A 218,986-nucleotide genomic window follows, 5' to 3' on the forward strand; every position below is an offset into this window, starting at 1 on the left:
GCCCACGGCTACCAGCTCAACTGGGTCACCCGCTCCCCGCGGTTCTTCCCGCTGGAGTACACCAAGCTGACCCTGGAGATGACCTCCCCGGACTACATCGACTACTTCCGGGCGCTGCCCGAGGAGACCCGCTACCGGCTGGAGAAGCAGCAGAAGGGCCTGTTCAAGGGCATCAACTCGGACCTCATCGACTCGATCTTCGACCTGCTGTACCAGAAGAACGTCGAGAGCGGCGGCCGCCCGGTGCCCACCCGGCTGCTCACCAACTCCACGCTGCGCACGGCGGCGTACCGGGACGGCGCGTACACGCTCGGCTTCCACCAGGACGAACAGGGCAAGGACTTCGAGATCCGCACCGAGGGCCTGGTCCTGGCCACCGGCTACCACTACAGCCCGCCGGCCTTCCTGGACCCGGTCCGGGACCGCCTGCGCTTCGACCGGCACGGCCGCTTCGACGTCGGCCGCAACTACGCCATCGACGTCACCGGCCGGGGTGTCTTCCTCCAGAACGCCGGCGTCCACACCCACAGCATCACCAGCCCCGACCTGGGCATGGGCGCGTACCGCAACGCGTACATCATCCGTGAGCTGCTCGGCGCCGAGTACTACCCGGTCGAGAAGACCGTCGCCTTCCAGGAGTTCGCGGTATGACCAGTCCCACCCTGACCTTCACGTTCCGTCCCGTCGACCCGCCGACCGACGCCGAGCTGCTGCACTCCTGGGTCACCCACCCCAAGGCGGCCTTCTGGATGATGCAGGACGCGCGGCCGGAGGACGTCGAGCGCGCCTACGGGGAGATCGCGGCCGACGCGCACCACCACGCGCTGCTCGGGCTCCTCGACGGCACGCCCGCCTTCCTGATGGAGAGGTACGACCCCGCGCACCGGGAGCTGGCCGGACTGTACGAGCCGCGGCCCGGCGATGTCGGCATGCACTTCCTCACCCCCGCCACCGGCGCCCCCGTGCACGGGTTCACCAGGGCCGTCATCACCGCCGTGATGTCCCACCTCTTCGAGGATCCGTCGGTGCGGCGGGTCGTCGTCGAGCCGGACGTCCGCAACACGGCCGTACACGCCCTGAACGCGGCCGTCGGGTTCGTGCCCGAGCGGGAGATCGACAAGCCGGAGAAGCGGGCCCTGCTGAGCTTCTGCACCCGCGAACAGTTCGAGAAGGCGGTGACCGCATGACCCTCGCCGACGCCGTGGCCCATCTGTCCCCCGAGCGCTGGGCGACCGCCAACCGGCTGCTGCTGCGCAAGGCGCTCGCCGAGTTCGCGCACGAGCGCCTGATCACCCCGGAGGAGGACGGCGAGGGGTACGTCGTCCGCAGCGACGACGGGCTCACCAGCTACCGGTTCCGCGCCCGGCGCCGGGCCCTGGACCACTGGCAGATCGACGCCGACTCCCTCACCCGGCACCGGGACGGCGACGAACTCCCCCTCGCCGCGCTGGACTTCTTCATCGAGCTGAAGGAGTCCCTGGGGCTGAGCGACGAGGTCCTGCCGGTGTACCTGGAGGAGATCTCCTCGACCCTGTCGGGCACCTGCTACAAGCTCACCAAGCCGCGGGTGACCTCCGCCGAACTGGCCCGCGGCGGCTTCCAGGACATCGAGACCGGGATGACCGAGGGCCACCCGTGCTTCGTCGCCAACAACGGGCGGCTCGGTTTCGGCGTCCACGAGTACCTGTCGTACGCCCCCGAGACGGCGAGCCCCGTCCGGCTGGTGTGGCTGGCCGCGCACCGCTCGCGGGCCGCGTTCACGGCCGGCGCCGGGATCGAGTACGAGTCGTTCCTGCGGGACGAGCTGGGCGAGAAGACGGTGGAGCGGTTCCGCGCCGTCCTCACCGACCGGGGCCTGGACCCGGCCGACTACCTGTTCATACCGGTCCACCCCTGGCAGTGGTGGAACAGGCTGAGCGTCACCTTCGCCGCCGAGGTGGCCCGTGAGCTGCTGGTCTGTCTCGGCGAGGGCGACGACGAGTACCTGGCCCAGCAGTCGGTCCGGACCTTCTTCAACACCAGCGCCCCGCACAAGCACTATGTGAAGACGGCCCTGTCGGTCCTCAACATGGGCTTCATGCGCGGTCTGTCGGCCGCCTACATGGAGGCGACCCCGGCCATCAACGACTGGCTGGCCCAGCTCATCGACGGCGACCCGGTGCTGAGGTCCACCGGCCTGTCGATCATCCGGGAGCGGGCCGCCGTCGGCTACCGGCACCTGGAGTTCGAGCGGGCCACCGACCGCCACTCGCCCTACCGCAAGATGCTCGCCGCGCTGTGGCGGGAGAGCCCGGTGCCCTCGCTGCGGGACGGCGAGACCCTCGCGACCATGGCCTCCCTGCTGCACGTCGACGACGAGGGCGCCTCCCTCGCGGGCGCGCTGATCGAGCGCTCCCGGCTGAGCCCGGCCGAGTGGCTGCGGCGGTATCTGCGGGCCTACTACATCCCGCTGCTGCACAGCTTCTACGCCTACGACCTGGTGTTCATGCCGCACGGCGAGAACGTCGTCCTGGTGCTGGAGGACGGCGTGGTGCGGCGGGCGGTCTACAAGGACATCGCCGAGGAGATCGCCGTCATGGACCCGGAGGCGGCCCTGCCGCCCGAGGTGCGGCGGATCCGGGTCGAGGTCCCCGAGGACAAGAAGCTGCTGTCGATCTTCACGGACGTGTTCGACTGCTTCTTCCGTTTCCTCGCCGCCCACCTCGCCGCCGACGGCGTGCTGACGGAGGACGACTTCTGGCGCACGGTCGCCGAGGTCACCCGCGAGTACCAGCGGGCGCACCCCGAACTGGCCGACAGGTTCCGCCGGTACGACATGTTCGCCCCCGAGTTCGCGCTGTCCTGCCTCAACCGCCTCCAACTGCGCGACAACCGCCAGATGGTGGACCTCGCGGACCCGTCCGGCGCCCTCCAGCTGGTCGGCACCCTGAAGAACCCCATCGCCGGGTTCTGAGGCCGCCCCGGACGGACTGGCACCCCGCGGTACGGTCCCGCGGGGTGCCCGTCGTCGTGGGGTCGCCCGGGGCGGGTCAGCGGGCCGGCCAGGGCACCTGGGGCGAGCGGTAGTAGCGGATGCCGAGGGCGTCCCAGCGGGGGGCCTGGGCGGCCAGGCGGGTCCGGTAGCCGGCCCAGTCGTGCGTGGCCGGCGGTGACCAGCCCAGTTCGGCGGCGCCGGCGAGGCGCGGGAACGCCATGTACTCGATGTCGGCGGAGTCCGTCACGGTCTCCGTCCACAGGGGCGCCTCGACGCCCCGGATCGCCGAGGCCGGTACTCCGGGCAGGTAGGCGCCGGGGTTCCAGTCGTAGGAGCGCCGCACCTCCACCAGGCCGGCCCAGTCCGTGCCGGGACGGGTGTTCCTCGTGTACTTCATGTCCAGGTAGACCCGGTCGGCCGGGGACAGGATCAGGCCCGTGCCGTTCCGGGCGGCCTGCGCGACCTGTGCCTTCTCCGTCGCGCTGGTGCCGTCCAGCCCCCAGTACTGGGCGAGGGCGCCGCGCGCCGGGTGCGCGCCGGTGAGCTGGTGCCAGGCGATGACCGTCTTGCCGTACCGGGCGACGACCGGCTGCACGCGGTCCATGAAGGCGACGTAGTCGGCGTGGCTCGTGGAGTGCGCCTCGTCGCCGCCGATGTGCAGGTAGCGGCCCGGGGTGAGGGCGGCCAGCTCCCGGACGACGTCGTCCACGAAGTCGTAGGTGACCTGCCGCGGCACGCACAGCGAGCTGAAGCCGACCTCGGTGCCGGTGTACAGCGGGGGTGCCACGCCGTCGCAGCTGAGCCGCGCGTAGGAGGCGAGGGCGGCGTTGGTGTGGCCGGGCATGTCGATCTCGGGCACGACCTCCAGGTAGCGGGCGGCCGCGTACCGGACGATCTCCCGGTAGTCCGCCTTGGTGTAGAAGCCGCCCCGGCCGCCGCCGACTTCGGTCGAGCCGCCGTAGGAGGCCAGGCGCGGCCAGGAGTCGACGGCGATGCGCCAGCCCTGGTCGTCGCTGAGGTGCAGGTGCAGCTCGTTGATCTTGTAGAGGGCCAGCTGGTCGATGTAGCGCTTGACCTGGGCGACGGTGAAGAAGTGCCGGGCGACGTCCAGCATGGCGCCCCGGTAGGCGTAGCGCGGGCGGTCCCGCACGGTGCCGCCGGCGATCCGCCAGGCCCGGGCTGGACGGTCCGCCTCTCCACGGCGGCCGGCAGGAGCTGGCGCAGGGTCTGCACGCCGTGGAAGAGCCCGGCGGGGGTGCGCGCGGTGAGGGTGACCCCGCCGGCACCGCTGCGCAGCAGGTATCCCTCGGCGCCGAAGTCGCCGTCGGCCAGGCGGAGCCGGATGCCGCCGGTGCCGCGGTCGGTGACGGGCAGCGGGTAGCCGGTGGCGGGCCGCAGCAGGCCGGCCAGGTACTCGCCGATCCGGCGGACCTCGGCGGAGCCGTCGACGCGCACGCCGGTCGCCCGGGTGATGCGGAACGGCGTCCCGCCCGGGGTGACCGAGGCCGGCGCCGGGACCACCCGGTCCAGCGGGGTCGGGGCGGCGGCCCGCGCCGTGGGCGCCGCTCCCAGGGTGAGGGCGCCGGCCGCCGCGAGCAGCAGCAGGGCGCCGAGGGCACGGGGGGTTCGGGGAGTAGTGCTGTGGTGCCGTCTCACATGCGCTCCCTTCGGAAGGATCGACCGCCGGGCGGGGGTTGACCGCCCGCTGTGGTCAGGACCACTGTCCCGCAGATCGGGTGGGCGAACCCCTGGTCCGGCGGAAATCATCCGGAAGGACGGGCGGGCAGGCGGTCCTCGGGCGCCGTTGGGGACCGCCTGCGCCGCGGGCGCCTACCTGGCCGTGCGGGACACCGTGAAGTGGTCGATGCGGTCGCCGGTCTCGGCGATGCCCGACACCTTCAGCGTGGTCTGCCGGCCCTTGGGCGCGGGCCTGACGTCCACGCGCAGGAAGGAGTAGTTCAGGTACCGCACCCGGGACCAGGCGACGGTCTCGTCGACCTTGCCGTCCTTGGTGTTGACGAAGGAGGCCACGGAGTCGGTGGCGTGCTCGTGGCCCTCGTAGGAGTCCGGGGCGGAGAAGGCGTACAGGCTGCGCCCGGCGGCGCCGGCGGTGACGTACACCACGCCGTCGGTCTCGGGGTAGGCGGTGCCGCCGATCGGCAGCTTCCTGGCGACCTTGCCCGCCTTGATGACGTCGGTGCGCTCGTACTGGTGGTTGTGGCCGTTGATGACCAGGTCCACGGTGTACTTCTCGAACAGCGGCACCCACTCCTGGCGCACACCGCCCTCCGAGGCGTGCGCGGTGGAGGTGCAGTAGGCGCAGTGGTGGAAGAAGACGACGACGAAGTCCACGTCCTTCGACGCGCGGAACTTCTTCAGCTGGCGTTCCAGCCACTTGGTCTGGGTTCCGCCGGATATGCCCAGGTTCGCCGGTATTTCGAAGGAGACGTCGTTGGCGTCGAGGGAGATGACCGCCGTGTTGCCGTAGACGAAGGAGTAGACGCCCGGCAGGTTCTTCTTGTCGGGGCCGTTGTCCGGCAGGTTCCAGCGGGCCTCCTCGCCTCCGTAGCCGTTGGGCGAGTACCAGGCCTCCATGTCGTGGTTGCCGTAGGAGGGCATCCACGGGACCTGCTTGGCGACGGACTCGGTCTGGGCGAGGAAGGAGTCCCAGGTGCGCGAGTCGAAGCCGCTGTCGGTGGTCTTGCCCCCGCCGGACGGGTCGGCGTAGGCGATGTCGCCGGCGTGCAGGTGGAAGGCGGGGTTCTGGCCCAGCAGGAGGCTGTTGTTGGCCAGGCCGTGGTAGCCGACACCCTCGTCGCCGAAGGCGGTGAAGGTGAACGGCGCCTTGTGGGCGGGGGCGGTGGTGAAGGTGCCCACGGTGCCCAGCAGGTGGGGGGCGGCCGGGTCGAAGCCCTGGTGGCCGACGCCGTAGTAGTAGGTCCGGCCGGGGCGCAGGTGGGTCAGCTTGGCGTGCAGGTAGTACTGGGTGTGGTCGCCGCTCGCGCCGACACCGGCCGGGGTGTACAGGGTGCGGACCTCGGCCTCGATCTTCCGGGAGAGGTCCCAGGGGTGGGCGCCGATGCGGATGAACGGCTTCTTGACGGCGACCGGGACCTGCCAGGAGACGGTGATCTCGGTGCGCGGGTCGTTGCCCCAGGCCAGGTGGCGGCCGAAGGGGGCGACGAGGGCGCCGTCGACGGTCGCGGCGGCGGGGGCGGTGTGCCGGGTGGGTGCGGCGGCCTGCGCGGTGGCGCCGGGCACGAACGCGCCCCCGGTGACGGCGCCCAGCGTGACGGCGCCGCCCCTGATCATGGTGCGCCGCGAGAATCTGGCGCGCAGGTACTCGTGCTGTTCGGCCATGCTCATGCGCGCGGCCAGCTTCTCGGGTACTCCCATACGAGGTATGTCCATGGCGTCTGAAACTCGTCCGTCCGGGCAACGGGACGCAAGACGCCGGATGGACAGCCTGCGAACAGAGCGCCATAAGACTTTCAACAGCACCCTGCCCGGAATCGGGCACGATTCTTGCGAAAGTGCCGCCGGTGCTCCAGGATCTACCGGGTGCACGACGAACTCGTTGATCATCTGACGCGGTCCACGCCCCTCAGCCGGGGCGAGGCGCTGCGCGTGGTCCAGGACGTGCTCGCCTACTTCGACGAGACGACCCAGGAGTACGTCCGTCGCCGCCACCGCGAACTCCAGGTCCAGGGCCTGGTGAACACGGAGATCTTCGAACGGATCGAGGCGGACCTGAAATACCGGGCGGTGGCGCCGCCGGAGCTGACGCTCAGGCAGCTGCGCCGCATGGTGTACGGCTGAAACCAGCCGGAGCCGGACCAGCGACAGCCAAGGGATACCTCTGTATATGTGCGGAATTGTCGGATACATCGGTAAGCGTGACGTCGCCCCTCTGCTGCTGGAGGGCCTCCAGCGCCTGGAGTACCGCGGCTACGACTCCGCGGGCATCGTCGTCACCTCCCCGAAGACGCCCGGCCTGAAGATGGTCAAGGCCAAGGGCCGGGTGCGCGACCTGGAGGCCAAGGTCCCGGCGCGCTTCAAGGGCACCACCGGCATCGCCCACACCCGCTGGGCCACGCACGGCGCCCCCTCCGACGTGAACGCCCACCCGCACATGTCGGCCGACCAGAAGGTGGCCGTCGTCCACAACGGCATCATCGACAACGCCGCCGACCTGCGCCGCAAGCTGGAGGCGGACGGTGTGGAGTTCCTCTCCGACACCGACACCGAGGTCCTCACCCACCTGATCGCCCGCTCGGCGGCCGAGAAGCTGGAGGACAAGGTCCGCGAGACCCTGCGGGTGGTCGAGGGGACGTACGGCATCGCGGTCATGCACGCCGACTTCTCCGACCGCATCGTGGTGGCCCGCAACGGCTCCCCGGTCGTCCTCGGCATCGGTGAGAAGGAGATGTTCGTCGCCTCCGACATCGCCGCCCTGGTCGCCCACACCCGGCAGATAGTGACGCTGGACGACGGCGAGATGGCCACCCTCAAGGCCGACGACTTCCGCACCTACACCACCGAGGGCACCCGCACCTCGGCCGAGCCGACCACCGTGGAGTGGGAGGCGGCCTCCTACGACATGGGCGGCCACGACACGTACATGCACAAGGAGATCCACGAGCAGGCCGAGGCGGTCGACCGCGTGCTGCGCGGCCGCATCGACGACCGGTTCTCCACCGTGCACCTCGGCGGCCTCAACCTGGACGCCCGCGCGGCCCGGCAGATCCGCCGCGTGAAGATCCTCGGCTGCGGCACCTCGTACCACGCGGGCATGATCGGCGCCCAGATGATCGAGGAGCTGGCCCGTATCCCCGCCGACGCCGAGCCGGCCTCCGAGTTCCGCTACCGCAACCCGGTGGTCGACCCCGACACCCTGTACGTCGCCGTCTCCCAGTCCGGTGAGACGTACGACGTCCTGGCCGCCGTGCAGGAGCTGAAGCGCAAGGGCGCCCGGGTCCTCGGCGTGGTCAACGTGGTGGGCTCCGCGATCGCCCGCGAGGCCGACGGCGGTGTCTACGTGCACGCCGGTCCCGAGGTCTGCGTCGTCTCCACCAAGTGCTTCACCAACACCACGGTGGCCTTCGCGCTGCTCGCCCTGCACCTGGGCCGCACCCGTGACCTGTCGGTCCGCGACGGCAAGCGGATCATCGAGGGCCTGCGCCGGCTGCCCGAGCAGATCACCGAGATCCTCAAGCAGGAGGAGGAGATCAGGCAGCTGGCCGAGAGCTACGCCGACGCCCGCTCGATGCTCTTCATCGGCCGCGTCCGGGGCTACCCGGTGGCCCGCGAGGCCTCCCTGAAGCTCAAGGAGGTCTCCTACATCCACGCCGAGGCCTACCCCGCCTCCGAGCTGAAGCACGGCCCGCTGGCCCTGATCGAGCCGGCGCTCCCCACGGTCGCGATCGTCCCCGACGACGACCTGCTGGAGAAGAACCGCGCGGCCCTGGAGGAGATCAAGGCCCGCAGCGGCAAGATCCTCGCCGTGGCCCACCAGCCGCAGGAGAAGGCGGACCAGACGGTCCTCGTCCCGAAGAACGAGGACGAACTCGACCCCATCCTGATGGGCATCCCCCTCCAGCTCCTCGCCTACCACACGGCGAAGGCCCTGGGCCGGGACATCGACAAGCCGCGGAACCTCGCCAAGTCGGTGACGGTGGAGTAGGCGACGGGAACAGAACGGACCCCCGCGTGGCCACCTTGCACGCGGGGGTCCCCTCCGTGCTGCTCATCAGCCGGCGGCCGTCACCCCCCGGCCCGCAGCACGCCCCGGGAGGGCCGTCGGCCAGTGGGCCAGCGCGGCCGTCGCCGCGTACCAGGCCACCGCGCCCGAGACGGCGGCCAGCCAGCCGCCGGCCTTGGTGAGAGACGAGCTGTCCGCGAACTGCGCCACGGCGAGCACGAGCATCGCCAGGAACAGCAGGCCGTACGTGACCTGGCCGAGGCTGTCCCCGCCGGCGAGGGTCAGGGTGAGCGCCACGAGGGCGAACAGGAGCAGGAAGAGGCCGGCCGCGTCGGCGGACCCGTGCCCGGCGACCGCCCAGGTGAACCACAGGGCGCCGAGGGCCGCGAAGGCCGTACCGGAGACGCTGTCACGGTCCCGGAAGGCCAGCAGGCCGATGAGGAACAGGGCAACTCCGCCCACGTAGTGGGCCAGTGACACGGCGTCGGACGCGGCCACGCCGTCGATGACACCGGTGGTGCCGAGCCCGAACGCCAACAGGGTGACCCCCAGGGCGAGTCGGCCGGCCACGGTGGTGCTTCCGCTTCCCGCAGAGACGTCGTTGTCCACGGCGGGCTCCCTTCGTGCAGGTGCAGTGGTGCGGTGAGCCGTATATGCCCTTCACAAGGGCACAAACCACCTCTACGCACGAGTAGTTTTGCGCTGCACCAACGCTGCCCCCGCCTGGACGCCGTCAGTCCAAGGGAGTTGGGAGGCTCAGGGAATGACGATCACGGGCCGCTGCGCCCGCTTGGCGAGCCGTCCCGCGACGGAGCCGAAGAGCCGGCCGACGAGGCCGTGCGTGGAGCCGACGACGATGGCGTCGGCCTCGTACTCCCGTCCGACCTCTTCCAGCTCGTGGCAGATGTCACCGCCGCGCTCGACCAGGATCCACGGCACCTCGGCCAGGTAGTCCGCACACGCCAGCTCCAGCCCCAGGACCTCCGTGCGGTGGTCCGGCACGTCCACGAAGACGGGCGGCTCGCAGCCGGCCCACACGGTGGTGGGCAGCCGGTTCGCCACATGCACGATGATCAGACCGGAGTGGGAACGGTGGGCCATGCCGATCGCGTAGGCGAGGGCGCGCTCGCTGGAGGTGGAGCCGTCGAAGCCGACGACGACTCCGTGCCGGAAGGCGGGGTCGCAGGGGCGTGACTCGTCCGCCGCCAGGGGCTCGGCCGCCGTGGGATCGGCGACAGGCCGCTTGCGGTCCGCGGGTTCGAAGAATTCGTGACCGGCCATGACTGTCTCGGCGTTGTGATCCTTTATGGGGGAACGACAGTGTGCGGCGGAGCTGTGTCCGGGAAACGTCTTCCCAAGCCCATACCCCCAAGGGTACGGCGGCACGCCTCCTGAGCCCAGATCCCGCGCACGCTCCGTGAGCGGCCCCCCGACGTCCGTAGGGGTTCACCGGAGCATGCACGAGCCGCGCCCGTAACGCAATGGTTGCTGCCCCGTACAGGCGGTTTGCACAGCGTTCACAGCTGCGCCTGCGGTGACCCGGCGGCCGGACGGGCGTTGAATCGGGGTGAGCCACCGCCACAGGGAGTACGAGATGCCCCGTCGCCGACCCGGCAGCGCGCCGCGCCCCACGCCCGACGCCGCCAGCGATGTGATCCGCTGGGCGGCCTTCAGCTGCGTGCTCGTGCCCGTGGTGCTCGTCTGGTACGGCACCTCGCTGGCCGGCGCCGCGGGCACCGCGCTCGGTCTCGCCGCCGTCACTGCCGTCTGCCGGGTGCTGCTGCGCCGCTCCGAGCGGTGCGCCCGGCGTTGCGCCGTGCAACGAGGCGGACGTCACACCCGGGAGCGGACACCGGTCGACTGACCTGTTTCCGCGCCTCCGAACGCTGGTTTTCAGCCAACTTCTGGATATCGACCAGGAGGGGTCCACGCCACCCCTCAACCCCCGTTCCACCTGCACGGAAAGGGTCTTCGGGCCGCTGCGCACCCTACGCGGTTTGGCCACTGCGACAAGGCGCACTTCCCTGCGCGCCTCACGAGTGCAACGCTTCGTGATCGAATGCTTCACGCCAAGTTGTCATGTCGACAATGTGCCGCGTGGGGAACTGGTCACCGCCCGATCGCGGGAGCCAGTAGATTTCGATCTTGACTGTCTTACGGCGGGGGACTCGTGCAGGACCGAGGGGAAACGTGCAGGAGCGACACAACCGAGGAGCCGCGACCACCGAGGGGGGCTTAGCAGTATGAGCCACGACTCCACTGCCTCGCCGGACGCCGCAGCCCGGAAACTGTCCGGGCGACGCCGCAAGGAGATCGTCGCGGTGCTGCTGTTCAGCGGCGGCCCCATATTCGAGAGTTCCATTCCGCTGTCGGTGTTCGGGATCGACCGCCAGGACGCCGGCGTGCCGCGCTACCGCCTGTTGGTGTGTGCCGGCGAGGAAGGCCCGCTGCGGACCACAGGGGGCCTGGAACTCACCGCACCGCATGGGCTGGAGGCGATCTCACGCGCCGGGACGGTCGTCGTACCGGCCTGGCGTTCGATCACCTCACCGCCACCGGAGGAGGCACTCGACGCGCTGCGCCGGGCACACGAGGAGGGCGCCCGCATCGTCGGGCTGTGCACCGGCGCCTTCGTGCTCGCCGCGGCCGGACTGCTGGACGGCCGCCCGGCGACCACCCACTGGATGTACGCACCGACGCTGGCCAAGCGCTATCCGTCGGTGCACGTCGATCCGCGTGAGCTGTTCGTCGACGACGGCGACGTGCTGACGAGCGCGGGTACGGCGGCCGGAATCGATCTCTGTCTCCACATCGTGCGGTCGGACCACGGCAACGAGGCGGCCGGCGCGCTCGCCCGGCGCCTGGTCGTCCCGCCGCGCCGGTCGGGCGGTCAGGAGCGCTACCTCGATCGGTCTTTACCAGAGGAGATCGGCGCCGACCCGCTCGCCGAGGTCGTCGCCTGGGCGCTGGAACACCTCCACGAGCAGTTCGACGTGGAGACCCTGGCGGCACGCGCCTACATGAGCCGCCGTACGTTCGACCGCCGGTTCCGTTCGCTGACCGGGAGCGCGCCGCTGCAATGGCTGATCACGCAGCGCGTGCTCCAGGCGCAGCGGCTGCTGGAGACGTCCGACTACTCGGTGGACGAGGTGGCGGGCCGGTGCGGCTTCCGCTCCCCGGTGGCCCTGCGCGGCCACTTCCGCCGCCAGCTCGGCTCGTCCCCGGCCGCCTACCGGGCCGCCTACCGGGCCCGTCGCCCGCAGGGCGACCGGCCGGGTGAGGCCGAGCCGGCGCTGCCGTCCCCCGGCGCCCCCGCGGGCCTGTCCGGCCCCGGCCCGCTGGGCCCGCCACCGGCCCTGCTGCACGACCCCCGGGACGGCGGGGTGCCGCTGCAGGCCCGCCGCACCGCGGCCGGCGCGGTGGGCCTGCTGCCGGGACCGCGCAGCGGCAACTGAACGAGCGGCGCAGCGCGAGCCGGAGGGGGGCGGAGCCTGGCTCCGCCCCCCCTCCGGCCGGTCCGCGCACCGGTGAGGTCGCTGCACGGTCGGCCCGGCTCGGTGCGCGGCGCCGTAAGGTGAGACGCATGAACGATCGCATGGTGTGGATCGACTGCGAGATGACCGGCCTCTCGCTGTCCGACGACGCTCTCATCGAGGTGGCCGCCCTCGTCACCGACTCCGAGCTGAACGTACTCGGCGAGGGGGTGGACATCGTCATCCGCCCGCCGGACCGGGCGCTGGAGACGATGCCGGAGGTGGTGCGTCAGATGCACACCGCGTCCGGGCTGCTCGCCGAACTGGAGAACGGTACGACCCTGAAGGACGCCGAGGAGCGGGTGCTGGCGTACGTGAAGGAGCACGTGAAGGAGCCCGGCAAGGCCCCCCTGTGCGGCAACTCGGTCGGCACCGACCGGGGCTTCCTGCTGCGGGACATGCCCACGCTGGAGGACTACCTCCACTACCGGATCGTCGACGTGTCCTCGGTGAAGGAGCTGGCGCGCCGCTGGTACCCGCGGGCGTACTTCAACAGCCCGGAGAAGAACGGCAACCACCGGGCCCTCGCCGACATCCGCGAGTCGATCGCCGAACTGCGCTACTACCGCGAGGCCGTCTTCGTGCCGCAGCCCGGCCCGGACTCCGACACCGCCCGGGCGATCGCCGCCAAGCACGTCCTGCCCGCGCAGTAGCCGCCCGCGCGGGCTCCCCCGGGCCCGCCCGGCCGCCCGCGCGAAACCCGTGCGCGAGCACCCCTCGGGACCCTGTAGACTTCTTCTCGGCCGGTCGGGGAAACGACGAGTTCAACCGCCGGTCGTGGTGGGTGTAGCTCAGCTGGTAGAGCACCTGGTTGTGGTCCAGGATGTCGCGGGTTCGAGTCCCGTCACTCACCCTGAGTAATCAGCCGGTGACCCCGTCGCAAGACGGGGTCACCGGCTGTTCGCGTTGCGCCGGGGGGCTGTCGGCCCCCCGACCCCGCTACGACGACGCCCGGATCACCAGTTCCGTCGGGAGTACCGCCCGACGGCGGTCCAGACCGCGGGACGCGGGCGGGCGCCGGTCTGCGATCTCGGTGAGGAGGAGGTCCGTCATCGCGCGGCCCATCTCCTCTATGGGCTGGCGGACGCTGGTGAGCGGGGGGTCCATGTGGCGGGCGATGGCCGAGTCGTCGTAGCCGACCAGGGCGACGTCGTCCGGGATGCGGCGGCCCGCCTCGCGCAGCACCTGGCGGGCGCCGGCCGCCATCACGTCCGAGCCGGCGAAGACCGCGTCCAGGTCGGGGTGGTGGGACAGCAGGAGGGTCATCGCCCGGCGGCCGCCCTCCTCGGTGAAGTCGCCCGGCTCGATGAGCCGGTCGTCGGCCGGGTGGCCCGCGGCGCGCAGGGCCTCGCGGTAGCCGTCGACGCGGCGCTGGGCGCCGTAGACGTCCAGCCGGCCGGTGATGTGGGCGATCCGGCGGCGGCCCCGGCCGAGCAGGTGCTCCACGGCCGAGCGGGCCCCGCCGAAGTTGTCCGAGTCCACCGAGGTCAGCGACTCCGCCGCCGAGCGCGGGCCGCTGATCACGGCCGGGATCTCCAACTGGGCCAGCAGGTCCGGGAGGGGGTCGTCGGCGTGCACGGAGACCAGCAGGACGCCGTCGACGCGGTGGGCCGCCAGGTACTGGGCCAGCCGCTGCCGCTCACGGTCGCTGCCCGCGAAGATCAGCAGCAACTGCATGTCGGTGTCGGAGATCTCGGCGCCGACCCCGCGCAGCATGTCCGAGAAGTACGGCTCGGCGAAGAACCGGGTCTCCGGCTCGGGGACGACCAGGGCGATGGCGTCGGTGCGGTTGGCCGCGAGGGCGCGGGCGGCGGTGTTGGGGACGTAGCCGAGTTCGGCGACGGCGGCCTCGACCGCGGCGCGGGTGGCGTCGCTGACCCGGGGGGAGCCGTTGATCACCCGGGAGACCGTGCCCCGCCCGACCCCCGCCCGCGCGGCGACCTCTTCGAGCGTGGGCCGCCCTCCGCTCCGGCCCCGCCCTCCGTGGCTTGCCATGGGCTCCGCCTTTCTCACGCCATGTCTGTTCTGGCTGGAATCTAACAGTCCTGGCCAGAGTGGTGAGCGGTACCAGGCGGCGCCGCCTGGGCAGTTAACAGGCAGATAACTGAACGCGGTTCGCCCTGTCCGCTCCCTTGACACCCCGCCGGGAACCGACGACCCTTCAACACATCACTGGTGGGAGCGCTCCCACAGTACCTGACACCTACACATCCCGCACGTTCCCCGCCCGAGCCGCAGCGAGTACGAACGGGCCCAATTCCAGCAGTTGGCCGGGGGGTCGGCACGTCAGGCAACAGGAGGACGTAATGCGCACGAGCATCCGCCGGTCCCAGCGGCTGATGGCCCTCGCGGCCGTGGCCGCACTGACCACGGGGCTGCTGGCCGGCTGCGCCAACGACTCGGACGACGGCTCGTCCGACAACTCGGGCGGCGGCGGTGGGGGCGGCAAGATCACGTTGACCGTCGGTACCTTCGGCGTCTTCGGCTACAAGCAGGCCGGCCTCTACGACGAGTACATGAAGCTCCACAAGGACATCACCATCAAGGAGAACGTCACCACGCGTACCGACGTCTACTGGCCGAAGGTGCTCACCCGCCTCCAGGCCGGCTCCGGCACCGACGACGTCCAGGCCATCGAGGTCGGCAACATCACCGAGGCCGTGCAGACCCAGGCGGACAAGTTCGTGGACCTCGGCAAGGAGGTCGACAAGTCGCAGTGGCTGGGCTGGAAGCTCGCGCAGGCCACCACCAAGGACGGCAAGACCATCGGACTCGGCACCGACATCGGCCCGATGGCGATCTGCTACCGCAAGGACCTGTTCAAGAAGGCCGGCCTGGAGACGGACCGCAACAAGCTGGCCGCCCAGTGGAAGGGCGACTGGGGCAAGTACGTCGACGTGGGCAAGCAGTACATGAAGAAGGCGCCGAACGGCACGAAGTTCGTCGATTCCGCCTCCTCGGTCTACAACGCGGCCCTCGGCGGCGCCGACACCCGCTACTACGACAAGGACGGCAACATCGTCTGGGACAAGTCCGACGGTGTGAAGAAGTCCTGGGACACCGCGATGGCGGTCGCCACCAGCAACATGTCCGCCAAGCTCAAGCAGTTCGACAAGCCGTGGGACCAGGGCTTCGCCAACGGCACCTTCGCGACCGTGGCCTGCCCGGCGTGGATGATCGGCTACATCGAGCAGAAGTCCGGTGACGCCGGCAAGGGCAACTGGGACGTGGCGGCGGCCCCGACCGCGGCCAACTGGGGCGGCTCCTTCCTCGGTGTGCCCACGGCGGGCAAGCACCAGAAGGAGGCCATCGACCTGGTGAAGTGGCTGACCGCGCCGGAGCAGCAGGCCAAGGTCTTCGCCAAGCAGGCCAGCTTCCCGTCGACCCCGTCGGCGTACGCGAACCTGAAGCCGGCCGCGGACACCATGGCGTACTTCTCGAACGCGCCGATCACGCAGATCTTCGCCGACTCCGCGAAGACCATCCCGGTGCAGTACTTCGGCATCAAGGACCAGCCGATCAACACCGCGCTGACCGACGTCGGCATCCTCCAGGTCGAGCAGAAGGGCAAGTCGCCCGAGCAGGGCTGGGACGCCGCGAAGAACGAGATCAAGGACGTGCTCGGCCAGTGAGCAGCTCCAAGCAGGCTCTCGCGCATCCCGCGTCGAGCGCCGAGGCCGCGCCCGGCACCCCGCCGGGCGCGGCCCGGGGCGCTCGCGGTCGTGGTGCGCCGGCGGCGCCCGACTCCTGGCGCAGCCGGCTCTACCGCTGGGACACGAAGGCGGCACCGTACGCCTTCGTCGCCCCCTTCTTCGTGCTCTTCGGGGCCTTCTCGCTGGTCCCGTTGCTCTACACGGCCTGGTACTCGCTGCACGACGTGCAGCTGTCGGCGCTCGACCACCAGACCTGGGCCGGCCTGGACAACTACAGGAACCTGCTGTCCTCGGACTTCTTCTGGAACGCCCTCAAGAACACCCTGAGCATCGGCGTCATCTCGACCGTGCCGCAGCTGCTGGCCGCGCTCGGGCTCGCGCACCTGCTCAACTACAGGCTGCGCGGCTCGACCGTGTGGCGCGTGGTGATGCTGACCCCGTACGCGACCTCGGTGGCGGCGGCGACCCTGGTGTTCACGCTGCTGTACTCGTGGGACGGCGGCATGGTCAACTGGGTCCTGCACTTCTTCGGGGTGGACCCGGTCAACTGGCGTGAGTCCGACTGGGGTTCGCAGTTCGCGGTGTCGTCCATCGTGATCTGGCGGTGGACCGGGTACAACGCGCTGATCTACCTGGCCGCCATGCAGGCGATCCCGGCCGACCTGTACGAGTCGGCGGCGATCGACGGCGCCAACCGCTGGCAGCAGTTCCGGCACGTGACCGTTCCGCAGCTGCGGCCCACGATCTTGTTCACCGTGGTCGTCTCCACCATCGGCGCGACCCAGCTCTTCGGTGAGCCGCTGCTGTTCGGCGGGGTCAGCGGGTCCAAGGGCGGCTCGGAGCACCAGTACCAGACCCTCGGTCTGTACATGTACGACCAGGGCTGGATCATCGGCAACCTCGGCAAGGCCTCCGCTATCGCCTGGTCGATGTTCCTGATCCTGCTGATCATCGCCGCGGTCAACCTGCTGCTCACCCGACGGCTGAGGAAGTCCCAATGACCACCACTGAACTGACCCTGCCCCGGCAGGCGGGCCGGCGCCGCGGCCGCGGCCGGATGGGCGCGGGCAAGCAGCTGCACGCGGGCCCGGTGACCTACCTGGTGCTGGCCGTCTTCGCGCTGGTCTCGCTGGCTCCGCTGGTGTGGACGGCGATCGCGGCCTCCCGCACCGACCGGCGGCTGGCCCAGACCCCGCCGCCGCTGTGGTTCGGCGGCAACCTCTTCAGGAACCTGCAGGCGGCCTGGGACCAGGCCGGGCTCGGTACCGCCATGCTGAACTCGGTGATCGTGGCGGGCACCATCACGGTGAGCACGGTGCTGTTCTCCACGCTGGCCGGCTTCGCCTTCGCCAAGCTGCGGTTCCGGTTCTCCGGCGTGCTGTTGCTGCTGACCATCGGCACCATGATGATCCCGCCGCAGCTGGCCGTCGTACCGCTGTACCTGTGGATGTCGGACCTGGGCTGGTCCAACCAGCTCCAGACGGTGATCCTGCCGAGCCTGGTGACCGCGTTCGGTACGTTCTTCATGCGGCAGTACCTGGTGCAGGCGCTGCCGTCGGAGCTGATCGAGGCGGCCCGGGTGGACGGGGCGAGCAGCCTGCGGATCGTGTGGCACGTCGTCTTCCCGGCCGCGCGGCCCGCGATGGCGGTGCTGGGCCTGCTGACGTTCGTGTTCGCCTGGAACGACTTCCTGTGGCCGATCATCGCCCTGACCCAGCAGAACCCGACCGTGCAGGTGGCTTTGAACTCGCTCGGCACCGGGTACGTCCCCGACCAGGCGGTGATCATGGCGGGCGCGCTGCTCGGCACGCTGCCGCTGCTGGTCGCCTTCCTGCTGTTCGGCAAGCAGATCGTGGGCGGGATCATGCAGGGCGCGATCAAGGGCTGATCCGCCCGCCGGTTTCTCGGGGGCCGGGTCACCGCCGGCCCGGCCCCCTTCTCCCTCCTTCTCCCCCACTTCATCCGTCGGCTCTTCCGACCGTTCATGGGAGCGCTTCCATGTCTGACTCCGTTTCGTCCGTGACGTTTCCTCCCGCCTTCCTCTGGGGCGCCGCGACCTCGGCGTACCAGATCGAGGGGGCGGTGCGGGAGGACGGCCGCACCCCCTCGATCTGGGACACCTTCAGCCATACGCCGGGCAAGACGGCCGGCGGCGAGACGGGGGACGTCGCGGTCGACCACTACCACCGCTACCGGGACGACGTGGCGCTGATGGCGGAGCTGGGCCTGACCGCGTACCGCTTCTCCGTCTCCTGGTCCCGGGTGCAGCCGACGGGCCGGGGGCCGGTGGTCCAGCGGGGGCTGGACTTCTACCGCCGGCTGGTCGACGAGCTGCTGGCGCGGGGCATCAAGCCGGCGCTGACCCTCTACCACTGGGACCTGCCGCAGGAGCTGGAGGACGCGGGCGGCTGGCCGGCCCGGGACACCGCGTACCGGTTCGCCGAGTACGCCCAGCTGGTCGGGGCCGCGCTGGGCGACCGGGTGGAGCAGTGGATCACCCTCAACGAGCCCTGGTGCAGCGCCTTCCTGGGGTACGGCTCCGGGGTGCACGCGCCCGGGCGCACCGACCCGGCGGCCTCGCTGCGCGCGGCCCACCACCTCAACCTGGGGCACGGGCTGGCCGCTTCGGCCCTGCGGGCGGCGATGCCTGCCCGCAACCAGATCGCGATCAGCCTCAACTCCTCGGTCGTCCGGCCGCTTTCCCCGGACCCGGCGGACCTGGCCGCGGCCCGCCGGATCGACGACCTGGCCAATGGCGTCTTCCACGGCCCGATGCTGCACGGCGCCTACCCGGCGTCGCTGCTGGAGGCCACGCGCTCGGTGACCGACTGGTCCTACGTCCTCGACGGCGACCTCGCCACGATCCACGCCCCGCTGGACGCGCTGGGCCTGAACTACTACACGCCCACCCTGGTCTCGGCCGCGTCCGGTGAGGTCAAGGGGCCCCGGGCGGACGGCCACGGCTCCAGCGAGCACTCGCCCTGGCCGGCCGGGGACGACATCCTCTTCCACCAGACCCCCGGCGACCGCACGGAGATGGGCTGGACGATCGACCCGACGGGTCTGTACGACCTGATCATGCGCTACACGCGCGAGGCACCGGGCCTGCCCCTGTACGTCACCGAGAACGGCGCGGCCTACGACGACAAGCCCGACCCCGACGGCCGGGTCCACGACCCCGAGCGCATCGCCTACCTGCACGGCCACCTGTCGGCGGTCCGGCGCGCGATCACGGACGGCGCCGACGTACGCGGCTACTACCTGTGGTCCCTGATGGACAACTTCGAGTGGGCGTACGGCTACGGCAAGCGGTTCGGCGCGGTGTACGTGGACTACGCGACGCTGGAGCGGACCCCGAAGTCGAGCGCGCGGTGGTACGGGGAGGCGGCCCGGACGGGGGTGCTGCCGCAGGTGGCCTCGGTCTAGCACGTGGATCGCGGCCCGTCGGGGGGCGGGCCGCGGCCGCGGTCACCGGACGCGGGGGGCGAAGCCGGTCGTCCGGTCCGGCCGGCTATCCCTTGTACGCCCCGAACGCCTTCGCGAAGGCGGACTTCTCCTGGAGGATCGAGCTGCACGTGGCGTCGGCGGTGGGCTTGGTGCCGCCCGCGCACTGCTGGTCGCGGGTCGCGGACCACATGGAGAGCCCGCCGAGGCCCTTGGACCGGGCGAAGTTCACCAGCTGGGTGGCGTCCTCGACCGTGAAGACCTCGGAGGAGACGTCGTTGACGCCGATCATCGGGGTGACGCCGACGGTCTTCCAGGCGGCGGCGTCGGACAGCCCCAGCACGCTCTTGACCTGGGCCTGGGTGGCCGTCGCGGCCTGCTCGGCGTAGGTGCCCATGTCACCGCTGTACGAGGCGCCGTAGTCCATCGCCATGATGTTGACGGTGCCGATCCGCACGCCGTCGGCCTTGGCGCCGGCGAGGAGGTTCACGCCGTCCTGGGTGAGGCCCTCGGGCATCACCGGGAGGGTGAAGGAGACGTCCAGGCCGGGGTGCTGGGTCTGGAGCTTGGCGATGGCCTGGGCGCGGCGGGTGTTGGCCGCGGTGTTCGGCAGCGCGCCGCCCTCGACGTCGAAGTCCACCTTGGTCAGCTTGAACGCGTCGACCGCCTTGCCGTAGGCCGCCGCCAGCGCGTCCACGGAGGAGCAGGTGGTGGCGAGTTCGGAGCCGGAGGCGCCGCCGAAGGAGACCCGCACGTCACCGCCCTCGGCCCGCAGCGAGCCGATCTGCGCGGCCACGGCGTCGCCGGTCAGGTCCGTGACGCCTCCCCACTTCGGGGTGCAGCCGCCGCCGTCGGTGAGGAAGGCCAGGGTGTAGTTCTTCACGCCGGTGGCGCCGGCGGCGCCGTGGAGGTCGAAGGCCGGGTAGAGGCTGGTGTCGACGTAGGGGGCGAAGCCTGCGGAGCCGGCGGTGCCGGTTCCGGTGCCGCCCGTGGAGGTGGTCGTGGGGGCGGGCGTGGCGGTGGCGGTCGGCTTGGTGGGCGTGGGGGCCGGTGTGGTCCGGGTCGGACGGCCGCTCGGCTCGGGGGTCGGGCCGCCGTCCGCGGAACACCGGGTGCCGTCGATACGACAGCCGGTCGGGTCGCCGCTGCCGGTCACCGTGAAGCCGACGGTCACCGACTTGCCGGGGGCCAGGCCGTCGGTGTCCCAGGTGGCCGGCTTCACGGTGACGTGCCGGCCGCTCACGCGGGACTCGCCGTTCCACAGCGAGCCGAGTGTGGCGCCCGCGGGGAGGTCGAACTCCAGCGTCCAGGTCTTCTCGGCCTGGCCGGTGTTGTTGGTGACGACGTACTGGGCGGTGTACCCGGTGGACCAGTCGCTGGTCTTCGTGTACGCGGCGTTCACCCCGGCCGCGTTCGCGGTGCCGGTGAGCAGGACCGCACCGCCGCCCACCGCGGCCGCGGCCACCAGGCCGCCTATCGCCTTGTTCCTGCCACTGATCCTGCGCCGGTGCGTGCTCATGCGCGTGCCTGCCTTCGCTGTTCACGGGGGTGGGGTGCGGCAGCACGCTAGCGAGCGGGAACTGGACAAACGGCTGGTTACGGGCGGTCGTTGGAGACCTTAGGGTTCGCTTAAGGGAGGGATCGGGGGCGGTTAAAGGTCGAGACCAGTCCGCGGGGCCGGCGCCTGCGCGCGACCCCCCGCCGGCTTCGCCCGGCCGGCCCCCGCGCGTCCAGCTGGAACCGGACCCGCACCTCCGTGCCGCCCAGCACCGAGGCGCCGATGCGGACGTCACCGCCGGTGGACTCGGCGAGCCTGCGCACGATGTCCAGGCCGAGGCCGGTGGAGCCGGTGGTCCCGGAACCCCGGCCGCGGGCCATCGCCGCCTCGGGGTCGGGTATGCCGGGGCCTCCGTCGGAGACGAGCACGATCACCGCGTCCTCGCCGTTGTGCACGTCGACCGCGAAGGCGGTGCCCTCGGGGGTGTGCCGGAAGACGTTGCCGAGCAGGGCGTCGAGGGCGGCGGCCAGGTCGGGGCGGCCCACGGGTACGCGTACCGGCCGGTCCACGCCGGCCACCCGCCACGTGCGGCCCTCGTCCTCGGCCAGCGCGGACCAGAACTCCATGCGCTCACGGACCACTTCGGCCGCGTCGCAGCCGGCGCCCGGTCCGGCGGCCGCCGTCTGCGGCTTGGCCTCGCGGGCCGTGCGGATGATGGTGTCGACCTCGCGCTCCAGCTGGGCGACGGCGGCGCGGGTCTGCTCGGCGGCCGGCCCGGCGCCGAGGGAGGCCGCGTTCAGCCTGAGGACGGTGAGGGGGGTGCGCAGCCGGTGCGAGAGGTCGGCGGCCAGCTCCCGCTCGTTGGCGAGGAGTTGCACGACCTGGTCGGCCATGGAGTTGAACGCGACGGCGGCGAGCCGGAGTTCGGTCGGGCCCTCCTCCCGTACCCGGGCGCCCAGTCTGCCCTCGCCCAGTTCGTGCGCGCCCTCGACCAGCCGCCGGGCGGGTCGCACCATGCGCACCCCGAGCCGGTCGGCGACGGCCACCGAGCCGACGGTCAGCGCGAGGCCGACGGCCGCGAGCACCGCCCAGGCCGTGCCGACGCCGTGGGTCATCGCGGACTCGGGGACGTACACCTCGACCACGGCGATGGCGCCGGAGCCGAGCGCGACCGGCTGGAGCAGGGTGGAGCCGCCGGGCACGGTGGTGGTGGAGGCGCGGCCCAGTCTCCGTACGGCCTGGATGTCGCGGGCGGCGGCGCGCTGCCGGCCGAGGTCGAGGGCGGGCCGGCCGCCGTCGGCGGGCAGGTGGAGGGCCATCTCGGGGCCGGCGCCGGCCGAGGCGACCACCCGCTCCAGCTTGTCCCGGTCGGTGGTGATGGACAGCGCGGGCGCGACCGCGGCGGCCTGCCGCTCGGCGGCCGCGAAGGCGCGGTCGCGGGCCATCTCCTTGACGACCAGGCCGAGCGGCACGGCGAAGGCGACCACGACCATCGTGGTGACCGCCAGGCAGACCTTGACCAGGGCCCACCTCATCACGGGACCCGCCCGTCCGCCGAGGGGTCCGACGGGGGTTCGAGTTTCACGCCGACACCGCGCAGGGTGTGCAGATAGCGCGGCCGGGCGGCGGTCTCCCCCAGCTTGCGGCGCAGCCAGGACAGATGGACGTCGATGGTCTGGTCGTCGCCGTAGGACTGCTGCCAGACCTCGGCGAGCAGTTCCCGGCGCGGCACGACGACCCCGGGGCGGCCGGCGAGGAAGGCGAGCAGGTCGAACTCGCGTCGGGTGAGGTCGAGCCGGACGCCGTCCAACTCGGCCTGGCGGCGCAGCGGGTCGACGGTGAGGCCGCCGACGCGCAGGACGGCCGGGGGTGCGGGCTCCGCACCGGCGGAACGGGCCCGGCGCAGCACGGCCGCGATCCGGGCGGAGAGGTGCTCGACGGAGAACGGCTTGGTGAGGTAGTCGTCCGCGCCCGCGTTCAGCAGCCGGACGACCTCCGTCTCGTCGTCCCGGGCGGTGGCGACGATGACGGGCACGTCGGTGATGCCACGGAGCATCTTCAGCGCCTCGGAGCCGTCCAGGTCGGGCAGTCCGAGGTCCAGGATGACGAGGTCGAAGCGGAAATGGGCGACCTCGCGCAGCGCCTCCAGTGCCGTACCGACGCTGCGCACGGTGTGGGCGGCGTCGGTCAGGTGCCGGATGAGCGCCGAGCGCACGAACTGGTCGTCCTCGACCACGAGCACACTTGCCATGCGCCGCACCGTACGCCATGCGGCCCACCCCGGCGGGCGCCTGTGGACAACCCGGGGCATGTGCACAGGCGGTACCGCTGGGGCAGGATGGCCCGCGATGCGCAGAGGACTCGTCCACGTACTGGCGTGGCTGCTGGCGACCGGAGCGGCGGTCACGCTGTCGTGGTGGGGCGTGCACACGGTGATGGCGGGGACGGTGTACGACCCGCCGCGCGCCCTGCCGGTCACGGCGGCCGGCGCGGACACCCAGGGCTCGCGGCCCGCGTCCCGGACGCCCTCGCCTTCCCCGACCCGGTCGCACGAGCGGCCGGCCGCGCCGGAGCCGACGCCGGCGCCGGCGCGCACCCCGGCCCGCACGCCGTCCCCCGCCCCCTCCCCGTCCTCCGGCGCCACCGCGTCGGGCCGGGTCAGGGCCTACGACACGGACGGCGGCCGGGCGGTGTTCGACCTGGGGCCGGCCGACGCGACGCTGGTCTCGGCGACCCCGGGGACCGGCTGGGCGATGCAGGTGTGGACGACGCAGAGCTGGATCCGGGTGGAGTTCAGCCGGGGCACGGACCGGGTGTCGGTGTTCTGCACCTGGCACGACGGGCCACCGCGGGTCCAGGTGCTCACCTACTGACCGGCCGGCCGGCGCCGGTTCTCGGTGGCGTGAAGGACCGTGTCGGCGGCGGCCGTCGGACGGCACACGGGTGGCCCTAGTGGAACACCGAGGGCGGTGGGGCCGGGGAGGCGACCGCGGCCTCGTCCGTCACGGGCAGCGCGCCGCCGGTGAAGTCGGTGAGCCGCCTGCCGTGTTCGACCCGGCCGGGGTGCGGGTCGGAGGCGGCGCGGCGGGTGAGGTCGGCGAGCGGCAGCGGGAGGTCGGCGGCGACCAGGATCGCGTTGCCGAAGCGCTTGCCGCGCAGCACGGCCGCGTCGGCGATCAGCGCGAGTTCGCCGAACCGGGCGGCGGCGGTGGCGATCTGGCCGCGCAGGTGCGCGAGCGGCGGGCCGTCGGCGAGGTTGGCCGCGTAGACACCGGAGGGCTTCAGGGCGCGGCGGACCTCGTCGAGGAACTCGGTGGAGGTGAGGTGGGCGGGAGTGCGGGCGCCGCTGAAGACGTCCGCGACGACCAGGTCGGCCCAGCCGTCCGGCACCTTGGCCAGGCCGGCGCGCGCGTCGACGGCGCGCACCCGGATCCGCGCGTTCGCGTCCAGTGGCAGCTCGCGGCGGACCAGCTCGACCAGGCGCGCGTCCCGCTCCACGACCTGCTGGGTGGAGCGGGGCCGGGTCGCGGCGACGTACCGCGCGAGGGTGAACGCGCCGCCGCCGAGGTGCACCGCGTGCACGGGCCTGCCGGGCGGTGCGACGAGGTCGATGACATGGCCGAGGCGGCGCTGGTACTCGAAGGAGAGGTGGGCCGGGTCGTCCAGGTCGACGTGCGACTGGGGCGCCCCGTCGATCAGCAGCGTCCACGCCCGGCCGCGGTCCGGGTCGGGCACGAGCCGCGCGGTCCCGCCCTCGACCGGCTCCTCGACGGTGGCGGCCGACCCGCGCCGCGTGTTCCTGGACCTGCCCATGGGGCCATTTTCGCAGCCGCCGCGAGCGGCTGCGGCCTCGGGCGGCCGCCTGCGGCCCCGGGCGGGCGCCGGCACCCGCGGGCGGGGGCGTCAGCGGCAGTTGTCGGCGGCCTCGATCAGGCGGGCCGCCTCGCCCAGGGCCCGGCGCAGCACCACCGGGTCGGTGGCGAGGTCGGCCTCGCCGGGCGGCAGCAGCCAGTCGGAGCCCTCCACCGGCGACTCGGGGGCCGTCCGCAGCCCGCGGCCGTCCGTCTCGGTGCAGGTGCTGCCGGGCAGGTCCCAGCCGGCGGCCGTACCGGCCGGCACCAGGAAGCCGAGGGTGCCGCAGCCGTCGTCGTGCAGCACGGGCCCCACCGCGTCCGCGGCCGCCCGCCGCAGGATGTCGACCGCCTCCAGCCCCTGCCGGGTCGGTACCGTCACGAGGTCGCACGCCGCGTCAGCCGCCGGGTACGTCAACGACGGCGACAACGACGGTGACGACAGCGACGTACACGGTTCGTTGCCCTGGCTGGTCTCCATGCCGGCCTCCACCACACAGCCCTGTTGCGGTCCATGGGGTCCAACGCGCGAGCCCGTCAAGGGAAACGGCACAAGTGCGCCGCAAAGGATGGCACTTCATGGCAGATCGTGGGGGAGATATCCGGTTTGTAGCCAAACACCGCGTGGCGGGTCCGTCACAGCAGGTACGTTCATGCCCGCCGGAACCAGGGCGTCACACGGGCGACCCGCCCCGAAATCACCCCGGTTCCGGCATGGTTCGACGGTTCGCACGAGAGGACCCGGCCATGGCGTCGTCAACCGTGACCTCGTCACAGCCCGAACGGCCCGCCCGGCCGAACCTCGCCTTCCGGCGGCTGCGCGGCCGGCGTTCACCGGCCGAGTTCGCGGCACTGGTACGGCGGGCGGCGCGGGAGATCGGTGAGCGGGTGAGCTGTGACGCGCGTTACATCGGCCGGGTCGAGGCCGGTGAGATCCGCTGCCCCAACTACGCGTACGAACGGGTGTTCCTGCACATGTTCCCCGGCCGCACCCTCACCGACCTCGGCTTCGCCCCCCGCTCGTCCGTCCGCGGCCGCGCGGCGCGCACGGCCGTGGAGACGCCGCGGCCCCGGGCCGCGGGCACGGCGCACGGTGAAACGGGCGGGACCGGGAATCCGTATGTCCGCTACGACACGCAGGGCACGCACGATCCGTACGAACGGCGTGAACGGTATGAACCGCACGCATCGCATGAACCGCACGAACCCGGTGCGGAAGTCCCCCTGAACCACGAGGAGAGCGACGTGCTGCGTCGCGCATTCATGACCGGCGGAGGCGCCACGGTGGCCGCCGCCACGCTGGCCCCGCTGGGGCTCACCACCGGCGCGGCGGCGGCCGGACGGCCCTCGCGGCGGGCCGGCACCCCCGAGGCGGCGGCGCTGGAGGAGGCCGTCCGCCGGATCCGGGTGCTCGACGACCGGCACGGCGCGGACGGCCTCTACCGGCGCGCGGCCGCTCCGCTGCGCGCCGCCTACGCGCTGCTCGACGCCGGCGCGACCCGGCAGACCACCGCCGACCGGCTGCACGCGGGCGCCGGTGAACTCGCCATCTCCGTGGGCTGGCTGGCCCACGACTCCGGGCGCTTCGACGACGCCCGCTCGCACTACGCGGAGGCGCTGGCCACCGCCCGCATGACCGGCGACCCGGCCCTGGAGGCGCACGCCTTCTGCAACACCGCGTTCCTGGCCCGGGACACCGGGCGCCCCCGGGAGGCGGTGCGGGCCGCGCAGGCCGCGCAGCGCGCCGCCCGGCCGCTCGGCTCCGACCGGCTGATGTCCCTGCTCGCGCTGCGCGAGGCGGGCGGCTGGGCGGGGCTCGCCGACCGCACCGGCTGCGCGCGGGCGCTGGCCCGCGCGCAGGCCCTCTTCGCGCGGGGCCGCTCGGACGCCGACCCCGAGTGGATGAGCTTCTACGGAGAGGCCGAGCTGGAGGGGCTGGAGGCGCAGTGCTGGTCCACGCTGGGCGACTGGGGGCGGGCGTCCCGGCACGCGCGGCGGGCGGCGCGGCTGCAGGATCCGCACTTCACCCGCAATATCGCGCTCTACACCGCCGAGCTGGCCGACGACCTCGCCCGCGAGGGCCGACCCGACGAGGCGGCGGAGGCGGGGCTGCGGGTGCTGTCGTTGCTCGACCAGGTGCAGTCCTCCCGCATCCAGACGATGCTCGCGGGGACCGCGCGGGTGCTGTCGCCGCACCGGCGGGCCTCGGGGGTGTCGGAGTTCCTGGACCGCCACGCCTCGCTGCCCCGGCGGGCGTAGGCACCCCTCCGGTCCGGGAGCGGCGGCCGGCCCGTCAGCCCGCCAGGTGCCCCAGGTCGTTCCAGCTCTCGATCGCCGGAGCCCCGTAGGCCCAGCCGAGGACGGACAGCGAGGTCGGGTTCAGCCGTATGCGCGCCGCGAAGTCCAGCGGCAGACCCAGCCAGCGCGCGCCGATCGACCGCAGGATGTGCCCGTGGGCGAAGACCAGGACGTCACGGTCGGCCGAGCGGGCCCAGGCGACGACCTCGTCCGCGCGCGCGGTGACCTCGGCGAGGGTCTCGCCCTCCGGGACCCCGTCCCGCCAGATCAGCCAGCCGGGCCGGACGGCCTGGATCCCGGCCGGGGTCATGCCCTCGTACGCGCCGTAGTCCCACTCCATGAGCGTGTCCCACGTCGTGGCGCGGTCGCCGAAGCCGGCCAGTTCGCACGTCTCCCGCGCGCGGGAGAGCGGGCTGGTGCGCACCTCGGCGCCCGCCAGACCGTCCAGCGGCGCCCGGTGCAGCCGCTCGCCGAGCAGCTTGGCCCCGCGCCGCCCCTCCTCCAGCAGCGGCACGTCGGTCCTGCCGGTGTGCTTGCCGGACAGCGACCAGGCCGTCTGTCCGTGCCGGGCCAGCAGGATGCGCGGTGCCATGCGAGACCTCTCCGAGGAGCGAGCGGTTCCGGGACGAGGACCCGGAAGGGGTGGGTGCGGACACGTGGACGGGGGGACGAGCCGACGGGGACAAGTGGATGCGGTCCTTCCATCATCGCGCACCCCGGTCCCGGGCAACCCGCCGGGCGCTCCCGGCGTCTTCGTGGACTGGAACCCGTCCAGGGTGTCCGGAGCTGCCCTCATGGGCCGAGCAGGGACACCGTAAAGTGGCACGGTCGCCCGCCGGGGCGCCGTACAGCAGAAGGGGGAGGGCGATCGGATGCCGCAGACCGAGACACCGGGCACCGAGGCGGTCCCGCGAACCCGGCTGCGCTGGTGGACCGAGCTGCCCCTGATCCTGCTGGTCTACGGCTGCTACTCGGCCGGCCGGCTCCTCGCGCGCGGTGACGTCGGCACCGCCGTCGACCACGGCCTGGCGATCCTGCGCTTCGAGAAGGCCCTGCACCTCAACGCCGAGCACCCGCTGAACCGGCTGTTCACGCGCGAGCCCTGGCTCGGGGTGCCCGCCGACTTCTGGTACGCCTCGCTGCACTACCTGGTCACCCCGGTCATCATGGTCTGGCTGTTCCGGACCCGCACCGAGCACTACCGGGCGGCTCGCACCTGGCTGATGACGTCCACGTTCATCGGCCTGATCGGCTTCACCCTGCTGCCGACCAGCCCGCCCCGCCTGCTCTCCGCCGGCCACGGCTTCGTGGACACGATGGCCCAGTACAGCTCGTACGGCTGGTGGGGCGGCGAGGCCAGCGCCCCGCGCGGCATGGGCGGCATGACCAACCAGTACGCGGCGATGCCGAGCCTGCACGTGGGCTGGGCGCTGTGGTGCGGGGTCATGCTGTGGCGGTACGGCGGCACCCGCCTGGCGAAGGTCCTCGGTGTTCTCTATCCGCTGCTGACCGCGATCGTGGTCATGGGCACCGCCAACCACTACTTCCTGGACGCGGCCGCGGGAGTCGCCGTGATGGGCGCCGGCCTGCTGCTGGCGCCGCGGGTGATGCGGGCCGTGGACCTGGTCCGCGTCCGGCTGTCCCGCGGCACCGCACCGGCCCCGCAGGGCACGGGTTCCCCGATTGTCAGTGCCGGGTGCCAGACTTCGGCGGGTGAGCGAATTCCACGGCAGCGCGAGTCCCGGCCCGACCCCGCGGCCGCACCGGACGCCTCCCCCAGCGACGCGGGCGAAGGGACTCCGACACCGGCTCGCTGAGCTGCGCGGTCCCGACGTACCGGCCAGAGCCCTGGACGCCCGTGCCCTCGCCGCGCTCGCCGCGAACCCGGGGTGCGCCCGGCGTGCGGTCCTGGACGGCGCCGGGGTGGACAAGGCCCGGCTGGCGACGGCGCTCGGCGCGCCGTCGGGTTTCGGTCAGTCGCAGTTCGCGCTGACCCGGGGCAACGCGTTCGAGGCGCGGGTGAAGGCGGACGGCGGCGCGGAGCTGCTGCGGCTGGTGCACGCCCGGCTCGACCCGGGCGCCGAACCGCCCGCCGGGGCGGCCGTACCCGACCTGAGCGCGCACGGCCCCGAAGGGCGTACGGCCCGTACGGCGCTGGCGCTGCGCGAGGCCGCGCGGGCCGGCGGCTGGACGCTGCTGGACCATCCGATGCTCGCCCTGGACGTGGCGGGTTCGCCGGCCTTCCTGGAGCCGGACGCGGTGGTGGTGCACCCGGACGGCGGCTGGTCGGTGGTGGAGATCAAGTCCTTCCCGATGGTGGACGGTTCCGCGGACCCGGCGAAGGTGGGCGCGGCGGCCCGGCAGGCGGCGGTGTACGTGCTCGCCCTGGAGGAGGTCGCGGCGCAACTGGATCCCGCCCCGCGCGTGCGGCACCGGGTGCTGCTGGTGTGCCCGAAGGACTTCTCGAACCTGCCCGCCGGTTGTGCCGTCGACATCCGCAAGCAGCGTGCCGTCACGGCTCGCCAGCTGGCCCGGCTGACCCGCATCGAGGACCTCGCCGGCGCGCTGCCCGAGGGCACGTGCTTCGCGCCCGACCGGCCCGCCGAGGAGCTGACGGCGGCCGTGGAGGCGGTACCCGCGGCGTACGCGCCCGAGTGCCTGTCCACCTGCGAGCTGGCCTTCCACTGCCGGGACCGGGCCCGCGCGGCCGACGCGGTCACCCGTCTCGGCCGGCCCCTGCGGGCCGAACTGGGCGGCCTGGCCACGGTCGGGGAGGTGCTGGCCGCCGCCCGCGGCGAGAGCGGCGACCCGGACGACCCCGCGGTGGCCGCCCTGCGCAGGGCCGCGGCCCTGCGCGCGGAGGCGCTGGCGATGGCCGCGGAGGTGTCCGCGTGTCCCTGATCACCACCCTCGCCCGGCTGGAGGCCGTCGGCAGCGGCCGGGCGCAGCCCGCGGCGACCGTCCGGCACCGGCATCTCTCCGACCGCCCCCTGGTGTTCGTGCCGCTCACCACGGCCGGTGAGACCGGCGCCCCGCTCGGCGCGCTGGTCGGCACCGACCGGGACGCGCCCCGCCTGCTGGTCGTGCCGCAGCCCCGCGACCGCGATCTGCGCTTCACGTTCCTGGCCGAGCTGGCCGACGTCGTCCTGCCGTACATCGACGCGTACGCCCGGTCGGTGGAGGAGGCCGAGCGCACCGAGACCGACCCGGAGACCGGCAAGCGGGTCAAGGTGGCGGCCGAGCTGTGCGCGGACGCGCCCCAGCTGATCGTGCCGAGCCGCACCGGCCTGGACCTCGTCCGGCTGCTGGGCCGCTCGATGCGGTTCCGGCGCACCGCCGAGCAGGACCCGGACGCGCCCTATCCGGCGCCGCCCCGGGTGCCGCTGCTCGGCCGCTGGCTCACCCACTACGGCGAGCGGGCCCGGGTCCCCGGCTCCTCGCTGCTGCTCGCCCTGACCGAGGTGCTGTCCCGGCACTGGGCGACCGGGCAGTCCGGCCTGGAGGACCAGCACCTGGGCGCGCTGCTCGCCTGGATCGACCCCCCTGAGGGCCTGACCGGCGCCGAGGCCGCCCGCCGGGCCGAACTCGCCCGGGACGCCGACGGGCAGCTGCTGTGCCCGCCGGCCGGCCCCGCCACCGACCCGGCGTTCGACAACAGGCTGCTGGCCCCGGCGATCGAGCGCTACGACCGCGCGCGGACCGCGCTGGCCGCCGCCGAGGACCCGCTGGAGGCCGACGGCCGGCTGGCCGCGCTCACCCGGGCCGAGCGGGAGGTCCGCGACCTGGTCGAAAGCCGTACCCGGCCCACCTGGGACGCGGTGTGGCGGGGCCTGGACCTGCTGCGGACGCTGCCGGCCGGCGCGCATGTGGAGGGGCGCTGGACCCGGGACCGCTGGTCGTTCACCGCGCACCGGGACCGGGTGCTGGCCGGGGAGCCCCCGCAGCCGCGCCGGGACGACGCGGTGACGGCGGCGAACAAGCTGGCCACGCGCGAGCGGGAGCAGGCCCGGCTGGAGGCGCAGGAGGCGCTGGACGATCCGCTGGTGATGGCGGGGCGGCGGCTGGCCGGGGAGGCGTTCGCGGGCGAGGTGACCGAGGTCGCGATGGCGTACAGCGAGGGCAGACGGCCGAGTCCGCGCCCGCTGGTGACGGTCCGCACGCAGGACCGGCCGCATCTCGCGGCGCGGGCGCGGGTGTTCCGCTCGCTGGGCGGCAAGCCGCAGTCGGCGGAGTTCGTGGGCGAGGAGGCCGAGGGCGTGTTCGTCCTGCGGATCCTGGACCGGATGGGCCGGGGGAAGGAGCCCGAGCCGGGGTCGGTGCCGGAGAAGGGCGACCGGGTCTGCTTCACGCTGTTCGAGCACGAGCAGCGCGGTGGCGCGAAGCTGCCCGACCCGGAGGAGACGCCCTGGACGCACGGCGGCCCGCCGGGTGAACCGGCGCCGGAGGCCCCCGATCCCGTGACTCAGGAGGATGTGCTGTGACGACCGTCGACTTCGACCCCGGAGCCGAGGCCGGCCGCGCCACCGACGCGATCCTCGACGACACGCTGCACGGTGACCGGCGGGGCGTGGTGGTGGACTCGCCGCCGGGCGCCGGCAAGTCGACCCTGGTGGTCCGCGCGGCCCTGGAACTCGCCGACGCGGGCCGCCCGCTGATGGTGGTGGCGCAGACCAACGCCCAGGTGGACGACCTGGTGCTGCGGCTCGCCGAGAAGAACGCCGAGCTGCCCGTCGGCCGGCTGCACAGCAGCGACACCGACGCGTACGACAAGGCGCTGGACGCGCTGCCGCAGGTCCGTACGTCGGCGAAGGCGGCCGAGCTGCACGGCCTGCCGGTCGTGCTGTCCACCGCCGCGAAGTGGGCGCATGTGAAGGTGGACGAGCCGTGGCCGCACGCGATCGTGGACGAGGCGTACCAGATGCGCTCGGACTCCCTGCTCGCCGTGGCCGGCCTGTTCGAGCGGGCGCTGTTCGTGGGCGACCCGGGGCAGTTGGACCCCTTCTCCATCGTCGGCAGCGAGCAGTGGGCGGGCCTGTCGTACGACCCCTCGGCCTCCGCGGTCAGCACGCTGCTGGCCCACAACCCGGACCTCCCCCAGCACCGCCTCCCGGTCTCCTGGCGCCTCCCGGCCTCGGCGGCCCCCCTGGTCTCCACGGCCTTCTACCCCTACACCCCCTTCCGCAGCGGCACGTCCCACGGCGACCGCCGGCTGACCTTCGCCGTCCCCTCCGACGGCTCCGGCCCGGACCGGGTGATCGACGAGGCCGCGGAGTCCGGCTGGGGCCTGCTGGAGCTGCCCGCCCGGCACACCCCGCGCACGGACCCGGAGGCGGTGCGGGCGGTCGCGGCGGTCGTCCGGCGCCTGCTGGAGCGGGGTGGCGCGGCGGTCTCGGAGCGCGCACCGGAGCCGGCGCCCCTCACGGCGGACCGGATCGCCGTCGGTACCGCCCACCGCGACCAGGCGGCGGCGGTCCGCGCGGCCCTGGCCGACGTCGGCGTGCCGGACGTCACCGTCGACACCGCGAACCGTCTCCAGGGCCGCGAGTACGACGTCACGGTCGTCCTGCACCCGCTCTCCGGCCGCCCCGACGCCACCGCGTTCCACCTGGAGACCGGCCGCCTGTGCGTCCTGGCCTCCCGCCACCGCCACGCCTGCATCATGATCTGCCGAGCCGGCGTGACCGACCTCCTGGACGACTACCCCGCCACGGAACCGGTCCAGCTGGGCACCCTGGTGAAGTTCCCGGACGGCTGGGAGGCGAACCACGCGGTCCTCTCCCATCTGGCGGAACACCGGGTGGTCTGGCGCCCCTGACCGCCCCCCGGAATAACCGGGGAGTCCCTCCTGTTTTCGGCGGGGCAGGTTGTGGTCGGGACAGGAGGGTCAGGTCGTGGTGGCAGACGAGGCAGGGGAGATCCGGGGGACCGGGCGCGGCAGTGCCCCCGTTCCCCTCTCCGTACTGGATCTGGTGACCGTCGGCGCGGGCAGTACGGCGACGGACGCGCTGCGTACCAGTGTCGCGCTGGCCCGGCTCGCGGAGGCCCGTGGGTTCCACCGGTACTGGGTGGCCGAGCACCACTCCATGCCCGGCGTGGCCTCCTCCTCGCCCGCCGTGATCCTCGCGCACCTCGCCGCCCACACGGAGCGCATCCGGCTCGGCTCGGGCGGTGTCATGCTGCCCAACCACGCCCCGCTGGTGATCGCGGAGCAGTTCGGCACGCTGGAGGCGATGGCGCCGGGGCGGATCGACCTGGGTCTGGGCCGGGCGCCGGGCACGGACGGGGCGACCGCCGCCGCCCTGCGCCGCAGCGACACCCTGAACGAGGGCGCCGACGACTTCCCGGAGCAGCTCGCGGAGCTGACCCGGTTCCTGGACGACAGCTTCCCGGACGGGCACCCGTACGGCCGTATCCACGCGATCCCCGGCCCCGTGCAGGGCACCGCCCCCGGCGGCGTCCAGTCCCCGCACCGTCCGCCGATCTGGCTGCTCGGCTCCTCGGGCTTCAGTGCCCGGCTGGCCGGCATGCTGGGCCTGCCGTTCGCCTTCGCGCACCACTTCTCGGCGCGGAACACCCTCCCGGCGCTGGACCTGTACCGGCAGACCTTCCGGCCCTCCGCCGTGCTGGCCGAGCCGTACGCCCTCATCGGTGTCTCCGCGATCGCGACGGACGACGAGCGGGAGGCCCGTCGGCAGAGCCGCGCGGTGGCGCTGAACATGCTGCGGCTGCGCACCGGCCGCCCGGGCCTGTTCCCGGACCCCGAGGACGTGGAGAGTCACCGCTTCAGCCCGATGGAGGAGGAGTTCGTCGCCTCCTGGACGGCCAACATCGTGCACGGCACCGCCGACGAGGTCCGCGCCGGCCTGGACGATCTGCACAAGCGCACCGGCGCCGACGAGCTGATGCTCACCTCGCACGCGCACCGCGGCGAACTCCGGCTGCGCTCGTACGAGTTGATCGCGGACGCCTACGGGTTGCCGACCGCGTAGGTCTGTTCCCCCAGCAGCTCGGAGATACGATCCGGCGACACCGGGCGGGAGTACAGCCAGCCCTGCCCGGTGTCGCAGCCGATCCGGCGCAGTCGGGTGGCCTGCGCGGAGGTCTCCACGCACTCGGCGGTGACCGTCAGGCCGAGCCGGTGGGCGAGCTGGATCATCGCCTCCACGATGACCTCGTCGGCGGGGTTGGGGGCGACCGCCTTCTTGTCGCCCTCGTACTGGAAGCCGCGGACGAAGGAGCCGTCCAGCTTCAGCGTGGAGACCGGCAGCCGGCTCAGATAGGCGAGGTTGGAGTAGCCGGTGCCGAAGTCGTCGATGGCGATGCGCACACCCATGTCGCTCAGGGCCTGGAGCGCCTGGAGCGGGCGGCCCGCCGAGCCCATCACCGCGGACTCGGTGAGCTCCAGCTGGAGCAGGTGCGGGGCGAGCCCGGTCTCGGCGAGGACCTGGGCCACGTCGGCCACCAGGTCCGAGTCCCACACCTGCCGTACGGCGACGTTCACGCTGACGAAGATGGGCGGTTCGCCGGGGCGGTCCAGCTGCCAGCGGCGGGCCTGCCGGCAGGCGGTGGCGAGCGCCCAGCGACCGAGCTGCACGATCGAGCCGTCCTCCTCCGCCAATCCGATGAACCGATTCGGCGTCAAGGTGCCGAACTGCGGGTGATGCCAGCGGATGAGCGCCTCCACCCCGTTGAGACGGCCGTCCTCCATGGCGACCAGCGGCTGGTAGTCGAGGACGAACTCGCCGCGTTCGATGGCGGGCCGGAGCGTGGAGGACAGCGCCTGACGGGTCATCCGGTGGGCGTTGCGCTCGGGGTCGAACAGGGTCCAGCGGCCCTTGCCGTCGGCCTTCGCCCAGTACAGCGTCGTATCGGCGGCCTGCATCAGGCCCGTTGCCGTCGTACCGGCCGCGTGTCGTTCGACGACGCCGATGGATGCGGTCAACGACAGCCGCTGCCCGGCCAGGTCGAAGGGTTCCTCCAGCGCCTTCAGCGCGGACTCGGCGAGGTCGGCGAGTTGCTCGGTGCCGGTGGAGTCCTCCACGAGCAGCGCGAACTCGTCGCCGCCGAGCCGGGCCACCAGGGGCGTCGCGGCGCGGGCGTACCCGGCCTCGTCGGCGACCCGGGTGAGGCGTTCGGCCACGGCCGCCAGGAGCCGGTCGCCGACGCGGTGGCCGAGGGTGTCGTTGACGGCCTTGAAGCCGTCGAGGTCCAGGTAGCACAGGCCGATCCGGCCGGTGCCGCTCTGCTCGTAGGACTCCGCCTCCAGCGCGGCCGTCAGGCGCTCGAAGAACAGGGTGCGGTTGGGCAGCCGGGTCACCGGGTCGTGCATCTGCAAGTGCCGCAGCTGGGCCTGGAGTTCGCGGCGGGAGCTGATGTCGGCGACCGACATCAGGACGCCGGGCTCGCCGCCGGTCAGCGGGGCGATGGTGACCTGCACCCACACCGAGTGCCCCTCGGGGCGTTTGAGCCGGCGGGTGCAGCGCAGGCGGGCCTGCCGGCCGCGCAGCACCTCGCGGTAGGCGTGCCAGCTGCGGGCGTCGGAGGCCAGGTCCACCAGGTCGGCGGCGACCCGCCCGACGAGGGTGTCCGGGTCGGTGCCCAGCAGCTCGCCGAGGGCGGCGTTGGCGCTGGTGACGTAGCCCTCGGGGGCCACGACCGCCATGGCGAGCGGCGCGGTCGCGAAGACACGGTGGTAGGTGGTGTGGTGACTGTCTGTGACGGCTGACCGGTCGAGGTCTGCCGCGGGCGTCGGCCCTTCGGACGTTCCGCTCACCGCTCGCTCCCGCAGTGCACTCGATCTGTGTCCGTGCCTGTCCGTGCCGGAAAGTGTGCCGATCATAGAGGCTGGCCCCGGGCCCTTCCAGCCGATGTCCAGTCTCCCCGACCGACCACAGGTTCTGACAGATCGTTTCTGCCCGCACCTGGACGGGTTCTGGGGGCCCCCCGACCAGTTGTGACGTTCCGTGAGTGTTTCGGGGTGTCGGGCGCCGGGGCGCGCTGGCGTACGACGGGGGCGCGCTCACCCTTCTGGCGCAGGCAAACAGGGCAGAACGCGGTGAATACCAGCAATCTGGGTGCGGATCCCGCGAACCGCACCCGGAGGTCATGCCCGTGCCCAAGCTGCGCAGCACCGCCGCCGTGTTCACCACGATGTCGGCGCTCGCCGCGACCTCGATCTTCAGCGATCCGTCGGCCGCCGAGCCGTTCTCGACGGCACCCTGCGCGCTGCACCGCACCGAGGCCCACCACTCCGAGGGCGTGGACGGCTGGAACGCCGCCTACGCCCGGCCGACCGGCGCACTCGACGCCGTACTGGTGTTCCTGTCCTTCCCGGACTCCACCCCGCGGACCACCCCCGCCCAGTTGACCGCCGACCACTTCCCGGCCACCAGCCGCTTCTACGAGCGCGCGTCCTACGGCAAGTTCACGCTGCGCCCGCACCCGCTGAAGCACTGGCTGCGCATGCCGCGCCCGTCGACGTCGTACGCCATGCGGCGGGACTGGAGCGCCGAGGACCGGGCCGCCTATCTGCGGGACGCGTTCGCCGTGGCCGACAAGGAGGTCGACTTCTCGCGCTACCCGGTCGTGTACCTGGTCGCCGATCCGGACGCGCCCGGCGTCGACTCGGACGCCACGAAGGTGGTGAACCTCGAAACGCCCCTGCGTGTGGACGGTACGGACATCCGCCGGGTCGTCACGGTGTTCGAGCACCACCCGCCGGACCGGCTGGTGCTGGCCCACGAGACCGGGCATGTCTTCGACCTGCCCGACCTGTACCACCGCCCGGTCGACGGCAAGGGCGACTGGGACACCTACGTCGGCGACTGGGACCTGATGGGCAGCCAGTTCGGGCTGGCGCCGGACCTGTTCGGCTGGCACAAGTGGCGGCTCGGCTGGCTGGGCCCGCGCCAGGTGGTGTGCGTGCGCGGCGCCGCCCCGACCCGGCTCACCCTGGAGCCCCTCGCGGCCGGGCCGGGCGTCACGGTGGCGGGTGCGGGCGGCACCCCCGCCTTCGGGCTGGGCGACGGCGTCAAGCTGGCCGTCGTACGCACCGGCCCGGACAGCGCCCTGGCCTTCGAGGCGCGGGGCGCGGCCGGCAACGACCGGCTGGCCTGCCGGCAGGGAATCCTCGTCTACCGGGTGCGCGGGAGCGCCGAGTCCGGCGACGGGCCGGTCCAGGTGGTGGACGCCCATCCGGGCAGCGAGGCCTGCTGGGAGAACTCGGTCTACCCGCCGCTCGCCGACGCGCCGGTCTTCCTCGGGGAGAGCTTCACCGTGCCCGGGGAGGGCGTGCGGGTGGAGGCGGAGGGCCGGACGGCGTCGGGGGCGTGGACGGTGAAGATCACACCGGGGGTCGAGGGCTGAGGAGCCGGCGCCCCGGCTGCACGGGGCGCCGCGAGCGGCCGTAGGCGTATACGAAAACGGCGGGCCGGATTCTTTCGAACCGGACCCGCCGTTTCCTTCGCGTGCGCCGCCAGGGACTCGAACCCCGGACCCGCTGATTAAGAGTCAGCTGCTCTAACCAACTGAGCTAGCGGCGCCTGCTGACGTCGTAGACATTAGCATCCTGGTCGGCGGGAGGAAAAATCGAAATCCGTACCGCCGACCGGGCGGCGCGCACGGCCGCCCAGAGCAGCACCTCCGGGCCGGGCAGCCAGGGGTGCCGGGTGTCGGGGGCGACCAGCCAGCGGGCGGAGCCCGAGGTGTCGTCGCAGGTCAGGGGCGGCACGGTCACCGCGTCGCCGACGCCGTGGCACAGCAGCGGGGGCACCGCCCGGGCCCGCTGCGACCCCCACTCCTCCCAGCCCAGCAGCGAGGGCAGCCGCTGGGCCGTGCCCGGGGCCGCGAACAGCAGCATCCGGCCCCGGAACACCGCGACCGGGCCGGAGCCCGCGCCCTCGTCCCACAGCCGGTCCAGCATGCGGCGCCCGAACACCGCCGGGGCGCTCACCACGTCGAAGACGGTGCCGCAGGGCAGGACGACCGGAGCGTCCGGGCGCTCCTCCCACAGGGCGAGCGTGCTCCGCGCGTACGTTCCTGCCGAGGCGAGCCAGGCGACGCCGTCGGAGCTGACACGGGTGACGTTCGGTGCGCTGGTCATGTACCAGGTGTACCGGCTGTGAGCGGGCCGTTCTTCTGGGTTGCGGAAAACCGGGACACGGCGGGCGAGGAGGAGTATCTTGCCCGCCTGTCATATGCCGACCGGGTGTTACAGCGGGTCGGCGGGGGTGCGTCCGTCCGGGTCGCCGCGCATCAGGTCCCGGCCGAACTCGACCATCTTCTTCGCGTAGTCCTCGGTCCACTCGGCCCGCTCGGCGATGTCCGCCGGGGTCAGCCGGTCGAACCGGCGCGGGTCGGCGAGCTGGGCCGCCGCGATGGCCTGGAACTCCACCGCCCGGTCGGCGGCCGCGCGGAACGCCTGGGTCAGCTCCGTCGCCCGGGACAGCAGCGCCCGCGGATCCTCGATCGACTCCAGGTCGAAGAAGTGCTCCGGATCCCCGGCCGCCTCCGCGGGCTCGAAGAGCAGGGGCGCGGGGCGTAGCCGCGGTTCGTTCCGGCGCGGCGTGGGCTCCGCCATGTCTCGTCTCCTCCTCGTACGGTCACCGGCCCCGCCATCGGGTGGGCCACCGTCCATTGTCCCGCGCCCACGCAAGGGGACCTACGGCGAGGAGCGGACGGGGGCTACACCTGCACCAACGGCTCGCGGGTGAAGAGGCGGCCCAGGGCCGGCGCGTTCACCCGGCGGTCGGCGAGCCGCAGGGCCTCCCACACCGTGACCTGGTTGGCGGTGAGCACCGGCTTGGACAGGGCCTTCTCCAGCAGGCCGAGGTGCGCGGCGGTGTGCAGAGCGGTGTCCGGCAGCAGCACGGCCTCCGCGTCGGCGGTGTCGGCGGTGTCGGCGGTGTCGGCGGCGCGGGCCAGCGTGAGCACCTCCTCCTCGCCCCAGGCGCCGGCCTCCGCCGCCGCGCCGACGCCCGAGGAGCGCAGCCCGGTCACCTCCAGGCCGCCGGCCCGCAGGAAGTCGGCGAACAGGGCGGTGACCTCCTCCGGATAGGTGGCGCCGACGGCGACCCGCCGGACGCCGATCTCCCGGGCCGCGTGCACGAAGGCGAACGACGTCGAGGAGGCCGGCATCCCCGCCAGCCGGGCCAGGGTCCGCACCTGTTCCTGCGCGCCCTGCCAGCCGTGCACGAAGCCGCCGCTGGTGCACGCCCACACCACCGTCTCGGCGCCGGCCAGCCGCAGCTCCTCCACACCCCGGGCGAGCCGGTCGGCGGAGCCCATGCCGCGCAGCGCGTCCACCCGGTGCGTGCCCTCGCCGGCCTCGGTGTGGCTCAGCTCCACCCGGATGTCGCTGCCCAGGAGCTGCTCGATGCGTGCATAGTCGTCCTCGGCGAAGTGGCCCGGGTAGAGGAATCCGAGTGCGGTCATGTCCAGCCTTCCTGCTGTTCTGCGGGGCAGTACGGGCCGTGCCGGGGCAGGGTCCCACGCTCCGGGTACCCCGTCGGCGCCGGGCCGCACCGGCCTCACCCCGGCAGGCGGGGCGCAACCGGTCGTGGGCGGGGCCGTGTTGACGAAGGGGGGTGCGGGTGCGAGCGTGGTCCATCCGCGCATGTCAGACGCCGGGAGCCGCCGAGCATGACGCCGACCGTCCCCACCGTGCTGGTCCTCGACGCCGACCCGCCGCCCCGGCTCGGCCGGCTCGCCGGGCGCGCCCGGATCGTGCACACGGACGCGGCGCGCCTGGCCGAGCGGCTGCCCGCAGCGGACGTGCTGCTGGTGTGGGACTTCACCTCGCACGCGGTGCGCGAGGCCTGGCCCGGCGGCGGGCCGCGGCCGCGCTGGGTGCACACGGCGAGCGCGGGCGTGGACCATCTGATGTGCCCGGAGCTGGCCGCGTCGGACACGGTGGTGACCAACGCGCGCGGGATCTTCGACCAGCCGATCGCCGAGTACGTGGCGGCCCTGGTGCTGGCGGTCGCCAAGGACCTGCCGCGCACGCTGGAGTACCAGCGGGAGCGGACCTGGCGGCACCGGGAGACCCGGCGGGTGGCGGGCACACGCGCGTGCGTGGTCGGTTCGGGCCCGATCGGCCGGGCGGTCGCCCGCGCGCTGAAGGCCCTGGGCGTGACCACGGCGCTGGTCGGGCGGGTGCCGCGGACGGGCGTGTACGGCCCGGACGACCTGGACCGGCTGGTCTCCCGCGCGGACTGGGTGATCGCGGCGGCCCCGCTGACCGAGCAGACGTACCGCATGTTCGACGCCCGCCGGTTCGGCGTGATGCAGCCCTCGGCGTTCTTCGTGAACGTCGGCCGGGGCGGGCTGGTCGACGAGGAGGCCCTCGCCCGGGCGCTGACCCGGCGCTGGATCGCGGGCGCGGCACTGGACGTGTTCGCCGCCGAACCGCTGCCCGCGGACAGCGCGCTGTGGGAGCTGCCGGGACTGATCGTGTCCCCGCACATGAGCGGCGACACGGTCGGCTGGCGTGACGAACTCGGCGCGCAGTTCGTGGACTTGTACGAGCGGTGGGCGGCGGGCAGGACCCTGCAGAACGTGGTCGACAAGACGCGCGGTTACGTGCCCGGGCACTGAAGGCCCGCGGTACCCGCGGAAGAAAACAGGGCGCATAGCCTGATCGCGCTTGGGTAGCCGCGCCGCCATGGCTCCACCACTTGGCAACGACGCACACACGGTCCGGCCGGAACCCAGACACACCCGGCGCTCGGTGCTCGCGGGCCTCGCCGCGTTCGGCGCGCTGGGCGCGGCGGGCTGCACCCGGGTGGCGTCGGCGTCCGGCAAGGGCGGCGGGGACCTCCTGGAGCGGCTGCGCGCGCAGGGCGTCGTACGGCTCGGGATCGCGGGTGAGATCCCCTTCGGGTACATCGACAGGAACGGCCGGCTGACCGGGGAGGCGCCCGAGCTGGCGCGGGCGGTCTTCAAGCGGCTCGGTGTGGACCGGGTGCAGCCGGTGCCGACCGAGTTCGGCTCGCTGATCCCGGGGCTGCAGTCGCAGCAGTTCGACGTGGTGGCCGCGGGGATGTACGTCACCCCGGACCGCTGCGAGCAGGTGATCTTCGCGGACCCGGACTACCGGATGCCGGACGCCTTCATCGTCCCCAAGGGCAACCCGCTGGGCCTGCGCACCTACGCGGACGCGCTGCACCGGCACGCCAAGGTGGCCACCGGCACCGGGTACGCGCAGATCCAGCACGCGGTGGAGGCGGGCTACCGGGAGAACGACCTCGTCATCGTGCCGGACCAGGTCGCGGGGCTGAACGCGGTGGAGTCCGGGCGGGTCGACCTGTTCGCGGCCACCGCCGTCACCGCCCGGCTCGTCGCCCGGGGCTCCGCCAAGGCCGAGTCGACCAAGCCGTTCGTGGCGCTGGTCGACGGCAGACCGAAGGTGGACGGCGGGGCGTTCGCGTTCCGGCCGGCCGAGACCCGGCTCCGGGACGCCTTCAACGCCGAGCTGCACAGGCTGCGCCGCAGCGGGGAGCTGTACCGGATCATGCGGCCCTTCGGTTTCACCAGGGCCGAGATGACGACGCTGACCGCGAAGGAGCTGTGCGGCCGATGACTGCGGGACTCTGGGGGCTCGTCCTCCACGGCATGGCCACCACGCTGCAGTTGCTGGTGTACAGCGCGCTGCTCGCCCTCGTGGTCTCCTTCGTCGCCGGTGCCGCGCGCACCCACCGCTCGCGCCTCGTCCGCTTCCTCGCGGCCTGCTACACCGAGGTGTTCCGCGGTATCTCGGCGCTGGTGATGATCTTCTGGGTGTTCTTCGTGCTGCCGGTCGCCTTCGGCTGGCAGCTGGTGCCGATGTGGGCCGGCACGCTCGCGCTGGGCCTGACCTACGGCGCGTACGGCGCGGAGATCGTGCGCGGCGCCCTGGCCGCGGTGGACCCGGCCCAGCGGGAGGGCGGGATCGCGCTCGGCTTCTCGCCCTTCCAGCGGCTGCGGCTGGTCCTGCTGCCGCAGGCGGTGCCGGAGATGATCCCGTCGTTCTCCAACCTGCTGGTGGAGCTGCTCAAGGGCACCGCGCTGGTGTCCATCACGGGCATGGGCGACCTGGCGTTCAGCGGCAACCTGGTGCGCCTGGCGCTCCAGCAGAGCGGCCCGATCTACTCGTACCTGCTGCTGATCTATTTCGTGATCGCGTTCCTGCTGACCCGCGGGATGCGGGTGCTGGAGCGCCGGCTGAAGGCGGAGGTGGCCCGATGAGCTGGGACTGGGGGGCGGTCGCCGACTTCCTGCCGTACTTCGCCAAGGGACTGGTCGTCACCCTGGAGGCACTTGCCCTGGGGTCGCTGATCTCGTTCGCGCTGGGCCTGCTGTGGACGCTGCTGCTGCGCACGCCGACCCGGTGGGTGCGCTGGCCGGTGGCGGCCTTCACGGAGTTCGTGCGGGACACCCCGCTGCTGGTGCAGCTGTTCTTCCTGTTCTACGTGCTGCCGGAGGCGGGTGTGACCCTGTCCCCGCTGATCACCGGGGTCCTCGGGCTCGGGCTGCACTACTCGACGTACACGATGCAGGTCTACCGGGCCGGTATCGAGGCGGTGCCGCCGGGCCAGTGGGAGGCCGCGACGGCGCTCAGCCTGCCGGTGCGCCGCACCTGGACGGCGGTGATCCTGCCGCAGGCGGTCCGCCGGGTGGTGCCGCCGCTCGGCAACTACGTCATCTCGATGCTGAAGGACACGCCGATGCTGATGACGATCGGCGTGCTGGAGATGCTGGGCCGGGCGCGGCTCGTCTCGCAGCAGCACTTCCAGTTCACCGAGCCCCTGACGGTGATCGGGGTCGCCTTCGTCGTCGTCTCGTACCTGGCCTCCCTTTGTCTGCGCACCCTGGAGCGACGCCTTGTCCGTTGAGACCAGCAAGCAGCCGGCGCCGACCGGCACCCCGCCGACCGAGCTGATACGTCTGGAGGGCGTGACCAAGCGGTTCGGGGACAACACCGTCCTCGACGGCCTGGACCTGTCCGTGGACGCGGGCCGGCACGTCACCCTGATCGGCCCCTCCGGCTCCGGCAAGACCACGATCCTGAGACTGCTGATGACCCTCGCGAAGCCGGACGAGGGCACGATCACCGTGGACGGGCAGCGGCTGTTCCCGGCGCCGGAGAAGCAGGTCCGGGAGGTCCGCAAGAAGATCGGGATGGTGTTCCAGCAGTTCAACCTGTTCCCGAACATGTCGGTGCTGCGCAATCTCACCGAGGCGCCGGTGCGGGTGCTCGGCCTGTCGAAGGACGAGGCCGAGGCGCGGGCCCGGGAGCTGCTGGACCTGGTGGGCCTGGCCGACAAGTGCGACCAGAAGCCGACCCGGCTCTCCGGCGGGCAGCAGCAGCGGGTGGCGATCGCCCGGGCGCTGGCGATGCGGCCGCGGGTGCTGCTGCTGGACGAGGTGACCTCCGCGCTCGACCCCGAACTGGTCGCGGGCGTGCTGGACCTGCTCCGGGACATCGCGCGCAGCACCGACATCACGATGCTGTGCGTGACCCACGAGATGGGGTTCGCCCGGGACATCTCCGACCAGGTGCTGATGTTCGACGGGGGCCGGGTGATCGAGACCGGGCCGCCGGAGAAGATCTTCGGCGATCCGGAGCAGCAGCGGACGCGGGAGTTCGTCAGCGCGGTCCTGTGAGGGACGCGGCGTGCGGGACGGCCGGGATCCGCGGTACGGGACGGCCCGGGATCCGCGCACTGTCCCATGACACTGGCATATGCCAGCGGATCTCCGCCCCGGTCGGGGATCCGGGCACGCCCGGACCATCTCGTCAACACCCTCTCGGTCGCGGCCGCTTCACGGCTATCGTGGGGACGATCCACCGACCCGGATCGTGGCCGAGGGGGAGCGACATGAGGATCGAGCCGACCGCCCCGTACCACTCCGCCCAGGACGCGCTGCGCGTGCTGGAGGCCGTGGCCCGGCACTCCGCCGGCGTCACCGACACCGAGCTGGCCCGCCGCACCGGCCTCGGCGCCGAGCGGCTCACCGCCCTGCTGCGGATGCTGCGCCGCGAGGGCTACGTCGAGCAGATCACCGACGGCGCGTACGTCACGGGCGACACCCTGCGCCGGCTCACCTCGGCGCACGACCGGGAGCGGGCCCTGCGCGACAAGCTCCAGCGCACCCTGGACCGGCTGCGCGACTCGGTCGGCGCGGCGGTCTACCTCAGCCGGTACCTCGACGGCGAGGTCCGCGTCACCCAGTACGCGGCCGGGCCGGCCACCCCGGCGGTCAACGAGTGGGTGGACTTCCGCTGCTCCGCCCACGCCACCGCCGTCGGCAAGAGCCTGCTGACCCAGCTGGACCACAACGCCCGCCGCGACCACCTCTCCCGGTACAGGATGGCCCGCCTGACCTCGCGGACGATCACCAGCGACAAGCTGCTGCTGTCCCGGCTGGAGTCGCAGCCGCCCACGGTGCCGGTCCTCGACCTCCAGGAGTACGCGGTCGGCACGGTGTGCGCGGCGGTGCCGCTCACCGCGGGTTCCTCGGTGGGCTGCCTGGCCGTGTCGCTGCCGCTGGAGCACGCGCACCGGCTGAAGCAGGCGGCGGAGACCCTGAACCGCAGCGCGGCCCCGGTGGTCCTGTCGCTCACGCTGTAGGTCCGGCCGTGGTCACGAGCACCCCTGGGGACCAGGTAGTATTTTCCTCGTCGCCGGCCACGGAAGGAAAAATCGAGGCAGGCGGGAGTCATGCGCCGCTAGCTCAGTTGGTTAGAGCAGCTGACTCTTAATCAGCGGGTCCGGGGTTCGAGTCCCTGGCGGCGCACGTGATCGAAGGGCCCCTCGCGGAAGCGGGGGGCCCTTCGGCGTCCTCGGCGGTCAGGCGCCGGTACGACTCCTCCCCCGGCGGCCGCCACCACACCGGGTCGGCGCACGCGTGGCCCTCCCGGCGCAGGCGGCCCCGCTCGATCTTGTTCGTCGCCGTCACCGGCATCCGCTCCACCACCCGCACGAACCGGGGCGCCATCTTCGTGCCGAGATCCGGCTGGGCCCGCAGGAACGCCGTGAACCCGGCCGGGTCGAAGGTGCCGGCGAGCGTCGCCATCACCTGGTCCCCGGTGACCGGGTCCGGCACCCCGTACACGGCGACGGCGACCGCCCCCGGGTACCGGGCCAGGATGTTCTCGATCACCGCCGCGGCCAGGTTCTCCCCGTCGACGCGGATCCGGTCGTCGGTGCGGCCGGCGAAGTACAGGTAGCCGGCGCCGTCCCGGTAGAAGAGGTCGCCCGTCCAGTATCCGTCCGCCCGGCGCCGGTCCGCCTCGGCGGCCGGGTTGCGCCAGTAGCCCTCGAACGGGTTCGGGCCCCGGTTGACCAGCTCGCCTATGGCCTCCTCCCCGTTGAGCAGCCGGCCGGCGCCGTCGAACACGGCCGGCGGGCACTCCCGCCCGGTGGCGGGGTCCAGCACCACCAGGCCGGGCCCGGCCGGCCCCACCGCGCCCGCCGGGGTGCCGGGCGCCCAGCGGATCGCCGCCCCGCCCTCCGAGGAGCCGTACCCCTCCACCAGCCGTACCCCGAAGCGCCGTTCGAAGGCCGCCGCGTCCACCGCGCCCGCCTCGGTGCCGAAGCCGAGCCGCAGCCGGTGCTCGCGGTCGTCGGGCCGGGGCGCGGTGGCCAGGAGGTACTGGATGGCGCGGCCGACGTAGGTGAAGTAGGTCGCGCGGTGACGGCGGACGTCGGGCAGGAACCCGGAGGCCGAGAAGCGCCGGCGCAGCGCCACTCCGGCGCCGGCGGCCAGCGCGGGCGCCCAGTCCGCGATCACCGCGTTGCCGTGGAACATCGGCATGCAGACGTAGTGCACGTCGTCCGCGCCCACGCCGAACTGCCCGGCCAGGGCGTGTCCGGCCGCGGCCAGCCGGCCCTGGGAGCAGATCGCCGCCTTGGGGGCGCCGGTGGAGCCGGAGGTGAAGTACAGCAGCAGCCGGTCCGTCGGGCGGCCCCGGGAGGGGTCGGGCACGGCTGCGGCGTAGGGCGCGAGCAGGTCCGCGTACTCCGGGGTGTCGGTGACCAGGAGCCGCACGCCGGGCAGGTCGAGCCCGGTGAGCAGCGGCAGGTGGGTCCGCTCGGTGACCAGCAGCCCGCACTCGGTGTGCCGGATGTCCCGGGCCAGTTCGGGGCCGCGCCGGGTGGGGTTGATCCCGGCCACGGCCGCACCGGCGAGGGCGGCGGCGCCGAGCCAGAGCGGGAACTCCTCGGTGTTGTCGAGCAGCACCCCGACGTGCGGTACGGCACCGGGCGGGAGCAGGTCGGCCAGCAGCGCGGCCCGGGCGGCGGCGCCGGCTGCCACCTGGTGGTGGGTCAGCTCCCGGTCCTCGCACCACAGCCCCGGCCGGTGGTCACCCCAGCGTGCCGCGACCAGCGCGGCGACCGTCGTCGGCTCCATGGCGGCGCACGGTAGCCGACGGTGCGTCAGATGGGGAGGGTCACGGCATCATGCCGCCGGACTCGGAGAACATCATGTGGGCCACGGCCATGAAGCCGACGCAGAAGGCGCCGGCCACGCCGAGGAAGACCAGTCCGGCGCCGGTGCCGGCGGCGAGTCTGCCGCGGGCCGGGGGCAGCGCGGTGGCGCGCTGGGGAAGCTCCGGCAGGTAGCGCACGGTCACGAGGTCGCCCTCCAGGACGGTGGCGGGGCCGTTCTCCTCCTCGAAGCGGACCGTGCGGCCCTCGCGGGTGGTGAACTCGTAGACGTGGTGCACGGTCGTGCGCACGGAGGTGTCCCCGCCGCCCCCGCTGGTCGTCGTGAACATCCGCAGGCAGCGCGCCTCGGCGGTCAGGCCGTGCGTCCAGGTCCTGCTGATCCGCCGGGCACGGCGGACCGTCAGGTACGCGGCGGACACGATGCCCGCGAGCATGAGGGCCGGAACGGCGTAGAAGAGCGACTCGAACATGAGGTTCCCCCGAGGAAGTTCCACCGCTTCGGGAATCGAGCGGTGTGGCGGGAACCTATCGGGCGCGTGGGGCGCCCGGCCTCAAGGGAACCTCAGTTTCCGTCCCGTACCGCGGCGGGGATCAGAAGGTGACGTCCGAGCAGGCGTAGAACGCGTTGCCCGTGTCGGCGATCGTCCACACCGCGAGGATGACGTGGTGTCCGCTCAGGCCGCTCGGCAGCGTGCCGCTGTGGCTGAGGGTGGCCGGCGGGCGCTGGCCGTTGTAGGGCACCGTCAGGAACGGGGTGAGGTTGAGGTCCGAGCGGGTGAGGTTGTGGTCCTGGTTCCAGCCCTGCTTGGTGACGTAGTACCGGAAGTCCGTCGTGGCGTGCATGGCGGTGAACTGCCAGCGGAAGGTGTACGACTGGCCGCCCGTCACCCTGGTGGTGGGCCAGGCCGCGCCGTACGGCGTCCTCGGCGAGCTGAGCGGGGCGAACTGGCTCAGGCCGCCGTTGCAGATCTGGCCGTCGGCGGGGCCGGCGGCCGGGAAGCCCTTGGGGCCCTCGACGCTCTGCGGCTCCCACTGGATCTGGCCGCAGCCGGTGACGGTGCCGTTCTGACAGAGCTTCTGCCTGCTGATGGGGAGGTCGGTGTAGCCGTGCCCGCTGGCACCGCCGGTGGAGAGCGCGAACGCTCCGGCGGTGACCGCGCCCAGCACGACCGCGGACAACTTGGTCTTGGTGCGCATGCTGCCGCTCCTGGGGAACGTGGGGAGTTCGGTGAGCCGTGCAGATCAGGTCTAGACCAAGTCTCAGATTATGGCCGTTAGTTGAACATGTCCATACCAATCGCGGACCCGTTGCGCGGCCACCCCTACACCGGCTCCCCGCGCCCCGAGCAGAACGCCACCGTCAGGTCGCGGACCAGCACCTTGCGCTCGTAGTCGTCCAGTTCGACCAGCCCGCGCACGGTCAGCCGGGTCACCGTGTCCTCCACCGAGTCCACCACCGAGCTGAGCATGCTGGCCCGCTGCCGGGCGTCCAGCGCGGCGATCCGGCGCCGGTGCATCGCGGCGGCCACCTCGGGGGCGTAGTCCACCCGGACCGGCTGCACCGAGAACACCTCCACGCCGACCGGTGCCGTCTCCGTCGCCACCAGCCGGGTCAGCGCGTCCCCGGCCGCCGTCGTCCCGCCCCGGGCGCCACCCGCCTGCTCCACCGGCACCCGGGCCAGCGCCGCCTCCACGCACTCGCGCAGATAGGTCTCGTGGTCGTCGATGCCGAGCAGGGCCCGCGCGGTGTCCCGCACCCGCCACACCACCAGCACCACCACCCGCAGCGCCACCCCGTCCGGGTCCGTCGCCGGCATCGCCTCGCTGCGCCAGTGCCGCAACCGCACGTCCACCCGGCGGCGCAGCACCAGCGGGTTCACCCACAGCAGCCCGGTGCGCCGGACCGTCCCCCGGTACCGTCCGAACAGGCCCAGCACCCAGGCCCGTCCGGCCCGTCCCCGGGCCAGCCCGCCGAAGCCGAACGCCCCGAGCATCCCGGCCCCGGCGTACGCGGCCCAGTGCGCGGGACCGAGACCGGCGCCCGTGCCCGCCGGCAGCCGCAGCGCCCCGGTGGCCAGCGGCGGGAGCAGCCCCGCCCACCAGGTGGTGGCCAGGCAGCCGGTGACCCCGCAGACCCCGGCGAGCACCCCGGCCGCGCCGGGCAGCACCCGCGCCGGGCGTTCGGCCAGCTCCGGGTCGGTCTCCGGCAGCGGGCGCCTGCGCACCGGCACCGGGCGGCGCAGGCGCGGCTGTTCGCCGGTGCCCTGCCGGCGGGCCACCACGGCGGGGCGCAGCGGCACCTTCACCGGGTCGGGGTCGTCCCGGAAGAGCAGATGGACGGGGATCTCGGTGGTCGCCTCGTTCTGGATCAGGCGGGCCGGCCGGGTGCCGGGGCCGGCGGCCACGCCGTCCGACTGCCCCTCGGATTCGGGCGGCGTGTGGGATGCGGTCGTACTCATGCGTGCTCCAGCCTCCGCGCCAGACGCGTCATGAACAGGAAGGAAAGGGGGGTTGGGGGGTGGCCGGTCAGGCGAACAGGCGGCGCCAGGTCTCCGGGCCGGGGTAGCCGTCCGCCGCACCGCCGCGCCAGCCCTGGGCGCGCTGGAAGGCCTCGACGGCCCGCCGGTCCGCCTCGCCCCAGTGCGGGCCGGGACCGCGGTCGTAGAACCGGCCGAATCCCTTCTTCACCAGCTGGGCGCCGAGCCGGGTGATGAAGTCGTTGCTGCGGCCCGGCCGGAAGTACTGCCGGCCGGGATAGCCGGGGACCCCGTGCGAGGCGGGTCCGGCGGCCGTGACGTCCCGGCCCCGGCCGGTGGCCAGCAGTTCCCAGGTGCGCCGGCCGGGGATCCCGTCGGCGTCGTCGCCCGTCCAGCCCTGGGCCCGCTGGAACGCCTGGGTGGCGCGCCGGTCGGCCTCGCCCCAGACCGGCCCCGGGCCCTGGGCGTAGTAAGCGCGGGCCCCCCGGGCGATCAGCAGCTCGCCGAGCTGGGTGACGTACGCGTTGTCGGCGCCGGGGCCGAAGAAGGCCGCGCCCGGGTAGGCCGCCACCGCCTTCCCGGCGGCCGCCGGCCCGCCGCCGGGCAGGGACTTGGTCAGGCCCTTGTAGCGGTAGGGGACGTACTTGCCGGCGTTGCTCCAGTAGGGGTAGGGGGTGGTCTGGCGGCGGGTGTGCGGGGGCGTCTGCTCGTAGGCCGTGTAGTAGGTGTGCGTGTAGTCCGTCCAGCCGCCGAAGATCACGACGTGGGAGCCCTTCTCGGGGTTGTCGGAGTTGTGGTACAGCAGGATGTCGCCGGGTTGCAGCTCCCCCTTGGTGATCTTGACCCCGAAGGAGCCGAGACTGCCGGTCCACTCGTTGTCCGGCAGCCCCCAGGCCATGGAGACATAGCCGGAGCAGTCCTGCCGGTAACCGTCGGACCAGAAGGCGTACATGCTGTACGGCACCTTGGCGGTGACCCAGACCTTGGCCCGGTTGATGATCGCGGTGCGGGTGGTGGCGGGGAGCGGGGCGGTCGCGGGCCCCGCGGGCTTGCCCGCCGGGCCGTGCAGCGGGGCCTTGGCGCCCTGCGGGGTGTCGGGTGCGCCGTCGCCGGGCAGGGCCTGGCGGTGCGGGGAGTGGTCGGGGGTGAGGGCGGCGGCCGGCGGGGCCGTGCCGACGGCGGCGGACGCGGCGGCGACGACCACCGCCGCGCGGGCCGCCGGGTGGCCACGGCCGGGCAGGGGGCGGGGGGCCGGCCGCCGGCGGGCACAGCCGGGGCAGTCGCAGTCGCTCGCCGGGTCGATGTCCTCGAACACGGGAGCGGCCATGCGATCTGCCTCACATTCGGGGGTGGTTTGTCCGCGAGTGTGCACGTTGATCAGTTTCCCAACTGGGTACGGAACGCGCATTTTGACGGTCCGAATGATGTACGCGGGGGTACGCGGCCCGGCGGACGGCCGCCCCGCCCGTTCCCGGTGGTCGGGAGCACCCCTGGAGGTCGGGTAGAGTTTTCCCGTCAGCAGGCGCCGCTAGCTCAGTTGGTTAGAGCAGCTGACTCTTAATCAGCGGGTCCGGGGTTCGAGTCCCTGGCGGCGCACCGACCGGAAGGCCCCTCGCTCAGGCGGGGGGCCTTTCGCATGCCCTCGCGCGTGTGTCCTCCGCCCGAATGGCCGGATGCCGTCTCGCCATGGCAGCCCGGGACCTTCAGGAGCGGATCAAGAAGCTGATCGTGGACCAGCGGCTGCCCTCGGGCACCCCGCTGCCCACCGAGCCGGAGCTGATGCGGCTGCTCGGGGCGAGCCGCAACTCGGTGCGGGAGGCGACCGCGGTGGTCGTGGCCAAGGGGTGACAACGGGTGAGGGGGCTCTGGGCCGGGGTCAGCCGGTGGTGCCGGTGAGGTAGGCCGAGACGACCACGTTGGCCGTGTAGGTGCCCGACGCGCGGTCGAAGGTGCCGCCGCAGGTGATCAGGCGGAGTTCGGCGCGGCCGGGGACGCGGGGGCCGTAGGCCTGCTGGGCGTCGAAGCCGACGCGGGGCAGTACGCGGACGTCGTCGACGGTGAACTCGGCGACCTTGCCGTCCGCGCGGAACACCCGCACCCTCCCGCCGGGCTTGAGACTGCTGAGCCGGTAGAAGACGGCCGGCCGGGTCGCGGTGTCGACGTGGCCCACCAGCAGGGCCGCGCCCGCCGCGCCGGGCCGGGGACCGGCGCCGTACCAGCCGACGACGCCCGCCTGGTCGTACGGCGGCGGATCCACCGCGCCACGGGCGTCCAGACCGCGGGCCACCACCGGGGCCTGGACGCCCAGCTGGGGGATGTCGACGCGCTGCGGCACCGCGCCGGCCACGGGTCGCGCCGCGCGCGGCAGCCCGACGCCGAGGACGTCACCGGTGGCCGGCCCGTCCGCGCGCCCGGGTACGTCGGTCACCGAGCGGCCCCACAGCCACAGCCCCAACAGCAGCAGCGCCCAGGCCAGGCAGGTGACGAGCCGCCCGGTGCCGGTGCCGCGCCCGTCGTCGGACATGGCCGGCTCAGCGGGGACCGTGGCTCCGGCGGGCGCGCAGCCCGACGGCGACCGCGGCGATCCCGGCGAGCGCGAGGCCGGTCACCCCCTGCACGGTGTCGGGTCCGGAGCCGCTGGTGGCCACCGTGGCGAAGTGCGCGGTGCCGCCGCCGCCCGCGGGGACCGGCGCGATGGGCGAGGCGCTGCCGGCGGAGGGCTCGACGGGCTCTGCCGGCCGGCCGGTGCCGCCCGCCTCCGTGACCGTGATCGTGCCGGTGCGCACGGCGCCGGCGCAGCTGACCTTCACGGTGTAGGCGCCGGGCGTCAGGGCGGAGCGGACCCGGGTCTCGCCGGTCAGACTGCCCTGGGCACCGGTCAGCCGGGCGTCGGTGACGAAGGCCGACGAGGCGGCGGTGCCCTGCTCACCGGTGCAGCCGCTGACCCGCAGGGTGATGTCGTCGCCCGGCGCCGGGACGGCGGGGGTGACGCTGACCGCGCCGCCGTCCGCCGCGTGGGCCACCGGGACGACCGCCGCCGACGCGGCCGCGACGAGCAGTCCCGTACAGAGAGTGAGGCGTAGTGAGCCCATCGTGAACCTCCAGTACCTGGAGACTCCCCCGGACCGGGCGCCCCCGCATCCTCGGAAGGCGCCCGGTTGCTCCGAACGGGTGAGGCCTGGTTTCGGCCGGGCGGGCTCGGCGGGAGCCGGCTCAGACCAGGTCGACCAGGTCCGCGATGGAGTCGACGGTCTGCGAGGGCCGGAAGGGGTAGCGGTCCACGTCGTCCGGCTGGGTCACCCCGCTCAGCACCAGGAACGTGCGCATCCCGGCCTCCAGGCCCGCGAGGACGTCGGTGTCCATGCGGTCGCCGATCATCGCGGAGGTCTCGGAGTGGGCGCCGATCGCGTTCAGCCCGGCCCGCATCATCAGCGGGTTCGGCTTGCCGACGAAGTACGGCTTCTTGCCGGTCGCCGCGGTGATCAGGGCGGCGACCGAGCCGGTGGCGGGCAGGTCGCCCTCGGTGGACGGCCCGACGTTGTCGGGGTTGGTCGCGATGAACCGGGCGCCGTTGTTGATGAGCCGGACGGCCTTGGTCAGGGCCTCGAAGGAGTACGTGCGGGTCTCGCCGAGGATCACGAAGTCGGGGTCGTGGTCGGTGAGGATGTAGCCGATGTCGTGCAGGGCGGTGGTCAGGCCGGCCTCGCCGATGACGTAGGCGCTGCCGCCGGGGCGCTGGTCGTTCAGGAACTGGGCGGTGGCCAGCGCCGACGTCCAGATGTTCTCCACCGGCACGTCCAGGCCCATCCGGCGCAGCCGGGCGTGCAGGTCACGGGCGGTGTAGATCGAGTTGTTGGTGAGCACCAGGAAGGGCCGGCCGGACTCCCGCAGCTTCTTCAGGAAGGCGTCGGAGCCGGGGATCGGCACCCCCTCGTGGATCAGGACGCCGTCCATGTCGGTGAGCCATGACTCGATGGGCTTGCGGTCTGCCATGTTGTGCGTCTCCTGGCGTACGTACGGTCGGGAAGCGGGGGCGCCGGAACCACGGCGTACCGACGCCCCCAGCCTAGCCAGGAGGGATCGGTCCCGACCCGGCCGTACGGGGATCAGGGCCGGACCGGGTTCAGCGGCGGCCGCGCAGCAGCAGGACCGCACCGGCGCCCACGCCGAACAGGGCGGCCAGGGCGGCGAGGAGGCCGTGGGCGAGGCCCGGCCCGGTACGGGCCAGCTCGCGCACCCGCTCGCCCGCGTCCTCGGCGTCCCGGGCGAGCGCGAGGGAGGAGTCGCCGTCCGGGGCGCCGGTGCGGGAGGCGGTGGGCGCCGCGGTGACCGACGGGGCGGGGGCGGACGAGTCGGTACGGGAGGGGGCGGTACCGGACGCGGTGGGCACGCCCTCGGTCTGCTGGGCGGTGCCGGTCTCCCGCACACCACCGGTCCCATCCCCCGTCTCCTGCGTGTCCCCCGTCTCCCGGGGGTCCGGCTCCCCCTCCCGGGCGATCCCGAAGCGGTACGTGTTGGACTCCCCGACCCAGTCCCCGTCCTGGCCTCGCCGCTGTACGACGGCCGCGTTGACGGTGACCCGGTCGGCCACGGCGTCGGAGGGGAGCGCCAGCCGGACCCGGACGCTGACGGTCCCGCCCGGCGGCACGGTGAACCCGGCGAACCCGGTGGCGTCCAGCACCCCGACGAGTTCCTGCTCGTCGGTGGTCTCGAAGGACACCGGCCGGGGCGTGGAGCCGTCGTAGAAGTCCAGTTGGGGCTGGTCCGGCCGCAGGGAGCGCTGGTCGGCGACGAGGATAACGACCGGGTGGACGCCGGCGCAGGTCCGGCGGGTGGTGTTGGTGAGGTCGATGTACCAGGTGCCGTACCCGCCGCCGGCCTCGTAGGAGCCGGGGCCGCCCCGGATGCGGGTGGCCAGCGGGAAGGTCCGCGTGTCGGGGGCGGCGCAGGAGGGGGGCGGCGCCGTGTCGGCGTGGGCGGTGCCCGGCGACAGGGGGACGAGCACGGGGACGACGGCTGCGGTGGCGACGGCTGCGGCGCGACGGAGGAACGGGGACGGGGGCGTGCACGGTCGCATGAACACATGACCATGCCGGGTGGTGCGGGAGACGGGGGACGCCGCGCCGGGGGCGGGAACGAAGTCTGCTCGATCAGCGGAGTGGTGGACCGACGGGGCGGGGGCCTACTGAGACGGGGGCCACCCTGAGCGGGCGTTCACCGGGGCGGGGGTCTGCTGGGGCGGGGTCCGCCGGAGTGGTGGCGTGCCGGGCCGGTGGTTCGCCGGAGCGGCGGTGCCGTTCGGGGGCCGCCGTCACGGCGCGGGGCCGTTCCGGGGGCCGGCCACCCGGACCCCGCGCTCACGCGGTCGCGTCACTCCCCCCGGCCGAACAGCGGTGCCAGCAGCAACTGGGCCGCCCCCTCGGCGACCACCCGCTCGCCGCGCGGAGCGAGCCGTACGGGGACGGGGGCCTCGGGGGTGCCCTCACGGCGGGCTCGCGCGCCCAGTACCCCGCTCACGCCCCGCACGTACGCCTCCGGCGCCCCGGCGACGGTCCGGCCGCCGAGCAGCACCGTGTCGATGTCCAGCAGCCCGACCAGGTTCCCGGCGGCGACCCCGAGCACCCGGGCCGCCTCGGCCGTCTCCCCCCGTGCCACGGCCGCGAGGCACAGCGCCTCCACGCACCCCCGGTTCCCGCACTCGCACAGCGGTCCGTCCAGCTGGACGACCTGGTGCCCGAACTCCCCCGCCCCCGTCCGCGCCCCCCGGTGCACACTCCCGCCGATCACCAGTCCGGCCCCGAGCCCGGTCCCGAGGTGCAGGTAGGCGAAGGAGTCGCCGGCGACGCCCGCCTCGCCGCCGACCGCCAGCCCGAGCGCCGCCGCGTTGGTGTCCTTGTCCACCACCACCGGCACTCCGAGCCGCCGCGCCAGCGCGTCCCGCAGCGGGAAGCCGTCCCACTCGGGGAACCCGGTGACCCGGTGCAGCACCCCGTGCGCGTGATCCAACGGCCCGGGCAGCGCGACCCCCACCCCCAGCAGCGAGGCCACCCGCCCGAGCCCCTCCTCGCCCCCGGGCCCACCGACCGTCTCCCGCGCGCCCGCCGGTCCGCCGGCCCCCTCATGCCCGCCCCCGTACGCCGCGTCCGGCCCCCCGGCCACGCCCCCCTCCGCCGGGTCCGGCCCGCCGGACATCTCCCGCACACCCCCGTACACCGCATCCGGCTGACCAGCCACCCCCCGCCCACCCTCGTACACCGTGTCCGGCCCCCCGGCCACACCCCCGCGCCCCGCCGCCAACCCCCCGACGACACCCCGCACCCCCGCGCACACCGCCCCCAGCACGGCCTCCGCCCCCGCGCCGAGGTCCAGTCCCCCGCGCCGCTCCGCCACCACCGTCCCGTCCAGGTCCACGAGCACCGCCCGCAGTTCGTCGCGGTCCAGGTGCACCCCGACCGCGTGCCCCGCCTCCGGTACCAGCCGCAGTACGGTCCGCGGTTTGCCCCCGGTCGACGCCCGGCGGCCGGCCTCCGCGGCGAGCCCCTGTTCCCGCAGCCGTGCGGTGATCTTGCTGACGGCCTGCGGGGTCAGCCCGGTGCGCTCGGCGAGTTCCAGCCGGCTGATGCCCTCCGTACCGGCGTCCCGCAGCAGCCCCAGCACCAGCGCGGTGTTGTGGCTGCGCAGCACCCCCAGGTTCGCCCCAGCGGACGCCCCGCTCCTCGGTCCTGTCCCCGTCGTCGCCGTACTCGCCCTCTTCACACCCCCATTCTCCGCACCGCTTGCACTTTCGCAACAGCGTTGCCAAAGTGGAGGGCATGACTGCTACCCCCCTCCGCGTCGGCCTGATCGGCTACGGCCTCGCCGGCTCCGTCTTCCATGCCCCGCTGATCGCCGCCACCGAGGGCCTCGCCCTGGACACGGTGGTCACCTCCCAGCCGGAGCGGCGGGAGCAGGCCCGCGCCGAGTTCCCGGACGTGCGGTTCGCCGCCGGCGCCGAGGAGCTGTTCGAGCGCGCGGACGACCTGGACCTGGTCGTCGTGGCCTCCCCGAACAAGACACACGTCCCGCTGGCCACGGCCGCCCTCAAGGCGGGCCTGCCGGTGGTCGTGGACAAGCCGGTCGCCGGCACCGCGGCCGAGGCCCGCGAGCTGGCCGCCCTCGCCGAGGAGCGCGGCCTGCTCCTGTCGGTCTTCCAGAACCGCCGCTGGGACAACGACTTCCTGACCCTGAGCCGGCTCCTCGCGGACGGTGAACTCGGCGACCCCTGGCGCTTCGAGTCCCGCTTCGAGCGCTGGCGCCCCCAGCCCAAGGGCGGCTGGCGCGAGTCCGGCGACCCCGCAGAGATCGGAGGTCTGCTCTACGACCTCGGCAGTCATGTCGTCGACCAGGCCCTGGTCCTGTTCGGCCCGGTCACCGAGGTCTACGCCGAGACCGACATCCGCCGCCCGGGCGCCGAGACCGACGACGACACCTTCATCGCGCTCACCCACGCCGGCGGCGTCCGCTCCCACCTGTACGTCTCCGCGACGACCGCCCAGCTCGGCCCCCGCTTCCGCGTGCTGGGCTCCCGCGCGGGCTACGTCAAGTACGGCCTGGACCCCCAGGAGGCGGCCCTGCGCGAGGGCAGCCGCCCCGGCACCCTCGCCGACTGGGGCGCCGAGGACCAGTCCCTGTGGGGCCGTATCGGCGCCGGGGAGTCCCCGCTGTCCGGCGGCGGCACCCCCGTACCGACCCTGCCGGGCGACTACCCCGCCTACTACGCGGCCGTCGCCGCCGCCCTGCGCGGTGCCGGCCCCAACCCGGTGACCGCCCTGGAGGCGGCCGCCGCGCTCGACGTACTGGAAGCGGCCCGCAGGTCCGCCCGGGACAAGGTGGCGGTGACCCTCTGATGCAGCACCCGCAGAGCACGCCCCGCCCGACGCCCGAACCCACGCCGAGCCTGGAGGAGCTCCAGGCCCAGGAACACCGGCTGGTCTTCCGGCGGTTCACCCACGAGGACGCCTGGGACCTCGGCTGCCTGCTGGTCGAGCTGGCCCGGGAGCGCCAGGCGCCGGTCGCCATCGACATCCACCGCGCCGGCCAGCAGCTCTTCCACGCGGCGCTGCCGGGCTCCGCCCCGGACAACGACGCCTGGATCGTGCGCAAGCGCCGGGTGGTGGAGCGCTACGGCAGCGCCTCCTACCTGGTCGGCGCCCGGTTCCGCGCCAAGGGCACGACCTTCGAGGAGTCCTCCCGCCTCGACCCCGACGCGTACGCGGCCCACGGCGGGGCCTTCCCGATCACGGTCGAGGGCGTGGGCGTGGTCGGCGCGGTGACCGTCTCCGGTCTGCCCCAGCTCCAGGACCACCGGTTCGTGGTGGAGGCGCTGGAGAAGTTCCTCTCCCGTTCGGCCGGCTGAGCGAACGGCGGGAATCACGGACGGTCTCCCTCCGGTTGGCAGTGCGGAAGGCGTGTCGATCACGGCACCGCACACCACCGGAGGGACCGCACCCGATGAGCACCCCACTGAAGGAGACCGTCGGCCGCTACGGCGTCTGGAGCATCGAGCTGCGCTCGGAGGACCCGGAGCGGCGCGGCGAACTGGACGAGGCCGCGGCCGAGTTGGAGGAGCTGGGCTACGGCGCCCTCTGGCTGGGCGGCAACAGCACCGCCGACCACGCGGCCCCGCTCATCGGCGCGACGCGCCGCATCCCCGTGGGCACCAGCATCCAGAGCGTGTGGCAGCAGGACGCGGCCGCCACCGCGGCCTCCTTCGCCGAGGTGGAGACGGCCCATCCCGGACGCTTCGTCCTGGGTCTCGGCGTGAGCCACGGCCCGCGGGTGAAGGGTTACCGCCGCCCGTACACGGCCATGACCGGCTACCTCGACGAGCTGGACAAGGCGGGCGTGCCCGCCGGACGGCGGGTGCTCGCCGCGCTGGGCCCGAAGATGCTGGGCCTGTCCCGCGACCGCGCGGCCGGCGCGATCCCCTACCTGGTCACCCCCGAGCACACCGCGCAGGCCCGCGAGATCCTCGGCGAGCGGGCGCTGCTGGCACCGGAGTTCAAGGTGGTCCTGGAAACCGACCCGGCCCGCGCCCGCGAGACGGCCCGCGCCTACCTGGCCCGCTACCTCGAACTGCCCAACTACACCGACAACTTCCTGCGCCTGGGCTTTGCCGAGGACGACATCGCCGGCGGCGGCAGCGACCACCTCGTCGACGCGGTCTTCGCCTGGGGCGACGAGAACCGGATCCGCGAACGCGTCACCGCCTTCCACGAGGCGGGCGCCGACCATGTCGCCCTGCAGGTGGTGACGGCGGCCACCGGCACCACCCTCCCGAGGGAGGAGTGGCGCCGGCTGGCCTCTCTGCTCGGGTGAGTCCGGCCGGCCGGGAGCGGGCCCGCCGGGGTGAGTCCGCCGCCGGCCCGGGGGCGCGGGGCCGTGTGGGACACGCACCCCGCCCCTCAGCCCGCCCTGAGCTCCCGCCCCCTCAGGCGCCCGTCCTTCAGTTCCCGCTCCCTCAGGCGTCCTTCAGTTCCTGCCGCTGCCGTCCGAGCCCCTCGATCTCCAGCTCGACCACGTCGCCGGCCCTCAGGTACGGCTTCGGTTCGGGCCGCCCCATGGCCACGCCCGCCGGTGTGCCGGTGTTGACGACGTCCCCGGGGTACAGCGTCATGAACCGGCTGAGGTAGCGCACGACCTCGCCCACGGGGAAGATCTGCTCGGCCGTCGTACCGTCCTGCTTCAGCTCCCCGTTCACCCACAGCCGCAGCGGCAGCCGCTGCGGGTCCGGGACCTCGTCGGCCGTCACCAGCCAGGGCCCGAGCGGATTGAACGTCTCGCAGTTCTTGCCCTTGTCCCAGGTGCCGCCGCGCTCGATCTGGAACTCCCGCTCGGAGACGTCGTGCGCCACCGCGTACCCGGCGACGTGCGCGAGGCCCTCCTCGGCGGAGTCCAGGTAGCGGGCCGTACAGCCGATGACGACCGCGAGTTCGACCTCCCAGTCGGTCTTCGCCGAGCCGCGCGGCACCAGCACGGTGTCGTACGGCCCGACGACCGTGTCCGGCGCCTTGAGGAACACCACCGGCTCCGGCGGCGGTTCCACGCCGGTCTCGCGGGCGTGGTCGTGGTAGTTGAGCCCGATGCACACGACCTTGCCGATGCGGCCGAGCGGCGGGCCGATCCGGAGTCCGGCCGCGTCCAGCGCGGGCAGCTCACCGGACCCGGCCGCCGCCCGCACCCGGTCGAGCGCGGTGTCGTCGGCGAGGAGCGCGCCGTCGATGTCGTCCACGAGGCCCGACAGGTCCCTGAGGGTTCCCCCGGCGTCGAGCAGCGCCGGGCGCTCGGCCCCCGCCGTACCGACTCGCAGCAGCTTCATCGTCACCATCTCCCTCGATCGCGGGCGCCCCCGCTGGGTGCAGCCATCGGAGGACTGGTCGATCCTCCAATCGGCGGGTCCAGTCCGCAAGACCTTGTTCACGTACTGGACCGTAACCGGGCGGGGCCGCCCCCCCTCACCGGGACAGCAGCGCCTGTTCCGCCGCGCTCCAGGCGCTGCTCGTGACGACGTACAGCGCGGCGGCGAGCGGGACGACCGCCACGGTGACGAGGGTGAAGAAGGACAGGAACGGGGTGACCCGGGTGACCGCGGCGAGACCGGGCACCTGGTCGCCGGCGGCGGCCGGGACGGGCTGCTCGGCCATCGTCCGCCGGGCACGCCGGAAGTTGACGGCGGCGACGGCCGCGACGACGGCGAAGAGGCCGAGGTAGACGCCGCCGGCCGGGCCGAACATCCCGCCGTCCGTCAGCGCGTCCGCCCAGCGCCCGCCGAGCGGTGCCGCGAGCAGCCGGTGGCCGAGCAGGGCGTTGCCCTCGCCGCCGATCGTGGAGCTGGAGAAGAGGTGGTAGAGCAGGAAGAACGCGGGCAGTTGGAGCAGGCTGGGCAGGAGGCCGGAGAGCGGGGAGACCTTTTCCTCGGCGTGCAGTTCCAGCACCGCCTGCTGGAGCCGCCGCGGGTTCCCGGCGTGCTTCTCGCGCAGGGCGGTGATGCGCGGCTGGAGCGCGGCACGGGCGCGGCGGCCGCGGGCGGCGGCCCGGGACAGCGGGTGGACGAGGAGCCGTACGAGCGCGGTGAACAGGACGATCGCGGCGGCTGCCGCGGAGGCGTGGAAGAGCGGGGTGAGCAGGTCGGCCAGGTGCTCGACCAGACGGGCGAAAACGGACATGGGTGAGCCCTCCGGGGGTCTCGTCGTGCCGGAACGAAGCGGAGAACGGCAGGACGACCCGCGCGGGGTCACGCGTTGGAGAGGTGCGAGGACGTGCCCTACGCGGCGGTCGCCGGACGGGCGTGTCCGGGTGCTCTGGGCCGCCGCCGGCCGGGCGCGTCGGGATCGCGTTGGGGCAGGAAGGCCGTCCGCCGGGCCCGGTCGCGTATGGCCGTGCGGACGCGGTGGGGCGGTACGGCGGGCACGCTGCGCGCGGCCAGCAGGGCGCAGGCGACGAGCGCGGCCCCCGCTGCGGCGGTCGCGGCGAGGGCGACGGCGGTGGTGAGACCGCCGGTGCCGACACCGCCGGTGCCGAGGAGCGCGGCCTGGAGCAGCAGCAGCTGGGCCAGGAGCAGCAGGGCGGTGAGGGGGGCGAGAAGGGGGCCGGGGGCGCGGGAGGTCCGAGGGGTGCCGAGGGCGTGGGGGCGCGCGACGGCGACGCTACGACCGTCCATGAGCACTCCCCCCACACACAAGCTGCATCAGCTTCGTCGACTTCACCCGTCCCGGCACCACGACAACGTCCGGGAGCGCCAGGATAGTTCCACCCCGATCCGGTGGATCACCGGGGCCGGGCGGAGACCAGCGTGGCCCACACCACCAGCCGGTACCGGGAGGTGAACTCGAGGGTGCAGGTGGTCAGGGTGAGGTAGTGACCCGGCCGTTGGTAGCCGTAACCGGGCCGGACGAGCGAGCGCGGGACGGGCCGGACGACCCCCGAGTCCAGGGCCGACGTGCGCGGCAGGGTCTGGTCGACGGCGTAGGTGTACGTCGCCGTCCGCGTCTCCACCTCGACGGCGTCCCCCCGCCGCAGCCGGGGCAGGTACCGGAAGGGCTCGCCGTGCGTGTTCCGGTGTCCGGCGAGCGCGAAGTTCCCGGCCTGGCCCGGCTGCTGGGTGCCGGGGTAGTGACCGACGTAGCCCTTGTTCAGCACGTCCGCCTTGCCGACGCCCTCGGCGACGGGGACGCGCAGGCGCAGCCGGGGGATGGTGAGCACGGCGTACGCCTCGGACCGGCGGGGCGCGGTCGCGAGCACGGTCGCTCTCGCGGAGCCGGACGTGGACGGGTTCCCCGGCGCGCGGGACGTACCGGAGGCGGCTGCCCCGGACGCCGGGGCCGTACCGGAACCGTCGGGAGGGGCGCCGGGCCCGGCCGTCGTACCGCTGCCCCACTGCCGTTCCAGCGCCGCCACCTCGTGTGCGGCCCCGCGCCGGGCCTCCCGGTCGGTCCACCACAGCTGGTGCACGACCAGCAGCAGGAGGACCAGTCCGGCCGTCACGAGGACCTCGCCCCCGCTCCACAGCAGCCGCCTGCGCCGGGCGCTCCTGCGCCGATCGCTGTGCCGTACGACCCGCACGCCCGTCGCAGCCCGCATCCGCGTCCACCTCCACCGGAGCCGCCCGCACGATAGGCGCGGCGCCCGCAACTGGCCAGAGACAGGGGGGCGCGGACCGGGGCCCCGCTTTCTCAACGGGTTTGCGAAAGGGCCGTCACAACCCTCGACAACGCCGTCCGGCACCCCGATGCTTCCTGTTGGCAGGCCGAGGGGACGAGTCGGCACCGCTCCCGGAGCGCGGTGCCGGAGCCGCACGGAGAGGCAGCGAACGACCCATGATCCGACGCAGAACACTGCTGACCGCCGCGGGCGGCGGGCTCCTCGGCGGCGCGCTCGCCACGGGCACGGCCCGGGCGGACGCGACGATCGCCGTCAACCCGTCGACCACGTACGGCACCTGGGAGGGCTGGGGCACCTCCCTGGCCTGGTGGGCGAACGTCTTCGGCGCCCGCGATGACTTCGCCGACATCTTCTTCACGACCGGGAACACGACGTACAACGGCACCACCCTGCCCGGCCTCGGCCTCAACATCGCCCGCTACAACCTGGGCGCGTGCAGCTGGAACAGCGTCGCCGGCGCGTCGATGGCCGCCTCCCCGAACATCCCCTCCTTCAAGCAGATCGAGGGCTACTGGCAGGACTGGACGAACGAGGACCCGGCCTCCGCGGCCTGGAAGTGGACGGCGGACGCCACCCAGCGGGCCATGCTGGTGAAGGCCACCCAGCGCGGCGCGATCTCCGAACTGTTCGCCAACTCCCCCATGTGGTGGATGTGTTCCAACCACAACCCGTCCGGCGCGGCCGGCGGCGGCAACAACCTGCAGTCCTGGAACCAGCGCCAGCACGCCTCCCACCTCGCCGCGGTCGCCCTGTACGCCAGGCAGCACTGGGGCGTGGACTTCGCGACCGTGGAGGCCTTCAACGAGCCCTCCTCGTCCTGGTGGACGGCGACCGGCACCCAGGAGGGCTGCCACATCGACGCGAGCGTGCAGGCGGCCGTACTGCCGTACCTGCGCGCCGAGTTGGACAAGCGCGGCCTGTCCGGTACGCGGATCTCCGCCTCCGACGAGACCAGCTACGACCTGGCCCGCACCACCTGGAACTCCTTCTCCGCCACCGCGAAGGGCTACGTCGACCGGGTCAACGTGCACGGCTACCAGGGCGCCGACGGCCGCAGGGACCTGCTGTACACGGACGTGGTGACGACCGCGCGCAAGGCCCTGTGGAACTCGGAGACCGGCGACGGCGACGCCTCCGGCCTGACCACGGCGAGCAATCTGCTCTACGACTTCCGCTGGCTGCACCCGACGGCCTGGGTGTACTGGCAGGTGATGGACCCCAGCGCCGGCTGGGCCACGATCGCGTACGACGCGAACACGCTCCAGCCGGGCGCGGTCCAGACGAAGTACTACGTCCTGGCCCAGTTCACCCGCCACATCCGGCCCGGCATGACGATCCTGGACACCGGCGTGAGCTACGCGGCGGCCGCCCTGGACCGGACGGCGAAACGCCTGGTGATCGTCGCCGCGAACACCTCCTCCACCGCGCAGACCCTGACCTTCGACCTGTCCCGCTTCTCCGCCGTCACCGGAGGCTCGGGCGGTCTGGTCCCCCGCTGGAACACGGTCACCACGGGCGGCGACCGCTACACCGCGCGCTCGGACACCCGCCTCAACGGCAGGTCGGTGTCCGTGCCCTTCGCGGCGAAGTCCGTGCAGACGCTGCAGATCGACGGCGTCACCGTGTGACGCGCCGGTTCAGCCCAGCGGCAGGGCGTCCTGGTAGCCGTTCGCCGGGCGGGGCACCTTCGTGACGTTCCGGGCGTCCAGGGCGACCGTCGCGGAGCCGGTGCCCAGGGTCCCGCCCGGGTGCCAGGTCCCGACGACGCTCACCCACGTGTCGGCGGGCAGGGCGGGCCCGCCGTAGATCCGCACCTTCACGGACTGGGCGTCGGCGGCACAGCAGTTGAGGATGATCCGGGTCAGCTCCCAGCTTCCGCCTGCCCCGGGGGTGACGAACCCGGTCATCCGGATCGCGCGCCCTTTGACGGCCCCCGTCCGGTCCTGCCGCACCCTGCTGGTGAAGTCGGAGAGGGTCATGGGCAGCGGCGAGGTGCGGGGCAGCGGGTCGAAGTCGCTGTCGTGGACGACGACCTTCGCCGGCTGCCGTGCGGCCGTGTAGGCGCCGAGGGCGGGCGGGGCGTAGCAGAGCAGGCTGAGGGCGGGCAGGAGCAGCAGCCAGGCCACGCGGGGCACGCCGGAGTGGCTGTGGTGGTGCGTGTCGGAGTGGCCGTCGGGGCGCTCGTCGTCGGGGCCGTGGTGGTGCTCCCCGGCTCCCTGCGCCGCCCTGTCGAGGACCGCGCTCGCGATGCCCAGCAGGAGCAGGACGGCCCCGGAGGCGATGAGCAGGGGCCGCATGCCGTCCTTGACGTAGCGCAGGCAGACGTCCGTGAAGAGGGAGACGTGCAGCAGCCCGAGCCCGCACAGGACGAGCAGCCCCGCCTGGAGCAGACGGTACGACTGCCGGGTCCCCTCGGCCGTTGTCACAGCAGCCCCCATCCGGTCAGCGCGCTGCACACGACGGCGACGACCACGGTGGCGGCGGAGAACCGTACCGCGAAGGCCCGTCCGAAGGTGCCCGCCTGCAACGCGATCAGCTTCAGGTCGACCATGGGCCCCACCACCATGAACGCCAGCCGCGCGACCGGCGGGAACCCGGTCAGCGAGGCGGCCAGGAAGGCGTCGGCCTCGGAACACACCGCGAGCAGCACGGCGAGCCCGGCGAGGAACAGCACGGACAGCCAGGGCGCCACGGCGAAGGTGTCCAGCACGGAGCGCGGGACGGCCACGTTGAAGGTGGCCGCGGCGATCGCGCCGAGCACCAGGAACCCGCCGGCGTGCAGGAAGTCGTGCTGGAACCCGCGCCGGAACTCGTCGAGGCGGCTGCGCCCCTCCCGGTGCCCGGTGTGCCGTACGACGGGCTTCAGCCACTCGGGCCGTCCGAACCTCAGCCACAGCCACCCCATGACGACGGCGGTGGCGAGGGAGGCGAGCAGCCGGGCCCACACCATGGCGGGGTTCCCGGGGAACGCGATCGCGGTGGCGGTGAGCACGACGGGGTTGACGGCGGGCGCGGACAGCAGGAACGCGAAGGCGGCGGCCGGTGGCACCCCGCGCCCGATCAGGCTCCTCGCGACCGGCACGGAGGCGCACTCGCACCCGGGCAGGACGACCCCCGCGGCCCCGGCCACGGGCACGGCGAGCGCGGGCCGCCGGGGCAGGATCCGGGTGAAGACCCCCTCCGGCACGAAGGCGTTGACAGCCCCGGACAGGGCCGTACCGAGCAGCAGGAACGGCAGCGCCTGCACGGTCACGGCCAGACACACGGTCCGCCAGGCCTGCACGGCCGGGGCGTCCCCCCAGCGCCCGACGAGGAAGAGCAGGCCACCGGGGACGACGGCGGCGCCGACGAGCAGGAGCGGCCAGTGCCGTGGCGGCTCCCGCCCCTCGTCCGGGACGTCCGCCACCTCGTCCGCGACCAGCGCATCCGTCGTCTGCATGCCCGCTCCACCCCGGGTAGATGTCGGCACCGAAGATATCCGTACAACCCCACCGGTGTGCACACCCCCCGGGGGCACCTCACGTTTGCCACCGCCCGGCAGTACGGTGTCCCCCATGCGCCCCGACACGCCTGCCGAGAACGTCGACCACACCGCCGAAGCGGCACGCCTGGAGCGGACCGCCGGCCTGTACCCGGAGGACGCCGAGACGCTCCTCCTGCGGGCCGCGGCCCACCTGGAACTGTCCGGCGACCGCCCCGCGGCCACCACCCTCTACGACCGCCTGCTCGCGTCCGCCGACACCCTGGACAACCCGGCCCTGGTCCGCGCCCTGAAGGCGTCCAACCTGTGGGAGTACGGCCACGAGGCGGAGGCGCGGGCGATCATCGAGGGCATCCGCACCACGGCCCCCCGGGACCCGGCCCCCTGGATCATCGTGGCCGAGGCCCTCGAAGCCCACGACGAGCTGGAGGCGGCGGCGAAGACGTTCACCGAGGCCGCCGACCTCCTGCTGGGCCCCACCGACGAGCCCCCCGCCTCGACCCACCCCCTCCTCTACGGCCGCCACCGCGTCCGCCGCATGCTGGGCCTCCCGCACGACGACTGGGACAGGCTCGCCGACACCCTCCACACGTCCCCGGTCTCCCTGGACGAACTCCACGACCCCAAACGCGTGTGGTCCCTCGGCTCGGACAACCCCGCGGAACTCGTGGCCGAGATCTCCCGCCTCCGCGCCGAACTCGGCGCCTACCGCGAGGCCCTCTCCCGCCCGTTCCCGGTGGCGGTCCTGCACTGGCCGGCAGAGGAACTGTCGGAACTGCTGTCGGCGTATCCGACCCTGTCCTCGGAGTACCCCTCCCACACCGAGCACCTGTCGACCATAGAGTCCTCGCTCCGCGAACTGGCCGCCTCCGGCACCGCCAACCTCGGCATCGTCACCGGCACGGTCCCGTCCTACGAGGCGTTCGCGGCCTCGGAGGGCACATCCCCGACGGACGCCGCGTTGCTGCCCCAGTACGCGACGACCCTGGCAGCCCGGGGTCGGGCAGTGGCGTGGCCTCCGGGGAGGGGGGCGGGGTGTTGGTGTGGGGCGGGGCGCGCCTATGGAGACTGCCACGGTACGACTGTCTGACGCAGAGAGAAGAGAACTCCGGCGGAGAAAGGGGGCTTCCGCTTACCCCGTTGTCAGTACGGCCTGTTAGAACAGACTGACACTGGCGCGTATCCGAGGGGGTCGTGGTGGCGGGAGCGGGGGATCCGGCACAGCCGGTCGCCGGGCTGTACGAGAAGCTGATCACTCAGAGCGTGTACGACGAGCTGAGCCAGCTTGAGGCGCTGGGGTGGAGGGCCATCGAAGCGGAGGTCAGCGTCGAGTCTTCGCCCCATGTGCTGGCCCGACACATCGGTGAGGTGGTCGCCCGCAGGCTCGCTCAGCTCCCACCCGAGCAGCACGTCCCCTTGATCAACCAGATGCTCGCCTCCCTGGCGGTCGGTCCGGGCGGGCAAAGTGATCCGGACCCCGTGAGCACGGTGGCTGACGGGCCAAGACAACTGCTGGCCCTCGCCCAGCAGGAGGCACCGGGCGCCTACGCGATCCGTCCCCTCACCCCGCTCTCCGAGACGTCCCTGCTCACGAACTCGCCGGAGGACGTCAGCCTGGGTGCGGAGCTGCGCGCAGAACTGGCGACGGCGGATCGCATCGACCTGCTCTGCGCGTTCGTGAAGTGGTACGGCATACGGGTACTGGAGGACGCTCTCCGCGCCGCGAAGGAACGGGGCGTGGAGATCCGGGTCATCACCACCACGTACATGGGCGCCACGGACCGCCACGCGCTCGACCGGCTCGTCCGCGACTTCGGCGCCACCGTCAAAATCAACTACGAGACCCGCTCCACACGCCTGCATGCCAAGGCCTGGCTCTTCCGCCGGAACACGGGGTTCGACACGGCCTACGTCGGCAGCTCCAACCTGTCCAAAGCCGCGCTGCTCGACGGCCTGGAGTGGAACGTACGTCTGTCGTCGGTCGCCACACCAGCTGTTCTAGACAAGTTCGAAGCGACCTTCGACGCGTACTGGAACGACATCGCCTTCGAGACGTACGACCCCGATCTCCACGGTGAGCGCCTGGACGGAGCACTGGTCCAGGCGGGCGGTGGCGCGTTCCCGACCGCCGACCGGAAGATCAGCCTCTCCGGCCTTGAGGTGCGGCCCTATCCGCACCAACGGGACATGCTGGAACGGTTGACCGTCGAGCGGGAGATCCGCGGGCGGCACCGGAACCTGCTCGTCGCGGCCACCGGCACCGGGAAGACCGTGATGGCCGCGCTGGACTACCGCAATCTGTGCAGGAAGTGGCCCAACGGGCGACCCAGGCTGTTGTTCGTCGCCCACCGCAAGGAAATACTCCATCAGTCCCTGCGCACGTACCAAGAGGTGCTGGACGACGCCTCCTTCGGGGAGCTGTTGCACTCCGGGCAGGATCCACGGGACTGGAACCACGTCTTCGCCAGCGTCCAGTCACTGAACATCAGGCGACTCGAACAGTTGGCCCCCGATCACTTCGACATCATCGTCATTGACGAGTTCCATCACGCCACCGCCGCCACTTACCGCCGCGTCATCGATCATTTCAAGCCTCACGAGTTGCTCGGACTGACGGCCACTCCCGAGCGGATGGACGGTCTCAACGTCCAGGACGAGTTCTTCGAGGGGCGCATCGCCGCCGAGATGCGACTGTGGGAAGCCCTGGAGAACGAACTGCTGTCCCCCTTCCACTACTTCGGCCTACCGGACGGCACGGATCTGAGAAACCTGGGCTGGCAGAGGGGTACGTACACCGAGCAGGGGCTCGATGACCTGTACACGGGCAACACAGCGCGTGCCCGGATCGTGGTGAAGCAGATCCAAGACAAGGTCTCGAACCCCACGGCCATGCGTGCGCTGGGTTTCTGCGTGAGCAAGAGGCATGCCCACTTCATGGCGGACTTCTTCGCAACGGTCGGGTTTCAGGCCGTGGCGCTGGACAGCGACTCGCCGGCCGAAGTGCGCAGCCAGGCATTGAAGGACCTGAGCGAGGGCAAGCTGCAGGTGATCTTCTCCGTCGACCTCTTCAACGAGGGACTCGACATCCCCGACGTCGACACCCTTCTCCTCCTCCGGCCCACCAACAGCGCGACGGTCTTCCTCCAGCAACTGGGACGGGGCCTGAGGCGAACCGAGACGAAACCCGTCCTCACGGTCCTCGACTTCATCGGACAGCACAGGGCGGAGTTCCGCTTCGAGGAACAGTTCCGTGCCCTGACGAACCTGACGCGCAACCGGCTGGTCGAGCACATCGAGCATGACTTTCCCCAACTGCCGTCTGGCTGCCAGATCCTCCTGGAAGGCAAGTCCAAAGAGCTCGTACTCGACAACATCCGGAGCCAACTCGGCGCGACAGTCAAAACACTGGTGAGCGAGGTGCGGGCCTACGGCACGCCACGCCTCGCGGACTACCTCCGCGAGAGCCGTCGAGAGATCAAGGAGCTCTACAAGAACGAGACCTCCTGGACGACCATCCTGCGCCGGTCCGGACTGGTCGAGGGTGTCGCACCGACGGGGGAAGCGGCGCTCCTCAAAAGGGTCCACGCCTTTCTCCACGTCGATGACCCCCAGCGCGCTCAGGCCTACCTCCGACTCCTCGAAGACGGAGTCCCGCCGTACGAGGAGCTGGGGCCGATCGAGCAGGCCTATGCCCGCATGCTGTTCTTCAACATCTGGGATAACGCCGGCGGTTTCACCAGCTTCAGAGAAGGCCTCGACTCGCTGCGCTTCCAGCCGGAGTTCCGAGACGAGCTGAGGCAGGTGCTGTCGTACGTCATCGAGCAAGCGGACCACTTCCCCATCCCGCTGACGGGCCGCCTCAGCGACGTTCCCCTGATGGTCCACTGCTCGTACAACCGCTCCGAAATCCTCGCGGCCCTCGGGGTGGCGCGCTTCGGCGGGCAGATGCCCCGGTCCTTCGCGCAGGGCGTGCAGTGGGTTGAGGACCTCCAAACCGACGCCCTGCTCATCACCTTGGAGAAGAACGAGAAGGACTTCTCACCCACTGTCCGGTACAAGGACTACGCGCTCAGCCCTACGCTCTTCCATTGGGAGTCCCAGAATTCGACGGCCCCCGACTCCGGCACCGGCATGCGATACCGGGAGCACGCGCAGCGAGGCAGTGAGGTCCTGCTGTTCATGCGCCGCTACAAGAACACCGACACAGGTAAGCCACAACCGTGGATGCTCCTTGGCCCGGCGACCTACGTGACCCACACCGGCAGCAAGCCGATGGCCATCACGTGGCGCCTCAAGCACGAGCTACCGGCCGACGTGTGGACGTACTCGGCCATCGCAACGGGCTGACCGACGTCACTCGGCCCTGACGTTCAGTGAGCGAGGTCGGCCTCGAAGTGGGCCTGCGCACGTTCCAATACCTCGTCCGGGTCCCTGCCGTGCGCGCCGAGCCAGTGCAGGAGATCGGCGATCACGCTGATCGCCGTGTCCTCCGCTGCTGCGGCGCACAGCCGACTGATCTGGTGCCCGGCCGGCAGCGTCCTGGCTTCCGCGTAGAACCCGAGCACCTTCGCCGCTCGGGACACGCGGGGGCCTGTGGTGTGCCCGTCCGCCGCGGTGAGACTGGTACGGAGCTCGCACCATGTCGCCTTGTGCGCAGGGAACAGATCGACGCCCCACCGTTCGGTGATCGCGTCGATGAGGGACATCCCCCGGCCCGCCTCTGTCTCCGAGTCTGCATCGGTGAGGGTGGGAAGGGCACGGGGGTCGGGGTCGTGAACTTCAAGACGCAAGCGGGTACCGCTCATACGGACGGTGAGCGTGCTCGGCGTGCCGGGGCCCACATGCTTGATGACGTTCGCGACCAGCTCGCTGACGCAGAGTTGGGCTGCCTCGCTGACTTCCGGCAACCCCCAGAGGTCAACATGGCACCGCAGGATTCGCCGTAGCGAGGCTACTTCCTCCGCCTCAGCCAGAAACGGCAGTGTCCACTTCTTCCGCGGCATACAACCGGTGCAGTGCATGGCCTACTCGACCCCTCGCTCGTCCCGTCAGGGGCACTTCTGTGCTCCTGACGCCCAACACCCACCAGGGTGGCAATGAGAGTTCCAAAATGGAACTCTCACGAAGAGGGAGACGGGTGCACGTCAGCAGGCATCACGCCCCCGGCGCACGCCCCCTTGCAGTTCATCCAGGGGGTCGAGGACGATCTCCAGCATCGACAGGAAAGGCGTACGCATGGCGGTTGGACCTACCACTCGTAGGCGCCAGCTCGGGGCTGATCTACGTCGGCTCCGGGAGTCGGCGGGACTGACCCTGGAGGAGGCGGGGGCTCGCGTCGGCATTTCGAAGGCGACACTGAGCCGGTACGAGACCAAGGAAGGCACGGTGAAGTGGCCGGCCGTAGATGCTCTCTGCCGCGAGTACGGCGCCCCTGATGAGGAACGGTTGGCGTTGGTCGAGTTGGCCAAGGGCGCGAAGATCCAGGGCTGGTGGCGCTCGCTCGCCGACCCTGTCCCCGAATCCATGAACCTCATGCTGACCCTCGAAGACGAGGTCGTACGTGAGGATCACTACGCGTGTATGTACATCCCTGGCCTGCTTCAGACCCAGGCGTACGCCGAAGCTGTGCATCGAGCTTCGGAGGTGCAGTGTCCGGAGCGCGAGATCCAGCACATGGTCGACATCCGCATGAAGCGTCAGGAACTGCTGGACCGCGAGGACCCACCCCACATCTGGTGTGTCATTGACGAAGCGGCCATCCGTCGGTTGGTCGGAGGCCGACAGGTCATGCGGCAACAGTTGGAACACCTGCTCACACAAGCGCAACGGCCGCACATCACCGTCCAAGTACTGCCGTTCGCACGGGGAGCGCACGCTGCTGCCGTAGGCAGTTTCGCCGTCCTGCGCGGGCAGACCCGAGAGCTCGACGTGGTGTACGTGGACCTCATCGGCGGCGGCCTCTTCATGGAGAAGCCGCAGGAACTGGACCGGTATAAGTTGGCGTTCGAATACCTCAGCGCTCAAGCACTCGACTTCGAGTCTTCGGCCGAACTCATTGAGCGGATCAGCAAGGAGCCTTGATGGCAGCATCGCTAGAACTTCACTGGTTCAAGTCCTCTCACAGTGGCGGCAGCGGTACCGAGTGCCTGGAGTGCGCGTACGCGGGGGGCAACACGCTCATACGCGATTCAAAGTGGGTCGAAGGCTCGACGATTCGCGTCCAGACCGGTACTTGGCACGCCTTCGTCGGCGCCCTGGTGCAAGACGCGCTCAGGTAGGAGCTACAGAGGCGGAAGAGGGGCCCGGTGTGTCCGCTCAGGCCCTCTTCGAGATCGCCGAAGACCATTAGGCGCGCTGCCGTGCAGGGATCAGTTGTCGTGCCGAATGGCGCTGACCCGCCTCGTTGGCAGGGGTGCGCGGTCGCGCCGCGCATGGACGCCGGGTCGGCTTGGCGGGTTGCGGTCGCCGGGTGGGGCGCGGTCGCGTCTCGTCTGCACGCCGGGTGGGGCGGTCGCGTATCGCCCGCGCGTCGGCGCGGAGTGCGGCTTGCGGGCCGGGAGGTGGGCGGCCCGCTTGCCGGTCGTCGTGGGCTAGGCCGTCGCGGCCAGTTCCGCCCGGCCGAACAGGAGGGCGTAGCCCTGGGGAAGTTGGGTGAGGACTCGGGTGGTCAGGGACTCGCCGATGTGGGTCGACAGGGCGCTCAGGACCGAGCTGACGTCCCAGCGGGCCGTCGCGGGGGTCGAGCCCTCGATGCGCGTGGCCACCGACTCGACGAACTCGCGGGCCGTCAGGGGGTGGGTCGCGGGGATCTGGGAGGCGATGACGCGGCCCGCCTCCCGGGGGAGGGCCTGGGCCAGGGCGACGCGTTCGTCACCGGTGACGTGGCCGCCCAGGGCCGACAGGACGATGCGGGTGACGCGTTCCGCCTCCGCCCTCGTCGGGTACTGGCCCGCCTCGCGCACCGTCTCTGTCAGCTCCAGCCAGTCGGCGTCCTCCGCCGTGCCCTTGGCACGCGGACGCACGGCCGGGGCCGGGGTCGGGATGGCGATTCTCGGCTGCGGGGTGGTCACGGTCATCGTGGTGGCTCCTCCTCCGGGACGCTTCGGGGCACCGGAAGCCCGGTACCCCGTAATGCGGCGGGCATGGGCGGCAGTTCGGCCAAAGTGAGCAAGGTGCGGCGGGTGGGGGATGTGGGGTGTCCGGAAGCTGTCTCCCTTTCGAGGAGGGGAGAGGTGGACCGGGGTGGGCGCGTCCCGCGCTCGGGCGCGGGACGCGTGGGGTGGTTCGTCGCCGCCGTGGTCAGCCGCTGATCTGCTTGCGGTCGCCGTGGCCGCCCGTGATCTGGATGCGGCGCGGCTTGGCCTGCTCGGCGACCGGGATGCGCAGGGTCAGGACGCCGGCCTCGTACGAGGCGTCGATGCGTTCGGTGTCGAGGGTCTCGCCCAGGAACAGCTGGCGGGTGAAGGTGCCCGTGGGCCGTTCGGCGACCAGCAGTTCCGCGTCGTCGGGAGCGGGGTTGCGGCGCTCGGCGCGGACGTTGAGGACGTTGCGCTCGACGTCGAGTTCGATCGTCTCGGGGTCGATGCCGGGCAGGTCGAAGTGGACGAGGAACTCGTCACCGGACCGGTAGGCGTCCATCGGCATCGCGGCCGGACGGGCGTTGGCGCCCAGGACCTGCTGCGCGAGTCGGTCGAATTCGCGGAAGGGGTCCGTACGCATGAGCATCACGGGTCACTCCTCTCTTCAGGGACTGGGGTGCGATGCCCTACGGCTTCTTATATAACTCTCCGCCGGAAACTTGACAAGCCTCGACTCAGGTTCGTGGGCGCGGCCCTTCTGCGCGTTAGCCTCGGGGCAGACATCCGGGATACGAGGAGGCATTCATGGCCAGGGTTCCCAGCGCGGTCGTCGCCGCCACCGGGCTCGTCGGCGGCTACGGCGTCGCCCGCTGGACCGGGAAGCGGCAGCTCGGCGGGGCCGTCCTGGCCGTCGCCGGTGCCGCGGCGGCCCGGCAGTGGCGCGCCCGGGCCGGCGGGAAGGCGGCCGGCGCGCTGACCGCCGCCTATGCCGCCGCGTTCGCCGGGTCCCACCCGCTGGCCAGGAAGGTCGGCGCCTGGCCCTCCGTCCTGGGGGTCGCCGGAGCCGTCGCCGTCGCCTCCTGGGCCGTAGCCGACCGCAAGGACGTCTGAGCGCCCGCCGGCCCGCTCCGTCCGTTACGACGCCCCCGCACGCCCCCCGGCCGTCCGTTACGACGCCCCCGCCCGGAACGCCCTCCGGCCCGTTCCGTCCGTCACGACACCCCCGCCCGGAACGCCCTCCGGTACGCCTGCGGGCTCGTGCCCACCACCCTCCGGAAGCGTTCCCTGAAGGCCGTCGGTGAGCCGAAACCCGTCTGTCCGGCGATGCGTTCCACCGGGTACGGCGTGGTCTCCAGCAGGTACTGGGCCCGCCGTACCCGCGCCCGGTGCAGCCACTGCAGCGGGGTCGTGCCCGTCTGCTCCCGGAAGCGGCGGTTGAGGGTACGGGTGCTCATGCCGGCCTTCGCCGCGATCTCCGCCAGCGTCAGGTCGCGGTCGCAGTGGTCCTCCAGCCAGGCCAGCAGGGGCTCCAGGGTGGTGCCTGCCGGGGCCGGGGGCAGGTCGTGGACGATGAACTGGGCCTGCCCGCCCTCCCGTTCCAGCGGCATCACGGACATCCGGGCCGCGTGCGCGGCGACCGCCGAGCCGAAGTCCCTGCGGATCATGTGCAGACACATGTCCAGGGCGGCCGCGGCGCCCGCCGACGTCAGGAACTGGCCATTGTCGACATACAGCACGTTCGGGTCGACCGTCACCTCCGGGTGGCGCCGGGCCAGGTCCGGGGCCGCGACCCAGTGGGTCGTCGCGGGCAGCCCGTCCAGCAGGCCCGTCGCCGCGAAGAGGAACGCGCCCACGCAGATCGACGCGATCCGGGTGCCGTTCGCTGCCGCCGCGCGCAGCGCCTCGGCGACCCCGGGCGGCAGCGTCGGCGGGGGTTCCGCGACCCCGGGCAGGATGATCGTGTCCGCCTCCGCGAGCGCCTCCAGGCCGTACGGCGCCCGGACCGTGAAGGCACCCGCGCTCACCTCCTCCCGCTCCGAGCACACCCGCACCCGGTACGGCTCCCGGCCGTCGGGCAGCCGGGCCCGGCCGAAGGTGTCGACGGGGGCGGAGAGATCGAACGGGATGACGCCGTCCAGCGCCAGTACGGCCACGGTGTGCATGGCGAGAGGGTAGGGGTACGACGGGTTGTCGCCAAACGGAGGTCTACGCCGACCTCCCCGGAGAGCAGGGCCCACCGCCCCGGCGAACTCGCCTGGCGAGAATCCGCTGAACCCTGGCACTCCTGCCGCTTCTCCGGCGTCCCCGCCGCCCCTACCGTCCCTCCGTGACCAGGTTCCTCCTCGCCGTGCACGTCATCGCCGCGATCCTCGCCGTCGGTCCCGTCGCCGTCGCCGCCAGCATGTTCCCGCCCGCCGCGCGCCGGGCCCTGGCCGCGAGAGCCGGTGGTCCCCAAGGCGCCCCCGACTCCGATGCGGCCGGGACACTCCGTCTGCTGCACCGGATCTGCCGCGTCTACGCCGTCGTGGGCGTCGTCGTTCCCGTCTTCGGGTTCGCCACCGCCCGCGAGATGGGCGTGCTCGGCAGCCCCTGGCTGATGGTGTCCATCGCGCTGACCGCGCTCGCCGCGCTCGTCCTCGTCGCCCTCGTGCTGCCGGGCCAGAGCGCCCTCCTCGAAGCGGAAGGGGGGCCGGAGCGGACCGCGCGGCTCGCCATGGTCACCGGGGTGTTCAACCTGTTGTGGGCCACCGTCACGGTCCTGATGATCGTCCGCCCGGGTTCCACCACCGGTGCCTGACGGGGGCGGCCCGGGCGGTTACGGCCTGCTCGCCGCCGGCGGTGCCGCGGGGCCACCGCCCCGGTTGCCGGGGCGGGTCTTCCGCGCCGCCGCCTTCGCCCGGCCCGCCACCGCCGTCAGCGGGCGGGCGACGTCCTCCAGGGAGCGGCGTTCGGCCCGTACCGCCAGGAACGCCGCGACCAGGCCGGCCGCGCACATCAGCGTGGCGCCGATGCAGAAGGCCAGGACGGTGTCGCCGACCCGGCCGGTGCCGGTGAGGTCGGCGAAGAGCAGGGGGCCGCTGATGCCGCCGGCCGCGGTGCCGAGGGCGTAGAAGAAGGCGATGGACATCGCCCGCGTCTCCATCGGGAAGATCTCCGACACCGTGAGGTAGGCGCTGGAGGCGCCCGCCGAGGCGAAGAACAGCACCGCGCACCAGCAGGCCGTCAGCGTGCCCGCGCTCAGCGAGCCCCGGTCGAACAGCCATGCCGTGCCGAACAGCAGCACACCGGAGAGCAGGTAGGTCGAGGAGATCATGACCCGGCGGCCGACCGTGTCGAACAGCTTGCCCAGCAGCAGCGGGCCGCAGAAGTTGCCGATCGCGATCACGGCGAAGTAGTAGCCGGTGTGGTCGGCGGGCACGTCGAAGAACTTGGTCAGGATGGCGCCGAAGCCGAAGGTGATCGCGTTGTACAGGAACGCCTGGCCGATGAAGAGGGAGAAGCCGAGCACCGCCCGCTTGCGGTAGCGGCCGAAGACCGTGCGGGCGATCTCCAGGAAGGTCACGGTCTTGCGCTGCTGGATCTCCAGCTCGCCCTCGGGCTCCGGGAGCCGCTCGCCCCGCTCCTGTTCGATCCGGTGCTCGATGCCGGTGACGATCTCCTCGGCCTCCCGGTCCCTGCCGTGGATCAGCAGCCAGCGCGGGCTCTCCGGGACGTGCCGTCGTACCAGCAGGATCACCAGGGCGAGGACGGTGCCGAGCGCGAAGGTCAGGCGCCAGCCGATGTTCGCGGCCAGCAGGCTGGTGTCGAGGGCGACGATCGACAGCAGCGAACCGCCGACCGCGCCCAGCCAGAAGCTGCCGTTGATGACGAGGTCGACCCGGCCGCGGTAGTCCGCCGGGATCAGCTCGTCGATCGCGGAGTTGATCGCCGCGTACTCGCCGCCGATACCGAAGCCCGTCAGGAAGCGGAACAGGAAGAACCACCAGGCCTCCCAGGAGACCGCCGTCAGCGCGGTCGCCGCGAGGTACACCGCCAGCGTGATCATGAAGAGGTTCTTCCGGCCGAACCGGTCGGTCAGCCGCCCCCAGAACAGGGCGCCCACGCACGCGCCCGCCACGTACAGGGCGGCGGCGATGCCGGTGACCTGCCCGGAGGTGATGGACAGGCCGCTGCCGGGCTCCGACAGCCGGCTGGCGATGTTGCCGACGACCGTGACCTCCAGGCCGTCGAGGATCCACACCGTGCCCAGGCCGATCACGATCGTCCAGTGCCAGCGCGACCAGGGCAGGCGGTCGAGCCGGGCGGGGATGTTCGTGGTGATGGTCCGGCCGGCCTGCGGCGACGGCGCTTCGGCGCTTGCGCTCATGGGGCTCCCTCCTCGTCAGGGCGGGATACCGGGTGCCCTCGCCGCACCGGAACACTCCCGGTCAGGCCCCCAGCCCACGCGACACCGCGTAGATCACCAGGCCCGCGAGCGATCCCACCACCGTGCCGTTGATCCGGATGAACTGCAGGTCACGGCCGATGTGCGCCTCGATCTTCCGGGTGGTGTGCTCCGCGTCCCAGCCGGCCACCGTGTCCGTGATCAGCGAGGTGATCTCCGCGCGGTAGGTCGTCACGACGTGCACCGCCGCGCCCTCCACCCACGAGTCGACCTTGCCCTGCACCTTCGGCTCGGTCGCCATCCGCGCCCCCAGGGACAGCAGCGCGGCCCGCACCCGCGTCCGCAGCTCGCTGCGCTCGTCCTCGGCCGCCGCCACGATCATCGACCGTACGGCCGTCCACACGGACGCGATCAGGTCCTGCACCTCGCCCCGGCCCAGCACCTCGCCCTTGAGCCGCTCCACCCGCGCCCGGGTGTCCGTGTCGGACTGCAGGTCGGAGGCGAAGTCGGTCAGGAAGCGGTCCAGGGCGCCGCGCGCCGGGTGCGAGGGCATGTCCCGCATCTCGGTGACGAACCGCAGCAGCTCCTTGTAGACCCGCTCGCCGACCTTCCGGTCCACGAACCGCGGGGTCCAGCCGGGGGCGCCGCCCTCCACGGCCACCATCACGTCGTCGCGGTGCAGCACCAGCCAGTCGTGCGCGCGGGCCACCACCAGGTCCACGACCCGCCGGTGGCCGCCGTCCGCGACGATCCTCTCCAGCGTCTTGCCGATCCCCGGCGCGATCTCCTGCGCGTCGGCCCGCCGGGTGATCGCCTCGCCGACGACCGCCTGCACGTCCGAGTCGCGCAGCACCGTCAGGGCGCCGCGCAGGGCCGTGGCCAGCTCCGCCGTCACCCGGTCCGCGTGCTCCGGCTCGGCCAGCCAGGCCCCGAGCCGGCTGCCGATGCCGACCGCGCGCAGCCGCTGCCGTACGACGTCCTCCGAGAGGAAGTTCTCCCCGACGAACTCACCGAGCGAGACGCCCAGCTGGTCCTTCTTGGTGGGGATGATCGCGGTGTGCGGGATGGGCAGCCCGAGCGGGTGCCGGAACAGCGCCGTGACCGCGAACCAGTCGGCGAGCGCGCCCACCATGCCGGCCTCGGCCGCCGCCGCCACGTAGTCCGTCCAGCCCCCGGCCCCCGCGTGCCCGGCCGTCTTCGCCAGCACGTAGACCACCGCGACGAACAGCAGCATGCCCGTCGCCGTGAGCTTCATCCGCCGCACCCCGCGTCGGCGCTCCTCGTCGGCCGGGGTGAACGCCGTCATCGTCTTGTACGACGCGACCCGCCCCGGGCTTCCCGTCTCGCTAGGTTCCATCAGCTCCACCCGTCCGGTGATCCCGCACACAATTGTCCCTTCCCGACCGACTCCCGGAACGGAACAGGAGTTCCCGGCGTCTGTCCGGTGGGGAGTTCCGGAGGGGTCCTGTCAGCCCTTCCCGGCCCATGACGCATCATGGGTGAGCAAGATCGGAGCCTCGGGCTCCCGTTCGGCGAGGAGAACAACACAACAGTGGCCAAGCGTCATGGTCATGCGGTGCTCGGTGCGCTGGTCGCCCTGGTCGTCGCACTGTCCGCCGGCATCTATGTCACCGTCGCCACCGATGACGGCACCCCTCACAGCGCCCTCGGCGACAACCGCCCGCACCGCGACTCCCGCGCCGCCCCCGCCTCCACCGGCACCTGGGCCGGCGCCTGGGCCACCGCCCCCGTGGGCGGCGAACCCGGCACCGAGACCGCCGGCCTCGCGGGCCACTCGGTCCGCAACGTGGTGCACGCCGCCACCGGCGGCAGCAGTGCCCGGGTCACCCTGTCCAACCTGTACGGCCAGGCCCCGCTCACCATCACCCACGCCTCCCTCGCCCTGTCCAGCGGTGACGGCACCGCCGCCGCGGACGCGGAGACGATGCGGCGGCTCACCTTCGGCGGCGGCACCGGCGTGGTCATCCCCGCGGGCGGGCAGGTCGTCAGCGACGCCGTCCGCATCGCCGTCCCGCACGGCGCCGACGTGCTGATCACCACCTACTCGCCCACCCCGTCCGGGCCCGTCACCTACCATCCGCACGCCCGCCAGGTGTCGTACCTCGCCACCGGCGACCGCACCGAGGACGCGACCGGCGTCCCGTACACCGAGCAGACCCCGTACTGGCGCTACGTCACCGCCCTCGACCTGCTCGGCGACGAGGCCACCGGCACCGTCGTGGCCTTCGGCGACTCCATAACCGACGGCATCACCTCCACCACCGGCACCAACCGCCGCTGGCCCGACATCCTCTCCGGCCGGCTGCGCAGCGCCCTGGAGAACGGCGAGGAACTCCCGCGCTACAGCGTCGTCAACGAGGGCATCAGCGGCAACCAGGTCCTCGCCGACGGCCTCGGCCGGCCCGCCGAGAACCAGAGCGGACTCGGCCGCTTCGGCCGCGACGCGCTCTCCCGGACCAACGCCAAGGTCGTCGTCATCGACCTCGGCGTCAACGACATCCTGCGCAACCCCCGGCTCGCCGACCCCGACCGCATCCTCACCGGCCTGCGCACCCTGGTCCGCCAGGCACACGCCCGCGGCCTGAAGGTCGTCGGCGCCACCCTCATGCCCTTCCAGGGCCACCGCGGCTACACCCCGGCCCGGGAGGCCGTACGGCAGCAGGTCAACGCCGGGATCCGGGCGGGCGGCGTGTACGACGCGGTCGTCGACTTCGACCAGGCCCTGCGGGACCCCTACGACCCGCGCCGGCTGCGCCCCGCGTACGACTCCGGCGACCATCTGCACCCCAGCGACCTGGGCTACCGCACCATGGGCGAGGTGTTCGACCTGCGCGCGCTGCGGGGCGCGGGGCAGACGGAGCTGTGACCGGGCGGCGGGGAATACTGGCGGCATGACCCGCTTGATCCTCGCCACCCGCAACGCCGGAAAGATCACCGAGCTGAGGGCGATCCTCGCCGACGCCGGGCTCCCCCACGAACTCGTCGGCGCCGACGCCTACCCCGACATCCCCGACGTCAAGGAAACCGGCGTCACCTTCGCCGAGAACGCCCTGCTCAAGGCGCACGCGCTCGCCCAGGCCACCGGGCTGCCCGCCGTCGCCGACGACTCCGGGCTGTGCGTCGACGTCCTGAACGGCGCCCCCGGGATCTTCTCCGCCCGCTGGTCCGGCCGCCACGGCGACGACCTGGCCAACCTCGAGCTGCTGCTGGCCCAGCTCTCCGACATCGCCGACGAGCACCGCGGCGCCCACTTCGCCTGCGCGGCGGCCCTGGCCCTGCCGGACGGCACGGAACGCGTGGTCGAGGGCCGGCTGCGGGGCACGCTGCGGCAGCGGCCCGCCGGCACGAACGGCTTCGGCTACGACCCGATCCTGCAGCCGGAGGGCGAGACGCGCACCTGCGCGGAGCTGGCCCCCGAGGAGAAGAACGCGATCAGCCACCGGGGGAAGGCGTTCCGGGCGCTGGTGCCCGTGGTGCGGGAGCTGCTGGGCTGAACGCCCGGGTCGTGCCGGGCCGAACCCGCGGGGACCCGGCGCGCCGAACCCGCGGGGACCCGCCGGGCCGGACTCTGGTGCGGCCGGAGGGACTCGAACCCTCACGGGAGTTACCCCACTGGGACCTAAACCCAGCGTGACTGCCAATTCCACCACGGCCGCTTGGTACTGCCCGGCCATGCTAGCGGCCGGGCAGGGGGGCCCGGCGGTCAGATACCCAGATCCTTGATGATCTTGGCGACATGGCCGGTGGCGCGGACGTTGTACAGGGCGCGCTCCACCCTGCCCTCCTCGTCCACGACGACCGTGGAGCGGATGACGCCCAGATAGGTCTTGCCGTAGTTCTTCTTCTCGCCGTACGCGCCGTACGCCTCGGTGACCTTCTTGTCGGGGTCGGCGAGGAGGGTGACCTTCAGGGACTCCTTCTCGCGGAACTTCGCGAGCTTCTCGGGGGCGTCCGGGGAGATGCCGATGACGTCGTAGCCGGCGCCGGCCAGGAGCTCCAGGTTGTCCGTGAAGTCGCAGGCCTGCTTGGTGCAGCCTGGGGTCAGGGCGGCGGGGTAGAAGTAGACGATGACCTTGCGGCCCTTGTGGTCCGACAGGGACACCTCGGTGCCGTCGGCGTCGGGGAGGGTGAAGGCGGGGGCCGTGTCCCCCGGCTGGAGTCGCTCGCTCATCGGGCCAGCGTAACCGGGGGGCCTTGCGGTGCGGTGCGGCCGAGAGCTGACAGACTGTCCGGAACAGCATCAGGAGACTTCGGAGGCCGTACGGTGGCGGACACGTCGGACACGAGAACCCCGGCGCAGATCGAGGCGGACATCAGGCGCCGCCGTGAAGTGCTGGCCGAGACGCTCGACGAGATCGGGGTGCGGGTGCATCCGAAGACCATCGTCGGGGATGCCAAGGCCAAGGTGATCGCCAACGTCGATCACACGGTCGGGCGAGCGTATGTGCAGGTCAACCGGGCCGTCACCGAGGTGCGGGCGCGGTTCGTGGACGAGGACGGGTCGCCTCGCCTGGAGCGGGTGGTGCCCGTCGCGCTCGTCGTCGTGGGGGTCGTGGGGCTGCTGGCCCTCGGGGCCCGGCGGCGCCGGGACTGAGCGGGGCGGGTAGGTTCGAGGCGTGAGCGCCAACAGAAACGAGCAGAGCACTCCCCACCACGACAAGCTCCCCATCCGGATGCTGCACGACCGGGTTCTCGTGCGGCAGGAGGCCGGTGAGGGCGAGCGGCGGTCGGGGGGCGGCATCCTGATCCCCGCCACCGCGGCGGTGGGGCGGCGGCTGGCCTGGGCCGAGGTCGTCGCCGTCGGGCAGAACGTGCGGACCGTGGAGCCCGGCGACCGTGTCCTGTTCGACCCGGAGGACCGGGCGGAGGTCGAGGTGCGGGGCGTGGCGTACGTGCTGATGCGCGAGCGCGACCTGCACGCCGTCGCCGCGGACCGGTTCGAGGGGTCCCAGGACTCGACGGGGCTGTACCTCTAGCGAAGGCACGACGAAGAGGGCCGGTGACGATCGTCACCGGCCCTCTTCGTCGTGGGTCCCGCCCGGCTGGTGCCGAGCGGGTGCGCTGGTCGCCGTGGTGGGGCTGAAGGCGACCAGCGGTCACCGGCCTCGCCGGGGCTCAGGTGCCGGGGCCGCCTCCGGTGCCCGCGTCGGCACCGGAGGTGTCGCCACCTGTCGTGCCGCCGCCCGGGGTCCCGCCGCCGGTGGCCGCGCCTCCCCCGGTCGTCCCGCCGCCCGGGGTTCCGCCGCCGGTGGTCGGGCCGCCGCCGGTCGTGCCGCCGCCGGTGGCCGCACCCCCGCCGGTGGTCGGGCCGCCGCCCGTGGCCGCGCCCCCGCCGGTGGTCGGGCCGCCGTCGGCCGGGGTGCCAGTGGTGCCGCCGTCGGCGGGGGTGCTCGACGCGCCGCCGTCGGCCGGGGGCGTGCTCGCGCCGCCGTCGTTCTGGCCGCCGTCGGTGCCGGGCTGCGCGCTGCTGCTGGCCGGCGGCTCCTGGACCTGGTCGGCGCCCTGCTGGAGCTGGAGGTCGAAGTCGGCGACCGGCTTGCCCTGCAGCGCGGCACGCGTGTACTGCGCCCAGATCTGGGTCGGCGGGCCGCCACCGTTCATGCGGGCCTGGCCGAGGGCGCCGTACAGCGGCTGCTGCTTGGCGGTCACCGGGTCCTGCCCCATGACGGAGACCACCGTGGCCAGGTCGGGGGTGTATCCGGCGAACCAGGCGGCCTTGTCGCTCTCGGCGGTACCGGTCTTGCCGGCCGCCGGGCGGCCCGCGGCCTGCGCGGCGGTGGCGGTGCCGGTCTGGACCACGCTGCGCAGGACGGAGGTGGTGGTGTCGGCGGCCTCCCGGCTGACGGCCTCCTTGACCTGCCGGTCGGGCAGCCTGACCTCGTCGGTGCCCTGCTTGGTGATCTTCTCGACCAGCGTGTACGTGCCGTGCTTGCCGTGGTTGGCGAGCGTCGCGTAGGCCTCGGCCATGTCCAGGACGCTGGCGGTGGCGGTACCGAGGGCGATGGACGGGTACGGCTGGAGGTCCGGGGTGTCGGAGGGGATGCCGAGGTCGACGGCGGTCTGCTTGACCTTGGCGGGGCCGACGTCGACGGCCATCTGCGCGTACACCGAGTTCACCGACAGGTCGGTGGCCTTGCGGACGGTGATCTGGCCGTAGGAGTGCTGGTCCTCGTTCTCGGGGGCGTAGGCGCCGCCGCTCCAGCCCTGGACGGGGCGCTGGTTGGTGCCGTCGTAGACCGCGTTCGGGGTGATGGTGCGGCCGTCCTGGGTGGTGGACCCGTTCTGCACGGCGGAGGTGAACACGAACGGCTTGAAGGTGGAGCCGACCTGGTAGTCACCGCGGGTGGCGCCGTTGGTGTACTGCTTCACGTAGTCGATGCCGCCGTACATGGCGACGACCTTGCCGGTCCTGGGGTCGACGGAGGCGCCGCCGGCCCGGACGTAGGTGTCGGCCTTGCGGTTCTTCTTGTCCAGCTTGGAGATCAGCTGGTCGTCGACCGCCTTGACGAAGGCGTCCTGCCGGTTCTTCTGGATGGTGGTGGTGATGCGGTAGCCGCCGGCCGCGAGGTGGTCGGCGTCGATGATGTTGTTGCTGGTCAGGTACTGCTTGACGGCGTCCACGAGGTAGCCGCGCTGGCCGGACATACCGGTGGAGATCGTCTGCTCCTTCGGCATCGGGAACTTCATGCCGGAGCGCTTGGACTCGCTCAGCCAGCCCTTGGTGACCATGCCGTCCAGGACGTAGTTCCAGCGGGCGACGGCCGCCCTCTTGTTCTCCGGGTGGGCTACGACGTCGTACTCGCTCGGCGCGTTGACGAGCGCGGCGAGGTAGGCGGCGCGGGCCGGGTCGAGGTCGGAGGCGTCCCGGCCGTAGTAGGCCTGGGCGGCGGCCTGGATGCCGTAGGCGTTGCGGCCGAAGTAGCTGGTGTTGAGGTAGCCCTCCAGGATGTCGTCCTTGGACTTGTTCTGGTCGAGCTTGATCGAGATGAAGAACTCCTTGGCCTTGCGGGTGAGCGTCTGCTCCTGGGCCAGGTAGTAGTTCTTCACGTACTGCTGGGTGATCGTCGAGCCGGACTGCTTGCCCTTGCCGGTCGCGGTGTTCCAGGCGGCGCGGAGCATCGCCTTGGGGTCGACGGCGGACTCGGTGTAGAAGTCGCGGTCCTCGGCGGCCAGTACGGCGTGCTGGGCGTCCTTGGAGACCTCGGCCAGGTTGACGTTCTCGCGGTTGACCTGGCTGTCGCGGGTGTCGCGGGCGAGCTGGGAGCCGTCCGCGTAGAGGTAGACGTTGCTCTGCTTGGTCGCGAAGGCGTTGGCCGGGGGGATCTTCACGAGGGAGTAGCCGACGAAGAACAGCCCGAGGAGCAGCAGCACGCCGACGACGAAGGTGCCGAGCACCATCCGCCAGGTGGGGAAGATCCGCCGCCATCCGGTCCGCTTGGGCCGCTTGCCCTTCGCGGCCTGGGCCTTGCCGTTGCCCTTGCCGTTGCCGTCGCCGTCACCGTCGCCTCCGGCGGAGGGCGTGGCCGCGGGGGCGGGAGCGGGCGCGGCTGCGGGGGTGGCGGCGGCCTGGGCGGCGGCAGCGGTTCCGGCGGCGCGCGCGGCACGGGCGGCGCGGGCCGCGGCCGGGGAGGAGGCGGTACCGGTACCGGCCGCGCCGCTCTCCCCCGCGGGGCGGGGAACGGTGGGGCGAGGGGTCTCGGGGGTACGAGGGGTACGGCCGCCGGAGTCGGACTCCGAACCGGCGCGGGGCGCGTTGACCCGCCGCAGCACCTGCGTGGTCTCGGGCGCCTCACCGGCCTTCGGCGTCTTGGCCGGGCCGACCCGCCGCAGCACCTGGGTACTCTCGGCCGCGGGCTCACCGGAACCGGCCGGCTTCTTGCCACCGGCCTCCCCGGACGCCGCGGCACCCCCGGCCGGGCCACGCCCGGACGCCGAAGCGCCGGCCCCCGGGCCCGCGTCGGACGCCGAAGCGCCACCCGAGCCCGGACCACGCCCGGAAGCCGTGGCACCACCGGAAGCCGGGCCACGCCCGGACGCCGAGGCACCACCCGAGCCCGGACCACGCCCGGAAGCCGTGGCACCACCGGAAGCCGGGCCGCGCCCAGCGCCCGAGGCACCGCCGGAAACCGCACCCCGGTCCGCCGCCGAGGCACCGCCCGAGGCCGCGCCCCCGCCCGGCGCTGACGCCGTCGCGCCGCCGGTGGCCGGGCCCCGGCCCGACGCCGTACCGCGGCCGGACGCCGGACCACCGCCGGAGCCCGCGGGTGTGGCTCCGCCGGGTCCCGCGGTGCCCGTCTGGTCCGTGCGGCCGCCGCGGGCCGCCTGGCGGGCGCGGGCGATGGAAGCCGTACGGTCCTGCGCCCCGGAGTCCGCCGAGCCGGAACCCGCCGCCCCTGACCGCTGACCGGCCCCCGAACCCGCCGCACCGAACCGGTCACGGGGGCCGGAACCGGAACCGGAACCGGAAGCGGCGTCGTCCCGGGTCGTCCCCGGGCCCCTCCCCTCCGCGCGGTCGTCGGTTGCCGGGGTCGGCCCGGGGCGGGGTCCGGGGGTCTTGCCGGTGGTTGCCGGGTCGTGGCCCCCCGGGGTGCCGGGCCCTTCAGCCGGCAGCGGCCGTTTCGGTGCCCCGCCGTCGTTCGGCTGCTGCGGCTGCGGCTCGTCGCTCATCTCGTGCACGGACTCCTGTTTCGCGTCGTACGTTCCCGTACGCCTCGTACGCTTCTGCGCTCCCCCTGTGTGAAGACTCTCGCACCCGGCGTTCCGTTCCCGGATTCCGGCTGCTTCCGGCCGGAAAACGCGTGGCCGGCCACCGGGCCTCCGGACTAGGCTCCTGCGCTTCGGTGTCGAGCAGTCCGAGGAGGTCGACTGGCGTGGGCGCGGGACGGTTGTACGCGGCCGTCGCGGCAGGGGGGTTCAGACGGTACGCGACCTACCGTGCCGCCACTGCGGCAGGGGTGTTCACGAACACCGCCTTCGGTCTGATCCTGGTCTCCACGTATCGCGCGCTGTGGGACGAGAGGCCGCATCTCGGGGGGTACGACCAGGCGCAGGCCGTGACCTACGTCTGGCTCGGGCAGGCGTTCCTGTCGACCCTGGCGCTGGGGGGTGGCGGGGTCGAGGACGAGTTGATGGAACGCATCCGTACGGGGGACGTGGCGATCGACCTGTACCGGCCGGCCGACCTCCAGCTGTGGTGGCTGGCGGCGGACCTGGGCCGGGCGTTCTTCCAGTTGCTGGGCCGGGGGCTGGTGCCGTTCCTGTTCGGCGCCCTGTGCTTCCCGGCGTACCTGCCGGCCGACGCGGGCACGTGGGCGGCGTTCCTCGTCGCCGTCGTGCTGGCCATGCTGGTCGGGTTCGGCATCCGCTACCTGGTGGCGCTGAGCGCGTTCTGGCTGCTGGACGGCACCGGCGTGGCGCAGATGGCGTGGCTGCTGGGCTTCTTCTGCTCGGGCATGCTGCTGCCGCTGAACGTGTTCCCGGGCGCGCTGGGCGAGGTCGTACGCGTCCTGCCCTGGTCCTCGCTGCTCCAGGCCCCGGCGGACATCCTGCTGGGGCACGCGGACCCGTGGTCCACCTATCTCTTCCAGGCCGCGTGGGCGGCGGTGCTGCTGGGGGCCGGGCGGCTGGTGCAGTCGGCGGCGACGCGCCGGGTGGTGGTGCAGGGTGGCTGAGGGCGCGGGGCACCGGGTGGTCGAGGGCGTGCGGGCCTACCGGCTGGTGGCGGGGATGTGGGTGCGGTCCACGATGGCGTACCGCGCGTCCTTCGCGATGACGACGTTCGGGAACTTCGCGGCGACCTTCCTCGACTTCGTCGCGATCATGCTGATGTTCTCCCGGGTGGACGCGCTGGGCGGCTACCCGCTGCCCGAGGTGGCGTTCCTGTACGGGCTGTCCGCGGCCTCCTTCGGGCTGGCCGACCTGCTGATCGGGTCGATGGACCGGCTGGGCCGGCGGGTGCGGGACGGCACGCTGGACACGCTGCTGGTGCGGCCGGCGCCGGTGCTGGCGCAGGTGGCGGCCGACCGGTTCGCGCTGCGCCGGCTGGGCCGGGTGACCCAGGGGGCGCTGGTGCTGGGCTGGTCGCTGACCCGCGTGGACGTGGACTGGACGGCATCCCGGCTGCTGCTGATGCCGGTGACGGTGGTGAGCGGCTGCGCGATCTTCTGCGCGGTGTTCGTGGCCGGGGCGGCGTTCCAGTTCGTGGCGCAGGACGCCTCGGAGGTGCAGAACGCGTTCACGTACGGCGGTACGACGCTGTTGCAGTATCCGCCGACGGTTTTCCCGAGGGAGCTGGTGCGCGGGGTGACCTTCGTGCTGCCGCTGGCCTTCGTCAACTGGCTGCCCGCCACGTACGTGCTGGGCCGGCCGTATCCGCTGGGGCTGCCGTCGTGGCTGGCGTGGGCCCCGCCGCTGGTGGCGGTGGGGTGCTGTGCGCTCGCGGGACTGGCCTGGCGGGCGGGACTTCGTTCGTACCGCAGTACAGGGAGCTGAGCGTGGCTGACTTCATCGTCCTGGAGCAGGTCGAGAAGGTCTTCGAGGTGCGCCGCAAGACCGGGTTCCTCCGGCGGGAGCGGCGCGAGGTGCGGGCGGTGGACTCGCTGTCGTTCACCGTGGCGCGCGGGGAGATGGTCGGGTACATCGGGCCGAACGGCGCCGGGAAGTCGACGACGATCAAGATGCTGACCGGGATCCTGACGCCGAGTGGCGGCCGGCTGCGGGTGGCGGGCATCGATCCGGCGCGGGAGCGGACACGGCTGGCGCACCGGATCGGGGTGGTGTTCGGGCAGCGGACGACGCTGTGGTGGGACCTGCCGCTGATCGACTCCTACCGGCTGGCGCACCGCATGTACCGGATCCCGGACGCCCGTTACCGGGAGAACCTGGACCGTCTGGTGGAACTGCTGGACCTGGGCGCGCTGTTGGACGTGCCGGTGCGGCAGCTGTCGCTGGGGCAGCGGATGCGCGGGGACATCGCGGCGGCGCTGCTGCACGATCCGGACGTGCTGTACCTGGACGAGCCCACGATCGGCCTGGACGTCGTGTCGAAGGCGAAGGTGCGGGAGTTCCTGCGGGAGGTGAACGCCGAGCGCGGCACGACGGTGCTGCTGACCACGCACGACCTGCAGGACATCGAGCAGTTGTGCTCCCGGGTGATGGTGATCGACCACGGGCGGCTGGTGTACGACGGCCCGCTGGCGGGGCTGCACGAGGCCGGGGAGGGCGAGCGGACGCTGGTGGTGGACCTGGAGCGGGAGCTGCCGCCGGTCCGGGTGCCGTCGGCGCGGGTGGTGCGGGTGGAGGGGCCGCGGCAGTGGCTGGCGTTCCCGGCGGGGCAGTCGGCGGCGCCGCTGGTGGCGCATCTGGCGGCCCGGTACCCGCTGGTGGACCTGTCGGTGCGGGAGCCGGACATCGAGGCCGTCATCGCCAGGATGTACGCCGAGAAGGCGGTCTCGTAGGCTGCCTCCATGAGCGACGACGCAGTCCCGGACCTCCGGGCGTCCGACGCCGACCGCGAACGGGTCGCCGAGGTCCTGCGGGACGCCCTGGCCGAGGGGCGGCTCGACATGGCGGAGTTCGACGAGCGCCTGGAGGCGGCCTACACGGCGCGCACGTACGGCGAGTTGGCGCCGCTGACCCGCGATCTGCCGGCGTCCGGCCGCGCGGCGGTGTCCTTCGTGAAGGAGCCGGTGCGGGGCGGGGGCTGGGCGGACCGGATCACCGGGGGCGAGGGGTCCTCGACGTGGGCGGTGGCGCTGCTGTCGGGGTTCGAGCGCAGGGGCCGCTGGACGGTGCCGCGGCGGTTCTCCTGCTTCACCTTCATGGGGGGTGGCGAGATCGACCTGCGCGAGGCGGACTTCGCCGACCGCGAGGTCGTCGTCAACTGTGTGGCGGTGATGGGCGGGGTGCAGGTCGTGGTGCCGCCGGGGGTGGAGGTCGTCGTACGGGGCATCGGGGTGATGGGCGCCTTCGAGCACCCCAGGGACGACGCGCCGCCCGAGCCGGGCGCCCCCCGGGTGATCATCGGTGGTTTCGCCTTCTGGGGTGGCGTGGGGGTGGAGCGCAAGCTGCCGCGCGCCGAACGCAGACGCCTGAAGGAGCAGCGCCGGCTCGAGAAGGGCCGGCTGGAGAAGGGTCGCTGACCGCGCGGAAGGGCGACCGGGCCCTAGGAGCGATCGGGCCGGAGAAGCGATCGGGCCGGGCTAGGGCGTGCATACCTTGGTGAGTTCGCCCGCCGCGTCCGTCACCGGGCTGACGTCGGGTGTGGTGTCCCCGTTCCGGACGGACGTCCGGGCGTTGTCCACGGCCTTGTGCAGGTTGTCCACGGCCTTGTTGACGTCGGCGTCGTCCGTCTTGTCGCCGATCGTGCGCAGGCTCTTGTCGATGGAGTCCAGCGCGGAGTCCACCTGGGTGGGGTCGTTCGCGGCGTTCTCGACGGCCTGCTGGAGGTCGGTGACGCTGTCGGCGATGGCGTCGGCGGTCTGTACGCAGTCCAGCGCCTTGTTCATGGCGTCGCAGCCCGCGGTGAGGCCGGCGGTCAGCGCGGCGGTCGCTACGGCGGCGGCGACGGCGGTGAGCCGGCTTCGGCGTCGGCTGGCGGCCATGGTGGTGTCCCTCCCTGGTACGGCTGGCCGGGCGCACCGCCGGTGAGCGGTGCGCCCGTACCCAGAGGGACGACGGGACGGCCCGGCGGGTTGCCCGGGGCCTTGAAGGTTCCTTTACGCGCGGGTGGCCGCGAGTGCCGCCTGCTGGACGGCGGTCAGTTCGGCGCAGCCGGTGACGGCGAGGTCGAGCAGGGCGTTCAGTTCCTCGCGGGCGAACGGCTCGGCCTCGGCGGTGCCCTGGACCTCGACGAAGCGGCCGTCGCCGGTGCAGACGACGTTCATGTCGGTCTCGGCGCGCACGTCCTCCTCGTAGCACAGGTCGAGCAGCGGGACGCCGCCGACGATGCCCACGGAGACGGCGCTGACGGTGCCGGTGAGCGGCTGTCGGCCGGCCTTGACCAGCTTCCTGCCCTGGGCCCAGGCGACGGCGTCGGCGAGGGCGACGTAGGCGCCGGTGATGGCGGCGGTGCGGGTGCCGCCGTCGGCCTGGAGGACGTCGCAGTCGAGGACGACGGTGTTCTCGCCGAGCGCCTTGTAGTCGATGACCGCGCGCAGGGAGCGGCCGATGAGCCGGGAGATCTCGTGGGTGCGGCCGCCGATCCTGCCCTTGACGGACTCGCGGTCGCCGCGGGTGTTGGTGGCGCGGGGCAGCATGGCGTACTCCGCGGTGACCCAGCCCTCGCCGCTGCCCTTGCGCCAGCGCGGGACGCCTTCGGTGACGGAGGCGGTGCACAGGACCTTGGTGTCGCCGAAGGAGACGAGGACGGAGCCCTCGGCGTGCTTGCTCCAGCCGCGTTCGATGCTGATCGGGCGGAGCTGTTCGGGGGTACGGCCGTCGATGCGAGACATGGCGAGGAGCCTATCCGTAGACGGCGAGGGGGCTTCTCCCGCGTCGGGAGGAGCCCCCTGCCGGTGAGCGCGTCGGCTCACATCATGTCTTCGATCTCCCCGGCGATCGGGTCGGCGTCGGTGCCGATGACGACCTGGACGGCGGTGCCCATCCGGACGACGCCGTGGGCACCGGCGGCCTTCAGGGCGGCCTCGTCGACCAGGTCGGGGTTGATCACCTCGGTGCGCAGCCGGGTGATGCAGCCCTCGACCTCCTCGATGTTGTCGATGCCACCGAGCCCGGCGACGATCTTCTCAGCCTTGCTGGCCATGTTCCTTCTCCCTGCTCCGAACCGGTTTGTCGCAGTAACCCACAGTTGGCCCCTCTGCGCGAGCGATCCCGTCGTCCGTGCCGGATGATGGCGGTCACGACAGCGGAACCGTCCGCCGACTGGTCTACACCACCGTGGGGAGGGTCGCCAAACCCGTGAGCGCCGAGAGCCCGGCAAGCCCCGCCCGGACCCGCTGGAACGGCCTGTTCCAGGGCATGCAGAAGATGGGCCGCAGCCTCCAGCTGCCCATCGCCGTGCTGCCGGCGGCGGGCATCCTGAACCGGCTCGGGCAGCCGGACCTGTTCGGCGCGGACGGCCTGGGCTGGACGGACGCCTCGAAGGTGATGAGCGGGGCGGGCGGCGCCCTGCTCGACGGCGGGCTGGGGCTGCCGCTGCTGTTCTGCGTGGGCGTGGCGATCGGCATGGCGAAGAAGTCCGACGGTTCGACGGCGCTCGCGGCGGTGGCGGGCTTCCTCGTCTACTACGGCGTGCTGCGCCAGTTCCCGCAGCGGTGCCCGGCGGGCGCGAAGGTGGTGGTGACGGGCTGCCAGGCGGCCGACGGCACGGTGTCCGCGTTCACCTACCAGAACCCGGGCGTCTTCGGCGGGATCGTGATGGGCCTGCTGGCGGCCTTCTTCTGGGCCCGGTACCACCGCACCCGGCTGGTGGACTGGCTGGGCTTCTTCAACGGGCGCCGGCTCGTGCCGATCATCATGGCCTTCGTCGCGATCGCGTTCGCCGTGGTGTGCCTGTTCGTCTGGCCGACGGTCGGTGCCGCGCTGGAGGGCTTCGGCGGGTGGCTGCGGGACGCGGGCGCCTGGGGGGCGGGCCTCTTCGGGGTCGCGAACCGGGGGCTGCTGGTCGTGGGCCTGCACCAGTTCCTGAACGTGCCCCTCTGGTTCCAGTTCGGCAGTTACACCGCGCCCGACGGCACGGTGGTGCACGGCGACATCAGCATGTTCCTGGCGGGCGACCCGAACGCCGGCCAGTTCACCTCGGGCTTCTTCCCCGTCATGATGTTCGCGCTGCCGGCCGCCGCGCTGGCGATCACGCACTGCGCGCGGCCCGAGCGCCGCAAGGAGGTCGGCGGTCTGATGCTGTCGGTCGCGCTGACCTCGTTCGTCACCGGCATCACCGAGCCGCTGGAGTACGCGTTCCTCTTCGTCGCGCCCGCGCTGTACGCCGTCCACGCCGTGCTCACCGGTGCCTCGATGGCGGTGACCTGGGCGCTCGGGGTGCACGACGGCTTCAGCTTCTCGGCGGGGCTGATCGACTACGTGATCAACTGGCGGCTGGCGACGAGACCGTGGGCGATCGTCCCGATCGGCCTGTGCTTCGCGGCCGTGTACTACGCGCTCTTCCGGTTCGCGATCACGCGGTTCGACCTGAGGACCCCGGGCCGGGAGCCGGTGGACGAGGTCGAGGACGTCACCAAGGCCTGAGCGGGCGCGACCCGGGTCGGAACGAGCGCGCAGGCCAGGACGCGGGGCGCACAGCGCGTAGCGCGGCGGTAGCGCATTCGCGGGTTCCTTACGCCGCCTTCATCGTGCTACAACAGGTCTACACCACTGAGTGGTGTAGACCAGAGACGCTGCCGTCCCCTTCCATGGTTCCCGGGCGGCGCCTTGCCCCCTGGAGGAACTTGTGACCACGGCGACCGCCGCTCCCGCGGCCCAGAAGAAGAAGGGCGCCGGCGTGATGGCCGTGCTGCAGCGTATCGGCCGCAGCCTCATGCTGCCGGTCGCGGTGCTGCCGGCCGCCGCCCTCCTGGTGCGCCTCGGCAACACCGACATGCTGGGCCGCCCGTCGTTCCCGGCGTTCCTGACGAAGATAGCCTCCTTCATGGCGGCCGGCGGCAACGCGATCCTCGACAACATGCCGCTGCTGTTCGCGGTGGGCATCGCGATCGGCTTCGCGAAGAAGTCGGACGGCTCGACGGCGCTCGCCGCGGTCGTCGGCTACCTGGTCTTCAAGAACGTGCTCGGCACGTTCACGGACAAGAACCTGCCGAAGGTGGCGACGGCCGTCGACGGCAAGGTCGTCATGATGGACGCCCCGGCCGACGCCAAGGTCCTCGGCGGTGTGGTGATGGGCCTCGCCGTCGCGCTGATCTACCAGCGGTTCTACCGCACCAAGCTGCCGGACTGGGCGGGCTTCTTCGGCGGCCGCCGGCTGGTGCCGATCCTGTCGGCGCTCGCGGGCCTGCTCCTCGGCATCGTCTTCGGCTACATCTGGCCGGTCCTCGGCACCGGTCTGCACAACTTCGGTGAGTGGCTGGTGGGTTCGGGCGCCGTCGGGGCCGGCATCTTCGGTGCCGCCAACCGCGCGCTGATCCCGATCGGCATGCACCACCTGCTGAACTCCTTCCCCTGGCTGCAGGCGGGCGAGTACCACGGCAAGAGCGGTGACATCGCGCGCTTCCTGGCCGGCGACCCGACCGCGGGCCAGTTCATGACCGGCTTCTTCCCGATCATGATGTTCGGCCTGCCGGCCGCCTGCCTCGCGATCGTGCACTGCGCCCGTCCGGAGCGCCGCAAGGTCGTCGGCGGCATGATGCTCTCGCTCGCGCTGACCAGCTTCGTCACCGGCGTCACCGAGCCGATCGAGTTCACGTTCATGTTCATCGCGCCGGCCCTGTACGCCATCCACGCGGTCCTCACCGGCATCTCGCTGGCGCTGACCTGGGCGCTGGGCATGAAGGACGGCTTCGGCTTCTCCGCCGGCGCGATCGACTTCTTCCTGAACCTGGGCATCGCGAGCAACCCCTGGGGCCTGGCGCTGGTCGGCCTGTGCTTCGGCGGCGTCTACTACACCGTCTTCCGCTTCGCGATCACCCGGTTCAACCTGCCCACCCCGGGCCGCGAGTCGGACGAGGAACTCGCCGAACTCCAGAAGGCCGAGGCCAAGTAGGGCTTCTCCGGCCCCTGCCCCGCGAGGGCCCCGGAAGCTCCCGGGGCCCTCGCGGGCCTGGAACACCTAGATCTCGTACGACGCCCGCGGTGTCGCCAGGTCCGTCGGGCCGGTGAACACCTCGCGGGCGTGCCGCAGGTTCACCTGGGGATCGGTCCAGGGCGGGATGTGGGTGAGGAGCAGACGGCGGGCGCCGGCACGGGCCGCCGTCTCGCCCGCCTCGCGGCCGTTGAGGTGCAGGTCGGGAATGCTCTCCTTGCCGTGCGTGAACGCCGCCTCGCACAGGAACAGGTCGGTGTCCCGGGCCAGCTCCTCCAGCGCCGGGGAGACGCCCGTGTCGCCGGAGTACGTCAGGGACTTCCCGCCGTGCTCGATCCGGATGGCGTAGGCCTCCACGGGGTGGCGGACCCGCTCGGTGTGCACGGTGAACGGGCCGATCTCGAAGGTGGACGGCTTGACCGTGTGGAAGTCGAAGACCTCGCTCATCGAGGAGGCGGAGGGGGTGTCCGCGTAGGCCGTGGTGAGCCGGTGTTCGGTGCCCTCGGGGCCGTAGACCGGGAGGGGGTCGCAGCGGCCGCCGTCATGGCGGTAGTAGCGCGCCACGAAGTACGCGCACATGTCGATGCAGTGATCGGCGTGCAGATGGCTGAGGAAGATCGCGTCGAGGTCGTAGAGACCGCAGTGGCGCTGCAGCTCGCCAAGGGCGCCGTTGCCCATGTCGAGGAGCAGCCGGAAGCCGTCGGCCTCGACGAGGTAGCTCGAACAGGCCGATTCCGCGGACGGGAACGACCCCGAGCAGCCGACGACGGTGAGCTTCATGAAGCAGAAACCTCCGCTGGCGGGAACGCTGTGGGCGGGACGGGGGACCCCTCGGGATGAGGGCTGTCGGGGGTCGTGCGGTTTGTCGAGCGTAAGGCGCGAAAGCACGGGTCGCTCCTCCGCCAGGGGCCGTTGTGGGCGAACTCACCTGTGCTGTCACCGGTTCGGCTGGACGTGGGGCGCACGAGGATCGGCCAAGGGCGCGCGCTGTGCGGCGCGCGCCGGTAACGTCGTCGTATGGACACGTCCTGGTGGCTCGCGCTCGCGGCGGTGGTACTGCTCGCGCTGGTCGCCACGCTCGTCGACGGCTGGGGCGGGGGCCGGCGGCGGCCCGGCGGACGGCGGCTGCGGCCCCCGGGCCGGCCGGGCGCGCGGACCGCGCACGCGGTACGGCCGTCCCCCGGGGACATCTGGTGGGCGAACGTCCCCTTCGAGGACCGCGGCGGCGTGAAGGACCGCCCCTGCCTGGTGCTGGCCGTGCGCGGGGACCGGGCCACGGTCGCGAAGATCACCAGCAAGTACCACGACGAGCGCTCCGGGGTGATCCCGCTGCCGCCCGGCGCGGTCGGCGACGCGCACGGCCGGCCCAGCTTCCTGGAGACCGACGAGCTGCGCGAGGTCCCGATGACCGGCTTCCGCCGCCGGGTGGGCGTGGTCGACCCGGTCCTGTGGGACCAGGTACGGCACCTGGCGGGCTAGACCCCTTCGGGGAAGAGGGGCCTAGTGCACGCGGACGGTGACCGTCCACTCCTCGATGCCCTTGCAGGACACCTGGCCCGGTGCGGTGGGCTGGGCGCACAGGGGGCGGGAGGAGGCGAGTTTCACCGTGCCGGGGGCGGCCGCCCGGTACGCGGCGGTGGCGTCACCCGGCTGGAGCACGAGGCCGGCGTTGACGGCCGTCAGTGCCGTACCGCTCGCGGTGACCGGCTTCCAGGGGCGGGCCCGGGTGCCGTCCAGGGACAGACGGACCTCGCCGCCCTTGTTCACGCAGACGGTACGGCCGTGATCGGCGGCGGTCAGTTCCGCCCGGCTCGTGCAGCCGCCGGCGGACCGGGTGGGCGGCGCCGACACCTTGTCGCTGCTGCCGGTGCCCTGCTGGGAGCCGCAGCCCGCGAGGATCAGCGCGGCCGCCGCGAGGACGAGGGGGGTGGTACGGCGCATGGGGTCCGCCTTTCTGCAGAGGTCCTGGTGCAGATGTGACGTACCACGGGCGCGCCCGGATCCCCCGTCGTCACGCCCAGAGCTGGCCCTGCAGGGTCGCGATGGCCTCTTCCGTGGTGGCCGCGGTGTAGACGCCGGTGGAGAGGTACTTCCAGCCGCCGTCGGCCACGACGAAGACGATGTCGGCGCTCTCGCCCGCCTTGACGGCCTTGTTGCCGACGCCGATCGCCGCGTGCAGGGCGGCGCCGGTGGAGACGCCCGCGAAGATGCCCTCCTGCTGGAGGAGTTCACGGGTGCGGGTGACCGCGTCGGCGGAGCCGACCGAGAAGCGGGTGGTCAGCACGGAGGCGTCGTACAGCTCGGGGACGAAGCCCTCGTCGAGGTTGCGCAGGCCGTACACCAGGTCGTCGTAGCGCGGTTCGGCGGCGACGATCCGCACGTCCGGCTTGTGCTCGCGCAGATAGCGGCCGACGCCCATGAGGGTGCCGGTGGTGCCGAGGCCGGCCACGAAGTGGGTGACCGAGGGCAGGTCGGCGAGGATCTCCGGGCCGGTGGTCGCGTAGTGGGCGCCGGCGTTGTCCGGGTTGCCGTACTGGTAGAGCATCACCCAGTCGGGGTGCTCGGCGGACAGCTCCTTGGCCACGCGCACGGCGGTGTTGGAGCCGCCCGCGGCCGGCGAGGAGACGATCTCGGCGCCCCACATGCCGAGCAGGTCCCGGCGTTCCTGCGAGGTGTTCTCCGGCATCACGCACACCATGCGGTAGCCCTTGAGCTTGGCCGCCATGGCGAGGGAGATGCCGGTGTTGCCGGAGGTGGGCTCCAGGATGGTGCAGCCCGGGGTGAGCCGGCCGTCCTTCTCGGCCTGCTCGATCATGTGCAGGGCGGGGCGGTCCTTGACCGAGCCGGTGGGGTTGCGGTCCTCCAGCTTGGCCCAGATCCGCACGTCCGGGGACGGCGACAGCCGCGGCAGGCGCACCAGGGGGGTGTTGCCCACCGCGGCCAGCGGGGAGTCGTAGCGCATCGCTGCTCGACGGCCGATCAGCGCATGCCGCCGGCCACGGCCGGCAGGATCGTCACGCTGTCGCCGTCGGACAGCTTGGTGGTGATGCCGTCCAGGAAGCGGACGTCCTCGTCGTTCAGGTACACGTTGACGAAGCGGCGCAGCTGCTCGCCGTCCACGATGCGGGCCTGGATGCCGGCGTGCCGGGTCTCGAGGTCGGCGAACAGCTCGGCGAGGGTCTCGCCGGTGCCCTCCACCGCCTTCTGACCGTCGGTGTACTGGCGGAGGATGGTCGGGATGCGGACCTCGATGGCCATGGTTCGGGGCTCCTGTCGGAAGGTGTCGTCGGTTCGGTCAGGCGCGCGCGGCAGCGGGCGGCGCGCCGCGGCTCACGGCCGGACGGCGGCAGCGGGGTGGATCAACAGATGGCGCTGTTCAGCCTGCACAGGTCGACGTGCAGCCGCGCCACGAGCAGCGTGCCCGGCGCCTTGTCGCTCACGTCGAGAAGAACCATGGGGTCATCGTATCGATTCCCGGCCCGCGCCCCGGAGTGTGATTCCGTATGCCGGACGGATTTCGTCCGGTGGGCGAGATCAGTAGGCCTGTACGACCGTGACCTCCTCCTCCGTGACCACGCCGTCCACGATCCGGTAGGAGCGGAACTGGAACTCGCCGAGGCCGTCGGTGTCGGCGGTGGAGACGAGGACGTAGTGGGCGCCGGGCTCGTTGGCGTAGGAGATGTCGGTGCGCGAGGGGTAGGCCTCGGTGGCGGTGTGGGAGTGGTAGATGACCACCGGGTCCTCGTCCCGGTCGTCCAGTTCCCGGTAGAGCCTGAGCAGGTCGCCCGAGTCGAACTCGTAGAAGGTGGGCGACATCGCCGCGTTCAGCATGGGGATGAAGCGCTCGGGGCGGTCCGAACCCGCCGGACCCGCCACCACGCCGCACGCCTCGTCGGGGTGGTCCTTGCGGGCGTGGGCGACGATCTGGTCGTACAGGGCCTGGGTGATGGTCAGCATGGGGGTCAGGATAAGCAGAGGGGCCGTCCCGTACCGAGGCGTGGTACGGGACGGCCCACATGCCGGACGTCCTGAGCGGCGGCCGCCGGGGGCGCCACGAGAGCTCCCGGCGGCGGGACGTCCTTTTCCGAAAGGGTCCGGTCAGCGCTTGCGGAAGGCCGCGGCCTCCGGGTTGCGGCGCTTGAGCACCAGGTAGGCGACGCCGAGGATCACGGCCCACAGCGGCGCGCAGTAGAGCGAGACGCGGGCGTCCTTGTCGATGCCCATCATCACGATCACCATGCCGATGAAGGCGAGCGCGAACCAACTGGTGAACGGGGCACCCGGGGCGCGGAACTCCGAGCGGGGCAGTTCGCCGCGGTCGGCCTTGGCGCGGTAGCGGAGCTGGCAGATCAGGATGACGATCCACGCCCACATGCCGGAGATGGTCGCGAAGGACACCACGTAGTCGAACGCCTTGCCCGGCCACTGGTAGTTGATCCAGACGCCGACCAGCATCAGCGCGGCCGAGACCGAGGTGCCGACGAGCGGGGTGCCGCTCGGCGTCAGCTTGGTGAAGAGCTTCGGGCCCTGGCTGTTGAGCGCGAGGTCGCGCAGCATGCGGCCGGTGGAGTACATGCCGGAGTTGCAGGACGACAGCGCCGCGGTGAGCACGACGAAGTTGACGATGCCGGCGCCGGCGGCGAAGCCCATCTTCTCGAAGGCGGCCACGAAGGGGCTCACCCCCGGGTGGAAGTTGGTCCACGGCACGACCGACAGGATCATGATCAGCGCGCCGACGTAGAAGACGGCGATGCGCCACGGCACGGTGTTGATCGCCTTGGGCAGCACGGTCTTGGGGTCCTTGGACTCGCCCGCGGTCACACCGACCAGCTCGACGGCGAGGAAGGCGAACATGACCATCTGGAGGGTCATCAGGGTGTTGCCGACGCCGTGCGGGAAGAAGCCGCCGTCGTTCCACAGGTGGCTGACGGAGGCGGTGTCACCGGCGTCGGAGAAGCCGACGGTGAGGATGCCGGCGCAGATGAGGATCATGCCGATGATGGCGGTGACCTTGACCATGGAGAACCAGAACTCCAGCTCGCCGAAGAGCTTCACGGAGATCAGGTTGGCGCCGTACAGGACGACGGTGAAGATCAGCGCCGACACCCACTGCGGGGTGTCGAACCAGTAGGTCATGTAGGAGGCCGCCGCGGTGACCTCGGTGATGCCCGTGACCACCCAGAACAGCCAGTACGTCCATCCGGTCACGAAACCGGCGAACGGGCCGATGAACTCGCGCGCGTACTCCGAGAAGGAGCCCGACACCGGGCGGTACATCAGCAGCTCGCCGAGGGCCCGCATGATGAAGAAGATGACGAGGCCCGCGATGGCGTACGCCAGGATCAGGCTGGGGCCGGCCTTGGAAATGCCCTTGCCCGCGCCCAGGAACAGGCCGGTGCCGATGGCACCGCCGATGGCGATCATCTGGATCTGCCGGGCACCGAGCCCGCGCTGGTACCCCTCGCCCTCACTGCCCTCCGCCCGCCCGGCCTCGTTGCCGTCGCGATGCTGGTCGACCTGCGCTGAGGTCATGTGTGGTGCGCCTTTCTCCATGCCGACCCGGGCCTTGCGTCGGCCTCGGATCGGGTCTCGATCCCCCCGGATGATGGAGCTGTCTGCCTGGCCGACGGTCGTCGGCTCGGTGGCGCACCCGGCCGGACATGGGTGGTGTCGGCCGGGCGGTCGTGAAGATTTATCACGGCCGCAATACTGATCACAGAGGGACGGTGTGGCCCATCACACAGGTAAAAGCGGACAAAGAGCGCCTGAACGCGTCAAAACCGGCCACGAAGGTGACGGGATCGTTATCCGGATTTGAGCGTTCTCTGAGCGAACGCCGGAACCGGGCAAACCGCACAAGCGGGGCGGAGGGCCCCGGCAGGGCTACGGCATCAGCGTCGTGACCAGGGTTTCCTGGAGGCCGCCCAGCCACAGGTAGGCCAGCACCATCGGCTTGCGCGGGTCCTCCTCCGGGAGCCGGAAGAGCAGGTCGGTGTCGTCCTCGTCGGTGATCTCCAGCCGGGCGCCGATCGCCAGCCGCAGGTCGTTGAGGGCGCCGAGCCACTGCCGGGACTCCTCCGGGGTCAGCTTGAGGACCGCCCCGCCCTCGTCCACCGGGGCGAGCGCGTCCAGGCTGCGGACCACGCCGAGCGCGTTCTCCCGCTTGCCGGCCCGCAGGTCGTTCTCGGTGTAACGGCGGAACTCGGCGGAGTACGCCCGCCGCTCCTCGGCCTCGGCCGGCGAGGCGGGCGCCTCCTCCGGGTCGCTGTAGGCGTCGGGGAGGAGCCTCCTGAGCACCGGGTCGGCGGGCGGCTCGCTCGGGCCCTCGGCGAACAGCTCGGCGAGCGGGTCCGCCGGGGCGTCGGCGCCGGGACCGGGGCCGATGAGTTCCAGGAGCTGGACGGCCAGCGACCGGATGATGGAGATCTCGACGTCGTCGAGCGCGACGGCCGCGCCGCCGCCGGGAAGCGGTTCGAAGTGTCCGGGCATGTAAGTGCGTTTACTTCCGGTCCTGCTGGAGGGTGGCCCACAGACCGTAGCCGTGCATCGCCTGCACGTCGCGCTCCATCTCCTCGCGGCTGCCGCTGGAGACGACCGCCCGGCCCTTGTGGTGGACGTCGAGCATGAGCTTGGTGGCCTTGTCCTTGGTGTAGCCGAAGTACGTCTGGAAGACGTACGTCACATAGCTCATGAGGTTGACCGGGTCGTTGTGCACGATGGTGACCCAGGGGACGTCGGGCTCGGGTACGGCGAAGACCTCCTCCGCCGACTCGGTGCGTTCGATCTCTACGGGCGCGGGTGACGTCACACGCCCATGCTGCCACGGCCTCCATAAATCGTCACACCGACGAGAAGGGAGTACGATTCCTCGTCATGAACACAGCGGACCTTGGGCTGCCGGTGGACGTCCCGTCGACGGCGCTCTTCACGGACCAGTACGAGCTGACGATGCTGCGGGCCGCCCTGAGGGCCGGGACGGCCGAACGGCGGAGCGTGTTCGAGGTCTTCACCCGGCGGCTGCCCGACGGGCGCCGCTACGGCGTGGTGGCCGGCACCGGCCGCGTCCTGGACGCGGTGGAGAACTTCCGCTTCGACGCCGGCGTGCTCGGCTTCCTGCGCGAGCGGGAGATCGTCGACGAGGAGACCCTGGCCTGGCTCGCCGACTACCGCTTCGGCGGCGACATCTGGGGCTACCCCGAGGGCGAGGTCTACTTCCCGGGCTCGCCGATCATGCGCGTCGAGGGCAGCTTCGCCGAGTGCGTCCTGCTGGAGACGGTGATCCTCTCCATCCTCAACCACGACTCCGCGATCGCCGCGGCCGCCTCCCGGATGGCCTCCGCCGCCGGTGGCCGCCCGCTGATCGAGATGGGCGCCCGCCGCACCCACGAGCTGTCGGCGGTGGCCGCCGCCCGCGCCGCCTACGTCGGCGGCTTCGCCACCACCTCCGACCTGGCGGCCGGCTTCCGCTACGGCATCCCCACCGTGGGCACCTCGGCCCACGCCTTCACCCTGCTGCACGACCGCGAGCGGGACGCCTTCCAGGCCCAGGTGGACACCCTGGGCCGCGGGACCACCCTGCTCGTCGACACCTACGACGTCACCGAGGCCGTCCGCACCGCCGTGGAGGTGGCCGGGCCCGAGCTGGGCGCGGTCCGCATCGACTCCGGCGACCTGCTGCTGGTGGCGCACCGGGTGCGGCAGCAGCTGGACGAGCTGGGCGCCACCGACACGAAGATCGTCGTCACCTCCGACCTGGACGAGTACGCCATCGCCTCGCTGGCCGCCGCGCCCGTGGACGCGTACGGCGTCGGCACCCAGCTGGTGACCGGGTCCGGGCACCCGACCTCCTCCATGGTCTACAAGCTGGTCGCGCGCGCCGAGTCCGCCGACCCGAAGGCCCCGCTGGTGCCGGTCGCGAAGAAGTCCAGCGGCGGCAAGGCCTCCGTCGGCGGGCGCAAGTGGGCCGCGCGCCGGCTGGACGCGGACGGCGTCGCGGAGGCCGAGGTCGTCGGCACCGGGCCGGTCCCGGCCGAGCTGGCCGACCACCAGCTGCTGGTGCAGCTGGTCAAGGGCGGCGATGTGGTCGCCCGGGAGCCGCTGGACGTGCCCCGGGACCGGCACATCGCCGCGCGCGCCAACCTGCCGCTGTCCGCCACCCAGCTGTCCAGGGGGGAACCCGTCCTCCCGACGGAGTACGTCCACGGGCGCACGGGTAGCTAGAGCGGGACCGCCGTCCGCCTCGAACACCCCCTCCCGCACGGGCCCGGAACGCTCCCGGCCCGGTTACCCCCCTCAGTCGAAGGACACCCACCATGCGCCGCGCCTTGATCGTCGTAGACGTGCAGAACGACTTCTGCGAGGGGGGCAGCCTCGCGGTGGCCGGCGGTGCCGACGTGGCCGCCGCCGTCACCGAGCTGATCGGCCAGGCGGCGGGCACCGGGTACCGGCACGTGGTGGCCACCCGCGATCACCACATCGCGCCCGGCGGCCACTTCGCGGACAACCCCGACTACGTCCGCTCCTGGCCCGCGCACTGTGTCGCGGGCACGGAGGGGGTGGGCTTCCACCCGAACTTCGCCCCCGCGGTCGCCTCCGGCGCGGTGGACGCGGTGTTCGACAAGGGCGCGTACTCGGCGGCCTACAGCGGTTTCGAGGGCGCCGACGAGAACGGCGTCGCCCTCGCGGACTGGCTGCGCGCCCGCGAGATCACCGAGGTCGACGTGGTCGGCATCGCCACGGACCACTGCGTGCGCGCCACCGCCCTGGACGCGGCGGCCGAGGGCTTCAGCACCCGGGTCCTGCTGGACCTCACGGCGGGCGTGGCCCCCGGGACCACCGAGCGCGCCCTGGAGGAGCTGCGCGAGGCGGGCGTGGAACTGACGGGCAAGCCGGTGGTCAGCGGCTAGGGACACGGAGTGGGGAGCCCGCCCGCGGGCGCCCTGCCGCGTCTCCGCCCCCGCGCAGGCGCCCTACGGCACCAGCGCCGGCCCCCGCAGCAGCGCCCGGATCGGGTGCCACAGCTCGTTGGCGGTGACACCGTTGTCGCCGGGGGCCGTACGCCATATCAGGCCGTCGGGATGGTGCAGCACCGCCGTGATCTCGTCCGGGGTGGGGGGCTCGGCGTTGCCCCGGAGGTAGATCGCCCGCAGCCCCAGGTTGCGGAGCCTGGTCAGGGCCCGGGCCCGGTTCCGGGCGTGCACCAGCACCCGCACCCCGGCGGGGCCGTAGGGCAGGTTCAGCGCCACCACCACGGTGCCGTTCGGCAGCTTGCAGAAGCCTCCAGCGGCCATGTGGTCACATCCCCGTTCCGGTCGGTGTCAATAAGCGGTCCACAGGACGCACCTAAACACGACCGGCGGCAACCCGCCAAGGGGTTGCCGCCGATACGCTTCTGACCTGCGGTTTCGTCGACTACTTCACCGCGGGGCCGACCTTGAGCTGGATCGTGGAGCCGTCCTTGGCCTCCTTGACGATCGTGATCTTGGTGTTGGTGTCAGTGACCTTCACCCCGCCCGTCGGGTTCGACGGGTCGTAGTAGGTGCTGGTGTGGTCGTTGAAGACCGGGACGCCCTTCGAGCCCTTGATCTTCAGCGCCACGTCGGCCTTGTGCAGCGTGATGCCGTCCGTGGCGTAGAGGCTGAACGGGGAGTCGTACGCCTGGACACGGTTGCGCAGCAGCGTGCCGTCGGCCCACTTCAGCGCCTTCCAGTGCGAGTCGACCGGCAGGATCAGACCGCTGCCCGGGTGGCCGTTGGTGCTGTTGGTGTTGTTGTCCGCCTGGGAGGTGTCCCACTTCCAGATCAGCAGGCCGTTCTGGTACGGGTAGTGCTCCACCCAGTCGGGGCGCTTCGCGGAGCCGAAGTTGTACGGGCCGACCTTGAGGGTCTTGTCGTACGACACGTACTGGCGGTTCTCGGCGAGGTAGTACTGCTTGTAGTCCCTGGTGAAGGACGAGCCGATGCGGGAGAAGCCCGCCGCGGTCCAACCGGCGTCCGCGGTCTCGGCGTTGTCCGAGAACAGCGGGGTGCCGTCGGCGGTCACGGCGATCTCGTCGGCCGTGAAGCCGTTCCCCGCGACACCGCCGTCGGTGGCGTAGCGGAAGCGGAGGTCGATCTTCTTGCCCGCGTAGGCGTCGAGCGGGAACGACAGCTTCTTGTGCGTCTGCGAGGCGCCGGTCAGCGCCGGCTTGCCGCTGGCGTCCTTCGGCAGGGCCTGACCGTCCGCCGTGCCGTCCAGGGCGGTCCAGTTGGCGCCGCCGTCGGTCGACACCTCGGTGTAGACGTAGTCGTAGCCCTCCTCGGTGTCCCACCAGCCGTCCAGGGTGAGGCTCGCCGAGGTCCTGCCGGTCAGGTCGACGGACCGGGTCAGCGTGTTCTTCAGGTCGTTGCCGCTGCCGCTCCACCACTGGGTCGAGCCCTGCGCCGGCTCGGTGATGGTGGTGGTGACCGCCTTGTCGGGCAGGTTGACCACGAGGGCCTGCTTGTCCCAGGTGTTGTACTCGGCGACGCCCAGCTTGTGCGTGGACTGCTTGCCGGCCGTGGCGGTGTCGTAGTTCAGCCAGCCCAGCTGGAGCTTGTCCCAGGCGTTCATGTCGCCCGGCAGGTCGCCGATGGACTCCTTGCCGGTGCCGAGCCAGGAACCGGAGGACATCAGGGTCCAGAAGCCGGTGGAGTTGTCGCCGCCGGCGGTGTCGTACTCGTCCGGCAGGCCGAGGTCGTGGCCGTACTCGTGGGCGAAGACGCCGAGTCCGCCGTTCTCCGGCTGGATGGTGTAGTCGCCGACCCAGATGCCGGTGTCACCGACCTGGGTGCCGCCGAGCTTGTTGTTCTGGGGGCCGGTGGCGCCGGCGTCGGAGCCGAAGGCGTACCAGCGGTGGGCCCAGATCGCGTCCTTGCCCTGGGCGCCGCCGCCGGCGGACTCGTCCTCACCGGCGTGCACGATCTGGAAGTGGTCGACGTAGCCGTCCGGCTCGTTGAAGTTGCCGTCGTGGTCGTAGTCGTACCGGTCCCACTGGTCGTACTTGGCGAGGTCCTTCTTGATGTCCGCGTCGGTGCGGCCGGCCTTCTTCTGCTGGGCGACCCAGGCCTTCAGACCGTCGCTGACGACGTTCCACACGCTCGGGCAGTTGGTCTGGCCGCAGGCGTTGTTGCCGTAACGCGCCTCGTTGTAGGGGACCTTGACCCAGTCGGTGACCTCACCGGCGACCGAGTAGCGGCCCGAGGACTGCGTCTCGTAGTACTTCTTCAGCGACTCGGTCTTCTTGCCGGTGCCGAAGTAGAGGTCCTGGTAGTGCTTCTGGTTGTAGTCCTTCTGCCAGGCCGTCGAGTTGTCCTTCTTGCGGTCCGGCGCGGCGATCTTGTTGTGCAGCGGGCCGGGCGTCCCGCCGAACTTGGGGTCGGTCTGGTTGCCGAACTCCACCAGGATCGTGAAGATCTTGTCGGTCTTCTCGCGGCTCAGCTCGACGTACTTGCTCTCGCCCTTGCTGCTCTTGAGCTTGACGACCTTGGAGCCGTTGCGCTCCTGCGCGGTGGCCTTGCCGGCTATGAGCTGGTTCAGGGCCTCTTGGCGCTGGGCGTCCTGGGTCTTGCTGAGCGGGCCGTCCAGGTCGTGCTTCTGCTGGCCCACCGGAGCCGGGTCGTGCCGGTTGGCGGCCGCGGTCCGGGCCTGCGTGCTCGCCTCGGCGACGGCGAAGGTGGCGAACGTGGCGGAGGCCGCCGCGAGCGTCACGCCGATCGCGGCCGCTCTGAACGTCCAGGATCTGCTGGTCACTTGAGTTCCTCCCCCGCGCCGCGCACACGGACAGGGGGTTCCGGGTCATGGAGGAATCCGTGCGCGCACGATCAACGCGTGTAATCAAGTGACGACATTTGACTAGAGGTTTAGAAGAAAAGACAGATCTTGACTTGAGCAGGACAAGTGCACTATGCGGAGGTGGCGTTCGCTTTGCGGACACGTGTCGACCTGCCGACCGGCGCAGGGGGACGTCCGTCTGGTGGGACGGGTGACTCCATGCGCCCCCCGTGCACCGGTACCGTGAGTTAGGTCATGCTTACCGGGTATTCCACTCGGGCATGCAGGCCAAGAGAGTCGAACGGCACCCCCCGTACCTCCGATGACTGCCGAGGACACGATTGCCATGCCTCGTCCGACACCCGCACAGCTCGCCTACGGTTCCTGCACCGTGATCTTCTCGACGCTCGCCATGTTGCTGCTGTCCGAGACGAGTTCGGGCCCAGGAATCGCCGTCATCGCCCTCGCGGCACTCGCGCTGGGGCTGCTGGTCGCCCTGACGGTCCCCTCCCCGGGAAACCTCACGGCGCGGCCGTCCGCCGAGCCCGTGACGGACGAGCAGCGGGTCCCCACGACCCTGTGACGCCCCTCTCGGCGCCGGCGCTCACCCGGTGCCGACCACCACCGTCCTGGCCGCCTTGTCGTGCAGGCCCTGCTTGTACGGTTTGTCGAAGAAGCTCCAACCGCCCGAGATGGCCGTCCAGATGCAGGCGCAGCAGAAGGCGAACGGCAGCCACAGCACCAGGGCGCGCAGCAGCGCGGACCGGACGGAGGGGGTGGCGCCGTTCTCCAGGTTGGCCACGCGCATGCCGAGCAGTTTCTTGCCGAGGGTCTGGCCCGACCTGCTGATCAGGACGGTGTCGTAGGCGACGTAGAGCACGGCCGCGATGACCGACTGGGCGACGGACCTGCCGACCTCGACCCGGTTGCCGTCCATGGTGTACTCGCGCACCCCGAACGCCCAGGTGAGCAGCCATACGACGATGCCGACCAGGATCATGTCGAGGATCCGCGCGAGCGTCCGCTTGCCGCTCTCGGCGAGCGGGGGCATACCGGCGAGCGGGTCGGCGGGGTAGCCGCCGTGGGGGCCACCGCCGTAGGGACCGCCTCCGTAGGGACCGCCTCCGTAGGGACCGCCGCCCTGGGGACCGCCCGGGCCGCCGTAGGGGGAGCCGCCGTAGGGGGGTGGCTGGCCGCCGTCGTGGGGCGGGGGCTGCTGGGCGCCGCCGTACGGGGCGCCGTACGGCGAGCCCGCACCCTGGTCCGACGGGGGCCGCTTCCTGAAGGGGTCCTCGGGGGGCTGCTCTCCGGAGCCGGGGGGCGGTTCACTGCTCATGGCCCGAGTGGAACCCGGCGATCCCGCAACCGCATCCGGCGAGCGGCCGTACGGGGTACGGCCCCTGTCCCGGCGTCAGCCCGCCACGAAGGTGTGGGCCGCCTTGTCGTGCCAGCCCTGGCGCCAGGGCCGGTCGAACAGGCACCACAGCACGCCGACGATCCCGACCACCAGCAGGACCGGCACGCTCAGCACCAGCCAGCGGCGCAGGGCCGCACCGAACGCCGGCGGCTCGTGCGCCTCGATGTCCCGCACCTCCAGACCGCACAGCTTCTTGCCGAGGGTGCGGCCCCACTTCACGGTGGGCAGCACCTCGTACAGCACGCCGACCAGCAGCAGGACGGCCAGGATGACGCCGAGGCTGGTGCCGGTCGTGCCGTCCACCAGCCAGACGGTGACCTCGTGGCCGGACAGCCGGGCCGCGTCGATCTTCTGCTGGACGTGGTCCACGGCCCGGATGCCGAGCGGGACCGCGGCGGCGGACGTCACCGCGCCCACGGCCACCAGGTCGATCAGCCGCGCCGCGAGCCGCCTGCCGAGTCCGGCCGGGCGGGCGGCGGCCTGCCGGCGGGCGGCGGCCTGGAAGAGGTCCTCCACCGGAGGCTTCCACGGCGCGACCGGCTGCTCGTCCCCGCCCCCGGCCAACTGGTGCACCTGCTGCGCCCAGGAGGCCTGACCGCCGCCGGGTCCGTTGGTCAGCGGGGTACCGGCGGCCTGACCGGGGCCGGCCTGCTGCGGTACCGCGGGGGCGGGCGGCGGTGCCTGGCCTCCGGCGGCCCGGGCCGCGGCGGCCTTCCCCGCGCTGAACCCCGGGCCGCCGCCGAGGCCCTGTGCCGGTCCGCTGTCGGGGGCGGGGGGCCCGGACGGTACCGGGCGGAACGTCATCGTGCCGTCGTCGGTGCGGACGGCCGCCGGGCCGGGGATCGGGCGGCGGAAGATGAAGGTGCCGGGGTCCGGGGCGTCGTCCTCCGCCGGGGGGATCGCCGCGGTGCCGTCGGCACGGCTGGTGGCACGGCCGTCGGGACCACCCGGATCGGCATCACCGGCACCGTGCGCGGGTTGACCGGACTCACCGGAACCACCCCACTGCGCGGGCCCACCGGCCTGCTCCGGCAGCCCCGGCCGGCCCGGGGCCGCTGACCGGTTCCACGGCGCACCCTGCCCCACCGGCCCGGCCTGGCCTCCCTGGCCCGCGCGCCCCACCTGCCCCGGCACACCGGGTTCACCCCACTGCGCGCCCGGCCCGGCCTGGCCGCCCGCCTGGCCTTCCTGGCCCGCGCGCTCGACCTGCCCCGGCACGCCCGGTTCACCCCACTGGGCACCCTGCGCACCGGCGCCCGCCTGACCGGCCTGACCACCAGGACCCGCCGGGCCCCCCTGACCGGCGCGACCCACCTGCCCCGGCACGCCCGGCTCGCCCCACCGCGCACCCTGCGCGCCCTGACCCGTCCCGGCCCACTGCCCGCCCTGGCCGCCCTGCCCCGCGGCGCCCGGCAGGCCGGCGACGCCGGGCCGGCCCGAGGTCCCGGGCTGGCCGGCGGGCCCCTGCCGGCCCACGGCACCCGACGGATCCGCGCCACCCGGCGCACCGGACGCACCGGAGCCGCCCGGGACGGCCTCCGGTGGGTCCTCGTCGAAGAAGTGGGGGCCCGTTTCCTCTACGGACGGGGTGCCCGGGGGAGGGCTGAGCGGGGTGCCGTCCTTCGGCGCCGGGCGGCTGGTGCCGGGCACCCAGGAGGCGCCGTTCCAGTACCGGACGTAGCCGGGGATGGACGGGTCCGGGTAGTAGCCCTCGCGGGGCCGGTCGTCGCCTGGGGCCGGGGTTGGGGCGCTCATGTCCGTCGTCCCGTATCTGCTCGGGGGTGGGATGGGGGCCTCCACATCTATCAGACCGCGGCAGCCCACAGCGCCAGTCCCGCGGGACCCACCCCTTCGTGGGCAACGGCGTACCACGCTCTCCCGGGCCGGTGAAAAAAATGTGCCGAACCCGCGTAATGCCCCGGCCCCCGTCCCCTCTCCCCCGTGCGGGCCCGGTCCGAGCGGCCCCGGCCAGAAAGGAAACGCAGGTCATGCAGCACACCGTGGTGGAGCGCGAGCTGGAGCTGAGGCTCATCCTGTCCCCGGAGCGGAGCGTCCCGGTCCCGGCCCGGTTCGCCTACCGCTCCGACGACCCGTACGCCGTCCACATCGCCTTCCACATCAACTCCGAGCACCCCGTCGACTGGACGTTCGCCCGCGACCTGCTGGTGGAGGGGGTGTTCCGGCCGTGCGGGAACGGGGACGTGCGGGTGTGGCCGACGAAGGCGGACGGCCGCAGCGTCGTCCTGATGGCGCTCAGTTCACCGGACGGCGACGCGCTGCTCCAGGCGCCGGTCCCGCAGGTGTCGGCCTGGCTGGAGCGGACGCTGCGCGCGGTGCCGCCGGGCACGGAGGGCACCCGGCTGGGCCTCGACGACGCACTCGACCACCTGCTGGCGCAGTGAGCCCGCCGACCGGCCCGGCGTGCCCGGTGTGCCCGGCACGCCCGGTGTCAGAAGAGCTTGCCGGGGTTGAGGATGCCCAGCGGGTCGAAGACCTGCTTCACCGCCCGCTGCATCTGCACCCCGACCGGGCCGATCTCCCGGGCCAGCCACTCCTTCTTCAGGACGCCGACGCCGTGTTCGCCGGTGATGGTGCCGCCCAGCTCCAGGCCGAGGGCCATGATCTCGTCGAAGGACTCGCGGGCCCGCCGGGACTCCTCGGGGTCGCGGGCGTCGAAGCAGACGGTGGGGTGCGTGTTGCCGTCGCCCGCGTGGGCGCAGACGCCGATCGTGAGGTCGTACCTGGCGGCGATCCGCTCCACGCCCTCCAGCATGGCGCCGAGCCGGGAGCGGGGCACGCACACGTCGTCGATCATCGTCGTGCCCTTGGCGGCCTCCAGCGCGGTCAGCGAGAGCCGCCGGGCCTGCAACAGCATCTCGGACTCGGTGGCGTCCTCGGCGGGCACGACCTGCGTGGCGCCGGCGGCCTCGCACAGGGCGCCGACGGCGGCGAGGTCGGCGGCCGGGTCCGGGGTGTCGAAGGCGGCCAGCAGCAGGGCCTCGGTGGTCTCGGGCAGCCCCATGTGGGCGAGGTCGTTGACCGCCTTGACCGTCGTACGGTCCATCAGTTCGAGGAGGGAGGGGACGTGTCCGCCCTCCATGATGCGGCAGACGGCGTCGCAGGCGGCGGCCGCGGAGGCGAACTCGGCGGCCAGCACGAGCTGCCGGGGCGGCTTGGGCTTCAGCGCGAGGACGGCCCGGACGACGACGCCGAGTGAGCCCTCGGAGCCGACGAAGAGCCGGGTCAGGTCGTAGCCCGCGACGCCCTTCGCGGTGCGCCGGCCGGTGGACATCAGACGGCCGTCGGCGAGGACGACGTCCAGGCCGAGGACGTACTCGGCGGTCACGCCGTACTTGACGCAGCACAGGCCGCCGGAGGCCGTGCCGATGTTGCCGCCGATGGTGCACATCTCCCAGCTGGAGGGGTCCGGCGGGTAGCAGAGGCCGTGTTCCTCCACCGCGCGGGAGAGGGTCGCGTTGACCACGCCCGGTTCCACCACGGCGATCCGGTCGACGGGGCTGATCTCCAGGATGCGGTCCATCCGGGTGAGGGACAGCACGATGCAGCCGTCGGTGGCGTTGGCGCCGCCGGACAGGCCGGTGCGGGCGCCCTGCGGTACGACGGGTACGCGCAGCTCGGTGGCGGTGCGCATGACGTGCTGGACCTGCTCGACGGTGCGCGGCAGGACGACGACGGCGGGACTGCCCGCGGGGCAGAAGCTCGCCATGTCGTGTCCGTAGGAGGCCGTGACGTCGGGGTCGGTGAGGACCGCCTCGGGCGGCAGGCCGGCCAGGAGCCGGTCGGTGAGGTTCCCCGTGTGCTCGTCGCGCGGTGCTTCGATACGGCTCATGATCACAGCGTGGCACTCGCGGCCATCGGTGTGAACCCCGACCGCGCCGCCCTTGGGCCACCCGGATGTGCTCGTCGTATTGACGCACAGTATGCGTTATGGACAACCGACAGGGCGTGGGTACGTCCCTGATCCCGGAGCCGTCGGCACCGCGCCGGTCACGGCGGGTGCTGCGCCGGGTGCTGGTCGCCGCGCTGGCGGGCGGTGTCGTCGCCGGCTCGGCGCTGGCGCTGCTGCGCGAGGAGCACCGGCCGCCCCGGCCGGCCCCTCCGGCCGCCGCCGGCCCGCAGGCGCAGCCGCGGACCCAGGCGCTGACGGCGGTGACGTACGGGGTGCCGGCCGCGCTGCCCGCGCTGACGGGGCTGATCGGGCGCCAGGAGCAGCGGGTGCGGGAGCAGCCGCGGGACGCCCGGGCGTGGGCGGTGCTGGGCTCGGCGTACGTGGCGCGCGGGCGCGGGACCGGCGACGCGGCGGACTACCCGCGGGCCGAGCGGGCGCTGCGGGCCTCGCTGGACGTGCGCGGCACGAAGAACACCGAGGCGCTGGACGGGCTGACCGCGCTGGCGCTGGCGCGCCGGGACTTCCCGGCGGCGAAGCGGTACGGCGAGCAGGCGCTGAAGGAGACGCCGAAGCGGTGGTCGGCGTACCCGCCGCTGATCGACGCCTACGACGGGCTCGGCGACTACACCAGGGCCCGCGCCACCCTGGACAAGCTGATGGAGCTGCGCACGGGCCCGGCGGAGCGGCCGGCGGTGATGGCGCGGGCCGCGGCGGTGTACCGGGACCGGGGCTGGCGCGAGGACGCGGTGGCCCAGCTGACCGACGCGGCGGCCGCCGCCCGCACCCCGGCCGAGCAGGCCGCCTGGCTGGCCGGGCTCGGGCAGCTGGCGTGGGAGCGCGGGGATCTGCCGGACGCGCTGCGGCACTTCGAGGCGGCGCTGCGGCTCGACCCCGACCAGCGGACGGCGCCGGTCGGGCGGGCGCGGACGCTGGCCGCGCAGGGCCACACCGCGCAGGCGCTGGCCGCCTACCGGGCCGCCGTGGCGCGGCAGCCGGACCCGGGGGTCCTGATGGAGCTGGGCGAGCTGTACGAGTCGCTGGGGCAGACCCGGTCGGCCGAGGAGCAGTACGCGCGGCTGAAGGCGGCGGTACGGCAGTCGGTGGCGGGCGGGGTGGACGAGGAGCTGGCGATCGGCCGGTTCGAGGCCGACCACGGGGATCCGGTGGACGCCGTGGAGCGGCTGGAGGAGGAGTGGCGGCGCCAGCCCGGGACCGAGGTGGCCGACGCGCTGGGCTGGGCGCTGCACCGGGCCGGCGAGGACCAGGAGGCGCTCACCTACGCGACCGCCGCGACGGACGAGACGAAGGGCGGCGGCGTGCGCAGCGCGCTGTACGCGTACCACCGGGGCGTGATCGAGGCCGAGTTGGAGCGGTACGGGCCCGCGCGGCGGTATCTGGAGGAGGCGCTGCGGATCAATCCGTACTTCTCGCCGCTCGGGGTGCCGGCGGCCCGGGAGGCGCTGCGCACGCTGGGCGAGCCGCCGGCGGAGGAGCCGCCCGAGTCCTGAGGGCGCGCCGGTGCGCGCCCTCGGGACCGTCCGGCGTACCCGGCCCGCCGGTTACAGGTTGCCCCGCCTGTCCTGCTCGCGCTCGATCGCCTCGAACAGGGCCTTGAAGTTGCCCTTGCCGAAGCCCATCGAGCCGTGCCGCTCGATGAGTTCGAAGAACACGGTCGGCCGGTCCTGGACCGGCTTGGTGAAGATCTGCAGCAGGTAGCCGTCCTCGTCGCGGTCGGCGAGGATCTTCAGCTCGCGCAGGGTGTCGATCGGCACGCGGGTGTCGCCGACCCACTCGCCGAGGGTGTCGTAGTACGAGTCGGGGGTGTCGAGGAACTCGACGCCGGCCGCGCGCATGGTGCGGACCGTCTGCACGATGTCGTTGGTGTTGAGCGCGATGTGCTGGACGCCCGCGCCGCCGTAGAACTCCAGGTACTCGTCGATCTGCGACTTCTTCTTGGCGACGGCGGGCTCGTTGATCGGGAACTTCACCTTGAGGGTGCCGTCCGCGACCACCTTCGACATCAGCGCGCTGTACTCGGTGGCGATGTCGTCGCCCACGAACTCCTTCATGTTCGTGAAGCCCATGACCTTGTTGTAGAAGGCCACCCACTCGTTCATCCTGCCGAGTTCGACGTTGCCCACGCAGTGGTCGACGGCCTGGAAGGTGCGCTGGGCGGGCGGCTCGACGATCGGCCGGGCGGCGGTGTAGCCGGGCAGGTAGGGGCCGTCGTAGCCGGTGCGCTCGACCAGGGTGTGGCGGGTCTCGCCGTAGGTGGCGATCGCGGCGAGGACGACCGTGCCGTGCTCGTCCTTCATCTCGTACGGCTCGGCGACGCTGCGCGCGCCGTGCTCGATCGCGTAGGCGTACGCGCGGCGGGCGTCCGGGACCTCGATGGCCAGGTCCACGACGCCGTCGCCGTGCTCGGCCACGTGCTGGGCGAGGAAGTGGCCCCAGGTGCTGCTCGGCTTGATCACGGAGGTGAACACGAACCGGGCGGAGCCGTTCTCCAGGACGTAGCTCGCGGTCTCGCGGCTGCCGTTCTCCGGTCCGGAGTAGGCGACCAGCCGCATGCCGAAGGCGGTGGAGTAGTAGTGCGCCGCCTGCTTGGCGTTGCCCACGGCGAAGACGACCGCGTCCATTCCCTTGACCGGGAAGGGGTCGTCCTGCCGGGCGGTCGTGTCGGGGATGTGCTGTGTGGTCTGCGTCATAGCCGAAGGGTGGCCCCGACCTGCAAGGTGCGCAATAGTTCGCTCCATCGCTGGGCAATATGACCAGCGGTACGGCCGCCTCGGCGGTCTTTCTGTACAGGATGACCATCTCAGGGGGTCCCGTGGCGATCGATCATCTGGACGGGCGGATCATCGTGCTGCTGGCCGGGGAACCGCGCATCGGGGTGCTGGAGATGTCCCGGCGGCTGGGGGTCGCCCGGGGCACGGTGCAGGCGCGTCTGGACCGGCTCCAGTCGAACGGGGTCATCCGCGGGTTCGGTCCGCAGGTGGACCCGGCGGCCCTCGGCTACCCGGTCACCGCCTTCGCCACGCTCCAGATCCGGCAGGGGCAGGGCCCCGACGTCCGGGCGTACCTGGCGACCGTGCCGGAGGTGCTGGAGCTGCTGACCACCACCGGCAGCGGGGACATGCTGTGCCGGCTGGTCGCCCGCTCCAACGCCGATCTCCAGCGGGTGATCGACCGGGTCGTCGGCTTCGACGGCATCGTGCGGGCCTCCACGGCGATCGTCATGGAGAACCCGGTCCCGCTGCGGATCATCCCGCTGGTGGAGCAGGCGGCGGAGGACCGGGGGACGGGAACGGGCGCGGGTGCGGGCGCCGGCTGACGGCCGGGAGGCGGGCACGGGTGCGGGCGCCGGGCTGACGGCCGGGGGGGCTAGCAGCCGGGGACCGTCCCCTTGCCCTTCTCCAGCGCGACCAGGGAGTCGACCGCGCCCTTCAGCGTGGTCACCGCGACCAGCCGCAGCCCCTTGGGCAGCTCGGCTTCGGCGTCGGCGCACTCCGCCTTCGGCACCAGGAAGACGGTGGCCCCGTCCCGGCGCGCGGCCTGCGTCTTCAGAGCCACCCCGCCGACCGCGCCGACCTTGCCGGCGGCGTCGATCGTGCCCGTACCGGCGATGGTGCGGCCTCCCGTGAGGTCACCGCCGCTGCCGTCGCCGTCGAGCTTGTCGATGATCCCCAGGGAGAACAGCAGCCCCGCACTGGGCCCGCCGACGTCGGCGAGCCGCAGCGTGACCCTGACCTTGCCGGCGCTCAGCCCGAGGTACTTCAGCGCCGCCTGGGTCGCCGCGTCCTGGGACTGCTGCATCTGCGCCTCGTTGTGCTTCTCGATCTCCTTGACGTTCTCGCCGCTGGGGTAGACCGCGTCGTGCGGCATGACGGCCCGGTCGGTGCGGAACCAGTTGCCGAGCACGTCACCGAGGTGGACCCGGGTGTCGGGGCCGGTCGCCTCGATGGTGGTCATCCGCAGCTGCCCGCTGGTGTTCCGGGTCTGCGCGCCGGAGACGGTGATCACGGGGGTGCCCTTGTTCCCGCCGAGCACGTTCGCCGTCATGCCGGGCTGCGCCACCGAGAACGGCAGCGGCGCGAAGGCCGCCGTGGCCAGCAGGGCCACGACGGGCAGCGCGCAGACGGCGAGGGCCTGGGGGCGTGTGAGACGTGAGAGCACGGGATCAATCTAACGTGACGGCCAGGTGCCCTCTCGTGCCGCGTGCGGACCCAGGGGCAGCCCTTCACGCCCGGTACAGGTCCCGCCGTTCGCGGGTGAACCGGCGCAGGGCGTCCGGCCGGGGCTCGACGCCGATGCCGGGGCCGGTCGGGACGGGCAGGTGGCCGTCGCTGAGGACGAACGGCTCGGTGAGGTCCTCGGCGAAGTAGCGGCTGGACGCCGAGGTGTCCCCGGGCAGGGTGAAGCCGGGCAGCGCGGCCAGGGCGAGGTTGGGGGCCCGTCCGATGCCGGTCTCCAGCATGCCGCCGCACCACACCGGCACGCCGTGCGCGTGGGCCACGTCGTGCACCCGGCGGGCCTCCAGGTAGCCGCCGACCCGGGCGGGCTTGACGTTCACCACCCGGCAGGCGCCCATCGCGATCGCGGACGCGGTGTCGCGGGCGTGGTGCAGGGACTCGTCCAGGCAGACGGGGGTGGCCAGACGCTGCTGGAGGACGGCGTGGGCGTGCAGGTTGTTCTCCTCCAGCGGCTCCTCGACGAGCAGCAGCCCGAACGCGTCCAGCCGCCGCAGGTGTTCGGCGTCGGCGAGGGTGTAGGCGGTGTTGGCGTCCACCTGGAGGGGCAGAGCGTCGCCGAAGCGCTCGCGGACCGCCCGGACCGGCTCCACGTCCCAGCCGGGCTCTATCTTCAGCTTGATCCGGACGTACCCCTCGGCAAGGTACCGCTCGACGTCGTCCAGCAGCTCGGGCACCGAGTTCCTGATGCCGACGGAGACCCCGGCCGGCACCCGGTCCCGTACCGCGCCCAGGTAGGCGGCGAGCGGCATGCCGTGGGAGCGCAGTTCGGCGTCCAGGACGGCCGTCTCCAGGGCCGCCTTCGCCAGCTCGTGGCCCTTGATCCTCGCCATGGCCGGGGCCAGCGCGGCCGTGGTGAGGTGCGGCAGCGCGGCCACGCGGGGCAGCAGGAAGTCGCGCAGCACGATCTCGGCGCCGGCGACGAACTCCGGGCAGTACAGCGGTTCGGGGTCGGCGGCGAACTCCGACCAGCCCTCGGCGCGGTCGGTGACGACGCGCAGCAGGAAGGTGTCCTTCGCCGTCATGGTCCCGAAGGACGTACGGAACGGGGTGACCAGCGGGATCGCCACGTGCACGATCTCCACGCGCTCCAGCTTCACGCGGTCGTCTCCGTCCCGGTGAGGGTGTACCAGCCGTCGCGGGACATCCCGGTGGCCCGGAACCCCTCCGTGAAGGCGTCCCCGAGGACCTCGCGCACCGCGCGCCGCCAGCGCAGCGCCAGCGCGGGATCGCCGGCGCGCAGCGCGACGACGTCCTCGGGGACCCGGCACCAGAGGTGCCGGCCGGCGCGCCGGGCGAGCGGGCCGCCGTCGGGTGCGGTGCGCACGACCTGCCCCCGGGGCGGGACGTCGTACGACGCTCCCCGCTCCGCCGGGTCCCAGGCCGCCGCCAGGTCCCAGGTCACCGTCAGCCGGTCGCTCTCGTCGCCGTCGTTCACGCCGTCGGTCATCGGGCCGTAGAAGTCGACCAGGTACTCGGTGCCGACGGCACCCAGCTTGACCAGGTTGAAGCGGGCGTTGCGGCCGACGAGCGGGTCGAAGGTCCAGCGCATGGTGCGGGCGCCGAGGGCGCGCGCCCAGTCGCGCTGGGCCCGCTTCAGCGCGGGCCCCAGGCCCCGCTCGGCGGCGGCCACCAGCGAGTACGTGCCGCGGTCCGGGCCCAGGACGGCGACGGCCGCGCCGGCCAGCCGCCGCCCGGCGTACACGGCGTGTACCGCGCCGCCGGCGTGCACCAGGCTGTGCAGGACCTCGGCCGGGTACGGCGGGGCGGTGCGGGGCGTCCGCCAGACGTCGCTGAAGTGGTCCGCGACGGCCGCGAGCCCGGTGACGTCGTGGACGGTACGGACGGTGGTGCCCGCGGTCGCGCTTGGGGTGCTTGCGGCCGTGCCCGCGGTGCTTGCTGTCGTGTCTGCGGTCGTGCCCGCTGTCGTGCCTGCTGTCATGGCACCGAGTCTCGGGCGGCCCGGGCCGGCGTGTGTTGTGCGCGCGGCCAACGGGTGCGTACGTTCGTTGCAGCATCAGCCAAGCCGCACCGCGAGGTCCCCCATGGAAACGTGCACCCTCGGCGACCTCCTGGACGTCGTCGGCGGCACCGCCCTGCGCCTGCACACCGACCCGGCGGGCCGGGCCGTACCGGTCACCGAGGTGGTCCTCCACGACGGCCGGGTCCCGCTCCCCCGGCAGCCCGGCGCGCTGCTGCTGGCGGTCGGGGTCCGGGCGGCGGAGGCGGGTCCGCTGGTGCGGGCGGCGGCCGAGGCGGAACTGGCCGGGATCGTGGTGCGGGGCGTGGCGGAGGCGGAGGCGGCCGGGGGCGTGGTGCGGGGCGCCGACGGGCCGGTCGGCCAGGCCCGGGCGCACGGCATCGCGCTGCTGTCGGTCGCCGAGGACGCGGCCTGGCACCAGGTGCACCTGCTGCTGGCCTCCGCCCTCGGCGCCCGGCCCGCCGCCTCCTCCGATCCCGGGCTCGGCGACCTGTTCGCGCTGGCCGACGCGGTCGCGGCGGCGACCGGCGGGGCCACCGCCATCGAGGACCCCCGGCAGCGGATCCTCGCCTACTCGACCGTCCCCGGGCAGCCGGTGGACGAGGACCGGCGCCAGGGCATCCTCGGGCTCCAGGTGCCGGCCGGCGCGGAGAACTCCGAGCAGTACCGGCGGCTGTTCGCCGCCGACCGGCCGGTCAGGCTGCCCGCGCTGTCCGGCTCGGGCCTGCTGCCCCGGCTGGCGATGCCGGTGCGGGCCGGCGGCGAGACGCTCGGCTCGGTGTGGGTGGTCGACGCGGGCTCGCTCGCCCCGGACGCCGAGGACACCCTGGCCCGGGGCGCCTCCACGGCCGCGCTGCTGCTGCTCCGGGCCCGCGCGGCGCGCGAACTGGCCCGGCACCGCAACAGCGACCTGCTGCGCCGCCTGCTGGACGGCACGGCGGACGCGCCGACGGCCGCCGAGCGGCTCGGGGTCGCGGGCCCGGCCCGGGTGGCGGCCTTCGTCCTGGACTCCGCCGCGAGCGTCCCGGACACCGAACGCACCGTGCTGCGCCTGCTGGACCTCGTACGCCTGCAGTGCGAGGCCCGCTACGGCGGGCACGCGTGCGTGCTGCTGGACGGGGTGGTGTACGCGGTGCTGCCGGGTCCCGGTGAGCGACACGCGAGGCTCGCCGAGGACATCGTGGCGCGGGCCGGGCAGGCGTTGCGGGTGCCGGTGCGGGCCGCGCTGGGCGAGGTGGTGCCGGGCGCGGAGGGGCTCGCGGACTCGCGGGCGGACGCCGACCTGGTGCTGCGGCTGCCGGACGCCGGGCCGGTGGTCGCGGTGGACGCGGTGCGGGCCCGGGTGACACTGCTGCGACTGGGCGAAGTGATGGCCGAGCGGCGGGAGTTGGCCACGGGCGCCTGGCGGCGGGTGCTGGCGTACGACGCCGGGCACGGCACCGCGTACGCCCGCACCCTGATCTGCTGGTTCGACGCGGGCTGCGACATGGCGGGCGCGGCCGAGCGGCTGGCCGTCCACCCCAACACCTGCCGCTACCGGCTCCGGCAGCTCCAGCAGCACACCGGGATCGACCTGGCCGACCCCGACGAACGGCTGGTGCTGTGGCTGCAGTTGCGGACGCTGGCGGGGATCAGCGCAGCCACGCCCTGAGCCGCTCCTCGCACCGCCGCAGGTGCGCCACGGGGACGTACTCCCCCGCCGTGTGCGCCAACGCGGGGTCGCCGGGGCCGTAGTTGAGCGCGGGCACCCCGAGCGCAGCGAACCGGGCCACGTCGGTCCAGCCGAGCTTGGCCCGGGGCGCGGCCCCGAGGGCGGTGGCGAGGGAGCCCACCCGGTCCAGGTGCGGCAGGGCGCCGCCGACCACCTCGGTGACCCGCACCTCGTACTCCGGGAACAGCCCGCGCACGTACGCCTCCGCTTCCTGCGCCGAACGGCTCGGCGCGAAGCGGTGGTTGACGGTCACGACACACTCGTCGGGTACGACGTTCCCGGCGACCCCGGCGCGTACGGCGACCGCGCTCAGCCCCTCCCGGAACTCCAGCCCGTCGATCACGACCCGCTCCGGGACGTGCGCGTCGAGCCGCTGGAGCACCTGCCCCGCCTTGTGCGCGGCGTTGGTGCCCTGCCAGGCGCGGGCGGTGTGCGCGCGGGCGCCCCGGACCAGGATGTCGGCGGTGAGGATGCCCTGGCAGCCCGCCTCGACACCGGCGTCGGAGGGTTCCATGAGGATCGCGACACCGGCCTCCTCCAGGAGCCCGGGCCGGGCGGCGGCGATCCGGCCGAGCCCGTTGCGCTCCGCCTGCACCTCCTCGCACTCGTAGAAGACGTAGGTGACATCGCGCGCCGGTTCCGGCACGGTGGCCGCGAGCCGCAGCGCGACGGCCACACCGCCCTTCATGTCACAGGCGCCGAGCCCGTGGAGTCGCCCGTCGGCGAGCCGGGAGGGCAGGTTCCCGGCGGCCGGCACGGTGTCCAGGTGCCCGGCGAGCAGAACGCGTTCCCTCCGCTCGAGGCCGGTGCGGGCGACGACGGAGTTGCCGACCCGGTCCACGGTGAGGTGCGGCAGGCGGCGCAGGGCGTGCTCGACGGCGTCGGCGATCCGCTCCTCCGCCCCGCTCTCGGAGGGCAGGTCGACGAGGGCGCGGGTGAGGGTGACGACGTCGGCGCGGGGATCGAGGACGCTCATGCGGGATCTTCCTGGGGCTGGGCGGGCCGGCGGGTTCGGGAAAGCCGGATGCCCCTGCATCATGCGGAACGGGGAAGACCCCGGGGTGTGCGGATCGGCCAAAGACGGGCCGGCGGGGTTGGCGGACCGACCAAGCGGGGCTGACCGGTCGCCTCACCGGTGAGGCGCTCACCGATGCGGGCTCACCGCACCTGCGCGCACGGTCAGCGCAGGGCCTCCGCGACCTCCCTGGCCGCCTCCACCACGCGTGCGCCGACCCGCTCGGGTACGGCGTCCGCCAGCATCACCACGCCCACGCTGCCCTCGACGCCGGTCACGCCGACCAGGGGCGCGGCGGCCCCGCTCGCCCCGGCCTCCAGCTCGCCGTGCGTGAGGGTGTACCCGGGATCGACCGACGGCGACTGCCGCGCGGCGAGGATCGCCCGGCCGGCCGCGCCCCGGTCCAGCGGGTGCCGGAACCCGGCCCGGTAGGCCACGTGGTAGTCCGTCCACGTCGGCTCGACCACCGCCACGGCCAGCGCCTCGGAGCCGTCCACGAGCGTCAGGTGCGCGGTCGCCCCGATGTCCTCGGCCAGCGACCGCAGCGCGGGCAGCGCGGCCTCCCGTACCAGCGGATGCACCTGCCGTCCGAGCCTGAGCACCCCGAGTCCGACCCGGGCTCGCCCGCCCAGGTCACGTCGTACGAGCGCGTGCTGCTCCAGGGTGGCGAGCAACCGGTACACCACGGTCCGGTTGACGCCCAGCTTGGTGGACAACTCGGTGACGGTCAGCCCGTGGTCCGTGTCGGCCAGCAGTTTGAGGACACGCAGTCCCCGGTCGAGCGTCTGGGAGGTCTCCGCGGTCACGACGCCCACTCCTTCGGCGGTGAGGTCGGCAACCCCCGAGCGGAAGAGTCGTCACCGAGTCCCGTCGGCGACGCGCTTCAGAGGCCGCCGATCGGCAGGACGGCCCGGCGGCTCCCGGGCCGAGTCGCTTCACGGCTGCGCTCCGCGGCGGCGCTGCCACGGGGCGTGTGCGTAGCGGGACAGTAGCGAGCCGGTTCGCTGAGCGGAAGTCTTCGTCCAGAATCCGGGCAAGGCGAGATCCGGCCTGCCTGCATTCGTCCGGATACGCACACGGCACAGGGGACCGAACGGGGGCAAGCGTGTTCGGGAAACGGAGGTTCCGGCGGTGGAAGACCTGGGAGCCGTGGAGGGTCACCGCATGCGGGTGGCCCACTCCTGCATCTTGGCGATGCGCTGGCGCAACTGCCCCGCCGTGGCCTCCGCGCTCGGCGGCCCCCCGCACACCCGGCGCAGCTCGGTGTGGATCACTCCGTGCGGCTTGCCGCTCTGGTGGACGTACGCGCTGACCATCGTGTTGAGCTGCTTGCGCAGCTCCATCATCTCCTTGTGCGAGACCACCGGGCGCCGCTCGGCGGGCAGCTCCAGCAGGTCGGCCTCCGCGTCCGGCTTCTTCCGGCTGTGCGCGATCTGCCGGGCCTGCCGCTTCTGCAGCAGCAACTGCACCTGCTCCGGCTCCAGCAGGCCCGGGATGCCGAGGTAGTCCTGCTCCTCCTCGCTCCCGGGATGCGCCTGCATACCGAACTCGGCGCCGTCGTACAGCACCCGGTCGAACACCGCGTCGGACTCCAGCGCCTCGAACGGCAGCATGTCCTGCTCGCCGGTGTCCTCGTCCTGCTCCTTGTTCGCCTCCTCCATCTCCTTCTCGGATTCGGCGTACGGGTCCTCCTCGCCCTCCTTCTTCGGCTTGTCGAGGGCGTGGTCCCGCTCCTTCTCCATCTCGTTGGCGAAGGTCAGCAGGTCGGGGACGGTCGGCAGGAACACGGACGCGGTCTCGCCCCGCCGCCGGGACCGTACGAAGCGCCCGACGGCCTGCGCGAAGAAGAGGGGGGTCGAGATGGTGGTGGCGTACACCCCGACCGCTAGGCGCGGTACGTCGACGCCCTCGGACACCATCCGCACCGCGACCATCCACCGGTCGTCGCTCGCGCTGAAGTCGTCGATCCGCTTCGAGGCCCCGGCGTCGTCGGAGAGCACGAGCGTCGCCTTCGTACCGGTGATCTCCCGGATGAGCTTGGCGTACGCCCGCGCGGAGTCCTGGTCGGAGGCGATGACGAGCGCGCCGGCGTCCGGGATGGCCTTGCGGACCTCGGTCAGCCGCTGGTCGGCGGCGCGCAGCACGCTGGGCATCCAGTCACCGCGCGGGTCGAGGGCCGTACGCCAGGCCTGGCTGACCGCGTCCTTGGTCATCGGCTCGCCGAGCCGTGCGGCGATCTCGTCACCGGCCTTGGTCCGCCAGCGCATGTTGCCGCTGTAGGAGAGGAAGATGACCGGCCGGACGACCCCGTCCGACAGGGCGGAACCGTAGCCGTAGGTGTAGTCGGCGGCGGACCGCCGGATGCCGGCGTTGTCCTCCTCGTACGTCACGAAGGGGATGGGGTTGGTGTCGGACCGGAACGGCGTACCGGTCAGCGCGAGCCGCCGGGTGGCCGGCTCGAAGGCCTCCAGGCACGCCTCGCCCCAGGACTTGGAGTCACCGGCGTGGTGGATCTCGTCCAGGATGACGAGGGTCTTGCGCTGCTCGACCCGGTTGCGGTGCAGCATCGGGCGCACACCCACACCGGCGTACGTCACGGCGACCCCGTCGTACTCCCGGCCGAGCGGGCCCGCGCTGTACTCGGGGTCGAGCTTGATCCCGATCCGGGCGGCCGCCTCCGCCCACTGCTTCTTCAGGTGCTCGGTGGGCGCGACGACCGTCACCTGCTGCACGACGTGGTGGTGCAGCAGCCAGGAGGCCAGCGTCAGGGCGAAGGTCGTCTTTCCGGCGCCGGGCGTGGCGACGGCGAGGAAGTCGCGCGGCTGCTCCTGGATGTACTTCTCCATCGCGCCCTGCTGCCAGGCACGCAGCTTGCTGGCGGTACCCCAGGGGGCCCGGCCCGGGAAGGCGGGCGAGAGGTGGTGCGAGTGAGCGGCGGACGCGGCGGAAGCGGCGGAAGCGGCGGCGGTAGTCACGGTCTCCGTGCGGGGTAGGGCGGCTACGTATGACAACCGGGCCACCCTACCGGCGCCGCCGTGCGCTCAGCGCGCGAACCAGGGCGGGTCACCCACGGGTGGGAGCCACGTCACAACACCCGCGAGCACCTCATGGTCACCGAGGGTCACTTGGGGCGCAGGGACGCGCCGACGGCACGACCACCGAGGTGGGACCACGGCCGTCACCCGGCCCACCCAGGTGGGACCACGGCGGTCACCCGGCCCGCGCGATGGGGACCACGGCAGTCACCCGGCCCGCGCGGTGGGGACCCGGCCGTCACTCTGCCCGCGCGTGGGGACGACGGCCGTCACTCGGCCCGCCCAGGCGGGACCACGGCCGTCACTCGGCCCGCCCAGGTGGGACCACGGCGTCACTCTGCCCGCGCGGCCACGCGCTCCCGCACCCGGCGCGTCACCCAGGCCCCCACCAGAGCGACCCCCGCCATCGGCAGGAAGACGGCGGCGAAGGCAGCGGGGTGCCCGGTGCCGGCCGCCGTGGCCGCCGTGTCCGTGGTGGTCGCCGTGCTGCCGCCGCCCAGGGCCGCGAAGGCCGCGCCGGTCGCCGCCAGGAGGACGACGTTGGCGAGGGCGTCGGAGATCTGGAGCGCGGCCGAGTTCGAGCCGGCCTCCTCGGGCGCGGAGAGCTGGAGCAGCAGCACACTGGTCGAGGAGATCACCAGCCCCATCCCGAAGCAGCCGACACCCCAGGCGACGGCCACGGTCCACACCGGCACGGAGTGCACGAGCACACTCGGCGCGGTCACGATCGCGGCGGCGACCAGCACCATCCCCACGGTCATCAGCCGGTCCCGGTACGGCGCCACGCGCGGCCGGGACTGCACGAACGACCCCAGCGCCCAGGTCATGCCGCCGGCCGCCAGGGAGAAACCGGCGAGGGTCGGCGACAGCCCGCGCTGGGTGACCAGCATCAGCGGCACGAAGGACTCGGCGGCGACGAAGGACCCGGCGGCCAGGCCACGCAGCAGCACGACGGAGGGCAGGCCGCGGGCGGCCCGGTAGGTGCCGCGGGGCAGCAGTCCGAGGACGGCGGGCACGAGGAAGGCGGCTCCGGCCAGCCCCGGCACCAGGGACAGCGGGCGCAGGTCCTGGGCGGCGTACTGGAGGAGCCCGGCGCCCAGCGAGATGCCGAGCGCCAGCCGGATCCGCCGCCGGTCGAAGGAGCCCGCGCCGGCCTCCCCGTCCACCGGGCCCGACGCTCTGCGCCGTATCTGGGGCAGGGCGAGGGCGAGCGGGAACACGACGAGGACCGGGATGCCGAGGAACACCCAGCGCCAGCCGAGGTGCTCGGTGACGGCGCCGGCGGCGAGGGGGCCGACGATGGACGGTACGACCCAGCCGGCCGCGAAGGACGCCATGATCGCGGGGCGCAGCGGCTCGGGGTAGGCGCGCCCGACGACGACGTACAGGGCCACGATGACCAGTCCGCCGCCGAGTCCCTGCACGGCCCGGCCGAGGATGAACACCCACATCACCTGCGCGGTCCCGGCGACGACGAGCCCCGCCGCGAAGGCGCCGATGCCCGTGGTGAGGGCGCCCAGGGGGCCCCGCCGGTCGGACCACTGTCCGGCGAGCACCATGCCGAACAGGCTGGTGGTGAAGTACCCGGAGAAGGCGAACGCGTACAGCGCCAGGCCGTCCAGCTCCCGCGCGGCCACCGGCATCGCCGTCCCCACGGCGGTCGCCTCGAAGGCGATGAGCACCACGACGGACACGATCCCGACACTCAGCGCCCGGTACGCCCTGCCCAGCACCCCCTCGCTCGCCTCACCGAGCGGATCAAGGACACCGGGTTCACGGGACTCGAGGGCACTCATGCCCGCCAGAGTAAGCCCCGTTCCCCTATTTGACCCCTGTCCGGAGCCCTACCCCGCTCTCACCCCTTGGTCCTACGACCACTCCCCTTCCATGAACGGCACATGGCAGTCCCGTTGCAGCACCCCCACTCCCCTTGAGCCCCCCACCCCACCCCCGTAGGTTCGTCTCACGAACACGGCCGTGTGCCCGAGTGGTTCAGGGACTCGCCTGCAAAGCGAGTTACGCGGGTTCGATTCCCGCCACGGCCTCTGAAGCCTGAACCAGGCGAAACGAAAGGGCGGCACCCAGGGGTGCCGCCCCTACCGTTCGTCGCCTCAGCTGCGGGACGCGTACGAGACGAAGTCCGTCCAGGTGTCCGGCGCGACGGCGAGCTGCGGGCCAGCGAGGGACTTCGAGTCGCGGATGTGCACCGTGCGGGCAGTGGTGGCCACCTCGACGCAGGACTCGCCGTTGGTGCCACTGCTGTAGCTGCTCTTGAACCACGCCAGTTCTGAGGGGTGCCCGGCGGAGGCCTCGCGCGTCATGTCTCTCCCAGCAGTTTCTGGATGAAGGCAAGCGACTCCCGCCGCGGGAGAGCTTGCGCCCTGATCGTGCCGTACTGCAGCTCCAGGATGCGGAGCTGCTTCGCGTCGGAGACGGGCCGGCCGTTGAACAGGCCGTCGGAGCGGCCCACTGCCTTGCCGTCCGAAAACTTCAGCAGCTCGATCTTTCCGTCGAGTCCCGGGTGGGCATCCGTGTCCGTCGGCATGACCTGGAGCGAGACGTTGTTCAACTGCCCCACCACCAAAAGGTGTTCGAGCTGCCGTTGCCACACCATTGTGCCTCCGACCCGGCGGCGCAGCGATGCTTCTTCCAGGACGAAGTGGATGGACGGGGCCGGTGTGCGCTCGAAGACCGACCGCCGGGCCAGTCGAGCAGCCACCATGCGGTCCACGTCGTCCGGCGAGTACGGCGGCTGCGCTGCCTCGATCAGGGCCCGGGCGTGCTGCGGTGTCTGCAAGAGCCCGTGGACACTGTTGCACTCGTAGACGCCGATCTCGACCGCCTTCGCCTCCAGCTCCGCCAAGGCCCGCACCTTCTTCGGGTAGCGGACCTTCTGTACGTCCTCCTTCATCGCCGAGAGCAGGCCGCCGGCCCGCAGGACGTCGTCGGCCTTGTCCAGGTACTCGGGCCTGGGGATCCGCTGTCCGCTCTCGATCTTGTAGACCATGTCCTCGCCGTAGCCGACGGCCTTGGCGAAGTCCCCGGCCCTCATGCCTACCGCTTCCCGGCGCAGCTTCAACTGCCGTCCCACCGTGGCGATGACGGCGACGCCCCACTCGTCGTCCGGGTCCACCTCCCAGCTCCGCTCGCTCACCTCGTCCTTGAGCGGCTCCGCCTCCACGCCGACCGTCATTCGCGCCCCTCCGTCACCGTGCGTGCCGACACCGTCACGTCTCACCGTAGGGCGAGGCGGCCACGCTGAGTGACCGAAACCCGGAAACGCACCGGGACGAGGTGCCTCAGAGCACCCCGCCCGCCTCGTCCTGGAACAGATCCGTCCAGTAGTGCCACGTGGTGTCCGGGAGGGTGCCCGTGGGGTCGAGGGTGGTCAGGGTGTGGGTGAGGGCGGCGGCCAGGTGGTCGTAGGCGCGGGTGGTCAGTTCGTGGCCCAGGTGGGTGTCGATCGTGCGCTCGTGGTGGATGAGCCAGAGGGTGAAGGCCAGGGTGGAGACGTCGGTGTTGAGAGGGTGGAGGGCCGCCTCGGGCTCGTCGAAGGTGAGGACCGCGCCCGTTCTGCCGTCGACCACCAGGCTGGTGTCCGCCGGCAGGCCGCCCAGCCTGATCAAGTGGTCGCAGTGGGCCGGGAGTTCCGCGAGGGGGTACTCGGGGCGCTCCTCGGTGAAGTACTCGCGGAGCGTCGGCAGCGGGACGTCCGTGTCGGCGTGGAAGAAGACCGCCTCCTCCGGCAACCCCGTCTCGCGCAGGAAGCGGCGGGTCGGCTCGTGGGTGAGCGTCGCCGGGAAGTCGACCTCCTCGAAGCGGGCCACCCGGCCCTGGCCGAACTCCTGGTCCAGGAGGCGCGCCGGGACGTCGAGGGTGAGACCAGAAGCCGTGCCGGGGCCGGCGACGAGGGAGAGCGGGCGGATCAGCGCGGCCGCCTTCCAGTACGGCGGGACCTCGCCGCCCGTGCCCTCCTCGAAGAGGGTGAGCAGGCGGCGGGAGGCCTCGGTGGCCGTCCGGGGGCCGTACTGGCCCGCCAGGGAGGCGAAACGGCCGCGCAGGCCCGCCAGTTCCTCGGTGACCGCGGCGAAACGCAGCAGTGTGGCCAGCGAGGGCGCGAAGGGGCGGGCGTCGGACGGGTCGAAGAGGTAGGCCGTGGTGAGCTCGCCCGTGGCGCCGTCGAGCAGGATCGACTCGCGCGCCATGCCGGCCGGGGTGAGCAGTTCGCCTATCACCAGGCGGCCGCGCAGCTCCTCGGCGAGGACGAACGGGCTCTCGGTGGTGTCGGCGAGCGTGCGCAGGCCGTGGGTGCGCAGCGGGGAGAAGGTGAGCAGGTCGGTCTCGGCGGGCAGGCCGGTGCCGGTGAGCAGGCCGCGTGTCGGCGTGTGCGTGACGAGCCGGTCCAGCTCGGCCTCGGTCAGCGTGATCACCGGTACTTCGGTGTCGGTCGTGCTCATCGCTCCCCCGCGATCTTCCCCGTGCGTGACGGGCCGGCGCACACCGTCGTACGCGACCCGCGGGCAGGTGCCCCCACCACTTCGCACACTACGCCGCCCCACTGACAACGGCCCTCACGAGGCAAGACGTCAGGCGGGCCGGCCCCGTTGCGCGGTGGCGGCGCCGTTCCTCACGTGAAGTAGATCCCGCCCAGGACGACGGCCAGCGCCGCCACCGCGAACACCAGGATCCACAGGGCCAGCTTGCCCATGCTGGGCGGTGGCTCGTAGCGGGGCCCCTCGGGCGAGGTGGGCCCCTCGGGAAATGTGGGCTCCGCGGACGGCTGCGTAGGTACCCCGGACGGCTGCGCGGGTCGCCCCTCGGGCGGTGGCGTGGTCATCGGTCGGTCACCACGGCCGCCTGCGGACGGATCGGGAGGCGGTTGACGGGGCGGCCGGTGGCGGCGCGGACGGCGGAGGCGATCGCCGCCGGTGCCGTCACCACCGGCACCGCGCTGACCGACTTGGCGCCGAAGGGCGCCACCACGTCCCGCTCCTCGACCAGTTTCACGATCCGGATGTCGGGGGCGTCCAGGGCGGTCGGCAGGGCGTAGCCGGTGAGGTCGGGGTGGCGGACCAGGCCGCGGGGCGCCCGGAGGTTCTCGGTGAGGGCGATGCCCACGCCCTGGGTGACGCCCGCCTCGATGCGCGCCGCCAGTTGCGCGGGGTTCAGCACCCGGCCCACGTCCTGGGCGACCGCCAGCTCCACCACCCGGACCGAGCCCAGCTCGATGTCGACGTCCACCACCGCGCGGATCGCGCAGAACGCGAGGCCGACGAAGGCGTCGCCCTGGCCGGAGGCGTTCAGCGGCTCGGTGGGGTGCGGGCGGCACTGGGCGGTGGCCCACAGCTCCTTGCCCTCCATCGCCTCGGTGACGGTGGTCGACAGGACGCCGTCGTACGAGGTGATCTTGCCGTCGGTGATCTGGAGCAGCTCGGTGGACATGCCGAACTTGTGCGCGAGCGGCTGGAGCAGTTGCGTGCGGACCATCTTGGCCGCGCGTTCCACCGCGCCGCCGGACACCCAGGTGTGCCGGCCCCGGCAGCCCGCGCCGGCCGGCGGCTGGTCGGTGTCGACCGGGGCGACGTGGACCTCCTCGACGCCGAGGGTCTCCTGGACGATCTGCCGGGCCAGCGTGGTGAAGCCCTGGCCGGTCTCGACGGCCGCGCACAGCACGGTCGCGATGCCGTCGTGGACCTTGACGGTCGCGGTCGACACCTCGTCGGCGCCCTCCGCGCCGAGCATGTGCACCATGCCCAGGCCGTAGCCGACGCCCCGGCGCACCGCGGCCGGTTCGCCCGCGCCCTCGGGGCCGCCGGGCAGCAGCCACTCCTCCTCGGGGGTGTCCACGGGCAGCGCCGGGAGCGGGAAGTCGCGTACCGCCTGGAGGAGTTCGGCGACGGGGGCCGGGCAGGTCACGGTCTGGCCGATCGGCAGGACGTCACCGGTGGCGAGGACGTTGCGCAGGCGTACTTCGGCCGGGTCCAGGCCCAGCTTCTTCGCCAGCTTGTCCATCTGCGCCTCGTAGGCGGCGCACACCTGCAGGGCGCCCTCGCCGCGCACGTGTCCGGAGGGCGGGTTGTTGGTGCGGACGGCCCAGCCCTCGATGAAGGCGTTCGGGACGACGTACGGGCCGCACGCGAAGGAGACGGCGGCGGCGAGCGCGTCGGCGGAGGTGTCGGCGTACGCGCCCGCGTCCAGCAGGATCTGCGCCTCGACCTTCACCAGCCTGCCCTCGGCGTCGGCGTGGTGGCGGTAGCGCAGCAGGGTGGGGTGGCGGTGGGCGTGGCCGAGGAAGGACTCCTCGCGCGTGGCGGTGAGTTTCACCGGGCAGCCGGTCCTCAGGGCGAGCAGGCCGAGCGGGAGCTGGAAGCCCTGGTCCTCGCGGTCGGCGGTGGCGCCGGGCACCCCGGTGACGACGATCTTCACCCGATCGGGGGGCAGGCCGTAGCAGGCGGCGGCCGTGTTGCGGTCGGTGTGCGGGTCGGTGGAGGCCAGGTACAGCTCCACCCCGCCGTCGGGGCGCGGTACGGCGAGACCGGCCTCGGCGCCGATCGGGGCCGGGTCCTGGCGGCCGATGCGGTACAGGCCCTCGACCACCACCTCGCCGGCCGCCTCCGGGTCGCCGTGGTGCAGCGGGATGTGCCGGATCAGGTTGCCGTCGGGGTGCAACGGCTCCGCCTCGAAGGCGTGTTCCGGGTCGGTGACCGGGTCGAGCACCTCGTACTCGACGATGACGGCGGCGGCGGCCATCCGCGCGGTGTCCGGGTGGTCGGCGGCGACGGCGGCGATGGGCTCGCCGTGGTGCCGTACGACCTCGGAGGCGAACACCGGCCGGTCGGGCGTGCCGCGGCCGTGGCGGGGCGTGCCGGGCACGTCCTCGTGGGTGACGACGGCGCGGACGCCGGGCATCTCGCGCGCGTGGGTGGTGTCGATGGAGACGATGCGCGCGTGCGCGTGCGGGGAGCGCAGTACGGCCGCCCACAGCAGGCCCTCGGCCCACAGGTCGGCCGCGTACGGGAAGGTGCCCTCGGTCTTGGCGCGGGCGTCGGCGTGCGGCAGGGAGGCGCCGATGCCGTGCGGCAACGCCTCGGCCTCGGGTGCGGGTTCCGCGGCGGTGGTCGCGGTGCCGGCTTCGTTGCTCACGCCTGGCCTCCGTCCTGGCCGTAGTGCTGGTCCTGCGGTCCCGGCGGCGCACCGTACGCGTCGGGCGTGCCGTAGGGGTCCGACGGGTCGTACGGGTCCGAGGTGCCGTACGGGTGCGACGGGTCCGACGCCTCGTACGGACGCGACGGGTCGTACCCCTCCGACGGGTCGTACGTGTCCGGCGAGTCGTACGTGTCCGGCATGCCGTGCGGCTCGGCCGCGCGCGGGGTGTCGAACGCGCCCGGCGCCTCGAAGGCCGACGGGTGGACGCCGCCGGAGCCGGGGCCGGCCTGGTGCGGGATGCGGGCCTCCTCCGCCTCCGGCTCGCCGCCCGCGCGGGTCGCCTCGCGCTCGGCGACGACCTCCTGGACGGCCTCCAGGACGCCCCGGTAGCCCGAGCAGCGGCACAGGTTGCCGCACAGGGCCTGCCGCGCCTCCAGCTCGCTCGGCGCCGGGTTGCCCTCCAGCAGGTCGTGCACGGTCATCGCCATGCCGGGCACGCAGAAACCGCACTGCACGGCACCGCAGCGGGCGAGCGCGCGCTGGACGTCGGAGGGCTGCCCGTCGGCGGCCAGGCCCTCGACCGTACGGACCTCGCTGCCGGCCGCGGTGACCGCCGGGACCAGGCAGGAGGCGACCAGGCGGCCGTCGACCTGCACGTTGCAGGCGCCGCACTCGCCCTGCGAGCAGCCGTCCTTGGCGCCCGCCAGGCCGAGCCGTTCGCGCAGCACGTACAGCAGGGACTCGCCGATCCAGGCGTCGGTGACCGGGCGGTCGGCGCCGTTGACGCGCAGCACGTAGGAGGCGAGGGGGTGGTCGTCGTGCGGTGGCAGCGGTGCGGCCGCCTGCTCCCCGTCGACGTCGGGGGCGTCCTCCCCCGCGCGCGGGGCGCCGTTTTCGGCGTCCGCGTCTTCTGAGGAGCCGTCCGGTTCGGGTACGGCCGCCTCCGTCGGGGGCGCGGGGTCCTCGGCGTCGGCGCCGGGGGCGTCCGGGGAGGCGGCCGGCTCGGCCGTGGCCGCCGCTGTGGCGGGCTGGGAGGCGTCGGCCGGGTCTGCGGTGTGCTCGTGGTCCGCGGGGGCGTCAGCGGGGCCCTCAGCGGCCTCGGCGAGGTCGTGGGCCTCGGCTTCCGGCGCCGTATCGGACTCGGCGTGCACGACCGGCTCGGTGGACGCGACCGGCTCGGCCGGTAGGCCCGGCTCGGCGGGCAGGCCCGCGTCCCCGGGCGCGCCTGCCTCCTCGGCCTCCCCCGCGTCCCCGGAGTCGGCGTGGACGTCATGACCGCCGTGATCGCCGTGATGCGTGTAGCCGTCCTCCGCGTGCCCGGACGGCCCCGGGCCGTACCCGTCCGCCGAGCCGTAGCCCTCCTGCGGACCGTACGCGTCGGGTGTGCCGCCCACCGGGTGGCCGGAGAGGTCGTCCGCGCCGCGCACCGGGTGGCCGGAGGGGTCGTCAGGGTTCGGCGCCGGGGCGGCCGTCCCGGTCTCGGGCCGGTCCCAGGCGTGGCCCGCGCCGTCCGTCGCCCAGGGCGCCGGCGCCCCGCCGGGCAGCGTGGCCGGCGGGGTGCCGCCCCACTGCTCGACCAGCGCGGACGTGGTGAACTCGCCCGACTCGTCCGGCAGCTCGCCCCCGGCGACGGGGATGGACCACTGGCCGGTGACGTCGTGCCCCGGGGCGGCCGGTGCCGCGGGCTCCTCGAAGGTCCAGTGCTGGGTGGCGCCGGGCCGGTACGTGAACCGGTCGTCGGCGGCCTGCGGCTGGGCCGGTGCGGCGGTCGGGTCGGGCCAGTGGCCGCCCCCGTCGGGCGCGGGCCAGTCGTCGGGGGCCGCGTGCGTGGCCGTTATCCGCGGCGGAACGTAGCCGTGGCCGGGCGCGGCCAGCGGGCTGTCGCCGGACAGCAGCGCGTCGATGCCGCCCTCGGGGAGCTTGACGAAGGCGGTGGCGCCGTCGTCGTAGTCGCCCTGGGGCAGCGGGTCCCAGCGGCCGCCGCCCTGGGGCGTGCCCTCTCCGTGCTGGTCGTCGGTCACGACAGCGCCCTCCCCAGTGCTCGTCGGGCCAGCGCGGCGACGGTGCGCCGCAGGTGCAGTACGGCGGGCGGAAGCGGGGTCACCGAACCGTCGGCCTCGGGGCCCGGGTCGGGGATGCAGGCCGCCGCGACGTACTCGCCGAAGGCGTGCAGGGCCTCCGGGACGAGGGCGCGGTCGTTGTCCCAGTCGATCAGCTGGGCGACCCACTGCTCGGCCTCCAGGGGCCGGAGCGGCATCGGCGCTATGGCCCCCACCGCGCAGCGCACACCGCGTCGGGCCGGGTCGAGGACGAGCGCCACGGAGGCCAGCGCGCGGCCCGGGCCGGTGCGTCCGGTCGCCTTCAGGAAGACCTGCGGGGCGTGCAGCAGCGGTACGCGCACGTAGCCGATGAGTTCGCCGCCGCGCAGCATCTCCACGCCGGCCAGCAGGTGCGACACCGGGATCTCGCGGCGGGCGCCGCCCGGACCCGCGATGATCAGCGTCGCCTCCAGGGCGGCCAGCACTGGCAGCGCGTCGCCCGTGGGCGCGGCCGAGGCGATGTTGCCGCCCAGGGTGCCCGCGTTGCGGATGTGCGGCGGACCCGCGGCGCGCGCGGCGGCGGCGAGCGCCGGGATCAGGGCCGCGAAGTCGGGGCGGCCCATGCGCGCGTGGGTGAGACCGGCGCCGAGCAGCGCGTGGCCGTCCTGGTACTGCCAGCCGCGGATCTCGCTGATCCGGCCGAGGCCGACCAGCGCCGCGGGCCTGAGCTGGCCGGAGTTGACGGCGGCCATCAGATCGGTGCCGCCGGCCACGGGGACGGCGGCGGGCATGGCGGTGAGGGCCGCCACGGCCTCGTCCAGTGTCGTGGGCAAGGTGACGGCCTGCGCCGCCTGCGGTGCGTGCGTGGTCAAACCGGCTGCCCCTTCCCGCTGCCCCACCTGGTCCCGCCTGTGTTGCCGTACGGTACGTGCTGACAGGGCGGACGACGCAACTCTGGCACATCTTCGCAACGCCCGAACGCGGGGGTCCGCTAGGAGGCATTCGCCCACCTCATCGGGGAGATGGTCCGTTTTCGCACGGCATCGCCGGTGCGCGCGGATTGCCACTCTTCGGTGATCCTGGCGGGGTTTTTCCGTTACCTCTCCGGGGCGGGCGAGCGCGGTCACCGGTGCGGGGGCGGCCCCTCGACCGGGCGGCCGGGCACGCCGGGGCGGCGCTGCCAGGGACGCGGTCCGGTGGGCGGCCGGTAGGCGACGCCGAGGGCGTCAAGTCGCCGGTAGTGGGCGGTCATCCGGCGGGCGAAGTCCGCGTAGTCGCGTTCCGCCGGGGCGGGCAGCGCGCTCCAGGCGACCTCGGCGAAGGCCGCGAGGCGCGGGAACGCCTGGTAGTCCACGCGCGCGGAGTCCTCCAGCACCTCGGTCCACACGTTGGCCTGGGTGCCCAGCACATGCCGGGCCTCCGCCTCGGTGAGCCCCTGCGGCACCGGTTCGAACCGGTAGACGTCCTCCAGGGTGCGCACGTAGCCGATCGGTACGGGCTCGTCCTCGCCCGGCGCCTGACGGTGGTCCAGGTAGACGTACTGCTCCGGGCACATGACCACGTCGTGGCCGGCCCGCGCGGCGGCGGTCCCGCCCGCGTAGCCGCGCCAGGAGGAGACGGCCGCGCCGGGTGCGAGCCCGCCCTCCAGGATCTCGTCCCAGCCGATGAGGCGGCGCCCGCGCGCGGTGAGCCAGGCGTCGAAGTGCCCGATGAACCAGGACTGCAGCGCGTCCTCGCCGGCGAGGCCGAGGTCGGCGATGCGGGCCTGGGCGGTCGCGGACCGCGCCCACTGCTCCTTGGGGCACTCGTCGCCGCCGATGTGCACGAACGCCGAGAACGCGGCGGCGTCCGCGGGGAACAGCTCCAGGACCTCCTCGAACACCCCCTCGTAGAACCGCAGGGTGGTGTCGGTGGGGGCCAGTACGTTGGAGGAGATGCCCCAGGTGTCCCAGACGGAGAGGGCGGTGGTGTCGATGACGTCGGTGTTGCCGAGTTCGGGGTACGCGGCGATGGCGGCCTGCGAGTGCCCGGGTACGTCTGTCTCGGGGACGACGCTGATATGCCGCTCGGCGGCGTAGGCGACGATCTCCCGGATGTCGTCGTGGGTGTAGAAGCCGCCGTGGGGTCTGTCGTCCCACAGGGGTGAGGCCCGGTGGCCGAATTTCGTCCGCGGGCGCCAGGAGGCGATCTCGGTCAGTTTCGGATACCGCTCGATCTCGATGCGCCAGCCCTGGTCGTCCGTCAGGTGCAGGTGCAGGACGTTGAGTTTGTGCGCGGCCATCAGGTCCAGATAGCGCAGCACACCGTCCTTGGGCATGAAGTGCCGGGCGACGTCGAGCAGGAGGCCGCGCCAGCGGAACCGGGGGGCGTCCTCGACGACCAGGTGCGGGAGGCAGAGCGCGCCGGCCCGGCGGACGGGGGCGCGCCGGAAGGCGTCGGGGCCGAGCAGCTGGCGCAGGGTCTGCGCGCCCCAGAACACGCCCGCGGACCCGCCGCCGCGGATCTCCACGCCCTGCCCGGGGACCGCGCTCAGCCGGTACGCCTCGGGCGCGAGGGCCTCGTCCAGCAGCAGCCGTACGCCGTCCCGGGCGTCCGGCTCCCCGGGGCGCAGCGGCAGGCCCAGGGCGGCGCCGAGGGTGGCGCGCAGCCAGCGTTCGGCGCGTTCCGCGCCCGGACCGGCCCACAGCGTGGTGCCGTCGCCGAGCGGCACCCCGGACCCCGACGGCACCCCGGACCCCGGCACTCCGGACCCCGACGGCACCCCGGACCCCGGCACTCCGGACCCCGACGGCACCCCGGACCCCGGCACTCCGGACCCCGACGGCACCTCGACGGCGCGCGGCGCCGGAATCAGATCCACCACATCAGCCCCTCACGAGCCCCTCGCGTCGTACCGAAGGCTAGGGACCGGGCGGAGACCCCACAAGAGGTCTGGACCATCGGTCGGCCGGAGAACGCGAAGATCCCCGGGGCGTGCCGGACGCACGTCCCGGGGATCTCACCGCCGGCGGGCCGGTGGCCTACTTCTTGTCGCCGCCCTTGCCCTTGCCCTCGTCGCCGCCGCTGCCCATGGACTCGTAGATCTCCTTGCACATGGGGCACACGGGGTACTTCTTCGGGTCGCGGCCCGGCACCCAGACCTTGCCGCACAGCGCCACGACGGGGGTCCCGTCGAGGGCGCTCGCCATGATCTTGTCCTTCTGGACGTAGTGGGCGAAGCGCTCGTGGTCGCCGTCGCCGTGGGACACCTGTGGCGTCGGCTCTACGAGGGTCCCCGTACCAGTCCCGCGCTCGGGCTCGAGAGTGCTCATATCAGCAAGAGTACTGAAGCTCACAGGCATCAGTTGAGCGAAGGGTCGTCCGGATACGTGGCCACCATCGCCAGCTCACCCCGCTGGCGGCGCAGCACCTCGCGCCAGAGCCGCTCCGGGGCCGGGGAGGAGACGTCACCGGGCTCGGACTCCACGACGTACCAGGCGCCCTCCACCAGCTCGTCCTCCAGCTGGCCCGGGCCCCAGCCGGCGTACCCGGCGAAGATCCGCAGGCTGCCCACGGCCGAGGCGAGCAGTTCCGGGGGGGCCTCCAGGTCGACCAGGCCGATCGCGCCGTACACCCGCCGCCAGCCGAGGGGGGCCCGGTCGCCGTCGGCGCCGCCCGGGATGACCGCCACGCCCAGCGCCGAGTCCAGCGACACCGGGCCGCCCTGGAAGACCACGCCGGGCTCGCCCGCCAGCTCGGCCCAGTCCTCCAGGATGTCGCCGACGCCCACCGGGGTGGGGCGGTTGAGGACGACACCGAGGGAACCCTCCTCGTCGTGGTCGAGGAGGAGCACCACCGCGCGGTCGAAGTTCGGGTCCGCCAGGGCGGGCGTGGCCACGAGCAGCCGCCCTGTGAGCGAGGACACCTCGGTCATGCCAGACATGATCCCGCATCTTCCCCCGGTGTGGGGACCCCATCGGGCGCACCGGAGTGAAGCCTGCTCAGGGCGTACGGAGGCCGGGGGGCGCACGCCCGGGCACCGGTGACCGCATGTGCCCGGCGGGGAACGGTTCGTGTTGTGACAAGGCTATGACGCGGCTGGGCGGTCCTCGGGCTTACGGGCGGGGGGTGATCGGCGATTACCCTGTCTTCCCGGCCCCTGCGCACAGTGATCGGCCGGCCCCTGACCCACTCATCGGAACGCGAGATTCATGACCGTCAACGACGATGTCCTGCTTGTCCACGGCGGAACCCCGCTGGAGGGCGAGATCCGTGTCCGCGGTGCGAAGAACCTCGTACCGAAGGCCATGGTCGCCGCCCTGCTGGGCGGCGAGCCGAGCCGACTGCGCAATGTTCCGGACATCCGTGACGTGCGGGTCGTCCGCGGCCTGCTCCAGCTGCACGGGGTGACGGTCCGTCCGGGCGAGGAGCCCGGCGAGCTGGTGCTCGACCCGACGCGGGTCGAGAGCGCCAACGTGGCCGACATCGACGCCCACGCGGGTTCCAGCCGGATCCCGATCCTGTTCTGCGGTCCGCTGCTGCACCGCCTGGGCCACGCGTTCATCCCGGGCCTCGGCGGCTGCGACATCGGCGGCCGGCCCATCGACTTCCACTTCGACGTGCTGCGGCAGTTCGGCGCGGTCATCGAGAAGCGGGCGGACGGCCAGTACCTGGAGGCCCCGCAGCGGCTGCGCGGTACGAAGATCCGACTGCCGTACCCGTCGGTCGGCGCGACCGAGCAGGTGCTGCTGACGGCCGTACTGGCCGAGGGTGTCACGGAGTTGTCCAACGCGGCCGTCGAGCCGGAGATCGAGGACCTCATCTGCGTGCTGCAGAAGATGGGCGCGATCATCGCGATGGACACCGACCGCACGATCCGCATCACGGGTGTGGACAAGCTCGGCGGTTACGACCACCGCGCCCTCCCCGACCGCCTGGAGGCCGCCTCCTGGGCCTCCGCGGCCCTGGCGACCGGCGGCAACATCTACGTCCGCGGCGCCCAGCAGCGCTCGATGATGACGTTCCTGAACACCTACCGGAAGGTGGGCGGTGCCTTCCGGATCGACGACGAGGGCATCCGCTTCTGGCACCCCGGCGGGCAGCTGAAGTCCATCGCGCTGGAGACGGACGTGCACCCCGGTTTCCAGACCGACTGGCAGCAGCCGCTGGTGGTGGCCCTCACCCAGGCCACGGGCCTGTCCATCATCCACGAGACGGTCTACGAGTCCCGGCTGGGCTTCACCTCCGCGCTGAACCAGATGGGCGCGCACATCCAGCTCTACCGCGAGTGCCTGGGCGGCTCGGCCTGCCGCTTCGGCGCGCGCAACTTCCTGCACTCCGCGGTCGTCTCGGGCCCCACCCGGCTCCAGGGCTCCGACCTGGTCATCCCCGACCTGCGCGGCGGCTTCTCGTACCTCATCGCGGCCCTGGCCGCCGAGGGCACGTCCCGGGTCCACGGCATCGACCTGATCAACCGCGGCTACGAGAACTTCATGGAGAAGCTCATGGAGCTGGGCGCGAAGGTGGAGCTGCCGGGCAAGGCGCTCGGCTAGCCGCCGTCACGGACGCCGAAAAGGGCGGCCCCCCTCCGGTGGAGGGGGGCCGCCCTTTTTCGGCGCTCTCGGGTCCGGTGGACCGGCGCCTCGAAGCGGGGCGGTTACTTGCCCTTGGCGGCTTCCTTGAGCTTGCTGCCCGCGGTGACCTTCACGCTGTAGCCGGCCGGGATGTTGATCGGCTCGCCGGTCTGCGGGTTGCGGGCGGTACGAGCGGCACGGTGCGTGCGCTCGAAGGTCAGGAAGCCGGGGATGGTGACCTTCTCGTCGCCCTTGGCGACGATCTCGCCGACGGTCTCGGCGAACGCGGCCAGCACGGCGTCGGCGTCCTTGCGGGTCACCTCGGCGCGGTCGGCCAGCGCGGCCACCAGCTCACTGCGGTTCATGTTGTTACTCCCGTGTATTTCTTGCCGTTGGGGTGTGCCACGCGGCGAAGCCGCCCGAGGCACTGCGATGCCGATGCGCTCGCGCCCTTGGGGGTGCCCCCGGGGACTGAGTCCCTGGAGGAGCATCCTGCCCCTACCTGCGGCGGGAAAGCCAATCCGGCACCCGTAGGAGTCGTGAGAACACCCTGGGGAGTCACACGAAAAGCGCCCGCTCGGCCGTCACCCTAGAGCGCGTGCGGCACCTGGCGGTTCCACGACGCGCCGGTGCGGGGGCCGCCGTGGTGATCCTCACAGCCCCCCGCACACTACGACACGCCGTGCTCAGACCGTCACGCCGGCCGTCTTGGCGGCCTCGCGGACCGCCCCGGCGACCGCGCCCGCGACCTTGTCGTTGAAGACGCTGGGGACGATGTAGTTCGGGTTCAGCTCGTCCTCGGTGACCACGTCGGCGAGGGCCTTCGCGGCGGCAAGCATCATCTCGGTGTTCACCGTGCGGGACTGGGCGTCCAGCAGGCCGCGGAAGACACCCGGGAAGACCAGCACGTTGTTGATCTGGTTCGGGAAGTCCGAACGGCCGGTGGCCACGACGGCCGCCGTCTGCCGGGCGATCGCCGGCTCGACCTCGGGGTCGGGGTTCGCGAGCGCGAACACGATGGCGCCCTCGGCCATGGCGGCCACGTCGGTCCCGTCCAGGACGTTCGGGGCGGAGACGCCGATGAAGACGTCGGCGCCGCGCACGGCCTCCTTCAGGGTGCCGGTGAGGCCCTCGGGGTTGGTGTTGTCGGCGATCCAGCGCAGCGGCGAGTCGGCCGGGGCGTTCACCAGGTCCTCGCGGTCGGCGTGGACGACGCCGTGGATGTCGGCGACGACGGCGTTCTTCACCCCGGCGGCGATGAGCAGCTTGAGGATGGCCGTGCCGGCCGCGCCGGCGCCGGACATGACGACCCGGATGTTCTGGATGGCCTTGTTCGTGACGCGCAGGGCGTTGGTCAGCGCGGCGAGCACGACGATGGCGGTGCCGTGCTGGTCGTCGTGGAAGACGGGGATGTCGAGGGCCTCGCGCAGCCGGGCCTCGATCTCGAAGCAGCGCGGCGCGGAGATGTCCTCCAGGTTGATGCCGGCGAAGCCGGGGGCGATCGCCTTGACGATCTCCACGATGGCGTCGGTGTCCTGGGTGTCCAGGCAGATCGGCCAGGCGTCGATGCCGGCGAAGCGCTTGAAGAGGGCCGCCTTGCCCTCCATGACGGGCAGCGCCGCCTTGGGGCCGATGTTGCCGAGGCCGAGCACGGCGGAGCCGTCCGTGACGACCGCGACGGAGTTGCGCTTGATGGTGAGGCGGCGGGCGTCCTCGGGGTTCTCGGCGATGGCCATGCAGACGCGGGCCACGCCGGGCGTGTAGACCATGGAGAGGTCGTCACGGTTGCGGATGGGGTGCTTCGACGCCATCTCGATCTTGCCGCCGAGGTGCATCAGGAACGTACGGTCGGAGACCTTGCCGAGCGTGACGCCCTCGATGCCGCGCAGCTTCTCGACGATCTCGTCGGCGTGGGCCGTGGAGGTGGCCGCGATGGTGACGTCGATACGGAGCTTCTCGTGACCGGACGCGGTGACGTCGAGGCCGGTCACCGAGCCTCCGGAGGACTCCACGGCGTTGGTGAGCTGCGAGACGGCGGTTCCGCTCGCGGGCACCTCCAGCCGGATCGTCATCGAGTAGGAGACGCTGGGCGCCGTTGCCATGGCCGACTTCCTCTGCTTTCACCGTGTCGCGAGTTGTGCCGTCCGATCGTCGCACCTACCGCGGAGTACGTGGTAGTCGCCCTGGATTGCGGACGTTGTGTTCATGAGTCGCGCATGATTTCGGAAATTCACTTCCACCATGCGAAACGACCTCAGCCTACGAGAAACGACCGGACAAAGAAAGAGACCCACGCCACTGTCGCGACGTGGGTCTCTCCTCTCGTTCATGACACCGACCCGCCATGCTCGCCTCGCGGCAAGTGGTCCCTCTGAGGGACGAAGGTTGGGCCCGGGGGCTTGGATCGGGCCGGTGCCACACCCAGGCTAACAAACGGATCCCGTAAGGCCATTCCCCCGACCGGGGCTCAGTCCCGGAGCAGGTCCGGCACCCCCGCCGCGTCCGGCTCGTCCCGCTCCCCCGACACCACCGTGAGCTGCTGGGTGGCCCTGGTCAGCGCCACGTACAGCACCCGCAGACCGGCCGGCGACTCGTCGGCGATCTCCGCGGGCGAGACGACGACCGTCGCGTCGTACTCCAGGCCCTTGGCCTCCAGGCTGCCCAGGGCCGCCACGCGGTCGCCGAGCCCGGCCAGCCAGCGCCGGGCCTCCTCGCGCCGGTTCATCGCGACGACCACGCCGACCGTCCCGTCCACCAGGCCGAGCAGCCGCTCGGCCTCCGCGCGCACGGTCCGCTCCAGGGAGTCCCGTACGACAGTGAAGCGCGGCTCGACGCCGGTGGACCGTACGGCGGACGGCGCCTCGGAGCCGGGCATGGCGAGCGCGAGCACCCGCGCGGCCAGCTCGGCGATCTCGGCCGGGTTGCGGTAGTTCACAGTGAGCTGGAAGCGGCGCCGGGGCCGGGTGCCGAGGGCCTCGTCGCGGGCCTCGGCCGCCTCGTCCGGGTCGGACCAGGAGGACTGGGCGGGGTCGCCGACGACCGTCCAGGTGGCGTGCCGGCCGCGGCGGCCGACCATCCGCCACTGCATCGGCGTGAGGTCCTGCGCCTCGTCCACGATGACGTGCGCGTACTCGGTGCGCTCCTGCGCCAGCCGCTCGGCCCGCTCGCGCTGGGTCTCCTCGCGCACCGGCATCAGCTCCTCCAGGCCGGTGAGCTGGTCCAGCGGATCGAGTTCGCGCTTCTTGCGGGGGCGCGCCGGGGTGCCGAGGATCGCCTGCAACTCGTCGAGCATGGCGATGTCGTGCACGGAGTGGCCGTCCCTGCGCAGCGAGCGGGCGACCTTGCGGACCTCGCCGGGGTTGAGGATCCGCCTGGCCCAGCGGCCCAGCCGCTTCTCGTCGGCCATCGCGGCGAGCACGGCGCCCGGGGTCAGCTCGGGCCACCAGGCGTCCAGGAACGCGAGGAAGGAGTCCTCGCCGGTGACGTCCTCGTCGAAGGACGAGCGCAGCTCGGCGGCCAGCTCCGGATCGGTGTGCCGGGCGGCGCCGCCGGACCTGGCCCACAGGGCGTCCAGCAGCAGCCTGCGGGCGCGCGGGCGCAGCAGGTTGACGGGGGCGGTGCCGCCGAGGGCGGTGCGGCGGATCCGCTCCAGCTCGTCGGCCTCCAGTTCGAGCCGGCGCCCGAAGGCGACGACCCGCAGCCGGGCGGGCGGCCCGGTGACCGCTTCACCCTCGAAGTCGCCCTCCGGCGCGGCCGGGCCCAGCTCCAGGGCGCCCCGGGCGGCCTTGCGCAGCACCTTCAGCATCCGGTACGAGCCCTTGGCGCGGGCCACGGCCGGGGAGTCGTACAGGGTGGCCTCCGCGCCGTCGACCAGCGAGCCGATCGCCCGGATCGCGACCTGGCCCTCCTCGCCCAGCGAGGGCAGCACGCCCTCGGTGTAGGCGACGAGCAGCGGGGTCGGCGAGACGATCAGGATGCCGCCCGCGTAGCGTCTGCGGTCCTGGTAGAGCAGGTAGGCGGCGCGGTGCAGGGCGACGGCGGTCTTCCCGGTGCCGGGGCCGCCCTCCACGTAGGTGATGGAGGCGGCGGGGGCCCGGATGACCATGTCCTGCTCGGCCTGGATGGACGAGACGATGTCCCGCATGGTGTGGCCGCGGGCCTGGCCGAGGGCGGCCATCAGGGCGCCGTCACCGATGACGGGCAGCTCGCGGCCGCCGAGGAACGCCGTCAGCTCCGGCCGCATCAGGTCGTCCTCGACGCCGAGCACCCGGCGACCCTTGGAGCGGATGACCCGGCGCCGTACCACCCGTCCCGGGTCGACCGGCGTGGCCCGGTAGAACGGCGCGGCGGCGGGCGCGCGCCAGTCGATGACCAGCGGGGAGTAGTCCTCGTCGAGGACGCCGATCCGGCCGATGTGCAGGGTCTCGGCGATGTCGGCGGTGTTGTCCGCCCGTACCGCCCCCTCGGCCGGCTCCACCGCCGTGTAGGCCCCGTCGGGACCCTTCTTGCCGTCCTTGCCGAGGAGCAGGTCGATCCGTCCGAAGAGGAAGTCCTCGAACTCGTTGTTCAGCCGGCTGAGGTGGACGCCGGCCCGGAAGACCTGCGCGTCCCGCTCGGCGAGTGCGCCCGGGGTGCCGACCTGGCCGCGCCGGGCCGCGTCCTGCATCAGGAACTCGGCCTCGTGGATCTTCTCCTCCAGCCGCCGGTACACCCGGTCCAGGTGTTCCTGCTCGACGCTGATCTCCCGGTCACGGACGGAATCGGGTGCGTCCTGTACCGAGCCGACCGCGGACTGCTGAACCTGAGCGGCCACCGGGCCCCCTTCTGACGTGCTGGGCAGCCGTCAACCGTACGCGAAGGGGACCCGTCAAAGCTACGGGGCGCCGCGGCCGTCGGGGCCGCGGCGCCCCGACGGGCGAGGCCGGTCGCGCTACGCCTGTACCTGCACGAGCTTCTTCCCCTCGAACGTCACGACCTCGAAGTGGTCGATCTCGTTCGGCTGGAAGGCCGCGGCACCGCCGATGTACAGCGGGTTCTTGGCGTCCTCGGTCTTGGCGTCCGGGATGCCGTACCCCCAGTTCGGGACGGACCAGGACGACATGGTCACGCGCTGCCCGTTCTTGGCGACCAGCACGAGGGAGCACTTGAGCGGCCCCTTGACGTTCTTCAGTTCCAGGACGGCCTGGGTGCCCCACTCCTTGGACGCCATGCCGACGGTCGCGCTGACCTTGGTCGCCGGGTCCGTGGCGGACTTCTTGTCGGACATGGTGCGGAACGTGGCCTGCGCCGGGGTGGCGGTGACCTGCCGGCCCGTGTCCGAGCCGCCGTTCACGGCGACCGCGGCCAGCGGTCCGGCGATGATCAGGGCGGCCGCCGCGGCGATCATGTAGAAGCTGCGCCGGCGCTTCTGGGCGCGCTTCTCGGCGACCTCGTCCACCAGCTTCTCCACCAGCCGCGGGCTGGGCCTGGCGGAGAGCGACTCGCCGATCGCGGGCGTGCTGCCGGAGCCGGGCAGGTCGGCGAGCGCGGCGAGCATCGGTTCCATGCCGGCCAGCTCGTCCAGTTGCTGGGCGCACCACTCGCAGCCGGCGAGGTGGGCCTCGAAGGCGGTCGCCTCGGCGTCGTCCAGAATCCCGAGGGCGTAGGCGCCGACGGTCTCGTGCTCGCTCGGCACCGAAGATCCCTGACTGGGGTTCATGGGCCCAGACATACCCGGGCCAGCCGGTCCGAATCCCTGCATTCCCCCGTACCCGTTGCTCATCACGCCGTCACCCCCCGCTCCTCCAGTGCCAGCTTCATCGACCGCAGGGCGTAGAACACCCTGGACCGGACGGTTCCGCTCGGTATGCCCAGTGTTTCGGCCGCCTCGTTGACGGTACGCCCCTTGAAGTACGTCTCGACGAGTACCTCCCGGTGGGCCGGGGTCAGGTCGTCGAGCGCGTCCGACAGCGTCATCAGCCACAGCGCCTTGTCGATCTCGTCCTCCGCGGGGATGACCTCCAGCGGCGACGGATCGACCTCCTGCGGCCGGGCCTGCCGGCTGCGGTGGCCGTCGATGACGATGCGCCGTGCGACCGTCACCAGCCAGGGGCGTACCGAACCGGTCGCCCGATTGAGCTGACCGGCGTTCTTCCAGGCACGGATGAGCGTTTCCTGTACGACGTCCTCGGCACGCTGCCGGTCACCGGCGACCAGCCGCAGGACATACGCCAGCAGGGGCCCCGCGTGCTCCCGGTACAGGGCACGCATCAGCTCCTCGTCGGGTTCGGCAGGCTGCGATGAGGACATGCGATGTCGGGCCCTCGCTCCACGTTCATTGGCCACGGCCGCATCCTTGCGCACGCCCACCTCCGGTGTCCGGGGGTTCCCCCAGTCGGTCGCTCGCCCACCTGTACGGACCCCGGTGCGCGCGTGTTCAAAGCGGAGTGGCAGATTTCTCGGTGGTGACGTGACGAGCGGGACATGGGCACACATTCCCCCCGCATGATCTTTGCATTTCCGACACGGCGCCGGAGCCGGCCCGCGATCCCCGTGTACGGGCCATCCAAACCTGGTGTTACGGAAATCACTCGCCCTCAGGCGCGCGCCAGCGCGGCCCGCCGCCGGTGCCGGGCCACCCGCTCCCGGTTCCCGCACACCTCGCTGGAACACCAGCGCCGGCGCCGGCCGCGGGAGGTGTCGAGGTACACCAGCGGACAGTCGTCCCCCTCGCACTCCCGTACGGCGGCCCACGCGCCGGGATCGGTGAGCAGCTCCACGGCGTCCCGGGCGACGACGGCGAGCAGCGCGGCACAGCCGGGCACCCCGGCCAACTCCCGCACCAGCCGCCCGTCCTCCCCGCGCACGGCCCGGGGCGCGGGGGTGGCACCCCGCGCGACCTCGTTGACCCGGGAGAGGGCGCGCGCGTACACCGCCGTTTCGCCGCCCCGGACCAACACGCCTATGTGTGTGCGCAGTTCCCGGAAGGGGGGCGGCCAGGTGCGGTCGGCGTGCGCCAGGTGCGTCGCGGCCGGTACGAGCCCCGCACCGACGATCCAGGCGCGCAACGACCCCACGTCGTCCAGCCGTTCCACCGGATGACTGGTCGCGAGCAGCTCCAGACACGTCCGGCCGGCGTCGAACTGCGGCTCGTGCGAGGGCTTGGAGGCCGTACCCAGTGCCATGTGCCTGTCACCGCCTAGGATCACCCGGGTGGGAGCCGTCTCCCCCTCTCACAGTGCCCGCCCGCACACGTCTCCGGAACCCCCCGGCCCACCCGGGCCGGTCGTCGCGGAATCGTCAAGGCGCCCGCTGGACCGGGGCGCCGGGAAGCCGCAGTGGTTCGAGGTGGGCGGCACACCACCGCACCGGAGACCACGTCGCTGTCGGTGACGCCCGGCAGAGCCCCACCGGGCGCCGGCTCACGCGTCCGCGTACTTCGTGTCCGTCGCCGGGTCCAGGGCCAGGCGGTAGCCGCGTTTCACCACCGTCTGGATCAGCTTCGGGGTGCCGAGGGCCGTGCGGAGGCGGGCCATGGCCGTTTCGACGGCGTGTTCGTCGCGGCCGGCGCCCGGCAGTGCGCGGAGCAGGTCGGCGCGGGGTACCACCCAGCCGGGGCGCCGGGCCAGGGCGCGGAGGAGGGACATGCCGGCCGGCGGAACGGGCTTGAGGTGGCCGTCGACCAGGACCGCGTGGCCGCGGATCTCCACCCGGTGGCCGGCGACGGGCAGGGAGCGGGACCGGGTCGGCAGTTCCTGGCACAGGAGCTGGACGAGGGGGCCCAGGCGGAACCGCTCCGGCTGGACCGTGTCCACCCCGTGCGCCTGGAGGGGGATCGCGGTGACGGGGCCCACGCAGGCCGGGAGGACGTCGTGGGCGAGGGCCGCCAGCAGCTCGTCCAGCAGGCCCCGGTCCTCCGCGCGGGAGAGGAGGGAGGCGGCGGCGGGGGCGCTGGTGAAGGTGAGGGCGTCCAGGCCGCGCGTGACGGCCGCGTCCAGCAGGCGGTCGAGGGGGCCGAGGTCCTCGGGCGGCATCCAGCGGTACACCGGCACCGGGACGACCTCCGCCCCGGCGGCCCGCAGCGACTCGACGAAGCCGGGCAGCGGTTCGCCGTGCAGCTGTACGGCGACGCGGTCGCCGTCGACGCCCTCCTCCAGCAGCCGGTCGAGGACCTCGGCCAGGGACTCCGAGGAGGGCGACCACTCCTCGGTGAGACCCGCCGCGCGGATCGCGCCCTTGACCTTCGGGCCGCGCGCGAGCAGCCGTACCCCGCGCAGCCGGCCGAGGAGTTGTTCGCCCAGGCCCCAGCCGTCGGCGGCCTCGACCCAGCCGCGGAAGCCGATCGCGGTGGTGGCCACGACCACGTCCGGTACCTGGTCGATGATCTCCTTCGTGGCGGCGAGCAGTTCGCTGTCGTCCGCGAGGGGCACGATCCGCAGCGCGGGGGCGTGCAGGACAGTGGCTCCGCGCCGCTGGAGCAGAGCGCCCAGCTCCTCGGCCCGGCGCGCGGCGGTGACGCCCACGGTGAATCCGGCGAGGGGGCCGTGCTCGGGTTGCTGCTCTTCGTCGTACATGGGGCTCTCCTAGCTGACCGGCGCGCCGAACCGAGCCTGTCAACGATGCGTGACAGGCTCGGTTCGGCGTGATGTCGCCGGTGTTACGTCACACCTCGGCATAGCCGAGCTGGGCCTTCTCCGGTGTGGCGGCCGTCGTGGCAGACGTACGGCGGACCGGGCGGCGAAGGTATACGGCCCAGGTCACCGTGAAGCAGACACCGTAGTAGGCGAGGAAGGCGACGAACGCGCCGGTCCCGGTGCCGTAGGAGAGGAAGGACTGGCGGAAGGCGAGGTTGATGCCGACCCCGCCGAGCGCGCCGACCGCGCCGATCAGGCCCATGGACGCGCCGGACAGCCGCCGGCCGTGGGCGACGGCCGCCTCGCCCTCCAGGCCCATGGCCAGCGCCTTGGCCTGGAAGATGCCGGGGATCATCTTGAACGTCGACCCGTTGCCGAGCCCGCTCAGCACGAACAGGACGACGAAGACGGACACGAACAGCGGCAGCGACTTCTGCATGCCGGCCAGGATGAGGACGGCCGTGGCGGCGGCCATGCCGACGTAGTTCCACAGGGTGATGCGGGCGCCGCCGTAGCGGTCGGCGAGCCAGCCGCCGACGGGGCGGATGAGGGAGCCGAGCAGCGGGCCGATGAAGGTGAGGTAAGCGGCCTGCAACGGGGTCCGCCCGAATCCGTTCGTCAGCACCTGGCCGAAGGCGAAGCTGTAGCCGATGAAGGAGCCGAAGGTGCCGATGTAGAGGAGGGACATGATCCAGGTGTGGGCGTCCCGGGCGGCGTCCTTGGCCGCGCCGGTGTCGTTCTTCACCGACGCCAGGTTGTCCATGAACAGCGCGGCCATGCCGGCGGCCACGACGATCAGCGGGATGTAGATCCCGAGCAGCACGCGCGGGCCGCCGCTCGCGCCGATGACGGCGAGCGCGACGAGCTGGATGACGGGCACGCCGATGTTGCCGCCGCCCGCGTTCAGCCCGAGCGCCCAGCCCTTCCTCCGCAGCGGGAAGAAGGCGTTGATGTTGGTCATGGAGGACGCGAAGTTGCCGCCGCCGATACCGGCCAGCATGCCCACCAGGAGGAAGGTGGAGAACGAGGTCCCCGGCTCCATCACCACGAACGCGGCGATGGTCGGGACCAGCAGCAGGGCGGCGGAGATGACCGTCCAGTTACGGCCGCCGAAGACGGCCACGGCGAAGGTGTACGGCACCCGGGCCACCGCGCCGACCAGGGTGACCACCGAGGTCAGCAGGAACTTGTCGGCCGGGGTGAGGCCGTACTCCGGGCCCATGAACAGGACCAGCACGGACCACAGGGTCCAGACGGAGAACCCGATGTGCTCGCTGAGCACGGAGAACCACAGGTTCCGGCGGGCGATCCGCTCCCCGGTCGCCGCCCAGAATCCCTCGTCCTCCGGATCCCAGCGCTCGATCCAGCGTCCACTGCGTCGGGTTGGGGCTGGGGGTGTCATCACGCCTCCACGGTGCTCCGGCTGCTCGGTCTGCCGACCACTGACTGAGCCCGAAGGTAGGGAGGCCGGGTTTCCACCCTGTGGCTGTGGGTGACCGCGAGGGAACTTTGCCCTCACTCGGGCGGGAGGTGGCCGGTGAGGCACGGAGACCGTGAGGCGCGTCCCTGCGGCCGTGCTGCGCCGACCGGACGCGGGGCAAGGCTCTGGAACTCCTCAAATGAAGTGAAGAGGCGCGGTCACGCGGCCAGCATGATCGGTATGGACGCGTTCTCGGGATTCAACAGGAGGCACAGCCACGTGCTGGTCATCCGGGACTCCGACCTCGTCGCGGCGGCGCTGGGAAAGGCGTTGGACGGGGCCTCGGAGCAGGAGCGGGCGGGGCTGGAGCGGGCGCTCGCGGTCGTCGGGGAGATGGCCGGCGCCAGTGAGGGGCGGCTGCGGGCCGGCTGGGTACGGCAGCGGCTGGCCGACGTCGGCTTCAGCGGAGACGTCGGCTCGGTCGCCGCCATCAGGGCGCTGCGCCAGGCCGAGCCGGGGCTGAGCCTGCGGGCGGCCGTCCAGCTGCAGAAGGAGGCCGTGAGCCACCCGGAGTAGCCGGAGCACCGCTGTCAGCCCGCCGGGGCCGCCTCGCCCCGGCCGGCGGTTCGGAGGCCGCCGTCCCTGTCGATGCCGGCAGCGACCGGATGGCCCTCGGCCGGGTTCCCGGTGGCTCGAGCGCCGCCCGGGGGCGCCGCACTCCCGGCGACGCCACCGCCTGGAGAAGCCGGTGTGGGACGCCGGGCACCCCGCGCGCCCTGGTTCATGACCTCCTCGTCCGGGGGCGGGAGCCAGCCGTCCGCAGGGCGTCGGAGCCAGCCCTCCCGTCGGGCGATCTCCGTCGCCGCCGCCCGCAGCGCCGTCAGGCCCGGGTGGCGCAGGCCCTTGCGCCAGACGAGGGAGACGGGGGACAGCGGGACCGGGTCGACGAGGGGGCGCCGTACCGTGCCGGGCGGGGGTGGGAAGTCCACGACCGCCAGCACCGGGGTCCGGGTCTTCGCCATGATGCGGCCGAACTCCTCGTCCCCGACGGCCGGAGGGAGGGGCGGGGCGAGCCGGATGGCGTGTTCCGGGAAGAGGCGCCGGGCCAGGTCGGTCCACTCCCGGGTGCGCGGGTTGCCCGCCCCGGCGTACACCGTCTCCCCGGCGAGCGCGGACAGCGGCACCCGGTCCCGCCCGGCCAGCGGGTGGTCCTCGGGCAGGACGACGGCCATCGGCTCGTACCGCACCGGCTGCTGCTCCAGGCCGGAGCGGAACGCCGGGTCGAGGCCGGCGAACCGGCCGAAGGAGGCGTCGAGGCGGCCGGCCAGCAGTTCGGCGGCGGCCCCGGCGAGACCGCTCTCGTAGCGGGCCATCAGCTCGCGGTCGGGTGCGAGTTCACGGGCCCGGTGCAGCACCCGGCGGCCGGTGAGCAGGCCCGGCGTGTTGAGGTCGACCAGCAGCGGGCGGGCCTGGCCGGCGGCGAACGCGCCCAGCAGGTCGTCCTGGGCGGCGAGGACGCGGCGGGCGTGCGGCAGCAGGCGCTCGCCGTCCGGGGTGAGCGTGACCTGCCGGGTGGTCCGGACGAACAGTTCGGCCCCCAACTCCCGCTCCAGTCGCCGTACGTCGCGGCTGAGCGCCTGCTGGGCGACGTACAGGCGGGCCGCGGCCCGGGTGAAGTGCAGTTCCTCGGCGACGGCGACGAAGGCGCGCAGCAGGCGGGGGTCTATGTGTGCGGGGGCCGACATGGCGGCGAACTTACAACGCCGGTGCGTGAATCGGCACGCGGAAGGTGTTGGACCCGGTGATCCACTCCGGGCGACCGTGGAGCCATGCCGCAACAGACCACCGAAGACGCTCCGATACGTCCGACGCCCACCAAGGCCCCGGCAACCGGCGGGTACCGCCGCCTGTTCGCCGTCCCCGGCGCCCGCGCCTTCACCGCCGGCAACCTGCTCGCCCGCCTGCCCATGGGCATGTTCAGCGTGAGCGCGGTGGTGATGATCGCCGGTTCCCGTGGCTCGTACGCCCTCGCCGGCGCCGTGACGGCGACCGGGCTCGCGGCGACCGGGGTGGCCGGGCCCTGGCTGGCCCGGCTGGTGGACCGGTACGGGCAGGCCCGTGTCGCGCTGCCGACCACCGTCGTCGCCGTGCTGGGCAGCCTCGCGTTGCTGCTGTGCGTGCGCTACGACGCCCCCGGCTGGACCCTGTTCGCCGCCTACGCCGGCACCGCGGCCACCCCCAACGTCGGCGGTCTGTCCCGCGCCCGCTGGGCCCATCTGCTGCGCGACGAACCCGGCGCGCTGCACACCGCGAACGCGTTCGAGCAGGCCGCGGACGAGCTGTGCTTCATGCTCGGGCCGGTACTGGCGTCCTTCCTGACCGGCACGTTCTTCCCGGAGGCGGGCACGCTCGCGGCGGCGGCGCTGCTGCTGGCCGGCATGCTGCTGTTCACCGCCCAGCGGGCGACCGAGCCGCCGCCGACGGCCCGTTCGACCGCGCCCTCGCCGCTGCGGACCCCGGGCATCCCTCCCCTGCTGGCCTGCTTCGTCGCGACCGGCGCGGTGTTCGGCTCGATGGAGGTCGTCACGATCGCGTACGCCGACGGGCAGGGCCATCGCGCGGCGGCCGGTGCCGTGCTCGCGCTCCAGGCGGCGGGCTCGTGCGCGGCGGGTCTGGCGTACGGCGCGCTGCGGCCGGTGGGGGTGCGGCTGGGGCACTGCCTGGCGGTGATGGCCGTGCTGATGGGCCTGCCCTGGGCGGCCGCGGGCCTCACCGGTTCGCTCTGGGCGTCGGCGGCCGCGCTGCTGGTGGCGGGCATGGCGACGGCGCCGACGATGGTGACGGCGATGACCTCGGTGCAGCGGCGCACCCCCGCCGACCGCCTCAACGAGGGCATGAGCCTGATAGTGACGGGACTGCTCACCGGTATCGCGTGCGGTTCGGCGGTGGGCGGATGGGCGGTGGAGCGTCTCTCGGCCACCACCGCGTACGCCGTACCGCCCGCGGCCGCCGCCCTGGCGCTGCTGATCCGCCTGATGAGCGGCAACGGCGAAGGCCCCGCCACGGGAGAGTGACGGGGCCTTGCCCACATGGGGTCGACCCCCGGAGGGGTCTCGTGGAGATGGCGGGAATCGAACCCGCGTCCAACGGTGCGGAATCAGGGCTTCTCCGTGTGCAGTCCGCTGCGATTTTCTCGGCCCCGGAGATCACGCGGACAAGTCTCCGACGGGCTCAGCCACTGTTTGGTTTCCCTCTACACCCCGTGACCGGGTCTAGAGGTTTAGTTCCCTAGCTGATGCCAGGATCCGGGTCGGGAACAGCCCCGGGCTGACACTTCGCAAGTCGCTACTTAGGCAGCGAGGGCGAAGGAATCGCGCTTGGTGTTGGCGATTATTTTTTGCGACATATGGTTTACGAGATCATTGCCGCTTCCTCGACACGCTTCCCCTGCTTCGACAGCCGCTGTCGAAACCGATCATCCCCATGTTGATTTTTCAATCCCCCGGTGAGGGGGGTCCGCGCACCCTCTGTGGAGTGCGGTGCCATCGTACGTGACCAACGCCCGACGATGCCAGCCTATTCCCGCCGGCCGGCTAGACGCCGCGCTGCCTGCGCTTCGCCGCCGCGATCGCCCGGTCCGACTCCCGCCGGTCCTGCTTCTCCCGCAGCGTCTGCCGCTTGTCGTACTCCTTCTTGCCGCGTGCGAGAGCGATCTCCGCCTTCGCCCGGCCGTCCTTGAAGTAGATCGCGAGGGGCACGATCGTGTGCCCCGTCTCCTGGGACTTCGACTCCAGCTTGTCGATCTCCTCGCGGTGCAGGAGCAGCTTGCGCTTGCGGCGCGCGGAGTGGTTGGTCCAGCTGCCCTGGTGGTACTCGGGGATGTGGGCGTTGTGCAGCCACGCCTCGCCCCGGTCGATCTGGACGAAGCCGTCGGTCAGCGAGGTCCGTCCCTCGCGCAGCGACTTGACCTCGGTGCCCATGAGCACGAGCCCGGCCTCGTAGGTGTCGATGATCGCGTAGTCGTGCCGGGCCTTCTTGTTCTGGGCGACGATCTTGCGCTTGCCGCCCTTCTCGCCGTCCCTGGCCTTCGCGGCCCCGCCGCCCTGCTTGGGCTGGGACTCCTTCGGTACGTACATTCCCTTGCTCATAGTGCCGCCCATTTTCGCACCACACAGGGGGTGCGCGTACAGCCGATTACGAGTGGCTACGACGGGTCGCCCAGGCCGGTGAGGACCGTCTCGGCCCGCTGCAGGGCGTGCGCGCCGGCCTCCAGGTCGGGGGTGAGGCCCCGGCCGTCGACCGTGCGCCCGGAGGGGGTGCGGTAGTGGCCGACGGTCAGCTCGGCCACCGAGCCGTCGGGCAGGGTCGTCGGCATCTGGATCGAGCCCTTGCCGAAGGTGCGCGAGCCGATCACCACCGCGCGGCCCCGGTCCTGGAGGGCGCCGGTGAGCAGTTCGGCCGCGCTCATGGTGCCGCCGTCGACGAGGACGACCAGGGGCCGGGTGGTGTCGCCGCCCGGCGCGGCGTGCAGGGCGCGCTGGGCGCCGTCGACGTCGTAGGTGGCGACCAGGCCGCCGTCCAGGAACGCGGAGGCCGTGGCCACCGCCTCGGTGACCAGGCCGCCGGAGTTGCCGCGCAGGTCGAGGACGGTCCGGCCGTCGGCCGGTGCGGCGCGCAGGGCCTCGCGGACCGCGTCGGCGGAGCCCTTGGTGAACGCGGCGATCCTGAGGACGGTGACGCCGTCGGGCAGCCGGCGCACGGTCACGGAGTCGGTGGACAGCCGGGCCCGGTGCAGTTTCTCGGTCCACGCGCGCGTGCCGCGCTCCAGGCCGAGGGTGACCGTCGTACCGGCCGGGGCGTCCTCGGGGTCGCCGCGGAGTAAGGCGACCACGTCGGTGACCGGCCGCCCGTCGACCGCGCTGCCGTCGACGCTGCGCAGCCGGTCGCCGGTGCGGATGCCGGCGTCGGCGGCGGGCGAGCCGGGCTGCACGCGGGTCACCGCGATCCGGCCGTCCGGCTCCTGGCGCGCCCACAGGCCGACGCCGGTGTAGCGGCCGTCGAGCGCGTCCCGGAACTCCTCGTACTCGCCCTCGGAGTAGACGGCCGCCCAGCGGTCCCCGCTGCGGCTGACGGCCCGTTCGGCGGCCTCCGTGGGGGACTTGCCGTCGGCCATCGCCTCGGCGGCGGCCCTCTCGACGGCCTCGTCCCGGCCGGCGGTACCCGCCGGGCCGACGGCGGTCGCGCGCGGGGGCGCGGCGGACTCCGGGAAGGAGCCGGTGGCCGCGCCGGTGACGAGTACCCCGGCGAAGACCAATGTCAGGGCGGCCCCGCGGCGGATGCGGCGGGGCTGACAGAACAGGTCACGGCCTGACATGGCGGCGAGTCTAGGGCAACACGAAGGGGCCGTACGGCCGGATGTCCGTACGGCCCCCTTGGCGTGCGTCACACCTTCAGGTACTTGCGCAGGGCGAAGAACGCGGCGAGCGAGGGCATCAGCACACTGGTGGCGAGGATCAGCGGCAGCTTGGTCAACACCGCGTCCCAGCCCACGAAGTTGATGAGGGTGAGCTTGTGGGACAGCTCCATGCCGTGGTCGATGGTGAAGTACCGGCCGACGACGAGGGCGACGCAGGCGAGGCCGCCGCCGATGAGTCCGGCGACCGCGGCCTCGGCGATGAACGGCGCCTGGATGTAGAAGCCCGAAGCACCGACCAGGCGCATGATTCCGGTTTCGCGCCGTCGGCTGAACGCCGAGACGCGCACGGTGTTGACGATCAGCAGCAGGGCGACGATCAGCATCATCGCCATCACGCCGAGCGCCCCCCGGTTCATCAGGTTCAGCAGCTGGAAGAGGTTGTCCAGGATGCCCTTCTGGTCCTGCACCGACTGCACGCCGTCACGGCCGTTGAACGCGGTCGCGATCACCTGGTACTTCTGCGGGTCCTTGAGCTTGATCCGGTACGACTCCTGCATCTGGTCCGGCGTCAGCGAGCCGGCCAGCGGGGAGTTGCCGAACTGCTCCTTGTAGTGCTTGTACGCCTCGTCCTGCGACTCGTAGGTCACCTTCTCCACGACCGGCATCCCGTGCAGGTCGGCGAGGATCTGCTTCTTCTGGTCCTCGGTGACGGCGCCCTTGGCGCAGTGCACGTCGTTCTCCGCGTCGTGCTTGTTGCACAGGAAGATCGAGACGTTGACCTTGTCGTACCAGTAGCCCTTCATGGTGCTCACCTGGTCGCTCATCAGCAGCGAACCGCCGAACAGGGCCAGGGACAGGGCGACGGAGACGATGACGGCGAAGGTCATCGTCAGATTGCGGCGGAGACCGACACCGATCTCCGACAGGACGAACTGGGCGCGCATGGCGGGGTCTTCAGGCCTTTCGGGAACTGGGTGCTTGCGGTCAGTGCTGGTAGCCGTAGACGCCGCGGGCCTGGTCGCGGACGAGGCGGCCCTTCTCCAGCTCGATGACGCGCTTGCGCATCTGGTCCACGATGTTCTGGTCGTGCGTCGCCATGATGACGGTGGTGCCCGTCCGGTTGATGCGGTCGAGCAGCTTCATGATGCCGACGGAGGTCTGCGGGTCGAGGTTGCCGGTGGGCTCGTCGGCGATGAGCAGCTTGGGGCGGTTGACGAACGCGCGCGCGATGGCGACGCGCTGCTGCTCACCACCGGACAGCTCGCCCGGTCTGCGGTCCTCCTTGCCGCCGAGCCCGACGAGGTCGAGCACCTGCGGCACGGACTTGCGGATCTCGCCGCGGGACTTGCCGATGACCTCCTGGGCGAAGGCCACGTTCTCCGCGACCGTCTTGTTCGGCAGCAGCCGGAAGTCCTGGAAGACGGTGCCCAGCTGGCGGCGCATCTGCGGCACCTTCCAGTTGGACAGTCTGGCGAGGTCCTTGCCCAGCACGTGCACCTGGCCGTGGCTGCACCGCTCCTCGCGGAGGATGAGCCGCAGGAAGGTGGACTTTCCGGAGCCGGAGGACCCCACGAGGAAGACGAACTCGCCCTTCTCCACCTCCAGGGAGACATCCCTGAGTGCGGGCCGGGTCTGCTTGGGGTAGACCTTGGAGACGTTGTCGAATCGGATCACGGATGCACCACGGGTCGCCGGGGGTAGATGAGCGTGACCATACGCGAACCGGGTGTGCAAGTGCAGTCGCAGGTTGAGGTTGGGCAAGACTTGTACGTTTTTGTACCGCCCCCTGCCCGCGCCCCCTGTTCCCGGGTGCCCCGCGCACGCTCCGCGGGAACCTGGCACAGTGGAGGGAAAAGCGAGGGAACGGGAGCGAGGGGGAACGTTCTCGTTCCGGCGAACGTTGTACGGGTGATGGCCGGTGCAAGGAGGGCGAGCGCATGACGTACGACCGGTTGGTGTGCGCGAACTGCGCGTCGCCTGTGAGTGAGGGCCGGTGCCCGGTGTGCCGTGCCAACCGCGAGCGACTGCAGCAGGAGGGCTTCTTCGGAGGCCTGAACGGGCTGAACCCGATGGCGCTGATCGCGCTGCTGGCGGTGTTGATCGCCGCGGTGGCGCTCCTGGCCCACCAGACCGCCTGACCGGGCGCGACCGCCCGCACAGAGCGCCGTAAGGGCCCGGAGCTGCAGGCTCCGGGCCCTTACGTGTGCGGGTGCGTGCCGTGGGTGACCGTGTGGCTACGGTCAGGCGGCGGCGCCGCCCCGGCCGTTCACCAGGCGGGGCAGGACGCGGAAGCCGATGCCGCCGGCGATCATCGTCGCGGCGCCGACGAGCAGGAACGCGGTCTGGCCGGCACCGGTCTCGGCGAGCTGCTTGCCGCCGCCCTGGGCCGAGTCGTCGGAGCCGGTCGCGGTCAGCGCCGAGGAGCCCTCGTCCTGCGGGACGTTGTTGTTGCCGCCCTCGGGGGAGGTGTTGTTGCCACCGGTGCTGGAGGAGCCGCCGTCGGTGGAGCCGCCGTCACCGGAGCCGGAGGTGCTGCTGCCGTCGGTGGAGCCCGAGGTGCTGCTGCCGTCGCTGGAGCCGGTGGTGCCGGTCGTACCCGTGGTGCCGGTCGTACCCGTGGTGCCGGTCGTACCGGTCGTGCCAGACGTACCTGTGGTGCCAGAAGTACCGGTAGTGCCGGTCGTACCCGTGGTGCCGGTCGTACCCGTGGTGCCGGTCGTACCCGTGGTGCCGGTCGTACCCGTGGTGCCAGTAGTACCGGTGGTACCAGTGGTACCGGTCTCACCCGACGTACCAGTGGTACCGGTGGTGCCCGTGGTACCGGTGGTGCCCGTCGTCCCGGTGGTGCCCGTCGTCCCGGTCTCGCCCGTGGTACCCGTGGTACCCGTGGTGCCCGTGGTGCCGGTCGTACCGGCCGAGCCGTCCGTGCCGCCGTCGGTGCAGATGCCGATCGGGCAGCCGCCGCCGTCGGTGTTGCCACCGTCGGTGTTGCCGCCGTCGGCGCCGACACCGCTCACGCCCAGGCTGATCGGGCCCGCCTGGACGTCGAGGTCCAGGGCGGAAGCCGCGCCGGCGGCCGTCAGTGACGCACCGGCCGCGATCACGGCGCCGGCGGCTATCCGCGCGACCCGGATCCGCGTCTTCTTCGTCATATGGTTGCTACCCCCAGTAGCTGTTCGTCGATGAGGCGGCGCGACGGGGCGTGCCGTGATCGACGGAGGCAGCTGGTGACGAAGCGCGTCGACTCGATCCCCCGGTTCACATGCACCCCTCGGGTACGCATGCCGCGCCTCACCCTTTCCCATTCTTCAAAGCAACGTCAAGGGCATTGCGGGCGCAATGTCCGATGGGGCGGCATTTGCCGGAAGTTGAAGGCTGTGAGTGTGATGTAAAACCCAGACATAAGACAACTGCCGCCCCGGGGGCGGCAGTTGTCATGTCGACAAAATTACTTCTCCTGCTGCTTGCGCCAGCGAATCCCGGCCTCCAGGAACCCGTCGATCTCGCCGTTGAACACGGCCTCCGGGTTGCCCACCTCGTACTCGGTGCGCAGGTCCTTGACCATCTGGTACGGGTGCAGCACGTACGAACGCATCTGGTTGCCCCAGGAGTTGCCGCCGTCGCCCTTCAGGGCGTCCATCTTGGCCTGCTCCTCCTGACGGCGCCGCTCCAGCAGCTTGGCCTGGAGGACGTTCATCGCGGTGGCCTTGTTCTGGATCTGCGAGCGCTCGTTCTGACAGGAGACCACGATGCCGGTCGGCAGGTGCGTGATGCGGACCGCGGAGTCGGTCGTGTTGACGCCCTGGCCGCCGGGGCCGGAGGACCGGTAGACGTCGATGCGCAGCTCGGACTCGTCGATCTCGACGTGGTCGGACTGCTCGACGACGGGGAGCACCTCGACTCCGGCGAACGAGGTCTGCCGGCGACCCTGGTTGTCGTAGGGCGAGATACGCACGAGGCGGTGGGTGCCCTGCTCGACGGAGAGCGTGCCGTAGGCGTACGGCGCCTGCACGGAGAAGGTGGTCGACTTGATGCCGGCCTCTTCCGCGTACGACGTCTCGATCAGCTCCGTCTTGTAGCCGCGCTGCTCGGCCCAGCGCAGGTACATGCGCTGGAGCTTCTCGGCGAAGTCGGCGGCGTCGACGCCACCGGCCTCGGCGCGGATGTTGACGAGCGCCTCACGGGAGTCGTACTCGCCGGACAGGAGGGTGCGGACCTCCATCTCGTCCAGCGCCTTGCGTACGGCGGTCAGCTCCGACTCGGCCTCGGCGCGGGTGTCCGGGTCGTCCTCCTCCTCGGCCATCTCGAAGAGGACCGCGAGGTCGTCGATCCGGCCGCGCAGCGTCTCCGCCTTCCTGACCTCGGCCTGGAGGTGGGAGAGCTTGCTGGTGATCTTCTGCGCCTCGTCCGGGTTGTCCCAGAGGGACGGCGCGGCCGCCTGCTCCTCGAGCACGGCGATGTCTGCCCTCAGCTTGTCGAGGTCCAGGACGGCCTCGATCGACTCCATGGTCGAGGAGAGGGACTTCAGCTCTTCGGATACATCGACGACTGCCACGCCTCCCAGCGTAACGGCTCCGCCGAGCGGCGGGGGCCGGGCCGCAGCCGGTACCGCCCCCGCCCCCGGGTCACGGGGTCCCCGCCCCGGTCACGGGGTCGACGCGCTGTGGGCGGGCCGGGGTGCGTCGTCCGGGTCGTCGCCGGAGGAGGCGAGCCACGCGCCGACGGCCACGACGGCGGCCAGCACCACCCCGGCCGCCCCCAGGGTCACCCTGCGCCGCCGCACGGCGGCCCGGTGGCGGGCCGAGCCGGGGCGGGGCGCGCCGGGGGACCGGGGCACGCGGGCGGTCCCGTGGGCCCCGCCGGCCAGCTCGTCCGGCCCCGGCACCCGCATCGACGTGTGCGTGTCGCGGTTGGAGTCGGGCTTGGCCCCGGGGACGAGGGACACCGCGCCCCGCCGCCGTACCGGCTCCGCCTGCGGGGCCGACGGCGCGGACTCCTCGCCGGCCTCCTCGGACGGGTCGGGCTCGTCCACGTCCAGCGGCGGCATCCCGGCCAGCATGGGCAGCTGCTCGCGCAGCCGCGCCGCCAGCTCCGAGGCGCGCAGCCGGGACGCGGGCGCCTTGGCCAGGCACTGCACGAGCAGCTGCCACAGCTCCTCTGGGATGCCGGGCAGCGGTACGACGGTCTCGGTGACGTGCCGCCGCAGTACCGCGCCGGGGTGTCCGCCGCCGAAGGGGGTGAAGCCGGCCAGCAGCTCGTACAGGACGGTCGCCAGGGCGTAGATGTCCACGGCCGCGCGCGGTGGCAGGCCCTCCACGATCTCCGGTGCCAGGTAGTCCGGCGTACCGATGATCTTCGTGGCCTTGGTCCGCTTCGGCGAGTCGATCAGCTTGGCGACGCCGAAGTCGGTGAGCAGCGCGGGGTGGGCGCCGCCCGGGCCGAGCGGGCCCTGCATGTCGAGCAGGACGTTCTCGGGCTTGACGTCCCGGTGGACGACCCCGGCCGCGTGGGCCGCGGCCAGCGCGTCGGCGACGTCGGCGACGATCGCCACGGCCGCCTCGGGGGCGAGCCGGCGTTCCCGTTCCAGGCGGGTGCGCAGGTCGGTGCCGCGCACGAGGTCCATGACGAGGGCCAGGTCGTTGCCGTCGACCACCAGGTCGCGCACGGTGACGATGCGCGGGTGCTCCAGGCCGAGCAGCGCGGTGCGCTCCTGCACGAAGCGTCCGACGAGCTCCTGGTCGCAGGCGAGGTCCTCGCGCAGCAGCTTGATGGCGACGGGGCCGTCCGGTCCCTCGCCGAGCCACACCGTGCCGGCGCTCCCCCGCCCCAGGATCTGGTTCGCGGTGTACCGGCTGCCGATCTTCCGTGCCAAGACTGCTCCTACAGACGCGTGTTGTCGCCAAAACTACGCGTCCGCCGAGCCAACCTTCACCGCGGAGACGGAAATCACCCGGCAGGTGTCGACAAATCCACAACCCAGGCGCCCGAACCGGGCGGCCGGGCCGGCGGTCACTGCCCGCTGCCGGAGGAACCGGTCAGGTCCTTGACCCAGCCGCCCACCTTGCCGATCCAGGTGCCCATCTGGTCCCAGTAGCCCTTGCCGGTGCCGATCCAGTCCTGCAGCGGGGTCAGCTCCCAGATCAGCCAGCTCGCCACGACCAGGATGACGATCGTGAACAGGCAGCCCTTCAGACAACCGAGACCGGGGATCCTCATCGGGTTGGCGCTGCGCTGCCGCGGCGCGCGCGGTTCACGGGCGGGGCGCTGCGGCTCGGGCGCGGGGGGCGCGTACCGCTGGGGCTGCGGCTGCTGGGGCTGGGGCTGCCCGCCCTGCCCGTAGCCGTACCCCTGCTGGTACCCCTGCTGCCGGCCGCCGCGCGGCTGCGGCTGCCGGGGGCGGGCCTGCGGGGCCTGGCGCGGCTGCGGCTGAGGCCGGGCGACCTGGCGCTGGGGGCGGTGGCGCAGCGGGTCGTCCTCCGGGGAGAGGTACTGGATCTGCGTCTGCTCGTTGCGGTCGCGGGCGGCGCGCAGCTGCGTCTGCCAGGGGTGCGGCTGCTCGGGCTGCTGCCCCTGCTGACCTTGCTGGCCGTAGTGCCCCTGCTGCCCCGGTCCGACGGGAGGCAGGACGGCGGTGGGGTCGGCGGCGCCGGCCGGGCCGCCGGTGTGCGGGAGCACGCTGGTCGCCGCGTTGGGGTCGAACGCCCCCTGCGGCGCGTTCGTCGGCAGCACCTGGGTGGGGTCGGCGGCGCCGGGCACGCCCGGGACGGGGGCCGGGGCCGGGTCGGGGGCGAGCAGCGCGCCGACACCCTCGGCGGCGGCGATCCGCGCGGCGTCCGCGTGCACGCCGACGCCCTCGGCGACGACCCGCAGCCCGCGCGCGAGGTTCTCCGCGCTCGGCCGCTCGTCGGGGTTCTTGCGCAGGCAGCGCTCTATGACCGTCCACAGCGGGTCCGGGACGGTGGAGGGACGGCGCGGCTCGGCGCTCAGGTGCTGGTGCAGGACTTCCAGGGCGGTCGCGCCGGAGAACGGCGGGCGGCCGGTGACCAGCTCGTACAGCAGGATGCCGGCGCCGTAGATGTCGACGGCGGAGGTCTGCGGGCGGCCCTCGGCGGACTCCGGGGCGATGTACGCGGGCGTGCCGACGAACTCGTGGGTGCGGGTCAGGCCCGGGGAGTCGGCGAGGCGGGCGATGCCGAAGTCGGTCAGCATCGGGTGCATCCGGCCGTCGCGCTGCATGAGCAGCACGTTGGCGGGCTTCAGGTCGCGGTGGACGACGCCGTCGGCGTGGCTCGCGGCGAGGGCGTCGGCGACCTGGGCGGTCAGCAGGGCGGCGGCGACCGGGGTGAGGGGGCCGTTCTCGCGCAGGTAGCGGTGCAGGTCGGGGCCCTCGACGAGGTCCATGACCAGCGCCAGCAGGTCGCCCTCGACGACCAGGTCGCGGACCCGGACGATGTTGGGGTGGGTGAGCCGGAGCAGCACGGAGCGCTCGCGCAGGAAGCGCATCACGATGTCCGGGTCGCTCGCCAGCTCCTCCTTGAGGACCTTGATCGCGACCATCTCTCCCGGCTGGCCGGGCACGGCCGCCTCGGCGCCCGCGGTCTCGCGCTGGCGGGCACGCCAGACGGTGCCTGTGGCGCCGCGTCCGAGCGGCTCCTCAAGCAGGTACTTGCTGCCGACTGGCCGCACGTCACGCGCTCCCTGCTGGTTGCTGTTGCTTGCCTGCGTTCCGGTTCCGGTTCCGGTCTTCCGGTTTTCCGAACCACTGTAGTGGGGTCCTTCGATGCACTACGTACACGTTCCCGAGGATGTTCGGGGGCTCCGGAGCGGTCCGGCCGCGGGCTGCCCGGGAAGACGCGCGAGGCGGTCGCGTGGTTGCCGGGACCGGACGTGACCGATCTCAACTGATCGCTGTCGGGGTACCGGTCAGGCATTTTTGTGGGCAGAGCCGACCAATCAAGATCACTTGTGCCCGGGTCCGGGGCACGTTGTCGGTGGCAGGTGCGAGGATGCTGCCAGCAGCCCGCCGGGACGCCTCCGGTGGCTGCTGGCCGACGTGTTCGTGTGGGGTGGGGGGAAGTCCGCGCCCGCGCCAACCCGCGCAGAAGGGACCGCTGACGCCGATGCAGATCCGGCTGACCGTCGTAGACCCGCTCGGCCCGGCCTCGCAGCGGGGCCGTGCCGTGAGCCGCGACGTGCTGGTCACGGCGCCCGCGGGCACGGAGCTGGCCGCGGTGGCGTCGGCACTGGCCGGGGCGGTCACCGGCGACGGCGGCACCGGCGGCCGGGAGGCCGGCGGCGCATCCGTGGTGCTGTACGCGGGCGCCGAGCGGCTCGACCCCCGGCGCAGCACCCTCGGCGAGCCGCCGCTGACGGACGGCGCGGTGCTCTCCCTCGGCGCGCCGGCGGCCCCCGAGCCACACCCCGAGCTGGACGAGGCCCCGACCCAGCTGCACGTGGTCGCCGGCCCGGACGCGGGCGGGGTGCATCTGCTGCACGGCGGCCGGATCACCGTCGGCCGCTCCGCCGACGCGGACGTCCCGCTGGACGACCCCGACGTGTCCCGCCTGCACTGCGCGGTCACCGTCGACGCGGACGGCCGCGTCTCGGTCGCCGACCTCGGCTCCACGAACGGCACGTCCCTGGACGGCGTGCGGGTCACGGAACGTCCGGTACGGGTGCCCGCCGGGGGTTTGCTGCGCATAGGCGAATCGGCCCTGCGGGTCGCCCCGGCCGGCGGCCCCGCCATGCGCGTCCCCACGGCACCGGACGGCGAGGGCTGCGTACGGGTCACCCCGGGCAACGGCTCCGCTGTCGCGCCGACGGCGGGTGTGGGGGGTGCGTCGGCAGGGGCTGCGGGCGAGGGTGGCCTCGGTGGGGGGCGGTCGTCGGGGGCGGGGGCCGCTGGCCAGGGGGGCGCGCAGTCGGCGTCCCGGGGTGGCTCTGATGGCGGCCAGTCGCCGTCGCGGCGTGCGGGTGGCTCCGGTGGCGGGCAGGCGCCGCCATCGACTGCGGGTGGTCCTCGTGGCGGGCAGTCGCCGTCGCGGGGTCAGGGCGGCGGGGAAGCGCCGCCGCGGGACGCCGGTAACTCTCGTGGCGGGCAGTCACCGTTGTCAGGTGTGGGCGGTGCCGGTGACAGGCAGTCGCCGTGGGCGGAGGCCGGTGGTCCTCGGGACGGGCAGCCGCCGTCGCGGGGGGCCGGGGGCCGTCGAGCCGACCAGTCGTCGCCCGGTGCCGGTGACCCTCGTGGCGGCCAGTGGCCGTCTCAGGGTTCCGGCAACCCTCGTAACGGCCAGTCGCAGGCGACCGGTGCCGGTGACCCTCGCGGCGGCCAGTGGTCGGCGCCTCCGGTGGAGGGCGCGGGAAACTCCGGGGCGCGGGTGGCCCCGTCGGCCGGTACCGGGCGCCGGCCCGGTGACCGACAGGCCGTAGACGAGCCGGGAGGCTCCGAGGCGTGGGGTTCTCCCCCGGACGGGCGCTCCCGTGGGGCGGGGGCCGCTTCCGTTGGTGTGCCCGCGCAGCACGGCTACGACCCCGATGGCGCCGCCGGCTGGGACGCGGGCGCGCAGGAGCACCGGCGGGGACCGTCACCGGTGGTCCCGGGGCAGGCCGGGGCGCCCCGTGCGGAGAGCCGGGGCGCCGCGGTCGGTGGGGACACCCACGCGGGCCGCTTCGGTGTCGCCGGTGCGGACCCGGAGGCGGGCGGACGCAAGGGGGCCGACGGCCCCCGGCGGCGCGGCCTGGGCGCCTGGGCGCGTCGGCTGGCCGGCGGACGCGGCGAGCAGCCGGCCGGCCCGGAGACGTACGACGGCACGGGCCCCGCCCACGTCGGCGAGACCCCGGCGGCCGGTGCCCCCGGGCAGCCGGAGACCTGGCCGGACCCGGCCGCCCTGCTGCTGACGGCGCTGGGTCCCGGCCCCCGGCTGTGGGAGCGCGGCCCGGGACACCCCGAGGCGCTGGCCGTGCGGCTCGGCACGGCCGACCGGAGCGCGCCGGACGGCTCGGGCCTGCTGCCCGCGGTGCCGGTGACCGCGGCGCTGCGCGAGGCGGGCGCGCTGGGCCTGGCCGGCCCGCGCCCCCGGCTGTCCGGGCTGGCCCGCGCGGTGCTGGCCCAGCTCGCCGCCCTGCACTCCCCCGACCTGCTCGAAATCGTGCTGATCAGCGCGGACCGCTCGCGGCCCGTGGAGGACCGTACGGCCGAGTGGGCCTGGCTCGGCTGGCTCCCGCACGTGCGGCCGGGCCACGGACAGGACTGCCGACTGCTGCTGGCCTACGACCGCGAGCAGGCGGCGGCCCGCACGGAGGAGCTGCTGCGCCGCCTGGACGACCACGCGGCGACGGGCCGTACCACGGCCCACCCCACCACCGCACGCGACGCACATCCCACGACGCCCGCCCCCCGGGCACCGGTCACCCGGCCCGGCACCCCCACGGCCCCGGCCGCCCACGACACGACCCCCGCACCCCGCCGCCCGTCCTGGGCCAAGGAAGGCACCGGTGCCGTGGGCTTCGGCGGGCCGTACACGATCGTCGTCGTGGACGGGGATCCGGGCGGCTCGGCGTTGCGGGACGCGCTCGCGCGGCTGGCCGTCGCCGGGCCGCGGGCCGGGATCCACGTGGTGTGCCTCGCCGAGACCGAGACCGCCACGCCGGCCTCCCCGGTGACCGTGACGTACGAGGCCGCGTGCGCGGTGACGCCGACGTTCCGGCACTGCGGTGCCGTGGCGCTGCTGAGCGGGGACGTCGCCGCCGCGCTGCAACTGCTGCGGGTCGCGCCGGGCGGGCCCGTCGGCACCGGCACGCTCGCCGCCGTCGACGCCGTCTCCGCCGCCTGGGCGGAGCGGTTCGCGCGGGCGCTGGCGCCGCTGCGCCCGGACGGCCCGCCCGGTGAACGGCACGCGCGCGTGGCGACGCCGTTGCCCCGGTCGGCGCGGCTGCTGGACGAGCTGGGCCTGGCCCGGGCCACCCCGGCCTCGCTGATGGCGCGCTGGGCGGACGCGGCCGACGACACCGGGTCGCTGGGCGGCCGGGCGCGGGCGGTGCTGGGCGCCGGGCCGCGCGGTCCGGTCACCGCGGACCTCGTGGCCGAGGGCCCGCACCTGCTGGTCGAGGGGCCGGCCGGCAGTGGCCGTACCGAGCTGCTGCGGACCGTCGTCGCCTCGCTGGCCGCCGCCGAGCGACCGGACCGGCTGGCCCTGGTGCTGCTCGACGGCCGGGACGGCGTCGGCACGGGCGCCGGCCGCGGTGAGGGCCTGCGGGTGTGCACCGACATACCCCATGTCACCACGCACCTGATCGCCAACGACCCCGTGCGGATGCGGGAGTTCGCGCAGTCGCTGACCGCCGAGCTGAAGCGCCGGGCGGAGCTGCTGGGCCGGACGGACTTCGCCGGGTGGCACGCCGGGCAGGAGGTGTCCGGCCGGATGGTGTCCCAGCGCACGCCCGCCGCAGGTCCCGTACCCGGCCCCGCCCAGGGCTCCGCGTCCGGTGACATCGAGTCCCCGCCCAGCTCGACCCTGCGGCTGCGGCCGGGCGCGGCGGCCCGGCAGCGGGCAGCGGCGGCGCCGCCGCTGCCCCGGCTGGTGGTGGTCGTCGACGACCTGGACGCGCTGGTCTCCCCCGCGCTCGGCTCGCCGGGCCGGCCCGCCGCCGGGTCGGTGGTACGCGCGCTGGAGGCGGTGGCCCGGGACGGCGAGCGGCTCGGGGTGCACCTGGTGACGGCGGCCGGGACCGGCGGTCGTACGGCGGAGTCCGAACCGGCGCGCCGGGCCGCCCTGCGGGTCACGCTGGACGCCCCGCAGCCGGGCCCGGAGCAGCCGGCGCCGGGCCGGGGCACGCTGGCGTACGCGGACGGGCGGGCCGTGGCCTTCCAAGGCGGCCGGGTGACGGGCCGTATCCCGCGTACCGCGACCCAGCGGCCCACGGTCGTCCCGCTGGACTGGCAGCACATGGGCGACCCGCCGGCCCGCCGGCCCGTGCGGGAGCTGGGCAACGGCCCGACCGACCTGGCGCTGCTGGCGAGCGCGGTGGAGCGGGCCGCCCGCGAGGTCGCGGCGGCGCAGGTGCCCTCCCTGCTCTGAACGGCCCCGTGCACACGCGCCCCTGGTCACGAGCCGGTCACGATGAGCCGGTGGACACGGCAGGCGCTCTTGCCCGCCCGGAGCGGCCCGCGTAGACCGGAGCGCACGGGACAGAGTTCTGACGTTCAACAGCGTTCAACGGAGAACGACGAACGGGGAAGTGATGCACAGCGAGAGCAGCACGTTCCGGACACACAGGGCCGTCACCACACTCGCCGGACTGCTCGCGGGAGCGCTCGCGCTCTCCGCCTGCTCCAGCGGTGACAACAACAAGAAGGACAACGGCGACCAGACCGGCGGAGCCACCACCTCCACCGTGACCCTGCCGAAGCTGAACGGCGCCCACCTGGAGGTGGCCGCCGTCTGGACCGGCGCCGAGCAGGCCAACTTCAAGAAGGTGCTCGCCGAGTTCGAGAAGCGGACCGGCGCCCGGGTCACCTTCGTACCCGCGCAGGACCCGATCATCAACTTCCTCGGTTCGAAGATCGCGGGCGGCCAGCCGCCGGACGTGGCGCTGCTGCCGCAGCCCGGCGCCATCAAGCAGGCCGTCGACAAGGGCTGGGCCAAGCCCCTCGGGGCCGAGGCGCGCAAGGAGTTGGCGAAGAACTACGCGCAGGGCTGGCAGGACATCGGCAAGGTCGGCGGCAAGCAGTACGGCGTCTACTACAAGGCCGCCAACAAGTCGCTGATCTGGTACAACGCCAAGGTCTTCGAGAACGCGGGCGCCAAGGAGCCCAGGACCTGGCAGGACCTGCTGACCGCCTCGCGCGCGGTGTACGACTCGGGTGTCACGCCGTTCTCGGTGGCCGGCGCGGACGGCTGGCCGCTGACCGACTGGTTCGAGAACGTGTACCTGTCCCAGGCGGGCCCGGAGAAGTACGACCAGCTGGCCCAGCACAGGATCAAGTGGACCGATCCGTCGGTGAAGCAGGCGCTGACCACCCTCGCCCAGATCTGGGGCCGGAAGGACTACCTGGCCGGCGGCCAGACCGGCGCGCTCCAGACGGAGTTCCCGCAGTCGGTCACCCAGACCTTCACCGGCGGCGACCAGCCGAAGTCCGCGATGGTGTACGAGGGCGACTTCGTGCAGGTCAACATCGGTGAGACGAAGGCGAAGGTGGGCACGGACGCGAAGGTGTTCCCGTTCCCCGCGGTCGGCTCGGCGGCGCCGGTGGTCTCCGGCGGTGACGCGGCGGTGATCCTGAAGGACTCCAAGGCCGCGCAGGCCCTGGCCACCTTCCTCGCCTCCCCGGACGCGGCCACGATCCAGGCGAAGCTCGGCGGCTACCTCTCCCCGAACAAGAGCGTGCCGGTGTCGGCGTACCCGAACGCGGTGCAGCAGAAGATCGCCAAGGCGCTGATCGCGTCCGGCGACGACTTCCGCTTCGACATGTCCGACCAGGCCCCGCAGGCCTTCGGCGGGACGCCCGGCAAGGGTGAGTGGAAGGACCTCCAGGACTTCCTGAAGAACCCGAAGGACGTCGCGGGCGCCCAGGCGAAGCTGGAGAAGGACGCGGCCGCGGCCTACGGGAACGGGGGCTGATCCGGCCATGGCGTCGGCAGCGGCGGCCGGGGCCCCACCGGGCCCCGCCGCGCCCCGCGTTCGCAAGAGCGTGACCGGCACCCGCAAGGCCGTGGCGGCGCTGTTCCTGCTGCCCGCGCTGGTGCTGCTCGGTGCGCTCGTGGTCTACCCGATCGGGTACTCGCTCGTCCGCAGCTTCTACAACGCCTCCGGCGACGGTTTCGCCGGCTTCGACAACTACAGGACGCTCTTCACCGACGACGGCATCCGCACCGCGCTGAAGAACAACGTCCTGTGGGTGGTGTTCGCGCCGACGGTCGCCACCGCGCTGGGCCTGGTCTTCGCGGTGCTGACCGAACGGGTGCGCTGGGGAACGGCGTTCAAGCTGGTCGTCTTCATGCCGATGGCGATCTCGATGCTGGCCGCCGGGATCATCTTCCGGCTGGTGTACGACCAGGACCCGGACAAGGGCGTCGCGAACGCGGTGTGGGTGGGCGTGCACGACACGTTCGCGCAGTCGTCGGCGTTCCCGAAGGCGCACCCGGGCCGTGACTCGCCCCTGCGGCCGGACCGGGGCGGCTTCGTCACCAGGGCGCCCGTCCACGCCGGGCAGCCGGTGAACCTGCCGCTGGTCGGCGTCGCCCCGGACCAGTTGCCGGACGGCGCGAAGAAGGCCGCCGCCGCGAAACCGGAACCGGGCAGGGTCACCGGCACCACCTGGCAGGACTTCACCCGCGGCAAGGGCGTCGGCAGGCTCGGCGCCCCGGACCGGTCCGAGGTGGGGTACGCCGGGATGCGGATCGAGGCGGTGAGGGACGGCAGGGTGGTCGCGTCCGCGAAGGCGTCCGGCGACGGCACCTTCACCCTGCCCGCGGCGGCCGACGGGGCGCTGCTGCGGCTGCCCGCGAGCAACTTCAGGGAGCCGTACAACGGGGTGGACTGGCTCGGCCCGGCCCTCGTGACACCGTCGATCATCGGATCGTACGTCTGGATGTGGGCGGGTTTCGCGATGGTGCTGATCGCGGCCGGGCTCGCGGGCGTGCCCCGGGAACTGCTGGAGGCGGCGCGGGTGGACGGCGCCACCGAGTGGCAGGTGTTCCGCAAGGTGACCGTGCCGCTGCTGGCGCCGGTGCTGGCGGTCGTGGTGGTCACCCTGATGATCAATGTGCTGAAGGTGTTCGACCTGGTGTTCATCATCGCGCCGGGCTCCTCCCAGGACGACGCGAACGTGCTGGCGCTGGAGCTGTACCGCAAGGGCTTCGCGGAGGGCCAGCCGGGCGTCGCGAGCGCGATCTCGGTGTTCCTGCTGCTGCTGGTGATCCCGGTGATGCTGTTCAACGTGCGTCGGCTGCGGCGGGAGGTACGGCGATGACGGCGACCGCCGGAAGCATCGGCGAGGCGGAACCGGTCCGGGCGGTGCGGGCGAGGCAGTCGGTCGGCTCCCGGATCACGGAGAAGCTGAGCGGCGGGCTGGTCCGCGTGGTCCTGATCCTGGTCGGCCTGTTCTGGCTGGTGCCGACCATCGGCCTGCTCGTCTCGTCCCTGCGCACTCCGCAGGACATGAGCGCGAGCGGCTGGTGGACGGTGTTCACCAAGCCGTCCCAGCTGACCGTGGACAGCTACCAGCGGCTGCTGGAGAACCCCGACATCACCCACTCCCTGGTGAACACGGTGCTGATCACGGTCCCGGCGACCGTGCTGGTCGTGGTGATCGGGTCGCTGGCCGGGTACGCGTTCGCGTGGATGGAGTTCCCGGGCCGGGACTGGTGGTTCCTGGGCGTGGTGAGCCTGCTGGTGGTCCCCGTGCAGGTGGCGCTGATCCCGATCGCCGAACTGTTCGGCAGGCTCGGCCTGTTCGGGACGATCTTCGGGGTGATCCTGTTCCACACCGGCTTCGGTCTGCCGTTCGCGGTGTTCCTGCTGCGGAACTTCTTCGCGGAGATCCCGCGTGAGCTGCTGGAGGCGGCCCGTCTCGACGGCGCCGGTGAACTGCGGCTGTTCGCCCGGGTGGTGATGCCGCTCGGCGGGCCGGCGATCGCGAGCCTCGGCATCTTCCAGTTCCTGTGGGTGTGGAACGACATGCTGGTGGCGCTGGTGTTCACCAAGTCGGGCACCCAGCCGATCACGGTCGCGCTGCAGACGCAGGTACGGCAGTTCGGCAACAACATCGACGTGCTGGCGCCCGGTGCGTTCATCTCCATGGTGATCCCGCTGGCCGTGTTCTTCGCGTTCCAGCGGCAGTTCGTGTCCGGTGTGATGGCGGGCGCGGTCAAGTAGCCACGGACCAGGGCGTTTTCCGGGGGGCGGGTCGCCGACGGCCCGCCCCCCGGCGTCGACCGGGGGTCCCCCGAATGCCGTACGAGCCGTAACCGATTCACTCCATCGGTCGTTCCCGGGCAGAACGCCCGCGCCGACCGACCCATGGATGTCCCTTGCCCAGGTTCAGTGTGATTGTCCCCGCGTACAAGGTCCAGGCGTATCTCCCCGGGTGTCTGGACTCGGTGCTCTCGCAGTCGTATCCCGATCTGGAACTGATCGCCGTGGACGACTGCTCGCCGGACGCCTGCGGCGCGATCATCGAGGAGTACGCGGCCCGGGACGCGCGGGTGAAGCCGGTCCGCCTGACCGAGAACCAGGGGCTGGGCGGGGCCCGGAACGCGGGGCTGGCCGAGGCGAGCGGTGACTACCTGCTCTTCCTGGACAGCGACGACACGCTCACCCCGGGCGCGCTGCGGGCGGTCGCCGACCGGCTCGAGGAGACCGGCGACCCGGACGTGCTGGTCTTCGACTACGCGCGCACCTACTGGGACGGCCGCGAGGTGCGCAACCAGCTCGCCGGCGAGCTCACCGAGCAGGGCCCGGCGCCGTTCCGGCTGGAGGACCGGCCGGGACTGCTCCGGGTGCTGATGGTGGCCTGGAACAAGGCCTGCCGGCGGGACTTCGTGGAGCGGCACGGCTTCCGGTTCCCGCCGGGCTACTACGAGGACACGCCCTGGACCTTCCCGGTGCTGCTGACCGCGCAGTCGCTGGCCACCCTGGACCGGGTGTGCGTGCACTACCGCCAGCGCCGGCAGGGCAGCATCCTCGGCACCACGAGCGACCGGCACTTCGACCTGTTCGAGCAGTACGACCGGGTGTTCGCGTACGTCGAGGAGCGGCCCGAACTCTCCCGCTGGCGGCCCGAGTTGTTCCGGCGGATGATCGACCACTACGTGACGGTGTTCACCAGGCCGGGCCGGCTGCCGCGCGGCAGCCACGGCGCGTTCCTGCGCCGGGCCCGCGCCCACTACCGCCGCTACCGGGTACCGGGGGCGCGCCCGGGGCCCCGGCACACCCTGGTCCGTTTCGGGCTGCACCGCACGTTCCGGGCGCTCCGGCTGGCCGCGGCCGCCCGCCGGCGGGTGCGGAGGTCCGCGGCCGGGCTGGCCGGCGCCGTGCGCGCCGGCGTGCTCCGGCTGCACTACCGGGTCCAGCTGCGGCTGCCGCTGCGCCCCGACCGGGCGGTGTTCGCCTCCCGGGAGGGCCGCGGGGACCCGGCCGCGCTGGAGGAGGCGTTCCGCACGCACGCCCCGGGGCTCGCCACGGCGTGGGTCGTCCGTCCCGGGCAGGAGCACGCCGTACCGGAGGGGCCGCGGCGGCTGCGACCCGGTACGGCCGCCTACTGGACGGCGCTGGCCCGCTCCCGCTACCTGGTCAGCGACGCCGGGTTCGAGGGGCGGCCGCGCAAGCGGCCCGGGCAGGTCTTCGTCCAGACCCAGCAGGGCACCCCGCTCGGGCACGCGGGCCTCGACCTGCTGGAGCGCCCGGCGGCGGCCCGGGACCTGGACCCCGCGGAGCTGCTGCGGAACGTGGACCAGTGGGACTACGTCCTGTCCGGCAACCGGCACGCCACCCTGACCTGGGAGCGCGTCCACCCGGGCGGCTACACCACGCTGGAGTACGGGCTGCCCCGCAACGACGTCCTGCAGCGGGCGACCCCGGCGGACGTGGCCCGGCTGCGCGCCTCGCTGGGCGTCCCGGAGGGCGCGGTCGCGATCCTGTACGCGCCCGCCCACCGCGACCACCTGCGCACCCAGCGGCCACTGCTGGACCTGGAGCGGATCGTGCGCCGGCTGGGCCCGCGCTTCGTGGTCCTGGCCCGCACCCCGGTCCCCGTGCGGGGCACCCGGATCATTGACGTCCACGCCCACCCGGACCCGGCGGAGCTGTGCCTGGCCTCCGACGCGCTGCTCACCGACCACGCGCCGGTCGTGTTCGACTACGCCGGCCTGGACCGGCCGATCGTGGTGCACACCGGGGACTGGGCGGCGTACGAGGCGGTCCGCGGTGTCTACGTCGACCTGCGGGCCGTTCCGCCGGGCGCGGTGGCGCGCAGCGAGGACGAGCTGGTCGACATCTTCACCACCGGCCACTGGTGCGGCTCGCGCTCGGCGCAGCTGCGGGCGGCGTTCCGGGAGCGGTTCTGCCCGTGGGACGACGGGCGGGCCGCCGAACGGGTCGTACGCCGGGTGGTGCGGGGCGAGACGGAGCTACCGCCGGTGGTGCCGCTCGCGGACCGGAGGCCGGCGCCGGCGGCCTGTGCGCGCTCGCCCCTGGTCACCGTGCCGCAACCTTCCGGTCCCCTTCCCGTCACCGGGAGCCACTGAACGCCGTTGGTCCCTCCGGGAGTTCCCATGCCCCTCGGCTCGACGCGGCCCACCCCGAGCCGGCCGTCCACCTGGCGTCCGGCGGGTCGGCCCGGCCGCGTCCGCAAGACGACAGAAAGAGCAGAATGCCCCGCTTCAGCATCATCGTCCCGTCCCACGGGGTCGCCGGCCGGCTGTCCCAGGCGCTGGACTCGGTCCTCGGCCAGTCCTTCGGCGACCTCCAGCTGATCCCGGTCTGCGACGCCCCCGACGCCCCGGCCGCCGAGGTCGCTGCCGGGTACGCCGGGCGGGACTCCCGGGTGACCCCCGTCCACTCGCCGCCGTCCGCCGGGCTGAGCGGGGCGCGCAACACCGGGATGCGGGCGGCGACCGGCACCTATCTGCTGTTCCTGGACGGTGACGACCTGCTGCTGCCGGGCGCGCTGGCCGCGGCGGACGCCCGGCTCACCGAGACCGCCGGGGTGGACGTGCTGTACACCGGGCACGAGCGGGTCCCCTGGTGGGAGGGCGAGCCGGCGAACCCGGCGGCGCCGCTGCTCGCGGGGGCCCCGAAGGGCGCCTTCGCCCCCGCCGACCGGCCCGCCCTGACCGGGGTGCTGCTGCCGGCGTGGAGCGCGGTGTACCGCCGCGCGTTCCTCACCGAGCGGGAACTCGTCTTTCCCGAGGGCCACTTCACCGATCTCGGCTGGGGCGGTCTGGTGACCGTGGCCGCCGGGCGGCTGGCGGTGCTGCCCGAGGTCGTCGTACGGCACCGGCTGCGCCGGCAGGGCAGCCGGCTGAACCTGCCCGGACCGCACCAGCACACCGTGCTGGACCAGGTGGAGCAGGTGCTGCGGCGGGCGGCCGACAGCGGACTGCCGGCCGAGCGGACCGGGCCCCTGTTCGACCAGCTGTTCTCCGTGGTGCTGAAGACGGCGTCCCGGCCGGAGCGGCTGCCGTCCGGGCACCGGGCGTTCTTCCGGCGCGCGGCCCGGCTCTACCGGAGCCACCGGCCGGCCGGGCACCGGATGCCGGGCGGCAGCGTGGGGGTGCAGCACCGGCTGCTGGCGGCGGGCGCGTACACCGCGTTCCGTGCGCTGCGCGGCGCCAACCGGGCGGCCGAGGGTGCCGTCGGCAGGCTGCCGCGCCCGCGCCCGCTGCGCACCCGGCTGCGCTACCTGCGCGACCTGCGCCGCCCGCTCGACACCGGCCTCGCCGTGTACTGCGCCTACTGGGGCCGCGGTTACGCCTGCAACCCGGCCGCGATCCACGCCAAGGCCCGCGAACTCGCCCCGCACCTGCGCTCGGTGTTCCTGGTCGAGGCCGGCCAGGAACACGCCGTACCGGAGGACGTGGAGTACGCGGTGATCGGCTCCCGGCGCTACTGGGAGGTGCTGGCCCGCGCGAAGTACCTGGTCAACAACGCGAACTTCGCCGAGGGCGTGGTGAAACGGCCGGGCAGTGTGCACCTGCAGACCCAGCACGGCACCCCGCTGAAGACGATGGGCCTGGACCAGGCGACGTACCCGGTGGTGGCCGCGCAGTCCGGCAGCTTCACCAAGCTGCTGGGCCGGGTGGACCGCTGGGACTTCAACCTGTCGTCCAACCGCCACTCCACCCAGATGTGGGAGCGCGCCTTCCCCGGCTCCTACGAACATCTGGAGTACGGCTATCCGCGCAACGACGTCTACTACACGGCGACCGCCCGTGACGTGGCCCGGATCCGGCACGAACTGGGCGTCCCGGAGGGCAGCACGGCCGTGCTGTACGCGCCGACCCACCGCGACCACCACACCGGTTTCGAGCCCGGCCTGGACCTGGAGGCGTTCTGCGCGGCGGCCGGCGAGGACGTCGTCGTCCTGCTGCGCGCCCACTACTTCTACGACCGGGGCCGCCCCCGGAACTCGGGCCGGATCATCGACGTCACCGGGCACCGCTGCGCCGAGGACGTGTGCCTGGCAGCGGACGCGCTGGTCACCGACTACTCGTCCATCATGTTCGACTACGCCAACCTGGACCGGCCGATCGTCGTGTACGCCGACGACTGGGAGGTGTACCGGGAGACGCGCGGCGTCTACTTCGACCTGATGGCCGAGCCGCCCGGACCGGTCGCCCGGACCCCTGAGGAACTGGCCGCCGTCTTCCGCGACGGCTCGTACGCCGGCCCGGAGGCCCGGGCGCTCAGGGCCGCGTTCCGGGAGCGGTTCTGCCAGTTCGACGACGGTCGGGCCGCCGAGCGGGTGGTCCGGCGGGTGCTGCTCGGCGAGCCGCCCGAGGCGGTCCCGCCGGTGATCCCGCTCGCGGAACGCGTTCCCGCCCCCGCCGCCGCGACCCTCGTGAGGAGCTGACCCCGCCGTGCCCCGCTTCAGTCTGATCGTGCCCTGTTACAAGGTGCAGGGCTTCCTGCGCGAGTGCCTGGACTCGGTGCTCGGGCAGTCCTTCGGCGACTTCGAGCTGATCGCCGTGGACGACCGCTCCCCGGACGGCTGCGGCGCGATCCTGGACGAGTACGCCGAGCGCGACCCGCGGGTGAAGGTGCTGCACCTGCCGGAGAACGTGGGCCTGGGCCGGGCCCGCAACGCGGGTCTGCCGCACGCCACCGGCGACTACCTGTTCTTCCTGGACAGCGACGACAGCCTCACCCCGGGCGCGCTGCGGGCCGTCGCCGACCGGCTCGCCGAGGCCGGCGACCCGGACGTGCTCGTCTTCGACTACGCGCGCGCCTACTGGTGGGGCGGCACCCGGCGCAACGTCCTCGCGCACCTCCTGGCCGAGGCCCCCGACACGTTCACCGCCGAGGAGTACCCGCGGATCCTGGACCTGCTGATGGTGGTCTGGAACAAGGTGTACCGGCGGGAGTTCGTCACGGAGAACGGCTTCGAGTTCCCGCCGGGTTACTACGAGGACACGCCCTGGACGTTCCCGGTCATGCTGAGCGCCCGCCGGATCGCCGCCCTGGACCGGATCTGCCTGAACTACCGGCAGCGCCGGCAGGGCAACATCCTGTCCACCACCAGCCGCAAGCACTTCGACGTCCACGACCAGTACGAGCGGGTCTTCGCGTTCGTGGCCGGGCGGCCGGAGCTGGCGCGGTGGCGGCCGTACCTGCACCGCAAGATGGGCGAGCACTGCCTGGACATCCTCGCCAAGCCGGACCGGCTGCCGCCCGCCGACAAGGCCGAGTTCTTCCGGCTTACCGCTCGGATGTTCCGCCGGCACCGGCCGGCCGGCGCCCTGGTGGACGGCGAGGTGGCCGTGCTGGAGGGGTCCTGGACCGGATACCGGCTGCGGCGGCAGGCGGAGCGGGCCGGGCGGGAGGCGGCCCGGCGTGCGGAGCGGGCGCGCCACGCGGCCGCCGGCCGGGCCCGCGCCGGCTGGGCGGCCGTGCACGCGCACCGGTCGCCGGACGAGCACCTGGTGGTCTACTCGGCGTCCTCGCACCGGGGCCTGCTGGGCGATCCGGCGGCCGTGTACGCGGCGGCCCGCGAGATCGCGCCGCAGCTGCGCGGGGTGTGGGTGGTGCGGGACGAGGAGACGGCCGCGCTGCTGCCGCCCGACGTGGAGCACGTGATCGTCGGCTCGCGACGGTACCTGGAGGTGACCGCGCGGGCGAAGTTCTTCGTCAACGACGTCAACTGGCCCGGCTCCCTGGTCAAACGCCCCGGCAGCGTGCACGTCCACACCCACCAGGGCACCCCGCTGAAGTACGTGGGCGCCGACCTGCTCGACAAGCCGGGGGCCCGGCTCGGCTTCGACGTGCCGCAGATGCTGCGCCGGGCCGACCGCTGGGACTACAGCCTGGTCGCCAACCGCCACTCCGAGCTGGTGTGGGAGCGGGCCTACCCCTGCCACTTCACCTCGGTGCGCACCGGAAGCCCGCGCAACGACGTGCTGGTGAACGGCGGGCCCGGTGACTTCCGGGAGCGGTACGGCATCCCGGCGGACCACACGGTCGTGCTGTACGCGCCGACCCGCCGGGACTACCGCCGGGGCGGGCACGTGGACCGGATCGACCTGGCCCGGTTCGCGGCCGACCTCGGCGAGGGCCACACGGTGGTGGTCCGTCTGCACCCGTCGCTGGCGACCGGCCCGGCGCGGGGCATGGGCCTGGCGGAGCTGGCCCGGCGCCGGATCGTGGTCGACGCGACCGACGAACCGGTGACGGCGGACGTGCTGCTCGCCGCTGACGTGCTGGTCACGGACTACTCGTCCGTCCTGTTCGACTACGCCGTGCTCGACCGGCCGATCGTGGTGCACGCCGACGACTGGCCCGCGTTCCGGGCGAGCCGGGGCGCCTATCTGGACATCACCGCCGAGCCGCCGGGCCATGTCTCCACCTCCTACCGCGAGCTGGCCGGGCTGTTCGCCTCGGGCGCCTGGCGGGACGCGGAGTCGGCGCGGCTGCGCGCGGACTTCCGGGCCCGGTTCTGCGAGTACGACGACGGGCGGGCCGCCGAACGGGTGGTGCGGACGCTGCTGCTGGGCGAGCCGGCGCCCGGGTCGCAGCCGGTGCGGATCCCGGGCCAGGTCGCGGCCACGGACGCGCTGACCTCGGCCTGAGCCGTGCGCCAGAGGGCCGGCCCCGACCGGGACCGGCCCTCCTCGGACTCACTCGACTACTCGACGACCAGGTCCACGTCGACGTTGCCGCGGGTGGCGTTGGAGTACGGGCAGACCTGGTGGGCGGCCTCGACCAGCTTGCGGCCGGTCTCCTCGTCCAGGGTGTCGGGCAGCTCGACGCGCAGGGTGACCTTCAGCCCGAAGCCCTCGCCCTGCTTGCCTATGCCGACCTCGGCGGTCACGGCGGCGTCGCTGACGTCGACCTTGGCCTGGCGGCCGACGAGACCGAGGGCGCTGCCGAAGCAGGCGGCGTACCCGGCGGCGAAGAGCTGCTCCGGGTTGCTGCCCTGACCGTCGCCACCCAGCTCCACCGGCATGGCCAGGGCCAGGTCGATCCTGCCGTCGGAGGAGACGGCACGGCCCTCACGGCCGTGGGTGGCGGTGGCGACAGCGGTGTAGAGCGCGTCCATGAAGACCATCCCTCTGGGGTGTGGCGGTTCGTTACCGCAGGAGTGTTGCACACAATTAAATTGCACACAACTAAATGGCTCGCGAGGGCTATCCTGGAGCCATGAACGACATGGACTGGCTGCGCCTGGACCGGCAGATCTGCTTCTCCCTGCACGCCGCGTCCCGTGCCTTCAACGGCGTCTACCGCGTGGTCCTGAAGGACCTCGGGCTCACCTACCCGCAGTACCTGGTGCTGCTGGTGCTGTGGGAACAGGGCGGGCTGCCGGTCAAGAAGCTCGGCGAACAGCTGCGGCTCGACTCGGGCACGCTGTCCCCACTGGTCAAGCGGCTCGAGGCGGCCGGCCTCGTGCGGCGCGAGCGCAGCGCCGAGGACGAGCGCTCGGTCCTGGTCCAGCTCACCGAGGAGGGCACGGCGCTGCGCGAGCGCGCCCTGGAGGTGCCCCGCCGGATCATGTCGGCGACCGGCTTCGACCTGGCCGAGATCGTGGACCTGCGCGCCCGGCTGGACCAGCTCACCACCGCTCTGGACGCGGCGGCGGGGGCGGAGGCGCGGGCAGTGCGCTGAGCGGGCGGACGTAGAGCCGTACGGTCGCCGCGCCCCGCACGGCTTCCCGGCGGGCCACGAACTGCTGCCCGAGCACGGTCGCCTTCGCCCGCTCGACGGGGTTGCGCGGCGCCGTCCGGCCGGCGAGCAGCCTCCCGTCCGCGACCACCCACACCCGGTCCAGCCGCGCCAGCCGCCGGCGCACCTCCGCCGGCCCGGCCTCCCGCCCGTACAGCGTCCCGGACCCGGCGGCCCCGGCCACCAGCGCCACGTCCCGCGTCCCGCGGAAGGCCCCCGGATATGTGAGCGCCACGTTCCGCATCGACCCGGGGAGGAACAGCACGGGGTCCCCGGGCGACACGTTCCGCGCGGCCAGCCGGGAGACAGCGGCGAGATCATCGGGCCGGTGCCCGGGATCACGGTCCCTCTCCAGCAGGGGCAACTGGCGGAGGAGGACGAGGACGAGGGCGAGGACACCGGCGAGAGCGGCGCAGGGCAGCCGCGGCAGAGGGAGACTCCGCGACGGGCCGTCGCCGTACGGGCCACCCTCGCCGCGCGGCCGGGCGTCGCCGTGTGAGCTGTCGCCGTAGAGTCGGCCGTCGCGCGGGCGGTCGGCGGACGGGTGGTCGGCGGACGGGTGGCCGTCGTACGAGCCGTCCCTGCGCGGGCGGCCACCGCACTGGCCGTCGCCGCACGGATGCGCGTCGCGCAGGCCGTCGCCGGGTGGGGCGGAACGGCTGGGCGGGCGGCGGGCGCCGGTGCTCAAGCGCGCGACGGCCGCCGCCCCCCTCTCCGCCCCGCACGCCACCAGCAGGGGCGCGCCCGACAGGGCGTACAGCACGTACCGGTCGACGTACAGCGGTGACCACTGTGACGCCAGCATCAGGACCGCCGGCGGGACCGCCGCCAGGGGCAGCGCCACCCCCGCGCAGGTCAGTTCGCCCCGTCGTCCCACCACGCCGGCCAGCCCCAGCGCGCCCAGCGCGAGGCAGGCCCAGAACACCTCGTCCGTCGGTCCCAGGAACAGCCGCAGCAACCTTTCCGCCGCCTCCGCCGTAGGCGTCCGCAGCCACGCCACCTGCGCCGCCTGCCCCCGCGACACCACCACCATCGGCAGCAGCGCGAGCACGACCGCCGCCGCCGTACGCCCCCACCCCCGCCACACCCGCCGCCCGGCCCGGGCCAGCGCCAGCGACACCGCGTGGGCAAGGAGCAGCAGCACCGCGAACTCGTGCAGCCAGCAGGTGAGCCCGAGGACGGCGCCGTAGGGCCACCAGGTGCCGCCCCGCACGGCCCGGACGAACAGCAGCGTCGCGCCGGTGGCACCGGCCGCGACGAGCGCGTAGGAGCGGCCTTCCTGGGCGTAGTGGCCGGCCATCGGCGTGACGGCGTACAGCAGTCCGGCCCACAGCCCGACCCGCGGCCGGACCAGCCGCGCGCCGAGGGCGGCCACCAGACCCGCCGTGCCGGCCGCCGCGCACAGCGAGGGCAGCCGCAGGGCGACCTCGCCGGGGTGGACGGCGAGGACGGCGTGCAGCAGGAGGTAGTACAGGCCGTGCACCGCGTCCACGTCGTGCAGCAGCCGCCAGATCTGCGGCACGGTACGGCGCCCGACCTGGTAGCTGACCGCCTCGTCACGCCACATGCCGCCCCGGTCGAGCCCCCAGCGGCCGAGCGCGAGCATCACCAGCGCGGGCAGGCCCACGACGGCGGCGGTCCGGTGCGCCCGCGTCCGGGACGCCGGTGCCCGGTACGGTGGACGGCTGGTCGCACCGGCCGGCGTGCCCGTGGTCACGGCCGCCCGACGCGACCGGGGTTTCGCAGGAAGCCCGACGTTCACCATGGCCCGATCTCTTACGATTAGCCAATATTTGCGGTTCCTGACGGTGTATCAGCGGAGATGCACCGTACGCACCGCTTAGGCTCCCATGTGATGAACCGTCTCCGCGTCACCCCCGGCCCGGTCCTCACCCTCACCGCCGTCTGGCTCGCCACCCGTGCCCTGATGCTGTGGCTGCTCACCGTGAGCGGCGCCCGGCTGCTGGGCGGCGGTTCGGTGACCCGCGAGGTGTGGCGGCTGTACTCCCACTGGTACGACGTCCTCGCGCACGGCTCCTTCCCGGCGCACGACACCCTGTGGCAGTACCCGCCGGGCGCCGGCGCGGTGCTGCTGGCGCCGGGCCTGCTGCCGGGCCTGACGTACTTCGAGGCGTTCGTGGCGGTCACGCTGGCGGTGGACGCGCTGACCCTGGGGGCGCTGCTGCGCGCCGGTACCCGGCCCGGGCGCAGCCTGCTCGGCGCGGCCCTGTGGACCGGCGGCCTGCCGCTGCTGCTGCACCTGCCACTGGCCCGGTACGACGTCCAGGTCACCGCCCTCGCCGTGCTCTCCCTGCTGGCCTCGGCGCGCTCCCCGCGCGCGGGCGGTGTGTTCGGGGCGCTGGGCGCGCTGGTGAAGGTGTGGCCGGCGCTGGTGCTGCTGGGCACGCCCCGGGGCCGGCCGACGCGCACGGCGTGGACGTGGGCGGGGTGGTCCGCTCTCGCGTGCCTCGCGGTGTTCGCGGCCCGCTTCACCCACCCGCTGTCGTTCCTGCGGGAGCAGGGCGGCCGGGGCGTGCAGATCGAGTCGCTCGGCGGTACGGCGCTCAACCTGGCCCGGCATGCCGGCTGGCCGGGCCGGGCCCGCTACCGGTACGGGGCGATCGAGATGGTCGGCCCGTCCGTGCAGGCCGTCGCCACCGCCTCCCTCGCGCTGACGGCGGTCTCCTTCGCGCTGCTGGTGCTGTGGCGGGTGCGGGCGCGGCACTGGAGCGAGGCCACGCCGTTCGACGCGGCGCTGAGCGCGGTGCTGCTGTTCACGGTCACCAGCCGGGTGATCAGCCCGCAGTACATGATCTGGCTGATCGGGCTGGCCGCCGTGTGCCTGACCTCGCGGTGCACCAGTCAGCGGCCGGTGGCGGTGCTGGTCCTCGTGGCGTCCACGCTCAGTACCGTGGCGTACCCGATGTGCTACGGCGAGGTGGTCGCCGGCAGCTGGGCGGGGTGCCTGCTGATGCTGGCCCGCAACGGGGTGCTGGCGGCCGCCGCCGTGCTGTCCTTCGTGCGGCTGTGGCGGGCCGCGCGGCCGCCGGTCGGAAAGTCCGTGCCGCCGACGCAACCCCCACGCGGTTCCGACCGTCTTCCGAAGCGAGCACTAAGCCTCTCCTAACCGGGTATTACCGAACCTTCGTACGCTTCCGGCCCGTGGACCCCATGCATCCAGAACCGCCCCACCCGCACCCGGCGCAGGCCCCGGCGCCCGAACCCGCGGCGCCCCCGGCGCCGCGGGTCGCCGTCGTCGTGATCGGCTACAACGACCGCGCCCATGTGGGTGATGCCGTGCGCTCGGCGCTCGATCAGGGACCCGCCGTCGCCGAGGTGATCGCCGTGGACGACTGCTCCACCGACGGCAGTGACGGGCTGCTCGCCCAGTTGGCGGCGGGCGAGCCGCGGCTGCGGGTGGTGCGCCGGGCGGAGAACAGCGGCGGCTGCGGCAGCCCGCGCAACGCCGGCATCGACGCGGCGACCGCGCCGTACGTGATGTTCCTGGACAGCGACGACGTGCTGCCGCCGGGCGCGGTGGACGCGCTGCTGGCGGCGGCCACCCAGGCGCGCGCCGAGGTGGCGAGCGGGCTGTGCGTGCGCCGGGAGCTGCCCTCGGGGCGCGAGCAGCCCTGGCAGGCGCCCCTGTACGCCTCGCCCGCCGTCCTGGCGCGCCCCGCTCAGCGCCCCCGCCTGGTCCACGACACGCTGTGCGTCAACAAGCTGTACCGCACCGACTTCCTGCGCGAGCACGGCATCCGCTTCCCCGAGGGCCGCTTCCTCTACGAGGACTTCGTCTTCGTCGCGCGGGTGCTGGCGGCGAGCCCGCGCCTCGCGCTCGTACCGGACCGGGTGTACGTGTGGCAGGTGCGCCGGTCGGCCGAGCGGCTGTCGCTCTCGCTGGACCGGGGGCGCGTCGAGAACTGGACGGCGCGCCTGGAGGCGTCCAGGCTGGCGTACGACATCCTGCTGGGCGCCGGGCAGAAGGAGCTGGCGCGGGCGGCGCGCGCCAAGTTCCTGGACCACGAGGTGCGCATGTACGCGCGCGAGCTGGGGTTGCGCGACCCGGACTACCGGCGCGCGTGGTGGGAGCTGACCCGGGAGTACCTCGCGCGCTACGACGCGGCCGACTGGGAGCTGGACCCCGCCGCGCCCGGCGGCCTGGTCGCCCGGGTGCTGCTGGAGTCGCCCGAGCCGCGCGACCTGCCCCGGCTGCGGGAGCTGGCCGCCCGCCCGGCGCGCCTGCTACCGCCGTACGCCCGCACGTCCGACGGGATCCCCGTCTGGTCCGACGCCCTTCCCCAGGTCACCCTGGCCTCCTTGCTGACCCGGCCCGTCGCCGAGCTGCCGCTCGCGGTGGACGCGGAACTGCGCCCCGGCGCGCGTGTCTCGCTGCTGCGCCTGCGGCTGCACGAGCTGTACGGCAGGGTGGCCGAGGGGGACCCGCGCGAGGTGGAGCTGGAGTGGCGGGCACGCGACGACGACCGCACGCGCGGGCGGACGACGGTGGCGCTCACGCCCTCCGGCGACACCTGGTCGGCCGTGGTGCCCGTCGACCTGGCACGGCTCGGCTCGGGCACCTGGGACCTGTGTCTGACCCTGCGCTTCGCCGACGGCACCCGGCGGGAGATGACGGCGCACGCCCGCACGGGCGACGGCCGGCTGCGCCGGCGCGCCGTTCCGAGCGCCGTGCACGGCGTCATCCTGGCCCAGCCGTACGCCACGCACTCCGGTGCACTGGCCCTGCGGGTGGCGACGGGCCTCGGTGGGATGCTGCGGGTGGTCCGCGGCCGCCTGCGCCGCCTGCTTCACTGAACACGGGCCGACCGACGAGCTGACAAGGAGATGCCGCAATGACCTGGCTGATCACCGGGGGCGCCGGATACATCGGGGCGCACGTCGTGCGGGCGATGACCGAGGCGGGCGAGCGCGCGGTCGTCTACGACGACCTGTCCACGGGGGTCGCCGCGCGCGTACCGGCCGAGGTCCCGCTGGTGCGCGGCTCGGTCCTGGACGCGGACCTGCTGGCCCGCACCCTCGCCGGACACGAGGTCACCGGGGTCGTCCATCTGGCCGCGAAGAAGCAGGTGGGCGAGTCGGTGGAGCGCCCGCTGCACTACTACCGGGAGAACGTCGAGGGCCTGCGCGTCCTGCTGGAAGCGGTGACCGCGGCGCAGATCCCGTCCTTCCTGTTCTCCTCCTCCGCGGCCGTCTACGGCATGCCCGACGTCGGCCTGGTGACGGAGGAGACCCCCTGCCGGCCGATGTCCCCGTACGGCGAGACGAAGCTGGCCGGCGAGTGGCTCGTCCGGGCCACGGGCCGGGCGACCGGCATGGCCACGGCGGCGCTCCGCTACTTCAACGTGGCGGGCGCGGCCGGCCCCGACCTCGCCGACACCGGCGTGTTCAACCTGGTCCCCATGGTGTTCGAGCGGCTCACCGAGGGCGCGGCGCCCCGGATCTTCGGCGACGACTACCCGACGCCCGACGGCACGTGCGTGCGCGACTACATCCACGTGGTCGACCTGGCCGAGGCCCATGTGACCGTCGCCCGCGCGCTGCGCTCGGCGCCCGGCACCGACCTGACCCTGAACATCGGGCGGGGCGAGGGCGTGTCGGTGCGCGAGATGATCGACCGGATCAACGCGGTCACCGGCTACGACCGCCCCCCGACGGTCACCCCGCGCCGCCCCGGCGACCCGGCCCGCGTGGTCGCCTCGGCCGCGCGGATCGCCACGGAACTGGGCTGGCACGCCAAGTACGACGTCCAGGACATGATCACGTCGGCGTGGGAGGGCTGGGTACGGAACCACCCCGAGGCGGCGCGGTCGTAGCGCGACCCCGCCCCCGGCGCCTCACAGCGCCTTGAGCGCCCCCGCCGTGGCCCGGGCCAGTTTCTCCAGGTACCCCTTGGGCAGCCGGGGTGAGCGGATCACCACCGCGCGCCAGTACAGGGGCCCGGAGATCAGGTCCAGGACCAGCTCGGGGTCGAGCCCCGCGGCCAGTTCCCCCCGGGTCTCGGCGGCCGCCACGATCCGGCTGGCCACCCCCTCCTGACCGTCGCGCAGCGCCTTCTGGAAGGCGTCCGCGAGGTCGGGATTGCGGGCCGCCTCGGCCTGGAGGTCGGGGATGATCTGCGAGGCCACCGGATGCCGCAGCGCGCGGGAGGTGACCTCGTACAGGAGCCGCAGGTCGCCCTCCAGGGAGCCGGTGTCCGGTACCGGGAAGCCGGTCACCGCCAGCGCCGACACCACGTCGAGTACCAGGTGCAGCTTCGAACGCCACCGCCGGTACACCGCCGTCTTGCCGACACCGGCCCGCCGGGCGATCCCCTCGATGGACATGCGCGCGTAGCCCGCGGCCGCCAGCTCCTCGAAGACGGCCGCCCGGATCGCCTCGGTGACGTCCTCCCGGAGCACGGCGGCCCCGGCGGGGGCCCGGCGGCGCGCACGCACCGGCGGCTCGTCGGCGGGCCCGGCGGCGTTCGTCGTCATACCGCACAGCATAGGGGCGTCACGACGAAACGGTTGCGTTCCGACGTCGATTGGCCGTACGCTCACGTTGCGACGATACGGTCCCGTCCCGTCGTAAGAGAACGTGAAGAGAAGCGTAAGGAAACAACGGTCGACGGGAACGAACGCGGCGATCCCGGCAAAAGTCGGACGCAGCACCCCTCCCCCCCGAGCGAAAGCAGCGGATGTGAGCCAGGTCCTCCACACACCGCCCCCGACCCGGGCCCCGGCCGACGACGACCTCTCGGCACTGGCGGCCCGGCACGGCCTGTCGGTCAGCGGCGCCCGCCCCTCACTGCCGGAGTACGTCCGCCAGCTGTGGGCCCGCCGCCACTTCATCAGCGCCTTCGCGACCGCCAAGCTGACCGCGCAGTACAGCCAGGCGAAGCTCGGCCAGGTCTGGCAGGTCATGACCCCGCTGCTGAACGCGGCGGTGTACTACTTCATCTTCGGCGTGCTGCTCGGCACCAAGCACAACGTCCCGGACTACGTCCCCTTCCTGGTCACGGGCGTGTTCATCTGGACGTTCACCCAGAGCTCGATCATGGCGGGCACCCGCGCGATCTCCGGCAACCTCGGCCTGGTCCGCGCCCTGCACTTCCCGCGCGCCGCCCTGCCGATCTCCTTCGCGCTCCAGCAGCTCCAGCAGCTGCTGTTCTCGATGGCCGCCCTGGTCGTCATCCTGCTCTGCTTCGGCGTACCGGTCGCCGCCTCCTGGGTGCTGGCGATCCCGGCGCTCGTGCTGCAGTTCACGTTCAACGCCGGCGTCTCGATGATCATGGCGCGGATGGGCGCCAAGACCCCGGACATCGCCCAGCTGATGCCGTTCCTGCTGCGCACGTGGATGTACGTGTCCGGCGTGATGTGGAGCATCGACAAGCTGGCCAGGAAGGACGACCTGCCGCACATCGTCACCGTCCTGCTGGAACTCAACCCGGCCGCGGTCTACATCGACCTCATGCGGTTCGCGCTGATCGACAGCTTCCACGCCAAGTCCCTGCCCCCGCACGTCTGGGCGGCGGCCGTCGGCTGGGCCCTGCTCGCCGGCATCGGCGGCTTCATCTACTTCTGGAAGGCTGAGGAGACGTACGGCCGTGGCTGAGCACAGCGAGAAGATCCCCACCGTCGTCGCCGACGACGTCGACATCGTCTACCGGGTCAACGGCACCGGCGCCGGCCGCGGCACCGCCACCGCCGCCCTCAACCGCATCCTGCGCCGCAAGCAGACCGAGAAGGCGGCCGGCGTGCGCCGGGTGCACGCGGTGAAGAAGGTGTCGTTCGTCGCCTACCGGGGGGAGGCGATCGGGCTCATCGGCACCAACGGCTCCGGCAAGTCCACCCTGCTCAAGGCGGTCGCCGGCCTCCTGCCGGTGGAGAGCGGGCACATCTTCACCGACGGCCAGCCCTCGCTGCTGGGCGTCAACGCGGCCCTGATGAACGACCTGACGGGCGAGCGGAACATCTACCTGGGCGGTCTGGCCATGGGCATGTCCCGGGAGCAGATCAAGGAGCGCTACCAGGACATCGTCGACTTCTCCGGGATCAACGAGAAGGGCGACTTCATCACCCTGCCGATGCGCACGTACTCCTCCGGCATGGCCGCCCGGCTCCGCTTCTCCATCGCCGCCGCCAAGGACCACGACGTCCTGCTGATCGACGAGGCGCTGGCCACGGGCGACCGCTCCTTCCAGAAACGCTCCGAGGCGCGGATCCGCGAGCTGCGGCAGCACGCGGGCACGGTCTTCCTGGTCAGCCACAACAACAAGTCGATCCGTGACACCTGCGAGCGGGTACTGTGGCTGGAGCGCGGCGAACTGCGCATGGACGGCCCCACCGAAGAGGTCATGAAGGAGTACGAGGCCTTCACCGGCGACAAGAAGCCGGCTTCCGCCCAGGCCCCGGAGCAGAAGAAGCCGGAGCCGAAGGTGACCGAAGCGACAGCGGAAGCGACGGATGCGAAAGTGGACGACACCAAAGCGGACACATCGCAACCGGACGCGCCGAAAGTGCCTCTTCCCTCCTGAGCCCCCTCTTACGCCGAGCGCAGCCATCCCTTTCATCTGCTTAGTGACAGTATGTTATGAAAGGGCGCGGAGACCATGACCCGAAGGAGTCCACTGCGATGCCCCAGCTGAGTGTGATCGTCTACGGGCCGAACGCACAGGGGCATCTGAGCGAGCTGCTTGGCTCCCTGGAGTCCCACCCCCTCTCCGACGCCGAGGTGATCGTCGCCGCGGTCGGCGCGTGGGCGCGGGAGGCGGCCGAGGCCCACGCCCCCGAGACGATCGTCGTACCGCTGCCGGACGGCACCGGTGACGCGGCGGCCCGCGCGGCCGGCGCCGCCCGTGCCCGTGGCCGCTGGCTGCACTTCGTCCACACCGAGGACGGCCTGCCGGCCGGCGCGCCCCGCCTGATCGCCGAGCGGACCGCCGAACTGGACGCCGCGGGTCCGGCGGACAGCCCCGTGGACGTCCTCCTCTTCGACCACGTCACCACCACCTGGCAGACCGCCGCCCGGCCCTCCCGCGACGGCCGCCACCTTGCCGCCGTCGGCCGCGCGGGCCTGCCCCTGGCCGAGGCGGCCGACCTGGTGCGGCTCACCCCGCTGCTGGGCAACCGCGCCCTGCGCGCCGCCTTCTGGCAGGCCCACGAGGAGCAGCTGAACACCGACGACGAGCCGCGCGCCGCCCACGCGGCCCTGCTGCTGGCCGGCCGCGTCGCCTGCCTGAACCAGACGGCGTACGAGCACCGCGTGCTGCGCCCCGAGAGCCTGCCGCCGCGCGCCCCCGAGGACCGGCTGAGGCTCATCGACCACTACGAGTGGCTGCTCGCGCTCACCCGGGACCGGCGCGCCCCCCGCACGGTGCTGTACGACCTGATGGTGCGCGACCTGGTACGCACCTTCGCCCGCGAGGACCTGCCCGACGCGGTGGCCCGCGAGTTCTTCCGCCGTGCCTCCCTGGCCGCCGTCCGCTGGCGCCCCGAGGGCCACCGGCGCCCGGCCGGCCTGGAGGGCGTACGGCACGGGCTGCTGGAGGAGGGCGCCTACACCAAGTACCGCGCGTTCCAGGCGGCCAACCGCACCCGCCGGGCCGCCCGCAAGGCCGTACGGACCCGCAAGCGGCAGCTGGGCGCCACGATCCGCGACCACCAGTACCAGCGCGCCCTCGACCGCCCGGTGAACCCGAACCTCGCCGTGTTCGCCGCCTACTGGGAGCGCGGGGTGTCCTGCAACCCGGCCGCGGTCGCCGCGAAGCTCGCCGAACTCGCCCCTCACATCCACCCGGTGTGGGTGGTGAACAAGGAGAACGCGGCCCTGCTGCCGCCCGGCACCGACCACGCCGTCCCCGGCACCCGCCGCTACTGGGAGACCCTGGCCACCGCCAAGTACCTGACGAACAACGTCAACTTCCCGAACGCGGTGGTCAAACGTCCGGACGCGATCCACCTCCAGACCCACCACGGCACCCCGCTCAAGCGCATGGGCCTGGACCAGATGGACCACCCGGCCGCCGCCAAGGGCCTGGACTTCGCCGCCCTGCTGGCCCGCATCGACAAGTGGGACTACAGCGTCAGCGCCAACAGCCACTCCACCCGCATGTGGGAGCGCGCCTACCCGTCCCGCTACACCTCGCTGGACTACGGCTATCCGCGCAACGACGTGTACTACACGGCCACCGCCGCCGACGTCCGCGCCGCCCGCGACCGCCTCGGCATCCCGCCCGGCCGGACCGCCGTCCTCTACGCACCCACCCACCGCGACTACGAGGCCGGCTACACCCCGCGCCTCGACCTCGCCGCCCTCGCCGACCGCCTCGGCGAGAACACCGTCCTGCTGGTGCGCGCCCACTACTTCTACGGCGGCGCCGCCTCCCCGCTGACCGGCCTGCGCCGCTCCGGCCGGATCATCGACGTCTCCTCCTACGACCCCGTCGAGGAACTCTGCCTGGCCGCCGACGCGCTGGTCACGGACTACTCGTCGATCATGTTCGACTACGCCAACCTGGACCGCCCGATCGTGGTCTACGCCGACGACTGGGAGACGTACCGCACCACCCGGGGCGTCTACTTCGACCTGATGGCCGAGCACCCCGGCCAGGTCGCCCGCACCCAGGAGGAACTCGCGGAGATCTTCGTCTCCGGTGCCTGGCGCGACGACAGCGCGGCCAAGGCGCGGACCGCGTTCCGCCGCCGGTTCTGCGAGTACGACGACGGACGCGCCGCCGAACGGGTCGTACGCCGGGTGTTCCTGAACGAACCGGAGGACGCTCTGCCACCGGTGCTCCCCCTGGAAGACCGCACCCCCGCCCCGACGCCCGAGGAGGCCACGGCATGACCCCCGACGTCACGGTCACGGTCATCGTCTTCAACGACGCGGCCCGCCTCCCCCGCGCGGTCGCCTCGTTGCGCGCGCAGACCCACGCCAACATCGAGATCGTCATCAGCGACGACCACTCGACGGACGACACACCCGCGGTCGCCCGGGAACTGGCGGCCCAGGACCACCGGATCCGCTACATCCGGCTGCCGGAGAACAGCGGCGGCTGCAGCGCCCCGCGCAACCGGGCCATCGAGATCGCCCGGGCGCCGTACCTGATGTTCCTCGACAGCGACGACGAACTCCCGCCGCGTGCCGTGGAGCTGCTGCTCGCCGCGCACCGCGAGCGGGAGGTGGACTTCGCCATGGGCGCGGTCCGCCGGGTCCGGGTGGACAACGGCCGCCGCTCGACGTGGATGCCGCACCTGGTCGCCGAAGCCCGCACGGTGGAGGGCATCGAGCAGGACCCCCGGCTCCTCTTCGAGCACCTGTCGACCAGCAAGATGTACGCCCGCGCCTTCCTCGACCGCCACCAGCTGCGCTTCCCCGAGGGCATCCACTACGAGGACCAGCTGTTCTCGGCGCAGGCGTACTGCCTGGCGAAGGCGTTCACGATCATCCCGGACCCGGTGTACGTCTGGTACATCGAGCCGTTCGCCGCCGCGGCCGCCGCCTCCATCTCCAACCAGCGGCACAAGATCTCCAACGTCCGCGACCGGGTCCACGTCCAGCGGCTGATCGACGACTTCCTGGTGAGCAGCGGGCACGCGGGGCTGCGGGAGGACAAGGACTACAAGTTCCTCAAGCACGACTTCCGGATGTACGCGGGCGACCTGCCGTACCGGGACGAGGAGTGGCTGACGTCCTTCGCGGACCTCATGACCCCCTACCTGGACACGCTCGCCCCCGCCGCGTACGCCCGGCTGCCCCGCGCCGAGCGGGTGGTGCTGGAGCTGCTGCGCGCCGGCCGCCTGGCTGAGGTGCGGCAGGCGGCGCGCGGGCTGGGGCACCCGGTGGCGCCACGGCAGGTGACGACCGGCCCCGACGGCGTGCCCTACTGGGGCGACAGCGTCCCGTCGACGGACCGCGCCCGCCGCGAACTCGACGTCCGCGAGCTGGAGCTGGACACCCGGCCGTTCCCCACCGCCCTGTTCCGCCACGAGATCACCGAGCTGACGCCCGGCCCCGGCGCGACCCTCACCCTCAGGATCCGCACCTACGACCCCGGTCTGCGGATGCCCGTCGGACCCCAGCGCGCGTCCCTGCTGCTGACGCCCGGCAGGCGCCGTATGACGGTGCCCTTCCGCCTCGACCCGGTCCGCCCCGGTGTCTTCGAGGGCACGGCCCGACTGGACCTGGCCGCCGCGCAGGTCCCGCTGCACGGCTTCGCCGGCGTACGGCACCCCCTGGTCCGCCTGGACCAGCAGGGCCTGTCCAACTCGGCCCTGCTCCTGGCCCCGCTGGAGTTCCCGTCGCGCACGGTCCGCATCCCCTACCACTCCGGTGCCGCCCCCCACGACCTCACGCTGGAACCGGAACTGCGCAACCCCGGCCGCCTGCAGCTGCGCTGGGCCCCGGTCGGCATGACGGCCCGCGTCACCCGGCCCCTGCTGCACCGCCTGGCCCATCCCCGGCTGCGCAACGCCGCCCGCCTGGCGGCGAGCGTCCTCCGGTAAGGGGGGCGGGGCCGCCGGGGCCTGCGGGCCGTCGCGGCACGGGGGCGCAGGCGGTCTCCTGCCGACGGCGGTGGGCGGCCGCCGACCTCGTTCGGCTCAGGGGAGCACGCGGTACAGGGTCTGGTGGCCGGGGCCCACGGTCACCTTCCGGAGCCAGGGTGCCGACGGTCCCCCGACGACCCACCGCACCCCGTACTCCCGCAGGATCCCCCGCCGGTCCGCCGCCCCGGTCCCGCCGGCGAAGTACCGCTCCACCGCCGTCTCCCGGCGCGCCGCGTCCGGGAGGAACACGTCCGGATACCCCGGCGCCACCGTGTACGGCCCGTACGCGGGGATCTGCCGGGCCGGGTACGTAGGGGCCATCACCACATCCCCGTACCTCACCCCGGCCCGCATGATCCACTGGTAACCCACCCACGGCGTCCGGTACTTCTCGGCGACCACCCGGGGAAGCGCGTCCCGCGGCACCACGTACCCGAGCGTCCCGGCCTGCGTCCACGCCCCCACCGCCAGCGCGGCGAGCAGCACACACGCCCACCCCCGCCGCACGGCCCGCCGCCCCGCCGACACCACCTCGAGCGCTGCCGCGAGCTGCGCCGGGACGAGCGCGGCGGGCAGGGCCCGGCCCCAGGAGTAGTGCCCGCTCAGACCGCCCGCCGCGAACACCAGCACGCCCAGGACGAAGAAGAGGACCAGCGGGTCCCGGCGGTCCCGCCGCCACCGCAGGGCCAGTGCCGCGACCCCGAGCAGCACGAGCCCGAACCGGCCGGCCAGGTCCTGGTAGAGCGGCCGGTGGATGGCCTCCAGGTCGGCGCCGGCGGAGAACAGCGCGAAGAAGTCGTAGTACGGCCACAGCCACAGCACCAGCAGTCCCGCGGCCAGCCCGGCACCGAGCCGCAGCAGCACCCCCCGCGCCGGCCTCGCGCCGAGCACCACGGCCAGCCCGCCCAGGGACGCCACGACCCCGGTGAACTGATGGCACAGCAGGATCAGCGCCCACAGCACCCCCAGCCCCGGCCACACCGCCCACCCGGCCGCCGAGCGCACCGCCCGGGTCAGCCAGGCCCAGAAGTGGAAGCTGAGCCCGAGCGCGACCACGCTGGGGTACGCCACCGTCAGCGCGAGGGAGTTCAGCCCCAGGAAGCCGCTCCAGTTGAACAGGACCGGCCCCCAGAGCAGCAGCAGGCTCAGCAGGGCCAGGGCGGGAGCGGCGCGATGGGCGCTGAGCGTGCGGACGTACCGGAAGACCCCGGTCACCAGCAGCGCCAGCCCGGCGAGCGCGGCCAGCCGCAGCACCACGAAGACGGAGAGGCCGGTCAGCTTGGCGACGGCGCCGAGCAGCAGCATCCACGGCGAGTAGTAGGGGCTCGGCGTGTCCGCGTCGACCAGCGGGTTGCCGGGGTGCGGCAGGTCGTGCGCGAGGCGCTGCACGGTGGCCGCGTGCATGCCGAGGTCACCCGCCCACGGCAGGCGGACGACGACCAGGAGCAGCAGCACCACGACCAGCGCGGCGGCGAGTTGCGGCAGCGTCCGACCGACGCGCGACGCGGGGCCGCCCGGCGATGTCGTGGGCGTCACCGGTTGGATGTCTGACGGCGCGGTGTGCACACCGCCGACCCTATCCGAAGCCTCGCGAAGAGCAGGAAAAGGGACGGGAAAGGGAAGTGACAGGCGCCCCCGGCGTGCTGCCGGGGGCGCCTGCGGTGTCGTACGCCTACGAGTGCGTGCGCAGCAGCGTCCGCATCGTCCGCATCGCCACCGACAGGTTGGCGAGGTCGAAGGAGTCGGAGCTGCGGATCTCGTCCAGCGTGGTGCGGGCGCGGCTCAGGATCGCCGCGTTCTTCTGCTCCCACGCCTTGAAGCGCTGCTCGGGCGTCGAGGTGCCGTTACCGACGGCCAGGACGTCCGCGGTGAGCGCCGCGTGGGCCGCGTACAGGTCCTCGCGGATGGAGGCGCGGGCCATGGACTGCCAGCGGTCGGCGCGGGGCAGCTCGATGATGCGGTCCATCAGCTGGGTGATGTTCAGCCGGTCGGCGAGGTCGTAGTAGATCTCGGCGACGTCCAGCGGCTCCTTGTCCGTGCGGTCGGCCACCGACACGATGTCGAGCGCCGGGAAGGCGGAGGAGAACCCGGCCACGCGGGTGGCGAGCTCGTCCGGGACGCCGGCCGCGGACAGCTCGTCGTACACGTGCTGGTACCACTCCAGGTCCGCGCCGCGCAGCAGCTTCGGCAGCTCCTGCCAGACCCGCTCGACCCGCTCGGCGAAGAACTCCACCGTCTCGGCGAGCTGCAGCGGCTGCGGCCGGTTGTTGAGCAGCCAGCGGGTGCCGCGCTCGACCAGGCGGCGCGAGTGCAGCCGGATCCGGGTCTGGACACCCGCTTCGACCTTGTTGTCCAGCGCCTCGACCGCGTCCCACACCGGCGCCGAGCAGAAGATCGCGCGGGCCGCGGTCTGGGCGCGGACGATCTCCTCCAGCGAGGCCCCGGTCTCCTCGCGCAGCCGGTGCAGATACGTCGTACCGCCCGTGTTGACGGTGTCGTTGACCAGCACCGTCGTGGTGATCTCGCGGCGCAGCGGGTGGTTCTCGATCGCCTCGGCGAACCGCTCGCGCAGCGCCGTCGGGAAGTAGGAGTGCAGCAGACCGCGCAGGTACGGGTCGTCCGGCAGCGAGGTGTGCAGCAGTTCCTCGGCCACCGTGATCTTCGTGTACGCCAGGACGACGGCCGTCTCCGGGCTGGTCAGGCCCTGGCCCCCGGCGAGGCGCTCACGGATCTGCCGGTCGGTGGGCAGGAACTCCAGCGCCCGGTCCAGGTGGCCCTCGCGCACCAGGTGGCGGATGAACCTCTGCTGGGCGTGGAGCATGTCCTTGGCCTGGGACAGGGCGTTGGCCAGGGCGGTGTTCTGCGCGTAGTTGTTGCGCAGGACCAGCGCGCCGACCTCGTCGGTCATCTCGGCGAGCAGCTTGTTGCGCTGCTTGACGGTCATGTCGCCGTCCGTGACCAGACCGTTCAGCAGGATCTTGATGTTCACCTCGTGGTCGGAGGTGTCCACACCGGCGCTGTTGTCGATCGCGTCCGTGTTGATCTTGCCGCCGTGCATGGCGAACTCGATCCGGCCGAGCTGGGTCAGACCCAGGTTGCCGCCCTCGCCGACGACCTTGGTCCGCAGGTCACTGCCGTCGACGCGGATCGCGTCGTTGGCCTTGTCGCCGACGTCCGCGTTGGACTCCGCCGACGACTTCACGTACGTGCCGATGCCGCCGTTCCACAGCAGGTCGACCGGCGCCTTGAGGATCGCCTTCATCAGGTCCGCCGGGGTCATCTTGGCGACCTTGTCCTCGATGCCGAGGGCCTGGCGGATGTGGCTGTTGAGCGGGATCGACTTGGCGGTGCGCGGGAAGATCCCGCCGCCCGCCGACAGCAGCCCGGTGTCGTAGTCCGCCCAGCTGGAGCGGGGCAGCTCGAACAGGCGGCGGCGCTCGGCGTAGGAGGTGGCCGCGTCCGGGGTGGGGTCGATGAAGATGTGCCGGTGGTCGAAGGCGGCGACCAGGCGGATGTGCTCGGACAGCAGCATGCCGTTGCCGAACACGTCACCGGACATGTCACCGATGCCGACGACCGTGAAGTCCTCGCTCTGCGTGTCCACGCCCAGCTCGCGGAAGTGCCGCTTCACGGACTCCCAGGCGCCGCGCGCGGTGATGCCCATGCCCTTGTGGTCGTAGCCGGCCGAGCCGCCGGAGGCGAAGGCGTCGCCGAGCCAGAAGTTGTACTGCCCGGCGACCCCGTTGGCGATGTCCGAGAAGGTCGCGGTGCCCTTGTCGGCGGCGACCACCAGGTAGGTGTCGTCGCCGTCGTGCCGGACCACGTCCTGCGGCGGCACGACCTCGCCGGCCACCATGTTGTCGGTGATGTCCAGCAGCGCCGAGATGAACGTCTTGTAGCTGGCGACGCCCTCGGCCAGCCAGGCGTCGCGGTCCACGCTCGGGTCGGGCAGCTGCTTGGCGACGAAGCCGCCCTTGGCGCCGACCGGCACGATGACGGTGTTCTTCACCATCTGCGCCTTGACCAGGCCGAGGATTTCGGTACGGAAGTCCTCGCGCCGGTCCGACCAGCGCAGGCCACCGCGCGCGACCTTGCCGAAGCGCAGGTGCACGCCCTCCACCCGCGGCGAGTACACCCAGATCTCGTACGCCGGGCGCGGCGCGGGCAGGTCCGGGATGGCCTGCGGGTCGAACTTCATGGAGACGTAGTCGTGCGGCTCGCCGCCGAGCGCCTCCTGGAAGAAGTTCGTGCGCAGGGTCGCCTTGATGACGGTCAGGAAGGAGCGCAGGATGCGGTCCTCGTCCAGGCTGGCCACCTGCTCCAGGGCCGCGTCGAGCTCCTCCAGGAGGGCGTCGGTGATCTCCAGGCCGGCCTTCTGCCGGTCCGGGGACATCCGCGCCTCGAACAGGGAGACGAGGAGCCGGGTGGTGTGGACGTTGTTGCGGAGGGTGTCCTCCATGTAGTCCTGCGAGAAGGTCGAGCCGGCCTGCCGCAGGTACTTGGCGTAGGCGCGCAGCACCATCGCCTGCCGCCAGGTCAGCCCGGCGCTCAGCACCAGGGCGTTGAAGCCGTCGTTCTCGGCCTTGCCGGTCCAGGTCGCTGCGAACGCCTCCTGGAACCGCTCACGGCCGTCGTCGCCCAGGTAGTCGCCGTTGCCGCCGCCGAGCGACTTCGGCATGCGCAGACCGAAGTCGTAGATCCAGGCGGTGGTGCGGTCGGCGCAGCGCATCTCGTACGGCCGCTCGTCCGTGACCTCGACGCCGAGCCGGCTCAGCACCGGCAGCACCTTGGACAGGGAGACCGTGCCGCCCTTCTGGTAGATCTTGAAGCGGCGCTCGTCGGGCGCGGCACCCACCGGCTCGTACAGACTGAGCGAGAAGGCCTTGTCCTCGCTCAGCTGCTCCAGGTGGACCAGGTCGGCGACCGCGGCACGCGGGCTGTGGTCGGCCTTGTAGCCCTCGGGGAAGGCGTGGTTGTAGCGGCGCAGCACCTCGGCCGCGCGCTCCTCGCCGCACTCGGCGGTCAGCGCCTCGGCGAACGCGTCGGCCCAGGAACGGGCCGCCTCGACCAGGCGGGCCTCGATGCGCTCCTTGTCGGTGTCCGACAGCTCGGGAAGCTCGGTGCCCTGCGGGACCCGGACGACGAAGTGCAGCCGGGACAGGATCGACTCGGTGTTCCAGGCGGTGAAGTCGACGCTGGTGCCGCCCAGCTCCTCCTTCAGGATGTCGATGATCCGCAGGCGCACGCCGGTGGTGTAGCGGTCGCGCGGGAGGTAGACGAGGGCCGAGTAGTAGCGGCCGTACTCGTCCTGGCGCAGGTACAGCCGCAGCCGGCGGCGCTCCTGGAGGTAGAGCACGCTGGTGACGATGGCCTGCAGCTCGGCGACCGGGGTCTGGAACAGCTCGTCGCGCGGGTAGGTCTCCATGATCTGGAGCAGGTCGCGGCCGTCGTGGCTGTGGGGCGAGAAACCGGCCCGGCTCAGCACCTCGTCGACCTTGCGGCGGATCACCGGGACCCGGCGCACGGACTCGGTGTACGCGGCCGAGGAGAACAGCCCGAGGAAGCGCCGCTCACCGACGACGTTGCCGTCCGCGTCGAACTTCTTGACGCCGATGTAGTCCAGGTACGACGGCCGGTGCACGGTGGCCCGGCTGTTGGCCTTGGTCAGCACCAGCAGCTTGTGCTCGCGGGCCTTGGCCCGGGCGTCGGCCGGGAGCCGCTCGAAGGAGGGGCTGACCGGGTGCCGGTCCTCCTCGGCGTGGTGCGGGTCCGACCGCAGTATGCCGAGCCCGGTGCCGGGCACCGCGGCGAGCGTGTCGTCCTCGCGCAGCTGGTACTCGCGGTAGCCGAGGAAGGTGAAGTGGTCGTCGGACAGCCAGCGCAGCAGTTCGCAGGCCTCGGCGACCTCGGCCTCGGGCAGGTCGCCGGGGGCGGGCTCGCCCGCCAGCCCGTCGGCGAGCCGGGTCGCGGTGCCCCGCATCTTCTCCCAGTCCTCGACGGCCTCCCGGACGTCGGACAGGATGCGCGCCAGGTCGGCGGTGATCTGCTTCAGGTCGGCGCGGTCGGTCTCCCGGTCGATCTCGACGTGGATCCAGGACTCGACGTGCGCGTCGTGCGGCAGGTCGCCGACGGGCGGGGTCGGCAGCACCTCGATCAGCTTGCCGGTCAGATCCCGGCGGACCACGAACTGCGGGTGGATGACGACGTGGATGCCGCGGCCCTGCCGGGTCAGCTCATTGGTGACCGAGTCCACGAGGAAGGGCATGTCGTCGGTGACGACCTCCACCACGCTGTGGCTGCAGGTCCACCCGTTCTCCTCGACGGTCGGGGTGTGCACCCGGACGTTCGCGGTGCCCTGCGGGCGGATCTCGGCGAGCCGGTAGTGCGAGACCGCGGCCCCGAAGACGTCGACCGGGTCGCGGTCGGCGAGGTCTTCCGGGGCGGTGTGCAGGTAGTAGCGCTGGAGGAACGCGAGCACGGATTCGCTGTCCGGGGTGCCGGGGGTGCCCTCACTCGTCGTCCCGGTCGGTAGGTGCCCCCCGACCGGGCTGTTCTCAGCTACCCGGGCGGCCCTTTCGAGCAGCTCGGCCTTGGCTTCGTCCAGCTTGGTCTGCATTGTCCTCTGGCTCCTGTCGCGCGCCGTTGCGTGACGTAGAAGGAAGTACGGGCTCTTTCCCTCCGGCTCGACGCCACGGCCCGGGGTGTCCGGTCCGATCCGACGCTATGCCGCGAGGGGGGATGAGCGGGGGGTATTCGGCCATTCTCGGCACGTCCGTCGACTGTGACGCTGCGCTCGGCACCGCCGTGTCCCGGAGCGTCCTCGGCGTCCGGGGAGCGTCCGCGCTCCCGTCCCGCCCGCGAAGACCAGCGACCGCCGCCCGGCCACGGAGGTGTTCCGTGCAACCCGGGCGCAGGGCAGGAGCAGGATCGCCCCCGCGAGCTATCGCGCTGATCACGCCACAAGGCTATCGCCACTTACCGGGGGCCCGTCATGAGCCGTATGTGTACAAAACCGGGGGTCGAAGTTTGACGTTCTGCACAGGGGCGGGCTGGGGGCGGGTGGCGTATTCGGATCGGTGCGGGTGGCTTGTTCCCCCCGCACTCCCCGCCCGCGGGTGCGACGGTGTGGCTCGTCTTCGGTCACCCGGTCGCGTCCGCGCGTCCACGGCGGCACTCTGAGAGACAACCGGGCCCTCTTGGCAAGCGCGCCCGGCGGGGGCACGGTGCCCAGAGTCCCACCCGCCGCCCGGAGTACGACCGGAGGAGCCGACATGCCCACCAAGATCCTCATCGTCACCGGCGACGCAGCGGAGTCCCTGGAGGTCCTCTACCCCTACCAGCGGCTGCTGGAGGAGGGCTACGAGGTCCACATCGCGGCCCCCACCCGCAAGACCCTCCGTTTCGTCGTCCACGACTTCGAGCCCGGCTACGACACCTACACCGAGAAGCCCGGCTACACCTGGCCCGCCGACCTGGCCTTCTCCGAGGTCGACCCGGGGGCCTACGCGGCCCTCGTCATCCCCGGCGGCCGGGCCCCCGAGTACCTGCGCAACGACGCCGAACTCCGCAAGATCCTCAAGGCCTTCTTCGACGCGGACAAGCCGGTCGCCCAGATCTGCCACGGCCCGCTGCTCACCGCCGCGATCGACTCCCTCCGGGGCCGCCGGGTCACGGCGTACCCGGCGCTGGAGCCGGACATGCAGTCGGCCGGAGCGGGCTTCCAGGACACCGAGGCGGTCGTCGACGGCACCCTCGTCTCCTCCCGCGCCTGGCCGGACCACCCCGCGTGGATGCGGGAGTTCCTGAAGGTGCTGCGCTCCAAGGCACCGGCGAGCTGACTCCGCGGCCGAGTACGCGGCCGACGCCCGTGGCCGGCCACCATGGCCGGCCGCCCCGGCGCGCCCCCGTTACGCCGCCGTCCTCCACGCCTCGGCCACCGCGTCGGCCAACGTGTCCACCACCGGCACCCCCACGTGCTCCAGGCTCTCCCGGCTGTGCGACCCGCCGCTGTACAGCACGGCCCGCGCCCCCACGTGCCGCGCCGCGACCGCGTCGTCCGCCGCGTCCCCGATCACCACGGTCCGCTCCGGCGCCACGACCCCCGCCAGCGCCTCCAGATGCCGCACCATGTGCTCGGCCTTACTGCCCCCGGACGGCCCCGTGCGCCCGTCGACCCGTATGAAGTGCGCCTCGATCCCGAGCCCCCGCACGAGCGGCACCAGCTCCTCGTGCCCGTACATGCTCAGCAGCGACTGGCTGTGCCCCGCCGACCGCCACCCCAGGAGCAGCTCCTCCGCCCCCTCGGTCAGCCCGCACCGCACCCGGTGCTCTGCGTAGTACCGGTGGAAGACTTCGTCCATCAGCTCCCACTCGGCGTCGGTCGGCAGCCGGCCGAGCAGTCGCTCGTAGAACTTCGGCACCGGCACGCAGTACAGCGCCCGGTACTGCTCCAGTGTGATCGGCGCGAGCCCCAGCTCGGCGAAGGCCGCGTTCGTCGCCCCGATGATCGCGTCGTTGTCGTGGAACAGCGTGCCGTTCCAGTCCCAGACGATGTGCGTCGCCCTTGCGTGCATCCCCATGTCCAAGACCGTACCCGCCCCCACTGACAATCAAGGCGCCACCCGGATCGGCCCGGGTCAGGCCGGTCCGACCAGGTTGGGGATCTCCTGCGTGGCGTACCACAGCAGTTCGTGGTCGTCCGCGCCGTCCACGACGAACTGCGCGTCGTCGTCCCCGCCGTCCGCCGCCTCCAGCGCGTTCGCCGCCGCGGCCACGTCCGGCTCCGCGTCCTCGGCGTCGACGTGCACGGCGGCCGCCTTCGCGAGCGGCACGCCCGCCGTCACGGTGACCTCGCCGAGAGCGGACGGGTCGAGCCCGCGGCCCGGGTCGACGCTCGCGGCGCGGTCGGGCACGTCCACGGCGACCACGACCCGGCGCCGTACCGCGTCCGGGTCCGCCGCGAGCAGCCGCAGCGAGGCCAGCGCGGCCCGGCTCAGCGCCGCGTACTCCAGTTCCTCGATGTCGTCGGAGAGGTACCACTCGCGGAGCGCGGGCGTGACGGCGTACGCGACGAGGGGGCCGCTCCCCAGCTCTCCCGTCCTGTGCGCCTCGGCGAGAGCGGGGAGGGTCAGGGGGACGTAGACGCGCATGCTGGCCGCTCTTTCCTGTTCCTGTCGAAGGCTTCGCTGGCCCCGGGGAGGGCGGCTGGCGCGTCTCCCGGAGGGCCTTCAGGATACGTGCGCCCGTCCCCTTTCGAGCCCCTGCCCGCAGCTGCGGAAGCGTCGACTCCGGTCCCGGAATTCACCCGCTCCCGCCGCTTGGTCACGGGCTTCCGGGTCGCCTGTTTCCCTCGGATAGGTGGACTTTCCGGCCCCTCCCCCGCCGGCCGCGCCTTCCTTGCCGCCGCCTCCCGCACCCCGTACAAGATCCCCACCAGTTGGTTACCGCCCGGTATCCCCGGGCCCGCCGAACGGGGACCCCCATGAACAAGGTCATGAGCCGTACCGCCCAGCCCCGCCCGCGGCACCGTCCGCCGACCCGCCGCGACTCCCGCCGCCCCGGCGGCGCCCCACCCCGCATGCCCAGCCGACCGACGGCCACACGGCCGGAGACGGCCCGTACGCTGCCCGGGGCGGCCCTGCGGCAGCCCCGGCCCACCGACCTCTTCGCCGAGCGTCTGCTGGCCGTCCTGAGCGGCCAGCGGCCCGTCCACTGGATGCTCCGGCACACCGCGGGCCGCGCCTACGACGACCTCGCCCGCCTCGCCGAACACAGCCCCCTGCGCACACTCGGCGCCCGCCCCTGCGTCCACGACATCGGCTACTACGTTCCCAGCGAGGGCGCCCTGGAAGTCTTCGCCCGCATCGCCGCCGGCGGCCGGCTCCGGGCCGTGGCCTTCCGCCTGGAACGCGGCAAGGACCTCCGCTGGCGCTGCACGGCGGTGGAAACGGGCCCGTCGTAGGTCCCGGCGGGTGCCGGCCCGTCGGGGCCGGCCGCACACCTCCGCGCCCGCCGGGGCACCGAAGGCCGCGGAGGAGGCCCCGGCGTCTCCCGCGCCCCTGCGGGTCACTCCGCCGCCGGGCACACCGCGCGGCGACGCGGAAGGGCCGGGCTCCCGACGGGAACCCGGCCCTTCTCACCACGCGGTCGGCGTTACTTCCTGCGGCGGCGGCCACCCTTGGCCTGGCGCCGGCGCTCGGCACGGGTGAGCCCGTCGGACTCGGACCGCACCGGCTCCTCGTCCTCCAGGTCACGCTCGACGATGCCGCCCTCGCCGTCCACCGTCGGCGCGGAGAAGTGCAGGTCCCGCCGCTGCGGAACGTCCAGCCCCTTCGCGCGGATCTCCGGACGCGCACCCGCCTGCGCCGGCACCGTGTCCTGCACGCCGTCGCCCACCGGCTCGGCTTCCTCGACCGGGACCTCCTCGACCTGCTGCTCGACCTGCACCTCCAGGTTGAACAGGTAGCCGACGGACTCCTCCTTGATGCCGTCCATCATCGCGGTGAACATGTCGAAGCCCTCGCGCTGGTACTCGACCAGCGGGTCCTTCTGCGCCATCGCGCGCAGGCCGATGCCCTCCTGGAGGTAGTCCATCTCGTAGAGGTGCTCGCGCCACTTGCGGTCCAGGACCGACAGCACGACCCGGCGCTCCAGCTCACGCATGATCTCGGAGCCGAGCTGCGTCTCGCGGGCCTCGTACTGCTGGTGGATGTCCTCCTTGATGGACTCCTCGATGAACTCGGCGGTCAGACCGGCCCGGTCGCCGGCCGCCTCCTCCAGCTCCTCGATGGTGACCTTCACCGGGTACAGCTGCCGGAAGGCGCCCCACAGCCGGTCCAGGTCCCAGTCCTCGGGGAAGCCCTCGGAGGTCTCCGCGCGAACGTACGCCTCGATCGTGTCGTCCATGAAGTGCCGGACCTGCTCGTGCAGGTCCTCGCCCTCCAGCACGCGCCGGCGCTCGCCGTAGATGACCTCGCGCTGCCGGTTGAGCACCTCGTCGTACTTCAGGACGTTCTTGCGGGTCTCGAAGTTCTGCGTCTCGACCTGGGCCTGCGCGGACGCGATCGCGCGCGTGACCATCTTGTTCTCGATCGGCACGTCGTCGGGCACGTTGGCCATCGACATCACGCGCTCGACCATCTGGGCCTTGAACAGCCGCATCAGGTCGTCGCCGAGGGAGAGGTAGAAGCGGGACTCGCCCGGGTCGCCCTGACGGCCGGAACGACCGCGCAGCTGGTTGTCGATGCGCCGCGACTCGTGCCGCTCGGTACCGAGGACGTAGAGCCCGCCGAGCTGCTCGACCTCGTCCTTCTCCGCCTTGACGGCCTGCTGGGCCTTCTCCAGGGCGGCGGGCAGGGCCGCGGCCCACTCCTCGATGTGCTCCTCGGGGTCGAGGCCGCGCTGGCGCAGCTCCGCCTCGGCGAGGTCCTCGGGGTTGCCGCCGAGCTTGATGTCCGTACCACGGCCGGCCATGTTGGTGGCCACCGTCACGGCGCCCTTGCGGCCGGCCTGGGCGACGATCTGCGCCTCGCGCTCGTGGTGCTTGGCGTTCAGCACCTCGTGCTGGATGCCGCGCTTGCTGAGCTGCTGCGAGAGGTACTCCGACTTCTCCACGGAGGTCGTGCCGACGAGGATCGGCTGGCCCTTCTCGTTCTTCTCGGCGATGTCGTCCACGACCGCCTCGAACTTGGCCACCTCGGTGCGGTAGATCAGGTCCGACTGGTCCTTGCGGACCATCGGCTTGTTCGTCGGGATCGGGACCACGCCGAGCTTGTAGATCTGGTGGAACTCGGCGGCCTCGGTCATCGCCGTACCGGTCATGCCGGAGAGCTTCTTGTAGAGGCGGAAGAAGTTCTGCAGGGTGATCGTGGCGAGCGTCTGGTTCTCGTCCTTGATGTCCACCCCTTCCTTCGCCTCGATCGCCTGGTGCATGCCCTCGTTGTAGCGGCGGCCGGCGAGGATACGGCCGGTGTGCTCGTCGACGATCATGACTTCGCCGTCGATGACGACGTAGTCTTTGTCCTTCTTGAAGAGTTCCTTCGCCTTGATGGCGTTGTTCAGGTAGCCCACCAGCGGGGTGTTCACCGACTCGTAGAGGTTGTCGATGCCCAGCCAGTCCTCGACCTTGCTGACGCCGGACTCGTGGATGGCGACCGTGCGCTTCTTCTCGTCGACGTCGTAGTCGCCGGTCTCCTCGAGGCCCTTGAGCGGGTTGCCGGCCTCGCCGCGCTTGAGGCGGGTGACGAGCTTGGCGAAGTCGCCGTACCACTTGGTGGCCTGGTCGGCCGGGCCGGAGATGATCAGCGGCGTCCGGGCCTCGTCGATGAGGATGGAGTCGACCTCGTCCACGATGGCGAAGTTGTGGCCCCGCTGCACCAGTTCGTCCTTCGACCAGGCCATGTTGTCGCGCAGGTAGTCGAAGCCGAACTCGTTGTTCGTGCCGTAGGTGATGTCGCACGCGTACTGCTCGCGGCGCTGGGCCGGCGTCATGTTGGCGAGGATGCAGCCGACGCTCAGGCCCAGGAACTTGTGGACGCGGCCCATCATCTCGGAGTCGCGCTCGGCCAGGTAGTCGTTGACCGTGATGAGGTGGACGCCGTCCCCGGACAGGGCGTTCAGATACGCGGGCAGCGTGCCGACGAGGGTCTTGCCCTCACCGGTCTTCATCTCGGCCACATAGCCGAGGTGGAGCGCGGCACCGCCCATCATCTGCACGTCGTAGTGCCGCTGGCCGAGGACGCGCTTGGCCGCCTCGCGGACCGTGGCGAACGCCTCGGGGAGCAGGTCGTCCAGGCTCTCACCGTCGGCGTACCGCTGCTTGTACTCATCGGTGAGGGCCCGCAGCTCGGCGTCGGAGAGGTCGACGAAGTCCTCTTCGATGGAGTTGACCTGGTCCGCGATGCGGTGCAGCTTGCGCAGGATCTTGCCTTCGCCTGCACGCATGATCTTCGAGAGGACGGACACGGGGGCTGGTCTCCTTGCCGGTCGGGCCTGGGACGGTCGGTTTTCCTTCTGACGTACTGAGCAACGGCCATCGTATGCGAGGACCCGGCCGCGCCGGGAGGCCTGGCGTGCCGACGGCCGGCTTCACCCGGGACAACGGACGGCCGGTCCGGATAGTGCCGCTTCCGCACGAGGAATTACGCGAAATGTGATCACGCGCTCACGCAGGGCGAAAATACATGGCCCGGGACGGACGTGCCGAGCAGAATCGGGCGATGGAACCCGTCACCCTCACCACGGACCGCCTCCTGCTGCGCGCGGTCGGCCCCGCCGACACCGACGCGGTGTACCAGGCCGCGCAGGACCCCGACATCCAGCGCTGGACGACGGTCCCCTCGCCCTACCTGCCCGAGCACGCGATCGGCTTCACGGAGCAGCTCGTCCCCGAGGGCTGGGCGCAGGGCTCGATGTTCACCTTCGGCGTCTTCCTCGCCGGCGGCGAACTGGCCGGCATGCTCGCCCTCACGATGCGCTCGCTGGGCACCGCCGAGGTCGGCTTCTGGGCGGCCAAGGAGCACCGCGGCCGCGGGTATGTCGTGGAGGCCACGCTCACCGCCTGCCGGTGGATCTTCACCGAGGTCGGTGTCGACCGCGTCGAGTGGCGGGCCGAGGTCGGCAACCACGCCTCCCGCGCGGTGGCGGAACGCGCGGGCTTCACCGTCGAGGGCACCCTGCGCTCCGGCGTCAACAACAAGGGGGTGCGCCGGGACTGCTGGGTCGGCTCCCTGCTCCCCTCGGACCTGGGCCTGCCGTCGACGGCCCCGTACCTGCCCGCGCGCTCCTGAGCACGGCCCGCCGCGCGGGACGCGCGGAGGGCCGACGGCTGTCAGTGGCACCCTCTATCGTCCGAAGCATGACGACCCTTCCGCGCCCCACCACCACCCTCACCGCGGACGACGCCCGCCGGATCGCCCTGCGGGCCCAGGGCCTGCTCGGCGCGCCCGACCGACGCGCGGGCGTGCGCGGGGTGCTGCGCCACCTCGGCGCGGTCCAGCTCGACACGATCTCGGTGCTCGCCCGCTCCCACGAACTCGTGCCGTACGCGCGCCTGGGCGCGGTCGGCCGCACGGCCGTGGAGGGCGCGTACTGGACGGACACCCACGCCTTCGAGTACTGGTCGCACGCGGCCTGCATCCTCCCCATCGAGGAGTGGCCGCACTTCGCCTTCCGCCGCCGTGCCTACCGCGACCGCCCCCACTGGCACCACGACCTCCCCGACGGCGCCTACGACCAGGTCGTCAAGCAGCTGCGCACGGAGGGCCCGCTGACCGCCACGGAACTGGGCGGCGCGAAGAAGACGAACGACTGGTGGGACTGGTCGGGCACGAAGGTCGCCGTGGAGCGTGCGCTGATGTACGGCGAGGTGGTGTGCGTGGAGCGGCGCGGCTGGAAGCGGGTGTACGACCTCGCCGAGCGCGCGGTCCCCACGGCGCTGCTGCACGACGAGCTGGACGACACCGAGTGCCTGCGCCGTCTGGTCCGGCTGGCGGGCGAGTCGCTGGGCGTCGGCACGCGCGCGGACATCGCCGACTACCACCGCCTCAAGGCCGAGCAGGTCGACGCGGTGATAGCGGACTCGGGTCTGGTGCCGGTCGATGTCGAGGGCTGGGGCAGGCCCGCCTGGGCGGACCCCGCGGCCCTCGCGACACCGCCGCGCGGCCGGCACCGCACCACGCTGCTGTCGCCGTTCGACTCGCTGGTCTGGGAGCGGGCGCGCACGGAGCGGATCTTCGGCTTCAGCCACCGGCTGGAGGCGTACGTCCCCAAGCCCAAGCGGGTGCACGGCTACTTCGCGATGCCGGTGCTCGCCGGCGGCCGACTGGTCGGGCGGGTCGACCCGGCCCGGGAGGGCCGGACACTGGTGGCCAAGCAGGTCACCCTGGACGGCCCGAAGGCGGTCCCGGCGGTCGCCCAGGCCCTGGTCGAGGCGGCGACCTGGGTGAACTGCACGGACGTCCGCGTCGAGCGCGTGGAGGCACCCGCACTGCGCGAGCCCCTCACCCGGGAACTCGCCGGCCTCCTCGGATAGGCGACGCCGGACCGGCCGGGCGCTAGCGGATCTCCAGGATCTTCTCCCGCATCGCGTAGACCACGGCCTCCATCCGGGAGTGCAGCTGCAGCTTCTCCAGGATGTTGCGGACGTGGTTCTTCACGGTGTTCTCGGAGATGAACAACTCCTTGGCGATGTCCCGGTTGTTCAAGCCCGTGGCGACGAGTTTGAGGACCTCCAGCTCCCGGTCGGTCAGCCGGGGCGCGGGCACCAGCCGGCGCTCGTCAGTGCGCTGGATCATCGACTTGAACTCGGTGAGGAGTTTCGACGCCATCGAGGGGCTGATCTGCGACTGCCCGTCGGCCACCGCGCGAATGGCGGTGGCCACCTCGTCGGTCGAGATCTCCTTGAGGAGGTATCCGGTCGCGCCCGCCTTGATCGCTTCGTAGAGGTCGGCCTCCTCGTCGCTGATCGTCAGCATGATGATCTTGGCGCTGGGGGCGACCTCCTTGATGGAGGTGCAGGCCTCGATCCCGCCGCGCTTGGGCATGCGGACGTCCATCAGCACGATGTCGGGCAGCAGGTCGGCGGCCTTGTCGACGGCCTCGGCCCCGTCGCCCGCCTCGCCGACGACCTGGATGTCCTCCTCGGCCGCGAGCACGATCTCCAGGCCGCGCCGGAAGAGGGCGTGGTCGTCCACGACCAGGACCCTGATCGGCTCCTTGCGCGACGGGCCCGCGTCCGGGTCCATGCCGACGACATCGTCGTCGGCATCCCCGTCCCGCATCGGTCCGAAGGTGTCCGCCATCGTTCCTCCCCCTGAAGGCTGTGGCCTGTGATCCTGTGCCATCGCCAACCCAAGGCAGCGGCCCACCGGTTGGGCCGGTGCGGCCATGATTCCATGCCCGGACGGCCCGGAGGTGACGTGCGGGGCGCGAAGTGGTCGCACACCGGTGCCCCTGGGGGCGCACACACGCTCCAGGGGCACCGGCTCGGCTTCGGTCGGGCGGTCAGCCGCCCAGCGTGCCACCCGCCGCGGGAGCCTGCGCCTGGGTGACCATCGGGTCCGTGCTGAGGTGGATCACGCCGTAGTCGTAGGCGTGTCGCCGGTAGACGACGCTCGGTTCCTTCGTCTCGGAGTCGACGAACAAGTAGAAGTCGTGGCCGACCAGTTCCATCTCGTAGAGGGCCTGGTCGAGGCTCATCGGAGCGGCGACGTGCGTCTTCTCGCGGACGACGAGGGGGCCTTCGCCCTTGACCTCCAGCGAGCCGATCTTCCTGGTCGGCACTCCGTCCGCGTCCTCTTCGTGAACGGGGAGGCCGTTGCCGTTCAGTGTCGCCGCGTCCGGGACGTGGTCGGGGACCTCTGCCGCCGAGATCCGGCGCGAGCCTCGGCGCGAGAACCGCTTGTCGTGCTGCTTGCGCAGCCGGGCATCCAGCTTCTCCGCCGCCAGGTCGAGCGCCGCGTACGGATCGCTGGCCGCTGCCTCCGCCCGGATCACCGGCCCGCGGGAGCGGAGCGTGATCTCCACTCGGTCACAGCGGTCGGCCTGTCGGGGGTTCGGCTCCTTGGACACCTCGACGTCGAGGCTGATCACCTTGGCATCGAGCCTCTGGATCTTCTCCAGCTTCAGCTTCTCGGCCACGTGCTTGCGGAACCGCTCGGGCACCTCGGTCTTGCGGCCCTTGACGACGATGTCCACGCAGAACTCCGTTCCCGGATCGCTCCGCCGCGTCGGCGGAGCATCTCCCTTTCGCACCCGGTCCGGTGATCACCGGACCTCGGACTCGGTGACTTCCACCTCCTCCTCCCCCATGGGCGAGATCTGCACCCCACCGGTGCGGGTGATTACGGAAAAACCCGCAGCACGGCATTCGGATATGCGAGGCCTGGCCTGCGCCTTTCCTCACACCCGAACATATCTCGCCCGGACGGATGTCGTCACCCTCTACTGCGGCGTACCTCCGTTCAGGTGAATAGAGGCTCTCACCACCTGCAACGACGCAAGTTGACGTTCAGTTCCTGTTTATTCCGAAAGAATCGCGAGGAGCGGCGATCACCGCGGCGCGGAGCATGCGGCCGACGGTGTTCGGGACCACCTTTTCCCGTGCACTATGCACCCACTCGCTCCTCTCCTGTCGGGCACCGATCCGTCGTTCCTCCCTACCTTCCCGGGTTATCGCCTCATACACGACCGTCCCGCGATCGGGCCGGTACACCTCCCCCTCCCGCAGGGCCCGCGCCGCCTCCGCGAGACTGGCGCCGGTCGTCATGAGGTCGTCGACGAGCACCACGCTGCCCGCGCCGAGCAACCGGCCGCCGCCCGGCCGCACTTCCAGCGCCCCGGCGAGGTTCTCCAGGCGCTGCCGGGCGTCCAGCCCCGCCTGGTCCGCCACCGCCCGCCGCTGGCGCAGCACGGCCGTCACCCGGGCCGGTGTCCCGGTGCGCCGCAGCTCCCCGGCCGCAGCGAGCGCCATCCGCCGCACCGGATCGTGCCCCCGCGCACGCACCGCCCACCGGGCCGAGGGCACGGGAACCAGCAGCACCGACGCGCGTCCCGGCCCACCGGCCGGCCCGTCACCGCCTCCGCCTGCTCCTATGCCGAGGCCTGCCCGGACGGCCCCCGCAAGCGCCCTGCCCAGCACCCCCGCGAGGACCAGCGCGCCGCGTTCCTTGTGCGCGAGCAGCAGCGCGCGCACCTCCGCCGCGTAGGGAGCCACCGCGTGCACCACCGGAAGCCCGGCCGGCTCCGGCACCGGCCGCACCCGCCGCGGCGCCCCCGCGCCGAGCATGGCCCGGCACCGCGCGCAGAGCACCGTACGAGGTGCACCGCAGCCCGCGCAGTCGGCCGGCAGCACCAGGTCGGTGAGGTCCTGCCACCACCCCCGCATGACCACCACTGTGCCAACGCCGCACCCGGCCTGCCACCCCTGTGGACAACGCCCTGTGGACAACCGGGGAGCCGGCCCGGACACGGCGGACAGCGCGGCTGTCAGCCCGGATAGACCGGCGCGGTCCCGTCCTTGTCGACCTTCTGCCACTGGGCCCCGGACGGCAGTCGTACGATCCCGTCCTCCGAGTAGGCCACCAGCGGCACCCGCTCGTCCTCGGACGCGGCGATCGCCTTGACGCTGGTGAGCGCGCCCGGCGCCGGTCCGTCGAGCGTGGAGCCGTCGACCTGGACGTACCGCATCTGCTGCACGCCGCCCTGCTCCTGGCCGACGACGAGCAGTCTGCTGTCCCCGGCCCAGGAGATGGCGCTGACCTGCTCCAGGTCCGGCGCCGCCGACCGCAGCCCGTCGACGGAGATGCCCTGCCCGGTGCCGTCGTCGCGCTGGATCCGGCCGATGAACAGGGACTGCTTGTCGTCCTTCGCCACGACCAGCGCGATCCGCGTCCCGTCCGCGGCCACCCGGGCGTCCTCGATCCGGCCGGGCAGGTTTGGCAGGGCCACCCGCTCCGCCTTGGTGGCGCCCTGCGCCAGCTCGAACAGCCCCGACCGGTGCGGATCACGGTCGGCCACCCACAGATCGCCGCGGGCGTCCCAGCTCGGCGTGGTCAGCCGCTCGGCGGGCGTCGGGCCGTCGCTGGTCACCGGCGGCTCGCCGAGCGAACCGCCCGCCGCCAGCGGTGTGACGTACAGCGACCTGCCCTCGTCGGCGACCCCGGCCGCGGTGTGCTCGTCCCGCGACACCGCGACCGCGCGCAGCCCCTTGCCGCTCTCGCCCAGCGGGCCCGGCACCGGCACGGACCCGGTGCCGGTGCTCCCGGCCTGCATCCGTACCGCCCGGTGTTTGCCGTCGAGGAAGTACAGGTAGTCGGGGTGCTTGGACGAACCGTGCCAAGCGGCCGACTCGGCGCGCTCCTCGGTCAGTTCGCACAGCCGGTCGCCGCCGGTCCCGCGCAGCTCGACGGCCTCCAGCGTCGGCGCCAGGTTCCGCAGGGTGAACAGCACCTGTGTCGCCATCTCGGTGCACTTGCCCGCGGCGACCTGCGACGGCCTGAGGTTCAGCGGCACCGTCAGCCTGTTCTGGTCGTCCGGTGCCAGCCCGGACACGCCCTTCCGCAGCGCCGTACCGGTCGGGAAGCTGGACCTGACCACCGGCCCGAGCCAGGTGGTGGGCCCCTTCAGCAGCGAGCGGACCATCTGGGTCATCGGGTCCACCTTGCTGCGCACGAACACCGGGTCGGCGACCGCCACCGGCTGCCCGCTCGCCCCGACCGCCGTGTGGGAGGCGAAGTAGTACTTGTCGACGGGCGTGTAGTTCCGCTGGAAATCCGACTTGCCCATGACAACGCCGTCGGGCAGCCCGTCGATCCGCCACTGCCCGCTCTTGGGGTTCTTCGTGAGGTGCAGCTTCTTGCGGTAGGAGCCGTCGGCGGGCTGGTAGGCCTGCTGCGCGTCGACCGTGGCGACCCGGGTGCCGGCCAGCACACAGGTGACGCTGTTGGTCTCCTCCCGGCCGCCCGGGCGGCAGTCGGTCTCGATGGTCGGCCCGTTCGCGAGGACGGTGGTCGACCGCTCCGGGCGCCACTTGGCCGCCGTGTCGTCCGTCAGGTACTTGCGGGCCGTGTCGTATCCCGGGTCGTCGCTGGTCAGGGCCTCCAGGAAGCCCTGCATGATCTCGCCCGGACCGGCGCCGTCGGCCGGCGGCATGGCGAACACCCGCACACCGGTGTCCTGCCGCGGCGTGGACTCCACGTCCCGCAGGTCCCCGCTGTCGGGCATCGAGGCACACCCGGCCAGCAGGACGACACCCAAGGCGGCGTACGCCACCGCGCGCGCCGGCCGCCGCCGTGCACCCCCCATGCGGTCAGCGACCACGAAAAGCCTCCCCTGGCTCCGTCGAGTCCTTCGTTTCGGCCGTGTCCGGCCCGTCCCCCCGCGCTGCGGGCGCCTCGGGCGCGGGACGTGCGGGGGTCCCGTCGCCCGGACGCCGGGTGCCACCGGTGGTCCGGGGCACCACGCGCGCGCCGTTGCCGTTGCCGGGCAGGGCGGTCGGGTCGGCGGCGGGGGTGGCATCGGTGAGCCGCGGTGCGATCGGTGTCCTCGGCGGCAGCGCGGGCGCCTGCGCGCCGGCCGGCTGCACCGGGACGGTGGCCCGCTTCTCCTCGCCCCCGCGGGGCGTACCGGCGTCGGCCAGGCCGCGGTTGCGGCGTGAGTCCTTGGGCTCCAGCGGTATCGGCGACCCGCGCAGCGGCTCGTCCGCGGTCCTGGGCAGCGTCAGCCGGAACTGGGAGCCGCCGCCGGGCTCGCCCCAGGCCTGCAGCCACCCGCCGTGCAGCCGCGCGTCCTCCAGGGCGATCGACAGGCCGAGGCCGGTACCGCCGGTGGTACGCGCGCGTGCCGGGTCGGCCCGCCAGAAGCGGCTGAAGACGCGGGTCGCCTCACCGGGCTTCAGCCCGACGCCGTAGTCCCGGACCGCGACGGCCACGGCCCCGCCCGCCGCGGCGAGCCGGACCACGACGTCCTTGCCGTCGCCGTGCTCGACGGCGTTCACGACCAGGTTGCGCAGGACGCGCTCCACCCGCCGGGCGTCAGCCTCGGCGACGACGGGCTGCTGGTCGCCGACCACCCGTATGTGCGAGCCCTTGCGCTCGGCGAGCGGTTCGGCACCGCTCACCACCCGCCGTACGACCTCCCTGAGGTCGATCGGCTCCGCCTCCAGCGCCGCCGCGCCGGCGTCGAAACGGCTGATCTCCAGCAGGTCCGCGAGCAGCGACTCGAACCGGTCCAGCTGGTCGGCGAGCAGCTCGGCCGACCGGGCGGTCACCGGGTCGAAGTCCTCGCGCGCCTCGTGGATGACGTCGGCGGCCATCCGGACGGTGGTCAGCGGGGTACGCAGCTCGTGCGAGACATCGGAGACGAACCGCCGCTGCATCCGCGACAGGTCCTCCAGCTGCTGGATCTTGACCTGGAGGTTCTGCGCCATCTTGTTGAAGGCCTCGCCCAGACGGGCGATGTCGTCCTCGCCGGTGACCTTCATCCGCTCCTGCAGCCGCCCGGCGGACAGCCGCTCCGCGATCCCGGCCGCCATCCGCACCGGCGTGACGACCTGCCGCACCACCAGCCAGGCGATGGCGCCGAGCAGGACGACGACGAACAGTCCGGCCGTGGCCAGGGTGCCCTTGACCAGGCTCAGGGACTTCTCCTCCTGCGTGAGCGGGAAGAGGAAGTACAGCTCGTACGGGCGGCCGTTGGGGTCGCTGACCTGCTTGCCGATGGCGAGGCCCGGCTGCGATTCCCTGCCGTCGTAGATGATCCGCGTGTTGCTCTGAACGGCCGTCGTACCGCTGTTGACCCGCTCGCGCAGGGCCGTGGGCACGCTGGAGGTCGGATTGACGTTCCCGGAGCCGCGCGGGCTGCGCCCGCCGCCACCGTCGTCGCCCACGGGCAGCGTGACCACCTCGAAGGCGCCCGCGCCACCGCTGGACAGCGACTCCACGAGGTCGCTCATCCACGGGATGACGGTCTCCGACTGCCGTCCGTCCGCGGTCGACGTCCCGTCACCGGTGGCCGCGACCGCGCCGCTGGCCGCCTCGTCGGCCTTCTGCTTGGCCACCGCGAACCCGCCCGTGGCCTGGCTCTGCGACGCCTTCACCTTCGCGTCCAGCAGGCCGTTGCGCACCTGCCCGATCACGACGAAGCCCAGCAGCAGGACGACGCCCAGCGACATCAGCAGGGTGGTGGCGACGACCCTGAGCTGGATGTTGCGCCGCCACAGCCGCATCACCGGCAGCAGCGGACGGCGCACCCAGCGCAGGAACAGCCGCAGCACCGGGCTGCCCTGGACCCCGCCGTTCACCAGCCCGCCGTGGAACAGGGCCCGGAAGCGCGCACCCGCCGCCGGACGGCCGACAGGCCGCCCCGGACGGGCCCCGGAACCGCCGGGGGCCGAAGCGGCACTGTCCCCGGACATGTCAGCTCGGCCCGGCCTTGTAACCGACACCACGGACGGTCACCACGATCTCCGGCCGCTCCGGGTCCTTCTCGACCTTGGAGCGCAGCCGCTGGACGTGCACGTTGACGAGCCGCGTGTCGGCCGCGTGCCGGTAGCCCCACACCTGCTCGAGCAGCACCTCGCGGGTGAACACCTGCCACGGCTTGCGCGCGAGCGCGACCAAAAGGTCGAACTCCAGCGGGGTCAGCGCTATCGACTGCCCGTCCCGCTTCACCGAGTGGCCGGCCACATCGATGACCAGGTCACCGATGGTCAGCTGCTCCGGCGCCGGCTCCTCCGACCTGCGCAGCCGCGCCCGGATCCGGGCCACCAGCTCCTTCGGCTTGAACGGCTTGACGATGTAGTCATCGGCGCCCGACTCCAGGCCCACGACGACATCGACGGTGTCGCTCTTCGCCGTGAGCATCACGATCGGCACCCCGGACTCCGCCCGGATCAGCCGGCAGACCTCGATGCCGTCCCGTCCGGGCAGCATCAGGTCGAGCAGCACCAGGTCGGGCTTGGACTCACGGAAAGCGGCCAGCGCCTTGTCGCCGTCGGCTACGAAAGACGGCTCAAAACCTTCACCACGCAGCACGATCCCGAGCATCTCGGCCAGTGCTGTGTCGTCGTCGACGACAAGGACTCGTCCCTTCATAAACGACATCATCCCATTCTCGTAACGACGGCAGAGGTGCAGGTGAGCAGGCTCACTGGCCCGTGACGATAGTCGTACGGAGCCGTCACTGTCTGCCCCCGTCCACCGGAGACGATGCCGATGCGGCTCTCACCGCGCCGTCGGCGACACCCCGGCCGACGACCTGACACACATCTCCGCCAGGGCCTCGGCCGTCACGGGGGAGACGGCCCCCTCCTCGGTGACCAACGCCGTCACCAGCTCGGGCGGCGTCACGTCGAACGCCGGGTTGTACGCCTGCGTCCCCAGCGGCGCCACCGGCACCCCGCCACCGGCACCCGTCACCGGCGTCTGCGGTGCCGCGACCTCGGTCACCTCGAAACCGGGGCGCTGCTCGACCTCGATGGACGCCCCGTCGGGCGTGCCCAGGTCGACCGTCGTCACCGGCGCCACCACGATGAACGGCACGTGGTGGTACCGGGCGAGCACCGCGAGCGGATAGCTCCCCACCTTGTTCGCCACCGAGCCGTCGGCCGCGATCCGGTCCGCCCCTACCAGCACCGCGTCCACCTCGCCCGCCGCGAACAGCGAACCCGCCGCGTTGTCCGTGAGCAGCGTGTACGCCATGCCGCTGCGGGCCGCTTCGTACGCCGTCAGGCGAGCGCCCTGCAGCAGCGGACGCGTCTCGTCCACCCACAGCCGCCGCAGCCGCCCCGCCCGGTGCGCCGCCAGGGCCACCGCGAAGGCCGTGCCCTCCCCGCCCGACACCAGCGAACCGGTGTTGCAGTGGGTGAGGATCCGGTGCCCGCCGCCGGGCAGCAGCTCGTCCAGCAGCGCCAGACCATGGGCCGCCATCCGGCCGCTGGCCTCGGCGTCCTCCTGGTGCAGCGCCCGCGCCGCGGCCAGCGCCGCCACCGCCGCCGCGGTGGGGTCACCGGTCTCGGCCAGCGCCGCCCGGTGCGCGGCCTCGGCCCGGCGCACCCCGACGGACAGGTTCACCGCGGTGGGCCTGGCCTCCTGGAGCGCCCGGGCCGCCTCGGCCACGTCGAAGCCCCGCGCGGCGGCGAGCGCGACGCCGTACGCCCCCGCGATCCCGAGCAGCGGCGCCCCGCGCACGGCGAGCGAACGGATCGCCTCCACCAGCGCCGCCGCGTCCGTGCACACCAACTCGACCTCTTCGGCCGGGAGCCTCGTCTGATCGAGAAGGACCAGCACGGGGCCTTCTGGTGGCTCCTCCCATCGGATCGCTGGTATCCCGGTCGGCCGCTTGTCCCCGCTGGTTCGCTCCTGCTGATCAGCCATGCCGTCAGTCTGCCCCGGATCCGGCGGACAATTGAAGGAGTCCGGCTCCGACCGCGGCCGATCCCCCGGTGACCAGCCCATGGCACGATGGCTGCCAACCTGCCGCCGCGACCGCGGACGGGCACCGAGAAGGAGCTTCGATGACAGACACTCCGGGCTGGGCCTCGCCCGGATCCGCCCCGTCGTCCAAGGGTGGGGAACCCGGTGCGACCGGCCCCACCGAGCCCGCCGACCGCCCCGGCCCCACCGGACCCGCGCCCCAGCCGGGCACGGACCCGCAGGGCCCAGGCGGGAAATGGTCCAAGGAGCAGCCGCCACCCGGCCAGTGGTCGGCGCCCACCGGTGCCCCCAGCCCCCACCAGGTCCCGCCGCCCCCGCCGCCCGGCCCCGGCTGGGGCGGCCGGCAGCCCGGCGGCCCGGGCCCCGGCGGCTACGGCGGCCCGCCACCCGGCCCCGGCGGTTACGGCGGCCCCGCCTGGGGCGGCGGCTGGGGCGGACCCCCTCCCGCGGCCAAGCCCGGTGTCATCCCGCTGCGCCCGCTCGGCGTCGGCGAGATCCTGGACGGCGCCGTGTCCACCATGCGCACCTACTGGCGCACGGTCCTCGGCATCTCGCTGGCCGTCGCCGCGGTCACGGAGATCTGCCTCGTCCTCGTCCAGGGCCTCCTCCTCGACGACGCCCTCGCCGGCGCCCGGCTCGACGGCCGGACGCCCACCCCCGACGACATGTACCGCACCCTGCGCGAGTCCATGATCGGAAGCGGCATCGTCACGGTGATCTCCGCGGCCGCCGTCATCATCGCGACCGCCCTGCTCACGACCATCACCAGCCGCGCCGTCCTCGGCAAGCCGGTCAGCACCGGCGAAGCCTGGCGTGAGGCCCGCCCCCAGATCCCGAAGCTGGCCGGGCTGCTCATCCTGCTCGGCCTGATCGTCGTCGGCGTGGTCGTCGCCGGCGCCGTGCCCGGCATCCTCGTTCTGGTCGCGGGCGGCAGCGACGCCGGCGGAGCCGCGCTGCTCGCCCTCGGCATGCTCGCGGGCGGCGTCGTCGCGATCTGGCTGGCCATCCGTTACTGCCTGGCCGCCCCCGCCCTGATGCTGGAGCGCCAGGGCATCACCACGTCCATGGGCCGCTCCGCCAAGCTCGTACGCGGCTCCTGGTGGCGCGTCCTCGGCATCCAACTCCTCGCCGCGCTCATCGCCAACATCGTCTCGGCGGTCATCACCATCCCGTTCGCCCTCATCGGGACCGCCGTCAGCGGCGACGGCATGGACAGCTTCCTCGGCACCAACGGCGAACACGTCGGCTGGGCGTTCCTGATCATCCGGGGGATCGGCTCCCTGATCGGCACCACGCTCACCCTTCCGATCAGCGCCGGCGTCGCCGTGCTCCTCTACATCGACCTGCGCATCCGCCGCGAGGCCCTCGACCTCGAACTGGCCCGCGCCGCCGGTGTCCAGGGGTACGGCCCCGGCGCCCCCGGCCACATCCCCAGGAGCTGATGCGGTGAGCCTCACGGGGGCAGTGCTCACGGAGGCGGCCCCACCCGGCGCCGCCTCCTCGCTTCTCCGGCAACTGCTGCGCCTGTCGGACCGGGCCGTGCTCACGGCCGGCGGCTCGGGAGACGAGCCCCCGGTGACGATCCCGCGTGACCCCGCCCGCGAGGCGGCCCGGCGCGAGCTGGCCAAGCGGATGTACCACGAGAACGATCCCAGCCTGCTCCAGCGCGCCCTGAACGCGTTCTGGGAGTGGGTCGGCCGGCTGTTCGGCGCGGCCGCCTCGGCGACCCCCGGCGGCACGGTCGGCCTGCTCGTCGTCATCCTGTTCGTCGTCGCCGTCCTGGCCGCCCTGTGGTGGCGCCTGGGCACCCCCCGCCGCCAACCGGCCTCCGCCGCCGTCCTGTTCGACGACCGCCCCCGCAGCGCCGCCGAACACCGCGCGGCCGGCGACGCACACGCGGCCCAGGGCCACTGGAACCAGGCCGTCCAGGAGCGCATGCGGGCCGTCGTCCGCTCCCTGGAGGAACGGGCACTGCTCGACACACGCCCCGGCCGCACCGCCGACGAGGCAGCCGCCGAGGCCGGCCGCGTCCTCCCCGCGCACACGGACCGACTGCGCGCCGCCGCCCGCGAGTTCGACGACGTCACATATGGCGGACGCAGGGCGGACGAGCAGTCGTACCACCGGCTCGCCGAACTCGACCGCGCCCTGGAACGCACCAGACCGACCCTCGCCCACAGCCCCGCCAGCGCCACCAGCACGGCGTACAGCGCCCGCCAGGGGGCGGCCGAGTGACCACCGCGGCACCTCCGACGACCACCTCCACCGCACCGACCGGCCGCCAACTGTGGACCCGGACACGCGGTATCACGCTCGCCGTCGTCCTGCTCCTGGCCGCCGCCGTCGCCATGGCCGCCGTAGGCTCCACCGCGCGGCACGGGGAACTGGACCCGCGCTCCGCCGACCCCTACGGAAGCCGCGCCGTCGCCCGGCTCCTCGCCGAGCGGGGCGTCTCCACCCGCGTGGTCACCTCGCTCGACGCGGCCCGCGCCGCCGCCGGCCCGGACACCACCGTGCTGGTCGCCGTACCCGACCGGTTGACCCACCGTCAACAGGCCGAGTTGCACACGGCGACGGCGACCTCCGGCGGGCGGACCATCCTGGTCGCGGCCGACGGCTGGTCCGTCGAACGGCTCGCCCCCGGGGTCACCGCGGACCCCGCCACCAGCGGCGACGAGACGCTCGCCCCGGCCTGCGCCCTGCCCGAAGCCCGGCGCGCGGGCACCGCCGACACCGGCGGCATCCGCTACACCACCACCCACCTCGACGCCGACCGCTGCTACCCCAGCGAACGCCTCGCCACCCTGCTGCGCATCCCCGCAGCCGCCGGAGGCGGCGACACCGTCGTGCTCGGCGCGCCCGACATCCTCTACAACGACCGCCTCGACGAGCAGGGCAACGCCTCGCTCGCCCTTCAACTCCTCGGCTCCCGCCCCCATCTGGTCTGGTACCTCCCCTCGCTGTCCGACACCGCCACCGCCGAAAGCGGTGAGCGGAAGAACTTCCTCGACCTGCTCCCCTCGGGATGGCTCTGGGCCACCCTCCAGCTCTTCATCGCGGCGGCACTCGCCGCCTTCTGGCGGGGCCGCCGCTTCGGCCCGCTCGTGTCCGAGAAACTCCCCGTCGCGATCCGCGCCTCGGAGACCACCGAAGGCCGCGCCCGCCTCTACCACAAGGCCAACGCCCGCGACCGCGCCGCCGCCGCTCTGCGCGCCGCCACCCGCACCCGCCTCGCCCCCCTCGTGGGCGTCCCCGTCACCCAGGCGCACGCGCCCGAGGCCCTGCTCCCCGCCCTGTCCGCCCACCTCTCCGGCGACGGACAGACCCTGCACCCCCTCCTCTTCGGGCCGCCACCCGGCGACGACGCGGCCCTCATCGCACTCACCGACCAACTCGACGCCCTCGAAAGAGAGGTACGCCATTCATGATGGACCCGACCACTGACAACGCCGGGCAGAGCGGAGACGCGGGCACCGCACGCGCCTCCCTGGAAGCCCTGCGCGCCGAGATCGCCAAAGCCGTGGTCGGCCAGGACCCCGCCGTGACCGGCCTCGTCGTCGCCCTCCTGTGCCGCGGACACGTCCTGCTGGAAGGAGTCCCCGGGGTCGCCAAGACACTGCTCGTCCGCGCCGTCGCATCCGCCCTCGAACTCGACACCAAACGCGTCCAGTTCACCCCGGACCTGATGCCCAGCGACATCACCGGCTCCCTCTTCTACGACACCCGCACAGCCGAGTTCTCCTTCCAGCCCGGCCCGGTCTTCACCAACCTCCTCCTCGCCGACGAGATCAACCGCACCCCGCCCAAGACCCAGTCGTCCCTCCTGGAGGCCATGGAGGAACGCCAGGTCACCGTCGACGGCACCGCACGCCCGCTGCCCGAGCCGTTCCTCGTCGCCGCCACCCAGAACCCGGTCGAGTACGAGGGCACCTATCCCCTCCCCGAAGCCCAACTCGACCGGTTCCTGCTCAAGCTGACGATCCCTCTGCCGTCCCGCCAGGACGAGATCGACGTCCTCACCCGGCACGCCTCCGGCTTCGACCCGCGCGACCTGCGCGCCGCCGGCGTACGCCCCGTCGCCGGGCCCGCCGACCTGGAGGCGGCCCGCGCCGCGGTCGCCAAGACCACCGTGTCCCCCGAGATCACCGCTTACGTCGTGGACATCTGCCGCGCCACCCGCGAGTCGCCCTCTCTCACCCTGGGCGTCTCCCCGCGGGGCGCCACGGCCCTTCTCGCCACCTCACGCGCCTGGGCCTGGCTGACCGGCCGCGACTACGTCATCCCCGACGACGTGAAGGCCCTCGCCCTGCCCACGCTGCGCCACCGCGTCCAACTGCGCCCGGAGGCCGAGATGGAGGGCGTGACCGCCGACGCGGTCGTCAACGCCATCCTCGCCCACGTCCCGGTCCCCCGCTGATGGCGCTCACCGGACGCGCCGCCCTGCTCGCGGCTCTCGGCTCAATCCCCGTCGGCATCCTGGAACCGGGCTGGACGGGCATCCTCGCGGTGAACGGCCCCCTGGCGCTCGCCTGCGCCTGCGACTACGCACTGGCCGCACCGGTACGCCGTCTCCTGCTGGACCGCTCCGGCGACACCTCCACCCGCCTCGGTGACACCGCCGACGTCACGCTCACGATCACCAACCCCAGCTCCCGCCCGCTGCGGGCCCGGGTCCGGGACGCCTGGCCTCCGAGCAGCTGGCAGCCGGGCACCGAGGTCGAGGCCTCCCGGCACCGGCTGACCGTTCCCCCGGGCGAACGCCGACGCGTGACGACCCGGCTGCGCCCCACCCGCCGCGGCGATCGCCAGGCCGACCGCGTCACGATCCGCTCCTACGGCCCCCTCGGCCTGTTCTCCCGCCAGGGCACCCACAAAGTGCCCTGGACGCTACGTGTTCTGCCCTCTTTCACCAGCCGAAAGCACCTGCCGTCGAAACTCGCCCGATTGCGTGAACTCGACGGCCGCACCAGCGTGCTGACCCGCGGCGAGGGAACGGAGTTCGACAGCCTGCGCGAGTACGTCCCCGGAGACGACACCCGCTCGATCGACTGGCGCGCCACGGCCCGGCAGTCCGCCGTCGCCGTCCGCACCTGGCGCCCGGAACGCGACCGGCACATTCTCCTGGTCCTGGACACCGGCCGTACCTCCGCCGGCCGCGTGGGCGGCGCCCCGCGCCTGGACGCCTCCATGGACGCGGCCCTGCTGCTGGCGGCCCTCGCCTCCCGCGCCGGCGACCGCGTCGCCCTGCTCGCTTACGACCGCCGGGTACGCGCCCTGGTGCAGGGCCGCTCGGCAGGCGATGTGCTGCCCTCGCTGGTCAACGCGATGGCCGCACTGGAACCGGAACTGGTCGAGACCGACGCACGTGGTCTCACCGCCACCGCGCTGCGCACCGCACCCCGGCGATCCCTGATCGTGCTCCTCACGACGCTGGACGCGGCACCGGTCGAGCAGGGCCTGCTGCCCGTGCTCCCCCAACTCACCCAACGCCACACTGTCCTGGTCGCCTCGGTAGCCGATCCGCATCTTGCCCGCATGGCGCAGGGCCGGGGCACCGCGGAGGCCGTGTACGAGGCGGCAGCAGCGGCCCAGGCACAGAGCGAGCGTCGCCGCACAGCGGAACAGCTGCGTCGTCATGGGGTGACGGTGGTCGACGCGACTCCGGACGATCTGGCGCCGGCCCTGGCGGACGCTTATCTGGCCCTGAAAGCGGCGGGTCGACTGTGAGTGGCTTTTCCGCGCCCTTCCGTCCGGGGCGCAAAAGGCCCTGAACGCAGAAAACCCCCGCACCGGAGTGCGGGGGTTTTCTTCAAGAATTGTTCGGCGGTGTCCTACTCTCCCACAGGGTCCCCCCTGCAGTACCATCGGCGCTGTGAGGCTTAGCTTCCGGGTTCGGAATGTAACCGGGCGTTTCCCTCACGCTATGACCACCGAAACACTATGAAACTGTGAATCTGCCGCACCATACCGTGACCTGGCATGGGGCCGTTCGTGGTTTCAGAACCAACACAGTGGACGCGAGCAACTGAGGACAAGCCCTCGGCCTATTAGTACCGGTCACCTCCACACGTTACCGTGCTTCCAGATCCGGCCTATCAAC

At 72.8% G+C, this 218,986-nt stretch carries 186 protein-coding genes, 6 tRNA genes, 1 rRNA gene, 1 other RNA gene and 3 pseudogenes (1 of these 197 only partly in view); 87 read left to right on the forward strand and 110 right to left on the reverse strand.

Going from position 1 to position 218,986, the window contains the following annotated elements; all coding sequences use genetic code 11:
- The 3 genes in view from ACZ3ZD_RS14985 to ACZ3ZD_RS14995 are tightly spaced (each overlapping or abutting the next) and all read left to right on the forward strand, a layout consistent with a single transcriptional unit that may run on beyond the window.
- On the forward strand, window positions 1-651 hold the 3' portion of the coding sequence (locus tag ACZ3ZD_RS14985; RefSeq protein ID WP_467396784.1) for a lysine N(6)-hydroxylase/L-ornithine N(5)-oxygenase family protein. 636 nt of this gene lie to the left of the window's left edge; the window shows 651 of its 1,287 coding nt (coding positions 637-1,287); the start codon falls outside the window, past its left edge; it ends in the stop codon at window positions 649-651.
- The gene (locus ACZ3ZD_RS14990; protein ID WP_467396786.1) at window positions 648-1,187 is read left to right on the forward strand and encodes a GNAT family N-acetyltransferase; all 540 of its coding nucleotides are present in this window, start codon (window positions 648-650) and stop codon (window positions 1,185-1,187) included. Before ACZ3ZD_RS14985 ends, ACZ3ZD_RS14990 begins: the two co-directional genes overlap by 4 nt.
- Complete coding sequence (locus tag ACZ3ZD_RS14995) at window positions 1,184-2,953, forward strand: IucA/IucC family protein (RefSeq protein ID WP_467396788.1); 1,770 nt, start codon at window positions 1,184-1,186, stop codon at window positions 2,951-2,953. Before ACZ3ZD_RS14990 ends, ACZ3ZD_RS14995 begins: the two co-directional genes overlap by 4 nt.
- 76 nt (window positions 2,954-3,029) lie before the next feature.
- Here ACZ3ZD_RS14995 and ACZ3ZD_RS15000 read toward each other — a convergent pair.
- Together ACZ3ZD_RS15000 and ACZ3ZD_RS15005 are read right to left on the reverse strand one after the other, a co-directional pair.
- Window positions 3,030-4,630 (reverse strand): annotated as a pseudogene (locus ACZ3ZD_RS15000) (beta-N-acetylhexosaminidase).
- Between the two features lie 174 nt (window positions 4,631-4,804).
- Window positions 4,805-6,370: a purple acid phosphatase family protein gene (locus ACZ3ZD_RS15005; protein ID WP_467396790.1), complete on the reverse strand. Its 1,566-nt coding sequence runs from the start codon at window positions 6,368-6,370 to the stop codon at window positions 4,805-4,807.
- 165 nt (window positions 6,371-6,535) lie between these two features.
- Between ACZ3ZD_RS15005 and ACZ3ZD_RS15010 the strand changes: the two genes are divergently transcribed.
- Together ACZ3ZD_RS15010 and glmS are read left to right on the forward strand one after the other, a co-directional pair.
- A complete protein-coding gene (locus ACZ3ZD_RS15010; RefSeq protein WP_467396792.1) occupies window positions 6,536-6,793 on the forward strand; it encodes a hypothetical protein in 258 nt (85 codons plus the stop codon).
- Between the two features lie 46 nt (window positions 6,794-6,839).
- On the forward strand, window positions 6,840-8,657 hold the full coding sequence (gene glmS / locus ACZ3ZD_RS15015; protein WP_467396794.1) for a glutamine--fructose-6-phosphate transaminase (isomerizing): 1,818 nt from the start codon (window positions 6,840-6,842) through the stop codon (window positions 8,655-8,657).
- Window positions 8,658-8,723: 66 nt separating this feature from the next.
- Here the strand turns inward: glmS and ACZ3ZD_RS15020 are convergent, their stop codons facing one another.
- On the reverse strand, window positions 8,724-9,284 hold the full coding sequence (locus ACZ3ZD_RS15020; protein WP_467396796.1) for a GPR1/FUN34/YaaH family transporter: 561 nt from the start codon (window positions 9,282-9,284) through the stop codon (window positions 8,724-8,726).
- A gap of 147 nt (window positions 9,285-9,431) precedes the next feature.
- The gene (locus ACZ3ZD_RS15025) at window positions 9,432-9,956 is read right to left on the reverse strand and encodes a universal stress protein (protein ID WP_467396798.1); all 525 of its coding nucleotides are present in this window, start codon (window positions 9,954-9,956) and stop codon (window positions 9,432-9,434) included.
- Between the two features lie 313 nt (window positions 9,957-10,269).
- Between ACZ3ZD_RS15025 and ACZ3ZD_RS15030 the strand changes: the two genes are divergently transcribed.
- From ACZ3ZD_RS15030 to ACZ3ZD_RS15045, 4 genes are all read left to right on the forward strand, one after another.
- Entirely contained in the window at window positions 10,270-10,539 is a 270-nt protein-coding gene (locus ACZ3ZD_RS15030) for a hypothetical protein (RefSeq protein ID WP_467396800.1), read from the forward strand.
- A 379-nt stretch (window positions 10,540-10,918) separates the two neighbouring features.
- Window positions 10,919-12,130 carry a helix-turn-helix domain-containing protein gene (locus ACZ3ZD_RS15035; RefSeq protein ID WP_467396802.1) on the forward strand — a complete coding sequence of 404 codons (1,212 nt, stop codon included), beginning with the start codon at window positions 10,919-10,921 and terminating at the stop codon, window positions 12,128-12,130.
- Between the two features lie 128 nt (window positions 12,131-12,258).
- A complete protein-coding gene (gene orn, locus ACZ3ZD_RS15040) occupies window positions 12,259-12,861 on the forward strand; it encodes an oligoribonuclease (protein WP_467396804.1) in 603 nt (200 codons plus the stop codon).
- Window positions 12,862-12,988: 127 nt separating this feature from the next.
- A tRNA-His gene (locus ACZ3ZD_RS15045) sits at window positions 12,989-13,061 on the forward strand.
- Window positions 13,062-13,147: 86 nt separating this feature from the next.
- Here the strand turns inward: ACZ3ZD_RS15045 and ACZ3ZD_RS15050 are convergent.
- Entirely contained in the window at window positions 13,148-14,203 is a 1,056-nt protein-coding gene (locus ACZ3ZD_RS15050; RefSeq protein WP_467396806.1) for a LacI family DNA-binding transcriptional regulator, read from the reverse strand.
- 311 nt (window positions 14,204-14,514) lie between these two features.
- On the opposite strand from ACZ3ZD_RS15050, the gene ACZ3ZD_RS15055 reads away from it, so the two are divergent.
- The 4 genes from ACZ3ZD_RS15055 (at window position 14,515) to ACZ3ZD_RS15070 (ending at window position 19,287) form a co-directional block, all read left to right on the forward strand.
- Window positions 14,515-15,840, forward strand: coding sequence for an ABC transporter substrate-binding protein (locus tag ACZ3ZD_RS15055; protein ID WP_467396808.1), 1,326 nt, complete (start codon window positions 14,515-14,517; stop codon window positions 15,838-15,840).
- On the forward strand, window positions 15,837-16,862 hold the full coding sequence (locus tag ACZ3ZD_RS15060) for a carbohydrate ABC transporter permease (RefSeq protein ID WP_467396810.1): 1,026 nt from the start codon (window positions 15,837-15,839) through the stop codon (window positions 16,860-16,862). The genes ACZ3ZD_RS15055 and ACZ3ZD_RS15060 overlap by 4 nt, the downstream gene beginning before the upstream one ends.
- On the forward strand, window positions 16,859-17,749 hold the full coding sequence (locus tag ACZ3ZD_RS15065) for a carbohydrate ABC transporter permease (protein ID WP_467396812.1): 891 nt from the start codon (window positions 16,859-16,861) through the stop codon (window positions 17,747-17,749). The genes ACZ3ZD_RS15060 and ACZ3ZD_RS15065 overlap by 4 nt, the downstream gene beginning before the upstream one ends.
- 110 nt (window positions 17,750-17,859) lie before the next feature.
- Complete coding sequence (locus ACZ3ZD_RS15070) at window positions 17,860-19,287, forward strand: GH1 family beta-glucosidase (protein ID WP_467396814.1); 1,428 nt, start codon at window positions 17,860-17,862, stop codon at window positions 19,285-19,287.
- Between the two features lie 85 nt (window positions 19,288-19,372).
- On the opposite strand, the gene ACZ3ZD_RS15075 is transcribed toward ACZ3ZD_RS15070, so the two are convergent.
- The 3 genes from ACZ3ZD_RS15075 to ACZ3ZD_RS15085 form a co-directional block, all read right to left on the reverse strand.
- Window positions 19,373-20,824 (reverse strand): glycoside hydrolase family 18 protein, encoded by a 1,452-nt coding sequence (locus tag ACZ3ZD_RS15075; RefSeq protein WP_467396815.1) that lies wholly within the window; start codon window positions 20,822-20,824, stop codon window positions 19,373-19,375.
- A gap of 110 nt (window positions 20,825-20,934) precedes the next feature.
- Complete coding sequence (locus ACZ3ZD_RS15080; RefSeq protein WP_467396817.1) at window positions 20,935-22,338, reverse strand: sensor histidine kinase; 1,404 nt, start codon at window positions 22,336-22,338, stop codon at window positions 20,935-20,937.
- Entirely contained in the window at window positions 22,338-23,054 is a 717-nt protein-coding gene (locus ACZ3ZD_RS15085) for a response regulator transcription factor (protein ID WP_467396819.1), read from the reverse strand. Before ACZ3ZD_RS15085 ends, ACZ3ZD_RS15080 begins: the two co-directional genes overlap by 1 nt.
- A gap of 97 nt (window positions 23,055-23,151) precedes the next feature.
- Here ACZ3ZD_RS15085 and ACZ3ZD_RS15090 point away from each other — a divergent pair, with 97 nt between their 5' ends.
- Window positions 23,152-23,676 carry a hypothetical protein gene (locus ACZ3ZD_RS15090; RefSeq protein ID WP_467396821.1) on the forward strand — a complete coding sequence of 175 codons (525 nt, stop codon included), beginning with the start codon at window positions 23,152-23,154 and terminating at the stop codon, window positions 23,674-23,676.
- Between the two features lie 76 nt (window positions 23,677-23,752).
- Here the strand turns inward: ACZ3ZD_RS15090 and ACZ3ZD_RS15095 are convergent, their stop codons facing one another.
- A complete protein-coding gene (locus tag ACZ3ZD_RS15095) occupies window positions 23,753-24,616 on the reverse strand; it encodes a spermidine synthase (RefSeq protein ID WP_467396823.1) in 864 nt (287 codons plus the stop codon).
- 90 nt (window positions 24,617-24,706) lie between these two features.
- A complete protein-coding gene (locus ACZ3ZD_RS15100; RefSeq protein WP_467396825.1) occupies window positions 24,707-25,135 on the reverse strand; it encodes a hypothetical protein in 429 nt (142 codons plus the stop codon).
- A gap of 266 nt (window positions 25,136-25,401) precedes the next feature.
- On the opposite strand from ACZ3ZD_RS15100, the gene ACZ3ZD_RS15105 reads away from it, so the two are divergent.
- Window positions 25,402-26,913 (forward strand): hypothetical protein, encoded by a 1,512-nt coding sequence (locus ACZ3ZD_RS15105; RefSeq protein WP_467396827.1) that lies wholly within the window; start codon window positions 25,402-25,404, stop codon window positions 26,911-26,913.
- A 34-nt stretch (window positions 26,914-26,947) separates the two neighbouring features.
- Here the strand turns inward: ACZ3ZD_RS15105 and ACZ3ZD_RS15110 are convergent, their stop codons facing one another.
- The gene (locus ACZ3ZD_RS15110; protein ID WP_467396829.1) at window positions 26,948-27,544 is read right to left on the reverse strand and encodes a histidine phosphatase family protein; all 597 of its coding nucleotides are present in this window, start codon (window positions 27,542-27,544) and stop codon (window positions 26,948-26,950) included.
- Between the two features lie 280 nt (window positions 27,545-27,824).
- Between ACZ3ZD_RS15110 and ACZ3ZD_RS15115 the strand changes: the two genes are divergently transcribed.
- From ACZ3ZD_RS15115 to ACZ3ZD_RS15135, 5 genes are all read left to right on the forward strand, one after another.
- Complete coding sequence (locus tag ACZ3ZD_RS15115) at window positions 27,825-28,769, forward strand: phosphatase PAP2 family protein (RefSeq protein ID WP_467396831.1); 945 nt, start codon at window positions 27,825-27,827, stop codon at window positions 28,767-28,769.
- Entirely contained in the window at window positions 28,666-29,853 is a 1,188-nt protein-coding gene (locus ACZ3ZD_RS15120; RefSeq protein WP_467396833.1) for a hypothetical protein, read from the forward strand. The genes ACZ3ZD_RS15115 and ACZ3ZD_RS15120 overlap by 104 nt, the downstream gene beginning before the upstream one ends.
- A complete protein-coding gene (locus ACZ3ZD_RS15125; protein WP_467396835.1) occupies window positions 29,844-31,433 on the forward strand; it encodes a hypothetical protein in 1,590 nt (529 codons plus the stop codon). Before ACZ3ZD_RS15120 ends, ACZ3ZD_RS15125 begins: the two co-directional genes overlap by 10 nt.
- Complete coding sequence (locus ACZ3ZD_RS15130) at window positions 31,430-32,767, forward strand: AAA domain-containing protein (protein WP_467396837.1); 1,338 nt, start codon at window positions 31,430-31,432, stop codon at window positions 32,765-32,767. Before ACZ3ZD_RS15125 ends, ACZ3ZD_RS15130 begins: the two co-directional genes overlap by 4 nt.
- Window positions 32,768-32,843: 76 nt before the next feature.
- Window positions 32,844-33,941 (forward strand): LLM class flavin-dependent oxidoreductase, encoded by a 1,098-nt coding sequence (locus ACZ3ZD_RS15135; protein WP_467396839.1) that lies wholly within the window; start codon window positions 32,844-32,846, stop codon window positions 33,939-33,941.
- Here ACZ3ZD_RS15135 and ACZ3ZD_RS15140 read toward each other — a convergent pair.
- Complete coding sequence (locus ACZ3ZD_RS15140) at window positions 33,920-35,725, reverse strand: putative bifunctional diguanylate cyclase/phosphodiesterase (RefSeq protein WP_467396841.1); 1,806 nt, start codon at window positions 35,723-35,725, stop codon at window positions 33,920-33,922. The genes ACZ3ZD_RS15135 and ACZ3ZD_RS15140 overlap by 22 nt on opposite strands.
- A gap of 332 nt (window positions 35,726-36,057) precedes the next feature.
- Here ACZ3ZD_RS15140 and ACZ3ZD_RS15145 point away from each other — a divergent pair, with 332 nt between their 5' ends.
- Window positions 36,058-37,317: a M6 family metalloprotease domain-containing protein gene (locus tag ACZ3ZD_RS15145; RefSeq protein WP_467396843.1), complete on the forward strand. Its 1,260-nt coding sequence runs from the start codon at window positions 36,058-36,060 to the stop codon at window positions 37,315-37,317.
- Between the two features lie 102 nt (window positions 37,318-37,419).
- Here the strand turns inward: ACZ3ZD_RS15145 and ACZ3ZD_RS15150 are convergent.
- The 4 genes from ACZ3ZD_RS15150 to ACZ3ZD_RS15165 form a co-directional block, all read right to left on the reverse strand.
- A tRNA-Lys gene (locus ACZ3ZD_RS15150) sits at window positions 37,420-37,493 on the reverse strand.
- Entirely contained in the window at window positions 37,484-38,131 is a 648-nt protein-coding gene (locus ACZ3ZD_RS15155; protein ID WP_467397201.1) for a bifunctional DNA primase/polymerase, read from the reverse strand. Before ACZ3ZD_RS15155 ends, ACZ3ZD_RS15150 begins: the two co-directional genes overlap by 10 nt.
- A 30-nt stretch (window positions 38,132-38,161) precedes the next feature.
- Window positions 38,162-38,530: a hypothetical protein gene (locus tag ACZ3ZD_RS15160; protein ID WP_467396845.1), complete on the reverse strand. Its 369-nt coding sequence runs from the start codon at window positions 38,528-38,530 to the stop codon at window positions 38,162-38,164.
- A gap of 104 nt (window positions 38,531-38,634) precedes the next feature.
- Window positions 38,635-39,384 (reverse strand): maleate cis-trans isomerase family protein, encoded by a 750-nt coding sequence (locus ACZ3ZD_RS15165; RefSeq protein WP_467396847.1) that lies wholly within the window; start codon window positions 39,382-39,384, stop codon window positions 38,635-38,637.
- A gap of 207 nt (window positions 39,385-39,591) precedes the next feature.
- Between ACZ3ZD_RS15165 and ACZ3ZD_RS15170 the strand changes: the two genes are divergently transcribed.
- The 7 genes from ACZ3ZD_RS15170 to ACZ3ZD_RS15200 all read left to right on the forward strand — a co-directional run bounded on the left by ACZ3ZD_RS15170 (window position 39,592) and on the right by ACZ3ZD_RS15200 (window position 44,727).
- Window positions 39,592-40,545, forward strand: a complete 954-nt coding sequence (locus ACZ3ZD_RS15170; RefSeq protein WP_467396849.1) for a D-2-hydroxyacid dehydrogenase — start codon at window positions 39,592-39,594, stop codon at window positions 40,543-40,545.
- Window positions 40,546-40,612: 67 nt separating this feature from the next.
- Window positions 40,613-41,530, forward strand: a complete 918-nt coding sequence (gene ehuB, locus ACZ3ZD_RS15175; protein WP_467396851.1) for an ectoine/hydroxyectoine ABC transporter substrate-binding protein EhuB — start codon at window positions 40,613-40,615, stop codon at window positions 41,528-41,530.
- Window positions 41,527-42,174 carry an ectoine/hydroxyectoine ABC transporter permease subunit EhuC gene (gene ehuC / locus ACZ3ZD_RS15180; RefSeq protein ID WP_467396854.1) on the forward strand — a complete coding sequence of 216 codons (648 nt, stop codon included), beginning with the start codon at window positions 41,527-41,529 and terminating at the stop codon, window positions 42,172-42,174. Before ehuB ends, ehuC begins: the two co-directional genes overlap by 4 nt.
- Entirely contained in the window at window positions 42,171-42,821 is a 651-nt protein-coding gene (gene ehuD, locus ACZ3ZD_RS15185; RefSeq protein WP_467396856.1) for an ectoine/hydroxyectoine ABC transporter permease subunit EhuD, read from the forward strand. Before ehuC ends, ehuD begins: the two co-directional genes overlap by 4 nt.
- Complete coding sequence (ehuA, locus tag ACZ3ZD_RS15190; protein WP_467396858.1) at window positions 42,811-43,593, forward strand: ectoine/hydroxyectoine ABC transporter ATP-binding protein EhuA; 783 nt, start codon at window positions 42,811-42,813, stop codon at window positions 43,591-43,593. Before ehuD ends, ehuA begins: the two co-directional genes overlap by 11 nt.
- Before the next feature lie 215 nt (window positions 43,594-43,808).
- Window positions 43,809-44,561, forward strand: a complete 753-nt coding sequence (locus tag ACZ3ZD_RS15195; RefSeq protein ID WP_467396861.1) for an IclR family transcriptional regulator — start codon at window positions 43,809-43,811, stop codon at window positions 44,559-44,561.
- Window positions 44,562-44,653: 92 nt separating this feature from the next.
- Window positions 44,654-44,727: transfer RNA gene (locus ACZ3ZD_RS15200), tRNA-Lys, on the forward strand.
- On the opposite strand, the pseudogene ACZ3ZD_RS15205 reads toward ACZ3ZD_RS15200, so the two are convergent.
- From ACZ3ZD_RS15205 to ACZ3ZD_RS15225, 5 genes and pseudogenes are all read right to left on the reverse strand, one after another.
- Window positions 44,693-46,344: pseudogene (locus ACZ3ZD_RS15205) on the reverse strand (AMP-binding protein). The gene ACZ3ZD_RS15200 and the pseudogene ACZ3ZD_RS15205 overlap by 35 nt on opposite strands.
- 40 nt (window positions 46,345-46,384) lie before the next feature.
- Window positions 46,385-46,852, reverse strand: a complete 468-nt coding sequence (locus tag ACZ3ZD_RS15210; protein ID WP_467396863.1) for a DUF3592 domain-containing protein — start codon at window positions 46,850-46,852, stop codon at window positions 46,385-46,387.
- Window positions 46,853-46,973: 121 nt separating this feature from the next.
- Complete coding sequence (locus ACZ3ZD_RS15215; protein WP_467396865.1) at window positions 46,974-47,579, reverse strand: lytic polysaccharide monooxygenase auxiliary activity family 9 protein; 606 nt, start codon at window positions 47,577-47,579, stop codon at window positions 46,974-46,976.
- A gap of 125 nt (window positions 47,580-47,704) precedes the next feature.
- Window positions 47,705-48,841 carry an SPFH domain-containing protein gene (locus ACZ3ZD_RS15220; protein WP_467396868.1) on the reverse strand — a complete coding sequence of 379 codons (1,137 nt, stop codon included), beginning with the start codon at window positions 48,839-48,841 and terminating at the stop codon, window positions 47,705-47,707.
- A gap of 67 nt (window positions 48,842-48,908) precedes the next feature.
- The gene (locus ACZ3ZD_RS15225; RefSeq protein WP_467396870.1) at window positions 48,909-50,186 is read right to left on the reverse strand and encodes a peptidoglycan-binding protein; all 1,278 of its coding nucleotides are present in this window, start codon (window positions 50,184-50,186) and stop codon (window positions 48,909-48,911) included.
- Window positions 50,187-50,381: 195 nt separating this feature from the next.
- Here ACZ3ZD_RS15225 and ACZ3ZD_RS15230 point away from each other — a divergent pair.
- A tRNA-Lys gene (locus ACZ3ZD_RS15230) sits at window positions 50,382-50,455 on the forward strand.
- Between the two features lie 90 nt (window positions 50,456-50,545).
- Window positions 50,546-50,704 (forward strand): annotated as a pseudogene (locus tag ACZ3ZD_RS15235) (GntR family transcriptional regulator); the annotation flags it as partial.
- 31 nt (window positions 50,705-50,735) lie between these two features.
- Here the strand turns inward: ACZ3ZD_RS15235 and ACZ3ZD_RS15240 are convergent.
- From ACZ3ZD_RS15240 to ACZ3ZD_RS15260, 5 genes are all read right to left on the reverse strand, one after another.
- The gene (locus tag ACZ3ZD_RS15240; protein ID WP_467396872.1) at window positions 50,736-51,383 is read right to left on the reverse strand and encodes a class F sortase; all 648 of its coding nucleotides are present in this window, start codon (window positions 51,381-51,383) and stop codon (window positions 50,736-50,738) included.
- A 7-nt stretch (window positions 51,384-51,390) separates the two neighbouring features.
- Window positions 51,391-51,951: a hypothetical protein gene (locus tag ACZ3ZD_RS15245; protein ID WP_467396874.1), complete on the reverse strand. Its 561-nt coding sequence runs from the start codon at window positions 51,949-51,951 to the stop codon at window positions 51,391-51,393.
- A gap of 121 nt (window positions 51,952-52,072) precedes the next feature.
- Window positions 52,073-52,852 carry an HAD-IIA family hydrolase gene (locus ACZ3ZD_RS15250; protein WP_467396876.1) on the reverse strand — a complete coding sequence of 260 codons (780 nt, stop codon included), beginning with the start codon at window positions 52,850-52,852 and terminating at the stop codon, window positions 52,073-52,075.
- Window positions 52,853-52,982: 130 nt separating this feature from the next.
- Window positions 52,983-53,936: a hypothetical protein gene (locus tag ACZ3ZD_RS15255; protein WP_467396878.1), complete on the reverse strand. Its 954-nt coding sequence runs from the start codon at window positions 53,934-53,936 to the stop codon at window positions 52,983-52,985.
- 293 nt (window positions 53,937-54,229) lie between these two features.
- Window positions 54,230-55,615, reverse strand: a complete 1,386-nt coding sequence (locus ACZ3ZD_RS15260; protein ID WP_467396881.1) for an ROK family transcriptional regulator — start codon at window positions 55,613-55,615, stop codon at window positions 54,230-54,232.
- 56 nt (window positions 55,616-55,671) lie between these two features.
- Between ACZ3ZD_RS15260 and ACZ3ZD_RS15265 the strand changes: the two genes are divergently transcribed.
- From ACZ3ZD_RS15265 to ACZ3ZD_RS15275, 3 genes are all read left to right on the forward strand, one after another.
- On the forward strand, window positions 55,672-56,745 hold the full coding sequence (locus tag ACZ3ZD_RS15265) for a Gfo/Idh/MocA family protein (RefSeq protein WP_467396884.1): 1,074 nt from the start codon (window positions 55,672-55,674) through the stop codon (window positions 56,743-56,745).
- Entirely contained in the window at window positions 56,745-57,254 is a 510-nt protein-coding gene (locus ACZ3ZD_RS15270) for a heme-degrading domain-containing protein (protein ID WP_467396886.1), read from the forward strand. Before ACZ3ZD_RS15265 ends, ACZ3ZD_RS15270 begins: the two co-directional genes overlap by 1 nt.
- Window positions 57,255-57,349: 95 nt before the next feature.
- Window positions 57,350-58,216: an LLM class F420-dependent oxidoreductase gene (locus tag ACZ3ZD_RS15275; protein ID WP_467396888.1), complete on the forward strand. Its 867-nt coding sequence runs from the start codon at window positions 57,350-57,352 to the stop codon at window positions 58,214-58,216.
- Between the two features lie 142 nt (window positions 58,217-58,358).
- Here the strand turns inward: ACZ3ZD_RS15275 and ACZ3ZD_RS15280 are convergent, their stop codons facing one another.
- The 4 genes from ACZ3ZD_RS15280 to ACZ3ZD_RS15295 form a co-directional block, all read right to left on the reverse strand.
- A complete protein-coding gene (locus ACZ3ZD_RS15280) occupies window positions 58,359-59,216 on the reverse strand; it encodes a fumarylacetoacetate hydrolase family protein (protein ID WP_467396891.1) in 858 nt (285 codons plus the stop codon).
- A 136-nt stretch (window positions 59,217-59,352) separates the two neighbouring features.
- Window positions 59,353-60,063, reverse strand: a complete 711-nt coding sequence (gene yidC / locus ACZ3ZD_RS15285) for a membrane protein insertase YidC (protein ID WP_467396893.1) — start codon at window positions 60,061-60,063, stop codon at window positions 59,353-59,355.
- 98 nt (window positions 60,064-60,161) lie between these two features.
- On the reverse strand, window positions 60,162-60,557 hold the full coding sequence (locus tag ACZ3ZD_RS15290) for a DUF6412 domain-containing protein (RefSeq protein ID WP_467396896.1): 396 nt from the start codon (window positions 60,555-60,557) through the stop codon (window positions 60,162-60,164).
- A 107-nt stretch (window positions 60,558-60,664) separates the two neighbouring features.
- On the reverse strand, window positions 60,665-61,477 hold the full coding sequence (locus ACZ3ZD_RS15295) for a class E sortase (protein WP_467396898.1): 813 nt from the start codon (window positions 61,475-61,477) through the stop codon (window positions 60,665-60,667).
- A 236-nt stretch (window positions 61,478-61,713) separates the two neighbouring features.
- On the opposite strand from ACZ3ZD_RS15295, the gene ACZ3ZD_RS15300 reads away from it, so the two are divergent.
- Window positions 61,714-63,186: a glycoside hydrolase gene (locus tag ACZ3ZD_RS15300; RefSeq protein ID WP_467396899.1), complete on the forward strand. Its 1,473-nt coding sequence runs from the start codon at window positions 61,714-61,716 to the stop codon at window positions 63,184-63,186.
- A 9-nt stretch (window positions 63,187-63,195) separates the two neighbouring features.
- On the opposite strand, the gene ACZ3ZD_RS15305 is transcribed toward ACZ3ZD_RS15300, so the two are convergent.
- Together ACZ3ZD_RS15305 and ACZ3ZD_RS15310 are read right to left on the reverse strand one after the other, a co-directional pair.
- Entirely contained in the window at window positions 63,196-63,984 is a 789-nt protein-coding gene (locus ACZ3ZD_RS15305) for a TIGR03943 family putative permease subunit (protein ID WP_467396903.1), read from the reverse strand.
- Entirely contained in the window at window positions 63,981-64,997 is a 1,017-nt protein-coding gene (locus ACZ3ZD_RS15310) for a permease (protein ID WP_467396905.1), read from the reverse strand. The genes ACZ3ZD_RS15305 and ACZ3ZD_RS15310 overlap by 4 nt, the downstream gene beginning before the upstream one ends.
- Before the next feature lie 115 nt (window positions 64,998-65,112).
- On the opposite strand from ACZ3ZD_RS15310, the gene ACZ3ZD_RS15315 reads away from it, so the two are divergent.
- Together ACZ3ZD_RS15315 and ACZ3ZD_RS15320 are read left to right on the forward strand one after the other, a co-directional pair.
- The gene (locus ACZ3ZD_RS15315; RefSeq protein WP_467396908.1) at window positions 65,113-66,129 is read left to right on the forward strand and encodes a hypothetical protein; all 1,017 of its coding nucleotides are present in this window, start codon (window positions 65,113-65,115) and stop codon (window positions 66,127-66,129) included.
- Between the two features lie 107 nt (window positions 66,130-66,236).
- Entirely contained in the window at window positions 66,237-69,386 is a 3,150-nt protein-coding gene (locus ACZ3ZD_RS15320) for a DEAD/DEAH box helicase (RefSeq protein WP_467397204.1), read from the forward strand.
- 23 nt (window positions 69,387-69,409) lie between these two features.
- Here the strand turns inward: ACZ3ZD_RS15320 and ACZ3ZD_RS15325 are convergent, their stop codons facing one another.
- Window positions 69,410-70,060 carry an ATP-binding protein gene (locus ACZ3ZD_RS15325; protein ID WP_467396910.1) on the reverse strand — a complete coding sequence of 217 codons (651 nt, stop codon included), beginning with the start codon at window positions 70,058-70,060 and terminating at the stop codon, window positions 69,410-69,412.
- Between the two features lie 214 nt (window positions 70,061-70,274).
- On the opposite strand from ACZ3ZD_RS15325, the gene ACZ3ZD_RS15330 reads away from it, so the two are divergent.
- Window positions 70,275-71,120 carry a helix-turn-helix domain-containing protein gene (locus tag ACZ3ZD_RS15330; protein ID WP_467396912.1) on the forward strand — a complete coding sequence of 282 codons (846 nt, stop codon included), beginning with the start codon at window positions 70,275-70,277 and terminating at the stop codon, window positions 71,118-71,120.
- Window positions 71,120-71,317 (forward strand): DUF397 domain-containing protein, encoded by a 198-nt coding sequence (locus ACZ3ZD_RS15335; protein ID WP_467396915.1) that lies wholly within the window; start codon window positions 71,120-71,122, stop codon window positions 71,315-71,317. Before ACZ3ZD_RS15330 ends, ACZ3ZD_RS15335 begins: the two co-directional genes overlap by 1 nt.
- A 312-nt stretch (window positions 71,318-71,629) precedes the next feature.
- On the opposite strand, the gene ACZ3ZD_RS15340 is transcribed toward ACZ3ZD_RS15335, so the two are convergent.
- A complete protein-coding gene (locus ACZ3ZD_RS15340; protein ID WP_467396917.1) occupies window positions 71,630-72,115 on the reverse strand; it encodes a DUF2267 domain-containing protein in 486 nt (161 codons plus the stop codon).
- 223 nt (window positions 72,116-72,338) lie between these two features.
- A complete protein-coding gene (locus ACZ3ZD_RS15345) occupies window positions 72,339-72,764 on the reverse strand; it encodes an Hsp20/alpha crystallin family protein (RefSeq protein ID WP_467396920.1) in 426 nt (141 codons plus the stop codon).
- A gap of 158 nt (window positions 72,765-72,922) precedes the next feature.
- Between ACZ3ZD_RS15345 and ACZ3ZD_RS15350 the strand changes: the two genes are divergently transcribed.
- Entirely contained in the window at window positions 72,923-73,228 is a 306-nt protein-coding gene (locus ACZ3ZD_RS15350) for a hypothetical protein (protein WP_467396922.1), read from the forward strand.
- A 101-nt stretch (window positions 73,229-73,329) separates the two neighbouring features.
- Here ACZ3ZD_RS15350 and ACZ3ZD_RS15355 read toward each other — a convergent pair whose 3' ends face one another.
- Complete coding sequence (locus tag ACZ3ZD_RS15355; protein ID WP_467396925.1) at window positions 73,330-74,280, reverse strand: GlxA family transcriptional regulator; 951 nt, start codon at window positions 74,278-74,280, stop codon at window positions 73,330-73,332.
- A gap of 164 nt (window positions 74,281-74,444) precedes the next feature.
- Between ACZ3ZD_RS15355 and ACZ3ZD_RS15360 the strand changes: the two genes are divergently transcribed.
- On the forward strand, window positions 74,445-74,915 hold the full coding sequence (locus ACZ3ZD_RS15360; RefSeq protein WP_467396927.1) for a hypothetical protein: 471 nt from the start codon (window positions 74,445-74,447) through the stop codon (window positions 74,913-74,915).
- A gap of 18 nt (window positions 74,916-74,933) precedes the next feature.
- On the opposite strand, the gene ACZ3ZD_RS15365 is transcribed toward ACZ3ZD_RS15360, so the two are convergent.
- Window positions 74,934-76,484: an MFS transporter gene (locus tag ACZ3ZD_RS15365; protein ID WP_467396930.1), complete on the reverse strand. Its 1,551-nt coding sequence runs from the start codon at window positions 76,482-76,484 to the stop codon at window positions 74,934-74,936.
- A gap of 61 nt (window positions 76,485-76,545) precedes the next feature.
- Entirely contained in the window at window positions 76,546-77,859 is a 1,314-nt protein-coding gene (locus ACZ3ZD_RS15370; RefSeq protein ID WP_467396932.1) for a DUF445 domain-containing protein, read from the reverse strand.
- A 195-nt stretch (window positions 77,860-78,054) separates the two neighbouring features.
- Here ACZ3ZD_RS15370 and ACZ3ZD_RS15375 point away from each other — a divergent pair, with 195 nt between their 5' ends.
- Window positions 78,055-79,389: an SGNH/GDSL hydrolase family protein gene (locus ACZ3ZD_RS15375; RefSeq protein ID WP_467397206.1), complete on the forward strand. Its 1,335-nt coding sequence runs from the start codon at window positions 78,055-78,057 to the stop codon at window positions 79,387-79,389.
- A gap of 25 nt (window positions 79,390-79,414) precedes the next feature.
- Window positions 79,415-80,017, forward strand: coding sequence for an RdgB/HAM1 family non-canonical purine NTP pyrophosphatase (gene rdgB, locus ACZ3ZD_RS15380; RefSeq protein ID WP_467396935.1), 603 nt, complete (start codon window positions 79,415-79,417; stop codon window positions 80,015-80,017).
- 75 nt (window positions 80,018-80,092) lie between these two features.
- Here the strand turns inward: rdgB and ACZ3ZD_RS15385 are convergent.
- Both ACZ3ZD_RS15385 and bcp read right to left on the reverse strand, forming a co-directional pair.
- Window positions 80,093-80,179, reverse strand: a tRNA-Leu gene (locus ACZ3ZD_RS15385).
- A 47-nt stretch (window positions 80,180-80,226) separates the two neighbouring features.
- Window positions 80,227-80,694 (reverse strand): thioredoxin-dependent thiol peroxidase, encoded by a 468-nt coding sequence (gene bcp, locus ACZ3ZD_RS15390; RefSeq protein ID WP_467396937.1) that lies wholly within the window; start codon window positions 80,692-80,694, stop codon window positions 80,227-80,229.
- Between the two features lie 93 nt (window positions 80,695-80,787).
- On the opposite strand from bcp, the gene ACZ3ZD_RS15395 reads away from it, so the two are divergent.
- The gene (locus tag ACZ3ZD_RS15395; protein ID WP_467396939.1) at window positions 80,788-81,117 is read left to right on the forward strand and encodes a DUF3618 domain-containing protein; all 330 of its coding nucleotides are present in this window, start codon (window positions 80,788-80,790) and stop codon (window positions 81,115-81,117) included.
- Between the two features lie 22 nt (window positions 81,118-81,139).
- Window positions 81,140-81,499, forward strand: a complete 360-nt coding sequence (locus ACZ3ZD_RS15400) for a GroES family chaperonin (protein ID WP_467396942.1) — start codon at window positions 81,140-81,142, stop codon at window positions 81,497-81,499.
- A 139-nt stretch (window positions 81,500-81,638) separates the two neighbouring features.
- Here ACZ3ZD_RS15400 and ACZ3ZD_RS15405 read toward each other — a convergent pair whose 3' ends face one another.
- Window positions 81,639-84,356, reverse strand: a complete 2,718-nt coding sequence (locus tag ACZ3ZD_RS15405) for a transglycosylase domain-containing protein (protein ID WP_467396944.1) — start codon at window positions 84,354-84,356, stop codon at window positions 81,639-81,641.
- A 1,037-nt stretch (window positions 84,357-85,393) separates the two neighbouring features.
- Here ACZ3ZD_RS15405 and ACZ3ZD_RS15410 point away from each other — a divergent pair.
- From ACZ3ZD_RS15410 to ACZ3ZD_RS15425, 4 genes are read left to right on the forward strand one after another with little or no spacing between them, the layout of a single operon-like run.
- The gene (locus ACZ3ZD_RS15410) at window positions 85,394-86,194 is read left to right on the forward strand and encodes an ABC transporter permease (RefSeq protein ID WP_467396947.1); all 801 of its coding nucleotides are present in this window, start codon (window positions 85,394-85,396) and stop codon (window positions 86,192-86,194) included.
- Window positions 86,187-87,014: an ABC transporter permease gene (locus tag ACZ3ZD_RS15415; protein WP_467396949.1), complete on the forward strand. Its 828-nt coding sequence runs from the start codon at window positions 86,187-86,189 to the stop codon at window positions 87,012-87,014. The genes ACZ3ZD_RS15410 and ACZ3ZD_RS15415 overlap by 8 nt, the downstream gene beginning before the upstream one ends.
- Before the next feature lie 2 nt (window positions 87,015-87,016).
- The gene (locus ACZ3ZD_RS15420; protein ID WP_467396951.1) at window positions 87,017-87,979 is read left to right on the forward strand and encodes an ABC transporter ATP-binding protein; all 963 of its coding nucleotides are present in this window, start codon (window positions 87,017-87,019) and stop codon (window positions 87,977-87,979) included.
- Window positions 87,980-87,988: 9 nt separating this feature from the next.
- On the forward strand, window positions 87,989-88,663 hold the full coding sequence (locus ACZ3ZD_RS15425; protein WP_467396954.1) for a DUF1707 SHOCT-like domain-containing protein: 675 nt from the start codon (window positions 87,989-87,991) through the stop codon (window positions 88,661-88,663).
- A gap of 60 nt (window positions 88,664-88,723) precedes the next feature.
- Here the strand turns inward: ACZ3ZD_RS15425 and ACZ3ZD_RS15430 are convergent, their stop codons facing one another.
- The 3 genes from ACZ3ZD_RS15430 to ACZ3ZD_RS15440 all read right to left on the reverse strand — a co-directional run bounded on the left by ACZ3ZD_RS15430 (window position 88,724) and on the right by ACZ3ZD_RS15440 (window position 90,285).
- Complete coding sequence (locus tag ACZ3ZD_RS15430; protein WP_467396956.1) at window positions 88,724-89,125, reverse strand: prefoldin domain-containing protein; 402 nt, start codon at window positions 89,123-89,125, stop codon at window positions 88,724-88,726.
- 114 nt (window positions 89,126-89,239) lie between these two features.
- Window positions 89,240-89,974: a ribonuclease PH gene (gene rph / locus ACZ3ZD_RS15435; RefSeq protein ID WP_467396958.1), complete on the reverse strand. Its 735-nt coding sequence runs from the start codon at window positions 89,972-89,974 to the stop codon at window positions 89,240-89,242.
- A gap of 77 nt (window positions 89,975-90,051) precedes the next feature.
- Window positions 90,052-90,285: a PTS sugar transporter subunit IIB gene (locus ACZ3ZD_RS15440; protein ID WP_467396961.1), complete on the reverse strand. Its 234-nt coding sequence runs from the start codon at window positions 90,283-90,285 to the stop codon at window positions 90,052-90,054.
- Between the two features lie 215 nt (window positions 90,286-90,500).
- Between ACZ3ZD_RS15440 and ACZ3ZD_RS15445 the strand changes: the two genes are divergently transcribed.
- Window positions 90,501-91,727 carry a PTS transporter subunit EIIC gene (locus tag ACZ3ZD_RS15445; protein ID WP_467397209.1) on the forward strand — a complete coding sequence of 409 codons (1,227 nt, stop codon included), beginning with the start codon at window positions 90,501-90,503 and terminating at the stop codon, window positions 91,725-91,727.
- Window positions 91,728-91,929: 202 nt separating this feature from the next.
- Complete coding sequence (locus ACZ3ZD_RS15450; RefSeq protein WP_467396963.1) at window positions 91,930-93,195, forward strand: PTS transporter subunit EIIC; 1,266 nt, start codon at window positions 91,930-91,932, stop codon at window positions 93,193-93,195.
- Between the two features lie 66 nt (window positions 93,196-93,261).
- Here the strand turns inward: ACZ3ZD_RS15450 and ACZ3ZD_RS15455 are convergent, their stop codons facing one another.
- The gene (locus tag ACZ3ZD_RS15455; RefSeq protein WP_467396966.1) at window positions 93,262-94,014 is read right to left on the reverse strand and encodes an MBL fold metallo-hydrolase; all 753 of its coding nucleotides are present in this window, start codon (window positions 94,012-94,014) and stop codon (window positions 93,262-93,264) included.
- A gap of 237 nt (window positions 94,015-94,251) precedes the next feature.
- Here ACZ3ZD_RS15455 and ACZ3ZD_RS15460 point away from each other — a divergent pair, with 237 nt between their 5' ends.
- A complete protein-coding gene (locus ACZ3ZD_RS15460) occupies window positions 94,252-94,713 on the forward strand; it encodes a type II toxin-antitoxin system PemK/MazF family toxin (RefSeq protein ID WP_467396968.1) in 462 nt (153 codons plus the stop codon).
- A 21-nt stretch (window positions 94,714-94,734) separates the two neighbouring features.
- Here the strand turns inward: ACZ3ZD_RS15460 and ACZ3ZD_RS15465 are convergent, their stop codons facing one another.
- From ACZ3ZD_RS15465 to clpS, 8 genes are all read right to left on the reverse strand, one after another.
- Window positions 94,735-95,175, reverse strand: a complete 441-nt coding sequence (locus tag ACZ3ZD_RS15465) for a hypothetical protein (protein WP_467396971.1) — start codon at window positions 95,173-95,175, stop codon at window positions 94,735-94,737.
- Between the two features lie 70 nt (window positions 95,176-95,245).
- A complete protein-coding gene (locus ACZ3ZD_RS15470) occupies window positions 95,246-96,196 on the reverse strand; it encodes a PLP-dependent cysteine synthase family protein (protein ID WP_467396973.1) in 951 nt (316 codons plus the stop codon).
- Window positions 96,197-96,213: 17 nt separating this feature from the next.
- Window positions 96,214-96,492, reverse strand: coding sequence for a MoaD/ThiS family protein (locus ACZ3ZD_RS15475; protein ID WP_467396974.1), 279 nt, complete (start codon window positions 96,490-96,492; stop codon window positions 96,214-96,216).
- 101 nt (window positions 96,493-96,593) lie between these two features.
- A complete protein-coding gene (locus ACZ3ZD_RS15480; RefSeq protein WP_019065921.1) occupies window positions 96,594-96,689 on the reverse strand; it encodes a putative leader peptide in 96 nt (31 codons plus the stop codon).
- A gap of 79 nt (window positions 96,690-96,768) precedes the next feature.
- Window positions 96,769-97,191 carry a M67 family metallopeptidase gene (locus ACZ3ZD_RS15485; RefSeq protein WP_467396977.1) on the reverse strand — a complete coding sequence of 141 codons (423 nt, stop codon included), beginning with the start codon at window positions 97,189-97,191 and terminating at the stop codon, window positions 96,769-96,771.
- Between the two features lie 141 nt (window positions 97,192-97,332).
- The gene (locus ACZ3ZD_RS15490; RefSeq protein ID WP_467396979.1) at window positions 97,333-98,766 is read right to left on the reverse strand and encodes an amino acid permease; all 1,434 of its coding nucleotides are present in this window, start codon (window positions 98,764-98,766) and stop codon (window positions 97,333-97,335) included.
- A gap of 351 nt (window positions 98,767-99,117) precedes the next feature.
- On the reverse strand, window positions 99,118-99,723 hold the full coding sequence (locus ACZ3ZD_RS15495; protein WP_467396982.1) for a DUF2017 domain-containing protein: 606 nt from the start codon (window positions 99,721-99,723) through the stop codon (window positions 99,118-99,120).
- A gap of 10 nt (window positions 99,724-99,733) precedes the next feature.
- Window positions 99,734-100,042: an ATP-dependent Clp protease adapter ClpS gene (gene clpS / locus ACZ3ZD_RS15500; protein ID WP_467396984.1), complete on the reverse strand. Its 309-nt coding sequence runs from the start codon at window positions 100,040-100,042 to the stop codon at window positions 99,734-99,736.
- A 65-nt stretch (window positions 100,043-100,107) separates the two neighbouring features.
- On the opposite strand from clpS, the gene ACZ3ZD_RS15505 reads away from it, so the two are divergent.
- Together ACZ3ZD_RS15505 and ACZ3ZD_RS15510 are read left to right on the forward strand one after the other, a co-directional pair.
- The gene (locus ACZ3ZD_RS15505) at window positions 100,108-101,454 is read left to right on the forward strand and encodes a nicotinate phosphoribosyltransferase (protein WP_467396986.1); all 1,347 of its coding nucleotides are present in this window, start codon (window positions 100,108-100,110) and stop codon (window positions 101,452-101,454) included.
- 92 nt (window positions 101,455-101,546) lie between these two features.
- Complete coding sequence (locus ACZ3ZD_RS15510) at window positions 101,547-102,140, forward strand: isochorismatase family protein (RefSeq protein ID WP_467396989.1); 594 nt, start codon at window positions 101,547-101,549, stop codon at window positions 102,138-102,140.
- Window positions 102,141-102,203: 63 nt separating this feature from the next.
- Here the strand turns inward: ACZ3ZD_RS15510 and ACZ3ZD_RS15515 are convergent, their stop codons facing one another.
- A complete protein-coding gene (locus ACZ3ZD_RS15515; protein WP_467396991.1) occupies window positions 102,204-102,524 on the reverse strand; it encodes a hypothetical protein in 321 nt (106 codons plus the stop codon).
- Between the two features lie 121 nt (window positions 102,525-102,645).
- Window positions 102,646-105,003, reverse strand: coding sequence for an immune inhibitor A domain-containing protein (locus ACZ3ZD_RS15520; RefSeq protein WP_467396994.1), 2,358 nt, complete (start codon window positions 105,001-105,003; stop codon window positions 102,646-102,648).
- Window positions 105,004-105,370: 367 nt separating this feature from the next.
- On the opposite strand from ACZ3ZD_RS15520, the gene ACZ3ZD_RS15525 reads away from it, so the two are divergent.
- Complete coding sequence (locus tag ACZ3ZD_RS15525) at window positions 105,371-105,607, forward strand: hypothetical protein (RefSeq protein ID WP_467396996.1); 237 nt, start codon at window positions 105,371-105,373, stop codon at window positions 105,605-105,607.
- Window positions 105,608-105,628: 21 nt separating this feature from the next.
- Here ACZ3ZD_RS15525 and ACZ3ZD_RS15530 read toward each other — a convergent pair whose 3' ends face one another.
- On the reverse strand, window positions 105,629-106,360 hold the full coding sequence (locus ACZ3ZD_RS15530) for an RDD family protein (RefSeq protein WP_467396999.1): 732 nt from the start codon (window positions 106,358-106,360) through the stop codon (window positions 105,629-105,631).
- Between the two features lie 75 nt (window positions 106,361-106,435).
- A complete protein-coding gene (locus tag ACZ3ZD_RS15535; RefSeq protein WP_467397001.1) occupies window positions 106,436-108,196 on the reverse strand; it encodes an RDD family protein in 1,761 nt (586 codons plus the stop codon).
- Window positions 108,197-108,429: 233 nt separating this feature from the next.
- Between ACZ3ZD_RS15535 and ACZ3ZD_RS15540 the strand changes: the two genes are divergently transcribed.
- A complete protein-coding gene (locus tag ACZ3ZD_RS15540) occupies window positions 108,430-108,843 on the forward strand; it encodes an SsgA family sporulation/cell division regulator (RefSeq protein WP_467397004.1) in 414 nt (137 codons plus the stop codon).
- Window positions 108,844-108,890: 47 nt separating this feature from the next.
- On the opposite strand, the gene ACZ3ZD_RS15545 is transcribed toward ACZ3ZD_RS15540, so the two are convergent.
- Window positions 108,891-110,297: an FAD-binding oxidoreductase gene (locus tag ACZ3ZD_RS15545; RefSeq protein ID WP_467397006.1), complete on the reverse strand. Its 1,407-nt coding sequence runs from the start codon at window positions 110,295-110,297 to the stop codon at window positions 108,891-108,893.
- A gap of 92 nt (window positions 110,298-110,389) precedes the next feature.
- Between ACZ3ZD_RS15545 and ACZ3ZD_RS15550 the strand changes: the two genes are divergently transcribed.
- Window positions 110,390-111,859: a tetratricopeptide repeat protein gene (locus ACZ3ZD_RS15550; RefSeq protein ID WP_467397009.1), complete on the forward strand. Its 1,470-nt coding sequence runs from the start codon at window positions 110,390-110,392 to the stop codon at window positions 111,857-111,859.
- A 51-nt stretch (window positions 111,860-111,910) separates the two neighbouring features.
- Here ACZ3ZD_RS15550 and hppD read toward each other — a convergent pair whose 3' ends face one another.
- Window positions 111,911-113,059: a 4-hydroxyphenylpyruvate dioxygenase gene (hppD, locus tag ACZ3ZD_RS15555; protein WP_467397011.1), complete on the reverse strand. Its 1,149-nt coding sequence runs from the start codon at window positions 113,057-113,059 to the stop codon at window positions 111,911-111,913.
- A 122-nt stretch (window positions 113,060-113,181) separates the two neighbouring features.
- On the opposite strand from hppD, the gene ACZ3ZD_RS15560 reads away from it, so the two are divergent.
- On the forward strand, window positions 113,182-113,685 hold the full coding sequence (locus ACZ3ZD_RS15560) for an Lrp/AsnC family transcriptional regulator (protein ID WP_467397014.1): 504 nt from the start codon (window positions 113,182-113,184) through the stop codon (window positions 113,683-113,685).
- Between the two features lie 50 nt (window positions 113,686-113,735).
- On the opposite strand, the gene ACZ3ZD_RS15565 is transcribed toward ACZ3ZD_RS15560, so the two are convergent.
- From ACZ3ZD_RS15565 to ACZ3ZD_RS15575, 3 genes are all read right to left on the reverse strand, one after another.
- Window positions 113,736-114,527 carry a S16 family serine protease gene (locus tag ACZ3ZD_RS15565; RefSeq protein ID WP_467397016.1) on the reverse strand — a complete coding sequence of 264 codons (792 nt, stop codon included), beginning with the start codon at window positions 114,525-114,527 and terminating at the stop codon, window positions 113,736-113,738.
- A gap of 64 nt (window positions 114,528-114,591) precedes the next feature.
- Window positions 114,592-115,701 carry an o-succinylbenzoate synthase gene (gene menC / locus ACZ3ZD_RS15570; protein WP_467397018.1) on the reverse strand — a complete coding sequence of 370 codons (1,110 nt, stop codon included), beginning with the start codon at window positions 115,699-115,701 and terminating at the stop codon, window positions 114,592-114,594.
- Window positions 115,698-116,543, reverse strand: coding sequence for a chorismate synthase (locus ACZ3ZD_RS15575; RefSeq protein ID WP_467397021.1), 846 nt, complete (start codon window positions 116,541-116,543; stop codon window positions 115,698-115,700). The genes menC and ACZ3ZD_RS15575 overlap by 4 nt, the downstream gene beginning before the upstream one ends.
- A 103-nt stretch (window positions 116,544-116,646) precedes the next feature.
- Between ACZ3ZD_RS15575 and ACZ3ZD_RS15580 the strand changes: the two genes are divergently transcribed.
- On the forward strand, window positions 116,647-118,233 hold the full coding sequence (locus ACZ3ZD_RS15580) for a PucR family transcriptional regulator (protein ID WP_467397023.1): 1,587 nt from the start codon (window positions 116,647-116,649) through the stop codon (window positions 118,231-118,233).
- Here the strand turns inward: ACZ3ZD_RS15580 and dapE are convergent.
- From dapE to ACZ3ZD_RS15600, 4 genes are all read right to left on the reverse strand, one after another.
- A complete protein-coding gene (dapE, locus tag ACZ3ZD_RS15585) occupies window positions 118,214-119,269 on the reverse strand; it encodes a succinyl-diaminopimelate desuccinylase (RefSeq protein WP_467397026.1) in 1,056 nt (351 codons plus the stop codon). The two genes, ACZ3ZD_RS15580 and dapE, sit on opposite strands and share 20 nt — an antisense overlap.
- Before the next feature lie 203 nt (window positions 119,270-119,472).
- Entirely contained in the window at window positions 119,473-120,114 is a 642-nt protein-coding gene (locus tag ACZ3ZD_RS15590; protein ID WP_467397028.1) for an IclR family transcriptional regulator, read from the reverse strand.
- Window positions 120,115-120,465: 351 nt separating this feature from the next.
- The gene (locus ACZ3ZD_RS15595) at window positions 120,466-122,283 is read right to left on the reverse strand and encodes a DEAD/DEAH box helicase (RefSeq protein ID WP_467397031.1); all 1,818 of its coding nucleotides are present in this window, start codon (window positions 122,281-122,283) and stop codon (window positions 120,466-120,468) included.
- Between the two features lie 392 nt (window positions 122,284-122,675).
- Window positions 122,676-124,139: an MFS transporter gene (locus ACZ3ZD_RS15600; protein ID WP_467397033.1), complete on the reverse strand. Its 1,464-nt coding sequence runs from the start codon at window positions 124,137-124,139 to the stop codon at window positions 122,676-122,678.
- Window positions 124,140-124,316: 177 nt separating this feature from the next.
- Between ACZ3ZD_RS15600 and ACZ3ZD_RS15605 the strand changes: the two genes are divergently transcribed.
- Window positions 124,317-124,388, forward strand: a tRNA-Cys gene (locus ACZ3ZD_RS15605).
- 66 nt (window positions 124,389-124,454) lie between these two features.
- Here ACZ3ZD_RS15605 and ACZ3ZD_RS15610 read toward each other — a convergent pair.
- From ACZ3ZD_RS15610 to ACZ3ZD_RS15655, 10 genes are all read right to left on the reverse strand, one after another.
- Window positions 124,455-124,664 carry a DUF397 domain-containing protein gene (locus tag ACZ3ZD_RS15610; protein WP_467397035.1) on the reverse strand — a complete coding sequence of 70 codons (210 nt, stop codon included), beginning with the start codon at window positions 124,662-124,664 and terminating at the stop codon, window positions 124,455-124,457.
- A complete protein-coding gene (locus ACZ3ZD_RS15615) occupies window positions 124,661-125,536 on the reverse strand; it encodes a helix-turn-helix domain-containing protein (RefSeq protein WP_467397038.1) in 876 nt (291 codons plus the stop codon). The genes ACZ3ZD_RS15610 and ACZ3ZD_RS15615 overlap by 4 nt, the downstream gene beginning before the upstream one ends.
- Window positions 125,537-125,642: 106 nt before the next feature.
- A complete protein-coding gene (locus tag ACZ3ZD_RS15620) occupies window positions 125,643-126,800 on the reverse strand; it encodes an SUKH-4 family immunity protein (protein WP_467397040.1) in 1,158 nt (385 codons plus the stop codon).
- A gap of 170 nt (window positions 126,801-126,970) precedes the next feature.
- Window positions 126,971-127,180, reverse strand: a complete 210-nt coding sequence (locus tag ACZ3ZD_RS15625; protein ID WP_467397043.1) for a hypothetical protein — start codon at window positions 127,178-127,180, stop codon at window positions 126,971-126,973.
- The gene (locus ACZ3ZD_RS15630; RefSeq protein ID WP_467397045.1) at window positions 127,177-129,486 is read right to left on the reverse strand and encodes a xanthine dehydrogenase family protein molybdopterin-binding subunit; all 2,310 of its coding nucleotides are present in this window, start codon (window positions 129,484-129,486) and stop codon (window positions 127,177-127,179) included. The genes ACZ3ZD_RS15625 and ACZ3ZD_RS15630 overlap by 4 nt, the downstream gene beginning before the upstream one ends.
- On the reverse strand, window positions 129,483-131,510 hold the full coding sequence (locus ACZ3ZD_RS15635; RefSeq protein WP_467397047.1) for a (2Fe-2S)-binding protein: 2,028 nt from the start codon (window positions 131,508-131,510) through the stop codon (window positions 129,483-129,485). Before ACZ3ZD_RS15635 ends, ACZ3ZD_RS15630 begins: the two co-directional genes overlap by 4 nt.
- Window positions 131,507-132,400 (reverse strand): FAD binding domain-containing protein, encoded by an 894-nt coding sequence (locus ACZ3ZD_RS15640; RefSeq protein ID WP_467397050.1) that lies wholly within the window; start codon window positions 132,398-132,400, stop codon window positions 131,507-131,509. Before ACZ3ZD_RS15640 ends, ACZ3ZD_RS15635 begins: the two co-directional genes overlap by 4 nt.
- A gap of 251 nt (window positions 132,401-132,651) precedes the next feature.
- Window positions 132,652-134,256 (reverse strand): beta-N-acetylhexosaminidase, encoded by a 1,605-nt coding sequence (locus tag ACZ3ZD_RS15645; protein ID WP_467397052.1) that lies wholly within the window; start codon window positions 134,254-134,256, stop codon window positions 132,652-132,654.
- A gap of 292 nt (window positions 134,257-134,548) precedes the next feature.
- Window positions 134,549-134,839 carry a DUF3039 domain-containing protein gene (locus ACZ3ZD_RS15650; RefSeq protein ID WP_030348489.1) on the reverse strand — a complete coding sequence of 97 codons (291 nt, stop codon included), beginning with the start codon at window positions 134,837-134,839 and terminating at the stop codon, window positions 134,549-134,551.
- A 29-nt stretch (window positions 134,840-134,868) separates the two neighbouring features.
- The gene (locus tag ACZ3ZD_RS15655; protein ID WP_467397055.1) at window positions 134,869-135,441 is read right to left on the reverse strand and encodes a YqgE/AlgH family protein; all 573 of its coding nucleotides are present in this window, start codon (window positions 135,439-135,441) and stop codon (window positions 134,869-134,871) included.
- Between the two features lie 277 nt (window positions 135,442-135,718).
- Here ACZ3ZD_RS15655 and murA point away from each other — a divergent pair, with 277 nt between their 5' ends.
- Window positions 135,719-137,059, forward strand: coding sequence for a UDP-N-acetylglucosamine 1-carboxyvinyltransferase (gene murA / locus ACZ3ZD_RS15660; RefSeq protein WP_467397057.1), 1,341 nt, complete (start codon window positions 135,719-135,721; stop codon window positions 137,057-137,059).
- Between the two features lie 104 nt (window positions 137,060-137,163).
- Here the strand turns inward: murA and ACZ3ZD_RS15665 are convergent, their stop codons facing one another.
- The 8 genes from ACZ3ZD_RS15665 to ACZ3ZD_RS15700 form a co-directional block, all read right to left on the reverse strand.
- Window positions 137,164-137,445: an HU family DNA-binding protein gene (locus ACZ3ZD_RS15665; RefSeq protein WP_023550134.1), complete on the reverse strand. Its 282-nt coding sequence runs from the start codon at window positions 137,443-137,445 to the stop codon at window positions 137,164-137,166.
- Window positions 137,446-137,766: 321 nt separating this feature from the next.
- Window positions 137,767-139,182, reverse strand: coding sequence for an NAD-dependent malic enzyme (locus ACZ3ZD_RS15670; protein WP_467397059.1), 1,416 nt, complete (start codon window positions 139,180-139,182; stop codon window positions 137,767-137,769).
- 365 nt (window positions 139,183-139,547) lie between these two features.
- On the reverse strand, window positions 139,548-141,893 hold the full coding sequence (locus tag ACZ3ZD_RS15675) for a HelD family protein (protein WP_467397062.1): 2,346 nt from the start codon (window positions 141,891-141,893) through the stop codon (window positions 139,548-139,550).
- A gap of 117 nt (window positions 141,894-142,010) precedes the next feature.
- Window positions 142,011-142,778, reverse strand: coding sequence for an anti-sigma factor family protein (locus ACZ3ZD_RS15680; protein ID WP_467397064.1), 768 nt, complete (start codon window positions 142,776-142,778; stop codon window positions 142,011-142,013).
- A gap of 62 nt (window positions 142,779-142,840) precedes the next feature.
- Window positions 142,841-143,428 (reverse strand): sigma-70 family RNA polymerase sigma factor, encoded by a 588-nt coding sequence (locus ACZ3ZD_RS15685; protein ID WP_467397067.1) that lies wholly within the window; start codon window positions 143,426-143,428, stop codon window positions 142,841-142,843.
- Between the two features lie 227 nt (window positions 143,429-143,655).
- Window positions 143,656-144,243 carry a CGNR zinc finger domain-containing protein gene (locus ACZ3ZD_RS15690; RefSeq protein WP_467397069.1) on the reverse strand — a complete coding sequence of 196 codons (588 nt, stop codon included), beginning with the start codon at window positions 144,241-144,243 and terminating at the stop codon, window positions 143,656-143,658.
- Between the two features lie 237 nt (window positions 144,244-144,480).
- A complete protein-coding gene (locus ACZ3ZD_RS15695) occupies window positions 144,481-145,632 on the reverse strand; it encodes a uroporphyrinogen-III synthase (protein WP_467397072.1) in 1,152 nt (383 codons plus the stop codon).
- Between the two features lie 88 nt (window positions 145,633-145,720).
- The gene (locus ACZ3ZD_RS15700; protein ID WP_467397074.1) at window positions 145,721-147,094 is read right to left on the reverse strand and encodes a nitrate/nitrite transporter; all 1,374 of its coding nucleotides are present in this window, start codon (window positions 147,092-147,094) and stop codon (window positions 145,721-145,723) included.
- A gap of 258 nt (window positions 147,095-147,352) precedes the next feature.
- Between ACZ3ZD_RS15700 and ACZ3ZD_RS15705 the strand changes: the two genes are divergently transcribed.
- The gene (locus tag ACZ3ZD_RS15705) at window positions 147,353-147,688 is read left to right on the forward strand and encodes a hypothetical protein (protein WP_467397076.1); all 336 of its coding nucleotides are present in this window, start codon (window positions 147,353-147,355) and stop codon (window positions 147,686-147,688) included.
- 14 nt (window positions 147,689-147,702) lie between these two features.
- Here the strand turns inward: ACZ3ZD_RS15705 and ACZ3ZD_RS15710 are convergent, their stop codons facing one another.
- Window positions 147,703-148,857: a LysR family transcriptional regulator gene (locus ACZ3ZD_RS15710; RefSeq protein ID WP_467397079.1), complete on the reverse strand. Its 1,155-nt coding sequence runs from the start codon at window positions 148,855-148,857 to the stop codon at window positions 147,703-147,705.
- 84 nt (window positions 148,858-148,941) lie between these two features.
- Between ACZ3ZD_RS15710 and ACZ3ZD_RS15715 the strand changes: the two genes are divergently transcribed.
- On the forward strand, window positions 148,942-150,186 hold the full coding sequence (locus ACZ3ZD_RS15715) for an MFS transporter (RefSeq protein WP_467397081.1): 1,245 nt from the start codon (window positions 148,942-148,944) through the stop codon (window positions 150,184-150,186).
- Window positions 150,187-150,225: 39 nt separating this feature from the next.
- Here ACZ3ZD_RS15715 and ssrA read toward each other — a convergent pair.
- The 5 genes from ssrA to ftsE form a co-directional block, all read right to left on the reverse strand.
- Window positions 150,226-150,595: a transfer-messenger RNA gene (gene ssrA / locus ACZ3ZD_RS15720) on the reverse strand.
- Between the two features lie 110 nt (window positions 150,596-150,705).
- Window positions 150,706-151,248, reverse strand: coding sequence for an SsrA-binding protein SmpB (gene smpB / locus ACZ3ZD_RS15725; RefSeq protein ID WP_153535457.1), 543 nt, complete (start codon window positions 151,246-151,248; stop codon window positions 150,706-150,708).
- A gap of 68 nt (window positions 151,249-151,316) precedes the next feature.
- A complete protein-coding gene (locus tag ACZ3ZD_RS15730) occupies window positions 151,317-152,486 on the reverse strand; it encodes a S41 family peptidase (RefSeq protein ID WP_467397083.1) in 1,170 nt (389 codons plus the stop codon).
- 68 nt (window positions 152,487-152,554) lie between these two features.
- The gene (gene ftsX, locus ACZ3ZD_RS15735; protein ID WP_030348506.1) at window positions 152,555-153,472 is read right to left on the reverse strand and encodes a permease-like cell division protein FtsX; all 918 of its coding nucleotides are present in this window, start codon (window positions 153,470-153,472) and stop codon (window positions 152,555-152,557) included.
- Between the two features lie 40 nt (window positions 153,473-153,512).
- A complete protein-coding gene (gene ftsE, locus ACZ3ZD_RS15740; protein WP_030610589.1) occupies window positions 153,513-154,202 on the reverse strand; it encodes a cell division ATP-binding protein FtsE in 690 nt (229 codons plus the stop codon).
- A 263-nt stretch (window positions 154,203-154,465) separates the two neighbouring features.
- Between ftsE and ACZ3ZD_RS15745 the strand changes: the two genes are divergently transcribed.
- Window positions 154,466-154,666 (forward strand): hypothetical protein, encoded by a 201-nt coding sequence (locus ACZ3ZD_RS15745; protein WP_030348508.1) that lies wholly within the window; start codon window positions 154,466-154,468, stop codon window positions 154,664-154,666.
- Between the two features lie 102 nt (window positions 154,667-154,768).
- Here ACZ3ZD_RS15745 and ACZ3ZD_RS15750 read toward each other — a convergent pair whose 3' ends face one another.
- The 4 genes from ACZ3ZD_RS15750 to ACZ3ZD_RS15765 all read right to left on the reverse strand — a co-directional run bounded on the left by ACZ3ZD_RS15750 (window position 154,769) and on the right by ACZ3ZD_RS15765 (window position 160,214).
- The gene (locus ACZ3ZD_RS15750; protein WP_467397087.1) at window positions 154,769-155,680 is read right to left on the reverse strand and encodes a hypothetical protein; all 912 of its coding nucleotides are present in this window, start codon (window positions 155,678-155,680) and stop codon (window positions 154,769-154,771) included.
- Between the two features lie 296 nt (window positions 155,681-155,976).
- Window positions 155,977-157,083: a peptide chain release factor 2 gene (gene prfB, locus ACZ3ZD_RS15755; protein ID WP_467397089.1), complete on the reverse strand. Its 1,107-nt coding sequence runs from the start codon at window positions 157,081-157,083 to the stop codon at window positions 155,977-155,979.
- Window positions 157,084-157,173: 90 nt separating this feature from the next.
- Window positions 157,174-158,400: a serine/threonine-protein kinase gene (locus tag ACZ3ZD_RS15760; protein WP_467397092.1), complete on the reverse strand. Its 1,227-nt coding sequence runs from the start codon at window positions 158,398-158,400 to the stop codon at window positions 157,174-157,176.
- Window positions 158,401-158,537: 137 nt separating this feature from the next.
- Complete coding sequence (locus ACZ3ZD_RS15765) at window positions 158,538-160,214, reverse strand: serine/threonine-protein kinase (RefSeq protein WP_467397094.1); 1,677 nt, start codon at window positions 160,212-160,214, stop codon at window positions 158,538-158,540.
- Window positions 160,215-160,648: 434 nt separating this feature from the next.
- Between ACZ3ZD_RS15765 and ACZ3ZD_RS15770 the strand changes: the two genes are divergently transcribed.
- From ACZ3ZD_RS15770 to ACZ3ZD_RS15800, 7 genes are all read left to right on the forward strand, one after another.
- The gene (locus tag ACZ3ZD_RS15770; protein WP_467397097.1) at window positions 160,649-164,605 is read left to right on the forward strand and encodes an FtsK/SpoIIIE domain-containing protein; all 3,957 of its coding nucleotides are present in this window, start codon (window positions 160,649-160,651) and stop codon (window positions 164,603-164,605) included.
- Window positions 164,606-164,768: 163 nt separating this feature from the next.
- A complete protein-coding gene (locus ACZ3ZD_RS15775) occupies window positions 164,769-166,148 on the forward strand; it encodes an ABC transporter substrate-binding protein (protein ID WP_467397099.1) in 1,380 nt (459 codons plus the stop codon).
- A 7-nt stretch (window positions 166,149-166,155) separates the two neighbouring features.
- Window positions 166,156-167,499, forward strand: coding sequence for a carbohydrate ABC transporter permease (locus ACZ3ZD_RS15780; protein WP_467397102.1), 1,344 nt, complete (start codon window positions 166,156-166,158; stop codon window positions 167,497-167,499).
- On the forward strand, window positions 167,496-168,404 hold the full coding sequence (locus ACZ3ZD_RS15785; protein WP_467397104.1) for a carbohydrate ABC transporter permease: 909 nt from the start codon (window positions 167,496-167,498) through the stop codon (window positions 168,402-168,404). The genes ACZ3ZD_RS15780 and ACZ3ZD_RS15785 overlap by 4 nt, the downstream gene beginning before the upstream one ends.
- Before the next feature lie 155 nt (window positions 168,405-168,559).
- Window positions 168,560-170,773 carry a bifunctional glycosyltransferase/CDP-glycerol:glycerophosphate glycerophosphotransferase gene (locus ACZ3ZD_RS15790; protein ID WP_467397106.1) on the forward strand — a complete coding sequence of 738 codons (2,214 nt, stop codon included), beginning with the start codon at window positions 168,560-168,562 and terminating at the stop codon, window positions 170,771-170,773.
- Between the two features lie 125 nt (window positions 170,774-170,898).
- Complete coding sequence (locus tag ACZ3ZD_RS15795; RefSeq protein ID WP_467397109.1) at window positions 170,899-173,100, forward strand: bifunctional glycosyltransferase/CDP-glycerol:glycerophosphate glycerophosphotransferase; 2,202 nt, start codon at window positions 170,899-170,901, stop codon at window positions 173,098-173,100.
- Between the two features lie 7 nt (window positions 173,101-173,107).
- Window positions 173,108-175,312: a bifunctional glycosyltransferase/CDP-glycerol:glycerophosphate glycerophosphotransferase gene (locus ACZ3ZD_RS15800; protein WP_467397111.1), complete on the forward strand. Its 2,205-nt coding sequence runs from the start codon at window positions 173,108-173,110 to the stop codon at window positions 175,310-175,312.
- A gap of 56 nt (window positions 175,313-175,368) precedes the next feature.
- Here ACZ3ZD_RS15800 and ACZ3ZD_RS15805 read toward each other — a convergent pair whose 3' ends face one another.
- Window positions 175,369-175,782, reverse strand: a complete 414-nt coding sequence (locus ACZ3ZD_RS15805) for an organic hydroperoxide resistance protein (protein WP_467397113.1) — start codon at window positions 175,780-175,782, stop codon at window positions 175,369-175,371.
- Window positions 175,783-175,856: 74 nt separating this feature from the next.
- Here ACZ3ZD_RS15805 and ACZ3ZD_RS15810 point away from each other — a divergent pair, with 74 nt between their 5' ends.
- Complete coding sequence (locus tag ACZ3ZD_RS15810) at window positions 175,857-176,348, forward strand: MarR family winged helix-turn-helix transcriptional regulator (RefSeq protein WP_467397116.1); 492 nt, start codon at window positions 175,857-175,859, stop codon at window positions 176,346-176,348.
- Here ACZ3ZD_RS15810 and ACZ3ZD_RS15815 read toward each other — a convergent pair.
- Window positions 176,296-178,011, reverse strand: a complete 1,716-nt coding sequence (locus ACZ3ZD_RS15815; protein WP_467397212.1) for a glycosyltransferase family 39 protein — start codon at window positions 178,009-178,011, stop codon at window positions 176,296-176,298. The genes ACZ3ZD_RS15810 and ACZ3ZD_RS15815 overlap by 53 nt on opposite strands.
- Before the next feature lie 249 nt (window positions 178,012-178,260).
- Between ACZ3ZD_RS15815 and ACZ3ZD_RS15820 the strand changes: the two genes are divergently transcribed.
- The 3 genes from ACZ3ZD_RS15820 to galE are packed head-to-tail and all read left to right on the forward strand — an operon-like array spanning window position 178,261 to window position 182,239.
- Window positions 178,261-179,532, forward strand: a complete 1,272-nt coding sequence (locus tag ACZ3ZD_RS15820) for a glycosyltransferase 87 family protein (RefSeq protein ID WP_467397118.1) — start codon at window positions 178,261-178,263, stop codon at window positions 179,530-179,532.
- A gap of 44 nt (window positions 179,533-179,576) precedes the next feature.
- Complete coding sequence (locus ACZ3ZD_RS15825) at window positions 179,577-181,220, forward strand: glycosyltransferase family 2 protein (protein ID WP_467397215.1); 1,644 nt, start codon at window positions 179,577-179,579, stop codon at window positions 181,218-181,220.
- A 38-nt stretch (window positions 181,221-181,258) separates the two neighbouring features.
- On the forward strand, window positions 181,259-182,239 hold the full coding sequence (galE, locus tag ACZ3ZD_RS15830; RefSeq protein WP_467397121.1) for a UDP-glucose 4-epimerase GalE: 981 nt from the start codon (window positions 181,259-181,261) through the stop codon (window positions 182,237-182,239).
- Window positions 182,240-182,260: 21 nt separating this feature from the next.
- On the opposite strand, the gene ACZ3ZD_RS15835 is transcribed toward galE, so the two are convergent.
- On the reverse strand, window positions 182,261-182,899 hold the full coding sequence (locus ACZ3ZD_RS15835) for a TetR/AcrR family transcriptional regulator (protein ID WP_467397123.1): 639 nt from the start codon (window positions 182,897-182,899) through the stop codon (window positions 182,261-182,263).
- A 205-nt stretch (window positions 182,900-183,104) separates the two neighbouring features.
- Here ACZ3ZD_RS15835 and ACZ3ZD_RS15840 point away from each other — a divergent pair, with 205 nt between their 5' ends.
- From ACZ3ZD_RS15840 to ACZ3ZD_RS15855, 4 genes are all read left to right on the forward strand, one after another.
- The gene (locus tag ACZ3ZD_RS15840) at window positions 183,105-184,019 is read left to right on the forward strand and encodes an ABC transporter permease (protein ID WP_467397126.1); all 915 of its coding nucleotides are present in this window, start codon (window positions 183,105-183,107) and stop codon (window positions 184,017-184,019) included.
- Window positions 184,012-184,941 (forward strand): ABC transporter ATP-binding protein, encoded by a 930-nt coding sequence (locus ACZ3ZD_RS15845; protein ID WP_467397128.1) that lies wholly within the window; start codon window positions 184,012-184,014, stop codon window positions 184,939-184,941. Before ACZ3ZD_RS15840 ends, ACZ3ZD_RS15845 begins: the two co-directional genes overlap by 8 nt.
- Window positions 184,942-185,039: 98 nt before the next feature.
- Window positions 185,040-187,253: a CDP-glycerol glycerophosphotransferase family protein gene (locus ACZ3ZD_RS15850; protein WP_467397130.1), complete on the forward strand. Its 2,214-nt coding sequence runs from the start codon at window positions 185,040-185,042 to the stop codon at window positions 187,251-187,253.
- The gene (locus tag ACZ3ZD_RS15855; protein ID WP_467397133.1) at window positions 187,250-188,911 is read left to right on the forward strand and encodes a glycosyltransferase family 2 protein; all 1,662 of its coding nucleotides are present in this window, start codon (window positions 187,250-187,252) and stop codon (window positions 188,909-188,911) included. The genes ACZ3ZD_RS15850 and ACZ3ZD_RS15855 overlap by 4 nt, the downstream gene beginning before the upstream one ends.
- A 96-nt stretch (window positions 188,912-189,007) precedes the next feature.
- Here the strand turns inward: ACZ3ZD_RS15855 and ACZ3ZD_RS15860 are convergent, their stop codons facing one another.
- Window positions 189,008-190,489, reverse strand: a complete 1,482-nt coding sequence (locus ACZ3ZD_RS15860; RefSeq protein WP_467397135.1) for a hypothetical protein — start codon at window positions 190,487-190,489, stop codon at window positions 189,008-189,010.
- A gap of 136 nt (window positions 190,490-190,625) precedes the next feature.
- The gene (locus ACZ3ZD_RS15865; RefSeq protein ID WP_467397138.1) at window positions 190,626-195,569 is read right to left on the reverse strand and encodes an NAD-glutamate dehydrogenase; all 4,944 of its coding nucleotides are present in this window, start codon (window positions 195,567-195,569) and stop codon (window positions 190,626-190,628) included.
- Window positions 195,570-196,224: 655 nt separating this feature from the next.
- On the opposite strand from ACZ3ZD_RS15865, the gene ACZ3ZD_RS15870 reads away from it, so the two are divergent.
- Complete coding sequence (locus ACZ3ZD_RS15870) at window positions 196,225-196,791, forward strand: DJ-1/PfpI family protein (RefSeq protein WP_401385704.1); 567 nt, start codon at window positions 196,225-196,227, stop codon at window positions 196,789-196,791.
- Window positions 196,792-196,860: 69 nt separating this feature from the next.
- Here ACZ3ZD_RS15870 and ACZ3ZD_RS15875 read toward each other — a convergent pair whose 3' ends face one another.
- Together ACZ3ZD_RS15875 and ACZ3ZD_RS15880 are read right to left on the reverse strand one after the other, a co-directional pair.
- A complete protein-coding gene (locus ACZ3ZD_RS15875) occupies window positions 196,861-197,532 on the reverse strand; it encodes an HAD family hydrolase (protein ID WP_467397142.1) in 672 nt (223 codons plus the stop codon).
- 57 nt (window positions 197,533-197,589) lie between these two features.
- Entirely contained in the window at window positions 197,590-198,102 is a 513-nt protein-coding gene (locus ACZ3ZD_RS15880; protein ID WP_467397144.1) for a DUF6912 family protein, read from the reverse strand.
- 332 nt (window positions 198,103-198,434) lie between these two features.
- Between ACZ3ZD_RS15880 and ACZ3ZD_RS15885 the strand changes: the two genes are divergently transcribed.
- Window positions 198,435-198,914 carry an Rv3235 family protein gene (locus tag ACZ3ZD_RS15885; protein WP_467397146.1) on the forward strand — a complete coding sequence of 160 codons (480 nt, stop codon included), beginning with the start codon at window positions 198,435-198,437 and terminating at the stop codon, window positions 198,912-198,914.
- Window positions 198,915-199,105: 191 nt separating this feature from the next.
- On the opposite strand, the gene secA is transcribed toward ACZ3ZD_RS15885, so the two are convergent.
- Window positions 199,106-201,916: a preprotein translocase subunit SecA gene (gene secA / locus ACZ3ZD_RS15890; RefSeq protein ID WP_467397149.1), complete on the reverse strand. Its 2,811-nt coding sequence runs from the start codon at window positions 201,914-201,916 to the stop codon at window positions 199,106-199,108.
- 254 nt (window positions 201,917-202,170) lie between these two features.
- On the opposite strand from secA, the gene ACZ3ZD_RS15895 reads away from it, so the two are divergent.
- Together ACZ3ZD_RS15895 and ACZ3ZD_RS15900 are read left to right on the forward strand one after the other, a co-directional pair.
- Entirely contained in the window at window positions 202,171-202,740 is a 570-nt protein-coding gene (locus tag ACZ3ZD_RS15895; RefSeq protein WP_467397151.1) for a GNAT family N-acetyltransferase, read from the forward strand.
- 68 nt (window positions 202,741-202,808) lie between these two features.
- Complete coding sequence (locus tag ACZ3ZD_RS15900; RefSeq protein ID WP_467397154.1) at window positions 202,809-203,984, forward strand: winged helix-turn-helix domain-containing protein; 1,176 nt, start codon at window positions 202,809-202,811, stop codon at window positions 203,982-203,984.
- Between the two features lie 22 nt (window positions 203,985-204,006).
- Here ACZ3ZD_RS15900 and ACZ3ZD_RS15905 read toward each other — a convergent pair whose 3' ends face one another.
- The 7 genes from ACZ3ZD_RS15905 to mtnA form a co-directional block, all read right to left on the reverse strand.
- On the reverse strand, window positions 204,007-204,753 hold the full coding sequence (locus ACZ3ZD_RS15905) for a response regulator (RefSeq protein WP_467397156.1): 747 nt from the start codon (window positions 204,751-204,753) through the stop codon (window positions 204,007-204,009).
- A gap of 202 nt (window positions 204,754-204,955) precedes the next feature.
- The gene (gene hpf, locus ACZ3ZD_RS15910; RefSeq protein WP_467397158.1) at window positions 204,956-205,648 is read right to left on the reverse strand and encodes a ribosome hibernation-promoting factor, HPF/YfiA family; all 693 of its coding nucleotides are present in this window, start codon (window positions 205,646-205,648) and stop codon (window positions 204,956-204,958) included.
- A gap of 313 nt (window positions 205,649-205,961) precedes the next feature.
- Window positions 205,962-206,837: a ComF family protein gene (locus tag ACZ3ZD_RS15915; protein WP_467397160.1), complete on the reverse strand. Its 876-nt coding sequence runs from the start codon at window positions 206,835-206,837 to the stop codon at window positions 205,962-205,964.
- A 101-nt stretch (window positions 206,838-206,938) separates the two neighbouring features.
- Window positions 206,939-208,756 carry an LpqB family beta-propeller domain-containing protein gene (locus ACZ3ZD_RS15920; RefSeq protein WP_467397163.1) on the reverse strand — a complete coding sequence of 606 codons (1,818 nt, stop codon included), beginning with the start codon at window positions 208,754-208,756 and terminating at the stop codon, window positions 206,939-206,941.
- Window positions 208,757-208,760: 4 nt separating this feature from the next.
- Window positions 208,761-210,866 (reverse strand): MtrAB system histidine kinase MtrB, encoded by a 2,106-nt coding sequence (mtrB, locus tag ACZ3ZD_RS15925; RefSeq protein WP_467397165.1) that lies wholly within the window; start codon window positions 210,864-210,866, stop codon window positions 208,761-208,763.
- Window position 210,867: 1 nt separating this feature from the next.
- Window positions 210,868-211,557 carry a two-component system response regulator MtrA gene (gene mtrA / locus ACZ3ZD_RS15930; protein WP_187279108.1) on the reverse strand — a complete coding sequence of 230 codons (690 nt, stop codon included), beginning with the start codon at window positions 211,555-211,557 and terminating at the stop codon, window positions 210,868-210,870.
- A gap of 117 nt (window positions 211,558-211,674) precedes the next feature.
- On the reverse strand, window positions 211,675-212,826 hold the full coding sequence (gene mtnA, locus ACZ3ZD_RS15935; protein ID WP_467397167.1) for an S-methyl-5-thioribose-1-phosphate isomerase: 1,152 nt from the start codon (window positions 212,824-212,826) through the stop codon (window positions 211,675-211,677).
- A gap of 140 nt (window positions 212,827-212,966) precedes the next feature.
- Between mtnA and ACZ3ZD_RS15940 the strand changes: the two genes are divergently transcribed.
- From ACZ3ZD_RS15940 to ACZ3ZD_RS15960, 5 genes are read left to right on the forward strand one after another with little or no spacing between them, the layout of a single operon-like run.
- The gene (locus ACZ3ZD_RS15940) at window positions 212,967-214,328 is read left to right on the forward strand and encodes a glycerophosphoryl diester phosphodiesterase membrane domain-containing protein (RefSeq protein ID WP_467397169.1); all 1,362 of its coding nucleotides are present in this window, start codon (window positions 212,967-212,969) and stop codon (window positions 214,326-214,328) included.
- Window positions 214,329-214,332: 4 nt separating this feature from the next.
- A complete protein-coding gene (locus ACZ3ZD_RS15945; RefSeq protein WP_467397171.1) occupies window positions 214,333-215,121 on the forward strand; it encodes a DUF4129 domain-containing protein in 789 nt (262 codons plus the stop codon).
- Window positions 215,118-216,314 (forward strand): DUF4350 domain-containing protein, encoded by a 1,197-nt coding sequence (locus tag ACZ3ZD_RS15950; protein ID WP_467397173.1) that lies wholly within the window; start codon window positions 215,118-215,120, stop codon window positions 216,312-216,314. The genes ACZ3ZD_RS15945 and ACZ3ZD_RS15950 overlap by 4 nt, the downstream gene beginning before the upstream one ends.
- Window positions 216,314-217,303, forward strand: a complete 990-nt coding sequence (locus ACZ3ZD_RS15955; RefSeq protein WP_467397219.1) for an AAA family ATPase — start codon at window positions 216,314-216,316, stop codon at window positions 217,301-217,303. The genes ACZ3ZD_RS15950 and ACZ3ZD_RS15955 overlap by 1 nt, the downstream gene beginning before the upstream one ends.
- Window positions 217,303-218,613, forward strand: a complete 1,311-nt coding sequence (locus ACZ3ZD_RS15960; RefSeq protein WP_467397176.1) for a DUF58 domain-containing protein — start codon at window positions 217,303-217,305, stop codon at window positions 218,611-218,613. Before ACZ3ZD_RS15955 ends, ACZ3ZD_RS15960 begins: the two co-directional genes overlap by 1 nt.
- A gap of 91 nt (window positions 218,614-218,704) precedes the next feature.
- Here the strand turns inward: ACZ3ZD_RS15960 and rrf are convergent.
- A 5S ribosomal RNA gene (gene rrf / locus ACZ3ZD_RS15965) occupies window positions 218,705-218,821 on the reverse strand.
- Window positions 218,822-218,986 lie beyond the last annotated feature (165 nt).

The organism is Streptomyces sp. NPDC023481, from assembly GCF_055560195.1.

Bases quoted from the DNA above. Each gene is read 5' to 3' on its own strand.
- ACZ3ZD_RS15715 (WP_467397081.1), top strand. From the start codon at position 148,942: ATGCCGCAACAGACCACCGAAGACGCTCCGATACGTCCGACGCCCACC.
- ACZ3ZD_RS15835 (WP_467397123.1), bottom strand. From the start codon at position 182,899: ATGACGACGAACGCCGCCGGGCCCGCCGACGAGCCGCCGGTGCGTGCG.
- ftsX (WP_030348506.1), bottom strand. From the start codon at position 153,472: ATGCGCGCCCAGTTCGTCCTGTCGGAGATCGGTGTCGGTCTCCGCCGC.
- ACZ3ZD_RS15220 (WP_467396868.1), bottom strand. From the start codon at position 48,841: ATGAGTACGACCGCATCCCACACGCCGCCCGAATCCGAGGGGCAGTCG.
- ACZ3ZD_RS15695 (WP_467397072.1), bottom strand. From the start codon at position 145,632: ATGTACGACGAAGAGCAGCAACCCGAGCACGGCCCCCTCGCCGGATTC.
- mtnA (WP_467397167.1), bottom strand. From the start codon at position 212,826: ATGGCTGATCAGCAGGAGCGAACCAGCGGGGACAAGCGGCCGACCGGG.
- ACZ3ZD_RS15690 (WP_467397069.1), bottom strand. From the start codon at position 144,243: ATGGCACTGGGTACGGCCTCCAAGCCCTCGCACGAGCCGCAGTTCGAC.
- ACZ3ZD_RS15080 (WP_467396817.1), bottom strand. From the start codon at position 22,338: ATGAGGTGGGCCCTGGTCAAGGTCTGCCTGGCGGTCACCACGATGGTC.
- mtrA (WP_187279108.1), bottom strand. From the start codon at position 211,557: ATGATGTCGTTTATGAAGGGACGAGTCCTTGTCGTCGACGACGACACA.
- ACZ3ZD_RS15525 (WP_467396996.1), top strand. From the start codon at position 105,371: ATGCCTCGTCCGACACCCGCACAGCTCGCCTACGGTTCCTGCACCGTG.
- ACZ3ZD_RS15680 (WP_467397064.1), bottom strand. From the start codon at position 142,778: ATGAACCCCAGTCAGGGATCTTCGGTGCCGAGCGAGCACGAGACCGTC.
- ACZ3ZD_RS15345 (WP_467396920.1), bottom strand. From the start codon at position 72,764: ATGCTCATGCGTACGGACCCCTTCCGCGAATTCGACCGACTCGCGCAG.
- ACZ3ZD_RS15165 (WP_467396847.1), bottom strand. From the start codon at position 39,384: ATGACCGCACTCGGATTCCTCTACCCGGGCCACTTCGCCGAGGACGAC.
- ACZ3ZD_RS15955 (WP_467397219.1), top strand. From the start codon at position 216,314: ATGGACCCGACCACTGACAACGCCGGGCAGAGCGGAGACGCGGGCACC.
- ACZ3ZD_RS15110 (WP_467396829.1), bottom strand. From the start codon at position 27,544: ATGGCACCGCGCATCCTGCTGGCCCGGCACGGACAGACGGCCTGGTCG.
- bcp (WP_467396937.1), bottom strand. From the start codon at position 80,694: ATGAGCGAGCGACTCCAGCCGGGGGACACGGCCCCCGCCTTCACCCTC.
- ACZ3ZD_RS15265 (WP_467396884.1), top strand. From the start codon at position 55,672: ATGACTGCTACCCCCCTCCGCGTCGGCCTGATCGGCTACGGCCTCGCC.
- ACZ3ZD_RS15335 (WP_467396915.1), top strand. From the start codon at position 71,120: ATGGCAGCATCGCTAGAACTTCACTGGTTCAAGTCCTCTCACAGTGGC.
- ACZ3ZD_RS15275 (WP_467396888.1), top strand. From the start codon at position 57,350: ATGAGCACCCCACTGAAGGAGACCGTCGGCCGCTACGGCGTCTGGAGC.
- ACZ3ZD_RS15730 (WP_467397083.1), bottom strand. From the start codon at position 152,486: ATGTCAGGCCGTGACCTGTTCTGTCAGCCCCGCCGCATCCGCCGCGGG.
- ACZ3ZD_RS15805 (WP_467397113.1), bottom strand. From the start codon at position 175,782: ATGGACGCGCTCTACACCGCTGTCGCCACCGCCACCCACGGCCGTGAG.
- ACZ3ZD_RS15870 (WP_401385704.1), top strand. From the start codon at position 196,225: ATGCCCACCAAGATCCTCATCGTCACCGGCGACGCAGCGGAGTCCCTG.
- ACZ3ZD_RS15445 (WP_467397209.1), top strand. From the start codon at position 90,501: ATGCAGAAGATGGGCCGCAGCCTCCAGCTGCCCATCGCCGTGCTGCCG.
- ACZ3ZD_RS15810 (WP_467397116.1), top strand. From the start codon at position 175,857: ATGGCTCGCGAGGGCTATCCTGGAGCCATGAACGACATGGACTGGCTG.
- ACZ3ZD_RS15075 (WP_467396815.1), bottom strand. From the start codon at position 20,824: ATGAGCACGCACCGGCGCAGGATCAGTGGCAGGAACAAGGCGATAGGC.
- dapE (WP_467397026.1), bottom strand. From the start codon at position 119,269: ATGAGCGTCCTCGATCCCCGCGCCGACGTCGTCACCCTCACCCGCGCC.
- ACZ3ZD_RS15655 (WP_467397055.1), bottom strand. From the start codon at position 135,441: ATGACCGAGGTGTCCTCGCTCACAGGGCGGCTGCTCGTGGCCACGCCC.
- ACZ3ZD_RS15610 (WP_467397035.1), bottom strand. From the start codon at position 124,664: ATGACGCGCGAGGCCTCCGCCGGGCACCCCTCAGAACTGGCGTGGTTC.
- glmS (WP_467396794.1), top strand. From the start codon at position 6,840: ATGTGCGGAATTGTCGGATACATCGGTAAGCGTGACGTCGCCCCTCTG.
- ACZ3ZD_RS15460 (WP_467396968.1), top strand. From the start codon at position 94,252: ATGGACACGTCCTGGTGGCTCGCGCTCGCGGCGGTGGTACTGCTCGCG.
- ACZ3ZD_RS15650 (WP_030348489.1), bottom strand. From the start codon at position 134,839: ATGAGCACTCTCGAGCCCGAGCGCGGGACTGGTACGGGGACCCTCGTA.
- ACZ3ZD_RS15920 (WP_467397163.1), bottom strand. From the start codon at position 208,756: ATGGGGGGTGCACGGCGGCGGCCGGCGCGCGCGGTGGCGTACGCCGCC.
- murA (WP_467397057.1), top strand. From the start codon at position 135,719: ATGACCGTCAACGACGATGTCCTGCTTGTCCACGGCGGAACCCCGCTG.
- ACZ3ZD_RS15820 (WP_467397118.1), top strand. From the start codon at position 178,261: ATGAACCGTCTCCGCGTCACCCCCGGCCCGGTCCTCACCCTCACCGCC.
- ACZ3ZD_RS15160 (WP_467396845.1), bottom strand. From the start codon at position 38,530: ATGGCGGAGCCCACGCCGCGCCGGAACGAACCGCGGCTACGCCCCGCG.
- ACZ3ZD_RS15855 (WP_467397133.1), top strand. From the start codon at position 187,250: ATGACCCCCGACGTCACGGTCACGGTCATCGTCTTCAACGACGCGGCC.
- ACZ3ZD_RS15535 (WP_467397001.1), bottom strand. From the start codon at position 108,196: ATGAGCGCCCCAACCCCGGCCCCAGGCGACGACCGGCCCCGCGAGGGC.
- ACZ3ZD_RS15825 (WP_467397215.1), top strand. From the start codon at position 179,577: ATGCATCCAGAACCGCCCCACCCGCACCCGGCGCAGGCCCCGGCGCCC.
- ACZ3ZD_RS15705 (WP_467397076.1), top strand. From the start codon at position 147,353: ATGGACGCGTTCTCGGGATTCAACAGGAGGCACAGCCACGTGCTGGTC.
- ACZ3ZD_RS15475 (WP_467396974.1), bottom strand. From the start codon at position 96,492: ATGGCCATCGAGGTCCGCATCCCGACCATCCTCCGCCAGTACACCGAC.
- ACZ3ZD_RS15815 (WP_467397212.1), bottom strand. From the start codon at position 178,011: ATGCTCGCGCTCGGCCGCTGGGGGCTCGACCGGGGCGGCATGTGGCGT.
- ACZ3ZD_RS15055 (WP_467396808.1), top strand. From the start codon at position 14,515: ATGCGCACGAGCATCCGCCGGTCCCAGCGGCTGATGGCCCTCGCGGCC.
- ACZ3ZD_RS15620 (WP_467397040.1), bottom strand. From the start codon at position 126,800: ATGAGCACGACCGACACCGAAGTACCGGTGATCACGCTGACCGAGGCC.
- ACZ3ZD_RS15330 (WP_467396912.1), top strand. From the start codon at position 70,275: ATGGCGGTTGGACCTACCACTCGTAGGCGCCAGCTCGGGGCTGATCTA.
- ACZ3ZD_RS15470 (WP_467396973.1), bottom strand. From the start codon at position 96,196: ATGCGCTACGACTCCCCGCTGGCCGCGGTGGGCAACACCCCCCTGGTG.
- ACZ3ZD_RS15100 (WP_467396825.1), bottom strand. From the start codon at position 25,135: ATGGAGACCAGCCAGGGCAACGAACCGTGTACGTCGCTGTCGTCACCG.
- ACZ3ZD_RS15105 (WP_467396827.1), top strand. From the start codon at position 25,402: ATGGCGTCGTCAACCGTGACCTCGTCACAGCCCGAACGGCCCGCCCGG.
- ACZ3ZD_RS15775 (WP_467397099.1), top strand. From the start codon at position 164,769: ATGCACAGCGAGAGCAGCACGTTCCGGACACACAGGGCCGTCACCACA.
- ACZ3ZD_RS15270 (WP_467396886.1), top strand. From the start codon at position 56,745: ATGCAGCACCCGCAGAGCACGCCCCGCCCGACGCCCGAACCCACGCCG.
- ACZ3ZD_RS15050 (WP_467396806.1), bottom strand. From the start codon at position 14,203: ATGGCAAGCCACGGAGGGCGGGGCCGGAGCGGAGGGCGGCCCACGCTC.
- smpB (WP_153535457.1), bottom strand. From the start codon at position 151,248: ATGTACGTACCGAAGGAGTCCCAGCCCAAGCAGGGCGGCGGGGCCGCG.
- ACZ3ZD_RS15905 (WP_467397156.1), bottom strand. From the start codon at position 204,753: ATGGCGGACACCTTCGGACCGATGCGGGACGGGGATGCCGACGACGAT.
- ACZ3ZD_RS15115 (WP_467396831.1), top strand. From the start codon at position 27,825: ATGCCGCAGACCGAGACACCGGGCACCGAGGCGGTCCCGCGAACCCGG.
- ACZ3ZD_RS15025 (WP_467396798.1), bottom strand. From the start codon at position 9,956: ATGGCCGGTCACGAATTCTTCGAACCCGCGGACCGCAAGCGGCCTGTC.
- ACZ3ZD_RS15170 (WP_467396849.1), top strand. From the start codon at position 39,592: ATGACGCCGACCGTCCCCACCGTGCTGGTCCTCGACGCCGACCCGCCG.
- ACZ3ZD_RS15210 (WP_467396863.1), bottom strand. From the start codon at position 46,852: ATGTTCGAGTCGCTCTTCTACGCCGTTCCGGCCCTCATGCTCGCGGGC.
- ACZ3ZD_RS15455 (WP_467396966.1), bottom strand. From the start codon at position 94,014: ATGAAGCTCACCGTCGTCGGCTGCTCGGGGTCGTTCCCGTCCGCGGAA.
- ACZ3ZD_RS15430 (WP_467396956.1), bottom strand. From the start codon at position 89,125: ATGGCCGCCAGCCGACGCCGAAGCCGGCTCACCGCCGTCGCCGCCGCC.
- ACZ3ZD_RS15350 (WP_467396922.1), top strand. From the start codon at position 72,923: ATGGCCAGGGTTCCCAGCGCGGTCGTCGCCGCCACCGGGCTCGTCGGC.
- ACZ3ZD_RS15770 (WP_467397097.1), top strand. From the start codon at position 160,649: ATGCAGATCCGGCTGACCGTCGTAGACCCGCTCGGCCCGGCCTCGCAG.
- ACZ3ZD_RS15295 (WP_467396898.1), bottom strand. From the start codon at position 61,477: ATGCGGGCTGCGACGGGCGTGCGGGTCGTACGGCACAGCGATCGGCGC.
- ACZ3ZD_RS15480 (WP_019065921.1), bottom strand. From the start codon at position 96,689: ATGGTTCTTCTCGACGTGAGCGACAAGGCGCCGGGCACGCTGCTCGTG.
- ACZ3ZD_RS15940 (WP_467397169.1), top strand. From the start codon at position 212,967: ATGACAGACACTCCGGGCTGGGCCTCGCCCGGATCCGCCCCGTCGTCC.
- ACZ3ZD_RS15540 (WP_467397004.1), top strand. From the start codon at position 108,430: ATGCAGCACACCGTGGTGGAGCGCGAGCTGGAGCTGAGGCTCATCCTG.
- mtrB (WP_467397165.1), bottom strand. From the start codon at position 210,866: ATGTCCGGGGACAGTGCCGCTTCGGCCCCCGGCGGTTCCGGGGCCCGT.
- ACZ3ZD_RS15895 (WP_467397151.1), top strand. From the start codon at position 202,171: ATGGAACCCGTCACCCTCACCACGGACCGCCTCCTGCTGCGCGCGGTC.
- ACZ3ZD_RS15580 (WP_467397023.1), top strand. From the start codon at position 116,647: ATGGAAACGTGCACCCTCGGCGACCTCCTGGACGTCGTCGGCGGCACC.
- ACZ3ZD_RS15745 (WP_030348508.1), top strand. From the start codon at position 154,466: ATGACGTACGACCGGTTGGTGTGCGCGAACTGCGCGTCGCCTGTGAGT.
- ACZ3ZD_RS15145 (WP_467396843.1), top strand. From the start codon at position 36,058: ATGCCCGTGCCCAAGCTGCGCAGCACCGCCGCCGTGTTCACCACGATG.
- ACZ3ZD_RS15370 (WP_467396932.1), bottom strand. From the start codon at position 77,859: ATGGAACCTAGCGAGACGGGAAGCCCGGGGCGGGTCGCGTCGTACAAG.
- ACZ3ZD_RS15750 (WP_467397087.1), bottom strand. From the start codon at position 155,680: ATGACGAAGAAGACGCGGATCCGGGTCGCGCGGATAGCCGCCGGCGCC.
- ACZ3ZD_RS15095 (WP_467396823.1), bottom strand. From the start codon at position 24,616: ATGGGCAGGTCCAGGAACACGCGGCGCGGGTCGGCCGCCACCGTCGAG.
- ACZ3ZD_RS15425 (WP_467396954.1), top strand. From the start codon at position 87,989: ATGAGCGACGACGCAGTCCCGGACCTCCGGGCGTCCGACGCCGACCGC.
- ACZ3ZD_RS15325 (WP_467396910.1), bottom strand. From the start codon at position 70,060: ATGCACTGCACCGGTTGTATGCCGCGGAAGAAGTGGACACTGCCGTTT.
- ACZ3ZD_RS15865 (WP_467397138.1), bottom strand. From the start codon at position 195,569: ATGCAGACCAAGCTGGACGAAGCCAAGGCCGAGCTGCTCGAAAGGGCC.
- ACZ3ZD_RS15665 (WP_023550134.1), bottom strand. From the start codon at position 137,445: ATGAACCGCAGTGAGCTGGTGGCCGCGCTGGCCGACCGCGCCGAGGTG.
- ACZ3ZD_RS15900 (WP_467397154.1), top strand. From the start codon at position 202,809: ATGACGACCCTTCCGCGCCCCACCACCACCCTCACCGCGGACGACGCC.
- ACZ3ZD_RS15785 (WP_467397104.1), top strand. From the start codon at position 167,496: ATGACGGCGACCGCCGGAAGCATCGGCGAGGCGGAACCGGTCCGGGCG.
- ACZ3ZD_RS15340 (WP_467396917.1), bottom strand. From the start codon at position 72,115: ATGACCGTGACCACCCCGCAGCCGAGAATCGCCATCCCGACCCCGGCC.
- ACZ3ZD_RS15315 (WP_467396908.1), top strand. From the start codon at position 65,113: ATGCGCCCCGACACGCCTGCCGAGAACGTCGACCACACCGCCGAAGCG.
- ACZ3ZD_RS15700 (WP_467397074.1), bottom strand. From the start codon at position 147,094: ATGACACCCCCAGCCCCAACCCGACGCAGTGGACGCTGGATCGAGCGC.
- orn (WP_467396804.1), top strand. From the start codon at position 12,259: ATGAACGATCGCATGGTGTGGATCGACTGCGAGATGACCGGCCTCTCG.
- ACZ3ZD_RS15255 (WP_467396878.1), bottom strand. From the start codon at position 53,936: ATGCGACCGTGCACGCCCCCGTCCCCGTTCCTCCGTCGCGCCGCAGCC.
- ACZ3ZD_RS15625 (WP_467397043.1), bottom strand. From the start codon at position 127,180: ATGACCACGCCACCGCCCGAGGGGCGACCCGCGCAGCCGTCCGGGGTA.
- ACZ3ZD_RS15090 (WP_467396821.1), top strand. From the start codon at position 23,152: ATGCGCAGAGGACTCGTCCACGTACTGGCGTGGCTGCTGGCGACCGGA.
- ehuC (WP_467396854.1), top strand. From the start codon at position 41,527: ATGACTGCGGGACTCTGGGGGCTCGTCCTCCACGGCATGGCCACCACG.
- rph (WP_467396958.1), bottom strand. From the start codon at position 89,974: ATGTCTCGCATCGACGGCCGTACCCCCGAACAGCTCCGCCCGATCAGC.
- ACZ3ZD_RS15550 (WP_467397009.1), top strand. From the start codon at position 110,390: ATGGACAACCGACAGGGCGTGGGTACGTCCCTGATCCCGGAGCCGTCG.
- ACZ3ZD_RS15515 (WP_467396991.1), bottom strand. From the start codon at position 102,524: ATGGCCGCTGGAGGCTTCTGCAAGCTGCCGAACGGCACCGTGGTGGTG.
- ACZ3ZD_RS15215 (WP_467396865.1), bottom strand. From the start codon at position 47,579: ATGCGCACCAAGACCAAGTTGTCCGCGGTCGTGCTGGGCGCGGTCACC.
- ehuD (WP_467396856.1), top strand. From the start codon at position 42,171: ATGAGCTGGGACTGGGGGGCGGTCGCCGACTTCCTGCCGTACTTCGCC.
- ACZ3ZD_RS15355 (WP_467396925.1), bottom strand. From the start codon at position 74,280: ATGCACACCGTGGCCGTACTGGCGCTGGACGGCGTCATCCCGTTCGAT.
- ACZ3ZD_RS14995 (WP_467396788.1), top strand. From the start codon at position 1,184: ATGACCCTCGCCGACGCCGTGGCCCATCTGTCCCCCGAGCGCTGGGCG.
- ACZ3ZD_RS15225 (WP_467396870.1), bottom strand. From the start codon at position 50,186: ATGGCCGCTCCCGTGTTCGAGGACATCGACCCGGCGAGCGACTGCGAC.
- ACZ3ZD_RS15290 (WP_467396896.1), bottom strand. From the start codon at position 60,557: ATGGACGGTCGTAGCGTCGCCGTCGCGCGCCCCCACGCCCTCGGCACC.
- ACZ3ZD_RS15245 (WP_467396874.1), bottom strand. From the start codon at position 51,951: ATGGGCTCACTACGCCTCACTCTCTGTACGGGACTGCTCGTCGCGGCC.
- ACZ3ZD_RS15780 (WP_467397102.1), top strand. From the start codon at position 166,156: ATGGCGTCGGCAGCGGCGGCCGGGGCCCCACCGGGCCCCGCCGCGCCC.
- yidC (WP_467396893.1), bottom strand. From the start codon at position 60,063: ATGTCCGTTTTCGCCCGTCTGGTCGAGCACCTGGCCGACCTGCTCACC.
- ACZ3ZD_RS15280 (WP_467396891.1), bottom strand. From the start codon at position 59,216: ATGAAGCTGCTGCGAGTCGGTACGGCGGGGGCCGAGCGCCCGGCGCTG.
- ACZ3ZD_RS15465 (WP_467396971.1), bottom strand. From the start codon at position 95,175: ATGCGCCGTACCACCCCCCTCGTCCTCGCGGCGGCCGCGCTGATCCTC.
- ACZ3ZD_RS15250 (WP_467396876.1), bottom strand. From the start codon at position 52,852: ATGGCAGACCGCAAGCCCATCGAGTCATGGCTCACCGACATGGACGGC.
- ACZ3ZD_RS15530 (WP_467396999.1), bottom strand. From the start codon at position 106,360: ATGAGCAGTGAACCGCCCCCCGGCTCCGGAGAGCAGCCCCCCGAGGAC.
- ACZ3ZD_RS15915 (WP_467397160.1), bottom strand. From the start codon at position 206,837: ATGCGGGGGTGGTGGCAGGACCTCACCGACCTGGTGCTGCCGGCCGAC.
- ACZ3ZD_RS15710 (WP_467397079.1), bottom strand. From the start codon at position 148,857: ATGTCGGCCCCCGCACACATAGACCCCCGCCTGCTGCGCGCCTTCGTC.
- ACZ3ZD_RS15850 (WP_467397130.1), top strand. From the start codon at position 185,040: ATGCCCCAGCTGAGTGTGATCGTCTACGGGCCGAACGCACAGGGGCAT.
- ehuB (WP_467396851.1), top strand. From the start codon at position 40,613: ATGGCTCCACCACTTGGCAACGACGCACACACGGTCCGGCCGGAACCC.
- ACZ3ZD_RS15490 (WP_467396979.1), bottom strand. From the start codon at position 98,766: ATGACCTCAGCGCAGGTCGACCAGCATCGCGACGGCAACGAGGCCGGG.
- ACZ3ZD_RS14990 (WP_467396786.1), top strand. From the start codon at position 648: ATGACCAGTCCCACCCTGACCTTCACGTTCCGTCCCGTCGACCCGCCG.
- ACZ3ZD_RS15070 (WP_467396814.1), top strand. From the start codon at position 17,860: ATGTCTGACTCCGTTTCGTCCGTGACGTTTCCTCCCGCCTTCCTCTGG.
- ACZ3ZD_RS15300 (WP_467396899.1), top strand. From the start codon at position 61,714: ATGATCCGACGCAGAACACTGCTGACCGCCGCGGGCGGCGGGCTCCTC.
- ACZ3ZD_RS15030 (WP_467396800.1), top strand. From the start codon at position 10,270: ATGCCCCGTCGCCGACCCGGCAGCGCGCCGCGCCCCACGCCCGACGCC.
- ACZ3ZD_RS15875 (WP_467397142.1), bottom strand. From the start codon at position 197,532: ATGGGGATGCACGCAAGGGCGACGCACATCGTCTGGGACTGGAACGGC.
- ACZ3ZD_RS15365 (WP_467396930.1), bottom strand. From the start codon at position 76,484: ATGAGCGCAAGCGCCGAAGCGCCGTCGCCGCAGGCCGGCCGGACCATC.
- galE (WP_467397121.1), top strand. From the start codon at position 181,259: ATGACCTGGCTGATCACCGGGGGCGCCGGATACATCGGGGCGCACGTC.
- ACZ3ZD_RS15065 (WP_467396812.1), top strand. From the start codon at position 16,859: ATGACCACCACTGAACTGACCCTGCCCCGGCAGGCGGGCCGGCGCCGC.
- ACZ3ZD_RS15005 (WP_467396790.1), bottom strand. From the start codon at position 6,370: ATGGGAGTACCCGAGAAGCTGGCCGCGCGCATGAGCATGGCCGAACAG.
- ACZ3ZD_RS15085 (WP_467396819.1), bottom strand. From the start codon at position 23,054: ATGGCAAGTGTGCTCGTGGTCGAGGACGACCAGTTCGTGCGCTCGGCG.
- ACZ3ZD_RS15195 (WP_467396861.1), top strand. From the start codon at position 43,809: ATGAGGATCGAGCCGACCGCCCCGTACCACTCCGCCCAGGACGCGCTG.
- ACZ3ZD_RS15505 (WP_467396986.1), top strand. From the start codon at position 100,108: ATGAACACAGCGGACCTTGGGCTGCCGGTGGACGTCCCGTCGACGGCG.
- ACZ3ZD_RS15495 (WP_467396982.1), bottom strand. From the start codon at position 99,723: ATGCCCGGACACTTCGAACCGCTTCCCGGCGGCGGCGCGGCCGTCGCG.
- ACZ3ZD_RS15960 (WP_467397176.1), top strand. From the start codon at position 217,303: ATGGCGCTCACCGGACGCGCCGCCCTGCTCGCGGCTCTCGGCTCAATC.
- ACZ3ZD_RS15880 (WP_467397144.1), bottom strand. From the start codon at position 198,102: ATGCGCGTCTACGTCCCCCTGACCCTCCCCGCTCTCGCCGAGGCGCAC.
- hppD (WP_467397011.1), bottom strand. From the start codon at position 113,059: ATGACGCAGACCACACAGCACATCCCCGACACGACCGCCCGGCAGGAC.
- ACZ3ZD_RS15615 (WP_467397038.1), bottom strand. From the start codon at position 125,536: ATGACGGTCGGCGTGGAGGCGGAGCCGCTCAAGGACGAGGTGAGCGAG.
- rdgB (WP_467396935.1), top strand. From the start codon at position 79,415: ATGACCCGCTTGATCCTCGCCACCCGCAACGCCGGAAAGATCACCGAG.
- ACZ3ZD_RS15795 (WP_467397109.1), top strand. From the start codon at position 170,899: ATGCCCCGCTTCAGCATCATCGTCCCGTCCCACGGGGTCGCCGGCCGG.
- ACZ3ZD_RS15600 (WP_467397033.1), bottom strand. From the start codon at position 124,139: ATGAGTGCCCTCGAGTCCCGTGAACCCGGTGTCCTTGATCCGCTCGGT.
- ACZ3ZD_RS15510 (WP_467396989.1), top strand. From the start codon at position 101,547: ATGCGCCGCGCCTTGATCGTCGTAGACGTGCAGAACGACTTCTGCGAG.
- ACZ3ZD_RS15240 (WP_467396872.1), bottom strand. From the start codon at position 51,383: ATGTCCGACGACGGGCGCGGCACCGGCACCGGGCGGCTCGTCACCTGC.
- ACZ3ZD_RS15885 (WP_467397146.1), top strand. From the start codon at position 198,435: ATGAACAAGGTCATGAGCCGTACCGCCCAGCCCCGCCCGCGGCACCGT.
- ACZ3ZD_RS15485 (WP_467396977.1), bottom strand. From the start codon at position 97,191: ATGCTGACCATCACCCAGGCCCTGTACGACCAGATCGTCGCCCACGCC.
- ACZ3ZD_RS15670 (WP_467397059.1), bottom strand. From the start codon at position 139,182: ATGGCAACGGCGCCCAGCGTCTCCTACTCGATGACGATCCGGCTGGAG.
- ACZ3ZD_RS15440 (WP_467396961.1), bottom strand. From the start codon at position 90,285: ATGGCCAGCAAGGCTGAGAAGATCGTCGCCGGGCTCGGTGGCATCGAC.
- ACZ3ZD_RS15035 (WP_467396802.1), top strand. From the start codon at position 10,919: ATGAGCCACGACTCCACTGCCTCGCCGGACGCCGCAGCCCGGAAACTG.
- ACZ3ZD_RS15575 (WP_467397021.1), bottom strand. From the start codon at position 116,543: ATGACAGCAGGCACGACAGCGGGCACGACCGCAGACACGACAGCAAGC.
- ACZ3ZD_RS15310 (WP_467396905.1), bottom strand. From the start codon at position 64,997: ATGCAGACGACGGATGCGCTGGTCGCGGACGAGGTGGCGGACGTCCCG.